Source organism: Haliea sp. E1-2-M8 (assembly GCF_030649675.1).
Taxonomy (GTDB): Bacteria; Pseudomonadota; Gammaproteobacteria; order Pseudomonadales; family Halieaceae; genus Haliea.
In genome coordinates this window covers 1-211,181 of record NZ_JAUTDR010000006.1, presented here as the reverse complement: position 1 = coordinate 211,181, position 211,181 = coordinate 1, and the positions used below count along the sequence as shown (strand labels likewise).

The 211,181-nt window shown below is 63.7% G+C and carries 195 protein-coding genes, 2 tRNA genes, 1 other RNA gene, 1 pseudogene and 1 riboswitch; of the genes and pseudogenes, 78 read left to right on the top strand and 121 right to left on the bottom strand.

Features of this window, described 5'->3' with window-relative positions; all coding sequences use genetic code 11:
- Nucleotides 1–139 precede the first annotated feature (139 nt).
- Both Q6D67_RS21750 and Q6D67_RS21745 read left to right on the top strand, forming a co-directional pair.
- Nucleotides 140–384: pseudogene (locus Q6D67_RS21750) on the top strand (AbgT family transporter); the annotation flags it as partial.
- Nucleotides 385–454: 70 nt separating this feature from the next.
- Nucleotides 455–589 (top strand): hypothetical protein, encoded by a 135-nt coding sequence (locus Q6D67_RS21745; protein ID WP_370551930.1) that lies wholly within the window; start codon nt 455–457, stop codon nt 587–589.
- Here Q6D67_RS21745 and Q6D67_RS07305 read toward each other — a convergent pair whose 3' ends face one another.
- Both Q6D67_RS07305 and Q6D67_RS07300 read right to left on the bottom strand, forming a co-directional pair.
- Complete coding sequence (locus Q6D67_RS07305; RefSeq protein WP_304704928.1) at nt 590–3,097, bottom strand: TonB-dependent receptor; 2,508 nt, start codon at nt 3,095–3,097, stop codon at nt 590–592. It abuts the gene before it with no gap.
- 159 nt (nt 3,098–3,256) lie between these two features.
- Complete coding sequence (locus Q6D67_RS07300; RefSeq protein WP_304704927.1) at nt 3,257–3,862, bottom strand: isochorismatase family protein; 606 nt, start codon at nt 3,860–3,862, stop codon at nt 3,257–3,259.
- A gap of 155 nt (nt 3,863–4,017) precedes the next feature.
- Between Q6D67_RS07300 and Q6D67_RS07295 the strand changes: the two genes are divergently transcribed.
- From Q6D67_RS07295 to Q6D67_RS07285, 3 genes are all read left to right on the top strand, one after another.
- Nucleotides 4,018–5,181, top strand: a complete 1,164-nt coding sequence (locus Q6D67_RS07295) for an efflux RND transporter periplasmic adaptor subunit (RefSeq protein WP_304704926.1) — start codon at nt 4,018–4,020, stop codon at nt 5,179–5,181.
- Complete coding sequence (locus tag Q6D67_RS07290; RefSeq protein WP_304704925.1) at nt 5,182–8,304, top strand: efflux RND transporter permease subunit; 3,123 nt, start codon at nt 5,182–5,184, stop codon at nt 8,302–8,304.
- Nucleotides 8,305–8,528: 224 nt separating this feature from the next.
- On the top strand, nt 8,529–8,798 hold the full coding sequence (locus tag Q6D67_RS07285; RefSeq protein WP_304704924.1) for a hypothetical protein: 270 nt from the start codon (nt 8,529–8,531) through the stop codon (nt 8,796–8,798).
- On the opposite strand, the gene Q6D67_RS07280 is transcribed toward Q6D67_RS07285, so the two are convergent.
- The 3 genes from Q6D67_RS07280 to Q6D67_RS07270 form a co-directional block, all read right to left on the bottom strand.
- Nucleotides 8,799–9,086, bottom strand: coding sequence for a DUF1244 domain-containing protein (locus Q6D67_RS07280; protein WP_304704923.1), 288 nt, complete (start codon nt 9,084–9,086; stop codon nt 8,799–8,801).
- An 89-nt stretch (nt 9,087–9,175) separates the two neighbouring features.
- Complete coding sequence (locus tag Q6D67_RS07275; RefSeq protein WP_304704922.1) at nt 9,176–10,306, bottom strand: helix-turn-helix transcriptional regulator; 1,131 nt, start codon at nt 10,304–10,306, stop codon at nt 9,176–9,178.
- A gap of 75 nt (nt 10,307–10,381) precedes the next feature.
- Nucleotides 10,382–11,404, bottom strand: coding sequence for a TIGR03617 family F420-dependent LLM class oxidoreductase (locus Q6D67_RS07270; protein ID WP_304704921.1), 1,023 nt, complete (start codon nt 11,402–11,404; stop codon nt 10,382–10,384).
- Nucleotides 11,405–11,542: 138 nt separating this feature from the next.
- Here Q6D67_RS07270 and Q6D67_RS07265 point away from each other — a divergent pair, with 138 nt between their 5' ends.
- Nucleotides 11,543–12,373, top strand: coding sequence for an SDR family oxidoreductase (locus Q6D67_RS07265; protein WP_304704920.1), 831 nt, complete (start codon nt 11,543–11,545; stop codon nt 12,371–12,373).
- 21 nt (nt 12,374–12,394) lie between these two features.
- Here the strand turns inward: Q6D67_RS07265 and Q6D67_RS07260 are convergent, their stop codons facing one another.
- From Q6D67_RS07260 to rpsB, 19 genes are all read right to left on the bottom strand, one after another.
- Nucleotides 12,395–13,168: an SDR family NAD(P)-dependent oxidoreductase gene (locus Q6D67_RS07260; RefSeq protein ID WP_304704919.1), complete on the bottom strand. Its 774-nt coding sequence runs from the start codon at nt 13,166–13,168 to the stop codon at nt 12,395–12,397.
- A gap of 14 nt (nt 13,169–13,182) precedes the next feature.
- A complete protein-coding gene (locus tag Q6D67_RS07255) occupies nt 13,183–14,394 on the bottom strand; it encodes an MFS transporter (RefSeq protein ID WP_304704918.1) in 1,212 nt (403 codons plus the stop codon).
- 13 nt (nt 14,395–14,407) lie between these two features.
- Complete coding sequence (locus Q6D67_RS07250) at nt 14,408–15,199, bottom strand: SDR family oxidoreductase (protein ID WP_304704917.1); 792 nt, start codon at nt 15,197–15,199, stop codon at nt 14,408–14,410.
- A 124-nt stretch (nt 15,200–15,323) separates the two neighbouring features.
- On the bottom strand, nt 15,324–18,812 hold the full coding sequence (gene dnaE, locus Q6D67_RS07245; protein ID WP_304704916.1) for a DNA polymerase III subunit alpha: 3,489 nt from the start codon (nt 18,810–18,812) through the stop codon (nt 15,324–15,326).
- A gap of 9 nt (nt 18,813–18,821) precedes the next feature.
- Nucleotides 18,822–19,424 (bottom strand): ribonuclease HII, encoded by a 603-nt coding sequence (gene rnhB, locus Q6D67_RS07240; protein WP_304704915.1) that lies wholly within the window; start codon nt 19,422–19,424, stop codon nt 18,822–18,824.
- Nucleotides 19,425–19,428: 4 nt separating this feature from the next.
- Entirely contained in the window at nt 19,429–20,583 is a 1,155-nt protein-coding gene (gene lpxB / locus Q6D67_RS07235) for a lipid-A-disaccharide synthase (RefSeq protein ID WP_304704914.1), read from the bottom strand.
- On the bottom strand, nt 20,583–21,353 hold the full coding sequence (lpxA, locus tag Q6D67_RS07230) for an acyl-ACP--UDP-N-acetylglucosamine O-acyltransferase (RefSeq protein WP_304704913.1): 771 nt from the start codon (nt 21,351–21,353) through the stop codon (nt 20,583–20,585). The genes lpxB and lpxA overlap by 1 nt, the downstream gene beginning before the upstream one ends.
- Nucleotides 21,354–21,356: 3 nt before the next feature.
- On the bottom strand, nt 21,357–21,788 hold the full coding sequence (gene fabZ, locus Q6D67_RS07225; RefSeq protein ID WP_304704940.1) for a 3-hydroxyacyl-ACP dehydratase FabZ: 432 nt from the start codon (nt 21,786–21,788) through the stop codon (nt 21,357–21,359).
- A gap of 27 nt (nt 21,789–21,815) precedes the next feature.
- Nucleotides 21,816–22,823, bottom strand: a complete 1,008-nt coding sequence (lpxD, locus tag Q6D67_RS07220) for a UDP-3-O-(3-hydroxymyristoyl)glucosamine N-acyltransferase (protein ID WP_304704912.1) — start codon at nt 22,821–22,823, stop codon at nt 21,816–21,818.
- Between the two features lie 8 nt (nt 22,824–22,831).
- Nucleotides 22,832–23,350, bottom strand: coding sequence for an OmpH family outer membrane protein (locus Q6D67_RS07215; protein ID WP_304704911.1), 519 nt, complete (start codon nt 23,348–23,350; stop codon nt 22,832–22,834).
- A gap of 29 nt (nt 23,351–23,379) precedes the next feature.
- The gene (gene bamA, locus Q6D67_RS07210) at nt 23,380–25,947 is read right to left on the bottom strand and encodes an outer membrane protein assembly factor BamA (protein WP_304704939.1); all 2,568 of its coding nucleotides are present in this window, start codon (nt 25,945–25,947) and stop codon (nt 23,380–23,382) included.
- A gap of 102 nt (nt 25,948–26,049) precedes the next feature.
- Nucleotides 26,050–27,405, bottom strand: coding sequence for an RIP metalloprotease RseP (rseP, locus tag Q6D67_RS07205; RefSeq protein WP_304704910.1), 1,356 nt, complete (start codon nt 27,403–27,405; stop codon nt 26,050–26,052).
- Entirely contained in the window at nt 27,405–28,616 is a 1,212-nt protein-coding gene (gene ispC / locus Q6D67_RS07200; RefSeq protein WP_304704909.1) for a 1-deoxy-D-xylulose-5-phosphate reductoisomerase, read from the bottom strand. The genes rseP and ispC overlap by 1 nt, the downstream gene beginning before the upstream one ends.
- 2 nt (nt 28,617–28,618) lie before the next feature.
- On the bottom strand, nt 28,619–29,455 hold the full coding sequence (locus Q6D67_RS07195; protein ID WP_304704908.1) for a CDP-archaeol synthase: 837 nt from the start codon (nt 29,453–29,455) through the stop codon (nt 28,619–28,621).
- A complete protein-coding gene (gene uppS / locus Q6D67_RS07190; RefSeq protein WP_304704907.1) occupies nt 29,448–30,221 on the bottom strand; it encodes a polyprenyl diphosphate synthase in 774 nt (257 codons plus the stop codon). The genes Q6D67_RS07195 and uppS overlap by 8 nt, the downstream gene beginning before the upstream one ends.
- A gap of 13 nt (nt 30,222–30,234) precedes the next feature.
- Entirely contained in the window at nt 30,235–30,792 is a 558-nt protein-coding gene (frr, locus tag Q6D67_RS07185; protein WP_304704906.1) for a ribosome recycling factor, read from the bottom strand.
- A gap of 29 nt (nt 30,793–30,821) precedes the next feature.
- Nucleotides 30,822–31,547, bottom strand: coding sequence for a UMP kinase (gene pyrH / locus Q6D67_RS07180; protein ID WP_304704905.1), 726 nt, complete (start codon nt 31,545–31,547; stop codon nt 30,822–30,824).
- Nucleotides 31,548–31,701: 154 nt separating this feature from the next.
- On the bottom strand, nt 31,702–32,559 hold the full coding sequence (gene tsf, locus Q6D67_RS07175) for a translation elongation factor Ts (protein WP_304704904.1): 858 nt from the start codon (nt 32,557–32,559) through the stop codon (nt 31,702–31,704).
- A 114-nt stretch (nt 32,560–32,673) separates the two neighbouring features.
- The gene (gene rpsB / locus Q6D67_RS07170) at nt 32,674–33,468 is read right to left on the bottom strand and encodes a 30S ribosomal protein S2 (RefSeq protein WP_304704903.1); all 795 of its coding nucleotides are present in this window, start codon (nt 33,466–33,468) and stop codon (nt 32,674–32,676) included.
- A 380-nt stretch (nt 33,469–33,848) separates the two neighbouring features.
- On the opposite strand from rpsB, the gene map reads away from it, so the two are divergent.
- The 7 genes from map (at nt 33,849) to dapE (ending at nt 42,572) form a co-directional block, all read left to right on the top strand.
- The gene (map, locus tag Q6D67_RS07165) at nt 33,849–34,622 is read left to right on the top strand and encodes a type I methionyl aminopeptidase (protein WP_304704902.1); all 774 of its coding nucleotides are present in this window, start codon (nt 33,849–33,851) and stop codon (nt 34,620–34,622) included.
- Nucleotides 34,609–37,314, top strand: coding sequence for a [protein-PII] uridylyltransferase (gene glnD / locus Q6D67_RS07160; protein ID WP_304704901.1), 2,706 nt, complete (start codon nt 34,609–34,611; stop codon nt 37,312–37,314). Before map ends, glnD begins: the two co-directional genes overlap by 14 nt.
- 6 nt (nt 37,315–37,320) lie before the next feature.
- The gene (gene dapC, locus Q6D67_RS07155) at nt 37,321–38,511 is read left to right on the top strand and encodes a succinyldiaminopimelate transaminase (protein WP_304704900.1); all 1,191 of its coding nucleotides are present in this window, start codon (nt 37,321–37,323) and stop codon (nt 38,509–38,511) included.
- A 4-nt stretch (nt 38,512–38,515) separates the two neighbouring features.
- Nucleotides 38,516–39,172: an endonuclease III gene (gene nth, locus Q6D67_RS07150; protein WP_304704899.1), complete on the top strand. Its 657-nt coding sequence runs from the start codon at nt 38,516–38,518 to the stop codon at nt 39,170–39,172.
- An 838-nt stretch (nt 39,173–40,010) separates the two neighbouring features.
- Nucleotides 40,011–40,367: an ArsC family reductase gene (locus Q6D67_RS07145; RefSeq protein ID WP_304704898.1), complete on the top strand. Its 357-nt coding sequence runs from the start codon at nt 40,011–40,013 to the stop codon at nt 40,365–40,367.
- 40 nt (nt 40,368–40,407) lie between these two features.
- Nucleotides 40,408–41,427 (top strand): 2,3,4,5-tetrahydropyridine-2,6-dicarboxylate N-succinyltransferase, encoded by a 1,020-nt coding sequence (dapD, locus tag Q6D67_RS07140; RefSeq protein ID WP_304704897.1) that lies wholly within the window; start codon nt 40,408–40,410, stop codon nt 41,425–41,427.
- Nucleotides 41,428–41,441: 14 nt separating this feature from the next.
- Nucleotides 41,442–42,572 (top strand): succinyl-diaminopimelate desuccinylase, encoded by a 1,131-nt coding sequence (gene dapE, locus Q6D67_RS07135; protein ID WP_304704896.1) that lies wholly within the window; start codon nt 41,442–41,444, stop codon nt 42,570–42,572.
- Here the strand turns inward: dapE and Q6D67_RS07130 are convergent.
- Entirely contained in the window at nt 42,561–43,316 is a 756-nt protein-coding gene (locus Q6D67_RS07130; RefSeq protein ID WP_304704895.1) for an SDR family oxidoreductase, read from the bottom strand. The two genes, dapE and Q6D67_RS07130, sit on opposite strands and share 12 nt — an antisense overlap.
- A gap of 99 nt (nt 43,317–43,415) precedes the next feature.
- Between Q6D67_RS07130 and Q6D67_RS07125 the strand changes: the two genes are divergently transcribed.
- Nucleotides 43,416–44,192: an SDR family oxidoreductase gene (locus Q6D67_RS07125; RefSeq protein WP_304704894.1), complete on the top strand. Its 777-nt coding sequence runs from the start codon at nt 43,416–43,418 to the stop codon at nt 44,190–44,192.
- 12 nt (nt 44,193–44,204) lie between these two features.
- Here the strand turns inward: Q6D67_RS07125 and Q6D67_RS07120 are convergent, their stop codons facing one another.
- On the bottom strand, nt 44,205–44,984 hold the full coding sequence (locus Q6D67_RS07120; protein WP_304704893.1) for a class I SAM-dependent methyltransferase: 780 nt from the start codon (nt 44,982–44,984) through the stop codon (nt 44,205–44,207).
- 31 nt (nt 44,985–45,015) lie between these two features.
- Nucleotides 45,016–46,341: a hypothetical protein gene (locus Q6D67_RS07115; protein ID WP_304704892.1), complete on the bottom strand. Its 1,326-nt coding sequence runs from the start codon at nt 46,339–46,341 to the stop codon at nt 45,016–45,018.
- 113 nt (nt 46,342–46,454) lie between these two features.
- Here Q6D67_RS07115 and Q6D67_RS07110 point away from each other — a divergent pair, with 113 nt between their 5' ends.
- A complete protein-coding gene (locus Q6D67_RS07110; RefSeq protein WP_304704891.1) occupies nt 46,455–46,949 on the top strand; it encodes a hypothetical protein in 495 nt (164 codons plus the stop codon).
- On the opposite strand, the gene Q6D67_RS07105 is transcribed toward Q6D67_RS07110, so the two are convergent.
- From Q6D67_RS07105 to dapA, 3 genes are read right to left on the bottom strand one after another with little or no spacing between them, the layout of a single operon-like run.
- Nucleotides 46,911–47,705 (bottom strand): MBL fold metallo-hydrolase, encoded by a 795-nt coding sequence (locus tag Q6D67_RS07105; RefSeq protein WP_370551929.1) that lies wholly within the window; start codon nt 47,703–47,705, stop codon nt 46,911–46,913. The two genes, Q6D67_RS07110 and Q6D67_RS07105, sit on opposite strands and share 39 nt — an antisense overlap.
- Before the next feature lie 11 nt (nt 47,706–47,716).
- Complete coding sequence (gene bamC, locus Q6D67_RS07100) at nt 47,717–48,778, bottom strand: outer membrane protein assembly factor BamC (protein WP_304704890.1); 1,062 nt, start codon at nt 48,776–48,778, stop codon at nt 47,717–47,719.
- The gene (gene dapA / locus Q6D67_RS07095; protein ID WP_304704889.1) at nt 48,778–49,650 is read right to left on the bottom strand and encodes a 4-hydroxy-tetrahydrodipicolinate synthase; all 873 of its coding nucleotides are present in this window, start codon (nt 49,648–49,650) and stop codon (nt 48,778–48,780) included. Before dapA ends, bamC begins: the two co-directional genes overlap by 1 nt.
- Before the next feature lie 166 nt (nt 49,651–49,816).
- On the opposite strand from dapA, the gene Q6D67_RS07090 reads away from it, so the two are divergent.
- The 5 genes from Q6D67_RS07090 (at nt 49,817) to Q6D67_RS07070 (ending at nt 53,876) form a co-directional block, all read left to right on the top strand.
- Nucleotides 49,817–50,338, top strand: coding sequence for a DUF3806 domain-containing protein (locus Q6D67_RS07090; RefSeq protein WP_304704888.1), 522 nt, complete (start codon nt 49,817–49,819; stop codon nt 50,336–50,338).
- A gap of 65 nt (nt 50,339–50,403) precedes the next feature.
- Nucleotides 50,404–51,537, top strand: a complete 1,134-nt coding sequence (locus Q6D67_RS07085) for an ABC transporter permease (RefSeq protein ID WP_304704887.1) — start codon at nt 50,404–50,406, stop codon at nt 51,535–51,537.
- Entirely contained in the window at nt 51,537–52,322 is a 786-nt protein-coding gene (locus tag Q6D67_RS07080) for an ABC transporter ATP-binding protein (protein ID WP_304704886.1), read from the top strand. Before Q6D67_RS07085 ends, Q6D67_RS07080 begins: the two co-directional genes overlap by 1 nt.
- Nucleotides 52,315–53,286 carry an MlaD family protein gene (locus Q6D67_RS07075; RefSeq protein ID WP_304704885.1) on the top strand — a complete coding sequence of 324 codons (972 nt, stop codon included), beginning with the start codon at nt 52,315–52,317 and terminating at the stop codon, nt 53,284–53,286. Before Q6D67_RS07080 ends, Q6D67_RS07075 begins: the two co-directional genes overlap by 8 nt.
- The gene (locus Q6D67_RS07070; RefSeq protein ID WP_304704884.1) at nt 53,283–53,876 is read left to right on the top strand and encodes a membrane integrity-associated transporter subunit PqiC; all 594 of its coding nucleotides are present in this window, start codon (nt 53,283–53,285) and stop codon (nt 53,874–53,876) included. Before Q6D67_RS07075 ends, Q6D67_RS07070 begins: the two co-directional genes overlap by 4 nt.
- Here Q6D67_RS07070 and Q6D67_RS07065 read toward each other — a convergent pair whose 3' ends face one another.
- Nucleotides 53,877–54,638, bottom strand: a complete 762-nt coding sequence (locus Q6D67_RS07065; RefSeq protein WP_304704883.1) for an SDR family oxidoreductase — start codon at nt 54,636–54,638, stop codon at nt 53,877–53,879.
- Nucleotides 54,639–54,817: 179 nt separating this feature from the next.
- On the opposite strand from Q6D67_RS07065, the gene Q6D67_RS07060 reads away from it, so the two are divergent.
- From Q6D67_RS07060 to Q6D67_RS07045, 4 genes are all read left to right on the top strand, one after another.
- On the top strand, nt 54,818–55,267 hold the full coding sequence (locus Q6D67_RS07060; RefSeq protein ID WP_304704882.1) for a Zn-ribbon domain-containing OB-fold protein: 450 nt from the start codon (nt 54,818–54,820) through the stop codon (nt 55,265–55,267).
- Nucleotides 55,267–56,454, top strand: coding sequence for a lipid-transfer protein (locus tag Q6D67_RS07055; RefSeq protein WP_304704881.1), 1,188 nt, complete (start codon nt 55,267–55,269; stop codon nt 56,452–56,454). Before Q6D67_RS07060 ends, Q6D67_RS07055 begins: the two co-directional genes overlap by 1 nt.
- Nucleotides 56,455–56,822: 368 nt before the next feature.
- Complete coding sequence (locus Q6D67_RS07050; RefSeq protein WP_304704880.1) at nt 56,823–58,151, top strand: acetyl-CoA carboxylase biotin carboxylase subunit family protein; 1,329 nt, start codon at nt 56,823–56,825, stop codon at nt 58,149–58,151.
- A gap of 6 nt (nt 58,152–58,157) precedes the next feature.
- Complete coding sequence (locus Q6D67_RS07045; RefSeq protein ID WP_304704879.1) at nt 58,158–60,086, top strand: hypothetical protein; 1,929 nt, start codon at nt 58,158–58,160, stop codon at nt 60,084–60,086.
- 64 nt (nt 60,087–60,150) lie between these two features.
- On the opposite strand, the gene Q6D67_RS07040 is transcribed toward Q6D67_RS07045, so the two are convergent.
- Genes Q6D67_RS07040 through Q6D67_RS07020 form a run of 5 tightly spaced genes read right to left on the bottom strand, consistent with a single transcriptional unit; the run spans nt 60,151 to nt 64,149 of the window.
- The gene (locus tag Q6D67_RS07040) at nt 60,151–61,014 is read right to left on the bottom strand and encodes a CoA ester lyase (RefSeq protein ID WP_304704878.1); all 864 of its coding nucleotides are present in this window, start codon (nt 61,012–61,014) and stop codon (nt 60,151–60,153) included.
- 2 nt (nt 61,015–61,016) lie between these two features.
- On the bottom strand, nt 61,017–61,469 hold the full coding sequence (locus Q6D67_RS07035; RefSeq protein ID WP_304704877.1) for a cytochrome c family protein: 453 nt from the start codon (nt 61,467–61,469) through the stop codon (nt 61,017–61,019).
- Nucleotides 61,466–62,989, bottom strand: a complete 1,524-nt coding sequence (locus Q6D67_RS07030) for an FAD-dependent oxidoreductase (RefSeq protein ID WP_304704876.1) — start codon at nt 62,987–62,989, stop codon at nt 61,466–61,468. Before Q6D67_RS07030 ends, Q6D67_RS07035 begins: the two co-directional genes overlap by 4 nt.
- The gene (locus Q6D67_RS07025; RefSeq protein WP_304704875.1) at nt 62,986–63,684 is read right to left on the bottom strand and encodes an NUDIX domain-containing protein; all 699 of its coding nucleotides are present in this window, start codon (nt 63,682–63,684) and stop codon (nt 62,986–62,988) included. Before Q6D67_RS07025 ends, Q6D67_RS07030 begins: the two co-directional genes overlap by 4 nt.
- A gap of 9 nt (nt 63,685–63,693) precedes the next feature.
- Nucleotides 63,694–64,149, bottom strand: a complete 456-nt coding sequence (locus Q6D67_RS07020; protein ID WP_304704874.1) for a MaoC family dehydratase — start codon at nt 64,147–64,149, stop codon at nt 63,694–63,696.
- A 181-nt stretch (nt 64,150–64,330) separates the two neighbouring features.
- Between Q6D67_RS07020 and Q6D67_RS07015 the strand changes: the two genes are divergently transcribed.
- The 5 genes from Q6D67_RS07015 to Q6D67_RS06995 all read left to right on the top strand — a co-directional run bounded on the left by Q6D67_RS07015 (nt 64,331) and on the right by Q6D67_RS06995 (nt 74,176).
- Nucleotides 64,331–67,468, top strand: a complete 3,138-nt coding sequence (locus Q6D67_RS07015; RefSeq protein WP_304704873.1) for an efflux RND transporter permease subunit — start codon at nt 64,331–64,333, stop codon at nt 67,466–67,468.
- A 13-nt stretch (nt 67,469–67,481) separates the two neighbouring features.
- The gene (locus Q6D67_RS07010) at nt 67,482–68,807 is read left to right on the top strand and encodes an efflux RND transporter periplasmic adaptor subunit (RefSeq protein ID WP_304704872.1); all 1,326 of its coding nucleotides are present in this window, start codon (nt 67,482–67,484) and stop codon (nt 68,805–68,807) included.
- A 40-nt stretch (nt 68,808–68,847) separates the two neighbouring features.
- On the top strand, nt 68,848–69,666 hold the full coding sequence (locus Q6D67_RS07005; protein ID WP_304704871.1) for a mechanosensitive ion channel family protein: 819 nt from the start codon (nt 68,848–68,850) through the stop codon (nt 69,664–69,666).
- Between the two features lie 125 nt (nt 69,667–69,791).
- Nucleotides 69,792–71,048, top strand: coding sequence for an efflux RND transporter periplasmic adaptor subunit (locus Q6D67_RS07000; protein ID WP_304704870.1), 1,257 nt, complete (start codon nt 69,792–69,794; stop codon nt 71,046–71,048).
- A 2-nt stretch (nt 71,049–71,050) separates the two neighbouring features.
- Entirely contained in the window at nt 71,051–74,176 is a 3,126-nt protein-coding gene (locus Q6D67_RS06995) for an efflux RND transporter permease subunit (RefSeq protein WP_304704869.1), read from the top strand.
- A gap of 16 nt (nt 74,177–74,192) precedes the next feature.
- Here the strand turns inward: Q6D67_RS06995 and sppA are convergent, their stop codons facing one another.
- From sppA to arsC, 4 genes are read right to left on the bottom strand one after another with little or no spacing between them, the layout of a single operon-like run.
- Nucleotides 74,193–76,040 carry a signal peptide peptidase SppA gene (gene sppA, locus Q6D67_RS06990; protein WP_304704868.1) on the bottom strand — a complete coding sequence of 616 codons (1,848 nt, stop codon included), beginning with the start codon at nt 76,038–76,040 and terminating at the stop codon, nt 74,193–74,195.
- The gene (locus Q6D67_RS06985) at nt 76,037–76,426 is read right to left on the bottom strand and encodes a DUF2069 domain-containing protein (RefSeq protein ID WP_304704867.1); all 390 of its coding nucleotides are present in this window, start codon (nt 76,424–76,426) and stop codon (nt 76,037–76,039) included. Before Q6D67_RS06985 ends, sppA begins: the two co-directional genes overlap by 4 nt.
- Nucleotides 76,423–77,028, bottom strand: coding sequence for an NAD(P)H:quinone oxidoreductase (gene wrbA / locus Q6D67_RS06980; RefSeq protein WP_304704866.1), 606 nt, complete (start codon nt 77,026–77,028; stop codon nt 76,423–76,425). Before wrbA ends, Q6D67_RS06985 begins: the two co-directional genes overlap by 4 nt.
- Nucleotides 77,028–77,378 carry an arsenate reductase (glutaredoxin) gene (gene arsC / locus Q6D67_RS06975; RefSeq protein ID WP_304704865.1) on the bottom strand — a complete coding sequence of 117 codons (351 nt, stop codon included), beginning with the start codon at nt 77,376–77,378 and terminating at the stop codon, nt 77,028–77,030. The genes wrbA and arsC overlap by 1 nt, the downstream gene beginning before the upstream one ends.
- 121 nt (nt 77,379–77,499) lie before the next feature.
- Here arsC and Q6D67_RS06970 point away from each other — a divergent pair, with 121 nt between their 5' ends.
- Nucleotides 77,500–77,934, top strand: coding sequence for a TlpA disulfide reductase family protein (locus Q6D67_RS06970; protein WP_304704864.1), 435 nt, complete (start codon nt 77,500–77,502; stop codon nt 77,932–77,934).
- 15 nt (nt 77,935–77,949) lie between these two features.
- Here the strand turns inward: Q6D67_RS06970 and sat are convergent, their stop codons facing one another.
- The 8 genes from sat to Q6D67_RS06930 form a co-directional block, all read right to left on the bottom strand.
- Entirely contained in the window at nt 77,950–79,131 is a 1,182-nt protein-coding gene (gene sat, locus Q6D67_RS06965; protein WP_304704863.1) for a sulfate adenylyltransferase, read from the bottom strand.
- A 27-nt stretch (nt 79,132–79,158) separates the two neighbouring features.
- The gene (gene cysC / locus Q6D67_RS06960) at nt 79,159–79,776 is read right to left on the bottom strand and encodes an adenylyl-sulfate kinase (protein ID WP_304704862.1); all 618 of its coding nucleotides are present in this window, start codon (nt 79,774–79,776) and stop codon (nt 79,159–79,161) included.
- 50 nt (nt 79,777–79,826) lie between these two features.
- Nucleotides 79,827–80,996, bottom strand: coding sequence for a sulfotransferase (locus Q6D67_RS06955; protein ID WP_304704861.1), 1,170 nt, complete (start codon nt 80,994–80,996; stop codon nt 79,827–79,829).
- A gap of 1 nt (nt 80,997) precedes the next feature.
- A complete protein-coding gene (locus Q6D67_RS06950) occupies nt 80,998–82,113 on the bottom strand; it encodes a DUF1214 domain-containing protein (RefSeq protein WP_304704860.1) in 1,116 nt (371 codons plus the stop codon).
- A 123-nt stretch (nt 82,114–82,236) separates the two neighbouring features.
- On the bottom strand, nt 82,237–82,413 hold the full coding sequence (locus Q6D67_RS06945; RefSeq protein WP_304704859.1) for a hypothetical protein: 177 nt from the start codon (nt 82,411–82,413) through the stop codon (nt 82,237–82,239).
- Between the two features lie 41 nt (nt 82,414–82,454).
- Nucleotides 82,455–83,387, bottom strand: a complete 933-nt coding sequence (locus Q6D67_RS06940) for an NAD(P)-dependent oxidoreductase (protein ID WP_304704858.1) — start codon at nt 83,385–83,387, stop codon at nt 82,455–82,457.
- A gap of 77 nt (nt 83,388–83,464) precedes the next feature.
- The gene (can, locus tag Q6D67_RS06935; RefSeq protein WP_304704857.1) at nt 83,465–84,112 is read right to left on the bottom strand and encodes a carbonate dehydratase; all 648 of its coding nucleotides are present in this window, start codon (nt 84,110–84,112) and stop codon (nt 83,465–83,467) included.
- Between the two features lie 20 nt (nt 84,113–84,132).
- Nucleotides 84,133–85,275, bottom strand: a complete 1,143-nt coding sequence (locus Q6D67_RS06930) for a sensor domain-containing diguanylate cyclase (protein ID WP_304704856.1) — start codon at nt 85,273–85,275, stop codon at nt 84,133–84,135.
- A gap of 132 nt (nt 85,276–85,407) precedes the next feature.
- Nucleotides 85,408–85,509: riboswitch (TPP riboswitch) on the top strand.
- Nucleotides 85,510–85,560: 51 nt separating this feature from the next.
- On the opposite strand from Q6D67_RS06930, the gene Q6D67_RS06925 reads away from it, so the two are divergent.
- The 4 genes from Q6D67_RS06925 to Q6D67_RS06910 are packed head-to-tail and all read left to right on the top strand — an operon-like array spanning nt 85,561 to nt 89,440.
- The gene (locus Q6D67_RS06925) at nt 85,561–87,666 is read left to right on the top strand and encodes a TonB-dependent receptor (protein WP_304704855.1); all 2,106 of its coding nucleotides are present in this window, start codon (nt 85,561–85,563) and stop codon (nt 87,664–87,666) included.
- Between the two features lie 18 nt (nt 87,667–87,684).
- A complete protein-coding gene (locus tag Q6D67_RS06920; RefSeq protein ID WP_304704854.1) occupies nt 87,685–87,939 on the top strand; it encodes a YkoF family thiamine/hydroxymethylpyrimidine-binding protein in 255 nt (84 codons plus the stop codon).
- The gene (gene pnuC / locus Q6D67_RS06915) at nt 87,939–88,583 is read left to right on the top strand and encodes a nicotinamide riboside transporter PnuC (protein WP_304704853.1); all 645 of its coding nucleotides are present in this window, start codon (nt 87,939–87,941) and stop codon (nt 88,581–88,583) included. The genes Q6D67_RS06920 and pnuC overlap by 1 nt, the downstream gene beginning before the upstream one ends.
- Nucleotides 88,550–89,440, top strand: a complete 891-nt coding sequence (locus tag Q6D67_RS06910; protein WP_304704852.1) for a choline/ethanolamine kinase family protein — start codon at nt 88,550–88,552, stop codon at nt 89,438–89,440. The genes pnuC and Q6D67_RS06910 overlap by 34 nt, the downstream gene beginning before the upstream one ends.
- Before the next feature lie 19 nt (nt 89,441–89,459).
- On the opposite strand, the gene Q6D67_RS06905 is transcribed toward Q6D67_RS06910, so the two are convergent.
- Nucleotides 89,460–89,942, bottom strand: coding sequence for a YajQ family cyclic di-GMP-binding protein (locus Q6D67_RS06905; protein WP_304704851.1), 483 nt, complete (start codon nt 89,940–89,942; stop codon nt 89,460–89,462).
- Nucleotides 89,943–90,033: 91 nt separating this feature from the next.
- Here Q6D67_RS06905 and Q6D67_RS06900 point away from each other — a divergent pair, with 91 nt between their 5' ends.
- Nucleotides 90,034–90,948, top strand: coding sequence for a 2-dehydropantoate 2-reductase (locus Q6D67_RS06900; protein ID WP_304704850.1), 915 nt, complete (start codon nt 90,034–90,036; stop codon nt 90,946–90,948).
- A gap of 9 nt (nt 90,949–90,957) precedes the next feature.
- Here the strand turns inward: Q6D67_RS06900 and Q6D67_RS06895 are convergent, their stop codons facing one another.
- The 4 genes from Q6D67_RS06895 to ampD form a co-directional block, all read right to left on the bottom strand.
- A complete protein-coding gene (locus Q6D67_RS06895) occupies nt 90,958–92,388 on the bottom strand; it encodes a serine/threonine-protein kinase (RefSeq protein ID WP_304704849.1) in 1,431 nt (476 codons plus the stop codon).
- Nucleotides 92,385–93,950 carry a sigma 54-interacting transcriptional regulator gene (locus Q6D67_RS06890; protein WP_304704848.1) on the bottom strand — a complete coding sequence of 522 codons (1,566 nt, stop codon included), beginning with the start codon at nt 93,948–93,950 and terminating at the stop codon, nt 92,385–92,387. Before Q6D67_RS06890 ends, Q6D67_RS06895 begins: the two co-directional genes overlap by 4 nt.
- A gap of 122 nt (nt 93,951–94,072) precedes the next feature.
- Nucleotides 94,073–94,915, bottom strand: coding sequence for a regulatory signaling modulator protein AmpE (gene ampE, locus Q6D67_RS06885; RefSeq protein ID WP_304704847.1), 843 nt, complete (start codon nt 94,913–94,915; stop codon nt 94,073–94,075).
- Nucleotides 94,912–95,490, bottom strand: a complete 579-nt coding sequence (gene ampD / locus Q6D67_RS06880) for a 1,6-anhydro-N-acetylmuramyl-L-alanine amidase AmpD (RefSeq protein WP_304704846.1) — start codon at nt 95,488–95,490, stop codon at nt 94,912–94,914. The genes ampE and ampD overlap by 4 nt, the downstream gene beginning before the upstream one ends.
- Nucleotides 95,491–95,611: 121 nt before the next feature.
- On the opposite strand from ampD, the gene nadC reads away from it, so the two are divergent.
- On the top strand, nt 95,612–96,448 hold the full coding sequence (gene nadC / locus Q6D67_RS06875) for a carboxylating nicotinate-nucleotide diphosphorylase (protein WP_304704845.1): 837 nt from the start codon (nt 95,612–95,614) through the stop codon (nt 96,446–96,448).
- On the opposite strand, the gene rraA is transcribed toward nadC, so the two are convergent.
- Together rraA and Q6D67_RS06865 are read right to left on the bottom strand one after the other, a co-directional pair.
- Nucleotides 96,449–96,928, bottom strand: coding sequence for a ribonuclease E activity regulator RraA (gene rraA, locus Q6D67_RS06870; protein WP_304704844.1), 480 nt, complete (start codon nt 96,926–96,928; stop codon nt 96,449–96,451).
- 192 nt (nt 96,929–97,120) lie between these two features.
- The gene (locus Q6D67_RS06865; RefSeq protein ID WP_304704843.1) at nt 97,121–98,890 is read right to left on the bottom strand and encodes an acyl-CoA dehydrogenase; all 1,770 of its coding nucleotides are present in this window, start codon (nt 98,888–98,890) and stop codon (nt 97,121–97,123) included.
- 313 nt (nt 98,891–99,203) lie between these two features.
- Between Q6D67_RS06865 and Q6D67_RS06860 the strand changes: the two genes are divergently transcribed.
- Together Q6D67_RS06860 and Q6D67_RS06855 are read left to right on the top strand one after the other, a co-directional pair.
- On the top strand, nt 99,204–100,160 hold the full coding sequence (locus tag Q6D67_RS06860) for a LysR family transcriptional regulator (protein ID WP_304704842.1): 957 nt from the start codon (nt 99,204–99,206) through the stop codon (nt 100,158–100,160).
- A gap of 101 nt (nt 100,161–100,261) precedes the next feature.
- Nucleotides 100,262–102,439 carry a malate synthase G gene (locus tag Q6D67_RS06855; RefSeq protein ID WP_304704841.1) on the top strand — a complete coding sequence of 726 codons (2,178 nt, stop codon included), beginning with the start codon at nt 100,262–100,264 and terminating at the stop codon, nt 102,437–102,439.
- A gap of 232 nt (nt 102,440–102,671) precedes the next feature.
- Here the strand turns inward: Q6D67_RS06855 and ald are convergent, their stop codons facing one another.
- Nucleotides 102,672–103,811 (bottom strand): alanine dehydrogenase, encoded by a 1,140-nt coding sequence (ald, locus tag Q6D67_RS06850; RefSeq protein WP_304704840.1) that lies wholly within the window; start codon nt 103,809–103,811, stop codon nt 102,672–102,674.
- 192 nt (nt 103,812–104,003) lie between these two features.
- Here ald and Q6D67_RS06845 point away from each other — a divergent pair, with 192 nt between their 5' ends.
- Nucleotides 104,004–104,480, top strand: a complete 477-nt coding sequence (locus tag Q6D67_RS06845) for an Lrp/AsnC ligand binding domain-containing protein (protein WP_304704839.1) — start codon at nt 104,004–104,006, stop codon at nt 104,478–104,480.
- A 10-nt stretch (nt 104,481–104,490) separates the two neighbouring features.
- Here Q6D67_RS06845 and Q6D67_RS06840 read toward each other — a convergent pair whose 3' ends face one another.
- The 4 genes from Q6D67_RS06840 to Q6D67_RS06825 all read right to left on the bottom strand — a co-directional run bounded on the left by Q6D67_RS06840 (nt 104,491) and on the right by Q6D67_RS06825 (nt 109,782).
- Nucleotides 104,491–105,372 (bottom strand): glycosyltransferase family 2 protein, encoded by an 882-nt coding sequence (locus Q6D67_RS06840; RefSeq protein WP_304704838.1) that lies wholly within the window; start codon nt 105,370–105,372, stop codon nt 104,491–104,493.
- Entirely contained in the window at nt 105,373–107,265 is a 1,893-nt protein-coding gene (locus Q6D67_RS06835) for a hypothetical protein (protein WP_304704837.1), read from the bottom strand. It abuts the gene before it with no gap.
- Nucleotides 107,265–109,205, bottom strand: coding sequence for a hypothetical protein (locus Q6D67_RS06830; RefSeq protein WP_304704836.1), 1,941 nt, complete (start codon nt 109,203–109,205; stop codon nt 107,265–107,267). The genes Q6D67_RS06835 and Q6D67_RS06830 overlap by 1 nt, the downstream gene beginning before the upstream one ends.
- Before the next feature lie 88 nt (nt 109,206–109,293).
- The gene (locus Q6D67_RS06825) at nt 109,294–109,782 is read right to left on the bottom strand and encodes a prepilin-type N-terminal cleavage/methylation domain-containing protein (RefSeq protein WP_304704937.1); all 489 of its coding nucleotides are present in this window, start codon (nt 109,780–109,782) and stop codon (nt 109,294–109,296) included.
- Nucleotides 109,783–110,219: 437 nt separating this feature from the next.
- Here Q6D67_RS06825 and pilB point away from each other — a divergent pair, with 437 nt between their 5' ends.
- Genes pilB through coaE form a run of 4 tightly spaced genes read left to right on the top strand, consistent with a single transcriptional unit; the run spans nt 110,220 to nt 114,707 of the window.
- Nucleotides 110,220–111,938 carry a type IV-A pilus assembly ATPase PilB gene (pilB, locus tag Q6D67_RS06820; RefSeq protein ID WP_304704835.1) on the top strand — a complete coding sequence of 573 codons (1,719 nt, stop codon included), beginning with the start codon at nt 110,220–110,222 and terminating at the stop codon, nt 111,936–111,938.
- 37 nt (nt 111,939–111,975) lie between these two features.
- Nucleotides 111,976–113,190: a type II secretion system F family protein gene (locus tag Q6D67_RS06815; RefSeq protein WP_304704834.1), complete on the top strand. Its 1,215-nt coding sequence runs from the start codon at nt 111,976–111,978 to the stop codon at nt 113,188–113,190.
- 25 nt (nt 113,191–113,215) lie between these two features.
- A complete protein-coding gene (locus Q6D67_RS06810) occupies nt 113,216–114,085 on the top strand; it encodes an A24 family peptidase (RefSeq protein ID WP_304704833.1) in 870 nt (289 codons plus the stop codon).
- Between the two features lie 10 nt (nt 114,086–114,095).
- Nucleotides 114,096–114,707: a dephospho-CoA kinase gene (gene coaE / locus Q6D67_RS06805; protein ID WP_304704832.1), complete on the top strand. Its 612-nt coding sequence runs from the start codon at nt 114,096–114,098 to the stop codon at nt 114,705–114,707.
- 268 nt (nt 114,708–114,975) lie between these two features.
- Here the strand turns inward: coaE and mutT are convergent, their stop codons facing one another.
- The 22 genes from mutT to rsmI form a co-directional block, all read right to left on the bottom strand.
- Complete coding sequence (gene mutT / locus Q6D67_RS06800; RefSeq protein ID WP_304704831.1) at nt 114,976–115,389, bottom strand: 8-oxo-dGTP diphosphatase MutT; 414 nt, start codon at nt 115,387–115,389, stop codon at nt 114,976–114,978.
- On the bottom strand, nt 115,390–116,616 hold the full coding sequence (argJ, locus tag Q6D67_RS06795; RefSeq protein ID WP_304704830.1) for a bifunctional glutamate N-acetyltransferase/amino-acid acetyltransferase ArgJ: 1,227 nt from the start codon (nt 116,614–116,616) through the stop codon (nt 115,390–115,392).
- Between the two features lie 2 nt (nt 116,617–116,618).
- Nucleotides 116,619–119,336 carry a preprotein translocase subunit SecA gene (gene secA, locus Q6D67_RS06790; RefSeq protein ID WP_304704829.1) on the bottom strand — a complete coding sequence of 906 codons (2,718 nt, stop codon included), beginning with the start codon at nt 119,334–119,336 and terminating at the stop codon, nt 116,619–116,621.
- Nucleotides 119,337–119,420: 84 nt separating this feature from the next.
- Entirely contained in the window at nt 119,421–120,353 is a 933-nt protein-coding gene (locus tag Q6D67_RS06785; RefSeq protein ID WP_304704828.1) for a M23 family metallopeptidase, read from the bottom strand.
- 170 nt (nt 120,354–120,523) lie between these two features.
- Complete coding sequence (gene lpxC / locus Q6D67_RS06780; protein WP_304704827.1) at nt 120,524–121,435, bottom strand: UDP-3-O-acyl-N-acetylglucosamine deacetylase; 912 nt, start codon at nt 121,433–121,435, stop codon at nt 120,524–120,526.
- A gap of 68 nt (nt 121,436–121,503) precedes the next feature.
- Nucleotides 121,504–122,667, bottom strand: coding sequence for a cell division protein FtsZ (gene ftsZ / locus Q6D67_RS06775; protein ID WP_304704826.1), 1,164 nt, complete (start codon nt 122,665–122,667; stop codon nt 121,504–121,506).
- 59 nt (nt 122,668–122,726) lie between these two features.
- A complete protein-coding gene (ftsA, locus tag Q6D67_RS06770; protein WP_304704825.1) occupies nt 122,727–123,965 on the bottom strand; it encodes a cell division protein FtsA in 1,239 nt (412 codons plus the stop codon).
- A 23-nt stretch (nt 123,966–123,988) separates the two neighbouring features.
- Complete coding sequence (locus Q6D67_RS06765; protein ID WP_304704824.1) at nt 123,989–124,867, bottom strand: cell division protein FtsQ/DivIB; 879 nt, start codon at nt 124,865–124,867, stop codon at nt 123,989–123,991.
- Nucleotides 124,860–125,792, bottom strand: a complete 933-nt coding sequence (locus tag Q6D67_RS06760; protein ID WP_304704823.1) for a D-alanine--D-alanine ligase — start codon at nt 125,790–125,792, stop codon at nt 124,860–124,862. The genes Q6D67_RS06765 and Q6D67_RS06760 overlap by 8 nt, the downstream gene beginning before the upstream one ends.
- Nucleotides 125,789–127,225 carry a UDP-N-acetylmuramate--L-alanine ligase gene (murC, locus tag Q6D67_RS06755; RefSeq protein ID WP_304704822.1) on the bottom strand — a complete coding sequence of 479 codons (1,437 nt, stop codon included), beginning with the start codon at nt 127,223–127,225 and terminating at the stop codon, nt 125,789–125,791. The genes Q6D67_RS06760 and murC overlap by 4 nt, the downstream gene beginning before the upstream one ends.
- Nucleotides 127,218–128,321 carry an undecaprenyldiphospho-muramoylpentapeptide beta-N-acetylglucosaminyltransferase gene (murG, locus tag Q6D67_RS06750; RefSeq protein WP_304704821.1) on the bottom strand — a complete coding sequence of 368 codons (1,104 nt, stop codon included), beginning with the start codon at nt 128,319–128,321 and terminating at the stop codon, nt 127,218–127,220. The genes murC and murG overlap by 8 nt, the downstream gene beginning before the upstream one ends.
- Complete coding sequence (gene ftsW, locus Q6D67_RS06745) at nt 128,318–129,475, bottom strand: putative lipid II flippase FtsW (protein WP_304704820.1); 1,158 nt, start codon at nt 129,473–129,475, stop codon at nt 128,318–128,320. The genes murG and ftsW overlap by 4 nt, the downstream gene beginning before the upstream one ends.
- Complete coding sequence (gene murD / locus Q6D67_RS06740; protein WP_370551928.1) at nt 129,472–130,842, bottom strand: UDP-N-acetylmuramoyl-L-alanine--D-glutamate ligase; 1,371 nt, start codon at nt 130,840–130,842, stop codon at nt 129,472–129,474. The genes ftsW and murD overlap by 4 nt, the downstream gene beginning before the upstream one ends.
- 12 nt (nt 130,843–130,854) lie before the next feature.
- Nucleotides 130,855–131,937 carry a phospho-N-acetylmuramoyl-pentapeptide-transferase gene (gene mraY, locus Q6D67_RS06735; protein ID WP_304704818.1) on the bottom strand — a complete coding sequence of 361 codons (1,083 nt, stop codon included), beginning with the start codon at nt 131,935–131,937 and terminating at the stop codon, nt 130,855–130,857.
- A gap of 1 nt (nt 131,938) precedes the next feature.
- Nucleotides 131,939–133,300 (bottom strand): UDP-N-acetylmuramoyl-tripeptide--D-alanyl-D-alanine ligase, encoded by a 1,362-nt coding sequence (gene murF / locus Q6D67_RS06730; protein ID WP_304704817.1) that lies wholly within the window; start codon nt 133,298–133,300, stop codon nt 131,939–131,941.
- A complete protein-coding gene (locus Q6D67_RS06725; protein WP_304704816.1) occupies nt 133,297–134,790 on the bottom strand; it encodes a UDP-N-acetylmuramoyl-L-alanyl-D-glutamate--2,6-diaminopimelate ligase in 1,494 nt (497 codons plus the stop codon). Before Q6D67_RS06725 ends, murF begins: the two co-directional genes overlap by 4 nt.
- Nucleotides 134,787–136,514 carry a penicillin-binding protein 2 gene (locus Q6D67_RS06720; RefSeq protein ID WP_304704815.1) on the bottom strand — a complete coding sequence of 576 codons (1,728 nt, stop codon included), beginning with the start codon at nt 136,512–136,514 and terminating at the stop codon, nt 134,787–134,789. Before Q6D67_RS06720 ends, Q6D67_RS06725 begins: the two co-directional genes overlap by 4 nt.
- Nucleotides 136,511–136,837, bottom strand: a complete 327-nt coding sequence (gene ftsL, locus Q6D67_RS06715; protein ID WP_304704814.1) for a cell division protein FtsL — start codon at nt 136,835–136,837, stop codon at nt 136,511–136,513. Before ftsL ends, Q6D67_RS06720 begins: the two co-directional genes overlap by 4 nt.
- A gap of 1 nt (nt 136,838) precedes the next feature.
- Complete coding sequence (rsmH, locus tag Q6D67_RS06710; protein WP_304704813.1) at nt 136,839–137,756, bottom strand: 16S rRNA (cytosine(1402)-N(4))-methyltransferase RsmH; 918 nt, start codon at nt 137,754–137,756, stop codon at nt 136,839–136,841.
- Nucleotides 137,757–137,765: 9 nt separating this feature from the next.
- Nucleotides 137,766–138,221: a division/cell wall cluster transcriptional repressor MraZ gene (gene mraZ / locus Q6D67_RS06705; RefSeq protein WP_304704812.1), complete on the bottom strand. Its 456-nt coding sequence runs from the start codon at nt 138,219–138,221 to the stop codon at nt 137,766–137,768.
- 350 nt (nt 138,222–138,571) lie between these two features.
- Nucleotides 138,572–138,917, bottom strand: an RNA gene (rnpB, locus tag Q6D67_RS06700) — RNase P RNA component class A.
- Between the two features lie 277 nt (nt 138,918–139,194).
- A complete protein-coding gene (gene rsmI / locus Q6D67_RS06695; protein ID WP_304704811.1) occupies nt 139,195–140,061 on the bottom strand; it encodes a 16S rRNA (cytidine(1402)-2'-O)-methyltransferase in 867 nt (288 codons plus the stop codon).
- A gap of 94 nt (nt 140,062–140,155) precedes the next feature.
- On the opposite strand from rsmI, the gene Q6D67_RS06690 reads away from it, so the two are divergent.
- Genes Q6D67_RS06690 through Q6D67_RS06675 form a run of 4 tightly spaced genes read left to right on the top strand, consistent with a single transcriptional unit; the run spans nt 140,156 to nt 143,560 of the window.
- Entirely contained in the window at nt 140,156–141,967 is a 1,812-nt protein-coding gene (locus tag Q6D67_RS06690) for a penicillin-binding protein activator (RefSeq protein ID WP_304704810.1), read from the top strand.
- A gap of 32 nt (nt 141,968–141,999) precedes the next feature.
- Nucleotides 142,000–142,359, top strand: a complete 360-nt coding sequence (locus Q6D67_RS06685; RefSeq protein WP_304704809.1) for a YraN family protein — start codon at nt 142,000–142,002, stop codon at nt 142,357–142,359.
- Nucleotides 142,360–142,382: 23 nt separating this feature from the next.
- The gene (locus Q6D67_RS06680) at nt 142,383–142,991 is read left to right on the top strand and encodes an SIS domain-containing protein (protein ID WP_304704808.1); all 609 of its coding nucleotides are present in this window, start codon (nt 142,383–142,385) and stop codon (nt 142,989–142,991) included.
- The gene (locus tag Q6D67_RS06675; RefSeq protein ID WP_304704807.1) at nt 142,988–143,560 is read left to right on the top strand and encodes a BON domain-containing protein; all 573 of its coding nucleotides are present in this window, start codon (nt 142,988–142,990) and stop codon (nt 143,558–143,560) included. The genes Q6D67_RS06680 and Q6D67_RS06675 overlap by 4 nt, the downstream gene beginning before the upstream one ends.
- A 24-nt stretch (nt 143,561–143,584) precedes the next feature.
- Here Q6D67_RS06675 and Q6D67_RS06670 read toward each other — a convergent pair whose 3' ends face one another.
- From Q6D67_RS06670 to zapE, 7 genes are all read right to left on the bottom strand, one after another.
- On the bottom strand, nt 143,585–143,986 hold the full coding sequence (locus Q6D67_RS06670; protein WP_304704936.1) for a ClpXP protease specificity-enhancing factor: 402 nt from the start codon (nt 143,984–143,986) through the stop codon (nt 143,585–143,587).
- Between the two features lie 33 nt (nt 143,987–144,019).
- On the bottom strand, nt 144,020–144,652 hold the full coding sequence (locus tag Q6D67_RS06665) for a glutathione S-transferase N-terminal domain-containing protein (RefSeq protein ID WP_304704935.1): 633 nt from the start codon (nt 144,650–144,652) through the stop codon (nt 144,020–144,022).
- 79 nt (nt 144,653–144,731) lie between these two features.
- Complete coding sequence (locus tag Q6D67_RS06660) at nt 144,732–146,771, bottom strand: ubiquinol-cytochrome c reductase (protein ID WP_304704806.1); 2,040 nt, start codon at nt 146,769–146,771, stop codon at nt 144,732–144,734.
- Entirely contained in the window at nt 146,771–147,373 is a 603-nt protein-coding gene (gene petA / locus Q6D67_RS06655) for a ubiquinol-cytochrome c reductase iron-sulfur subunit (RefSeq protein WP_304704805.1), read from the bottom strand. The genes Q6D67_RS06660 and petA overlap by 1 nt, the downstream gene beginning before the upstream one ends.
- A gap of 236 nt (nt 147,374–147,609) precedes the next feature.
- Entirely contained in the window at nt 147,610–148,002 is a 393-nt protein-coding gene (gene rpsI, locus Q6D67_RS06650) for a 30S ribosomal protein S9 (protein WP_304704804.1), read from the bottom strand.
- A gap of 13 nt (nt 148,003–148,015) precedes the next feature.
- Entirely contained in the window at nt 148,016–148,444 is a 429-nt protein-coding gene (rplM, locus tag Q6D67_RS06645; protein WP_304704803.1) for a 50S ribosomal protein L13, read from the bottom strand.
- Nucleotides 148,445–148,584: 140 nt separating this feature from the next.
- Nucleotides 148,585–149,670 carry a cell division protein ZapE gene (zapE, locus tag Q6D67_RS06640; protein WP_304704934.1) on the bottom strand — a complete coding sequence of 362 codons (1,086 nt, stop codon included), beginning with the start codon at nt 149,668–149,670 and terminating at the stop codon, nt 148,585–148,587.
- 181 nt (nt 149,671–149,851) lie between these two features.
- Between zapE and Q6D67_RS06635 the strand changes: the two genes are divergently transcribed.
- Complete coding sequence (locus Q6D67_RS06635) at nt 149,852–150,322, top strand: YhcB family protein (RefSeq protein WP_304704802.1); 471 nt, start codon at nt 149,852–149,854, stop codon at nt 150,320–150,322.
- Nucleotides 150,323–150,340: 18 nt separating this feature from the next.
- On the opposite strand, the gene Q6D67_RS06630 is transcribed toward Q6D67_RS06635, so the two are convergent.
- Nucleotides 150,341–151,102 (bottom strand): Nif3-like dinuclear metal center hexameric protein, encoded by a 762-nt coding sequence (locus Q6D67_RS06630; RefSeq protein WP_304704801.1) that lies wholly within the window; start codon nt 151,100–151,102, stop codon nt 150,341–150,343.
- Between the two features lie 95 nt (nt 151,103–151,197).
- Here Q6D67_RS06630 and Q6D67_RS06625 point away from each other — a divergent pair, with 95 nt between their 5' ends.
- Nucleotides 151,198–152,310 (top strand): S1C family serine protease, encoded by a 1,113-nt coding sequence (locus Q6D67_RS06625; RefSeq protein WP_304704800.1) that lies wholly within the window; start codon nt 151,198–151,200, stop codon nt 152,308–152,310.
- 34 nt (nt 152,311–152,344) lie between these two features.
- Here Q6D67_RS06625 and hisD read toward each other — a convergent pair whose 3' ends face one another.
- The 5 genes from hisD to Q6D67_RS06600 form a co-directional block, all read right to left on the bottom strand.
- A complete protein-coding gene (gene hisD / locus Q6D67_RS06620) occupies nt 152,345–153,634 on the bottom strand; it encodes a histidinol dehydrogenase (protein WP_304704799.1) in 1,290 nt (429 codons plus the stop codon).
- The gene (gene hisG / locus Q6D67_RS06615; protein ID WP_304704798.1) at nt 153,634–154,269 is read right to left on the bottom strand and encodes an ATP phosphoribosyltransferase; all 636 of its coding nucleotides are present in this window, start codon (nt 154,267–154,269) and stop codon (nt 153,634–153,636) included. Before hisG ends, hisD begins: the two co-directional genes overlap by 1 nt.
- Before the next feature lie 7 nt (nt 154,270–154,276).
- Nucleotides 154,277–155,539, bottom strand: coding sequence for a UDP-N-acetylglucosamine 1-carboxyvinyltransferase (gene murA, locus Q6D67_RS06610; RefSeq protein ID WP_304704797.1), 1,263 nt, complete (start codon nt 155,537–155,539; stop codon nt 154,277–154,279).
- Between the two features lie 25 nt (nt 155,540–155,564).
- Nucleotides 155,565–155,825 carry a BolA family protein gene (locus Q6D67_RS06605; RefSeq protein ID WP_304704796.1) on the bottom strand — a complete coding sequence of 87 codons (261 nt, stop codon included), beginning with the start codon at nt 155,823–155,825 and terminating at the stop codon, nt 155,565–155,567.
- A gap of 173 nt (nt 155,826–155,998) precedes the next feature.
- The gene (locus Q6D67_RS06600; protein ID WP_304704795.1) at nt 155,999–156,676 is read right to left on the bottom strand and encodes a phospholipid-binding protein MlaC; all 678 of its coding nucleotides are present in this window, start codon (nt 156,674–156,676) and stop codon (nt 155,999–156,001) included.
- Between the two features lie 160 nt (nt 156,677–156,836).
- Between Q6D67_RS06600 and Q6D67_RS06595 the strand changes: the two genes are divergently transcribed.
- From Q6D67_RS06595 to yjgA, 13 genes are all read left to right on the top strand, one after another.
- The gene (locus tag Q6D67_RS06595; RefSeq protein ID WP_304704794.1) at nt 156,837–157,814 is read left to right on the top strand and encodes a calcium/sodium antiporter; all 978 of its coding nucleotides are present in this window, start codon (nt 156,837–156,839) and stop codon (nt 157,812–157,814) included.
- A gap of 14 nt (nt 157,815–157,828) precedes the next feature.
- Nucleotides 157,829–158,806 (top strand): KpsF/GutQ family sugar-phosphate isomerase, encoded by a 978-nt coding sequence (locus Q6D67_RS06590; protein WP_304704793.1) that lies wholly within the window; start codon nt 157,829–157,831, stop codon nt 158,804–158,806.
- A 1-nt stretch (nt 158,807) separates the two neighbouring features.
- Complete coding sequence (locus Q6D67_RS06585; protein WP_304704792.1) at nt 158,808–159,344, top strand: HAD family hydrolase; 537 nt, start codon at nt 158,808–158,810, stop codon at nt 159,342–159,344.
- Complete coding sequence (gene lptC / locus Q6D67_RS06580) at nt 159,344–159,904, top strand: LPS export ABC transporter periplasmic protein LptC (RefSeq protein WP_304704791.1); 561 nt, start codon at nt 159,344–159,346, stop codon at nt 159,902–159,904. Before Q6D67_RS06585 ends, lptC begins: the two co-directional genes overlap by 1 nt.
- Nucleotides 159,885–160,460: a lipopolysaccharide transport periplasmic protein LptA gene (gene lptA, locus Q6D67_RS06575; RefSeq protein WP_304704790.1), complete on the top strand. Its 576-nt coding sequence runs from the start codon at nt 159,885–159,887 to the stop codon at nt 160,458–160,460. Before lptC ends, lptA begins: the two co-directional genes overlap by 20 nt.
- Nucleotides 160,438–161,163, top strand: a complete 726-nt coding sequence (gene lptB, locus Q6D67_RS06570; RefSeq protein ID WP_304704789.1) for an LPS export ABC transporter ATP-binding protein — start codon at nt 160,438–160,440, stop codon at nt 161,161–161,163. The genes lptA and lptB overlap by 23 nt, the downstream gene beginning before the upstream one ends.
- A gap of 128 nt (nt 161,164–161,291) precedes the next feature.
- Nucleotides 161,292–162,797 carry an RNA polymerase factor sigma-54 gene (locus Q6D67_RS06565; RefSeq protein ID WP_304704788.1) on the top strand — a complete coding sequence of 502 codons (1,506 nt, stop codon included), beginning with the start codon at nt 161,292–161,294 and terminating at the stop codon, nt 162,795–162,797.
- Nucleotides 162,798–162,901: 104 nt separating this feature from the next.
- Nucleotides 162,902–163,189, top strand: coding sequence for a ribosome hibernation-promoting factor, HPF/YfiA family (gene hpf, locus Q6D67_RS06560; protein ID WP_304704787.1), 288 nt, complete (start codon nt 162,902–162,904; stop codon nt 163,187–163,189).
- A 9-nt stretch (nt 163,190–163,198) separates the two neighbouring features.
- Nucleotides 163,199–163,657 carry a PTS IIA-like nitrogen regulatory protein PtsN gene (gene ptsN / locus Q6D67_RS06555; protein WP_304704786.1) on the top strand — a complete coding sequence of 153 codons (459 nt, stop codon included), beginning with the start codon at nt 163,199–163,201 and terminating at the stop codon, nt 163,655–163,657.
- Nucleotides 163,658–163,667: 10 nt separating this feature from the next.
- Complete coding sequence (gene rapZ, locus Q6D67_RS06550) at nt 163,668–164,522, top strand: RNase adapter RapZ (protein ID WP_304704785.1); 855 nt, start codon at nt 163,668–163,670, stop codon at nt 164,520–164,522.
- Between the two features lie 11 nt (nt 164,523–164,533).
- Complete coding sequence (locus Q6D67_RS06545; protein ID WP_304704784.1) at nt 164,534–164,803, top strand: HPr family phosphocarrier protein; 270 nt, start codon at nt 164,534–164,536, stop codon at nt 164,801–164,803.
- Between the two features lie 20 nt (nt 164,804–164,823).
- Entirely contained in the window at nt 164,824–166,176 is a 1,353-nt protein-coding gene (gene mgtE, locus Q6D67_RS06540) for a magnesium transporter (protein WP_304704783.1), read from the top strand.
- Nucleotides 166,169–166,726: a ribosome biogenesis factor YjgA gene (gene yjgA / locus Q6D67_RS06535; RefSeq protein WP_304704782.1), complete on the top strand. Its 558-nt coding sequence runs from the start codon at nt 166,169–166,171 to the stop codon at nt 166,724–166,726. The genes mgtE and yjgA overlap by 8 nt, the downstream gene beginning before the upstream one ends.
- Here the strand turns inward: yjgA and Q6D67_RS06530 are convergent.
- From Q6D67_RS06530 to Q6D67_RS06505, 6 genes are read right to left on the bottom strand one after another with little or no spacing between them, the layout of a single operon-like run.
- Complete coding sequence (locus Q6D67_RS06530) at nt 166,663–170,577, bottom strand: YhdP family protein (protein ID WP_304704781.1); 3,915 nt, start codon at nt 170,575–170,577, stop codon at nt 166,663–166,665. The two genes, yjgA and Q6D67_RS06530, sit on opposite strands and share 64 nt — an antisense overlap.
- A 15-nt stretch (nt 170,578–170,592) precedes the next feature.
- The gene (locus Q6D67_RS06525) at nt 170,593–171,831 is read right to left on the bottom strand and encodes an Rne/Rng family ribonuclease (protein WP_304704780.1); all 1,239 of its coding nucleotides are present in this window, start codon (nt 171,829–171,831) and stop codon (nt 170,593–170,595) included.
- The gene (locus Q6D67_RS06520; RefSeq protein ID WP_304704779.1) at nt 171,824–172,414 is read right to left on the bottom strand and encodes a nucleoside triphosphate pyrophosphatase; all 591 of its coding nucleotides are present in this window, start codon (nt 172,412–172,414) and stop codon (nt 171,824–171,826) included. The genes Q6D67_RS06525 and Q6D67_RS06520 overlap by 8 nt, the downstream gene beginning before the upstream one ends.
- A gap of 1 nt (nt 172,415) precedes the next feature.
- Nucleotides 172,416–172,904: a rod shape-determining protein MreD gene (mreD, locus tag Q6D67_RS06515; protein ID WP_304704778.1), complete on the bottom strand. Its 489-nt coding sequence runs from the start codon at nt 172,902–172,904 to the stop codon at nt 172,416–172,418.
- A 3-nt stretch (nt 172,905–172,907) separates the two neighbouring features.
- The gene (gene mreC, locus Q6D67_RS06510) at nt 172,908–173,762 is read right to left on the bottom strand and encodes a rod shape-determining protein MreC (RefSeq protein WP_304704933.1); all 855 of its coding nucleotides are present in this window, start codon (nt 173,760–173,762) and stop codon (nt 172,908–172,910) included.
- Nucleotides 173,763–173,782: 20 nt separating this feature from the next.
- Nucleotides 173,783–174,820: a rod shape-determining protein gene (locus Q6D67_RS06505; RefSeq protein ID WP_304704777.1), complete on the bottom strand. Its 1,038-nt coding sequence runs from the start codon at nt 174,818–174,820 to the stop codon at nt 173,783–173,785.
- A gap of 266 nt (nt 174,821–175,086) precedes the next feature.
- Between Q6D67_RS06505 and gatC the strand changes: the two genes are divergently transcribed.
- The 4 genes from gatC to Q6D67_RS06485 are packed head-to-tail and all read left to right on the top strand — an operon-like array spanning nt 175,087 to nt 178,743.
- Nucleotides 175,087–175,374, top strand: coding sequence for an Asp-tRNA(Asn)/Glu-tRNA(Gln) amidotransferase subunit GatC (gene gatC / locus Q6D67_RS06500; RefSeq protein WP_304704776.1), 288 nt, complete (start codon nt 175,087–175,089; stop codon nt 175,372–175,374).
- Nucleotides 175,375–175,400: 26 nt separating this feature from the next.
- Entirely contained in the window at nt 175,401–176,990 is a 1,590-nt protein-coding gene (gatA, locus tag Q6D67_RS06495) for an Asp-tRNA(Asn)/Glu-tRNA(Gln) amidotransferase subunit GatA (protein WP_304704775.1), read from the top strand.
- The gene (gene gatB, locus Q6D67_RS06490) at nt 176,987–178,453 is read left to right on the top strand and encodes an Asp-tRNA(Asn)/Glu-tRNA(Gln) amidotransferase subunit GatB (RefSeq protein ID WP_304704774.1); all 1,467 of its coding nucleotides are present in this window, start codon (nt 176,987–176,989) and stop codon (nt 178,451–178,453) included. Before gatA ends, gatB begins: the two co-directional genes overlap by 4 nt.
- Nucleotides 178,450–178,743 (top strand): PA4642 family protein, encoded by a 294-nt coding sequence (locus Q6D67_RS06485; protein WP_304704773.1) that lies wholly within the window; start codon nt 178,450–178,452, stop codon nt 178,741–178,743. The genes gatB and Q6D67_RS06485 overlap by 4 nt, the downstream gene beginning before the upstream one ends.
- A gap of 7 nt (nt 178,744–178,750) precedes the next feature.
- On the opposite strand, the gene smrA is transcribed toward Q6D67_RS06485, so the two are convergent.
- Nucleotides 178,751–179,359, bottom strand: coding sequence for a DNA endonuclease SmrA (smrA, locus tag Q6D67_RS06480; protein ID WP_304704772.1), 609 nt, complete (start codon nt 179,357–179,359; stop codon nt 178,751–178,753).
- 61 nt (nt 179,360–179,420) lie between these two features.
- Here smrA and cysZ point away from each other — a divergent pair, with 61 nt between their 5' ends.
- Nucleotides 179,421–180,149 (top strand): sulfate transporter CysZ, encoded by a 729-nt coding sequence (cysZ, locus tag Q6D67_RS06475; RefSeq protein ID WP_304704771.1) that lies wholly within the window; start codon nt 179,421–179,423, stop codon nt 180,147–180,149.
- Between the two features lie 22 nt (nt 180,150–180,171).
- On the opposite strand, the gene rhlB is transcribed toward cysZ, so the two are convergent.
- The 6 genes from rhlB to hemA form a co-directional block, all read right to left on the bottom strand.
- The gene (rhlB, locus tag Q6D67_RS06470) at nt 180,172–181,554 is read right to left on the bottom strand and encodes an ATP-dependent RNA helicase RhlB (protein WP_370551927.1); all 1,383 of its coding nucleotides are present in this window, start codon (nt 181,552–181,554) and stop codon (nt 180,172–180,174) included.
- A 47-nt stretch (nt 181,555–181,601) separates the two neighbouring features.
- On the bottom strand, nt 181,602–182,216 hold the full coding sequence (locus tag Q6D67_RS06465) for a DoxX family protein (protein ID WP_304704770.1): 615 nt from the start codon (nt 182,214–182,216) through the stop codon (nt 181,602–181,604).
- A gap of 111 nt (nt 182,217–182,327) precedes the next feature.
- Nucleotides 182,328–183,080, bottom strand: a complete 753-nt coding sequence (locus tag Q6D67_RS06460) for a molybdopterin-synthase adenylyltransferase MoeB (RefSeq protein ID WP_304704769.1) — start codon at nt 183,078–183,080, stop codon at nt 182,328–182,330.
- Nucleotides 183,070–183,903, bottom strand: a complete 834-nt coding sequence (prmC, locus tag Q6D67_RS06455; protein ID WP_304704768.1) for a peptide chain release factor N(5)-glutamine methyltransferase — start codon at nt 183,901–183,903, stop codon at nt 183,070–183,072. Before prmC ends, Q6D67_RS06460 begins: the two co-directional genes overlap by 11 nt.
- Entirely contained in the window at nt 183,903–184,988 is a 1,086-nt protein-coding gene (gene prfA / locus Q6D67_RS06450; protein WP_304704767.1) for a peptide chain release factor 1, read from the bottom strand. Before prfA ends, prmC begins: the two co-directional genes overlap by 1 nt.
- Nucleotides 184,985–186,373 (bottom strand): glutamyl-tRNA reductase, encoded by a 1,389-nt coding sequence (gene hemA / locus Q6D67_RS06445; RefSeq protein WP_304704766.1) that lies wholly within the window; start codon nt 186,371–186,373, stop codon nt 184,985–184,987. Before hemA ends, prfA begins: the two co-directional genes overlap by 4 nt.
- A 214-nt stretch (nt 186,374–186,587) precedes the next feature.
- On the opposite strand from hemA, the gene Q6D67_RS06440 reads away from it, so the two are divergent.
- From Q6D67_RS06440 to ychF, 8 genes are all read left to right on the top strand, one after another.
- Nucleotides 186,588–188,342, top strand: a complete 1,755-nt coding sequence (locus Q6D67_RS06440) for a tetratricopeptide repeat protein (protein ID WP_304704765.1) — start codon at nt 186,588–186,590, stop codon at nt 188,340–188,342.
- Nucleotides 188,339–188,947 carry a lipoprotein insertase outer membrane protein LolB gene (gene lolB / locus Q6D67_RS06435; protein WP_304704764.1) on the top strand — a complete coding sequence of 203 codons (609 nt, stop codon included), beginning with the start codon at nt 188,339–188,341 and terminating at the stop codon, nt 188,945–188,947. Before Q6D67_RS06440 ends, lolB begins: the two co-directional genes overlap by 4 nt.
- Nucleotides 188,947–189,777, top strand: a complete 831-nt coding sequence (gene ispE / locus Q6D67_RS06430) for a 4-(cytidine 5'-diphospho)-2-C-methyl-D-erythritol kinase (RefSeq protein ID WP_304704763.1) — start codon at nt 188,947–188,949, stop codon at nt 189,775–189,777. Before lolB ends, ispE begins: the two co-directional genes overlap by 1 nt.
- An 18-nt stretch (nt 189,778–189,795) precedes the next feature.
- Nucleotides 189,796–189,870 (top strand) — tRNA-Gln (locus Q6D67_RS06425).
- 275 nt (nt 189,871–190,145) lie between these two features.
- A complete protein-coding gene (locus Q6D67_RS06420; protein ID WP_304704931.1) occupies nt 190,146–191,078 on the top strand; it encodes a ribose-phosphate pyrophosphokinase in 933 nt (310 codons plus the stop codon).
- A gap of 71 nt (nt 191,079–191,149) precedes the next feature.
- The gene (locus Q6D67_RS06415; protein ID WP_304704762.1) at nt 191,150–191,806 is read left to right on the top strand and encodes a 50S ribosomal protein L25/general stress protein Ctc; all 657 of its coding nucleotides are present in this window, start codon (nt 191,150–191,152) and stop codon (nt 191,804–191,806) included.
- Nucleotides 191,807–191,848: 42 nt separating this feature from the next.
- On the top strand, nt 191,849–192,421 hold the full coding sequence (gene pth, locus Q6D67_RS06410) for an aminoacyl-tRNA hydrolase (protein WP_304704761.1): 573 nt from the start codon (nt 191,849–191,851) through the stop codon (nt 192,419–192,421).
- Between the two features lie 62 nt (nt 192,422–192,483).
- Entirely contained in the window at nt 192,484–193,578 is a 1,095-nt protein-coding gene (ychF, locus tag Q6D67_RS06405; protein WP_304704760.1) for a redox-regulated ATPase YchF, read from the top strand.
- Nucleotides 193,579–193,608: 30 nt separating this feature from the next.
- Here ychF and Q6D67_RS06400 read toward each other — a convergent pair whose 3' ends face one another.
- The 11 genes from Q6D67_RS06400 to Q6D67_RS06350 all read right to left on the bottom strand — a co-directional run bounded on the left by Q6D67_RS06400 (nt 193,609) and on the right by Q6D67_RS06350 (nt 204,767).
- Nucleotides 193,609–194,505: a hypothetical protein gene (locus Q6D67_RS06400; RefSeq protein ID WP_304704930.1), complete on the bottom strand. Its 897-nt coding sequence runs from the start codon at nt 194,503–194,505 to the stop codon at nt 193,609–193,611.
- Between the two features lie 110 nt (nt 194,506–194,615).
- On the bottom strand, nt 194,616–194,951 hold the full coding sequence (locus Q6D67_RS06395; protein WP_304704759.1) for a TraR/DksA family transcriptional regulator: 336 nt from the start codon (nt 194,949–194,951) through the stop codon (nt 194,616–194,618).
- Nucleotides 194,952–195,039: 88 nt separating this feature from the next.
- Nucleotides 195,040–195,879 carry an NAD(P)-binding domain-containing protein gene (locus Q6D67_RS06390; protein ID WP_304704758.1) on the bottom strand — a complete coding sequence of 280 codons (840 nt, stop codon included), beginning with the start codon at nt 195,877–195,879 and terminating at the stop codon, nt 195,040–195,042.
- Nucleotides 195,880–195,903: 24 nt separating this feature from the next.
- Nucleotides 195,904–196,362, bottom strand: a complete 459-nt coding sequence (locus Q6D67_RS06385) for a hypothetical protein (protein ID WP_304704757.1) — start codon at nt 196,360–196,362, stop codon at nt 195,904–195,906.
- Nucleotides 196,359–197,669, bottom strand: coding sequence for a hypothetical protein (locus Q6D67_RS06380; RefSeq protein WP_304704756.1), 1,311 nt, complete (start codon nt 197,667–197,669; stop codon nt 196,359–196,361). The genes Q6D67_RS06385 and Q6D67_RS06380 overlap by 4 nt, the downstream gene beginning before the upstream one ends.
- Before the next feature lie 112 nt (nt 197,670–197,781).
- Nucleotides 197,782–198,648 (bottom strand): universal stress protein, encoded by an 867-nt coding sequence (locus Q6D67_RS06375; protein WP_304704755.1) that lies wholly within the window; start codon nt 198,646–198,648, stop codon nt 197,782–197,784.
- Nucleotides 198,648–199,733 carry an ACR3 family arsenite efflux transporter gene (gene arsB, locus Q6D67_RS06370; protein WP_304704754.1) on the bottom strand — a complete coding sequence of 362 codons (1,086 nt, stop codon included), beginning with the start codon at nt 199,731–199,733 and terminating at the stop codon, nt 198,648–198,650. The genes Q6D67_RS06375 and arsB overlap by 1 nt, the downstream gene beginning before the upstream one ends.
- A complete protein-coding gene (gene arsJ, locus Q6D67_RS06365) occupies nt 199,730–200,962 on the bottom strand; it encodes an organoarsenical effux MFS transporter ArsJ (RefSeq protein WP_304704753.1) in 1,233 nt (410 codons plus the stop codon). Before arsJ ends, arsB begins: the two co-directional genes overlap by 4 nt.
- A 2-nt stretch (nt 200,963–200,964) precedes the next feature.
- The gene (locus Q6D67_RS06360) at nt 200,965–201,981 is read right to left on the bottom strand and encodes an ArsJ-associated glyceraldehyde-3-phosphate dehydrogenase (RefSeq protein WP_304704752.1); all 1,017 of its coding nucleotides are present in this window, start codon (nt 201,979–201,981) and stop codon (nt 200,965–200,967) included.
- Nucleotides 201,982–202,062: 81 nt separating this feature from the next.
- The gene (locus Q6D67_RS06355) at nt 202,063–202,410 is read right to left on the bottom strand and encodes a metalloregulator ArsR/SmtB family transcription factor (RefSeq protein ID WP_304704751.1); all 348 of its coding nucleotides are present in this window, start codon (nt 202,408–202,410) and stop codon (nt 202,063–202,065) included.
- A gap of 146 nt (nt 202,411–202,556) precedes the next feature.
- A complete protein-coding gene (locus Q6D67_RS06350) occupies nt 202,557–204,767 on the bottom strand; it encodes a sulfatase-like hydrolase/transferase (RefSeq protein ID WP_304704750.1) in 2,211 nt (736 codons plus the stop codon).
- Nucleotides 204,768–205,005: 238 nt separating this feature from the next.
- Here Q6D67_RS06350 and aguB point away from each other — a divergent pair, with 238 nt between their 5' ends.
- On the top strand, nt 205,006–205,881 hold the full coding sequence (gene aguB, locus Q6D67_RS06345) for an N-carbamoylputrescine amidase (RefSeq protein ID WP_304704929.1): 876 nt from the start codon (nt 205,006–205,008) through the stop codon (nt 205,879–205,881).
- On the top strand, nt 205,878–206,975 hold the full coding sequence (gene aguA / locus Q6D67_RS06340) for an agmatine deiminase (RefSeq protein ID WP_304704749.1): 1,098 nt from the start codon (nt 205,878–205,880) through the stop codon (nt 206,973–206,975). The genes aguB and aguA overlap by 4 nt, the downstream gene beginning before the upstream one ends.
- On the opposite strand, the gene Q6D67_RS06335 is transcribed toward aguA, so the two are convergent.
- Nucleotides 206,965–207,540 carry a PEP-CTERM sorting domain-containing protein gene (locus tag Q6D67_RS06335; protein WP_304704748.1) on the bottom strand — a complete coding sequence of 192 codons (576 nt, stop codon included), beginning with the start codon at nt 207,538–207,540 and terminating at the stop codon, nt 206,965–206,967. The genes aguA and Q6D67_RS06335 overlap by 11 nt on opposite strands.
- Nucleotides 207,541–208,018: 478 nt before the next feature.
- On the opposite strand from Q6D67_RS06335, the gene Q6D67_RS06330 reads away from it, so the two are divergent.
- Nucleotides 208,019–208,095: transfer RNA gene (locus Q6D67_RS06330), tRNA-Met, on the top strand.
- A gap of 387 nt (nt 208,096–208,482) precedes the next feature.
- Here Q6D67_RS06330 and Q6D67_RS06325 read toward each other — a convergent pair.
- The gene (locus Q6D67_RS06325) at nt 208,483–209,883 is read right to left on the bottom strand and encodes an amidohydrolase family protein (RefSeq protein WP_304704747.1); all 1,401 of its coding nucleotides are present in this window, start codon (nt 209,881–209,883) and stop codon (nt 208,483–208,485) included.
- Nucleotides 209,884–211,181: the final 1,298 nt, after the last annotated feature.

Here is a 211,181-nt window from a genome sequence, read left to right as displayed (position 1 = left end):
AACTCCTCGTCATGGGGTGGATATGAAGCAGTATAAACTATGTTTCGATATTTATGTGTTTAAATACTAGTTCGGGCTGAGCGTGGTCGACCCAAGGCCCTAAGGCATCCCCGGCCGCTCCGCGGACGGCATCATCCGGGTGGTGAGCCTGGTCAGCGTTGATGGGCTGCAACGCATTGTCTCCAACCTTGTCACCAACTTCACCGGCTTTCCGCCGCCCGGCGTCGTGCTGGTGGCTCTCCTGGGCGTAAGTATCGCCGAACATTCGGGCCTGATCGGCGCGGCGATGCGGGCCTGGTACTCGGGGCCGCTCCGCGCATGGTTACGGTGACCGTGGTCTTCACCGGTATCGTTTCCAACACCGCCGCCGAACTGAGCTACGTGGTGCTGATTCCCCTCGCAGCAGCCCTGCCGCTACCAAAAACAGTTGGGCATCGGCATCCTGATCGCGATCATGCTGCCCTGCTCCATGGTGTTTTTCATGGGTTGGAGCCTGCTGTTTCTCCTCTGGGTGTTTGTGCTCAGCTTGCCAGAGGGGCCGGGCACGCCCACATTTTACAGTGTCGAGGGCGCGTCCGTAGCCAGATGATCAGAAGCTGTAACTGACGTCGACGCCATAGGTGCGCAGCGTCGACGGGTGGTTGAAGGTACCGCCGAACTCCGGCGCCGGAATCACCTCCTGCAGGTACTCCTCATCGGTCAGGTTGCGGCCCCAGGCAGTAACGGTCCAGTTCTGCCCTTCCAGTCCGATCCGCAGGTTCACCGTGTCATAGGGATCACGGCTGGCCCGGGAAAAGTCCTGGTTGAAACCGGGCCCGAAGAAGGCGTTCCAGATAGTCGGGGTCTGCTCACCCTGCAGAGTGTGGAACCACATTTCGCCGGTGTATTGCCAATCCACCCGCGCCACCAGATCAATACCGGAGGCGACCGGATACACAAGCTGGGCACCGAGGTTGCCGGTGACGTCCGGTGCCTGCGGTACATCATTGCCGACCGATGCCGGTCGGTTCCGGTTTTCCTCGATCTCGGAGTCCAGCAAACCTACCCCGCCGTAGAAGCTCAGCTGCTCGGTGGCGAAGAAATTGAAGTCCGCCTCGAAGCCCTGAATGTACATCTCCTCGATGGTGGTCACCGCCCGCAGCAGGCCGAAGGGGCCGGCGAAGAATTCGAAGAACTGGTTGTCCTCGACATCGGTGCGGAACACTGATGCATTCACCCGCAGACGGCGATCCAGCCACTCGGTCTTGAGACCCAGTTCAAGGGACTCGGAGACTTCCTTGTCGTACTCGTCCCGCACCTGCAGCTCGGCATTGACCGCTTCTCCGGGACCACCTCGGCCTGCGTTAAACCAGAACGACAATAGATCATCAGTGCCCACGGAGTTGAAGCCGCCACTGCGGAAACCGATGCCGTAGCTGGCAAACACGGTCATGTCCTCAAGTGGGCGCCAGCTCCAGGTGAGCTTTGGCTGCCACTGGCTGAAGCTGCGCTCGCGGTTGGGGATGCCGTCCGGACTGCTTTCCAGCGCCGGGTTGATCTTGCCTGGCAGGTTGATATTCAGACCCGAGCCGTTCACGTTCGGCACCTGGTTGTCGACCTCCCGCTTTTCGTTGTCGTAGCGAGCTGCGAGGGCGATCTCCATGGTGTCGCTGAGATCAAATTCCAGCTGCCCATAGACCGAGCGCACGCTGGTATCGAACTTGTCCCAGAACAGCAGATCGGTCGGGTTGGGACCCTCGGGGTCAATATAGGGTTGGCGCAGGAAACCCTGGTTCTGGTCTGCACCGTAGGCCACTACCACCTCACGCTTGATCTCGGCAAAGTAGACGCCGCCGATCCAGCTCAGGGGGCCGCTACTGTTGGACACCAGCCGCAGATCCAGGCTCAGGTCCTCCTGGTTGCGCTCCTGGTACTGGTAGCCGTCACACGACAGGGCGGTGTAGGGACCGTACACGCCCTGGAAGTCGGTTTCCGGACCTGGGGGCAGGACACCGAAGGGCTGGAAGAATTCGCCAAACAGATCCGGGCGAGTGAAACTGTTGAGGGTGGCACGATCGCTCTGGCAGGCGGGCGTAACCTCGTAGCCGTAGAAGGTGGCACTGGTACCGTCGGACAGCAGGTATTCGTCAAGGTCGCTATATGCGACGCTCGCAACCAGGTCGGCACCGCCCAGGTCCCAATCTGCCTTGATCGCAAAATCCCGCGTTTCCTGCTCGTTCTCTCCCGGCACATTGAAGGTAAAGTTGAAATCCAGATCATTCACATCGGCGAAGAACTGGGGGCTGCCAAACACAGCCTCGAACTGGGGAATGGCGAATACCGCGTTGAAATTGATCGCACCGCCCTTCACTTCCGAGTAACCGGCGCGGAAGTCCAGGGTAAGATCCTCATTGACGTTCCAGACCATGCGACCGCGTACGCTGTCATCCTCAACAAAATCAACCACGCCATCGCGGCCGGTCAGGCTATTGCGATAGGAGCCGTCATCGCGCCGGGAGCTGAAAGCGAGGCGGCCAAACAGGGTGTCCTCCACTAATGGGCCGCTAATTGAGGCACCGACTTTGTTGGCATCCTGGTTGCCAACGCCACCGCTGATCTTTGCCTCGAACTCGTTGTCGGGCTGGCGGGTCGTGACGAGGATAGCGCCCGCCACTGCGTTGCGGCCATACAGCGCGCCCTGAGGACCTTTCAGTACCTCGATCTGTGCAACGTCGAACAGTTCCTCGTTGAAGCTGTTGGGATTGGTGCTGAGCACGCCGTCGACCACATAGGCAAACGTCGACTCGGCGTCGCGGGTGGAGACAATGCCGCGGATGCTGAGCTGGGTATCACCGACGTTGGCGGTATTGACCAGCGTAACGTTAGGGATCAGGCCAATGTAATCCCCGGCTCGCTCGACACCGGCCCGCTGCAGCGTTTGCTCATCTATCACCGTAATAGCAATCGGCACTTCCTGCAGGTTTTCCGCCCGTTTGCGCGCCGTCACCACCACCTCTTCGATGCTGAAGCCGGCTTCCTGCGCCAACACCAGCGGGGTAGAACCCGATGCTGCAGCTGCCGCCATGCCCAACGCCATCAGATGCTTGCCCGTATTCATGCCTGCACTCCCCATCCACTGTGTTGATTATCAGCGGGAGTCTGACCGCACAGCAAAGGGTCGTTCCCACACCAACTATACCTGTATCTTATTCAAACGGATGACTGCTGCGACAGATATTTTTTTCGTTCCTGTCGCACCCTGAATGTCACCTCGCCGTCACCCGCCCGTCCCGTCGCCCGGCAGCATGGCAAGCATGCTCTCCAGCGCGACCACATCGGCATACTTGGCCTGCATGTCATGCAGATTGGCCCGATGGGCATCCGCATTGCGGTCCCCGACCGCCTCCCGGACCACGACTACCCGGTAATCGTACTGCAGTCCATCCACCACCGTGGCGCGGACACAGCCGCTGGTGGTGAGCCCTGTGACCACCAGGGAATCGACCCCGCGCGCCTGCAATTGCTGGTGCAGGCCCGTCCGGTGAAAGGCGCTGGCCCACTGCTTTTCCAGCAGCACATCGTCGACAGCAAAGGGCAGCGCCGGATCGACTTCGACCCAGGGGGAACCGGGCTGCAGCAGGTCCAGTGCCGGCACCCGGTCGCGGAAAACACGCGCCTGATCGGGGCTGGAGTAAACCACAGTGGTGAAAAAGACCGGCAAGTGGCGCGCATGGAAGGCCTGCAGCAGGGTCTGGTTGGCGGCAATCACGCTGCCGCTCTCCGCCCCCAGCGGACAGGCGGGATCGGTGAACCCGCGCACCAGATCTACCAGCAGCAGGGCTGGCCGCTCTCCGAGACCGAGGTCTATTCTCTCTAAGTCCATGTTCGACGTCCGTTATCGGAATTGGAAACAGGCAAAATTCCTCAGCAGTATAGCAATGGTTTCGCTGTAAAATAATCACAAAGATCCTGCGCCTGGGACTATGCTCTCCGTTACATGATAGTCGAAGACGGGTCACAGAAGCCCAGGTGCCTGGCATGTCAGGAACAATAACGAGAGTACTCGCCCCGCTGCTGGTGATTGCCGCCGGCATTGCCGGTTACGCGCTGCTGCACGCGGCTGCCCCGAAGCCCGCCCAGGAGGAGAGCAAGGCCCGGCCGGTCAGTGTCTTTACGGCGACCGTGCGCAGCGAAAGCCTGACCCTGGACGTGACTACCCAGGGCGAGGTGCGCGCGGCGACCGAACTGGACCTGGTCGCCCAGGTCGGCGGCCGCATCGTCGCGGTCTCTTCCGAGTTCACCGAAGGCGGGCGGATCACCGCGGGGGAAACCCTGCTGGCAATAGAGGATGTCGACTACCGGCTGGCGCTGAGTGAAGCGCGGGCCAGGGTTGCCGAGGCCGAAGTGCGCCTGCAGCAGGCCCTGGCAGACGCCGATGTCGCCCGCAAGCAGCTGCGCAATGATCCGTCCGCCTCTGATCTCGCACTCAAGAAGCCGCAGCTGGCGGAAGCAGAGGCCAATCTGCAGGCGGCCCGGGCGCGGCTGGAGCAGGCTGAACTGAATCTGCAGCGGACCCGCATTGCGCTGCCCTTTGACGGCCGCCTGCTGAACACCCGGGTGAATGTCGGCCAGTATGTCAGCCCCGGCAGTGTCCTGGGCCGCGCCTTCGCCACGGACCGGGTCGAGATCCGGCTGCCCCTGAGCGATGCCCAGCTGGCTGCGCTGGACCTGCCGATAGGCTTCACCGCCGCGCCGGGAGCCGCCCGCAGCGTGACCTTCCGCGCCAGCGTTGCCGGGCGGCAACAGACCTGGCAGGGACGGCTACTGCGTCTGGACGCCGCCATAGACCCGGGCTCACGCATGCTGTTTGCCATGGCCGAAGTGGATGACCCCTATGGCAGTGGTGCTTCCGCTCACGGCATGCCACTGGCGGCCGGCCTGTTCGTCGAGGCGGTGATTCCGGGGCGCAAGCTGGAGCGCGCACTGCTGATACCACCTGAGGCCCTGCGCGCCGGCAACAAGGTACATCTTGTGGATTCCGAGGGCCGTCTGCAAACCCGCGAGGTAGAGGTCCTGTCCCGGGATGCCGACCGGGTCGTCATTGCCGGGGGTCTCGAGCCCGGCGAGCAGGTCATCGTATCCACCATCCGCAACCCGGTGCAGGGCATGGCCCTGGTCGCCATGCCCGGGGGGGCGCAGTAGGTGGAACGCTTTATCCGCTGGTGGGTACTCAACCCGGTGGCGGCGAACCTGCTGATGCTGGGGATTCTGCTGGCGGGGGCGTTCGGCTTCCTGGCCATGGAGCGGGAGGCATTTCCCCGGATCGCGGTCAACCAGGTCCAGGTGGAGATCATCTGGCCCGGGGCTGCGCCGCAGGAAGTGGAGGAACAGATCATTCTCCGGGTCGAGGAGTCGCTCAAGGACCTGGACAACGTGCGCCGGATCACCGCCACCGCGGCAGAAGGCCTGGCGCAGCTGAATGTGGCCACCTGGCCCGGCGTGGATCTCGACAGCTTCCTCAATGAGGTCAAGAACCGGGTCGATGCGGTGACTGCCCTGCCCCGGGATATTGAGCCACCCCGGGTGAAGCGCACCGAGTTTCGCGAGGAGATGATCCGGGTGGCGGTTCACGGCCGCGTCAGCGAGCGTGAGTTGACCCGGCTCGCGGAGGAATTGCGCAACGAGGTCGCCGCCCTGCCCTGGGTGTCCATCGTCGAGCTTTTCGGCACCCGCCGCGAGGAGGTCACCATTGAGCTGGCTGAGGAGTCCATTCGCCGCTACGGCCTGAGCTTCGATGAAGTGGCCGACGCGATCCGCGGCAGTTCCATCAACCTCTCATCGGGCCAGCTGCGCACCGCTACCGGCGATGTGCGCCTGCGCGCCCGCAACCTGGCCGACAGCAGCGAGGAGTTCAGCAATATCATCCTGCGCCAGGATGCCACCGGCGCCACGGTCCGCATCGGCGATGTGGCGCGGGTGGTGGACGGCTACGAGGAGAACGAGATTCTCGCCACCCTGAATGGCGAACCCGCGGTCCTGATCCAGCTGCTCTCCACCGACAATATGCAGGTGGTCAAGGCCAGCGACGCAGTCAAGGCCTGGATGCAGCAGACCCGGCCCGGGCTACCCGATGGCATTGGCCTCACCCTCTGGTTCGACACTGCCGATATCTACAAGAGCCGCATGTCCACCATTCGCGACTCGGCCTGGTTGGGGCTGGCACTCGTGTTCCTGGTGCTGATCCTGTCGCTGCGGCCAAAAGTGGCGCTGTGGGTCACGGCCGGTATCGCGGTGGCCTTTATCGGCACCTTTTCGCTGTTGCCGGCCAACGATGTGTCACTCAACATCATGTCCACCTTTGCGTTCCTGCTGGTGCTGGGAATTGTGGTGGATGACGCCATCGTGGTGGGCGAGAGCATCCATCACGAGGCGCACCTGCGCGGTGGCGGTGTAGAGTCCGCGGTAGCGGGTGCCCATGCCGTCGCGCGACCGGTGATCTTCGCGGTGCTGACGACGATGATTGCCTTCGCGCCCTGGTTTTTCCTCGACATCGAAGGTGGGCAAATGACCCGCCAGTTCTCCATCGTTATTACCGTGGCGCTGACGATCTCCCTGATCGAGGCTTTCTGCATCCTGCCCTCCCACCTGCGCCACCTGGAGCATCGCGAGCATCTGGGGCGCTGGCGCCAGCGCCAGAAGCAGTTGGAAGAGAGCATCGTCAGCTTCGCCAATACGCGCTATCGCAGCCTGCTGCGGCAGGCAACAGAGCATCGCTATCTCACCACCAGCCTGTTCGCCGCCGCCTTTCTGCTCAGCCTCGGCGTATTCACCGCCGGCTGGGTCAAGTTTACCTTCTTCCCGGAAGTGCAGAACGAACAGATTCATATCAACGTGGTGATGCCCAGCGGCGCTCCCTATTCCAGGGCGCTGGCGGTGCTGGAGCAGCTGCAGGAGGCGGAGCGGCAGCTCATCGCAGAGGTTGAAGCCGAGGCTGCCGCCAGTGGCGGCAAGCGCGCGCTGGTGGAGGGCTGGTATACCCGCTCGCGTCGCGACAGTGTCATCGCCATTGTGAAATTGTCACCGCCAGAGCAGCGCGCCCTCTCGGCCAGGGAAGCCGCCGAGAGACTTCGGGCACTGGTGGGAGATGTCCCCGACGCGGAAGAAATCGAAGTGAATTACACCCTCAATGACCAGGGTCCGGCCATTACCCTGGTCCTGCGCCATCGCGACCTGGAATTGCTGCAGGCCGCCAGCGCTGAACTGCAGGAGCAACTGCGCAGCTACACTGGCAGCTATTACGTGCGCGACAGCCTGCGGGCGGGAGCTGATGAGATACACCTGCAGCTGCGGCCGGGCGCCGAGAAAATGGGGATCAATCTGGCGGATGTCTCGCGCCAGGTCCGCCAGGCCTATTACGGCGAGGAAGTACAGCGCCTGCCGCGGGAGTATGGCGATGTGCGGGTAATGGTGCGCTACCCCGGCGCACTGCGGGAAAATCTGGCGAGTCTGGATAATTTCCGGGTACGCACCGCCGACGGCAGGGAGATCCCCCTGCTGTCTGTGGTGGACGTCGAGGTTGCCAGCGCCGTCGAGCGTATCCAGCGCCGGGACGGTGAACGCATGGTGGAAATTTCCGCCGAAGCCGCGCCGGAACTGGTCAGTGACATCAACAGCGATCTGCATGAACAGTTCCTGCCCGGCCTGCAGGAACGCTACCCGGATCTGGTGGTATTGCGCGGCGGCCAGCAGGAGACCGAAGAGGAGTTCTTCAACGAAATCATTGCGCTGTACGCCATCGCCCTGTTCGTGATGTACGCCCTGATTGCGGTAGCCTTCCACTCCTATGCGCTGCCGCTGCTGATCATGACCGCAATCCCCTTCGGCTTCATGGGAGCGGTATTTGGGCACCTGCTGTTCGGTACGCCCATGGCGCTGTTCTCTTACTTTGGTATCGGTGCCGCGGCCGGTGTGGTGGTCAATGACAACCTGGTCCTGGTGGACTACATCGGGCGCCTGCGCGAGCGCGGTAGCGCCACCGTGGAGGCAGTGATAGAAGCGGGTGTGGCGCGCTTCCGGCCCATCCTGCTGACCACGGTCACCACCTTCGTTGGCCTGATCCCGATCATGGCGGAGCGCTCCACCGATGCCCAGTTCCTCAAGCCCGCGGTGTTGTCGCTGGCCTTCGGGGTCCTGTTCGCCCTGTTGGTAACCCTGCTCATGGTGCCGGCCCTGTACCTGGTGGGAGAGGACTGCAAAAATCTCGCTGGCCGTCTCCGGCGGAATCGCAGATCACTGCCGGCGAAGTTGCCGGTGCGGGATGCCTGAAGTTCCCGCCCCGTTTCGGTAAAAATCCCGGCAGTCGCAGTTGTATTGTCATGTTCAACGGCTATGCTTCGCTCCGCTTGCTGGCACGGAGATTGCCTCGATATCCAGACAAGAGGCACACAGCCGGTTTCGCGGGTCCCGCGCCCCCTCGGCGCGCTGTGGCGGTGCGGGCATGCACTGCCATAGTGCCATAGTGCCATATTAGCGTTACGGAGAACCCGACCATGCCACAGCCAGTGATTGAACAGGACCCACTGCAGCGCGCCGTTGCCGACCTGGTGGTGGCAGAAATGCTGTTCCTGCATGCGACCGTGGAAAGCATGTCCGTCATCGGCAAGGGTGTGCGTCAGCTGGGCCGGCACCTGGTGGCAGCCCCCTCCGACCCGGACCAGCCGGTCGGTTCCATTGCCGCCCTGCTGCAGACGACCGCCGGCCGTGCCCTGGAGCCTTACCGCACCCGCCTCAGCTACCTGCGGCAGATGCAGGACCTGTAGTCATTCCGGCTGCCGCGCCTTGAACGTCGCCAGCTGCTCCGCGCTGGCGGGCTGCTGGTACAGCGCCTTCCACTCGCTGTAGGGCATCCCGTAAATCCGCTCTCGCGCTTGCGCATCCGCGACGACTTCTCCCGCCTCTGCCGCCGCCTCCGCGTACCATTTCGCCAGACAGTTGCGGCAGAATCCCGCCAGGTTCATCAGCTCGATATTCTGCACATCCTTGCGGCTGTCGAGGTGGGCGAGCAGGCGCCGGAAGACAGCGGCTTCAATCGCATCGGTATTGGCCATGGTTCACACTCCGTAACAGGAAATCAGTCGCCCCCATCGGGGCAATCAGTCGCCCCCATCGGGGCAATCAGTCGCGCCGATGGGCGCAATCAGTCGCCCATCGGGGCGACGCTGCCAAGAATCAACTGTACCAGACGGGTCTGGCGGGTGACGCCGGTCTTGGCGAAAACGGCGCTCAGATGGGACTTGCCGGTGTTGCGGGAAATATGCAGCTGCTCGCAGGCCTCATCCAGCGTTGCGCCTCCTGCCAGCAGCAGGCTGAGGTTGGCTTCAGCCCGGGTCAGGCTGAACAGGGTCATCAGGATATCGGCAGGCGCCTCACGCGGGTGCAGCGGATCCGAGACAAAAATGGCCACCGACGGATTGCGGCTACCGTCCGGGGCCGCGACCAGCGGCAGCGGGCGCAGCAACATGCCGGCGCCGGCGGCAGCGCCAGAGCCCAGGCGCAGAGCCTTCACCAACCCCGGCTCGCCACGGAGATGGGCCCGCATCACATCATCCAGACAGGTGCGAAACGCGCGCTGGTCACTCTGATTCAGCAGCCGCAGCTGACCGTCCTCCGCTGTCAGCCAATGCCCCTCCGCCAGCAGCCTGTCCGCGGCCTCATTGCTGTGGCGGATACGCGCGCGCTGATCGAGAATAAACGCGGCCAGCGCCATGCGGTCGACCGCGGCCGCAAACAGGGAACGCTCGCTCTCCACCCGGGCGATACGCGCCTGCAGGCGGATCGTCTGCTGGATGTGGGGCAGCAGGCGCAGGCACAGCGCGCGCTCCGCAGTGGAAAAATTTTCGCGCCCGATTACCCGGGCGAAACGCAGCCGCGCGCTGTTGCCCAGCGCATCACCCAGATCCGCCCCCATCAGGTGCCGAATCCCGGTGGTTTCCACATACTGCCGGTAGTAGTCGGAGCTGTAGTAGTCCTCCGCAGCCATGAACTCGTCCACCGTGAATACCTGGCCCGGCGGCAGGTTGATAAACGGGTCCAGCGCAAAATAGCTTTCGTTGTAGGCCGAGTAGGCCGCCGGCGACAGCACCACCGAGTTGATCACCAGGCCGGCATCGCCCTCCCTGGGTGCGCGCAGGATCAGGGTCACGAAATCCGCCGCCAGAGCCTCGCCCAGCAGGCGCAGGAACTCCTCCCAGGGCGGTTCCGCGACCGGCCCACGGGACAGGGCCAGCAACAGCTCATTCATCGGCTCTGAGATCTGGTAGTCGCGCATTGGTACCCTGCCTTAAAGCAGCGATTGTCCTGCCTCTGCTGTTGGCGGTCAAACGCCCCGCCGGGACTGGCCGGGTCAGCTGCGCAGGCGGGCGATGGCGGTCGCTGCCAGGGTGTCGTCCGCGGGGTCCTCGGGCATGGGAAAGGTGATGCTGTGGGCCAGGCCGGCGTAGCGCGCACGCAGCACGTCGGCAATTTCGGCGTAGCTGCCGCGAGGTACAAACTGCTCCAGCATTGTGTCGGTAACGATGTTGCCCAGGTCCGGCCAGCGACCCTCGCGGGTCAGGTCCAGCAGTTGCTGGCCTTTGTCCTGCCAGCCGAACAGTTCCAGGCTGGGCCAATAGGCAGGTGTGGAATAGAGGAACCCGAGCAGGCGGCGCTGCCGCTCCCACGCCTCCGCCACCGCCTGCTCGTCGCGCCCCGTCGCAATCAGCGGCCCCAGCATCAGGCGGAAATCAGCCGCCGCTCGGCCACCCTGCTCCAGCCCGCCCTGCAGCCGGGGCAGGCACACCTCGCGGATGTAGGCAGGGGGCGTATTCGTGGGATGGGTAATTATGCCATCCGCCACCCGCCCCACCATACGCGTCATGGCGGGGCCTACCGCCCCGCCGAGTAGCGGGATGTGCGGGTGTGCTATCGGGCCGGGATTGAAAAAGGGCTGCAGGCGGGTGAAGCAATAGTGTTCCCCCTCAAAGCACAGGGGCTCACCGCTCTGGAAGCTGTGGAAGATGGCCTGCAGGGATTGCAGGTACTCGCGCAGTTGCGCTACCGGCGCCACCCAGCGCGCCGAGTAACGCTCCTCGATATTCTGTTTGATCTGGGTGCCCAGCCCCAGCTCAAAGCGGCCTGCGGACATTTGCTGCAAGTCCCAGGCGGCAACGGCGACCGTCATCGGGCTGCGCGGGAAGGCCACCAGCACTGCGGTACCTACCACCAGGGTGCGCGTGGCGTGCAGGGCCATGGCCGCCAGCAGCAAGCCGTCGTGGACCGCATCCGGCACCTGCAGGCCGTCGAAGCCCATGGCTTCAGCCCGCGCTGCATGAGCGCCGATTGCACCCGGGCCCATGGTTTCGGGGGTCGTGGCATAAACTCTGAACATGACTTGACCTCAATGAATTCAAACCGCTAACTTTAGCGCCAGTTGCGCTTGCTGTATTGCGGCAGCTTCAGCGCCAAACTGAGCCGGTTCACCCACCGCGCCGCCGCGAAACCCCTTCATCCTGACCGGAGTACAATCATGACCCAGCGCAAAGTCGCCTTCCTCACCGGCGCCAGCCGCGGTATCGGGGCGATCACCGCCGTCGCGCTGGCCCGCGCCGGCTACGACCTGGCCTTGACGGCGCGAACCCTGCGTGAGGGCGAACAACACGAGCACGGCAGCTGGGAGTCACAGGCCAGCGCCCTGCCCGGCAGCCTGGAAGCCACCGCCGCGGCCGCCCGGGAGCACGGGGCGGATACCCTGTTGCTGCGCTCCGATATCCTCGACACCGCAAGCGTGCTCGCGGCGGCCGACCAGGCTCTGGAGCACTTTGGCCGGGTGGACCTGCTGTTCAACAATGCCTGCTACCAGGGCCCCGGCAACCTGCAGCGGGTGCTGGAGGTCACTCTGGAGCAGGCGGAGAACGTGTACCGCGGCAATGTGCTGACGCCGCTGGCACTGGTGCAGAAGCTGCTGCCGGGCATGCTGGCGCGGGGCGAGGGCAGCGTCATCAACATGGCCTCCGGTTCCGCTCTCGCGGACCCGCCCGCGCCCGCGGACCAGGGCGGCTGGAGTTTCGTCTACCCCTCCTCCAAGGCCGCGCTGATCCGCATGGTACCGAGCCTGCGGGTGGAGCACGCCGACAGCGGCGTACGCTTCTTCAGCGTGGAACCGGGGTTCGTGCTGACTGAGGTCATGAAGGCCAACGGTTACGGCGTCGACATCCCCACCCTCTACCAACCCACTGAACCTGAGGCCATCGCCGAGGTTGTGGTGTGGCTGGCGGAATCAGAGGATGCCCTGGCCTGGCACGACAAGGGCGTGATCCGCGCGCCGCAGCTGCACCGCAAGCTGTTCGCCGAACACTAACGCTAAGCGTGACAGGCGAGCTCAGGGCTTCCAGGGCACGCCGTTGATGTGTCCACCGCCATCGACGTAGAGGGTGTTGCCGGTCATGTAGCGCGAGCCCTCGCTGGCGAGGAACAACACCACCGGGGCAATATCCTCTTCCGGGTCGCCGCTGTAGCCCATGGGGATCATCTTCTGGATCCCGGCCATCATTTCCGGCATTTCGGCCATCCGCGCCTTGAATGCCGGCGTCGCCGCCCCCGGGCAGATCGCGTTGCAGGTAATGCCGTCCCTGCCCCATTCCACCGCCGCTGTGCGGGTCAGCGTACGCACCGCTTCCTTGGCGCAGTTGTAGTCCACCGTGCCGGCGTGGGCGTTGACCCCGTTCAGCGAGCACATGTTGATGATGCGGCCGCAGCGCTGGGCTGCCATGGTCGGGTATACCGCCTGCATGGCGGCCAGCACCGCGTGGAAGCCCGCGGTCAATGAACCGGCGAGCCGCTCATCGCTTATGCTACTAACGCTGGTAGCACCGCTGCCGGTGGGATAGGCATTGTTGACCAGAACATCCACCCGGCCGAATTCGCTCAAGGTCCGGTCGACCATGGCGCGCACGCTGGCCAGATCGCCGACGTCGGTCTCGATAAAGAGCCCCTGGCCGCCGAGTGAGGCCAGCGAGTCGGCGACCGCCTGGCCGCGCTCACGATCGATTTCGGCCACCACCACGGTCCAGCCGGCGCGGGCAAAACTGCGGGCGACACCCTCGCCAATACCGCCACCGGCGCCGGTGATAATCACGATCTCAGCTTGGTGCATGGTTCAGCTCCTGTTCAAACGGGTTTCGCGGCCGCCGGCATGCGAATCATCGGCAACAGCACCAGGCCGACCAGCAGCGCAACCACGAAGCCGAGGAACGCGCCGGTATAGCTGCCGGTGGTATCGTGCACGAGTCCCGCCAGGGGTGGCCCGAGCAGGGTCATGGGCATGATCACCGGATTCATCATGCCCATGACCCGGCCGTAGTTGACGGCGCCGAACAGCACCGCCAGCAGCGCGCCCCAGACCGGCAACATGCCGCCGGCGGCGAGGCCGAGACTGATACTGCCCAGCAGCAACATGCTGTAGCTACCCCCGACGACGTAGAATACGACTCCCACAATCACCAACGCCATGGCCGCGGCGAGCCCCGCGCGCAGGTCGACGCGGTCGGCAATGGCCCCGAAACCCAGCTTGCCGACGATGCCGGCCAGCGCCATCGAGGAAATCAGGAACGCGGCACGTTCCGCCGTGGCGCCGGCATCCAGGGCAAAGGGCACCAGGTTCGCGAGCAGCGCGGAATAGACCCCGAACAGCAGGCTGATGGCGACTGCCACCAGCCAGAAATTACGCTCCCGCAGCAGCGCAGCCGTGGACAGGGGTGGCGGCAGCGGGCCGCTGCTGGCCGGGGGTGCATCGCCATCCGGATGCAGGCCCCGGTCGGCGGGCCGGTTGGCCACCAGCCAGATCGCGGGCAGGGTCAGCAGCAGCGTGCCGGTACCCAGAATACGCAGGGCGTTGCGCCATTCGAAACTGTCGATCAGCCACTGCACCAGCGGCGGAAACAAAAAACCGCCGACGGAGGTACCGACCGCAGCTATGCCCAGGGCCATACCGCGACGCCGGCTGAACCAGCGCGCCAGCAGGGTTGAGGTGGTCAGTGGACCCAGCAAATTGAGACCCAGCATCATCAGCGCCGCATAGATGATCGGCACCTGCCAGCTGGCGGTGGTAAAGGACAGCAGGATATAGCCCAGGGCCAGACCCGCGGCGCCCAGAAACATCATCAGCCGCAGTGAACCGCGGTCGATCAGGCTGCCCATGAACGGCGACAGCAGGCCGCCGGCCAGGGTCATGCCGGTGATGCCCAGCATCATGGTCATGCGGCTGGCCTCGAAAGCCGCACCCAGGGGTACCGCGACCACGCTGTAGGAGTACATGATGGAGCCGCTGCTGACCATCAGTACCAGAAACGCCACACCGACCAGCAACCAGCCGTAGAACATCAGCGAACTCCCGTTAAACCGGCATGTACTCGCCGCCATTCACATCCAGGCCGGCACCGGTCACTACGCGCGCGTAATCCGAGGCCAGAAACACCGCGGCCTTGGCACAGTCACCGTCGTCGGGAATGTGGCCGAGGGGGATGTTGCGGGTGACTTCGGCGATGAGCTCTTCCTTCGGCCGCCCGCTGGCCTGGGCCTGCCAGTCAAAATAGCCCGCGACCGCCGGCCCCCACATCCAGCCCATGTGGCAGCTGTTGACCCGGATATTGTCCTTCCCCAGTTCCAGCGCCAGGTGCTTGGTGGCATTGCGCAGCGCTGACTTGGAGGCGCCGTAACCACCCTGGGTCGCCAGCGGCTTGTGCTCCACCATGGTGGCGATCATGACGATGGCGCCGCCGCCACCGGACCGCAGGTGCGGTATACAGGCCTGGGTCAGCTGCATGGTGCCGAAGAAATTGACCTCCATGCTGCGGCGCCAGCCGTCCAGATCAGCTTCCGCGATCGGCTCGAAATTGCCGGGGTCATAGGCGCTGTTGAACAGCACGTCAATGCGGCCAAAAGCTTCCATGGTAGCGCTGGCAAGCGCCTCGCACTGGCTCTTGTCGGCGATATCCGTCACCACCTTCAAAGTACGGGTACCGAGGCCGAGAGTTTCGATCTCGGCCTCTGCGGCATCCAGCTTGGCCGGCGTGCGGGCTGCCAGCACCACGCCCGCAGCTCCCTCGCGCGCAGCCAGGGTTGACAGCTCCTGGCCCAGGCCCGGGCCAATACCGGAAACGATCACAATCTTGTCTTTTAACAGCACGGCAGATACTCCTCGGTTCTTATGTTTGGCAGATACTGAAGCTCGATTCTGGGCGCTGGGGAACCCGGGCGCAATGCAGGGACCGAGGTAGCGGGGACTGGTGCAGCAGATCGAACCGGGGGAATCAGGCGTAGTGCAGGGCGACGCGGTCGTTGCCGACGCAATCCCTGAGCTGCTGCAGGAGATCGTCGCTGGGCACCACGGACCAGCGCTTACCGAGCCGCACCCGGGCGCGATTGTGGGGCTGGCGGTAGAGCAGTGACACCGGGCAGCTGCCGCCACCGGCGCCCTCCAGGGTCTGGGCCAGGCGCTCGGCCAGTTTTTCGTCCAGCATGTCCTGCCAGACCTCTATGGTGAGTTCGGCGGCGAATGACTGTCGCGCCTCCAGCAGGCTGCGAACTTCCTTGGCGCGGACCGACAGACCGCCGGAGTAATCGTCGTGAGCAACGCTGCCCTCGACAATCACGATCTGGTCCTTGGCCAGGATATCGCGTTTTTCATTGAAGGTATCGGCGTAGATCGTGACCTCGATACGCGCGCTGCGATCATCGAGCTGGAGAATGGCCATGGTGTCGCCGCGCCGGGTCTTCATGGTCCGCGAGGCCACTACCAGCCCCGCCAGCACCTGTGTGCCCTGCTTGTCCGCCCGCAGGTCGGCGATACGGGTGGGAGCGAACTTGCGCACCTCCTGTTCGTACTCGTCGATGGGATGGCCGGTGACATAAAGCCCCAGCGTGTCCTTTTCCCCGCCCAGGCGTTCGCGACCGCTCCACGGGCGCGCCGCGCGGAACCCGGCATAGACATCGCCTTCGGCACTGACCGGGCCCGGCACGACCTCGCCGAACAGATCCGCCATGCCGCTGTCCCGATTGCTGGCGCTCTGCTCCGCAGTCTTCAGGGCATCGTCCAGCGCCGCCATCAGCACCCAGCGTTCCACCCCGAGGCTGTCGAAGGCACCGGCGCGGATCAGCGCCTCGATCGCGCGGCGGTTGACCTTGCGCGGATCGGTGCGGGTGCAGAAATCAAACAGGTCCCGGAACGGGCCGCCCTCCTCCCGGGCCCGCAACAGGTTTTCCACCGGGCCTTCGCCCAGGCCCTTGATCGCGCCCAGGCCGTAGATGACGTCATCGTCGGCATCCACGGTAAACATGTACTGGCCTTCGTTGACATCGGGCAGGCGCAACACCAGCTTCATTGCCCGGCACTCTTCCACGAACACCACGATCTTGTCGGTATTCTGCAGTTCCGAACTCATCACCGCCGCCATGAAGTGCGCGGGATAGTGCGTTTTCAGCCAGGCGGTCTGGTAGGACACCAGGGCGTAGGCGGCGGAGTGCGATTTGTTGAAACCGTAACCGGCGAACTTTTCCACCAGGTCGAAGATCTTGATCGCCAGATCGCCATCCACGCCCTTGTCGCTGGCGCCCTGTTCAAAGACCGCGCGCTGCTTGGCCATCTCTTCGGGCTTTTTCTTGCCCATGGCCCGGCGCAACAGGTCCGCCTCGCCGAGGCTGTAGCCAGCCAGCTCCTGGGCAATCTGCATCACCTGCTCCTGATACAGGATGATGCCATAGGTGGGCTCGAGGATCGGTTGCAATAACGGGTGCTGGTACTGGGCATCCGGGAACGAGATGGCCTCGCGCCCGTGCTTGCGATTGATGAAGTTGTCGACCATGCCCGACTGCAGCGGCCCCGGGCGGAACAGCGCTACCAGGGCAACGATGTCCTCGAAACAGTCCGGCTGCAGGCGCTTGATCAGGTCCTTCATGCCGCGGGATTCGAGCTGGAACACGGCGGTCGTCTCCGCCGCCTGCAGCAGCTTGAACACAGGCTGATCATCCAGGGGAATCAGCGAGATATCCAGCGCTGCCTCACCCTGGCCACCGCGCACTGCATTGATCATGCGCACCGCCCAGTCGATGATGGTCAGGGTGCGCAGGCCGAGGAAGTCGAACTTGACCAGACCCGCCTCTTCGACGTCGCCCTTGTCGTACTGGGTGACCAGGCTGGCGCCGGTCTCGTCGCAGTACAGGGGCGAGAAATCGGTGAGCTTCGAGGGCGCAATCACCACGCCGCCGGCATGCTTGCCGACACCCCGGGTAATGCCCTCCAGCTGCAGGGCCATGTCCCAGATTTCCAGGGCCTGGGTGTCTTCGTCGAGGAAGGTGCGCAGCACCTCCTCCTGCTCCAGCGCCTTCGCCAGGGTCATGCCCACTTCGAAGGGAATCATCTTCGACAGCTTGTCGCCCAGGCTGTAGGGCCTGCCCTGCACCCGGGCCACATCGCGCACCACCGCCTTCGCTGCCATGGTGCCGAAGGTAATGATCTGGGACACGGCCTCGCGACCATAGGTCTCCGCCACATAGTCGATAACCCGGTCGCGCCCGTCCATGCAGAAGTCGACATCGAAGTCGGGCATCGACACCCGCTCCGGGTTCAGGAAGCGCTCGAACAGCAGGTCGTACTGCAGCGGATCGAGATCGGTAATCTCCAGGGCATAGGCCACCAGAGAACCGGCGCCGGAACCGCGCCCGGGCCCCACCGGGATCTCCTGCTGCTTGGCCCAGCGAATGAAGTCCATCACGATCAGGAAGTAACCGGGGAAGCCCATCTGGACAATGGTCTCCAGCTCGAAATCGAGCCGCGCCCGGTACTCGGCCTGCTGCCCGGCAAACTCCGGCGACGCCCTATCGAACAGCTTCGCCAGGCGCCGGTCCAGGCCCTCGTGGGAAAGCTGGCGAAAGTATTCGTCCATGGTAAGCCCGGCGGGCACCGGATAGTCGGGCAGATAGGGCTTGCCCAGTTCCAGTACCAGATTGCAGCGACGGGCGATCTCGACGCTGTTGGCCAGCGCCTCGGGGATATCGGCGAACAGCTCGGCCATTTCCTCAGGCGTACGCAGGTACTGCTGCTCGGTGTAGGTGCGCGCCCGGCGCGGATCGTCCAGGGTCCGGCCCTCGCGGATGCAGACCCGGGCTTCATGCGCCTCGAACTCGCTGGCATCGAGAAAGCGCACATCGTTGGTTGCAACCACCGGACACTGCAGACTGGTCGCCAGCTCCACCGCCGCGTGCAAATGGGTTTCGTCTCCCTCGCGGCCGGTGCGGTGCAGCTCCAGGTAGAAGCGCCCCGGGTACAGGGACAGCCAGTGCCGGGCGCGCTCCTCGGCGAGAGCCGGACGCTCGGCCAGCAGCGCCTGGCCAACATCGCCGGCGGAACCGCAGGACAGGGCGATCAGGCCATCGCTGCGCTCGGCCAGCCACGCCTTGTGCACCCGGGCAACCCCCAGGTGCTGACCCTCGGTATAGGCACGGGAAATCAGGACCGTGAGGTTGCGGTAGCCGATGTCGTTCATGGCCAGCAGACACAGGGGGTAGGCGCGCTCGGGGTCGTCCTCGTCCAGCACCTTCAGGTCCACCCCGAATATGGGCTTGATCCCGGCGGCGAAGGCAGCCTTGTATACCTTTACCAGCGCGTAGAAATTGCAAAGGTCGGTCACACCGACCGCCGCCATGCCCAGTGCCGCAACCCGCTCGACCAGCGGTTTTACCCGCACCAGGCCATCGACCAGAGAGTATTCCGTGTGCAGTCTTAGATGTACGAAGTCGGTCATCGGGGCAGTTTACCCCGCAGGCGCCCCGGGCAACAGGGCTTTGACCGGCGCAAAGCTGCGTCGGTGCACCGGGGTCACCCCCAGCGCGCGCAGAGCCTGCAGATGAGCCGCCGTCGGGTAGCCCTTGTGGGCGGCAAAGCCGTAGCCGGGATACTGTGCGTCGAGGGCAACCAGCTCCCGGTCCCGCTGCACCTTGGCGAGGATGGAGGCGGCGGCGATGGCCGGAACCCGGTCGTCACCCCCGACCACAGGCTCGGAGCGGTAATTCCAACGCGGCAGTCGGTTACCGTCCACCAGCACCCATTCCGGCTGCGGATCCAGGGCCTGTACCGCACGGTGCATGGCCAGCAGGGAGGCCTGCAGGATATTGAACGTGTCGATCTCCGCCACCGAGGCCCGGGCGATAGCCCAGGCCAGGGCGTGCTCACGGATCTGCTCCGCCAGCGCCTCACGGCGGGCGGGACTGAGTTTTTTCGAGTCACGCAATCCCGGAACCGGGTGGGCCGGGTCGAGGATTACGGCCGCAGCCACCACATCCCCCGCCAGTGGACCGCGGCCCACTTCGTCGACGCCAGCCAGGCCGGGAGCGCGATAATCGATACCGAGAGGCAAAAAACTAATGGGAACGGCTCTCCAGCACGGCGGCAACGGCATCCGCACAGCGATCGCCGAAGCCCAGCGCCAGCGCCTGGTGGATGGAGGCAAAGGCCTGCTGCTGCTCCCGGGTGACCTGGGAGTTGTAAAGCAGGGGCTGCACAGCCGCGACCAGCGCCTCCACTGTTGCTGCATCCTGAATCAGCTCGGGAACCAGCGCCCTGCCCGCCAGAATATTGGGCAGTGCCGCAAAGGGCGTCTGCACCAGCCGCGACACCAGGGCCCAGCTGAGCGGCGACATGCGGTAGGCCACGGCCATCGGACACTGCACCAGCAATGCTTCCAGGGTCGCCGTACCGGATGCCAGCAGCACCGCATCCGCCGCCATCATCACCTCCCGCGAACGCCCCTCCACCAGGGTCAGCGGCAACTCCGAAAATGCGGGCAACAGGGCCTGCAACTGGGCCAGGCGCTCGGGGCCGGCGGCGGGCAGGACAAACCCGAGCTCGGGATCGGCGCGCGCAAGGCGCTGGGCAGTCGCCAGAAACAGCGGTGCCAGCAGGCCCACCTCGCCGCCGCGGCTTCCGGGCAACAGTGCCAGCAGGCGGCCGCTGGCGGGAAGCCCAAGCTCGGCGCGGGCGGCGGTCCGGTCAATCTGGACGGGAATTTCATCGGCCAGTGGGTGGCCGACAAAGTCCGCGGCTATTGCATGCTGCTGATAGATGGCGGTCTCGAAGGGAAACAGGCACAGCATGCGGTCGACAGCGCGACCAATCTTGCGGATACGGCCCCGGCGCCAGGCCCAGACCGAGGGGCTGACCAGATGCGCCGTGGCAATTCCGGCCCGCCGCAACTTCCACTCCAGCCGCAGGCAGAAGTCCGGAGAATCAATGCCGATAAAAATGTCCGGAGGATTGGCCAGAAAGTGTTGATAGACACTCCTGCGGATGCGCAGCAACTCCGGCAGGCGTTTGAGCGGCTCCACGAATCCCATCACCGACAGGCGCTCCATGGGAAACAGGCTGTCCAGCCCCTGGGCTTGCATCAGCGGCCCGCCAATGCCCTCCACCTGCAGTTCAGGATAGCGCTTGCGCAGAGCAGCCAGCAGCCTGGCACCGAGGATGTCGCCCGAAGCCTCACCCGCCAGTACACCAATGCGGAGGCCACGGCCAGCCACTAGCGGACGATACCGCGCTCCGAGGCGCGTATGGAATCGATCATGACCTGCACTTCCGGCGTGTCACTGAGCATCGTTTCCAGCCTCTGGATGGCCAGTTCCAGGGTCAGCCCCTGGCGATAGACGATCTTGAACGCGCGCCGCAGCTGGCTGATGGCTTCAGACGAAAATCCGCGCCGACGCAGCCCCTCGATATTGATGGTCTTGGCTTCCGCCGGCGCGCCACTGACGGTGACATAAGCCGGTACATCCTTGCCAATCGCCGTACCCATGCCGCTAAAGCTGTGGGCACCGATCTTGCAGAACTGGTGGACCAGGGTGTAACCGCTGAGTATTGCCCAGTCACCGACCTTGACGTGGCCCGCGAGGGCGGTGTTGTTCACCAGGATGGCGTGATTGCCGATGACCGAATCATGGCCGATGTGCACATAGGCCATGATCAGGTTGTTGTTGCCGATCGTGGTTTCAGAGCGGTCCTGCACGGTGCCGCGATGGATGGTCACGTTCTCGCGGATAATGTTGTTGTCGCCGATCACCAGATAGGTGGGTTCATCCCGGTACTTGAGGTCCGGAGTGGCCTCGCCGATGGTGGAGAACTGATAGATATGGTTGCCGGCCCCGATCCTGGTCGGCCCCTTGATCACGACGTGGGACTCAATCTTGCAGCCGGGGCCAACTTCCACTTCCGGACCGATCAGGGTCCAGGGACCGACCTCGACATCATCGGCGACGCGGGCGGAGGGATCGACGATGGCGTGGCTGTGGATCATTGCTCAACGATCGGCGCAGAGGATGGTGGCGGACGCACAGAGCATGCCGTCCACATCGGAGCGGACATCGAATTTCCAGATGCCGCGCCGGTCGGAAAGTATCTTGGCCCGCAGCATGACCTGGTCCCCGGGTACGCAGGGGCGCTTGAAGCGCAGATCATCGGCGCCGACGAAGTAGTACATGGAGCCGTCCGCCGGAGTCTTGTTCATGGTCTTGAAACCCAGGATACCCGCCGCCTGGGCCATGGCCTCCAGCAACAATACCCCGGGAAATACCGGCATTTCCGGAAAGTGGCCGTTAAAGAAGGGCTCGTTGATGCTGAGATTCTTGCACGCAACAATGGACTCGCCCGGATTGAGTTCCAGCACCCTGTCCACCAGCAGGAAAGGATAGCGATGTGGCAGATGCTTGCGTATTTCCAAGATGTCCATGATCAAACTGCAGGTCCCCCAAGATCATTGCTATTGTCGTTTTTCCAGTTCGGCAAGGCGCTTCTGAATGCTGTCCAGCTGGGCAAAGCGGACTGCACTGCGCTTCCAGTCCCGCGTGGGGGACATTGGCGTACCGGAAGAATAGGACCCCGGTTCAGTAATGGACTTCGTCACCATGGTCATGCCGGTGACATGTACGTTGTCGCAAATTTCCACGTGGCCGACCACACCGACGCCCCCTGCCAGCGTGCAATTCGCCCCTATAATCGTGCTTCCCGCCAACCCCGTGCAACCTGCTATCGCGGTATTTTTTCCGATGTGGCAGTTATGGGCGATCTGCACCAGGTTGTCGATAATGGCACCGTCCTCCACCACGGTATCCTCCAGTGCGCCGCGATCAATCGTGGTACAGGCTCCCACTTCTACCCGGTTCCCGATGCGGACGCCACCGAGTTGATGGATCTTCTCCCAGCCAGCAGCCGAAGGCGCGAAACCGAAACCGTCGGCGCCGAGTACCGCATTGCTGTGGATGAGGCAGTGCTCGCCAAGTTGCACACCCCGGTACAGTACGACACCGGGGTAGAGCCGGCTGCCGGCGCCAATCCGACAGTCAGCGCCAATGTAGACATTGGCGCCGACGACGACACCCGCACCCAGGGTTACGCCGGCTTCGACAACCGCGTTGGGCCCTACTGCCGCGCTGCTTTCGATGCGCGCACCCGGTGCCACCACTGCGCTGGGATGCACCCCGGCGACCGCGCGCTCCTCACCGACAAACAGCGCGGTTGCGCGGGCGAAGGTGAGGTAGGGGTTGTCGGACACCAGACAGGCGACAGGGCACTGCGGCGCCTGCTCCGGCCGCAGGATCACGGCCGCGGCGCGAGTCTGCTGCAGTTGCGCCAGATACTTGCTGTTGGCCAGGAAGGAAAGCTGTTGCGGGCTCGCCAGCGCCAGGGTTGAAAGGCCGCTGACCCGCAACTCAGGATCACCGTCCAGGCGCACCCCCAGGGTTTCCGCAAGCTCTCCCAGGGAGTACACGCCGACAATTACTCGGTGAAGGCCTGATTCAGCTTGTCGGTCACTTTGGCGGTAATGCTGTAGCCCGCATCCGCGTGAATCACCGAGCCGCGCTGCAGCAACAAGCCAATGCCTTCAGCGGTGATCAGCTCCTGCAGGACTTCCTGCACCTTGGGGGACATTTCCTGCAACAGGGCCTGGCCCACTTGCTGCTCTGTCTGCTGCAGCTTGCCGGCGACATGCTCAAGGTCGGCCTGCTTGCTGGCCAGGCGGCGGCGGGCAGACAACTGTTGATCCTGGCTCATCACCGCGGCTTCTTTCTGAAATTCCTGGACCAGTCCGTCCAGCTCATCCTTCAGGCGGTCAAACTCGGCCTTGTCGGACTTGTAGGCATCGCTGCTACGCTCGGTATTCAGGCGCTTCTGGGCGTAGTCCGTCTGCAGGATAGCCTGCTCCAGGTTGACCACGGCAATCTTGCCCTGGGCCCAACCGATAGATGGCAGCAACAGGGCGGCGCTTATCAAGACAGCTTTAATTACGTTAGACACAAATATTCTCCAGTAGTGGAAAGAAAAATTCAGAACCCCCGACCCAGTGTGAACTGGAATATCTCCCGCTCATCTTCCGGGGATTCATTGAGCGGCTTGGCAAGGCTGAAACTCATGGGGCCGAAGCCGGTAATCCAGGTCACGCCCACACCCACCGAGTAGCGCAACTCATCCGCATCAATATCGAAACAATTGAGCTGGTTGCTGGAACACTTGGTATTGAACACGTTGCCTGCGTCGATAAAGAACGCCGAGCGCAGTTTGCTGCGATCCTTGAGGAAGGGCAGCGGAAACATCAGCTCCACACTACCCTCGATCAACGCGTTGCCGCCAAAAGGATCGGGCTCAGTGTTCAGGGTATTGAACAACAGCTTGCCGGTCTGCGGGTCAACGACATAGCCGAACAGACGGCCGTTCTCACCACCCACCTGCGTCGGCCGCCCCTCCTCATCCAGCTCTGTCGCTGGCTGGTTGATATCGTAGAGGCTGGCGGGTGTGCCGCGCGGCCCCAGGGTATTGCTCTCGAACCCGCGCACGGAACCGAAACCACCTGAGAAAAAGTGCTCAAAGAATGGCAGGTTGGTGGTGCCGCCGTAACCATCGCCATAGCCCAGTTCGCCCCGCACTCGCACAATCCACTCATTGGTAATGGGGAAGAAGCGTTCACCCCGGTAAACCAGTTTATAGAACTCGGCATCGGATCCGGGTACTGCCAACTCGAATACCACGGACTGGGACGAGCCGCGAGTCGCGAGTATTCCCCGGTTCAGGGTGGACTGGCTCCAGCTGACGGAGGAGGTCCAGTTCAGGAACTCGTCACCATTGAGGTCGAGGAACCCCGGTTCCGGCGGAATGGTCAGGGCACCCGGCGGCAAATCGGCAATCGGCAGGAATGTTTCCGGCGCCGAGTAGCTGCCGTCTGGCAGACGCGTGCTCTCATAGTAGCCATCGACGCCGTCTACCAGGCGCGGGCTCGCCTTGATTTCCTGTACCGCAAAGCGGCCGGCGGTGATGTCCGTATTGGCTACCCCGAAGCTGAAGCCGAGACGCTGGGTTTCCTTGATCGGATAGCCAAAGTTCAGCGAGGCGCCGAGGGTGTCCGTGGTGTAGCGCGCCACGTTGATCTCCGAGAGATCGGTGGAACGATAGAACACGCTAAAGCCGCGGCTGACCCCATCCTCGGTGAAATAAGGATTGGTATAGCTGAAATTGTACAGGTCCTGGTAGCGGGAAGAGTTCAGACCAATGCCGATCCGCCGGCCCGTGCCGAGGAAGTTGTCCTGCTGCAAATTGAGGCCAAAGATCAGACCCGCATCCTGGGCATAACCGAAGCTGGCACCGATACTGCCCGAGGACTGCTCCTCGACCGTGAAATCTACATCAATGAGGTCGTCGTGCCCCGCCACTTCCGGCGTTTCAACGGTGGCCTTGCTGAAATAGCCCAGACGCTCCAGCCGGATCCGGGACTGCTCGATGGCCGCGGCGGACGCGGGAGCGCTCTCCATCTGCCGCATCTCGCGCCGCAATACCTCGTCGGCGGTTTTCTGGTTGCCCTTGAAGCTGATCCGGCGCACATAGGTGCGCTTGCCCGGGTCCACAAAAAACTTCAACGCGACGGTGTTCTCATCCTCATCGATTTCGGGAATGCCGGTGACCTTGGCGAAGTTGTAGCCCTCATTACCGAGCCTGCGGGTCATGAACTCCTCGGTGGAAGTCACCAGCTGCTGGGAAAAAGTCTGTCCCTCGGAGACGAGGACATAGCGCTTGAGGTCCGACTCCGGCAACACCAGGTCTCCCGACAGATCGACGCCACTGACCGTGAATTTTTCCCCTTCGGTGACGTTGGCGGTGATGTATACCGCTTTCTTGTCAGGGGACACCGAAACCTGGGTGGAGTCGATGGAGAACTGCAGGTAGCCCCGATCCATGTACCAGGAGCTCAGGGCCTCCAGGTCACCGGTCAGTTTTTCCCGGGAGTACTTGTCGTCGTTGGTGAAGAACGAGAACCAGCCGGTGGTCTTCAGTGTAAACAGATCCGTCAGCTCCTCGTCGTCAAACACCTCATTACCGACGACGTTGATATGCTTGATCGCGGCAACGGTGCCCTCGTCGACGTCGATATTGACGGACACGCGGTTGCGCGGTTCGGGCAGCACTTCGGTTTCTATGCTGGCGTCGTACCGACCCTGCTGCACATACTGCCGCTGCAGCTCAAGCTGCATGCCTTCAAGGGTGGAGCGCTGGAACACCTGCCCCACAGACAGCCCGGCGCCACGCAGGCCGTCGAGCAGGGCCTCGGTTTCGATCGCCTTGTTGCCTTCGATATTGATCTCGCTGATGCTCGGCCGTTCCACTACGATCACCACCAGCACGTTGCCATCGCGGCCGATGCGGATGTCGTCGAAGTTGCCGGTGGCAAACAGGCTGCGGGCGGCTGCGCGGATTGCTGCCGCGTTCACCAGGTCACCGACCGCCAGGGGCATGGCGGCAAACACCGAGCCCGCCGAGATCCGCTGCAGGCCCTCGACCCGGATATCAGCAACGATGAAGGAGGCGTCCTGGGGCTGAGCCAGGGGCGAAAGAGCCAGCAAAAGCATTGCCAGCACGAGTTGTATGCGTTTTTTCAAAATTTTTCCAAACACCGGATAAGGCCCGATCCCAAGGTCATGATTGTGTACGTACCGGCTGCGTCCACCAGGCTAGAGGCGCGCGAAGTCGTTATATAGCGCCAAAGCCATGATCCCGAGGATCATGAACAGGCCCAACTGATACCCCAATGCTTGTATTTTCTCGGGTACTGGCCGACCCGCCAGCAACTCCATGGTGTAGTACAGGAGGTGGCCGCCATCCAGCACCGGTATGGGCAGCAGGTTAAGCACCCCAAGACTGACGCTTAGCAGGGCGAGGAAGCCAATCCAGGATTCCAGGCCCGACTTGGCGGAAGCGGACGCCACTTTAGCAATGGTAATGGGGCCGCTCAAGTTTTTTGGTGAGATCAGACCCTGCAACATCTTCTTGATCGAGCTGAGGGTGAAGCTGGTCAGCTCCCCGGTGCGGGTAACGGCGGCTCCCAGAGACTGCAGCGGGCCGCGCTGGAACTGTCGGATCATCTCTGGCGGCATGGCTGGCATGGCTACCGCAACACCGACGCGACCCACCAGTTCCCCACTGGCGTCCGGTTCGCCATCGGGAATGATGGTCGCGGTCTGCAGCTGGTCGCCCCGGCTCAACTCCAGTTCGATTCGCTGGCCCGGCCTCTCGCGCACATACTCCACCCAATCCATCCACCGGGGCATGGGAATCCCGTCGGCACTCACTACGCGGTCACCGACTTGCAGGCCAGCGCGGGCAGCGGGGCTGTCAGCGATGATTTCGTTGACTACTGGCGGCACCTCCGGGGTGTACATGCTGACACCCAGGCCACCGAACAGGTCCGGCTCCTCCTGCTCCGACAACCAGCGCTGCAGGGCCGCCTCGGACTCGGTAAGCAGGTCCGACCCGGGTTCCTTGACGGTAAACCGAATGTTGCCGGTATCGCCAATGCGGTCCAGCAGGCGGAAACTGAGGGCCTGCCAGGTAGGGGTCTGCTCACCGTCCACGGCGACGATTTCCTGGCCGGCCTTGAGACCCGCCGCGTCCGCCACCGAGCCGGACTGTACCGAGCCAATCACCGGCGCGTAGCCGGATTCGCCGCCCATGAACAGCACCCAATAGGCAACAATTGCCAGGGCGAAGTTGGCCAGGGGTCCCGCAGCCACAACCGCGATGCGCTGCAGCACAGGCTTGCGGTTGAAGGCGTGCTCCAGATCCTCGGCGGGAACATCGCCCTCGCGTTCATCGAGCATCTTGACGTAGCCACCCAGCGGGATCATCGCTATGCAGTACTCGGTGCCCTGCCGGTCGCGCCAGGTATACAAAGACTTGCCAAAGCCGATGGAAAAACGCAGGACCTTGACGCCGCAGCGCCGCGCAACCCAGAAATGGCCGTACTCGTGCACCGCCACCAGCACGCCGAGGGTGATCAGGGTTATGCCGATGGTAAAAGCCAGATCCATTAACGCTCCAAAGTCTCAGGGCCAACCGCCCGGAAACGGGCCAACCGGGCGACGGCCACCTGGCGAGCCTCGCCATCCGCAGCTTCGACCACAGCCAGAGAAGTGGGTTCAACAGCGGCCACCTGTTCCAGGGTCGCCTCGATGACCCGCGGGATATCGGCAAAGCCGATGCCCCCGCGCAGAAAGGCTGCTACCGCGACTTCGTTGGCGGCGTTACAGACCGCCATCGCGGTACCGCCGGCGGCGACGGCTTCGCGGGCCAGACGCAGACAGGGGAAACGGCTCTCGTCCGGCGCCTCGAAATGCAGTTTCGCCAGGGCCACCAGATCCAGGGAGGCGACTCCAGACTCCAGTCGCTGGGGCCAGCCCAGGCCGTAGGCTATCGGGGTACGCATATCCGGATTGCCCAGCTGGGCCAGCACCGAACCGTCCGTGTACTGTACCATGGAGTGCACGATACTCTCCGGATGCACCACGATATCAACCTGTTCCGGGGCCAGATCGAACAGCCAGCAGGCCTCTATCAGTTCCAGACCCTTGTTCATCAGGGTAGCGGAATCCACTGATATTTTTCTGCCCATGGACCAGTTGGGATGCGCGCAGGCCTGGTCCGGGGTCGCCGCGGCAATCGCCGCGGGCGTCCACTCGCGGAACGGCCCGCCGGAAGCGGTTAGCAGAACCTTGCTGACCCCCGTCAGACCGGGCCGCCCCGCGCTGTCCACCGGCAGACACTGGAAAATCGCGTTGTGCTCGCTGTCTATGGGTAACAACAGCGCGCCCGCGTCGCGCGCCGCTGCCATCAGCAGGTGGCCGGCCATGACCAGTGACTCTTTGTTGGCCAGCAGAATACGCTTGCCCGCCCGCGCCGCCGCCAGGGTTGACGGCAGGCCGGCAGCCCCGACCACGGCCGCCATCACGGCGTCCACGGCCTCGTGGGTCGCGACCTGATGCAGGCCCTCCGCCCCCGCCAATACCCGGGTATCGCATTCCCCAGCCAGCAGAACCTCCAGTTCGGCGGCCGCATCCGGGTCCATCATTACCGCATAGCGAGGCTGGAATCGCAGGCACTGTTCCGCCATGGCCGCTACCGAGCGGTTGGCCGCCAGGGCCCAGGCACGCAGCTTTTGCGGGTGACGCGCTATCACGTCCAGGGTGCTGACTCCGATGGAGCCAGTGCTGCCCAGCACCGCCACGTTCTGCACAGCCGCCATCGCTACCACCCTGCCAGCAGCAGGCCGAGAGCAAACACGGGAGCGGCACTGCAGAGGCTGTCAAGACGGTCCAGCAGACCGCCGTGCCCGGGCAACAGGGAGCCGCTGTCCTTCACCCCACTCTCGCGCTTGACCATGCTCACCGTGAGGTCCCCCAGCACCGATGCCAGCGCTGTCAGCAGCACTACGACCACCACGGCAGCGAGGCTGACATGGGCCATCCGGGCGGGAATGACCGACCACAGCACCAGAGCCAGCACTACTGCACAGGCCATGCCACCCCAAAAACCCTCCCAGGTCTTGGCCGGGCTGACCTGCGCCACCAGTTTGTGGCGGCCAAAGCGGGTGCCGGTAAAATAAGCGCCGATGTCCGTAGCGGCCACTACCAGGACCAGGGCCACCATCAACAAACCCCCGCGGGGAAAGGTCAACAGGTAGACCGCCGCCAGCCAGGCGCTGGACAGGATCAGCAGGCCCATCAGGCTGCGCATGGCTCGACCGTGCCAGAGCGCTGCGCTCGCCGGATAGCTCTTGACCCACAACAGGGAGAACGACCACCAAAGACAGGCAACACCCAGCAGTGGCTGTATCTGTTCGCGTCGCGGTTCGCTGCCGAGCTCCGCATAGCGATACAGGATGACCAGCAACCCGGCCAGGATCACTGTGAACAGCAAGCGCGCCGCGGCGGACTGCCAGCCCGCCAAACGCGCCCATTCCCAGGCCCCGAGAAGCACCACAAGCGCAAAGGCCGCGGCCAGTGCGAACACCGGCAGCAACAGCACCCCCGCGAGAAACAGGCTCGCCATGGCCAGGGCGGTAATCACCCGCTGTCTAAGCATCGCCGCCCACCCCCGTCAGCAGACCATCGGGCTCTCGCAGGCCAAACCGGCGCTCGCGCCGCCCATAATCCGCCAGCGCCCGGGCAAACTCGAGTTCGCCAAAGTCGGGCCACAGGGTGTTGGTAAAATAGAGTTCGCTGTAGGCGCAATGCCAGAGCATGAAATTGCTGATGCGGGCGTCGCCGCCAGTACGAATACAGAGATCCGGCGGCGGCAGGTCGCTGATGGCGACCTCACGGTCGACCGCAGCCTCGGTGATCTCCTCCAGCTGCAGGGTTCCCGCCTGTACCTGCTCCGCCAGCCGGCGCGCCGCCTGGGCAATATCCCAACGGCCGCCGTAGTCAACCGCAATCACCACCGTCGCCACGCGATTGTCGCAGGTGAGGTACTCGGCGTTACTCATCAGACGCTGCAACCGCTCACTGAAGCGGCCGCGTTCGCCAATGAAACGCAGACGGACGCCATCCTTGTGCAACTCTCGTACTTCACTGCGCAGATAGCGCGACAGCAGTGCCAGCAGCGCCCTGACTTCAGGCTGTGGACGACCCCAGTTTTCACTGCTGAAGGCGAACAGGGTAAGCACTTCGACCTTGTGCTGGCGGCAGGAGCGCAGGATGCCGCGCACCGCTTCGACGCCGGCGCGATGGCCGGCGTGCCCGGGAAGACCCTGGCGCCGGGCCCAGCGGTTGTTGCCGTCCATGATTATGGCGACATGGCGCGGCACTGCGGCAGGGTTGACTAAGCTTGGCGTTTCGCGAGTGGGCATACCCTGACTGGAACTAAATTTCCATGAGGTCGGCTTCTTTGTCCGCCAACATTTTTTCGATACGATCCACGTAACCGTCGGTCAGCTTCTGCACATTCTCCTGGCCGCGGTGCTCGTCGTCTTCGCTGATATCCTTTTCCTTCACCAGCTCCTTGAGCATGTTCATGGCATCGCGCCGGGCGTTGCGGATCGAGACCCTGGCGGCCTCTGCCTCGCTGCGAGCCTGCCGGATGAAACCCTTGCGCGTCTCCTCGGTCAGCGAGGGCATGGGAATGCGGATCACCTCGCCGGAGGTGGCCGGGTTGAGGCCCAGGTCGGACTTCATGATGGCGCGCTCGATCTGGGGAATCATGGAGCGATCCCAGGGCGTCAGGGCCAGGGTGCGGCCATCTTCCACGTTGATGTTGGCCATCTGGTTGAGCGGCGTCTCGGCGCCGTAGTACTCAATCTTGACCGAATCCAGGATGCTGGGGTGAGCGCGGCCAGTGCGGATCTTGTTGAAATGGTGCACCAGAGCCTCGACGCTCTTTTCCATCCGGTCTTTAGCTTCACTCTTGATGTCTTCAATCACTTTTTTTCTCCTCGCAGGACCCGGCCGGGCTACTGAATCAGGGTTCCTTCCTGGCCGCCGCGTACAATACTCAGCAACGCCCCACGATCTTCCATCTTGAACACGCGCACCGGCATCTTGTGGTCGCGGCAAAGACAGATAGCCGTGAGATCCATGACTTCCAGTTTCTTGTCCAGCACCTCGTCGTAACTGAGGCGCTCATACTTGACGGCGTCGGCAACTTTCATCGGGTCGGCAGAATAAACGCCATCCACCTTGGTCGCCTTCAGCACCAGCTCCGCGTCTATCTCGATACCGCGCAGACAAGCCGAGGAATCGGTGGTGAAGAACGGGTTGCCGGTGCCAGCGCAGAAGATCACCACATCGCCGTTGCTGATAGCGCGGATTGCCTTGCGTCGATCGTAGTGGTCGACAACGCCACTCATCGGAATGGAGGACATGACCTGAGTGGCGATATTCGAGCGCTCAAGCGCATCGCGCAGAGCCAGCGCATTCATGACTGTGGCCAGCATGCCCATATGATCACCGGTGACCCGGTCCAGGCCCGCCGACTGCAAGGCTGCGCCACGGAACAGGTTGCCGCCTCCGACGACCAGCCCCACCTGCACCCCGATCCCCACCAGCTGGCCGATTTCCAGCGCCAGCTGGTCGAGTATTTTCGGGTCAATACCGAAACTTTCCCTACCGGTGAGGGCTTCGCCGCTGAGTTTCAGCAGTATCCGCTTATACTTCTTGTCGCCTGCAGCCTGTGGCATGTCTGATTTCTCCCGAAGTCCTCTTATATTACAGGACAAAGAGCCAGCTCCCTAGTGTCGCGGCCCAGAAACTGCCGCCACGGGCGCCACCGATTGCCCGAAGATGCCACAAAAAACGGGGCCTGGGCCCCGTTTCTGCTTGAACTGCCGACTCTCAGCCCTTGAGCTGGGCAGCGACCTCGGCGGCGAAGTCAACCTGGTCCCGGGCAATACCCTCACCCACTTCAAAGCGGGCAAAAGACAGGACCTGGGCACCGGCACCGGACACCAGCTTGCCGACGGTAACGTCCGGATCCTTGACAAAAGCCTGCTCTACCAGGCTGTTTTCAGCCAGGAACTTCTTGATCCGGCCGCCAATCATCTTTTCGATAATTTCCGCAGGCTTGCCTGAATCCTGGGCCTGCACGGTGTAAATCTCGCGCTCCTTCTCGATCACCTCGGCCGGCATGTCATCGGGTGATACAACCTGCGGGTTGACCGCGGCGACATGCATGGCGACGTCCTTGGCCAGGTCCTGGTCACCGCCTTTCAGCTCCACCAGCACCGCGATGCGGTTGTTGCCGTGGACATAGCCACCTACCACGCCGGCATCGGCGGTTATCAGGCGGATGCGGCGCACACCGATATTCTCGCCAATTTTCTGCACCAGGGATTCGCGGGCCGACTCCAGCTCACCGGCCATCAGCGCCGCGACGTCAGTCTGGCGGCCTTCGAACGCCGCATCGACGACTTTTCTGACGAACCCCAGGAAGTTTTCATCACGGGCCACGAAATCGGTCTCGCTGTTGACTTCGACCACCACGCCGTAGCTGCCGTCCTCGGCAATGCGGGTGGCGACAACGCCATCTGCTGCGGTGCGACCGGCTTTCTTGGCCGCTTTCATGCCGCTGGACTTGCGCAGCTCTTCGATCGCTTTCTCGACGTCGCCATCGGCGGACGCCAGTGCCTTCTTGCACTCCAGCAAGCCGAGACCGGTGCGCTCACGTAATTCCTTGACCAATGCTGCGGACATGGTTATTCCTCCTGCTACGACCCCGCCTGGGGCTCTGTATGCTTGAACGTGTACCTCCGGACGGAGGACGGGAAGCCCCGGCGCAGGCCTGACGGCCGCACCGGGGTCGGGTGTTTACTCGGCAGTTGCCGTGGGAGCCGCAGGAGCCGCCGGAGTGGCAGGTGCCGCGGGCGGCTCGGTGGCATCGACTTCAACGAACTCGTCGCGGACCGCACTCATGTCACCGGATTCAGCCCTGCCCGCCAGGCAGGCATCTGCCACGGCGCTGACGTACAGCTTGACCGCGCGAATGGCGTCGTCGTTGCCCGGGATGACGTAGTCGACCCCGTCCGGGTTGCTGTTGGTGTCGACCACACCGATCACCGGAATGCCCAGTTTGTTGGCTTCGGTGATGGCAATGCGCTCGTGGTCAACGTCAATCACGAACAGTGCGTCGGGCAGGCCACCCATATCCTTGATACCACCAATGCTGCGCTCCAGCTTCTCCATGTCGCGGGTGCGCATGAGAGCTTCTTTCTTGGTCAGCTTGGTGAAAGTGCCGTCGGTCTGCTGGGCTTCCAGGTCGCGCAGGCGCTTGATCGAGGCGCGGATCGTCTTGTAGTTGGTGAGCATACCGCCCAACCAACGATGGCTGACGTAGGGCATCCCCGCACGATCGGCCTGCTCCTTGATGATCTTGCCGGCGGCGCGCTTGGTGCCGACGAACAGAATCTTGTTCTTGTTACCAGCCATCCGCTGCACCAGGGTCAGCGCTTCGTTGAAGGCCGGCACCGTGTGCTCGAGGTTGATAATATGGATCTTGTTGCGGGCACCGAAGATATAGCGATCCATCTTCGGGTTCCAGTAACGGGTCTGGTGACCAAAGTGTGCGCCTGCCTGCAGCAGATCGCGCATGCTTACTTGTGACATGGTAAGTACCTTTGTATTGGGTTAATCCTCCACATATCCCGTGCGCCAAACCAGCCAGAGCCGGCACCCTGGCGCAGGTGTCGATATGTGTGCGTCGTTAGGGTTTTCTTCCTGCCGGGAACCACCACAATGTGACGACCCAAAAAGAAGGCGCGCTTTATACCATAATCCGGCCGATCTGAGAAGGCCCATGTTGCAACCCGCTCCAGCGAGGGCTGCCCTGGTAACGGCCGCCGCGGTATGGACCGCCCCAGCGAGAGCTGCCCCACCTATTACTCACAAGGGGTGCACATGTTGTAGAATAGCACCCTTTACCCGCCGCCCCGGTCCGCCGGTTGCGCCCCCGCGCGGTTGCGGCACCCTGAGCTGAAAGGAAGAAAATGGCAGTAACCATCAAGACCGAGGCCGAAATCGAGAAAATGCGGGTCGCCGGCCGCCTGGCAGCCGAAGTGCTGGAGATGATCGAGCCCCTGGTGGCACCGGGCATCACCACCGGTGAGTTGGACCGCATCTGCCACGAGCACATAACCCGGGTGCAGCAGGCCATCCCCGCGCCGCTGGATTATCACGGCTTTCCGCGCTCCATCTGCACCTCAATCAACGAGGTGATTTGTCACGGCATCCCCTCCGACGGCAAGAAGCTCAAATCCGGCGACATCATCAATATCGACGTCACCGTGATCAAGGACGGCTACCACGGCGACAGCAGCATCATGGTAGAGGTCGGCGAAGTCGCGAGCCACGCCCAGCGCCTGATCAAGGTCACCCAGGAGTGCCTGTACAAGGCCATTGACGTCGTCCGCCCGGGCGCCACCCTCGGCGACATCGGGGCCGTGATCCAGCAACACGCGGAGAAGAACTACTACTCGGTAGTGCGGGAGTATTGCGGCCACGGCATTGGCCGGATTTTTCACGAAGACCCGCAGGTGCTCCACTACGGCCGCAAAGGCACCGGAATGGTGCTGGAGCAGGGTATGACTTTCACCATTGAACCCATGATCAACGCCGGCCGGCGCCATACCAAGCTGAATCAGAAGGATGGCTGGACCGTGACCACCCGCGATGGTCGCCTCTCCGCCCAGTGGGAGCACACCCTGGGGGTGACCGCAGACGGCTGCGAGGTGTTCACCCGGCGCAACAATGAGACTTTCTGAGGCCACGCCCGCCATGACCGGTCGGGATGACAGCCTGCCTCCGGAGTTATTCGATCCAGACCTGTTCAAGGCGGCGATTGCCCGCGGCGACGCCCTGAAGATTGGCAAGCAGGCTCTGCACACAGCAGCCGACTATCTGCACGGTGAATTTCGCAGTGGCACCCGGGTAGCGCGCCTGTTGCACCTGCGGGCGCAGTTCATGGATGCGCTGCTGGGCGCGCTCTGGGACAGCCGCGACTGGTCCGGCGTGGAGCCGGCCCTGGTCGCCGTCGGCGGCTACGGCCGCGGCGAACTGCACCCACACTCGGATATCGATATCCTGGTCCTGTTGGGCGAGGACAGCGAGCGCTGCCACGGGCAGCTCGAGCAATTCCTGACCCAGCTCTGGGACCTGGGCCTGAGCATCGGCCACAGCGTGCGTACCGTCAGCGAGTGCTGCAGCAAGGCGCGCCGGGACATCACCATACTCACCAACCTGATGGAAACCCGGGTCATTCGCGGCCCGAAAGCCCTGATGGCCGAAGTCAGGGAACTGACCAGCCCCGCGCATATGTGGCCCAGCGCCGACTTCTTCCGCGCCAAACTGCAGGAACAGCGCGAGCGCCACGCGAAGTTTGCCGACACCGAGTACAACCTCGAGCCCAACGTCAAAAGCTCGCCCGGTGGCCTGCGTGACCTGCAGATCATCGCCTGGATCGGCGAGCGCCATTTCGGCGTCGACTCCCTGGAGTCAATGGATACCGGTGAATTCCTCAACCCGGACGAGCGCAAGATGCTGCTGCGCGGGCGCGACTTCATGTGGCAGGTCCGCTACGCACTGCACCTGATTGCCGGGCGCGAGGAGGACCGCCTGCTGTTCGATCACCAGCGCGAGCTGGCTGCAATGTGGGGCTTTCAGGATGGCGAAAAGCTGGCGGTAGAGCAGTTCATGCAGACTTACTACCGCTGGGCCCTGGCCCTGGGCGAACTGAACGAGCTGCTGATCCAGAACTTCGACCACGCAATTCTGCGGGCCGACACCGTAGATGACATCAGGATACTCAACGAGCGCTTCCAGGTTCGCAATGGCTACATCGAAGCCCTGCGTGACGACCTGTTCAGCACTGACCCCAACACCTTGCTGGAAGTCTTCGTGCTGGCGGGCCGCGAGCCGGGCATTATCGGAGTGGGCACACCAACCATCCGCCTGATCAGGGAGCACCGCCACCTGGTCAATAGCACCTTTCGCGCGGATCCGCGCAACCGCGCCAGCTTTCTGGAGATCCTGCGCTCCCCCTACAATATGACCCGGCTGCTGCGCAGCATGACCCGCTACGGGGTGCTGGGCAATTACCTGCCCGAGTTCGGTCGCATTGTCGGCCAGATGCAACACGACCTGTTCCACACCTACACGGTGGACGCCCATACACTGGAAGTGATCCAGTACATGCGGCGCTTCCAGAAACCCGAGTTCGACGAGCGCTTTCCCGTCTCCAGCCGGGTCGCCCGGCGCCTGCCGAAGATCGAGCTGCTCTACCTCGCCGGCCTCTACCACGATATCGGCAAGGGCCGCGGCGGTGACCACTCGGAGCTGGGGGCGGTTGATGCCGAGCGCTTCTGCCGGGAGCACGATCTCAGCGACCACGACACCGAGCTGGTGACATGGCTGGTGCGCAACCACCTCACCATGTCAGCCGTATCCCAACGCAAGGACATCTCCGACCCGGATATAATCCAGCAGTTTGCCCATCATGTCGGCGACCTGGACCGGTTGGACTACCTGTTTACCCTTACCGTGGCAGACATCAACGGCACCAACCCCACCCTCTGGAACGCCTGGCGCGGCAGCCTGTTGCGCCAGCTCTATACCGGCACCCGCCGGGCCCTGCGCCGCGGCCTGGAGAACCCGGTCGACAAGCAAGTCTGGATCGAACAGACACGCAGGACCGCCACGGATCTGTTGGAAAGCCGCGGCTTCACCGTGGAGGAACTTGAAGATCTCTGGCGCGAACAGGGCGAAGACTATTTCCTGCGGGAGAAGCCCGAGGATATCGCCTGGCACACGGAAGCCATTGCCGGTCACTATGAGCGTGACCAGCCGTTGGTCCTGATTCGCAACAGCTCGGACTCCAGCGTCGCCAATACAACGCAGATCTTCATCCATGCGCGCAGCCGCGCGCAGCTGTTTTCCCGTGTTTGCGCCGAGCTGGAACAACTGGAGCTCAGCGTCCACGACGCCCGCATCTACAATGCCCGCGACGGCATGAGCCTGGACACGTTCTATGTCTTGAACTCAGACGGCAGTTCCATTGCCGAGGAAAGCGCCCGACTGCGCTATATCAGGGACCACCTGAGCGACGCCCTGGCCTCCAACCTGGATCGGGCGCCGATCGTTCAACGTCTCACACCGCGCCAGATAAAGTCCTTTCCGGTACCGACAGAAACCAGCATGTCGATCGATGAAATCAAGCATGTGAGCGTACTTGAGGTTTCTTCCCGCGACCGGCCCGGCCTGCTGGCACGCATCGGCCGGATCTTTGTCGACCACGGAGTGGAACTGCAGGCCGCCAAGATCCAGACCCTGGGCGAACGGGTCGAGGATGTCTTTTTCATCACCGATGCCCAGCAACAGCCGCTGGTCGATCCGGCTCTGTGCGAGGCAATTCAGCGCGCCATTCGCGAACAGCTGGACGACCATGTGGGGGATGCCTGACCATTGATGAACACCCTGCTTGAGCAACTGCAACCCTACCCATTTGAAAAGCTGCGCGCCCTGTTCGCGGACCTGCAGCCGGCCGCGGACCGGACCCACATTGCTCTGTCGATTGGCGAGCCGCGGCATCCCTCACCGCAGTTTGTGCTGGATGCCCTTGCGGTACACCTGCCGCTGCTGGCAAAGTACCCGGCCACCCGTGGTGAGGACAGCCTGCGGGAAACCATTGCCGGCTGGCTGCAGCGCCGCTTTCGCTTAAGCGCGGTAGATCCACAAACCCAGATAATCCCGGTCAACGGTACCCGCGAGGCGCTGTTTGCCTTCGCCCAGGCAGTGGTAACTGCCGGCCCCGATGCCATGGTGCTGAGCCCCAACCCGTTCTATCAGATCTATGAGGGCGCGACCCTGCTGGCAGGCGCCGAGCCCGGCTTTATCAACGCAACTGCCGCCAGCGGCCACCTGCCGGACTTTGCCAGCGTGCCCGAGACCTGGTGGCGACGTTGTCAGCTGCTGTACATCTGCAGCCCGGGCAATCCCAGCGGGGCGGTGATGTCACTGCCACAGTTGCAGGCGCTGGTGGAGCTGGCGGAGAAGCACGACTTTGTCATCGCCAGCGACGAGTGCTACTCGGAAATCTACAGCGATGAGTCGGCGCCGCCGCCCGGGCTGCTGCAGGCCTGCGCCCGCATGGGCAACGACAATTACCGGCGCTGCGTTGTCTTCCACAGCCTGAGCAAACGCTCCAACCTGCCCGGGCTGCGCTCGGGCTTTGTCGCCGGAGACGCCACGGTGCTGGCCGACTTCCTCAGATACCGCACCTACCACGGCTGCGCCATGCCGCTGCATCACCAGCATGCCAGCAGCGCCGCCTGGAGTGACGAGGAGCATGTGCGGGTCAATCGCCAGCGCTACCGGGAAAAATTCGACGCCGTACTGGCCATCCTGGCCGGGCACCTGCGGGTGGCACGCCCGGACGCCGGTTTCTACCTGTGGCCGGAAACCCCCGGCAGCGACACCGACTTCGCCCGCCAGCTCTATGCCCGGCAAAACGTAACGGTAGTTCCGGGCAGCTTCCTGGCCCGGGACACCGCCACCGGCAACCCGGGCGCCAACCGGGTACGGATGGCGCTGGTGGCGTCACAGGAAGACTGCGTGCAGGCGGCCCTGCGCACCGTGCAGCTGCTGGAGACCCTGTAAGGGCATGCTGAGCAAACCCGAGCGGGTGGCGCTGATCCTGCAGCGCCTGCAGGCACTGTACCCCGAGCCCCCGATCCCCCTGCAGCACAAAGACCCGTTCACGCTCCTTATCGCGGTCCTGCTCAGCGCCCAGTGCACCGACGAGCGCGTCAACCAGATCACCCCGGCCCTGTTTGCCCTGGCGGACACGTCTGCAGCCATGGCAAAGCTGGAGGAAGAGCAGATTCGCGAGATTATCCGCCCCTGCGGCCTGTCACCGCAAAAATCGCGCGCCATCAAGCGCCTCAGCGAGATATTGCTGGAGGAGCACGAGGGCGAGGTACCCGCGGATATGGAGGCTCTCGAGCGTCTACCGGGGGTAGGCCACAAGACCGCCAGCGTGGTCATGTCCCAGGCCTTTGGCGTGCCCGCCTTTCCGGTAGACACCCACATTCACCGCCTGGCCCAGCGCTGGGGTCTTACCAACGGCAAGAGCGTGGTGCAGACCGAGCGCGACCTCAAGCGCCTGTTCCCGCGCGAGTCCTGGAACCGCCTGCACCTGCAGATCATCTACTACGGCCGCGAGTTCTGCAGCGCACGGGGCTGCGATGGCAGGGTCTGCGAGATCTGCAGGACCTGTTACCCGGAGCGCAAGCACCCGAAGCAGACACGCAAGGCCTGAGCTGCTGACGCTTCGTTTGCGAGGCGACCTTGCGGCCGCTGCGTCGCTCCGGGAACCGGGGGCTCCGATACTCCATTGCGGGCGCATGCGGCGCGCGTTCCCGTTGAGTTCTTGCGCTGCCGTCTGGCGGCCGAGTTTGTAAGCGGTTTGGGCACTTGCCAAGGCGAAGGTGCCGGTTGAGCTGATCTGTTCCCACTTACTGGGCTGCAGGCTGGTAGCCACTAAGGGGCTTGCGTGGGCGCACCGACGCCCTCCAAGTCCGTATCGAAGCCCCCGCCCCCCGAATCAACGCGGGGAGCATTGGGCATCTCTACTCGCTTCGTCTCTGGATTCGCGGACGAAATATTGCAGTCTGAATCCCGTCCACTGGTACCTCGCTCCGTTCCGCTGACAACGTGCAGTGGCTCCAGCCTACCCGCCGCGTTGATCCGGTGCGGGGATGTCGTTTTGCGGACTTGGAGGGCGTCGGCGCGCCCACCGCCCCCCACTTAGTGGCTGCCAAACCGCAGCCCTGAAAGTGGGAACAGGAGACCTGCGGAACTGCCGCCGCCATGCCACGTGCCGTCACAGCTCACAACGTGCGCCGCCAGAAGGCAGCGCAAGAATCCTGGAGGTAGACGCGCCGCATGCGCCCGGAATGAAGCAAAAGGAGCATACCCGTGGCGGAGCGACGCAGCAGCCGTCAGGCTGCCACTGGAACGGAGAGCGACCCGCAACGACGCAGCCAGAAATGAGCCACCACGCGAGCGGAGGGGAACACGGCGCAATCCAGCCTGCCCCCGCCGACATTTTTTGCTATCCTTGCGTCCCCCGAAACCCAGCCACTCGCGAGGCCCGCATGATCACCCTCTACGGCATCAGCAACTGCGACACGGTCAAGAAAGCGCGTCGCTGGCTGGAACTGCACGACGTGGAATATCGCTTTCACGACCTGCGGGAAGACGGCATCAACAAGGCGCAGGTCCGTGCATGGCTCGATGAGCTGGGCTGGGAAACCCTGGTCAACAAGCGCAGCACGAGCTGGAAAGCACTGCCGGCTGCTGCCCGTGAGACCATGGATGACAACGCGGCCCTCACCGCGATCCTGGAGCACCCCACCCTGATCAAGCGCCCGCTGCTGGACGTCGGCCACGAGCGCCACTGCGGTTTCTCGGAAAAAACCTGGGCCGCGCTGTTCCAGCGTCACACCCTTTGATCCACGCCCGCGGTAGCGGGACAGCCAGGAAACAATCGACATGAGTAACACAGCATTTGCCTTTGGCCTCGGCCTGGGTACCCACAACAGCGAGGGTGAGTGGCTGGAGGTATTTTTTGCCGAACCGGTGCTGAACCCACCCGCGGTGCTGGTGAATGCCGCCGGCACCTGTGACAACCGCACGCCCCTGAGCCGCGAGCAGCTGATCGCCCTGGAGGCCGAGCTGGCGGCGGCGGGTGAAACTCGCCAGGCCCAGCTGGCTGCGCAAATGGCTGGCAGCGAGGCGCCGGTGGTGGCGGTATTACTGCGGGAAGATGCGGCGCCGGCGACGGTGCCAGAGGCCTACCTGAAACTGCACCTGCTGTCTCACCGGCTGGTCAAGCCGCACGGCACCAAGCTGCAGGGAATGTTCGGCATCCTGCCCAATGTCGCCTGGACCAGCGAGGGTGCTATCGACATCGCCGAGTTGCCGGCACGGCAACTGGCCGCCCGCATGCGGGGTGAGACCCTGGAGGTGAGCTGCGTCGACAAGTTTCCGAAGATGACCAATTATGTGGTGCCCGCCGGCGTGCGTATAGCCCACACCGCAAGGGTTCGTCTCGGTGCCTATCTCGGCCCCGGCACCACGATCATGCACGAGGGATTCGTGAACTTTAATGCCGGCACCGATGGTCCGGGCATGATTGAAGGCCGCATCTCCGCAGGGGTGACGGTAGGCAGCGGCTCGGACCTGGGCGGTGGCTGCTCCACCATGGGCACCCTGTCCGGCGGTGGCAACATCATCATCTCGGTGGGCAAGGAGTGCCTGATCGGCGCCAACGCCGGCATCGGCATCCCGCTGGGTGACCGGTGCACAGTTGAAGCGGGCCTGTTCCTTACCGCCGGCACCAAGGTTGTGCTGCTCGACAGCGAAGGCAAGCCGGTGGAAACCGTCAAGGCGCGGGAGCTGGCCGGCAAGTCGGGGCTGCTGTTCCGGCGCAACTCCACCAACGGCGCGGTGGAGTGCCTGACCAATCGCTCCGCCATCGAACTGAACGCCGAACTGCACGCCCACAACTGACCGGGAGTACCTGCGTGGAACGCACACTTGAGCTGACCTGCGAGTTGATCCGGCGCCCCTCCGTAACGCCAGACGACGCCGGTTGCCAGGAGCTGATGATGGCGCGCCTGCAGGCGATCGGCTTCACCTGCGTGCCGCTACAGTCTGGTGAGGTGAAGAATTTCTGGGCGGTCCGCGGCGACAGCGGCCCGCTGCTGGTCTTCGCCGGCCACACCGACGTGGTTCCCACTGGCCCGGAGTCGGCCTGGGACTCGCCGCCCTTCAGCCCGGAACTGCGCGACGGCCTGCTCTACGGCCGCGGCGCCGCCGACATGAAGGGCAGCCTGGCCGCAATGATCATCGCCTGCGAGGATTTCGTCGCCGCCCAGCCGGAACATCCCGGTCGCATCGGCTTCCTGATCACCGCCGATGAGGAGGGTCCGGCCCACGATGGCACCATCAAGGTGGTTGAATACCTGCAACAGCGGGGAGAGCAGATAGACTGGTGCCTGGTGGGAGAGCCTTCCAGCAGCGAACAGCTGGGGGACGTGGTCAAGAACGGACGTCGCGGCTCTCTGGGCGCGGTGCTGACCGTGCGCGGTGTGCAGGGTCATATCGCCTATCCGCAGCTGGCAGATAATCCCATCCACCGTGCGCTGCCGGCGCTGCATGCCCTCAGCTGCCAGCCCTGGGACCAGGGCAACGACTTTTTTCCGGCCACCTCGCTGCAGATTTCCAATATCAACAGCGGTACCGGCGCCACCAATGTCATCCCCGGCGAACTGACGGTGATGTTCAATTTCCGCTTTTCGACCGAGGTAACCGCAGCGGAATTGCGCCGCCGCACCGAAACGATACTCGATGCCCACAAGCTGGATTACCTGATCGACTGGCAGCTCAGCGGGGAACCGTTCCTGACCGCGAGCGGAGACCTGGTCAGCGCCGCGGTCGACAGCATTCTCGACAGCACCGGGCTCACTACCGAGCTGTCCACCGCCGGTGGCACTTCTGACGGACGCTTCATTGCTCCCACCGGGGCCCAGGTGCTGGAACTGGGACCGGTCAACGCCACTATCCACAAACGCAATGAATGCGTGCGCGCGGCGGACCTGCCCCGCCTGGCGGAACTCTACCGCGGCATTTTGCAGCGCCTGCTACTGGATTGACTGCAGCTGCTGCTGCAACCCGCTCCTGACCATATCGCGGTTGATGGCGCCCGGGACCACGACGACCTCTTCCTGCTCCAGCGCCGCCAGGCTGGCGGCCACTACCGGCGCTGCATCCATCCACAACTCCGCAGGCATGCGGGCCTTGTCAAAGCCCTCAAAATACGAGGTGTCGTGAATCCCGGTGCGGGTGAGGCCGGGGCAGAGACACTGTACCCGGATATTGTCCGCCGCGACTTCCGCCTGAAGGGCCTGCGAAAACGAGACCATGAACGCCTTGCAGCCGCCGTATACCGCGGTGTGCTTCATGTTCAGGAACGCGCCGATAGACGCCACATTGATAATCTGGCCACCGCCGCGTTCACGCATGAACGGAACCGCCGCCCGCACCAGTTCCAGCGTGGCATCAATCTGCAGGCGCACCACCTGCAGCTCATCTTCCAGTACGCTGTGCCCAAAATCCCCGAAGGTGGAGAAGCCGGCATTGTTGACCAGGATATCCGGCGGCCCCTGCTGGCGCAGGGCTTCTACCGTGCGTGTCACACCTTCCACCGTCGCCAGGTCCGCGACCACCGGCACCAGGCGGGTGTGGCCTGCCAGTTCCGCCTGCAGCGCCTGCAGCCGATCCGCCCGCCGCGCGACCGCAATGATAGTGTCGCAGCGTTCCGCCAGTTGACGGCAGTACTCTTCCCCCAATCCTGCGGAGGCGCCGGTAACCAGGGCGGTGTGGCGGGTATCACTCATGCTATTGTCTTCCTCGCTTTGTTCAGGGCTGGCGCAGACAGCAGTCGACCGGTGTCGTACCATGGGCAGTCAACAGGCGACATCTTGGGGAGAAATGGCATGACGCGCAAGCGCACCGCACTGGTTACCGGCGCCTCTGCCGGCCTCGGCGCCGAGTTCGCCCGCCAATTGGCGGCCGCCGACTACAATCTGGTGTTGGTGGCACGACGCCGGGACAAGCTGGAGGCACTGGCCGCTGACTTGCAGCAACAGTACGGCTGCGAGGTGCTGATTGAAGCTGCCGACCTGGCCGATCCCGGCGCGCCCAGGGCCCTGTTCGATTCCCTGGCAGCCAGGGATGTCGCCGTCGACTTCCTGGTAAACAATGCCGGCGTGGCCGGCTCCGACCTGCTCACCGACCGGGACTGGGCCGACCACCAGGCATTCTTCCAGCTGATGATGCTGGCGGTAGCCGAACTCTGCCACCTCTTCATACCCGGCATGCGGGAACGGGGTTTCGGCCGGGTGATCAATGTCGCCTCGGTGGCTGGCCGTATTCCCCGCGTCGGCGGCTGCAACTACGGCCCCAGCAAAGCCTACCTGGTCGCGCTGTCAGAAGACCTCGCAGTGACCCTGCACGGTAGCGGAGTCAAGGTCTGCGCCCTGTGCCCCGGCTATACCCACACGGATTTCCACAGCACCGCGGGCCTGCAGGACATGAAGGACGCGATGCCCAGGTTCCTCTGGTATGACGCCAAGGTAGTTGTCCGGGAAGGTCTGCAGGCGGTGGAGAAAGGAAAGCCTGTTTATCTTTCCGGGCGCCTGTACCGCTGGCTGGACCCGCTGTTCCAGTCCCTGCTCACCCGGCGCCTGTTCCGCGTAGCCTCCCGGCACTGAGCCGTCTGCACTTCAGCCCGCGCCAAGCGCCGACAGCACATATACGTCGTAGCGCACGGCCTTGCCGCGAATGGCGTGGGAAGCTGCGCGCCCACCCAGCGGCGCTGCTTTCAGCGGGCGCTTGACCACCACCCGGGCCACTGGCATTTGCAGGGCCCAGGCCAGCAATGCGCTGGCATCCTCGACCGCGTCAGAGTGGCTGAACAGCGCCTGGAACAGGGCCATCTCCTTCTTGACCGCCGCCGATTTGTCCCGGGGCGGGAACATGGGATCCAGGTAGATGACGTCCTGACGCTCTACTGCAGCAGCGCCCAGCTGGCGCGCGTCGCCCTCGGCAAGCGTCATCCGCCCAACAACCTCGCCCAGCCAGCGGTCGGCGGAACTTCCGGCATGGGCCAGACCCGAGCGCAGCAGCGCCGCCACCACCGGCTCACGTTCCGCGAGGGTAACTTCGCAGCCCAGATCCGCCAGCACAAAACTGTCGCGACCCAGCCCCGCGGTGGCGTCGAGCACCCGCAGCGGACTCTTCTTGCCGACGCCCACCGCGCGCCCCAACAGCTCATTCTGCCCGCCGCGGCGCCGGTGGCGCATGGCGGCGGCACCGAAATCCACCGCCACCGGATTGGGTGCCGAACGACCCGGCGCCTGCAGGGCAAGCGTGTCGGGGGACACCAGCAAGAGTGCGGCGAAACAGTTTTTGTCCGCAGTATCGCCGGGATCCAGCAGCGCCAATCCGAGCGCTGCTGCCAGATTCTCCGCGGCAGCATAGCTTTCGGCCACAGTGGCCTGCACGCCGATCCTGTTAGCCCCACGCACTCCGGGCCTACTCCTCGCTGCTGCGGGTATCGTAACGGCGGCGTTGCAACAGTGTGGCCAGCTCTTCACCCTGCTGTTGCAGGACTTCATCGCCAGTGTCGGCCTTCTGCCGCTTGCCCGCGTTCATCGGCTCCCGGCGCGACGGCGCCGGCAACGCGCTTTCGTCGAGCCCCAGGGCAAGACTGGTGTCCTGCAGCTGCAACACCGCCTCCAGGTTATAGGCATGGCGGGAGAGGCCGTGCTTGTCAACGATCACGAAGCGGCGCGCCGCGCGGCGCTCCCCCGGGGCGGAAGAGCCACTCAGGTGGCAACGGATGTCGGCGATCACCTTGCCGGCAAACTGCACCCCCGCGATCCCGGCCAGCGCACGGCTGCAGTGCTGAATAAATACCGGGGAAAACACTTTCCCCGGCATTTGCGTGACATGGTCGGCATCCGCCGGCAGGCGGGATTCAAAGTGCCCGACAAGTATCTGGTGGGGCAGCGCCTCGCCCACCATCCGTGCCAGCTCAATGGTGACATCCCCGACAATGTAGCTGTGCACCGTAGGATTGACTCCCTCTGCCTGATACAGCTCGTAGTGGCTGCCAATATGGAAAGCGGTCCGAATGACCGGCACAGTGTTGCCGTGGGAGGCAGCACGGGCGACCGCATTATCCGCCACTACCAGCAGCATGAAGAGAAACAGATCACGGTTCGCGGCAGGTCCCAGTTCCCGGTTCCAGACGTAGTAGCCGTCACCGGTGGTGGTCCGTGAAAAGTGCACCTCGATGCCTTTGGACTGCAGCTTGTTGTAGGCGGAATTGAACGAATAGGACAGGCTGTTGAGCTGGCTCGCCTGCTCGAAGGGTGTGAACAGGGAGAACTCGGCAATATCGAACAGCAGTACGGCCCGATCGCTGACATAGCTGAGGCCGTAGCGTTTGATCAGCTGCTCGACGGCATTCAGGACCGGCGCCTCATCCACCAGCGGAGCCGCAAGCTTGATGAATCCGGGCGCCACATCCAGGCGCTCGGCAATCGCAAACAGCTCATCCCGCTGCTTGCGCCGGCGCCCGGAGATGAGGTCGCGGACAAAAGCTTCGTTGTCGGAGCCGGCGCCGTCACCCACCCGGGCACAGTAGTTGCCAAGAAAGTAATGCGGCACAAAAATCACCAGCAGGCCGCGTTCGTCGGCACTCCAGCACAGCACGATGTTCTGTCCCAGCCGCCACTGCTTGCGCAACGACGCCTCCAGCGACTTCAGATTACCGCGCTGGATAATGCTGATAGTGCTTTCGGCGCCACCGTCGGCACCGGACCCGCTACCCGGTATCTGCCCGGAACTTGCCATTACACACTCGTTTTTGTCCGCCGTTACCGCTAGCATTATAGGGCGCGGCGGAGGCTGAGGCCATGAGCCGTCGGCTCGCGCCAGTGCCAGGTCCAGGAGAGGGGAGCAAGTTCATGATCTACCGTTTTCTCGCGGGCCTGGCGGCCCTGTTCACCCTCGGCGCCTGTCAGCAGTACGACGTCAGCGTCAACGAGCGGGTGGTCTACAGCCCGCGGCCACTGCTTACCGATTTCCGGATTCCCGATCCGGCCCTGCGCGACTGCCTGGAGCGTGTCATCAATGACAACAGAATCAGCAGTATCGGCCAGTTGCAGGAGCTGGAGTGCAGCGGCGCCAACGTCAGGAGTCTCGAGGGGCTGGGGCATTTTTCCAGCCTGAGCCGGATTGACCTGGCGGGCAACGCCATCGCCGATATCGGGGAGTTGAGGGTGTTGCTGGAGCTGCGCACACTGCTGCTGGACGACAACCGGGTGGAAGACGCGAGCCCGCTGTACCGCTTGCCGGAACTGGCGATGCTGAGCCTCGCAGGCAACGGCGGCCTGCGCTGTCCTGGACCGGACCAGCTGCGGTCACTGCAGCAGTTGACCCTGCCCCGCCACTGCCGGTAGCGCCAGCCAGTCAAATCCCAGGTCCTGGGCGGCGAATACCACGCGCTCATCCAGGGGGCCGTACACCGCGGCCAGCGCGGCTGCCGCCCGCTCCGGGCAATTATTGTTCTCGCTGATGTGCGCCAATACCAGGTGTTGCAGAGTGTCGGTGCCCAGTTGCTGCAGCAGTGCGGCTGCCTGATTGTTGTTAAGATGCCCCCAATCGCCAGCCACCCGCCGTTTCAGCGCGGGGGGATAGCCACCACGACGCAGCATCTCCAGATCGTGGTTGAACTCCAGTATCAGCGCGTCGCAACCCTTGAAGCGTTCCACCACATGGCTGGTGACACTGCCCAGATCCGTCAGCACCCCGAGACTGCGGTCACCGTGGCGCAGGCGGAACTGGCAGGGCTCACGGGCATCGTGTGGCACCGCCACTGCCTCCACTTCGAGCTGGCCAATGTTAAAACGGTAGTCGCAGTTGAACCGGACAACCTCGGGGCAGCCCTGCAGCCGGCCGCTGTTCCAGGTACCCTGGGTCAGATAAACCGGGACATTGAACTGGCGGGCGAGGCGGCTGACACCGGCGCTGTGGTCGCTGTGCTCATGGGTAACCAGGATCGCGCTCAACTGTTCGCCTTCCAGCCCCAGCAGGGCCAGCCGGCGTCGGGTCTCTCGCAGGGAAAACCCGCAATCGATCAGCACGATGGTATCGCCGGCAGCCACCACGGTGGCATTGCCCTTGCTGCCGCTGCCCAATGAGGCAAAACGCAACACGGAAGCCGGCTTCAGTTGATGTTGCCCTTGATCAGAGCCAGCAGCTCCTGCTCGTCCCGCTTCTCGAGCGGCCCGGTGGCGGTGCCAGCCGGAGCCAGACGCACGGTGACCGCCTGCTCACCCGCCGCCGCCACGGTAACCAGAAACTCGCGGTCGGCCAGCGAATCTTCGTCGCCGCCGGAGAACAGCCGGGAGAACCAGCCCTTCTCTTCCTCGGCCTCCTCCCCGAGGTAGCGAACATAGTAGGTACCCCCGCTGCGATCGCGGTCCGTGATCTCAAAGCGCGAATCTTCCAGCGCCTTGGCCAGCGCCGCCCAGGCCCGGGTGAACGGCAGCCCCACCTGAATAAAGGTATAGCCGGCATCCGCCTCCTCGAGCGAGATCTTGCCTTCGGCACTCATTGCCCGGTCTGCGATCATGGACACCGGCGCGGAATCCGCACTGTTGGCAATGAACTGGGCAACCGCACGCAGCATCTCGCCCTCTTGCTCGATATTGTCCGACTCCTGTGGCCAGGTAATGCCGTCGCCGGCCTGGTCCATCTGCAAGACATGCAGTTCACTGCTACCGCGCTGCACACCCTGTTCGATCCGGAAGCGGAAGCGCGAGGACATTGCCTGGCCTTCCAACTCCAGCCAGTCGCTGTCGATAAGGCCGGCCTGGGCGTCCACCCTTGCTACCGGAATGCCCGCGGCAGCGAGGAAACTGCGCACCTGTGGCCACAACTGTCCCGGCGCGATGGCAATCAGGGCCCAGCTCTCGTCACCGAGGGACTGGATGCGAACGACATCTTCCCCGGCACCGGCCACCAGAGGAGTCGGCCTCGGCACCTCGAATTCACCATCCATGACCAGGTTGTCACTCACCGGCGGGATCGGGTAGATCTCCTCCATCGCGGAGGCGTCCTTGCCTTCCGGCAGCTGGATGGGCTCGTGTTCCTGCGCCTGTTTGTAGTCCTCGGAGGTGTCCGGGAACATGCCCTCCTCCCCGAACAGGTAGCTGCAGGCGCTGGCGCTCAGTACCAGGGTTGTGGCCAATAGTGCGCGCGTGATAAGCCCGATGTGATCTGTCATTAAATTCCTGCTGCCTCCAAAGCTGCCAGGACCTGCGCACGGTAGCGCTCGTCCAGTGGGGTCAAGGGTAACCGAATGCCCGTCTCAATCAAGCCGCGCTGCTGCATGGCCCACTTCACCGGAATCGGATTCGCCTCCATGAAAAGTGCGCGGTTAAGCCCGGAAAGCCGGTCGTTGATCAGGGATGCCCGCTGTCGATCGCCGGTCAGGGCCAAGCGACACAGTTCTGACATCTGCCGGGGAGCGATATTGGCTGTCACCGAAACGTTACCGTGACCACCGGCGAGCATAAGCTCCATTGCAGTCGGGTCGTCCCCGGAATAAATCGCAAAATCCTCAGGGCAGCGGGCCTTGAAGTCCGGCACCCGGGAGAGGTCACCGGTGGCGTCCTTGATGCCGACGATGTTGTCGAGTTCGGCCAGCCGGACCACCGTATCGTTGTCCATGTCCACCGCGGTGCGACCGGGCACATTGTACAGAATCTGGGGGATAGCCACCGCTGCTGCTACCGCCTTGAAATGCTCGTAAAGGCCGCGCTGGCTGGGCCGGTTGTAGTACGGGGTGACCAGCAGGCAAGCATCGGCGCCGTTGCGGGCAGCCGATGTCGTGAGTTCGATAGCTTCACGGGTGGAGTTGGCGCCGGTCCCGGCAATAACCGGAATGCGCCCGCTCACGTACTTGACGCAGTGCTTGATCACCTCCAGGTGTTCGGGCACGCTGAGCGTTGCACTCTCCCCGGTAGTGCCCACTGCCCCGATGGCGCTGGTGCCGGCGGCAATGTGCATGTCGAGCAACCGCTCAAGGCTTTCCCAGTCGAGGTTGCCATCCCCATGCATGGGCGTCACAAGTGCGACGATACTGCCGGTAATCATTGAAACTCTCCAGAAATGTGCGGGATTCGGTCACCTGGCCAGGAGGTGCCGGTAAAGAAGTGGGCAATTATCCATGACGGGCCGAGGATGACAACCGGATTGCGGTAAAATGAACCGCTGCCCGAAAAGGCAGTCTCAAGCCCCTGAGACGACCACGGAGTATATCATGAGAGACCTCCCTCGGATGCCGCGCCACCGCGCGACCCGCTACCTGCTGTCACTGCTGATCCTGCTCGCCGTGCCGGTGTCGGCACAGGATCGAGTGTCCATCGGTGAGCTGTCCGACCTCGACCGCGGCTATATGACCCAACAGCGCGCCAGTATTGACGATATTGCCCGCCGCCAGCTCGGTCAGGGATTCACTGGCCAGAAAGACCGGGATCTCGACCTGCTGCAACGAATCCTCGACCGGGATCTGGTGCGCCCGGACCAGATCCGGGAACTGCAGGCGATGGGCCTGATTCTCGGCGATCTGCTGGCGGAAGAACTGGGGATGCACTGGGTCGTATACGAGGACAAACTCGGGCGCAGCAGGGCCTTGCGCTATCGGGAGACAGACAACTATCTGTTCCCCATGACCATGATTTCCCGGCGTCAGGAGGCAGCAAACCAGACTTCGGTGCGGGAAATCTACCAGAGCGCCGTCGACGCAATCACGCCCTATCTCACCCCCCTGCCGTTCCAGTAGTCAGGTAGCAAATGCCGGAACTGACGGGTAGACTGCCGCTTCACCCGTCCCGGATCTGACACCGCATGAGCGAACAAGCTGCCGGCCTCGAGCTTCGGTGCGACGACGCTGCCAGGAAGGCTGTTCTGCACCTCTGCGGGAACTGGATCCAGGGCGCGGAGGTTCCTTCTTTTCCCGAGCTGCGGGCGCAGTTGAACGCCGCCGCGCCACAGGAATTGTCTCTGGACAGTACTGAACTGGGTCAGTGGGACTCCCTGCTCATGGCTCTCCTGCTGCAATGCCACAATTATTGCCGGGAGCACGACATTGAGCTGCTGAATGACGACCTGCCGGAAAATGCCCGACGCCTGCTCCGCATTGCCACTTCGGTGCCGCCCCAGCGCCGCGAGCCACGTGCCCGCACGCGCTGGTGGCAGGGAGGGCACCCGCTGGCCGTGCTGCGCAATCTGCGCGATGACCTGCGTCTGTCGCTGGCATTTTTCGGCGATGTCTGTCTCGCTCTCTGGGCACTGCTGCGGGGCAGGGCCAATACACGGTTCACGGATTTCCGCCACTTTTGCTATCAGGCGGGCCCGGATGCTTTCGCCATTATCAGTCTCACCAGCATTCTGGTAGGCATGATCCTCGGCTACCTGGGTGCCGTGCAGCTGCAGCAGTTCGGCGCCGGCATCTACGTGGCGGACCTGGTGGTCATCGGTTTGCTGCGGGAAATGGGCGTATTGATGACCGCGATCGTGATGGCCGGGCGCACTGGAGCAGCCTATGCGGCGCAGCTGGGTACCATGCAGGCCAGCGAGGAAATAGACGCCGTGCGCACCATGGGCGTTTCGCCTATCGAATTCCTGGTCACCCCGCGGATTCTTGCGCTGGTGGTGATGATGCCGCTACTGACTATCTACGCCAACCTCCTCGGCATCCTCGGTGGCGGCATCGTGGCGGGGGGAATGGGCATCTCCCCGCTGCAGTACATCAGCCAGGCCAGTGCAGCCATCAGCCTGCCCCATATCGGCGTCGGCCTTTTAAAAAGCGTGGTGTTCGCCATCCTGATTGCGATTGCCGGCTGCCGCTCCGGCATCCAATCGGGCCGCGACTCGGCCGGTGTCGGCCAGGCGGCGACGGAGGCGGTGGTCACCGCCCTGGTGTACCTGATCGTGGCCGACGCGGCGGTCAATATTCTGTTCCAGCATCTGGGCGTGTGATGAACGACAGCGTCCGTGAAGTTCATATTGAAGTCCACGACCTGGCCATGGCGTTTGGCAGCAACGTCATCCAGCGCGACCTGGAATTCGCTGTTTATCGGGGCGATATTTTCGTCATTATGGGTGGCAGCGGCTGCGGCAAGAGCACCCTGCTGAAGCACATGCTGGGGCTGATCGAGCCCGCCGCCGGCGAGATACTCTACGACGGTAAAAGTTTCACTCGCGCCAGCAGCGCAGAGCGCGACTTGATGCGCCGGGGCTGGGGGATCACCTACCAGTCCGGCGGGCTGTTCAGCGCCATGAGCCTGGAGCAGAACGTCAGCCTGCCGCTGCAACTCTACACCGACTACACCGCGGCGCAGATCGCCGATGTGGTCGACTACAAACTCTCGCTGGTGGGCCTCGGCGGTTTCCAGCGCTATTATCCGGCGGAGATCAGTGGCGGCATGCGCAAGCGCGCGGCGCTGGCCCGGGCGATTGCCCTGGACCCGCAGATCCTGTTCTTTGATGAACCCTCGGCGGGGCTGGACCCGATCAGCTCCCGGCTGCTGGACGACCTGATCCTGCAACTGAAAGAGTCCATGGGCGCCACCGTAGTCATGGTGACGCACGAGCTTGAGAGTATTTTCGCTATTGCGACCAACAGTGTGTATCTGGACGCCAGTAGCCGCACCATGATTGACTATGGTGATCCGCGGCAGCTGCGCGACCGCAGCGAACAGCCCGTCGTGCGCCAATTCCTGGCCCGCAGCGCTGGCGCAGGGGAGGATCAGGGCAGTGAATGACGAACATCCGCACAGCGTCGCCATAGGCGGCTTTATCATCGGTGCGCTGCTGATTGTGTTGGCAACGCTGTTATTTGTCCTCGGGTCCGGCCTGGGCGCCGAGCGCACCAGGGTAGTGATGGTCTTCGACAGTTCGATCAAGGGCTTGAGCGTTGGCGCCCCGGTGGCGCTGCGTGGCGTGGAGATCGGCCAGATTACCGGAATCGACCTGATCCTCGACAGCGACACCGCCGACCTGATCATGCTGGTGGAAGCCGACGTGTCCAGCGCCAATGTGCAGAGCACCCGGCGCGCCTCGGAGGAAATGATCGACGACCTTATCGCCCGCGGCCTGCGCGCCCAGCTCAACCAACAGAGCCTGCTGACCGGGCTCCTCTACGTGCAGCTTGACTTCCACCCGGACACACCCGCGCTGCTGGCCAAAATCGATAGCGAATACACCCAGATCCCGACCATTCCCACGGGTCTGGAAAAGTTCACCCGCCAGATAGAATCGCTGGATATCGCCCAGATCGCCTCCGATGTACAGAGCATCGCCGCCGGCATTGACCAGTTCATTGGCCAGGAAGAGTTCCGCCGGCTGCCTCAGGAATTGAGTACAACACTGGTAGGAGTACAGACCCTGACAGCGGAGCTGCAGGCGGCTGTGGCCGGCGCGAGCCCGGGCCTGGAGCAGGTTCTGGCCAGCACTGACCTTCTGGTCACCCAGGCCAGCGACGCCTTGCCGGCGCTGACCACCATGTTGGACCAGAACCTGGCCACCCTGCAGGACGCGGCAGCCGCCTTCGAGAGCACCATGACAGAAATTGACGGGCTGGTCGCACCGGACTCGGCCACGACCTACCAACTCAACCAGGCGCTGAAGGAGTTGGCAATGGCCGGGCGCGCACTGCAATTACTGGCCAAGACTATCGAGGAACAGCCCGAATCACTGCTCCGGGGCAAAAACGAGGACAAGCCATGACGCCGATACGCCTGTTGTGTGGCGCAGCCGCGGCCCTGCTGCTGGTAGCCTGTGGCAGCTCGCCGCAGCACAACTTCTACCTGCTCAGCGCCGAGAATCGGGCGGTTGCCAGCGGCCAGTCGCCCTCCCTCGGCATCGGCCCGATCGAGATCCCGGAATATCTGAATCGCAACAGTCTGGTGTACAGCCGCGGCAGCAACCAACTGCACATCGCCAGCTTTGAACGCTGGGCCGAGCCCCTTGAGCACGGTATTCAGCGCGTAATGGGTCTGAATCTGGCGGCGGAACTGGGTACCCAGAATATCCGGCCCCACCCCTGGCAGCGGGCAGATGCGCCCGCCTATGCCGTGCAGCTCTGGGTGCTGTCGCTGGATGCCGCCGGCCAGGAGGCGGAACTGGTAGTGGAGTGGAGGGTGTCACGGCGAGACGAGTCCGGCACGCTTGAGCGGCGTATCAGCCGCTTGTCACAGCCACTGCCAGGGCCCGGTTGGGAGGCCGCGGACGCCGCGGGCGCCTACAGCAGGCTGCTGCAGGCGCTCAGTGCGGAGATTGCCTCGGTCATTCGCGATGCCGAGGCGGCCGATAGCTGATCAGAAACCGTCGCTGCGCAGCATGGCATCGGACCCGCCGTCGACAAAGAACACTGAACCACAGACGAAATCAGCTTCATCGCTCAGCATGAAGCGCATGACATTGGCGATCTGGTCCGGCTGCGCGGCCTCTCCCCAGGGCACGCTGGCACTGAACTCGCGCATCGCGTCGCCAAATTGCGGATCCTTGAACACCTGCTCCGTCAACGGAGTCAGGGTGATGCCTGGCGCCACGGCATTGACGCGAACGCCGGCCTTGGCCCAGGCTACCACGTTGCGGCGCATCCACAGCACCAGAGCACACTTGGATCCGGAGTAGACCGTCTGCCCTTGCTCGGCTTCGGCCACAGCCAGCGCCGCGGCCTCATCGCCCGCCAGGAACGCCTGCACCAGGGGATGCGACGTCTCGGTCATGGGCGCCGAGTTGGAGCTCACCAGCAACACCGTACCCCGGCGCTTGCCCAGCAGGTCCTGCAGGCCGGTAGCCAGGTCGACGGCGCCGAAGTAGTTCACCGCAGCGATGGTGCGCGACGCTGCGACCGGCGGCAGGCCGGCGCAGGCGATAAAGCCATCCAGACCGTCGGCCGCGCGCGCCCGCACCGCCGCCAGGGCCGAGTCCCTGCCGCTGCTGGTCGAGAGGTCGGCGATAATATCGCCCTCCTGGATGTCAATGGAGATTACCTCGTGCCCGGCCCGCTGCAGTTGCTGGCGCAGGGCGGCACCGATACCGGTCGCGCCGCCTGTCATTGCGTACAATTTCATATTGTTTGGTCCTCAGTTGAGCGTGGAGAGCTATTCTCGCCCAGCCCGGGCCACAGTGGTAACGGCGAGGTCTGCATTGGTATACCCGCCGGTACAGAAGCTCGCCGCGATGCCCGCAACCTTGCCTGCCCCGGGGGCGAATAGTACCCTGCATGCCGCGTATCAGCGGAGTGCATTTCATGAGCAACAAACCTCTCGCCCCTGCGATTGAGGGCTGGTTCACCCTGGACGATCAGCCGCAGCTGATCGGCAGCCAGTGCTGTGCCTGTAGCACCTATTTCTTTCCCAAGCAAAGCCGCTACTGCAAGAACCCGGACTGCGACAGCACCGAGTTCCGCGAGGTGCCGCTGAGCCGCACCGGGCGCATCTGGAGCTACACCAACGCCTGCTACCAGCCACCAGCGCCGTTTGTTGCCGCCGAGCCGTTCGAACCCTACACCATCGCCGCGGTGACCCTGGAAGAGGAGCAGATGACCGTCCTCGGACAGGTGGTTACCGGAGTCGCCGTGACCGACCTGAAGGTGGGCATGGAAATGGAACTGGTGCTGGAACCGCTGCATGAAACCGAGGAAGACATCAAGATGACCTGGAAGTGGCGCCCGCTTGCCAACCAGGGAGGGCAGCACTGATGAGCAATGAGATCGCCATTATCGGCGCCGGCATGCATCCCTGGGGCAAGTGGGGCCACAACTTTGTCGAGTACGGCGTGGCCGCGGCCCGCGAGGCCCTGGCGGACGCGGGTATCCACTGGCGCGAGGTGAAGTTTGTCTCCGGCGGCGCCACCGTGCGCTGCGGTTACCCCGGTTACGTTGCCGGCGCTACCTTCGCCCAGGCCCTGGGCTGGCAGGGCTGCGAGGTCAACACCTCCTACGCCGCCTGCGCCTCCGGTTCCCAGGCCCTGGCCGCGGCCCGCAACAAGATCCTTGCCGGCGAGTGCGAGGTGGCGCTGGTAGTCGGCGCAGATACCACGCCCAAGGGCTTCCTGGCTCCCGCCGGCGGCTATCGCCCGGAGGATCCGGACTGGCTCCGCTTCTACCTGGGCATCACCAACCCCACCTACTTTGCCCTCTACGCCCGGCGCCGGATGGACGTGTACGGTGACACCCTGGAGGACTTCGCCGCGGTCAAGGTCAAGAACTCGCTGATCGGCAGCAAGAACCCTCGCGCCCGCTACCGCAAGTGCTTTACCGCCGAGGATGTCGCCGCCTCGGCCATGGTCGCCGACCCTCTGCGACTGATGGACATCTGTGCCACCAGTGACGGCGGCGCAGCCCTGATCGTGTGCAGCCTGGACTACGCCAGACGCATCGGCAAGGGTGACGCCCCGCGCGTCGCCGCCATCTCCACGGTCACCCCCAGCTTCGCCAGTGCCGTGGTGGAGATGCCCGACATCGCCACCGATTCCGCGGCCGCCGCGGGCATCGAAGCCCACAGCTTCCGCGCCGCACTGCCGGTGAAAGCCTATGAAGAAGCGGGCATCGGCCCGGAGGATGTCGACGTGGCCGAAGTCTACGACCTGTCCACAGCACTGGAACTGGACTGGATCGAGGACCTGCAACTGACGCCACGCGGGGAAGCCGCCCAGTGGCTGCGGCGGGGCGACACCGCGGTCGGCGGCAAGATGCCGGTGAACCCCTCGGGCGGCCTGGCCTGCTTCGGCGAGGCCGTCCCGGCCCAGGCCCTGGCCCAGGTCTGCGAACTGACCTGGCAGCTGCGCGGCATGTGCGGCGACCGCCAGGTCGAGGGCGCCAGAGTAGGCATTACCGCCAATCAGGGCCTGTTCGGGCACGGCAGTTCGGTAATCGTAAAGCGCTGACTGAGTACCCACCAGGCATTTTGCAGATGGGCCCCCACGGGCCCTTTTTTCTGCAGCGGTGCCCCTGCCTTGAAGAGAAGTCGGAAAAAAATCTGGATTTCCGCTATAATCCTCCCCAGCGACGCGCTTTGAGCGCGCTCTAGTTCAATGAGGCATCCCCGTATGCCCGCCCATATCCCGGTCAACACGCGGGGTAGTCAAACCCGGGAGATACCTCCCGAACGCACCACGCAACGGCCTCTGGCCAGACGTGGCGCAGCGCTCGATACGAGCTGTCGATTCTCGAAGAACATTGCAGGATCGCTTTAGTGCGTCGGAACGGTTCGAATCGAACGCCGGTTTTCGAAAGCATCACAAGGAGAACATGCATGTCAATTTTGTCAGATAAAATGTCGGTAACCTCAGACGCACAGGCCCCGTCAAATCTTTCCTCCTGGGTCGATCCAACCATGGACTCAACTCGCGGAACAGAAACACCCAAGGATCCCGAGAAAGGATACATTGCACTGCTTGGCTGGAGCGTGAATGCCATCAAGGCGGCGCAAAACTTTGATCGCCGCTACGTGGTGGTTGCGCCCAACTGGGCCGCAGATTTCTGCGAGGCCAATAAAATCCCGTTCATTCCCTGGGATTTCCTGCGCCTGAATGACCGCTCCATGGAAATTGCCCAAGTGCTCAAGGACAAGGGCGTTGATGTCGCCATACCGCTGTTCGAGGAAACCGTCGAATGGTCAGGTGCAATAAATTCGGTCCTGATGGACAAGCCCCACATGTATGGTCAGTCCATCCTGTTTCGCGACAAGGCGCTGATGAAGCGCCGCGCCCAGCTCGGCGGCATTCGCGTGGGTATCTTTGAGGAAGCGCACGAGAAAGAGGACATCGTCCGCTTCATGAAGCGAGTCAACCAGACGCTGCTCAAGCTCGACGGTGACCCGGATGACCCGATTCACGTCAAGGCATTCGACAAGGCTGGCTGCCTCGGCCACCGGATGATCCGCAAGATCGAAGAAATCGACCAGATACCAGCCGAGGAGTATCCGTTGCTGATGGAAAGCCACCTGGACGGCTGGGAATTCGCGGTCGAGGCCTGGATTCACGACGGCAAGATCAAATTCCTGAATATCTCCGAGTACGTCACGCTTGGCTATTCGGTGTTTGTCCCGGCCACTGCAGAGCTGGAGAGCTGGCGCAACGCCATCACCAAGCAGATCGAAAAACTGATCAAGACCTTCGACATCCAGTTCGGTCTGATCCACCCCGAGTATTTCGTGACTGCGGACGGTGAGATGTACTTTGGCGAGATCGCCTATCGCCCACCGGGCTTCAAGGCCTTCGAACTGATCGAGCGCGCCTACGGCTTCAGTGCCTACCAGGCGTCGATGCTGGTTTTCGACCCCAAGAGCACCAAGCAGGAGGTTGATGACTTCTTTCCCAAGGAAGTCGTGGACGCGAAGGGTTACGCGGGCTGCTTCGGTGTCTATCCACGGCGCCGCGTGGTCAGCAAGCTGGAAATGCCCAAGGAGACCACAGAGCACCCGTATTTCGAATCCCACGAGCTCATCGCGCCTACCGAGGAAGTGGTTCCGGATCGCTCGGCCTTCGGCACCCATTGGGGCCTGGTTTTCTTCTTCGGCGACGATCCCATCAAGATGCGCGATCTACTCAAGGCCCAGGAGGAGTTGGACTTCTACGTCTAGAGGCCGATGTACCGGGAGCAGTTTGACACGGCGATTGCGAACCTTGCCGTCAGCAATGCTGGCGAGGGCATATCGCCCGTGTTCGATGTTCTGGAACCCGCGCGGGCATTGATGCTCGAAGCCGAGGGTCTGGACGCAATCTACCAGCGCGTACCGGCGCTTGAGGCTGCGGGGTTTTTCCGCGGCAGCGACTGGGACTTTCCGCAAACGCTGGCGCCTTCCCTCTCCGCCCAGACGGTGCGTCAGGGCGAGCCGGTCGCGACCCTGGTCGAGAGCCTGAGCCAGATTCGCCTGCTGGCTGTGGCCAGGGGCGACTACCAGCATCCCTCGGTCTCCCCGGAATATGCCCATCACTTTCTCGCCCAGGTGATGGCCATGAATCTCGATCTCGTGGTCAACGATCTGCACGAGGCCGACCGATTGCGACCCGACAGGCTCGGCTACGCGGTCAGGAACCTCTATCACTACCTGGTGCAACAACTGGGCTACGAAGACATTTTGCAACATCTGGTCGCCGAAGTGTGGCGGGTACTTGCACAGCGGCCGATCCAGGTTGCGGGCGTCAAGCACATGGTGACCCAGATTGCGGTCTGTCTGCACAGTGCGAACACGGTAGCCGGGGATGATGCGCTGCAACTCGTCAGCGCCCTCTTCAGCCCCACCCAGGCCAGCCGGGATGACCCTGGCATTGATATCTACGCCGAGCGGCTTGCCGCCATGGATGACGCGACACTGCTGCAGGAAGCCATTGCCTTCGCCCAGGCAATGCACAAGACCGGCCTGGTCTCGCCCTACATGCCGTGCTTTATACGTTACCTGCGAACCCGGTGGAACGCGCTGATTCCAACGGCCCTGGGCCTCAGCCAAACTGGCGCGGACGCTTTTCACTGCTACTCAGCCCTGGTTCACACGCTCATTGATGAGGCCCTTTTTGTCGAAACCAGCCAGGCCGCCTACGGTCTCGCCATGATGCTTGAACGAGGAATCCTGTACTCGCCGCCGGTGGCACCGTCCCTCTGGCGCCAGGTGCGGCTGTCTTTGTGTGAAACGGCCTCGGAGAAAATCGTTGCTGTTTTTGGCAGCGGCCGTTCACCTGAATGCTTTCTGCTCGCAGACGTGCTCAACCTGCTCGGCCTTCCCCTGGGCGTGGGCCAGGGCAATTATCCTACCTGCCAGTCTACACGTGCGCTGTCCATGTGGGCCTACAGCACCCCGGCAGAACTGCTGCGGATCGTCGCCTGGGCGGCGCGCGACAACGAGGTGGTTATTCGCTTCGAAGGTGACAGCATTTCCTCCCGCGAACTCGGCGCCGGCCTGGCAACGGAACCGCCGGTGGAAGTGGACGCCGTTTCCCTGGTAACGGTGCCGCACCTCGATCGTATCTACTTCGAGATGGGACGCCGCAGCGTCGGGCGAGGGGAAGACCCCCACAAGTGGGTCAATGCCGAGTTCCATGGCGACCAGGTCGGACTGGGCTTTCGCATTGCCGTCGATGTTTTCACCGGTGGGCTAAAGGATTTCGAGGGTTTTATTTGCGATTTTTATGCGGCCTACCATCCTTTCTACAACGGCGACATTCCGGTGATCAACCCACAACCGGCGGGTATCGCAGTCACCGATAGCGCCTCGCGCTTTCTTGGCTGGCATGCCATCACCATCCAGCGCCTTGCCCTCGATCCGAGCCAGGTAATGCGCGTCTACTTCTTCAACCCCAACAATGACAGCGGACAGGACTGGGGGCAGGGAATCCTCACCTCGACCCAGGGCCATGGCGAACTCTACGGTGAAGCCTCACTGCCGGTGGCCGAATTCGCCTCACGGCTGTACGTGTTTCACTATGACCCGCTGGAGAAAGGGGACCCAACCACTGTCCCACATGATGAAGTGCGTCGGGCGATGGGCCTGGCTCAAGCCAGCTGGGCGTCGGGGCGATAGGCTGAAGCGTCCGACTATCCATAACGGCTGAACGGTTGACTCATGTTCAACGTCAACCACTATCTCATCCGCGCTCCAGCCCCTCGACATGCGCCGCCGCATCCAGCACCCGACGCGCTTCGTCCACATGCATGGTCTCGATCAGCTTGCCATCCAGCACTGCCACGCCCTTGCCTTGAACCGTCGCCTGCTCCCAGCAATCCAGCACCTTGCGTGCATGCTCCACAGCAGCGGCGTCTGGCCCGAACACCGCATTGGTCACCGCAATCTGCCCGGGGTGGATCAGGGTCTTGCCGTCGAAGCCCAGGGCACGGCCCTGCTCGCACACCGCGCGCAGGCCTTCCTCATTCTTGATATCCAGGTAGACGCCGTCCAGCACCGTGATGCCTGCCAGGCGTGCGGCCAGCACGCAGCGGCCCAGGGCGTGTTGCAAGCCGGTGCGCGCAGGATCCGCTGGCAGGCGCAGTTCGTAGGCCAGGTCGGTCGTGCCCAGTAGCAGGGCGCTCAGCCTGCCGTAGCCGGCAATCAACTCCACATTGGCCACGCCTGCCGGAGTCTCGATCATGGCCCACAGGGTCATGTCTGGACGCTGCAGTTCTTCCAGCAGGGCGGACACGGCGTGCAACTGCGCCACAGATTCCACCTTGGGCAGGCACAGGGTGCTCACGGCGGTCGCCGCCAGGGCGCGGATATCCGCCTCGCCCCAGGGGGTGGCCAGGGCGTTGCAGCGCGCCACCAGTTGCCGGGGCCCGTAGCCCCCGGCAGCGAGCTGGGCTACCAGTTGTTCGCGGGCCTCGGCCTTTTTCCCCGGCGCCACCGCGTCTTCCAGGTCAAAGACTACGGCGTCCACGGGCAGATCCCGGGCCTTGTCCATGGCCCGCTGGTTGCTGGCGGGCATGTACAGGGTGGAACGCAACAGAACGGTCAAGGTTATCTCTCCTGGTCGGTCGCGGGCGCCGGGGTTTCTTCAGCGGACGGCTCGACGCCCCGCACCGAGGCGCGTTTCAGGTAGGCAATCAGGTCCGCCCGCTGCTGCGGATCGGAAATCCCGCGGGCCATCATGGTGGTGTTCGGGAACATCGCCAGCGGGTCTGCCAGCCACAGAAAAAGCAGCTGCGGGGTCCAGACAAACTCCGCCTCGCGGAAGGTTTCGGAGTAGTGCTCGAAGCCCGGTTGCTTGCCCGCCACCTGGCCAAAAATCCGGTGCAGGCTGGGCCCGTTGTTGTGACCCATTGCCTTTTCGGGATAGTGGCAGGTGCGGCACTGGCCGAATACCAGGCGGCCCCGTTCGTAATCACCCTCGGGCATCACTGGCGGGGAATTCTGCGCCAGCAACGCTGGCGCTGCGATTACCAGCACCAGCAACACGCCCCAACGCTTCATGCAAGGTTCCTTGCGGTTGCGGCCGCGATACCGGCACGGCGGCCAAAGAAGGTGCAGTCACCGACCGAGAGACCGCTGGCAATGTAGGGTGCCACCGGCAGCCCCGCGGCTGTGCGGCCCACCGCATAGAGGCCGGGGATGGCTTCGCCGAAGGGGTTGATGACCCGTCCATCGATATCCGTGTGCAACCCGCCGAAGGTATGGGCAGTAAAGAACGCGCGCTTGACCGACAGGTCCCAGGCTTTGAAGGGGGGCTTGTCCAGCGGTTGCAGGTAGCGCTCCTGTTTCTGGAACAGGGGATCGCGGCCAGTGGCGGCAAAACGGTTGTAGTAGGCCACGGTGTGCTGCAGGGCACTCTGGGGGAAATCAGTTCGGGCGGCGAGGTCGCCGATTGTCGGCGCCTCCGCGAGCTGAAGGAAATTATCCTGGTGGAAATCGAAACTGCTGGCTGCGTCGGTGATGAGCCAGGCCCTGCCCTGTTGCTGGTAGGCGATGGCGTCCCCCAGCACGCCGTAGTAGCTGTCCTCGCCGATAAAGCGCTGGCCGCTGGCATTGACCACGATCCCGGCCAGGGTGGACTCCGGCGGGTAGATGGGTGTTATGGCAAAGCCTTCGTTCATGCGCAGGGTTTCGCCACCCGCGGCCGAACCCATGGCGATGCCCTCTCCCAGATCGCCGGCATTGCCCCAGGGTGTGGAGCAGTCAAACAGTGCAGGCGCGTGGCGCTGCACCATGTCGCGATTGTGGATGAAGCCACCGCAGGCCAGCACCACCCCGCGGCGGGCGCGGACGTTGTGCTCGCGCCCGTCCTGGATCACCTGCATGCCGATCACCCTGCCGTCGCCTTCCAGAACCAGGCGGCGCCCGGACACTCCCGCGCGCATGATGACGCCGGCAGCCCGGGTCTGTTGCAGCAGAGCTTCCATCAGACGCCGGCCGCCGGTCATCCCGGGCTCACCGGGCACATGGCCGCGGGGTGCGGGGCGGGAAGTATCGCGCGCGGGCCAGGCCAGTTCATTGCCCGAATAGTAGAGCGATTCGTCGCCCAGGGTCAGCTCCTTGACGTCGGTGTAGCGGTCGTTATAGGGGACGCCCATTGCCACCAGCCAGTCGAAGTGGGCAACGCTCTCCTCGCAGTAGAGCTGGATCTTGTCGAGTTGCGGATAGCCGCTACTGTTGTCGGCAATAAAGCGGTACATGTCCTCGACCGTGTCTTCAAACCCGGCCGCTTGCTGCAGGGCAGTGCCCCCGCCGGCGTAGACCACGCCGCCGGACATGGCGGAGGAACCGCCAAAGCGCGGCAGGGCCTCGATCAGCAGCACCCGGGCACCGCTGCGTCGGGCCTCGATAGCGGCGCTGCAGGCAGCGGAACCGGAGCCGGCGACCAGCACGTCAACGGTTTCATCCCAGCGCCCGATCTCGGCGCGTGACAGCGCCGCAGCCGGACCGGACAGGGCGACGCCTGCGCCCAGGCCCAGCCCGGCCAGCAGCTCTCTGCGCTTCAGGGCCGAAGGCTTCACTGCGGCAGCTCCCGAATATACTCGAGCTGGTAGTTGATCATGTAGGTGCGGTGACGCGGCCCGCTGGCGCTTTCACAGCGGTCCTCGTAGCCCGCATCGCCGGCGTAGAGAAAGCAGACGCCTCCCTCCAGCATCACCATGCGCGGCGCATACATGAACGGCTGGCGCTCGCGCACCGCAGCCTCGGCTGCGGCACAACAATCGTGACCGGCAAGGTCCGCCAGGCTGACAAAGGTCGGCGGCATCAGGCGGAACACGTTGTCGGTATCGCGAATTTCCGCGAAAGCCTGCTCTGGACGCAGCCAGCGATGGGCAGCGATCTCCCCGCCATCGACCCGGATTTCCTGGTCATCACCCAGTACCGCGAGAAAGAACCAGGTGCTGTAGCGGCGCTTCACGCCTTCCGGTGTGGTCCAGTGGGAGTGATAACTGAGCTGGTCCGGCGTGATGACTACCCCCGCCTCTTCCCCGGTCTCGCGGATGGCCGCATTGACCGCTGCCTGGTAGTCATCCCCAGGGACTGCATAGTCCGCAGGATCGACTCGCCCACCCGGGAACACCCACTCGCCACCCATGTGTTTGAGGGCGGCATTGCGCTGAACCAGCAATACTTCCGGCCCCGAGGCGCCATCCCGCATCAGGACCACGGTCGCAGCCGGGTGCACTGGCACAGCCTGTTCACTCAACTCAAGCATGCCGACACCTCAGGGAAAGAACCGACTGATGGTGTCGATCACGCAGGCCGGCCGGTCACTGCCCTCGACCTCGATGGTCATGCGCACCACCACCTGCACGCCGCCTTTGACTTGTTCCGCGCTGAGGATCTCGCCGGTGCCCCGCACCCGGCTGCCCACCGGCACCGGTGCCGGAAAGCGGACCTTGTCGCAGCCATAGTTCACGCCCATGGAGACATTGTCGACCCGCAGCAGCTGGGGCAGAAACAGGTTCGCCAGCGACAGGGTGAGGTAGCCGTGTGCAATGGTCTTGCCGAACGGCCCCTGGGCAGCGCGCTCGGGATCAACATGGATCCACTGATGGTCCCCGGTCGCTTCCGCAAACAGGTCGATGCGTTGCTGGTCTATCTGCAGCCAGTCACTGCTGCCCAGGTGGGTACCCTCAGTACCCAGCAGGGCGGCCGGATTGTCAAACACGGTGGTCATTGGGGGTATTTTCCTGTTGCCAGATATGGCCGCGACTATAGCACCCGCGGCTGACAGGAGCAGCCAGGGCGGTTCAATGTTTCCCACCAGCCATTGGGGGATTTTTTTTCACCAGTCATTGGCGCGATTGAAATTATGGTGTTATAGTTACGTATAACACCATATCAATACGGACAAAACCATGCGACCTACCAGCCGCGAACGCGATGCCCGCCCACACTACCTGATCGCGACCTTTACCCGCCATCCGCTGGCCGCCAACCTGCTGATGATCATGCTGGTACTCGCGGGCTTCTGGGGCCTGCGCCAGCTGACCGTGCAGCTCAACCCCAGCCAGCCGACCAACGGCGTGGAGATCATCCTGGCCTGGCCCGGGGCCGCGGCGGAGGATGTGGAGCGCCTGGTCACCGAGCCCGTGGAATTCCAGCTCCGTGGCCTGCAAAACCTCGTCAGCCTCAGCTCCTCGACCCGCGACAGCAGCGCCAGCATTCGCCTGCAGTTCGCCAAAGGCACGGACATTGGCGAGGCCCTGGAGCGGGTGAAGCAGCAGGTCGCACTGGCCCGGGACCTGCCCGCGAATCTTGAGCCCGCCGTTATCAGGCTCGACGAATACCAGGAAACGGTCGCCGCCATCCTGCTCACCGGCGCCGGGTCGCTGGCAGAGCTGGTCCCTGTTGCCCGTCAGATCGAGCGCGACCTGATTGCCCGCGGCGCTGATCACGTGGAATTCAGCGGCATTCCCAAGGAAGAGATCGCCATCCAGATAGACAGCAAGACCCTGTTTGAACTGGGCGTACCACTGCACCAGATCGCCGGCAGGATCCTCGACAGCAGCCGTGACGTTGCCGCGGGCAGTGTCGGCAGCGGCCAGCAGCAGCGGCAGTTGCGCAGCCTGGATCAGCGGCGTAGCAGAGAGGAATTCGACCAATTGCCGCTGCGGCTCACCGCCGACGGTCCCCTGCACTACCTGGGAGACATCGCCCTGATCGAGCGCCGGCAGCAGGACAATCAGCGTCTGCTCTATCACGAAGGCGAGGCGGCCATCATGATCCGCACCCGCCGTGCACCGGGCTCAGACATGATGGACGAGGCGGCCATTCTGCGCGCCTGGCACGCCGAGAATGCGCCCCTGCTCCGGCAGCAGGGCATTGAGGCGAAAGTGTGGCTGGAAGCCTGGCGCTTTGCCCGCGATACCCTGATGCTGGTGGTGAACAACGGTCTCACCGGCATGTTGCTGGTGGTCGCCACCCTGTTCCTGTTTCTCAACACCCGCGTCGCCGGTTGGGTGACCCTGGGAATTCCCGTGTCGTTTCTGGGGGCGCTCGCCGCGTTCCATTTTCTCGGCGGCTCGATCAATTTCATCAGCCTCACGGGTGCCGTGATGGCGTTGGGCATCGTGGTTGACGATGCCATCGTGGTCGGCGAACACGCCCTGACCCGGTTCGAGAATGGCGCCAATCCGCAGGATGCGGCGGCACAGGGCACCCAGCGGATGTTTGCGCCGGTCATGGCCTCCTCTCTCACCACCCTCGCCGCTTTCCTGCCCCTGTTGGTGCTGAACGAACCGTTCATTCGCGAGATTCCGCTGCTGATGGTCTGCGTGATCATCGCCTCGCTGATCGAGTGCTTTCTGGTCATGCCCGGCCACCTGCGCCACAGCTTCGAGGGGATGCAGAAGCGCCGGCCTGGCCGCTTCCGGCGCGGCTTCGAGGCGGGCTTCAAAAACTTCGCGGAACGCCGCTTCCTGCCGTTTCTCAATGCCGCACTCGACAACCGTCGCACTGTGCTGGCGGCTGCCATCGGCGCATTCGTAGTGGCGCTATCGCTGCTCGCCAGCGGGCGGGTAAAGACCGAGCTCGATCTGCAGGTCAACTTCGAGTTTGCCGACGTCCATCTGCAATTTGCGCCCCAGGTCACCGAAGCCACCAAGGCGGAGGTTCTGACCGAGCTGGAACAGGCACTGCTGGACACCAACCGCGCCCTGGGTGGCGAGGTGATCGTCACCCACATCCTGCACCGCAACTGGGCCCAGCTCGAGCAGCAGGCCCGCAGTGGCTCCCAGTACGCGGCGCTCCAGGTGGAGCTGGTGTCACCGGACCAGCGCGAGGTCACGCTGGCGGAGTTCTCCGCGGCCTGGCAGTCCCGGGTACCCGCCAACCCGGCGGTAGACATGATCGAGTTCGCTTCCGGCGAGGACAGATTCGCCGATCTGCAACTCTACTTCAGTGGCGGCGACCTGCTGACCCTGAAGGCCGCCGCAGAGGAACTGAAAGTCGCCCTCGCCAGCTATCCCGGGGTCACCCACGTCTTCGACGACCTGCCCTACGGGCGCGAGCAGTGGCTGTTCTCCCTGACCACCGAGGGCCGCGCCGCGGGCCTCACCAGCGCCGACATCGGACGGCAAATACAGGGCGCCTTTCACGGCGAGCGCATCCAGCTATTTACCGAAAACGATGCCGAGCTGGAGGTGCGCGTATCCCTGCCCGAAGCCGAGCGTTTCGATCCCGGCGCCATCGGCCGGCTGCCGATCGTGACCCCCTCCGGCGCTGTAGTGCCGCTGGCCAGCGTGGCTGAAACCGGTGCCCGCCGCGGTATCGAGCGCATCAATCACCGCAATGGCCAGCGCGTGATCAACGTGTATGCGAACATGAACCGGCGGGTGAATACCCCGATGGCAGTGATTGCCGACCTGGAGCAGAGCGTGATCCCCGAGCTGATCGCCCGCCACGGTATCCAGTACGGCCTCGGCGAAGGCTCGGCGGAACAGGCCCGGCTGATGACTGACCTGATGCTGGGAGCGGGCCTGGCGCTCATCCTGATCTATCTGGTGCTGGCCTGGATATTCGCCTCCTGGACCTGGCCGCTGGCAGTCATGGCCGCGATCCCGATGGCTCTCACCGGCGCCCTGATCGGGCTGCAGCTGATGAGCCTGAACCTGGGCGCCATGGCCATCATGGGCCTGTTCACCCTGACCGGCGTTATCGTCAACGACTCCATCATCCTGATCACCGCCTACAAGCGCTATCGCGAGCAGGGCATGCAGGCCCGCGCGGCGCTGGTGGAAGCCTGCCGGGACCGGTTGCGGCCGGTTATCCTGACTTCGGTGACCACCACCCTGGGGCTGGCGCCGATGATGCTCGAGAGCTCGCCCATGGGCGAAGCAATGGCGCCGCTGGCGGTGGTCATCTGCTTTGGCCTGCTCTACGGCACCAGCTTGATCCTGATCACCATACCCGCGCTGCTGTCACTGCTGGACCGGCAGGCCGACACGGCCGAAACCACCGCGAACAACCCCACCGCTCTACCCGCGAACACTTGAGAGGATTGCGCCCATGACCCTGAAAACCCAGCTGTCACGCCTGCTGCGGGCGAAAAACCGCCGCTTTGCACTGGTGGCTTTCGCCGGCATGCTCAGCGCCGGCGGCCTGATGGCCACCGCACCGAAGCACGAACCACCGGTCAACCGGGAGAAGGTCTGGACGGTGACCGCGGTCACGCCCAAGGCCGAGTATCTGAGCCCGGAACTGCAGCTGTTCGGCCGCATCGAGACTCCACGACACACCCAGCTCGGAGCCGCGCTTGAATCCCGCGTGCTGGCGGTTCATGCCAGCGAAGGGCAATCGGTAGAAGCAGGCGATTTGCTGGTCGCACTGGACGACGAAGAGCAGTCACTGCAGCTGCGCCAGCGGGCGGCAGACCTGGCTGAAGCCCGTGCCGCACTGGCGGCGCTGCACACCGATTTCGCCAGCGAACGCGCGATCCTGGAACAGCAGCAGACGCTGCTGGATCTCACCCGCAGCCGGGTCGAGCGTCTGCAGACCCTGCACGCGCGGCAACTGGTGGCGACCGAACAGCTGGAGAGCCTGCAGCGGGAGGCCGCGAGCCAGCACATCGAGTATGCCCGCCAGCAGGCCCTGGTCGCCAAGCAGCCGCAGCGGCTGGCCACTGCCCAGGCTCGGCTGGAAAGCGCGAAGGCACGGGAGGAGGATCAGCACCGCAGCCTGCAACAGGCCCAGATCAGGGCGCCGTTCGCAGGCCGTATTGCGCGTCTGCAGGTGGCACCGGGGGACCGGGTGCGGCCGGGGCAGACCCTGCTGGCGCTGTATGACGACCGCGCCCTGCAGCTGCGGGTGCCGGTTCCGGGCGACCTTGCGGGCACACTCAAGCGAGCGCTGGCCGCAGGCGAAGCCGTGGAGGCGTTCATCGGCGAGCAGCAAATACCCGCGCGTCTGCTGCAACTGGCCAGTGAGGTCGGCCATGGCAGTACCGGGCTGGAGGCCATCTTCACCCTGCCCGAAAGCGCCGGAGCCAGCCACGAACTGGGTCGGGCGGTGGACCTGTTCCTGCGCCTGCCGGCCACCGGGCCCGCCGTCGCCCTGCCGCTGCAAAGTCTCTACGCCCAGACCCGAATTTACCTGGTGGAGAACTCGCGTCTGCGGGGGCTTGAAGTGGTGACCGTGGGCAGCCGCCGCAACGCGCTGGGGGAGATGGAAGTACTGGTGGACGCCTCGTCCATACCGGCCGACAGCCTGGTGTTGACCAGCGACCTGCCCCAGGCCAGCTCCGGCCTGCCGGTCGAAGTGTTGCAGGATGCAGCCATCGCCGGTGCTGAAAACGGCGCCAGGGTGACCGGGACGCGACCTGCAAACAGTGCCTGAATCGGGTATATTAGCGGTTTTTCCAAGGAGAACCCCGAAAATGCCCGAGAACATCGACATCAACTTGCTGTGGCAGGCTTACATCATTCCCTGGGGCACCCGTATTGTCCTGGCCCTGGTCATCTTCTATATCGGGCGCATCGTAGTCGCCACCGTTGTCGGCCTGATCATCAAAGTAATGCAGGCGCGGCGCATGGACGAGGTGCTGGTACGATTCCTGTCGGCGATCCTGCGCTGGCTGCTGCTGCTGTTCGTCATCATCGCGGCGCTCAGCCAGCTGGGCATCGACACCACCTCCATGGTCGCCCTGCTGGGTGCCGCCGGTCTCGCCATCGGCCTGTCGCTGCAGGGCTCGCTGTCGAACCTGGCTGCCGGTGTGCTGCTGATCACCTTCCGTCCTTTCACCAAGGGCGATTTCGTGGAAGCGGGCAAGGCGATGGGGGTGATCGAGAGCATCAGCATCTTCACTACCACCATGACTACCCCGGACAACAAGGAAGTCATCGTTCCCAACAGCGCCATTCTCAGCAACAACATCACCAATTATTCCGCGCGCTCCACCCGCCGTGTGGATATGGTTTTCGGCGTCTCCTACGGCGACGACCTGCGCCAGGCCAAGCAGTTGCTGCAGGAAATCATTGCCGCCGACGAGAGAGTGCTGGCGGAGCCGGAGCCCAACATCGTGGTGGGCGAGCTGGCAGACTCCAGCGTCAATTTCCTGGTCCGGCCCTGGGTCAACTCGGCGGACTACTGGGGAGTTTTCTGGGACACCACCGAGGCGGTGAAACTGAAATTCGATGAGGCGGGCCTCAGCATTCCGTTCCCGCAGGTGGACGTGAATATGCCGGCGAAGGACTGAAACCTCCTTTGTTACCAGTATTTCACAGGCTCGACCCGGTTCGGTGTGATATAACGGCACTTTCATAAAAGCTGCGGTGCAATTGCCTCACGGCGAGGCACCGCGGTCTCTGACCGGATCCTGCTGTGGCATCTGTAAAACGCCAGATCATTCTAGCCGTCGGCCTGCTCGCAGGTGCGACGGCCGTCACCTTCCTGTTATTCCTGAACCGCCCTTCCACCGAGATCAGCGAGCCGGTATACATCCCGGTGACGGTGGATGTAGTGGAAGCGGAGCAGGAAACCATCCGTATCCCGGTACAGGCCCAGGGTACCGTCTCGCCCCTGCAACAAACCGAGTTGGTGGCGGAAGTGCAGGGCCGTATCGTGGAAGTCGCCGAGAGTTTCAATGTGGGCGGTTTCCTGCGCCAGGGCGAGATACTGCTGCGTATCGACCCCCGCGACTACGAAGCGCAGCTGGCCCGCGCCGAGGCCGCCCTGCGCAGTGCCGAGAGTGAGTTGCTGCAGGAACGAGGGCGGGCGGACGTGGCCCGACGCGAGTGGGAGCGCCTGCCAGCGGGCAGCCAGCGCTCTGACGAGGCCCGCGATCTGTACCTGCGCAAGCCGCAACTGGCCCAGGCCGAGGCCCAGCGACTGGCCGCGGCTGCGGACGTGAACACAGCCAGGGACGACCTGGAACGAACCGTAGTGCGCGCACCCTACGATGCCCTGATCGGGGCCAAACACAGCGAGCTGGGGCACTACGTCACTCCCGGCGCCAGCCTCGCGGAAGTCTTCGCCGTGGCCATGGCCGAAGTGCGTCTGCCCATCCCGCAAACCCGGCTCGCCTACCTGGACCTCCCCGGGGTTGCGACTGACGCCGGCAGCGCCGTTATCGACCTGTACACCGATGTCGGCGGCGACGTCACTCACTGGACTGCTCGCCTGCACCGCAGTGAGGGGGTTTTCGATGAGCGCTCTCGCGCATTGTTTGCGGTTGCCCGCATCGACGACCCCTATGCCCTCAACAGCCCCGGGCGCGAACCTCTGCGTATTGGCACCTTCGTCAACGCGAGCATCCAGGGCCGGCCCATGCCCGGGCTGGTGGCGCTGCCCCGCTACGTGCTGCGGGCCGGCGACATGGTCGCGGTGGTGGATGACAACAACCTGGTGCGCAATCGCAAGGTGACCACCCTGCGCGCCGCTGGCGATTTCATCTACGTATCCTCGGGCCTGGAAAACGGCGACCTGGTCATTCTCACCGCGCTGGACAGCGCCCTGACCGGAGCCGAGGTCGAGGTGGTATCCAGAATCAGCAGCAGTGAGCTGCGCCCGCAACGCACGCCAACGCCGGCTGCCCCCGTGGAGACGCCAGTCGCGCCCGACGTGGCCGCCAGCCCGTGAACATGGGGCGACACAAGGGCATCATTGCCTGGTTTGCACACAATCCGGTCGCGGCCAACCTGCTGATGGCCATCATCCTGGTGGTCGGCCTGGGCTCGGCGTTCACCATTCAGCGCGCGATGTTCCCCACCTTCGACATCGACATGATCTTCATCAACATGGCCTATCCCGGCGCCTCACCGGAAGAGGTGGAGCAGGGTATCGTGCTGAAGATCGAGGAGGCCATCAACGATCTCGACGGCATCAAGCGGGTGGAATCGGACGCCATGGAGTCCCTCGCCAGAATCATGATCGAACCGCTGGACGGTACCGATATCAACGAGCTGCTGGCGGACATCAAGAACCGCATCGACGCCATTCAGCACTTCCCCGAGAATGCGGAAAAAGCCATTATCAGCCAGCCCGAGCTGCTGTTTCCCGCCCTGCAACTGCAGCTGTCCGGGGAGCTGGACGAACGCAGCATGAAAACCCTGGCGGACGAGCTGCGCCGCGAGTTGCTGACCCTGCCCGAGGTGTCCGCGGCGGAGGTGGTCGGCGCCCGCGCCTACGAGATTTCGGTGGAAATCTCCGAACAACGGTTGCGTGAATACCACCTGAGTCTGGGGGAAGTGGCGGACATTATCGCCCGCTCCTCACTGGATCTGCCCGCCGGCTCCCTGCGCACCCGCCAGGGCGACATCATGCTGCGTACCCAGGGCCAGGCCTATGTGCAGCAGGATTTCGAAGCCATTGTCCTGCGCAGTTTCCCCGATGGCACCCGCCTGCTGCTGGGCGACATCGCCACGGTCCGCGACGAGTTCGAGGAGACCCGCGGTTTCGCCCTGTTCAACGACCGCTATTCGCTGGGAATCCAGGTCTTCGCCATGGGCAGCCAGGACATTATCGACACTGCCAATGTCACCCGGGCCTGGGTCGAGCGCCAGCAGGGGCAGCTGCCGGCGGCGGTGACCCTGGATATCTGGTCAGACATCACCTTCTACCTCGAAGGCCGGCTCGGGATGATGGTCAAGAACCTGGCCATGGGCGCGCTGCTGGTATTCATCGTGCTGGCCCTGTTCCTGGAGATCAAGCTGGCTTTCTGGGTGATGCTCGGGATACCCGTCTGCTTCCTCGGTGCCATGGCCATGATCAACACGCCATACATCCACGCCAGCCTCAACATGATCAGCCTGTTCGGTTTCATCCTGGTACTGGGAATCGTGGTGGACGATGCGATCATCATGGGCGAGAGCGCCTACTCCGAGCAGGAAAAGCACGGCCACAGTATCGACAGCGTGATCGACGGCGTGCAAAAAGTGGCAGTACCGGCGACTTTCGGCGTGCTTACCACCATCGTCGCCTTCGCCCCCACCCTGTTCATGGAGGGCGTGTTTGCCGCGTTCCCCGAGGCCTGCGGCTGGGTAGTGATTCTCTGCCTGATGTTCTCGCTGGTGGAATCGAAGTGGATCCTGCCCGCACACCTCGCCCACAGCAGCGCTACCCGCAGCCGGGTCCTGCTGGCGGTGGATCGAGTGCAGGAAACCGTGAACCGGCGCCTGAAGCGGTTTGTGGAGCAACGCTACAGCCCGCTGATGCAGCGCTGCATCCGCTATCGCTACGTCACCCTGGCGGGGTTTATCGGCCTGCTGGTCCTGTGCAGCGGCCTGGTTGTCGGCGGCCTGGTGCGTACCGTGATCGCTCCCGATGTGCCCGGGGAATTCATCAGCGTGGAAGTGGAAATGAACGAGGGCAGCCCGGAGGAGCGCACCCTGGAAACCATTGCCCACATCGTTGCGGCACTGGATCGGGTGGAAGCGGACTATCGGCGCGAATCCGGCCGCGACGAGCAACTGGTGCAACATGTGTTTGCCTTCGGCAGCAGCCGCACAACCGGCGGCGTCAATCTGGAGCTGACCAAGGAAGACCAGCGCAGCATCAGCACCCGCGAGATCGAGCAGCGCTGGCGCGAAGCGGTGGGCACGCCACACGGGGTGAAGATTCTGGCCATCAGCAGCGCCGACGGGCCCAGCTTTGGCCCCGCAATTGCCTTCGACCTGATGCACCGGGATTTCACCATGCTGCGCGCCGCATCCGCGGAGTTGGCAACCGCCCTGCGCCGCTACGACGGCCTCTATGACATCCGCAACGGCGCCAGCGAAACCTCGGATGAATTCCATATCGAACTGCTGCCGGAGGGTGAATCCCTGGGTCTGTCCCGATTCGAGCTGGCCAACCAGGTGCGCCACGCCTTCTACGGCGCCGAAGCGCAGCGAATACAGCGCGGTCTCGACGAGGTCAAGGTCATGGTCCGCTACCCGCGCGCGGACCGGGAAAGAGTCAACTCCCTCAATGACATGTACATCCGCACAGCGGACGGTGACGAGATCCCGTTTGATACCGTGGCCCGGCTTGAGGTCAGGCAGGGCCTGCAGAAAGTCACCCACATCAACTACCAGCGCGCGGCCGAAGTCACGGCGGGTGCGAACAAGGACCTGGTGGAGCCGTCGCGGGTGGTCGCGGATATCGAGCAAAACGTCCTGCCGGAGTTGCTGCAGCGCTACCCGGGACTGAGCTACGCCATTGCCGGGCTCGCGGACGAAGAACAGAAAATGCTGACCAGCATGCTGATAGGTTTCGGCCTGGCGCTGTTCGGCATCTACGCCCTGCTGGCCGTACCCACCCGCTCCTACCTGCAGCCACTGATTATCATGGGGGTGATACCGTTCGGCGTGATTGGCGCCATTGTCGGGCACTGGATTACCGGCTATCCCCTGAGCATGATGTCGATGATGGGCGTGATTGCGCTCAGCGGGGTGGTGGTTAACGACAGCCTGATTCTGGTGGACCGTATCAACAACTCGATCAAGGACGGGGTGGAGCCCCTGCGGGCGGTGGTCGAGGCCGGCAGCAGTCGCTTCCGCGCCATCCTGCTGACCTCCCTCACCACCTTCTTCGGCCTCGCCCCGATGCTGCTGGAGCGCAGTGCCCAGGCCCAGGAGATCGTGCCCATGGCCGTTTCGCTGGCCTTCGGCATCGTCTTTGCCACCGTGATTACGCTGCTGCTGGTGCCCAGCCTCTATCTGATCCTGATGGACCTCAGGGGGTGGAGTGAGCGCCTCACCAGCGAAGGGCTGGAAACCGCTTCCTGAGCCTTCGCGCCACCCTTCAGGGCAGCGCCGAGCAAGACAGGCAACGCATGTAGAGATGTGCGGGATCGTTCATCTGGGCCAGGCTGCGGGCGACGCTGGCCAGCGGCTGTACCAGACCCTGCATACTCGCCCCCAGACCCGGCCACGGGGAGACCACCGCACCGACCCGTGACGCGAGATGCTGCAACAACATGTCCCGCGGTGACAGGGGCTCCTGAACATACTCCACCGGATAGCGTTCACCGAGGCCGCCGAGACTGGCGGCAGCCGCAATGGCGTCGCGCAGGGAACCGAGCTCATCCACCAGCCCCAGGCGCTGGGCATCGGCGGCGCTCCAGACCTTGCCCTCCGCCACCTGCAGTACCTGCGCCCGCTCCAGGTCCCGCCCGGCGGCAACCAGGTCCAGGAAACCTTCGTAGGTAAAGTTCACCGTGCTGACCAGCGATGCCGCCACCTGCGGATTGAGCGGGCGGTCAAAACGCAGGGAGCCCGCAAGACTGGTGGTGCCGACGCCATCGGTGTGAATACCGGCTCGGTCCAGCAACTGTTCAAAGGTGGGGAAAGCCATGAACACGCCAATACTGCCGGTCAGGGTCGCCGGTGTGGCCCAGATCTGGTCCGCCTCGGCGGCAATATAGTAACCACCGGAAGCCGCCACCGACCCCATCGACACCACCACCGGGATGCCCTGCGCGCGCACCCGGGTAACCGCCTGGCGGATGCGCTCGGAGGCGAGAACGCTGCCGCCGCCGGAATTCACCCGCAGCACCAGGGCCTTGACTCCTTCCTGCTCCGCGGTCTGTCGCAACAGGCGCGACAGGGAGTCGCCGCCGATAGTGCCCGGGGGCTGCTCGCCGGACATGATATTGCCTTCGGCTGTAATCACAGCCACCCGGTCGCCGGTGACAGGGGTGAAGCTCGACGGGCGGGTGCGGGCGATGTAGCCCTCGAAGAACACGGCCTCGTAAAAGCCCTCCTCGTCCTCGGCCCCGACCACCGAAATCAGGTAATCATTGGCATCGGAGCGCGCCAGCAGCCTGTCGACCAGGCCCTGCTCCCGGGCCAGCCGGGCACCGTCACCCTCCGCCGCTGCCAGCAGGGCATGGTAGTCGTCGATGTAGCGGTCGATCGCCCCGGGGGGCAACTGGCGCCGCTCTTCCACCAGCTCGGTATAACGGCTCCAGAAATCCTGCAGCCAGCGCGCAGTGATAGCCTTTTCCTGCGCAGACATGTCGTCGCGCAGGAACGGTTCCGCCATGGACTTGTTCTCGCCGGCCCGGAACACGTGCATGGAGACTGAAGCTTTCTCCAGCGCCTCGCGGAAGTGGTTGCGATAGCTGGCAAAGCCCTCCAGCGGCACTGCTCCCATGGGGTTGAGGATTATCTCATCGGCCTGGCTGGCCAGCAGGTACTGGTCCTGGGTGAAGAAATCCCCGACCGCCAGCACCGGTTTGCCGCTGGCCTTGAACGCAGTGATGGCCTCGGCGATCTCCAGATTCTTGCTGATCCCCGAGGACACCAGGTAATCCAGTTCCATGACCAGGGCAGTGATCGCCGGGTCTTTCGCCGCGTGGCGGATCGCATCCAGCACATCCCGCAGCAATATCTCCCGGTCCGTCGGCGCCGGCTCCCCGAGCAGGGCCTGCAGCGGATTGGCGCGCGACTTCTCCTCCACCAGGGTGCCGCCGAGGTCCAGCAGCAGGGCCGCCCTGGCCGGCATTGGCTGCTGGTTGTCGCTGAAATACAGGACATAGATCAGCACCAGGAAAACCAGGAACAGGAGGTTCGACAGGGCCAGCCGAAACCAGGTGAGGCCGGCCCAGAACCTGGAAAAAATGCGCCGCAACAGGGAGGGCTTGCTCATATGGGGGACTCCGGTTCGGTCGTAGTTTCGGGGGGTTGCAGCTCGCGTGCACGCCAGCGCACGTAGAACATGGCGCTGCAGAACAGGGTGACCACAGCCACCATGCCCAGCCAGGGCAGCACGGCCTGCGGGGTCGCGAACAAGCGCTCCACCAGGGTAATGAAGTACAGCAGGGAGACAAAACACAGCCAGATAAAGCTGCGCAGGCGATCCCGCAGCATGCCCGGCAGAAACAGGAGCAGGGGCAACAGCTTGCCCAGCCAGATAATCCAGGGCGGTTGAAACTCAAACAGGTCCAGCACTTGCTGGGCCAGCAGCAGACCCCAGCTGAGCCAGATCAGCCACCAGGCCCAGCGGCTCGGCCCGATACGCGCGATGGCGGTCACGACAGGCCTCCCAGAGCCAGCGCCAGCCTGGCGATACGTTTGCCCTGGGCCCGGCACAGGGCGGCCTCCGCCGCATCCAGGGCGCGGCCATTGTCCGCTCCCGCCCAGTGCGAGGCGCCGTAGGGCGTACCACCGGTGGTGCTGGTCATCAATCCGGGCTCGCTGTAGGGCAGCCCCGCCAGCACCATGCCGTGGTGCAACAGGGGCAGCATCATGCTCAGTAGCGTGGTTTCCTGGCCGCCGTGCAGGCTTGCAGTAGAAGTAAAGACCGCCGCCGGCTTGTCAATCAGGGCGCCGCTGAGCCAGAGCGCGGAACTCTGGTCGAGAAAATACTTGAGCGGCGAGGCCATATTGCCAAAGCGAGTGGGGCTGCCGAGCACCAGGCCGGCACAGTCGCGCAGCTCATCGAGCTCGCCGTAGAGCGGGCCGTCGTCGGGAATCTCATCCTCGGTCTGCTCACAGGTCGCGGAGATGGCAGGGACGGTGCGCAGCCGGGCGTCGATACCGGCCACACTCTCGACGCCGCGGGCCACCTGCGCGGCCATGGCTGCAGTGGCGCCGTGGCGACTGTAGTAAAGCACCAGCACATAGGGATCGGCCATCAGGCTAGCAGCGCCAGCACGTTTTCCGGCGGCCGCCCCAGCACTGCCCGCTCACCGCGCACGACGATGGGACGTTCTATCAGCTTGGGGTGAGCGGCCATGGCCCCGAGCAGATCCGCCTGGGAGCTGCCGGCGCCGAAGCCCAGCTCCTGGTACTCAGCTTCGCCGCGGCGCACCAGTTCCGCGGCGCTGATACCGAGTTGTGCCAGCAGGCGCTTGAGCGCTGCCTGCGACGGCGGACGGTCGAGGTAGAGAACGATCTCGGGTTCAATGCCGTGCTCCTGCAGCAGCGCCAGGGTCGCGCGGGACTTGGAACAGCGCGGATTGTGATAGATCTGATACTCGCTCACGTAACACTCCAGGGCCAAAGGAGCGCCATTATAGCAAAAGGCCTGCGCTGGAACCGCCGGGAAATCATGGCATACTTGCCGCCTTCGAGTATCCAGATCGAAACCAAGGGAGCACCTGAACGTGAAAAACGCTTGCCTGGCCCTGCTGTTGCTGCTCGCCGGCTGCCAGCCCCCCGCAACACCGGGCGACAACGCCGCCCTGCTCGAGAGCCTGCGCGGCCAATGGGTGGTCATCAACTACTGGGCCAAGTGGTGCAAGCCCTGTATCGAGGAAATACCGGAGCTGAACGAGCTGGACCACGAGCACGGCGATATCACCGTGCTGGGGGTAAACTATGACGGTGCTACAGGCGAAGATCTGGCGGGCCAACTGCGGGATCTGAAGGTCGGCTTTCCCACCCTGGAGGAAGACCCGGCGGAACTGCTGGGCCAGCCCCGACCTGTGGTGCTGCCCACCACATTCATCATCAATCCCGCGGGCGAGCTGGTCCAATCCCTGGTTGGGCCGCAGACGCTGGAATCCCTGCTGGCCGCCACCCGCGGCGGCCAGCAGTAACTCTGCAGGAGCCGGTTACAGGCTCCGGTAGTAGTCCATCAGGATCTGCGCCACTTCCGGGCGGGAAAACTCCGGCGGTGGCGCAACGCCGTTGCCCAGCATCTCCCGCACCTTGGTGCCCGACAGCAGGACGAAGTCTTCCGGGCTGTGATCCGGTGCATCCCGCATCATGACCACCCGGTCCAGCTTCTTGCTATAGGCGGTGTGATCGGCGCGGTAGATCTGCAACTCCAGCGCGCCTGCGGGGACTTCCTCGTCGAAGATGGTCTGGGCATCAAAGCCGCCGTAGTAGTCGCCGACACCGGCGTGGTCGCGGCCCACGATCAGGTGCGAGCAGCCACAGTTCTGGCGGAACACCGCGTGCAGCACGGCTTCCCGCGGCCCGGCGTAGAGCATGTCGAAACCGTAGCCAGTCACCATCACCGTGTTCGGCGGGAAGTAGACATCCACCATTTTGCGGATGGAGGCGTCGCGCACATCGGCGGGAATATCGCCCGGCTTCAGTTGGCCCAGCAGCATGTGGATGAGAATGCCGTCCGCGTGCAGATCCTCCATCGCCATCCGGCACAGTTCCTCATGAGCCCGGTGCATGGGGTTGCGGGTCTGGAAGGCGACCACGGTATTCCAGCCGCGGGCCGCGATTTCCTCGCGGATCTGCACTGCGGTGCGGAAGGTGTCCGGAAACTCCTCCGGGAAGTAGGAAAAATTGAGCACCTCGATGGGGCCCGATAGCAGGGTGCGGCCGAGGCTCTTGAAGGTGTCGACCCCGGGGTGCTTCGGGTCCAGGGTGCGGAAAACCTTTTCCGCGATGAAATCGATCTGCTCCTCGCTGACGACCTCGGCGGCTTCCACCTGCATGATCGCCAGCACCGGGTTGCCCTCGACGTTGGGGTCGCGCAGCGCGATGCGGCTGCCCGCGGCAACAGCGGTGGACTCGGTCAGGTTGACGATCGGCACCGGCCAGAACAGACCGTCCACGGTCTGCAACTTGTCAGCAACGCTCAGGGTATCGGCCAGGTTCATGTAGCCGCTGAGCGGGTTGAAGTACCCGCCGCCCAGCATCACCGCGTTGGCGGCTGCGGCGGAATTGAGCAGCAGGGAAGGCAGTTGCTCCGCCTCCTGCAGCAGGGCCGCGCGACGACTGTCGTCGGCGACATAGAGGGGGTGCAGCTCCGCAGAGCCGTGGGGTTTGATCATGATAGTCTCCGTATCTGTGGCTGTGGCTCAGGGCTTGATGATGCCGCGCTCGCGCAGCAGGGCCAGAATCTGTTCCACCTCCTCATTGAGGGTTTGCTTGTCGGAATGGAGGTGGATTTCAGGTTTGAACGGCGCCTCGTAGGGGTCGTCGATACCGGTGAAGTTCTTGATCTCGCCGGCCCGGGCCTTCTTGTACAACCCTTTGGGATCGCGCGCTTCCGCCGCTTCCAGCGGGCAGTCGACAAACACCTCGATGAAATCCATCCCCGCAGCCTCGTGCAGTTCACGCACCTGGTTGCGGTCGCTGGCGTAGGGGCTGATAAAGCTGCTCAGGGCGATAACGCCGGTGTCCACGAACAGCTTGGCGATCTCGCCGATGCGGCGGATGTTCTCGGTGCGATCCTCGGCAGTGAACCCCAGGTTGCGGTTGATGCCCAGGCGCACGTTGTCCCCGTCCAGCCGGTAAGCCAACACCCCCAGCTCGATGAGCCGGCCTTCCAGCTCTACCGCAACCGTGCTCTTGCCGCTGCCCGACAGGCCGGTAAACCACAGGGTTGCTCCCTTGTGACCCAGCAGCTGCTGGCGGTGCTCACGGGTAATGTCACCTTCGTGCCAGTGGACGTTGGTTGCTTTCTGTTCTGCCATAGCTGTGCTCTCATGCTCAGTGTATTGGGTGTGTCTGGTTCACGATCCGGTCAGGACGTGATGAAGGCCTCACGATAACCGCGGAACTGTTCCTTGAGCCCCGCTTCGCTGAGACCGAACTGCTCCAGGGTATAGGCGTGGGCGGGGCGCAGCTCGCGGCGGTTGAAATCCTGCCAGCGCGCCATCTCGGTACTGGCCTCGGGGGTCAGGTCCATGCCGAGGAAGTCGTAGATCCTGGCGATTTCCACCATCGGCTGGCTGACGGTGTCCTTGAACCAGAGGTCCAGGAACCGCTCTTCGCCCACCTGCCGGCGCACATCCAGGGTGTGCTGCATGCCGCGGGCAAACTTGCGCGCCCACTGCTCGCCCACGGCCACCGGGTCGGCCGAATCCGAGTACACCTTCCACACGTTGGCAATCATGCTGGCCAGGGAGGGGATGGTTTCGACCGGATCGCGGTGGGATTGTACTACACGCGCGTCGGGAAATACCTTGAATACCAGATCCATGTAGTGCAGGTGGTGCGGCGCCTTGAGGGCCCAGCGCTCGCCCTGCTGGCCACTGCGCTTCTTCTGCCACTGCAGGAACTGCAGCAGCAGCTTCAGGTACTCGTAGCCGATGGTATGGTCCTGGGCCTCGACCCAGGCGTCGAAGCTGGGCACGTTGGCCAGGGCCTGGATATTGAAGCTGTAGAAAGACTGCTCCAGCAGCATGATGTCCTCATCCGGCTCCATCGCATCCAGCGGATGTATGGCCAGCAGGTCCGGACTGCTGTCGATCATCATCTTCACTTCGGCCTTGGCGTCGGCGATGCGGCGATCGCCGGCGGCGGTGAAATCCCAGTCCAGGTCCGGGCAGGGGTAGCGCACCTCGTACCACAGCGGTGCATACATGCGGTGGTCCGCGGCGATGGTGCGGTGCAGCATGGTCGTCCCGGTGCGCGGCAGACCGACAATCACCAGCGGCGCAATGATCTCTTCGTCGCGAATCTCCGGGTGCCGGCGCAGCCATTCCTGTACCCGCAGGCGGGTACTGAGGATGTCCAGCATGCGCTGGTACATGGCGGGGCGGCCGATGGCATTGAGGTCAGCCTCGTGCTCCAGCGACCACAGCAAGCGTTCCAGCGGCTCGCGGTAGCTATCATCGCCAAAGTCCTGCAGCCCATCCACGGCCCTCGCGGCAGCGACCAGCGTATCGGCATCCAGGCGAATATCAGTCACGTTATGCAGCTCCTTCGGCAATCAATTTATCCAGCGCAACAACCTGCGTGTGCACCGACGGGAAGTCCGTGGCTTCGACATAGCGCAACAGCATGGCGCCGCACTCATGGCCGGCGGTGCTCAGCCAGTTGGGAAAAGCCGCCCCGGGGTCGCGCCCGGCCACCACTATCCGCACCCGGCCGTCGGCCGCAAGCTGGGCGTTGCTGCGGTTCAGGTGGATGCGGTGGTAACGGTAATCCAGTGATTCCATCCAGAAGTTGGAGAGCTGGAAATTCCAGGTGCGGCACTCCTGTGGCGGCATGAATTCGATGACCAGTGCCTCATCCGGCGCCAGCTGCCAGTAGCTGTTGTGGTAGTAGATGGCCGGATCGCCACCGGCGCGCAGGCACATCTGCTGGTCGTTCGGCGGCAGCTGGTTGATGTGCGCCGCAAACCCCAGCATCCACTGCCGGAACAGGCCGGCGGTGCCGTTGATGAAGGGCACCACCTTGCCCAACTGGGCCGCGAACTGCGCCGGGTCCAGCACCGCCTCGCCGTGGGGGTCCAGGCACTCGATCTGCAGCTCGACCTTGCGTTCCCGACGCCGGTCACGGAAGGTCTGGCGCACCAGGATGTTGTCGGACTCGGGAGTCATCGGCAGCCAGTTGCCCGTTTGTGGAGTGGCGCTGACCAGCAGTTCGAACTCCCCACCCGGGCCCAGTTCCAGGTCGTCCAGGGTCACATGACCGGTGGGCGCCATATCGCCCTGACCGGCAAAGGAGCCGGCCTTGGTTTCGATACTCAGGTACTCTGCCTGCCCGGCGTTGCCGGTAATCCGATAGCTGCAGCGGCCGTCGATCGCACAATTCTGGTAGTAATTGTCCGGGTTGTCGTTGCCGATCTTGGCAGTCTCGTGGGACAGGGAATAGAACTGGGGGCAGAAGGGGTCGCTGAACTCCAGGTGCTTCTCCAGGCTGAGCCGCAGCAGGCGAGTCAGATAGCGAAACCCCTCGGCGCGGCTGAGATCATCCGCGGGCGCGCCCGCAGCGAGGATCTCGGCGCCGGCACTCTTCAGGGATTCACAGAAGTCCAGCCAAAGCTGGCCGCTGCGCAGGGATTCCAGATCCGGTTCAGACATCGCTTTTTCCCTCTCCGTGAATGGCACAACAGCATGCTCAGGTTGCCCAGTGTGGCAAACCCGGCGCCCCTACGCATCACCCGTCAGGGTGACTCGGTTACCGTTACCCGCTACGGCTACTCTCTACAAATAAAAGTCCAGCAGCGACAGCAGCAGCATGACGCCAACCAGGGGTATCAGCCAGCGCCGCATCCGCGCCATGCGTTCGAGGTCCGCGGGCTTGGCGTAGCGCTCCCCCAGAAACACCATCAGGGCGACGCTCCCGAAGATAAACAGCAACAGCATTAGCAAATTATTCACGGAACCTCCCGCGGACGGGCGCCGGCAGCCGGCGCGGCAACCTACCGGCCAGGCTTCAGCAGCTGCGGCGAAAGCGCCGCCACCATGTTGCGAACGCCCTCGCGCCAGTCGACCCGGGTGGGGCCGATCAGCTCGTGCATCCGCGTGGGATCTATCGCCAGGCTGCCAAACGCCTGCGGGTTGTCGCGAAACTCCGGCACCAGGCCGGTGAGTTCCTGCAACCAGCCGCACCAGTCCTCAATGCTCACTGCCTCGGAGCCGCCGAAGTTCACGGTGGTGGCCTCGGTGCTGGCGGCCGCCAGCAGCAGTGGCAGCTTCTCGATATAGTCATCCGTGTGCAGCAGGTTATAGCGGTTGGGTCGGTCCGGGTGGACATCTATCGGCATGCCCTGCTCCATCATCAGCAGGTGATACCAGGGCCAGCCACCATTGTTGCCGTAGGGCACACTGAGGCGGGCGATGGTTGCCGGTATGCCGAACTGCCTGGCAGTGAACCGGCACACGGTCTCGGCGGCGATCTTGCTGATGCTGTAGGTGGGGAACATGACCCGATGGTTGTCGCCCAGCGGCGCATTCTCCGCCCGGGGCTCCTGGCCCGCGTACTGGTACACCGCGGTCGACGACAGATGCAGGAAGGCCTTCACATCGCGGCAGTGCAACATCAGCCGGCCCAGGCCCTCGGCGTTGGCCGCCAGGTCGTAGTCGAAACTGTCGGTCTTGACCACGGCAAAATTCAGCACGTAGTCGAAGTCTGCGGGCAGCCCCGCCAGCGCATCGGGGTCCGCGAGATCCGCCTGCAGGCAGCGCACGCCCTGTGCCTCCAGCGCTTCACGCCCGGCGGGATCACTGAACCGCGCCAGCGCCGTGAGCTCCGCCTGCCCTGCCCAGGCCGCGATGACCGGCGCGGCCACCTGGCCCGTAGGGCCGGTAATCAGGATTTTACTGCCGGCAATCGTGACTGGCTGGACTGGCATGGAGATCCTCGGTTGTAGGTGGACGAGCTGCCAGTCTAGCGCAGAACGGCGACATCGTGCTCACCCATACGGGGGGGTCACTCGTCGTCGCGGTCCGACTGTACACGGTAAACCGCGGAGATCTGCTCCGGGCCGCTGACCGTGCACTCGAGGTCATTGATCAAGCCGTCCTTGAGACTGTACACCCAGCCGTGCACCGACAGGGGCTGGCCCCGGCTCCAGGCGTTCTGGACGATGGTGGTATGGCAGACGTTGAACACCTGGCTGGTAACGTTGAGTTCGCACAGCAGGTTGACCCGGTCGTCATCGCTCTCGAGGGCCGCAATACGGCGCCGGTGGCGCTGCTGCACGTCCTTGATGTTGCGCAGCCAGTTGTCGATCAGGCCGTTGTCACGGTTTTCGTAGGCCGCGCGCACGCCGCCACAATTGTAGTGCCCGACGACCAGCACATGCTTGATCTTCAGCACGTCAACCGCGTACTGCAACACGGTCAGGCAGTTGAAGTCCGTATGCACCACCATGTTCGCCACGTTGCGGTGCACGAACACCTCGCCCGGCAGCAGCCCGACGATCTGGTTGGCCGGCACGCGGCTGTCGGAGCAGCCTATCCAGAGATACTCCGGCGCCTGCTGGTTGGCCAGTTTTTCAAAAAAATCCGGATCAGTGGTTTTGACACTGTGCGCCCAGGCGCGATTGTTGGCGAAGAGTTCGTCGATACTTCTCAAGACTGTTCAGTCTCCCGCTGTCAAACCATCAGGGTGGAAAGGCGGCCAAGCTTGAGCTGGTTGCCATTGCTCGCGGTGGCGGCGTGCACGGCGTTGGCGCCCACAGTCTGCATTTGCTTGGCCAGCTGGGCCATATCCACAGCGGGATACTGGTGCGGCTCCCAGGTTACCAGGCCGAGGCTCAGGGTGACTTGCATCACCGCGCCGCGGCCGTCGTCAATCAGGAAGCCTTCGATATCCTTGCGGATCCGCTCGGCAACGTCACTCGCAGGGGCTTCGCCGGTCCCTGTCAGCAGTGCGGCGAGCCGTAAGTCCGACAGCCGGGCCAGCAGGTCTGTAGCCCGCAGGCCAGAGGATACCCGCTCCGTCACCTTCTTCAATACGAAACGACCGGTGATTTCACCGTAGTGCTCGAACAGTTCATCGAACTCATCGATCTCCAGCATCAACACCGACAGGGGTTCGTCGGCGCGCCTGGCGCGGGCTATTTCCCGGGCGATATCCTTCTCGAAACCGCGCAGGTTGCTGATCTGGGTGAGCGGATCCAACATGGTCAGGCGGGAGATCTGCTGCCGGCTGACCGCATTCTTGAAGCTGATGGAAACGACAGCGGCGAGATGGGCAATCAGGCGCTCATCATCTTCCGTCGTCGCCATGGGCGTTTCGCTGAACCCGCAGTGATAACTGCCCATCAGGCGCCCTGAATCCAGCAGCGGTACCAGCAGGGCGTGCTGGATACCCTGGTCAGCTTTAAGGACCTCAAACATGCGCGAGTCGGTGGCGTCGAGCAGCATGTTTTCCGGTTCCAGGTCGTACAGTTCCTGCATCTCGAACACGTCGTGGTGCAGCTGCAGATACTGGCCGTAGCGATGCCCCGAGGTTATCAGGCCCGCCAGCACGTGTTCCGGGTCGTACAACCAGAGCTCCGCGACCCGAAACCCGAAGTGGCGCGGCATGCTGACCAGCAGGACTTCCAGTAGCGCCTGCAAGTCCGCCGCTTCCAGCAGCATGCACTGCATCTGCCGCGCCTGTTGCAACAGCCAGCGGTTGAGCTCGACCTTGTCAGACAGGCGCTCCTCACGGATCTCGGCGGCGCTCTGTAATGCCGGGGCCGCCTCGATTTCCTCTTGAGGCAGTTGCCCGTAAAAAACCTCGTCCGCCATGCACTGTTCTCGCGCTTAGGCCGGGCTGGATGCCCGGGATGTTGAATATAGTTATTGGCTCGGCAGTTTAAGCCGCCTATACTTCGGTTGCAAACTCGCCGTTGTTGCAAAAGTGAAAAAGCGTTGCGGGTTTGACAGACCTGGGGGTGGCTTCGGCCTGAGATACCGCGTGCGGTGAACCCTTTGAACCTGATCCGGTTAGGACCGGCGTAGGGATAGGTGCACGTCTCCTTTTCCGTTTCGCACATCCAACCGGTTCTCTTTTTCTTTGCCGAGGAGAACCTGATGAAATACCCCACTTGCCTGCTGTTCCCCGCCCTCCTGGCGGCCACAGCCAGCCACGCCCAGAGCGGCGAACTGACTGAAATCCTGGTGACCGCTGAATTGCGCGAGACCCGGCTGCTGGAACAGTCCAGCAGTACCAGCGTGCTGACCGCCGACACCCTGCGCGAGCGCGCCGCCCAGCACCTGGAGGAAGTTCTCAACGTTATTCCCAACCTGAACTATGCCAGTGGGGCCTCGCGGGCCCGCTTCTTCCAGATCCGCGGCATCGGCGAACGCAGCCAGTTTCAGGAGCCCCTGAACCCCTCCATCGGCCTGCTGCTGGACGGCGTTGACTTCAGCGGCCTGGGCACCGTCGGCACCCTGTTCGATGTCGAGCAGGTCGAAGTGCTGCGCGGCCCCCAGGGCACCCTGCACGGCGCCAACGCCCTGGCGGGCCTGATCAATATCCGCAGCGCCGCGCCGGAGGCGACCCCGGGCCTGACCCTGCAGGGCAGCCTCGCCGAGTATGACAGCTGGAGCCTGGGCATGGTGGCCACCGGCCCCCTGCTGGAGGAGCGCCTGCTCTACCGCCTGGCCGTGCAGCAGTACCGCAGCGATGGCCATTACCGCAACGACTTCCTGCGCCGCGATGACACCAATTCTCGCGACGAGACTACAGTGCGAGCGCGACTGCGCTGGCTGGCGGGAGATTCGGACACCCTCGACCTGAACCTGCTCGCGGTGGACGTCGACAACGGCTACGACGCCTTCTCCCTGGACAACACCCGCCGCACCCTTTCCGATGAACCCGGCCACGACCGGCAGGAAACCACGGCGATCAGCCTGAATTGGACCGGAGAGCGGGAGGCGGTGACCATCGAGGCCACCCTCAGCGCCGCGGGCACCGACAGCGAGTACAGCTTTGACGAGGACTGGAGCTTCGTCGGAATTGCCCCGGAGCTGGAATACAGTTCCTTCGACCGCTACCTGCGCGACCGTGACAGTGGCAGCACCCAGCTGCGCCTGCTGTCTACCGAGCGGTCCCGCCTGTTCGGTGGTCGCAGCGACTGGGCAGCCGGCCTCTACCACCTGGCCGACCGGGAAGACCTGCTGCGCCAGTACACCTACCTGGCAGCGGATTTTGCCAGCAGCTACGACACCGACACCAGCGCAGTCTTCGGCCAACTGGATACCGCGCTCAGCGACACCCTCACCCTGGTCAGCGGCCTGCGCCTGGAACAGCGCCGCACCGACTACCGCGACAGCAACGGTGTCAGTCACCGCCGCCGCCGCGACCTCTGGGGCGCGCGTCTGGTGCTGGAATACCAGCAGTCCGACGGCGCCCTGTATTACGCCGGTGTCTCCCGGGGTTACCGCGGCAACGGGGTCAACGCCGGCATCCTCGCCAGCGTGGAGACCACGACCGATCCTGCCCTGCAGCAGCAGCTGACGCGGCTGGGGCGCTTCGACGAGGAAGCCCTGCTCAACTACGAGGCGGGCTACAAGGCCAGCTACGCCGACGGCACCCTGCAGACCCGCCTGGCCCTGTTCTACATGGACCGCGATGACCAGCAGGTCAAGGGCTCTCTGGTGCTGCCACGGGACGACGGCAGCACCGCGTTTATCGACTACACCAACAACGCCGCCCGCGGCACCAACTACGGTCTCGAGCTGGAACTGGACTGGCTGGCCAGCGAGCGCCTGAGCCTGTACGCCCACCTCGGCTTGCTCGACGCCAGCTTCGATCGCTACACCAGCCCCGATGGCACCGACATGGCGGGCCGCGACCAGGCCCACGCGCCCGGCTACCAGGCAGCCCTGGGCGGCAGAGTGGAACTGGGCAGGAACCTGTATCTGAGGGTTGATCTGGAAGCCCGTGACAGGTTCTACTTCTCGGATCGCTACGACCTGCTCTCGGACGCCTATGAGCTGGTGCACATGCGCCTTGGCTGGCAAACGGAGCAGTGGGAAATTGCCCTGTGGGGGCGCAATCTGGGGGACATCGACTACGCTACTCGCGGTTTCGGAGACTTCGGCAATGACCCGCGCAAAGGCTATGTAACAGAACCCTACTACCAGTACGGGGAACCCCGCAGCCTTGGCGTCAGCGCCAGCTACACTTTTTGAAAACAGGAGAACCGCACCATGCAAGTCACCGCAGAACTGAGCCTGTATCCGCTGCAGGAGGACTATATTACGGTCATCAAGGGTTTCATTGAGCGGCTGGCAGCCGCCGGCGACCTCACCCTGGTCAGCAACGCGATGAGCACCCAGATCAGCGGTGAGGCCGAGCAGGTTTTCAACCTGGTGCGAGAGGCGCTGACCGCCAGCCATGCGCAGTTTGGCCAGCAGGTGCTGGTCTGCAAGTTTATTCCCGGCCTGCTGCCGATCCGCGATTGATGGCGGAGAGCAGTCTGCCCGCCCAGCTGGCCGCTGCCGCCTCCAGCCTCTCGGCCTGGGAACTGGTGGCTGTCCTGCTGGGGATTACCTATCTTTTGCTGGCAGTGCGCGAAAGCCTCTGGTGCTGGTATGCAGCCTTTGTCAGTACCGGTATTTTCCTGTGGCTGTTCTGGGAAGTGAACCTGCTGATGGAATCGGCGCTGCAGCTGTATTACCTGGCCATGGCCGTCTACGGCTGGTACCAGTGGCGCCACGGCAGTCGCGCTGGTCGGGCGCCCCCAGCTGCTGCCGCTGCCAGCCGGCCTCTGCCCATAGCCACCTGGCAACTGCGCACGCACCTGCTGGCCTTTGCCGCCGTGGTTGTCGCCAGCGCCGGCAGCGGTTTCCTGCTGGCGCAGCACACGGATGCCGCCCTGCCCTACCTGGACTCGTTTACCACCTGGGGCAGCATTCTCACCACCTGGATGGTGGCACGCAAGATCCTCGAGAACTGGCTGTACTGGCTGGTAATCGACAGCGCCTCAATCTACCTGTATCTGGAGCGGGGGCTGCTGCTGACCGCGGGGCTGTTCGCGGTCTATCTCATCATCGTCGTATTCGGTTACCGCAGATGGCTGCAACAGTACCGGCACCAATCAGCCTGAGGCTGGAACAGGCCCTGGGTCAGTGGCGCCACTGGCGGCTGGCAGCGCCGCTGCCGGAGCCGCCGACGGTTCTACACCCACTCGGACGCGGCCTCAGCAACCACAGCTTCCTGCTGGCGAGCGGGGAACAGCGCTTCGTGCTTCGTCTGGATGGCATCAATCCCGCCGCCAACGGACTCAGCCGCCAGCTTGAATGGCGCATCCTGCAGCGGGCCCACGCGGCGGGCATTGCGCCGGCACCGCGCTACTGCAACCCCGAGCTCGGGGCCCTGGTCTGCGACTATCTCGCTATCGAAGGCAGCAACCCGGACGAGCCCACAGCCGTTGCCCTGCTGCTGCAGCGCATCCATGCCCTGCCCGCGGTACATACCCGGCTGGACCTCGGCGAGCGCTGCCGGCGCAGTGAGCACAGCCTGCGCAATGCCCGGCCGGAAAACTGGCAAGCCCTGCAAGGCGTGGCCGCCAGGATTGCCGGACTGCTACCGCAACTGGCAGCCAACAGTGGACCGCTCACGCTGTGCCACAATGATCTGCTGCGCAGCAACCGCCTGCAGCATGGCGACCGTCTGTGGGCAGTCGACTGGGAATATGCGGCGATGGGGTCTGTCTGGTTTGACCTGGCCGCGGTCACCGCGGGTGACGAATGGCCCGCTGCGGCGATCGCCGCGCTGCTGGGCGCCTACCTGGGGCGGGCGCTCCAGCCCGCTGAACAGACGCGGTTTCTCGGCTTTGAATGCGCCTACCGCTATCTGGAGCTGTTGTGGTACCTGCTCGCCCCGGAGCCACCACCCGCCGACTACCTGACGCGCAAGCGCACGACGCTGGAATCCCGGCTGGCGGCGCTACCCGGCGGCTGAGGAGGCTGGCGCCGGGCGCTCAGTCGCGGAAGTTAGTGAACTGTAGCGGCAGGTCCACCGGGCTTTCGCGCAGCAGGGCAATTGCCTCCTGCAGGTCGTCACGCTTCTTGCCGGTCACCCGCACCTGGTCGCCCTGAATCTGCGCCTGCACCTTGAGCTTGGCCTCCTTCAGAGTCTTGACGATGGTCTTGCACTGCTGGCTGTCGAGACCGTGGCGCAGGGTAATCGACTGCCGCACCAGCTTGCCGCTCGCACTTGGGTCGCCACACTCCATCGCCCCCGGATTGATGTCGCACTTGATCAGGGCGCTGCGCAGCATGTCTTCCATCTGCGCCAACTGGAATTCGGCTTCAGCATGCAGGGCTACGGTGCGCTCCTCGCGCTCGAAGCCCGCATCCACGCCCTTGAAATCGAAACGGTTGTCGATGATCCGGGAAACCTGGTCGACGGCGTTGGTGAGCTGGTGCAGGTCGACTTCCGATACAACGTCAAAAGATGGCATAGTGCATGTCCCCGGTTTACCGCTACTTGCTGGAGCCCCATGGTAATCTGCCCGCGCCGCTTTGCAATCCCTGTCCGGCGCTGAGACCCCGGTGCAGCGTTGGCACATCCTCGGCGTCGGCGCCATCGGCGGACTCTTCGCCAGCCTGCTGCAGGAGGCGGGCACGCGCTGTACTCTGCTGCTGCGTGATAGCGACCCCGATCTGGCTGAAGGTACTACCTGCATAACCCTGCGCCGCGGGGAACGGCTGCACAGCTATCAGTTTGAAGCCTCCGCCAGCGCCGACGCCAGCCCGATCAGCCACCTGCTGGTGTGCACCAAGGCCCAGGACATTATCCCTGCCATCGCCGGCGTCGCCCACCGCCTGGCGCCGGACGCGGTGGTGCTGCTGCTCGCCAATGGCCTGGGGTACCAGCAACAGGTACGGGCGCGATGGCCACAGCTGGACTGTTTCAGCGGCAGCACCACCGAGGGGGTGTTCCGGGAGGGTCGCCGCGCCATCTGCCACGCCGGTCGCGGCAGCACGCTGGTTGGCCAGCCGGGCCGGGAGACGGCACCGGGCTGGTTCGACGCCTGGCTGGCGCTGCCCATCCAATGTGGCTGGAGCCGCGACATTGACACCGTGCTCTGGCGCAAGCTGGCCATCAACTGCGCCATCAACCCCCTCACCGCCCTGCACGGGTGCCCGAATGGCGAGCTCGCGCAGCGGGCGGAACTGGCGGCACTGGTCGGGGAGTTGTGTGCTGAAATCCGCGCAATCGGCATCGCTGCCGGCCAGGAACAAGCGGTTAGCGACCTGCAGACACAGGTCATGGCGGTCATCAGTGCCACTGCCAATAACCGCTCCTCGATGCTGCAGGATGTGCTGGCGGGCCGCGAAACTGAAATCGACTACCTGACAGGGCATCTCCTGGCACAGGGCCGGGAGCATGGCATAGAGGCGCCGCGCAACGCCGCGTTGCTGGCGGCGGTGAAAGCATTGCGCGCAGGGACCCGCCCCGCCTGAACCCTGCCCTCAGCCGTCCGCGGCAAACAGCTCGGCCACAGTCAGGCCGATCAACTGTTGCCAGTGGGCCGCGGGTGCGTCGACCAGCAATAGCGCCTGGCGATAGCGACGCCAGGTCGCGCGTTCCCGCTCAAGCCCGAGTATGCACCACGCCTGCTGGCAGTGCAGAGCCACCCGCAGCTGCTCTGGTGGTGGCGCTTGTCGCAGGGTGGCCAGGCTGCGATCCAGCGAGCGGGAGCGAAACGGCGGCAGCTCGCCGCTGAACACCAGGCCCGGTTCAATCCGCAGGGCGTGGTCTCTGACCTGGTCCAGCAGCCAGTGAGTATCGCGCCCCTCGGGCAAGACAGCTCCCACCTCAATGACGACCTCCGGCAGCGGCACGTGCACGCGATAGCTTGCGGGCCAGAGCCCGACCAGCAGCCACGCCAGTGCGACCAGGGCCACAACCGCAGCTGCCAGCCACTGTCGCCGGCGCCAGTCGCGGCCGATGCCGAACAGGGACCACTGGCCGGGGCGCAGGGGCATGCGGGAGCGGCCCTGGTGGCGCAGGCTGCCGGGGATCTGCAGCGGCAACTCGTCCGCGGTTTCCTCCCGAAAGGCCGGCCGGGCCTCCTCTGCCAGCGGAAAATGCAGCGTACGCGGCAGCCCCGAAGCGATTTCGTGCAGGCGCTGGCGCACCTCGTGGGTATTCTGTGGCCGCCGTTCGGGATCCGCAGCCAGCAACTCGCACACCAGCTCCGACAGAGCATCTGGCACCGGGGTCCCGTCCGCCAGGGTCGGCGGTAGCGGCGGCGCGCCCCCCAGCAGGGCTGCTGCATCGATAGCCCCGTCCTTCAGATAAGGATGCTGCCCGGCGAGCAGGCGATACAACAGGCAGCCGAGCGCAAACAGGTCCGAGCGCACGTCCAGCGGCCTGCCCCGCAGCTGTTCCGGCGAAACACTGGACGGACTGCCGCGGCGACTGTGGGCACTGCCCTGAGCCTGGGCGATACCAAAATCCGTGAGTTTGACCCGGCCCTCGGTGGTCACCAGCACGTTGCTCGGCTTGAGATCGCCGTGAACGATACGCTGCTGCCGCGCCAGCGCGATCGCCGCCGCGACATCGCTCGCCACCAGTAGAATGCTGGCGAGCGAAAGGTCACAACAGCCCAGCAGCTCCTCCAGGTCACAACCCGGCACATACTCCATGATCATGGCCAGGTGCGTCTCGCCGACAATCACGTCGTAGATCCCGACCACTCGCGGGCTGTCCAGCCCCGCCACCAGCTGCGCCTCCTGCAACACCCGCTTGCTGCGGGCCGGATCCGCGGGCAGGCTGTAGAGCTTGGCCACCACGCGCCGGTCGAGGCGGTCATCGAAGCCGAGAAAAATCGAACCCTGCTCGCCGCGGCGGATCAGCCGGAGAATCCGGTAGGGACCAATCCGGTCCTCGATACTCACGCCCCGCCGCCAGCATCCGGGTCGCGGGGCCGGTTGCGCAGGCGGCCGCGCAGGGCGACCGTGGACACCCGCAGCAGCATGGCCGCGGCCCGGATATCGCCGCCGCTGTCGGCCAGCGCCCGCTGCAACTCTGCCTCGGGTACCTGCGCCGCCAACCGCAGGCCGAGCTCGGGCAGACGCCGGTACAGAGCCTGGCGACTTATCCCGGCGCGCCGTGCCGCCGCGGCAACCTGGTAGCCCTCCTGCTCCAGCAGCGCGCGCAGGGCAGCATCACCGAGCTCCACCGGAGCCGGCTGGTCGGTATGCGGGTACTCCTCCGCCACCGCTGCGGCCGACTGTTGCAACAACAGAGCCGGCGGCTGGATTCCGGCGTCGCTGTCGAGCAGGACCTGGCGGGCGCAATTGGCCAGCTCGCGGACATTGCCCGGCCACTCATGGCGCAGGCAGAGGTGGAACAACTCTGCCCACTGGGCAACCCGCAATTCATCCGCGCCCGGCTCCGCCAGCGGCGGTGGCCGGCCAGTCTCGGCACAGGCCTGGTTCAGGAAGTGGCAAAGCAGTTCGCCGATATCCTCCGGGTGTGTACGCAGCGGCGCCACCTGCACCTCGGCACTGCCGAGGCGATGACGCAGGGCACTGCGGAAGTTGCTGTCCTGCCCGTCCAGGGCGGCATCGGTGGCGGAAATGACCCGCACGTCGACCTTTTCCAACTTGCCGCCCACCGGCTGCACCTCCCGCTCCTGCAGGGCTCGCAGCAGCTGTGGCTGGACATCGTCAGACGTATCGCCAACCTCATCCAGGAACAGGCTGCCGCCATCGGCCTGCTGGAAGTAGCCGCGAGTATTCCGATCAGCACCCGTGAAAGCGCCCCGGACGCTGCCAAACAGGGCCGCGGGTGCAACACCGGGGGGAATCGCCGCCATATTCACCGCCACCAGTGGCCCCGACCGACGCTCGCTGTGGGCGTGCAGGGCACGTGCCACCAGCTCCTTGCCGCTGCCGGTTTCGCCGCGAATGAGCACATCCAGGCCGCTGTCCGCTACCCGGGCAATCTGCTGTCGCAGGGATTGCATGTAGAAACTGCTGCCACACAGGGCGGCGCCAGCACTGGTCTCCGGCGCACTTGCCGGGGGCATCGTTTGCTCGCGCAACAACAGCACCACGCTGTGCGCCAGTTGCAGGGCAATGCCCCTGCGCAGAGCGGCGTGGTCCAGAGTTTGCGCCGCGCTGACCCAGCTGCCGTCAACCCGACAGCGGCAGGCAGAGGGCAGTGGCGCAATGGTCACACCGGCGGCATTGAAAGCGAGAGACAGAGCCTGGCGGCTGACATGGGGATCGTCCAGCGGCCGGGCGTCGCCCTCGGCGGCGGGACTGAACAGGGGCTGCTGACGCCCCAGCACCAAAGCCCGGCTACTTCGCTCCGGAACCAGCCAGCGCTCGCCGATACGCCGGGGATCGGGATGAAAGACAATGGTCACTACCCGGGCGGTGCGAGCCTGGTTTACCGCCAGCCTGGCAAACACCGAGGGCAGCGTCGCGTCCGTGCGGGAATATTCCGGCATAGGCACACCTGTGCTGCTAAGGGCAACCCTACGATTAGCGAAGTCTAGCAGGGCTATTCCCTGCTTGCCTGTTTTGGTCGGATTTGACGTCAGCCCGCGCTGAGGCAAGGCAGCGGCATCGCCTACGCGAAGATCGCCAGCACCGCGATCAGCACCACCCAGACCACGCCGCTGCGGGTCATCAGGCCGGCCAGCGCAGTCACTTCCGCCGCCGCCTGGCGGGAGGCAGAAGTCTCGGGGCCAGCACCGGCCGCCGCACTGCCCACCGCCAGCAACAGGCCCTGGCTATCGGCCCAGGGATCGACCAGCGCCGCGACCAGTTCATCGCGGCTGCGGACAAAATCCCCCGCCAGAGTAAAGGTGACCAGCAGCAGGCGCAGGGGCACCCAGTCCAGCAGGAACAGTACTATCACCGCCGGCCCCTCGCCCCCCTCCGCTTCGCGGTACAGTTGCAGCAGGCGATAGCCCAGGGCCGCTACCGGCCCCAGCAGCACAAACCAGAACACCACCGCGAACCAGCGCTGGAAGTCGTCATAGTAGAGGCTGGCCTGCAGTTGGTCGTGCAGTTGCTCGGGCTCCAGGCCGGGGTCGACCTCCTGCGGGTCGCCCGCGTGCAGCTCCTCACGCAAATAAAGCCAGGCCCCCTCGCTGTTGTCCCGCTCGCAAAAATCACGGTAGCGGGCGATGCGGGCATGAAAGTCACCGCGGCCGAAGGCGTACAACAGCACCAGTGCGGCGGCCACGATCCAGGGCAGGCCGAACAGCACCGGCCGCAGCAGGTCCAGCACCAGCAGCGCCAGCAGCAGTGGCAGGCCAACGGTCAGCACCATCTGCACCCAGGGCAGCAAACCGAGACCAATGGCGCGCTGCCGCCAGTCCTGCCACCAGTGGTCCCGGTGCAGCCAGACTTCGGCGCCCCATAACTGGCGCAGGGCCAGGGCTATAACAAATGCCAGAAAATTCATGCGTGCTCTCCTGCGGCTGCCAGGCTGGCGCGATAGCGCCGCCAGTCAAATGCTGGGCCGGGGTCACTCTTGCGACCCGGGGCGATGTCCGCATGCCCCACCAGGTGTTCCGGGCCGAGTGCGGGGTAGTGTGCGAACAGGGCCCGGGTCAGCGCCGCCAGGGTCCGGTACTGTGCATCCGCGTAAGGCAACTCGTCGCTGCCCTCCAGCTCAATGCCGATACTGAAATCATTGCAGTTGTCACGCCCCCGCCAGCAGGACAGGCCCGCATGCCAGGCGCGATCATCCACCGCCACGAACTGCACCAGTTCGCCGCAGCGCCGCAGCAGGAAGTGCGCCGACACCTGCAGGCCCCGGATCTCCTCGAAATAGGGGTGGGCGCTCCAGTCCAGGCAGTTGCAGAACAGCCGTTCTACCTCGTCGCCACCAAAACAGCCCGGCGGCAGGGAGATATTGTGGATCACGATCAGCGCCGGTACGGCGCCCGCGGGCCGCGGCCCGAAGTTGGGCGACGCCACGCGCCGCGCCTGTTGTACCCAGCCTTTATCCAGTGTGTAGTCCGGTGTGTAGTGCATGCCCTGCCCGCCGTTTTCGGGCCATCATAGACGAGCACCGCCGGGGGCTCAACGCGGGCGGTGACTGCTGCTACAATCCTCACTCCGCACACTGACCACAACCATCAGGACATTCTTTGCCATGCCCGCGCTCACCGACACCGATATCCAGGACAATGTGCGCGCCGCGCTGGCGGAGGATATCGGCACTGGCGACATCACCGCCGCCCTGATTCCGGCAGCTGCCCGCGCCAGCGCCCGGGTGATCACTCGCGAGGACGGCATCCTCTGCGGCCGCGCCTGGGTGGACGCGGTTTTTCAGCAGGTGGACCCGGGCGTAACGCTGGACTGGTGCGCCGAGGACGGAGCCCAGATCCAGGCCGACAGCACCCTGTTCACCGCCCACGGCCCCGCCCGCTCCCTGCTCACCGCCGAGCGCGCGGCCCTAAATTTCCTGCAACTGCTGTCCGGCACCGCGACCCGCTGCGGCCACTACGCCGCCATGGTGGCGGGCACCGGCGTGCGTCTGCTGGATACGCGCAAGACCATCCCCGGCCTGCGCAAGGCGCAGAAATATGCGGTGCGCTGTGGTGGCTGCCACAATCACCGCATGGGTCTGTATGACGCCTTCCTGATCAAGGAAAATCACATCAGCGCCTGTGGCGGGATTGCCGCCGCGGTCAGCCAGGCGAGGGCCCGGGCGCCGGGCAAACCGGTTGAAGTCGAGGTGGAAACCCTGGAGGAACTGCAGCTGGCGGTGTCCGCCGGCGCCGACCGGGTAATGCTGGACAACTTCAGCCTGCAGGACATGCGCCAGGCGGTGGCGCTGGTCGCCGGACGGCTGGAACTGGAAGCCTCCGGAAACATCACCAGCGACAACTTGCGGGACGTCGCAGAAACCGGTGTGGACTATATCTCGATCGGGGCTCTGACCAAGGACTGCAAGGCGCTGGACCTGTCCCTGCGCCTGCTGGACTGATTACAGCAGCGCGCGGGTACTGACAATCACCCCATTGTTATCGGCGTAGAGGTAATCCCCCGGGGTAACCCGGGCACCACCGATCTGCAACACGATGTCGCGCTGGCCTTCACCGCGCTTGTCGGTCTTCAGCGGTGTCGCGCCCAGGGCCTTGACGCCCAGGGCGGTCGCGGCAATCTCATCCACATCCCGCACCGCGCCGTTGATCACCAGCCCGGCCCAGCCATTGCGCGCGGCCTCCTCCGCCAGCATGTCGCCCAACAGGGCACGGCGCAGGGAACCACCGCCGTCGACCACAATCACCCTGCCTTCGCCGGGCTCGCTCACGCACTGCTTGACCAGCGAATTGTCCTCATGACATTTGATGGTGACCAGGCGCCCGGCGAATCGGGGGTGGGCGCCGAAATTGCGGAACTGCAATTCGATGACCGCGACGTCCGCCGCGGCATCGGTCAGATCGGGTGTGGAAATTTCCGTCATCACCGGTCTCCCAAGAGGTTTTGCGGGTAGGAGCCCGCTCCGCGGGCGTGTGGAAGCCCGCTCCGCGAACGTGTGGGAGCCCGCTCCGCGGGCGATAAATCGCGCGGAGACCGCGCTCCCACGGCGATCTGGGGCGTACAGGGTGGTGGGAGCCCGCTCCGCGGGCGATGGTATCGCGCACAGAGTGCGCTCCTACAGCCAGTCGACCGGGTAGCTGTTCAGGGCGCCCGCGGCGGTTGCGATAGCGCCCCCGTGGGCGGCGCAGCGCGGCAGGATCTGTTCGGCGTAGAAGCGCGCGGTAGCGATCTTGCGCTGATAGAAGTCGTTGTCCTCGCCCGCCGCCAGACGGTCACTGGCCAGCAGCGCCGAGCGCGCCAGGTGCCAGCCACCGAACAGGTAGCCGCACTGCATCAGGTAATCAAAAGAACCGCCAAGGGCCACGGCGGGATCTGCCGCCAGCGCTTCCAGCACCTGTCCGGTAGCCTCCTCTGTATCTGCCAGGGCCCGCTCCAGTGCGGCACCGATCTGCTGCAGATCACCCGCCTCATGCTGCTTCAGCGCTGCGACGGCATTGGCCACCTGTGCCAGCGCATCGTGCATGGCCCCGCCCTGATCCCGGCCCAGCTTGCGGCTGACCAGGTCCGCCGCCTGGATGCCGTTGGTGCCCTCGTAAATCGAAGTGATGCGCACATCCCGCAGATACTGCGCCGCGCCGGTCTCCTCGATGTAGCCCATGCCGCCGTGAACCTGCACCCCCAGGGAAGTCAGCTCCTGACCTACCTCCGTCAGCCAGCCCTTGATCACCGGAATCATCAGGTCGATGCGGAACTGGTTCCGCGCGCGGTCGTCCTCCGGCCCGCGGTGGGCCAGATCCATGGTAACCGCCTCGGTATAGACAAAAGCGCGCATGGCCTCGATCAGGGACTTCATGGTCAACAGCATGCGCCGCACATCCGGGTGCTCGATGATGGCGACGCCGCCCTGGACCCGTTCGCGGGCGTAGGCCACGGCTTTCTGGTAGGCCCCCTCGGCGGCGCCCAGGCCCTGTACGCCCACCTTCAATCGAGCCTCGTTCATCATGGTGAACATGCAGGCGAGGCCGCGGTTCTCCTCCCCGACCAGGTAGCCGATGGCGCCGTCGCCGTCGCCGAAGGCCATCACGCAGGTGGGGCTGCCGTGGATGCCGAGCTTGTGTTCGGTCGACACCGGGTAGACGTCATTGCGCTCACCCAGGCTGCCATCGGCATTGACCAGGAACTTCGGCACCAGGAACAGGGAGATGCCGCGGCTGCCCTCGGGCGCATCCGGCAGCTTGGCCAGCACCAGGTGGATGATGTTATCGGTGGCGTCGTGATCCCCCCAGGTGATGTAGATCTTCTGGCCATGAATGCGGTAGTGGTCGCCCTCGGGAACGGCGCGGGTTTTCATGACTCCGAGGTCGGAGCCGGCGCCGGACTCGGTCAGGTTCATGGTGCCGGCCCATTCCCCCGAATGCATCTTCGGCAGGTATAGCTGCTTTTGCTCCCCGGTGCCGTGAGCGTGGATGGCGAGCGCGGCCCCGCTGCTGAGCATGGGCGCGAGACCAAAGGCCAGGTTGGCGCTGTTCCACATCTCGCAGGCGGCAGTGGCGTAGAGTTCCGGCAGGCCCTGGCCGCCGTATTCCGGGTCTGACGAAATACCCATCCAGCCGCCCGCGCCCAGTTGCTGCAGGGCATCGCCATAGCCTGGGGTGAGGGTAACGGCGCCGTCGGCACAGGTCGCGGGCTGCTGGTCCCCGACCCGGCGCAGGGGCGCGAGGACTCCGCCAGCCAGTTTGGCGCCCTCGTCCAGCAGCGCGGAGGTGAGTTCCGGGCCCAGGCCCAGCTCGGCGAAGGCAGGCAGCGCGCCCAGGGTACCGCCCACATCCAGCAGGTCCTCGATCAGGAAGGTCATGTCTTCGATTGGGGCGCGATAGGTGGTCATAGCCGGGAGTTTCCTTTTAATTCAGCTGCTGATTGCGTCGGCACATTATAACGGCTGCGGAACAATATAACGGCCGTGGGAGACCAGCCTGTGGGACCCCTTCTTGTAGGAGCCCACTCTGTGGGCGATCGCTCGCAGAGCGAGCTCCTACAATCCCCACCATCCCCACCATCCCCACAAGCTCCACAAGCCCCATAATCTGGCAGGGGCCACGGGGCGTCATGCTTGACTTCACAATCTTAGCCACCCGCGTATAATTTGCCCAATCTATTACCTTCATCCTCGCCATTTACCCAGTGAATAGGCTTTGCCCGTGCAACTGAACCGTATCGACCTCAACCTGCTGGTCTACCTCGACGCCCTGCTGCGGGAACGCAACGTCACCCAGGCTGCGCAGCAACTGAATTTGTCCCAGCCCGCCATGAGCAACGGCCTGCGCCGGCTGCGGACCCTGTTCGACGACCCCCTGCTGGTACGCACCTCTGACGGCATGACCCCCACCGAGCGCGCCCTGGAGTTGGAACCGCTGGTGCGGGACGTGCTGATGAATATCGAGCACGCCGTGCAGCCGCGCACCGCCTTCGAGCCCGAACTGGCGTCGCGGGTGTTCCGCATCATGGCCAGCGACTACGCCGAGTCCACCCTGCTGCCGGCGGTGTTGGGCAAGCTGCGCGTGTTGGCCCCGGGCCTGACCCTGGACATCATGACCCCCTCCGATGTCAGCTTTCTGGACGTCGAGCGCGGCAAGGTGGACATGGTGATCAACCGCTTCGACTCCATGCCCCAATCCTTCCACCAGATCCACCTCTGGAACGACAGCTTCTCCTGCCTGCTGAGCCCGGAGAACCCGGTGCTGGAGGATTTCACCCTGGAAAACTACCTGCAAGCCAAGCATATCTGGGTGAGCAAGACCGGCATGGGTATCGGCGTCGGCGTGGACCCGGACGACGTCCAGCGCCTGGGCTGGGTGGACGCGGCGCTCGCCAAGATCGGCAAGAAGCGCCAGATCCGCGTATTCACCCGCCACTACCAGGCGGCGATGACCCTGGCGGAACAGAACGACCTGATCGTCACCCTGCCCACCCGGGCGGCCCTGCTCAAGCGCAACAACCCGCGGGTGGTGCTGCGGGAGCCGCCCCTGGCGATCCCGCCCCTGCAGCTGAAAATGGCCTGGAGCCCGCTGCTGCAGCACAACCCCGCCAACCGCTGGCTGCGCAAGCTGATCGCAGATACTGCGCGGGAACTGGATAACCAGCCGCCCCTACCGTGATTGGATGGCATTTAGCTTAAGAATGGCCGCGATAGAAACGATAAATTGGCTAAATCTGGATATGAGCGCCTAGACTACCTGTTTTGGCCCGAGGATCGACCATGACCGAGCGCATCACCGAAGGTGGCCTGCAGATCGCCGCCGAATTGCACACCCTGCTGGAAAAAAAGATCGCCCCGGGCACCGGCGTGTCGGCGGCACAATTCTGGGCTGGCCTGGATGCCATCGTGCACGACCTCGCCCCGCGCAATCGCGAACTGCTGGCGAAGCGCGACGCCATCCAGGCACAGATAGACGCCTGGCACCGCGCCAGCCCCGGCCCGGGCTACGACCGCGACGCCTACAAGGCTTTCTTGCAGGAGATCGACTACCTCTTGCCGGAGCCGGCCGATTTCAGCATCAGCACCGAAAACGTGGATGAGGAAATAGCCACCCTCGCCGGCCCCCAGCTGGTAGTACCGGTGATGAACGCCCGCTACGCGCTCAATGCCGCGAACTCGCGCTGGGGCAGCCTCTACGATGCGCTCTACGGCACCGATGTGATCCCCGAGGCCGGCGGCGCCGAGCGCGCCGGCGGCTACAACCCCGTGCGCGGCGCCAAGGTAATCGCCTGGGCCCGGGACTTCCTCAACCGCCACTGCCCGCTCTCCAGCGGCGACCACAGCCAGGCGCAGTCCTACACCGTGGTCAACGGCAAACTGCAGGTGGTGCTGGAGGGGGGCCAGATTAGCGCCCTGGCGGAGCCGGAGCAGTTCCGCGGCTACCTCGGCGAACCCCACGCCCCCACCAGTGTTCTCCTGCGCCACAATGGCCTGCATGTCGAGATCCAGATCGACCCCACCAGCGACATCGGCGCCACCGACGCCGCCGGGGTCAAGGACGTGGTGCTGGAGGCGGCCCTGACCACGATCCAGGACTGCGAGGACTCCATCGCTGCGGTGGACGCCGCCGACAAGGTAGTGGTCTATCGCAACTGGCTGGGGCTGATGCGCGGCGACCTTGAGGACTCCTTCCGCAAGGGCAGCGACACCCTCACCCGGCGCCTGAACCCGGACCGGGTGTTCACTGGCAGCGACGGCGGCGAACTGGTGCTGCCAGGGCGCAGCCTGATGTTCGTGCGCAACGTCGGCCACCTGATGAGCAACGACGCCATTGTCGACTCTGAGGGTAACGAGATTCCGGAAGGCATCATGGACGGCATGTTCACCAGCATGATCGCGCTGCACGACCTGCGCGGCACCGGACCACTGCACAACTCGCGCTGCGGCAGCGTTTACATCGTGAAGCCGAAAATGCACGGCCCGGAGGAAGTGAGCTTTACCTGCGAGCTGTTCGACCGCATCGAGGACGCCCTGGGGCTGGACCGCAACACCATCAAGCTGGGCATCATGGACGAGGAACGGCGCACCACGGTCAACCTCAAGGCCTGCATTGAGCGCGCCCGGGAGCGGGTCGTGTTCATCAACACCGGCTTCCTGGACCGCACCGGCGACGAGATCCACACCAGCATGGAAGCCGGCGCCATGACCCCCAAGGGCGCCATGAAGCAGGAACCCTGGATCAACGCCTACGAAGACTGGAACGTCGATATCGGCCTGGCCTGCGGTCTGCAGGGCCGGGCCCAGATCGGCAAGGGCATGTGGGCGATGCCGGACCTGATGGCGGATATGCTCGCTGCCAAGAGCGGCCACCCGCGCGCGGGCGCCAGCACCGCCTGGGTACCCTCACCCACCGCGGCCACGCTGCACGCGACCCACTACCACGAGATCAGCGTGGCGGCGCGGCAGGACGAATTGAAATCGCGGCCGCGGGCGTCGCTGGACGACATCCTTGATATTCCCCTAAAAGGTGCCACGGGCCTGAGCGCCGGGGACATCCAGCGCGAACTGGACAACAACGCCCAGGGCATCCTCGGCTACGTGGTGCGCTGGGTCGAGCAGGGCGTGGGCTGCTCCAAGGTGCCGGACATCAACGACGTCGGCCTGATGGAAGACCGCGCCACCCTGCGCATCTCCAGCCAGCACATCGCCAACTGGCTGCATCACGGCGTGTGCAGCGAAACGCAGGTGCTGGAAACTCTGCAGCGGATGGCGGCGGTGGTGGACCAGCAGAATGCCGGCGACCCGGCCTACCGCAACATGGCGCCAAACTTCAGCGACAGCGTGGCTTTCCAGGCAGCACTGGACCTGGTACTGAAAGGCCGCGAACAGCCCAGCGGCTACACCGAGCCGGTGCTGCACGCCCGGCGGCGGGAGGCAAAAGCCAAGTACGGCTGCTGAACACTTGGGGCCGCGCTACCGCCTCGCAAAATAATAATCTTGTGGGAGCCCGCTCTTATAATCTTGTGGGAGCCCGCTCTGCGGGCGAAACCATCGCGCGGAGACCGCGCTCCTACCGGGAAGCACTGTGGGAGCCCGCTCCGCGGGCGAAACCATCGCGCGGAGACCGCGCTCCTACCGGAAAGTACACTGTGGGAGCCCGCTCCGCGGGCGATCAACCCACCCCCAGCAATCAGGCGCACCGCTCCAGCGGCTTGCGCGCCAGCGCCGCCATCGGCTCCACGTACTCATGGCCCAGCGCCTCCGCCACCGCCGGATGCGTGACCATGCCGGCGTGCACATTGAGGCCATTGCGCAGATACTGGTCATCTTCCAGCGCGGCACTGACGCCCGCCCTGGCCAGCTTCACCGCATAGGGCAAGGTGGCATTGGTGAGAGCGATGGTAGACGTGCGCGCCACGCCGCCGGGCATGTTGGCGACGCAGTAGTGCACCACCCCGTCGACCACGTAGGTCGGTTCCTGGTGGGTGGTGGCCTTGCTGGTCTCGAAGCAGCCGCCTTGGTCGATGGCGACATCCACCATCACCGCGCCCTTCTTCATGCGCCCCACCAGCTCGCGGGAAATCAGCTTCGGTGCCGAAGCCCCGGGGATCAGCACCGCGCCGACCACCAGGTCCGCCTCCAGCGCATAGCGCTCCACCGCTTCCTTGGTCGAGTAGACGGTTTTCAGGCGACCGCCGAAGATCATGTCCAGCTCCTTGAGACGGCCGAGATCCCGGTCCAGCAGGGTCACATCCGCGCCCATGCCCATGGCCATGCGGGCGGCGTTGATGCCGACCACGCCGCCGCCTATCACCAGCACTTTGGCCGGCTCCACGCCGGGCACGCCACCCAGCAAGACACCGTTGCCACCCTGGGCCTTCTCCAGGTTGTGGGCGCCGGCCTGGATCGCCATGCGCCCGGCCACTTCGCTCATCGGCGCCAGCAGCGGCAGGCCGTGGCCCGCTGAGGTGACGGTTTCGTAGGCAATGCAGGTGGCGCCGGAGGCCAGCAGGGCCTTGGCCTGTTCCGGGTCTGGCGCCAGGTGCAGGTAGGTGAACAGGATCTGCCCCGGGCGCAGCAGCTTGCACTCCGCAGGCTGGGGCTCCTTGACCTTGATGATCATATCCGCCCGGGCGAAGATGTCCTGCGGGCTGGCGACAATCTCCGCACCCGCGTCCAGATACTCGGCGTCCTCGAAACCGATGGGCTCGCCGCCGTCCTGCTGCACCAGCACCTGGTGGCCGTCTTCCACCAGCTCGCGCACCCCGGCGGGGGTAAGACCAATACGGTATTCGTGATTTTTGATTTCCTTCGGAACGCCGATCAACATGACTGTGCCCTCTGAGCGCGGTGAGTATTACCGCAAATCCTAGCCCGGAAACCCTGATTTTTCCTCTGTATTTACGCGCCGCAATCAGCTGTTTCAACTTATTTTCCTTCAATAATAAGTGGAATCAACCAGGCTAGAACCGTAGTATGCAGCCGGAACAACGCGCTATAACCAAACGAATGGTGGCTTCCCATGGAGCGCAAACTGCACACCCTCAACCGTACCGACCGCCGTCTGCTGCGTCTGCTGCAACAGGACGCGCGCAGCAGCTACGCCGAACTGGCGCGGCAGGTGGGCTTGAGCACCACGCCCTGCAAGGAGCGCATCAAGCGCCTGGAGCGGGAGGGAGTAATTCGTGGTTACCAGGCCATTCTCAACCCGGATTTTCTCGACGCCGGGCTGGTGGTCTTCGTCCAGATCCGTCTGAGCCGCACCTCCCAGGACATCTTCGAGGAATTCAAGCAGAGCGCCTTTGAACTGCCCGAAGTGCAGGAGTGCTACCTGGTGTCCGGCAACTTCGACTACCTGATCAAGGCCCGGGTGGCAGACATGAACGCCTACCGCGCCTTCCTGGGGGAAACCCTGCTGACCCTGCCGGGAGTGCAGGAGTCGACCAGCTATGTGGTGATGGAGCAGGTGAAGGAGACGTTGGCGTTACATATTCCGTGACCCTGGACCGTCAATCGCCGCCCTGCTCCTCATGATCCACGTCTTTGTACTGCAGGTTGGTGAGCTGTTCTGACAGCAGACCGATCAGGAACACGACCATGCCCGCCAGCACCAGCAAGGTACTCATGTTGGTGAAACGCCAGGAACCGCTGCTCAGCGTCCCTCCCAGATAGTTGAGCACCCCGAGCCCCGCCATCAGCACCGATACCGGAAAATACACTTTGAGAGGTGAGTACAGAGTCCCGATCTTGAAGATGATCAGGAAGAATCGCACCCCGTCTCGCAGCACGTTGATGTGGCTGTTGCCGAGGCGCTGGCTGACTTCAATCGGGACAAATCCGACCGAGTAGCCAGCGCGGAAAAAGGCCATGGTCGAGGTGGTGGGGTAGCTAAAGCCATTGGGCAGCAGGTACAGGAAACCGAGGAATTTACGCCGATTCACCGCCCGAAAGCCGGAAGTGAGATCATCAATGCGCCGATTCACCATCCAGCTGGCGAGCCGGTTATAGAACGCGTTGGCGCTCCAGCGGGCGATGCTGGCCTGGGACGACCGCCCCGAGCGCGACCCGACCACCAGGTCATAGCCCTCGTCCAGTTTCGCCAACAGCAGCTCGATATCCTCGGGATTGTGCTGGCCGTCGCCGTCCATGAAGACGATATACTCGCCCTTCGCCGCCAGGGCGCCGGCCTTGATCGCGGCACCGTTGCCTTTTGAGTAGGGCTGGCGGAGTACCTGCACTCCCACCTCCTCGCACACTGCGCAGGTACCATCGGTGGAACCGTCGTCGACCACGATGATCGGCACCTGCGGGTACAGCTCTCGCAGTCGCGGCAGAAACTGCGCCAGCCCCTGCTCCTCGTTCTTCGCCGGTATGACAATGGAAAATTTCAACTACGGTTGCTCCGTGTACAGCGCCAGCGTCTGCTGCTCGCCAACATTCAGTTCCCCTGCAGCCTGCTTGGCCTGCAGGGCTGCAATCATTTGCTCCACGACCTCCACTTTACCCAAGGCAGTGGCGAAATGCAGCTGCATCAGTTGGCCGCGGGTGTTGTTGGGGGAGAGTGCCAAAAATTGCTCGGTATAACGCAGGGCGTAGTCAAAGCGGCCCAGCGCGTTTTCAAGCACCGCCAGGCTGGAATAGACGTTGGCAGCCGCCTTGTGTTCGAAGTCCTCCACCAGAAACAAAATGGCCATGCGGTCGGCGAAGCGTTCCCGCGGAAATCCAGGGCAAGCACCATCCTGCAGTAATCGAACCAGGGTCAGCAGGGTCGTAACCGAGCTCACCGGGCGCTGCGGGTCCGCAGTACCAATGCGCTCGATTTCCGACGGGTCAATGGTGGCTCCGGCAATGCAGGCGAGCGCGAGATCACGCAGCGCCCGGTCAGCGTCCCGCTCGCCGCCGCCGCTGGCAAAAGCCCGCTGCGAATAATGCCGCGCTTCCGTCATCGCCCCTGCGCCCGCCATTAGCACAGCCATGTCCGTATTCGCCCGCGCAGAGTCAGGATGACCATTAATATGGTGCATTGCCAGCAGTGGCCGACTTGACCAGATCTGTACCAGGGGCGAAGTCTGCAGAGCGAGCCAGAACACGTAGACTCCGAGCAGGGTTAAAACCGGCGCGACCATCGGTGGCCCGATACGCATGCACGCCACCAGCAACAGCCCCAGCAAGAGCCATAGCCCCAGGGACGGGAAATAATTGCGGTGTTCGAAGTACAGTTCCAGCGGCAACACAGTGCTTTCAACCGCATGCGCCACCACAAACCAGGCAATGCACAGCGCGGCCCATCGTCCCTGCCGCCAGCGTAATGCCAGCGCAGCGAAGACGACCACTGCTCCCCAGGCTACCGCCGCCCACAGCGTCGTTAGTGGATCGGTCAAACTGCGGGAAATGCCGAAGTCGTCGTGGTACACGCCAAGCCGCTGCAGGTCCGGCCACAACAGCTGGCCCACATAGTCCCACAGCACTCGCAGCTGCGTTAGCAGCCGCTCTTCCAGACTGAACGGGCGATGGCGGAAGGCGCCGGCAAGCGACTCCCAGCGCAGCGCGGCGACTGCCAACAATCCCGCTGCACCGGCGGCAATGGCACCGAAAACTGCCCGTTGCCAGCGTGGCATAAGCAGCCCCTGTGCATCCCGGCACTGAAACCACAATGCTTCCACCAGCAGCAGCACCGGGACGATTACCACGGCATTTTCCTTGGCAAAGATCGCGGCCAGCGCCGCCAGCAGCACCAGTAGCAGCCAGTGCCAGGCCATCTGACCCGCAGCCAGGCGCTGGCGCCACAATACCCACGCCAGCAAAGCGCACAGTATGAAGGTCGTGCTGAGCATGGCCATGCGCTGCACTACATACAGCACGGAACTCACCTGCAGGGGCGCCAGCAGCCAGGCGCCCGCCAACAGGGTGGCGAGCACCGGCGCCGCGGGCCCGGCAATGCGCGCCAGCAACAATGAGAATATCGAGACCACCAGCACGCCATTGAACAGATGCAGCGCCAGATTGACGCGCTTACTTATCTGCAGGCTGTCCCCCAGCCACAGCTTTTCCAGGGCGAAACTGAGCATGCTCACAGGTCGCCCCAGCGGCCCGGAGCCATCGCCAAACACAACATCCCAGAAACGCTCGGGCTGGCTCTGCAGATCGTCGATCACCAGCACGCTGGACACATCATCCAGCAGCGGTGGGCCACTGGTGCCCGGCCAATACAGCCACGCCGTAACCGCCAACAATACTGCGAGCAAAGGGAGAGCGAACATCCAGGAACTGTAGAACCGCTGCATCAAGGAGCCTCGACGCCGGTATGGGGAAACATTCCACGCAGTGTGCTGAGCTGGAGAAACCGGGGATCGTGGGCCAGCACTGTTCGCGCCTGCTCAAAGATTGGTCCATATCGGTTTTCCGCACCAAGCTCCTCAATCAGGCGATAACGCAAGCCGCTGGCGGTTGGTGACAGTTCAAGAACCTGCTTCAGCACCGCTACGCGCTCTTCCCGGGGTGCATCAATCGCGAGCAGATACTCATAGTGCAGCCGGGCGATGCGCGCAGAACCCGGATAGCGCTGCTTGAGGTCCTCGATGAGTAGTTCGGCATCACCCTCCACGGCGTGGCAGCGACCCTCACCAAGGCAGCGCATAAGGGATTGCAGGGCGACATAATCTGAGACCTGCAACACCTTTGACTGCGCCGCCTCCCGGGCCAGTGGCAACCAGTGCGAGGCATCAACCTGTTTGGCATAATAGCCCGCGTCGATCTGGTAAAGCATGATCAAAGCCCCCAGGTCAGTGGGGTTGCTCTGATAATTCGCCTCGTAGCGATAGCGCGCTTCCGCCAGGTAGACCAGCCGCTGTTCCCGATTGAGGCCGTATTCCTGCGGCGCGAGGAATCGCTCCATCAGGACGTTGGCTACAGCGTGTTGGGCTCGCACCGACCCGGGATGGTTGAGGCTGTTGACCTGCGCCAGGCGCAGCTCATCCGACCAGGTGCTGGTGCGCACGAACAGAAACGCCGCGTACACCAGACAGCACATCAGCGGCACAGCCACCGCAGGCAGCTTGCCGAAGCGGGAAAGGCCATGCCCCAGCGCCCGTGCCGCGAAAATCGCGAACCCGGCGCTGGGCAGATAATTGCGATGTTCGAACACCATTTCCAGAGGCCAGGGCCCCGACTCCATGCTGTGCCCGACCAGGTAGACCAGCACTGCCAACAGAAGCAGCGGGAGGCGCTGCCGCAACCAGAAGGCCGCGACCACCAGGGACAGCCACGCCGCCAGCGCCAACGCCGTGGTCCAGGGTTCGGAAAGGCCACGGGATACCTGGAGGTCATCGTGGTGCAGCCCCATCGCGCCGATATCAGGGATCACCAGCAGGTAGAGGTATTGCCAGAGCAAACGACCCTGAGTCAGCAGGCGCTCTACCAGTGTGAACTCACGACTGGCGTAGCCGCCCAGCAACCATTCCGGTGCTTGCAGCAACAGCAACAGGCCAAGCAGCAGCGGCAGCAACAGCAGAACCCAGCCAAGACGCTGCAAGAGGACGGATTCACGCCCGCCCCAGCTCCCCCGGAAAAGGCTGACCTCCACCGCCACCAGCAGCCAGGGCAGCAGCAGGCCGTTCTCCTTGCCCAGCGCCGCCAGGCCCGTGAGCAACGCCAGCCAGATGGCAGCCGCGCCCAGTTCCGCCGGCGTTGCGCCCCGCAGCGCCCAGCGCTGTCGATAATGCACGTAGAGCCACAAACCTGCCAGCAGAAACAGGGCCGCGACCTGGGCCATGCGCTGCACCGGGTACAGCACCGTGGATACATGCAAGGGCTGCAGTGACCACAGCCCCGCCGCCAGCAGGGCCAGCAGGCGCCGCCGCGATGCCGACAACTCGGGCTCCACCACCGCGAGCACCGACCATGCCAGCCCTCCCAGCACCAGGGCGCAGAGCAGATGCAGAACGAGATTGCCCGCTTTCAGGGCTGCGGGGTCGAGACCATCCCCGACGGCGGTCTGGGCCGCAAAGCTGAACATGGCCAGCGGCCGTCGCAGTGGGCCCGAATTGGAGCTGAGCGCAGCAGTACGCCATTCGTCCGCGACTACGGAATCAAGGTCAAGCTGATAATTTTGCAGCAGGTTGGGGTGATCGTCGAACAGCCAGGGGCCGGAGAGGCCGGGGAGGTAGAGCACAAATATCAGGAAGGCGCCGAGCAGAGCGGCGTAGCGGAACCAGCGAACATTCACGGGCAGACAGCCAAAATCAAAAGCGCAAGGTTACACTGCCAAAAATAAAAAAAGCCCGGCATGGCCGGGCTTTTCATTGAAACCAATCTTAGCCGCGGCAGTTAGCTGGAAGCCACTTAGCTTCCATCGCATCTGTATCAGTGGGAGCAGCACCCGCACCCGCGCCTGGTTGGCATTTCCAAATAATAGTGCCATTGGCCCGGGAAGCACCAGACAGTTGGAAAGCTAAGTCCTCAGTCGCACCAGGAAGCACTGACTGCTTGACAAAAATACTCACGACTGCGTCCCCACTGCTGATATCCAGAGTCATAAGCTCAATTATCTCTGTACCGATAGTAGAATTGTCTCCCGCCAATCCGACTTTGGCCAGCGTCAGATCGGCTGGCAGTTTCCCATTGGCGACAAAGTACTCTGCAATCGTAGCTTTGCTCTCAGCCAACTTCGCCATCGGCTCAGACATCTTCGCCCGCACCGTGTAATCCTGATACGCCGGCAGCGCGATCGCAGCCAGAATCCCGACGATCGCGATCACGATCATCAGTTCGATCAGGGTAAAACCCTTTTGAACTTTTTGCATCTTCATGTTCCCTGCTCCTTGCCCCAGAGGGGTTGTCTGATTGCTTCGCTGCCTTGGGCAGCATCTTGCGGGGATATTACAGCATGTTTTGTGCCAACATCGCACCGGGCACACCAACCGCCTAACATACCCCATATTTTTCAATATGTTACCTACACCACATAGAGTGCGCCCCGGATTTCACTCTTGTCCCAGCATGACCCATGCGGGGCGTACCCCGGCAAATTGTGACACTTTTTGTCAGGTATTAGCCGCAAAGCGAACGCAACAGGCACCACCGTGACCCGTACCGCCCATCACAGGCTCCACCAGAAATCCGCATAAAATCATACTTTTACGGCACATACAGGGTATTAGCATTAAGTGACTGTGGTTATACTAAGGCCAATTCGCTAACACGTGCAGACAATAATGCGATCGTCAGGGATGCACACCGAATGAATGAAAGAGCTATCGGGCAGCTAAGCGGCCTTGCCGGGCGTCTCGTGGTGGAAGGTCTGCTCAGCGCGGAGCGCGCCAAGGAGGCCCAGCGCGAAGCGGCCTATGAGCGCGTGCCCCTGGTGAAATACCTGGTGGACAAGCTCGACCTGGACAGCCAGCGCATCGCCGAAGTGGCCTCCATGGAATTTGGCGTACCTCTGCTCGACATTACCGCCTTCAATCTCACCACCCTGCCCGATGGCCTGGTGGACGTCAACCTGGTCTCCAAACACCACGCCCTGCCGCTGTTCCGCCGCGGCAACCGTCTGTTCATTGCCGTTTCCGACCCCACCAATCTCGCGGCCTTGGATGAAATCAAGTTTCATACCGGCATCAATACCGACGCGGTACTGGTGGAAGAGCGCGCCCTGAGCAAGATCATCGCCCAGTGGGTGGAGTCCCAGGACAACCTCTCCGAGGGCCTGGGTGACCTTGAGACTGAAGACTTCGAGAACATCGACATCTCCGGCGGCGAGGACCTCAGCAAGGAGGAAAACACCGACAGCGTGGATGAAACGCCGATCGTGCGCTTCATCAACAAGGTGCTGATCGACGCCATCAAGCAGGGCGCCTCGGACATCCACTTCGAGCCCTACGAGAAAAGCTACCGGGTCCGCTTCCGCACCGATGGCATCCTGCGGGAGGTGGTGAAGCCGCCGAAGAATCTCTCCGCGCGGATGGCTGCGCGCCTGAAGATCATGTCGCAGATGGATATTTCCGAGCGCCGCGTACCCCAGGACGGGCGCATCCAGATGAAGCTGTCCCGGAACCGGGCCATCGACTTCCGGGTTAACACCCTGCCGACCCTGTTCGGGGAGAAAGTGGTGCTGCGTATCCTCGACCCCAGCAGCGCGCAGATGGGCATCGATGCGCTGGGCTATGAGGAAGACCAGAAGGAAATGTATCTCCATGCCCTGAGCAAGCCACAGGGCATGATCCTGGTGACCGGCCCCACCGGCTCCGGTAAAACCGTGTCGCTGTACACCGGCATCAACCTGCTCAACCAGCCCGAGCGCAATATTTCCACCGCGGAAGACCCGGTGGAAATCAACATGGAAGGTGTCAACCAGGTCCATGTGAATGCCAAGGTGGGGCTTAACTTTGCCGAGGCCCTGCGCTCTTTCCTGCGCCAGGACCCGGACGTGATCATGGTGGGGGAGATCCGGGACCTGGAAACAGCGGAAATCGCGATCAAGGCGGCCCAGACCGGCCACCTCGTGCTCTCTACCCTGCACACCAACAGTGCCGCGGAAACGGTCACCCGCCTGCTGAACATGGGCGTGCCCTCCTTCAACCTGGCGACCTCGGTCAACCTGATTATCGCCCAGCGCCTGGCCCGGCGCCTGTGCAAGGAATGCAATGTCCCGGCGGACGACATCCCCAAAGATGTGCTGCTGGAGCACGGGTTCACCGAGGAACAATTGGCCACCGCCAATATCCGCAAGGCGGTGGGCTGCGACAACTGTACGGACGGCTACAAGGGCCGGGTGGGCATTTACGAGGTGGTGCGCATCACTCCCAGCATCGCCCAGATGATCCTGGCTCACGGCAATGCCATGGACATCCACAAGCAGGCGCGCGAGGAAGGCTTCCGGGATCTGCACCAGTCGGCGCTGATCAAGGTCGCCAACGGAATGACCACGCTGGAAGAGATCAACCGGGTCACAACGGACTAGAATGTCAGCAACGCAGCAGCGTTAAACGGGTACGACTATGGCAACAAGTGCAGCGAAGAACATATTTGTCTGGAGCGGTGTGGACCGCAATGGCCGCAACTCCCAGGGGGAGATCTCCGCCCAGAGCTCGGCCATGGCCAAGGCCCAGCTTCGCACCCAGGGCATCAAGCCCAAGACCGTCAAGAAGAAAGCGAAGCCGCTGTTTGGTGGCGGCAAGCCGATCAAGCCCGCGGATATCGCCATCTTCACCCGCCAGCTCGCGACCATGATGAAGGCGGGGGTACCGCTGGTACAGAGCTTCGACATCGTCGCGGAAGGTCTGGACAAGCCGAAGATGCGCGAGCTGGTGGTCAGCATCAAGAACGACGTCGCCTCCGGCTCGGGCCTGGCGCCCTCCCTGGCCAAGTACCCGCGCCAGTTTGACGATCTGTTCTGCAGCCTGGTGGCCTCGGGGGAATCCTCCGGTACCCTGGAGGTGATGCTCAGCCGGGTCGCCACCTACAAGGAAAAGACCGAGCAGCTCAAGGCCAAGATCAAGAAGGCCATGACCTACCCCATCGCGGTAGTAATTGTCGCCCTCGTGGTCACCGCCATCCTGCTGATCAAGGTGGTGCCCCAGTTTGCGGAGACCTTCCGCGGCTTCGGTTCGGACCTGCCGGCCTTCACCCTGCTGGTGGTGGGTCTGTCCAACTTCATGCAGGAGTGGTGGTTTATCATCCTTATCGGGCTGTCCGCTGCATTCTATGCGTTGAAGGAGTTCAAGCACCGCTCAGTGAAGTTCTCCGAGTTCATCGACCGTCTGGCCTTGCGCGTGCCCGTGGTCGGCGGCATTGTCCACGACGCGGTGGTGGCGCGGTTTTCGCGCACCCTGGCCACCACCTTCGCCGCCGGGGTGCCGCTGGTGGATGCACTTAACTCCACCGCCGGCGCCGCCGGTAACTCGGTCTACGCCAGGGCGGTCATCCAGATTCGCGACGACGTCACCACCGGTACCACCCTGTACCAGGCGATCAAGGCCACCGGCTTGTTCCCCAACATGCTGCTGCAGATGGTATCCATCGGCGAGGAATCCGGCGCCCTGGACGACATGCTGGACAAGGTTGCCCAGCACTACGAGGAAGCGGTGGACAACGCCGTGGACAGCCTGAGCTCGCTGATGGAGCCGATCATCATGTCGGTGCTGGGCGTGCTCGTGGGCGGCCTGATGATCGCCATGTACCTGCCGATCTTCATGCTCGGCTCGGTCATCTGAGGCCGCTATCGGCGGGGGAGCCAGTTTGCTAGACGTATTTACCCAGCACCCCTGGTGGCTGGCTACCTGCTTGCTGGTATTGGGGCTGGTGGTCGGCAGTTTCCTCAACGTGGTGATCTACCGGCTGCCGCTGATGATGCAGGCCCAGTGGCGCCGGGACTGCTGCGAGTTGCTGGAGCAGCCGGCGCCAGCCGATGAACCCTCCCTGAGCCTCGCTGCCCCCAACTCCCACTGCCCGGCCTGCAAGGCGTCGATCAGGCCCTGGCAGAACATTCCGGTATTCAGCTACCTGACCCTGGGCGGCAAATGCGCCAACTGCAGGGTGCGTATCTCCCCCCGTTACCCGGTGGTGGAACTGCTGACCGGCCTGCTTACCTTGTGGCTGGGCCTGCACTACGGCGCCAGCCTGCAACTGCTGGGCGCGGTGCTGCTGACCTGGGCGCTGATCGCCCTGACCCTGATCGACTACGACACCCAGCTACTGCCCGACGACATCACCCTGCCCTTGCTCTGGCTGGGGCTCGCGCTCAACATCAGCGGCACCTTCGTGCCGCTGGCAGATGCGGTGCTGGGGGCCATCGCTGGCTACGGTATTCTGTGGAGCGTGTACTGGCTGTTCAAACTGCTCACGGGCAAGGAGGGCATGGGCTATGGCGACTTCAAGCTGCTCGCCGCTCTCGGCGCCTGGCTGGGCTGGCAGGTACTGCCCCTGATCATCCTGCTGTCATCCCTGGTGGGGGCGGTGGTGGGCATTGCGCTTATGCTGATCAAGCGCCGCGGCCGCGAAGTCCCGATTCCCTTCGGCCCCTACCTGGCAGCGGCGGGCTGGCTGGGCCTGGTGTGGGGGGAGCAGATCCTCGCCGCCTGGCTGGGCACAGCGGGCCTGCAGCCATGAGGCTGATAGCATGAGCATGACAATAGGTATCACCGGCGGCATCGGCAGCGGCAAAAGCGCCGTCACCGACCGCTTTGCGAGCCTGGGGATTACCGTGGTGGATGCGGACCTCGCGGCGCGGGTGGTGGTGGAACCGGGGCGTCCCGCCCTGCAGGCCATCGCCGAACACTTTGGCGCCGACATCCTGCAGGCCGACGGCAGCCTGGACCGGGCCGCCCTGCGCCGCATCGTTTTTGCCGACCCGGCGCAGCGAGAATGGCTGGAACAGCTCACGCACCCGCTGATCGGCGAGGAGATCCGCGCGCAACTGGCCGCATCGCGTTCGCCCTACGCCATCCTCAGCTCACCGCTGCTGCTGGAATCCTCCAGCCAGCGCGAGCTGGCGGAACTGGTGGTGGTGGTGGATGTGCCCGAAGAAGTGCAACTCGCCCGCACCATGGACCGCGACGCCAACGACGAAGCCCAGGTGCGGCGCATCATGGCGGCGCAGTTGCCGCGCGAGGAGCGGTTGGCATTGGCGGATATCGTGGTGGACAACAGCGGCCCACTCGAGGCACTGGATGACATCGTGGCCGAGTTGCACAAGGAGTTCCTGCACCGGGCGGAAGAACAGCGGCTGTAGCCGTGGGAGCCCGCTCTGCGGGCGATCAAGCGATCGCGCGGGGACCGCGCTCCTACGGGGCTGTCATCTGGAATGTGGGAGCCCGCTCTGCGGGCGATCAAGCTATCGCGCGGGGACCGCGCTCCTACGGGGCTGTCATCGGGAATGTGGGAGCCCGCTCTGCGGGCGATCAAGCTATCGCGCGGGGACCGCGCTCCTACGGGGCTGTCATCTGGAATGTGGGAGCCCGCTCTGCGGGCGATCAAGCTATCGCGCGGGGACCGCGCTCCTACAGCAGGGGGCGGGTGGTATCAAGCGCGGCTTGCAGGGCCTCCACGATTGGCACATTGGCGGCGGGAAATTCATAGCGCGCCAGGTCCTCGGCACTCACCCAGGCCAGCGGCTGCCCCTCCAGCCCGCGGGCCTTGCCGCGGAGCCCGGTGACCAGGTGCACATCCAGCAGCACCGCCTTGTCGCCGTAGTCAAAGGGCACGATCAGCAGGGGCCGGGACTCGCTGAAACCGATACCCAGCTCCTCGCGTAGCTCCCGCGCCAATGCCCGGGTGACAGGCTCACCGGCTTCCACCTTGCCGCCGGGGAATTCCCACAGGCCGCCCTGGTGGGCGTCGAACGCGCGCTGGCTGATCAGGATGTTCTGCTGCTCGTCGACCACCACGCCCACTGCTACGTGCACCGCCACCATTCAGCTACGGTACTCGGCGTTGATGCGCACGTAATCGTAGGAAAAATCGGTGGTCCAGACGGTGGCGTTGGCGCTGCCGCGCTGCAATTCGATGCGGATGACGATCTCCTCCGGCGCCATCGCCACAACACCCTGGTCCTCGCTGTAGCTGGCGGCGCGGCAGCCGTGCTCGGCAATCAGCACTCCGTTCAGGTAAACGCCGACCAGGCTCACGTCCAGCGCTTCCAGCCCGGCGCGGCCGATCGCCGCCAGCAACCGGCCCCAGTTGGGGTCGGAGGCAAACAGCGCGGTTTTCACCAGCGGCGAGTGGGCGATGGTGAAGGCCACGTCCAGGCTCTCCTGCTCGCTGCGACCGCCGTTGACCTGCACGGTGACAAACTTGCTGGCGCCCTCGCCGTCGCGCACCAGGCCCTGGGCCAGTTCCACACACAGGGTTTGTAGCGCTTCTTTCAGTGCACGGCAGAGCGGTGCGTCGGCCGAGTCAGGTAGCGGATTGCCGGCAGCGCCGGTGGCCACCAGCATGCAGGCATCGTTGGTGGAGGTGTCGCCGTCGATGGTAATGCGGTTGAAGGACAGTTCCGCTGCCTCGTTGAGCAACACCTGCAGCAGCGGCGCACTGACCGCGGCGTCGGTCGCCAGGTAGGCCAGCATGGTCGCCATATTGGGGCGGATCATGCCGGCGCCCTTGGCGATGCCAGTCAGCACATAGTCACGGCCCTCGCACTGGAAGCGCAGGGAGTGGGCCTTGGGCCGGGTGTCGGTGGTCATGATGCCCTGGGCGGCGTCCAGCCAGCCGTCGCTGCGCAGATCCCGCAAGGCGTTGGGCAGAGCCTCGACAATCTTCTGCACCGGCAGCGGCTCACCGATCACGCCGGTCGAGAAAGGCAGTACCGCTTCCGCCTCGACGCCGGCCATCTCCGCCAGGGCCGTGGCACAGCGGCGCGCATCGGCCAGGCCTCGCTCACCGGTACCGGCATTGGCGTTGCCGGTGTTGATCAGCAGGTAGGCGGGGCGGTTGGTTACCGCCTGCAGGTTGGCCTTGGCCACCGTTACCGGCGCCGCACAGAAAGCGTTGCGGGTAAAGACGCCGACGCAGTGGCTGCCGGGTGCCAGTTCCAGCAGCACCAGATCCTTGCGTCCCTGCTTCTTGATCCCCGCGGACACCGTTGCCAGCCGCAGGCCGGGCACCGGCAGCAGCTCCCCCAGGGTCGGTTCCCCTACCGCCATTGTTACTCAATCCGCCCGTGACACTGCTTGTATTTCTTGCCGCTGCCACAGGGGCAGGGCTCGTTGCGCCCGACCTTGGGCTGCCCCCGGGTGAAGGTCTGGGGCGGCTCGGGCTGGCGCGGGGCGGCGCCCTCGGCCAGCGCCTCTTCCGCCATCGCGGAAGCCGCCGCGTGCTGGAAGGCCAGCTTCTCCCGCTCCGCCGCCTCCCGGCGCCGGGCCTCGATCAGCGCCGACTCGTCCTGGTTCTGGATCTGCACATGGCTCAGGAACTTGACCACCTCGTACTTGAGGTTCTGCAACAGTTGCTCGAACAGGGCGAAGGACTCGCGCTTGTACTCCTGCTTGGGGTTCTTCTGGGCATAGGCGCGCAGGTGGATGCCCTGGCGCAGGTGGTCCATGGTCGCCAGGTGATCTTTCCACAGGGTGTCCAGCACCTGCAGCATGATCTGCTTCTCGATCTTGCGCATGGGCGGGCCCACATCCGCGCACTTGGCGTCGTAGGCGGCCTGGATCTCGGCGATGATCTTCTCCCGCAGGGCCTCTTCGTGCAGGTTGTCGTCCGCGTCCAGCCACGCCTGCAGGGGCAGCGTGATGTCAAACTCGGCCTCCAGTTGCCGCTCCAGACCGGGCACATCCCACTGCTCTTCCACGCTCATCGGCGGAATGTAGCTGGAGATGGCGTCGTTCACCACATCCTCGCGGATTGCGGTAATGGTGTCGGCGATTTCCGCCTCGCTCAGCAATTCGTTGCGCTGGTTGTAGATGATCTGGCGCTGGTCGTTGGCAACGTCATCGTATTCCAGCAGCTGCTTGCGGATATCGAAGTTGCGGCCCTCGACCTTGCGCTGGGCCTTTTCGATGGCGTTGGTCACCATGCGGTGCTCAATCGCCTCGCCCTTCTCCATGCCCAGCGACTGCATGAAGCCCTTGACCCGGTCGGAGGCAAAAATGCGCATCAGGCTGTCTTCCAGCGACAGGTAGAAGCGGGACACGCCCGGATCCCCCTGGCGGCCGGCGCGGCCCCGCAGCTGGTTGTCGATACGGCGGGACTCGTGGCGCTCGGTGCCGAGGATATGCAGGCCGCCGGCTTCCAGCACCTCCTCGTGGCGCTTGCGCCAGGCGGCGGTCAACTCCTCCCGCTGCTCGGCGCTGAGGTCTCCCATGGACTCCAGTTCGGCGTCCAGGTTACCGCCGAGAACGATGTCGGTGCCGCGGCCCGCCATGTTGGTGGCGATGGTGACCACCCCCGGGCGGCCGGCCTGGGCGATGATTTCCGCTTCCTGCTCGTGATACTTGGCGTTCAATACCTTGTGCTGGATGTTCGCCTTGCGGAAGCGCTGCGACAGCTCCTCGGAGGTCTCCACCGAGGCGGTACCCACCAGCACCGGAGCGCCCTTCTCCATGCAGTCCTTGACGTCGGCGAGGATGGCTTCGAACTTCTCCTCCCGGGTCAGATACACCAGGTCGTTGAGATCGACGCGCTGCGGCGGCTTGTTGGCGGGGATGACCAACACATCCAGACCATAGATCTGGCGGAACTCGAAGGCCTCGGTGTCGGCGGTGCCGGTCATGCCTGACAGCTTCTTGTAGATGCGGAAATAGTTCTGGAAAGTGGTGGAGGCCAGGGTCTGGCTCTCGCTCTGGATGCGCACGCCCTCCTTGGCCTCGATGGCCTGGTGCAGGCCCTCGGACAGGCGCCGCCCGGCCATGGTGCGGCCGGTGTGCTCGTCGATCAGCACCACCTGGTTATCCTGGACGATGTACTCCACGTCGCGGTGAAACAGGACGTGGGCACGCAGCCCGGAGTAGACGTGATGCAGCAGATTCAGGTTGGTGGCGGCGTAAAGACTCTCGCCCTCCTCCAGCAGCCCCTCCCGGGTCAGCAACTCCTCGACCTGCTCGTGCCCGGCCTCGGTCAGTTCGATCTGGCGCTGTTTCTCGTCGACGGCATAGTGCCCGGGCTCTTCCTCGCTGTCGCGGCGCAGGGAGGGAATCAGCTTGTTGATCTTCTGGTACAGCGCCGAACTGTCCTCGGAGGCACCGGAGATCACCAGCGGCGTGCGCGCCTCGTCGATCAGGATCGAGTCCACCTCGTCGACAATGCCGAAGGCCAGCTCGCCCTGCATCTTGTCTTCCAGCCGGAAGGCCATGTTGTCGCGCAGGTAGTCGAAGCCGAATTCGTTGTTGGTGCCGTAGATGATGTCCGCGCTGTAGGCCTCGCGCTTCTGCTCCTGGGTCTGACCGGACTTCACCACCCCGACCGAGACGCCGAGAAAGCTGTACAGGGGCGACATCCAGTGAGCGTCGCGACCGGCCAGATAGTCGTTCACTGTAATCAGGTGCACGCTGTTGCCGGCCAGCGCATTGAGGTAGGCCGGCAGGGTCGCCACCAGAGTCTTGCCCTCCCCGGTGCGCATCTCGGCAATCTTGCCTTCGTGCAGGGCCATGCCGCCGATCAACTGGACATCGAAGTGGCGCATACCCAGGGTGCGTTCACTGGCTTCGCGGGCAACGGCGAAGGCCTCGGGCAGGATCTTGTCCACGGTCTCGCCGGCCTCCAGGCGTTGGCGGAACTCGTCAGTCTTGGCCGCGAGGGCGGTATCGTCCAGCGCTTTGATGGCCTCGGCCAGGCCGTTGATCTGGCGCACCACCTTGCCCATGCGCTTCAGCTCCCGGTCATTGCGGGTGCCAAAGATCTTCTTCATTGTGTTCGTAATCATCGTGGGTCACTGCGTTATACGTCAGGGCGTCACCCAGGTCACAGCAGTGCCGGGCGGAGGAATAATATCAGGGGTGGGGCGGGTTCAGCGGCGGGTGCGATGCACGTAGCTGGAGGGATCGACAGGACGGCCGTGCTTGTACACTTCGAAATGAACATGGGGCCCGGTGGCGCGGCCACTGGAACCCATCAGCGCTACTGCCTGGCCCTTGCGCACCAGGTCGCCGGGCTCCACCAGGTTCTCCTGGTTGTGGGCGTAGCGGGTCACCAGGCCATCGCCGTGGGACACTTCCACCATCTTGCCGTAGCCGCTGCCGTCTTTGCCGACGAAGGTTACCACGCCAGCGGCAACTGAGATTACGTTGGAGCCGGGCTTGCCGGCAAAGTCGATGCCGTAGTGGGCGGCGCGCTTGCCGGTGAAGGGATCCGTGCGCGCACCGAAGCCGGAGGATATCCAGCCCTTTTCCACCGGCCGGCCGGAAACCCAGGCCTGTTCGTCGAGCTTGCGGTGGGTGAGGAGGGATTCAAGGATTTCCAGCTGCTGTTCGCGCTGGTTGAGCTTGTCGGCAAAGCTCTCCAATTCACCGGTGAGTTCCGGGGCCAGGTATTCCACGCTGAACTCGCCGCCAAGGGGACCACCGATTGCGGGGGGCTGGCTGAAATCGAACTCCCCGTCCTGCAGATTGGCCATCGCGGTCAGGTGTTCGCCGAGCGCGTCGAGGCGGGTCATGCGCGCCTGCAACTCAGCCAGATTCATGGTCATTGCCTGCAGCTTGAGCTCCGCCTCCAGGCGCAGGGATTCAAGCTCAGTGTTTTGCGAGGCAAGTTCGTCTTGCAGGGTATCGAGGGAAGCGTCGCGAAGATCGCGGGCCTCGGTCTCCTGACCGACCAGGTACCCGAGTGCCACCAGACCCAGCGGCAGTCCGAGACAGCACAGGGACACCACGGCACGGGACCAGCGACCCAACTCTATCGAGCGGGAGCCGCCGTGCTTTCGGTTTATCAGAATGACTTTCATTTGCAACCGGCTGCAACGAACTGACGCGGGAGTGTGCCATAGTTACGGGAATATTACCACCAACGATTATGGGCTCCCACCAGGGCGGGCTCCGGCAAAGGGTCCGGGTAGTGTGGGAGCCCACTCTGTGGGCGATCGCCCGCAGAGCGGGCTGCCACGAGGGAGGGAGGTCAGGCCGCGACCGGGCTCAGGGAGTAGGAGATCGGCGCGGTGGCCTCGTCGTCGAAGGTGACCATTTCCCAGGCGTCGGGCTGGGCGATCAGCGCCCGCAGGGAGGCGTTGTTGAGGGCGTGGCCGGACTTGTGCGCCCGGTACTCGCCGATTACGCCGTAACCGAGCAGGTACAGGTCGCCGATGGCATCGAGGATCTTGTGCTTGACGAACTCGTCGTCGTAGCGGAGGCCATCCTGGTTGAGGATGCGGTATTCGTCGACGACGATGGCGTTGTCTACGCTGCCACCCCGGGCGAGACCCTGGGAGCGCAGGTATTCGATTTCGTGCATGAAACCAAAGGTGCGGGCGCGGCTTACCTCCTTGACAAAAGAAGTGCTGGAAAAGTCGATTTCGGCGTGGGGTGAGCGCTCGCGAAACACCGGATGGTCGAAATCGATGGAAAACGAGACCTTGAAGCCATCAAAGGGGAGAAAGCTGGCCGTCTTGTCCCCGTCTTCCACCGTGACCGGACGCTTGATGCGGATAAACTTTTTCGCCGCGTTCTGCTCCTCGATACCAGCGGACTGGATCAGGAACACGAAAGGGCCCGCACTGCCGTCCATGATCGGCACTTCCGACGCACTGACATCGATAAACGCGTTGTCGATCCCGAGGCCCGCCATGGCGGACAGCAGGTGCTCCACCGTCGACACCTTTTCGCCGTTGGCGATCAGGGTCGTCGACAGGGTGGTGTCCCGCACGTTCTCGGCCCGCGCCGGAATCTCGACCACCGGGTCCAGATCCACGCGCCGAAACACAATCCCGGCGTTGATCGGAGCCGGGCACAGGGTGAGATACACTTTCTCACCGGTGTGCAGACCCACGCCCGTCGCCTTGATGGCATTGCGCAATGTACGCTGTCGAATCATAGTCCTTCACCCATCTTCGGTGCTCTGCGGTTCGCAGGGCGCCCGATCAAGATGCCGGAAGGGCCCTGCTAGTCCGCCTGTCGCCGCAAAAATGCGGGAATGTCAAAATAATCGCTACCAGCGCCAGCCGCGGCACCAGCCTGACCGCCACTCGCAGCCCGCGCGCGGCGCTGGCTGGTGGGGAGATCCAGCTCCCGGTAATCCGGCTCGCCCACTGTTGCCTCGACCGGACGGGGCGCGGCTTCCACCACCTGCAGCGTAGCTGCTCTCACCACCTCGCCGCCGAGACCCGTGGCAACCACGGTAACCTTGATCTCATCCGTCATGTTCGGATCGATCACGGTGCCCACCACTACGGTGGCGTCGTCCGAGGCAAATTCCTCAATGGTGTCGCCAACTTCAGAGAATTCGCCCAGTGACAGATCCAGCCCGGCGGTGATGTTCACCAGGATGCCGCGGGCGCCGCGCAGATCGATATCGTCCAGCAGCGGGCTGTTTATGGCACGTTCTGCCGCTTCCCGGGCGCGATTCTCGCCGCGGGCGCTGCCGGTACCCATCATGGCCATGCCCATTTCCGACATCACCGTGCGCACGTCGGCAAAATCCACGTTGATCATGCCGGGGCGGATAATCAGGTCGGCAATACCCTGAACTGCGCCCAACAATACATCATTCGCTTCTTTGAAGGCATCCAATAAACTGGTACTTTTTCCGAGAACCTCCAGCAATTTTTCGTTGGGAATGGTGATCAGCGAGTCCACGTGTTGCTGCAGTTCGCGCACCCCGGCCTCGGCGATCGAGAGGCGTTTTTTACCTTCGAACGGGAACGGGCGTGTGACCACCGCCACCGTCAGAATGCCCATTTCGCGGGCCACTTCCGCCACGATCGGGGCACCACCGGTGCCGGTACCGCCGCCCATGCCCGCGGTGATGAAGACCATGTCGGCACCGCGCAGGGCTTCGGCGATCCGGTCCCTGTCCTCCAGTGCCGCCGCCCGGCCGATATCCGGGTTGGCGCCGGCGCCGAGGCCCTTGGTAATGGCACCGCCCAGTTGCAGGACGGTCTTGGAACGGATATCCGACAGCGCCTGGGCGTCGGTGTTGGCGCAAATGAAGTCCACACCCTCGACCGAATTCTCGATCATGTGCTTCACTGCGTTGCCACCGCCACCACCGACTCCGATGACTTTGATAACCGCGTTCTGTGGTACGTTGTCGATAAGTTCAAACATGGCGTTTCTCCCCTTTCCTATGGTGCCGCGCCGAAGCGCGACGGTTTACCACCTGACTGCTAAAAATTGCTCTGTAACCAGCCCTTGAAGCGCGCGATCATGCCCTCGCCGGGAATAATGCTCCGACCGGCGCTGCCCGCGCGCTCACTGCTGTTCTTCTGCCCGTACTGCAGCAACCCCACGCCGGTGGCGTAGATCGGGTTGCGCACAATGTCGTTCAGGCCCTTCACCGACTGCGGGTAACCCACCCGCACCGGCATGTGGAATATCTCTTCGGCCAACTCCATCACTCCCTCCATCTTGGCCGTGCCTCCGGTGAGCACCACGCCAGCCGGGATCATCTCCTCGTAGCCGCTGCGGCGCAGTTCGGCCTGGATCAGCGTGAACAGCTCGTCGTAGCGCGGCTCGACAACCTCTGCGAGAGACTGCCGGGACAGGTCCCGCGGCGGCCGGTCGCCAACGCTCGGCACCTTGATGGTTTCGTCCGGGCCGGCCAGCTGGGTCAGCGCGCAGGCGTACTTGATCTTGATTTCTTCCGCATGCTGGGTGGGTGTGCGCAGGGCCATGGCGATATCGTTGGTCACCTGGTCGCCGGCAATCGGAATCACCCCGGTGTAGCGGATGGAGCCTTCGGTGAAGATGGCGATATCCGTGGTGCCGCCGCCGATGTCGACCAGGCAGACTCCCAGTTCACGCTCGTCTTCGGTCAGCACCGAGTAGCTGGAGGCCAGCTGCTCGAGAATGATCTCCTCCACATCCAGGCCACAGCGGCGGATGCACTTCTCGATGTTCTGCGCCGCGTTCACCGCGCAGGTCACCAGGTGCACCTTGGCTTCCAGGCGCACGCCGGACATGCCCAGGGGCTCCTTGATGCCCTCCTGGTTATCGATCACATACTCCTGCGGCAGGATGTGCAGGATCTTCTGGTCTGCCGGAATCGCCACCGCCTGGGCGGCGTCAATCACCCGCTCCAGATCCGCCGCCTGCACCTCGCGATCGCGGATGGCGACGATGCCGTGGGAATTCAGGCTGCGGATGTGGCTGCCGGCGATGCCGACATAGACCGAGTGAATCTGGCATCCCGCCATCAGCTCGGCCTCCTCGACCGCGCGCTGGATCGACTGCACCGTGGACTCGATATTGATGATCACGCCCTTCTTCATCCCCTTTGAGGGATGGGAGCCAATACCGACGATCTCGATGCCACCTTCCGGATTGAATTCGCCCACCAGGGCGACCACCTTGGAGGTGCCGATATCCAGCCCTACGATCATCCGTTTTTCCTGTCCGCTGCCCATGGCAGTCTCACTCCCCCACTGAATCAGTCATTGACGATACCCGCCACCTGAGCGCCGGGCACTTCCCCGGCGGGCAGTTCCGGCTCGCGGAACGCTACCGCGAGACCGCTTTCGTAGCGCAGGTCCACCCGTTTCACATCGCCGGCACGCTCGGCCAGCTCACTGCGGTAGACGGTGGCAAAGCGCTGCAGCCGTTCGCCAAATTCGGTATTGCCCAGCACCAGCTCCATGCCCCCCGCCAGCACCGCCCGGAGGTGGCCGCGGTCGTCCAGGGACAGCTCTCTCAGGTCCAGCGACAGCGGCTGCAACAGCTCACCCAGTTGCTGGTAGCTGACGATCAACTGCCGGGTCGAACCCGGCGGCCCCTCCAGCCGGGGCAGGGCTTCCTCACTCTGAATGCCGTCGGAGTGGAAGATCTCGCCCTCGTGATTCAGGTACCCCCCCTCGCCCCAGCGCGCGATGGGCAGTTGCTCCTGGACGTTGATTTCCAGTGCGTTGGGCCAGCGCCGGCGCACGGATACCCGATAGATCCAGGGCAGCGCCTGTAGCTGCGCCTGCACCTGGTCCAGGTCGGCGCTGAGGAACCCCCCGACCAGGGCCGGCTGCACCATCTCTTGTACCGCCTCGGTCTGGGTCCGGTGCAGGGTGCCGGTCACGCTGATGCGCTCCACCGGAATTTCCTGCAACGCAATCCAGGCCTGCAGCCCGGCGACGCCCACAACACCGACCGCCACCAGGATCAGCATCCGGTTGACCCAGCCGTCCAGCAGGCGCAGGCCCAGCCGCGCCCGGACGCCGCTGCGCGGTGCCGGCGCCGGCCGCCGCCGGGTCGCGCCGGCGGCACTGCGTCGACGGACCTTGCCCGCGGCGCGGGGGTTGGCGGATGTGCGCGGTTCAGCCATGTTGTCGACGGCCCTCCCAGCTCAGTTCAACGATGCGCCGCACCAGCGACGGCATGGACATGCCCACTGCCCGCGCCGCCATCGGCACCAGGCTGTGTGAGGTCATGCCCGGAATGGTGTTTACCTCCAGTACGTAAAAGCGGCCGTCCGCGTCCCGCATCAGGTCGGCGCGACCCCAGACCGAGCAGCCCAGGCTGCGGAATGCCGCCAGCGCCAGCGCCCCGGCCTCCGCTTCGTCGGCGGTGTTCAGGCCGCTGGGGCAGTGGTAGCGGGTGTCGTTGGCCAGATACTTGGCCTCGTAGTCGTAGAATTCGCGATCGGTCTCCATGCGAATGGAAGGCAGGGTTTCCTCCCCGAGCACGGCGACGGTGTATTCAGGCCCGTTGATGAACTGCTCCGCCAGCACCGTGTTGCCGAAGACGGCAGCGTTGCGATACGCGGCGGCGAGCGCGGCGGGTGTTGCCGCGGGCGCCATGCCGACGCTGGAACCTTCGCAGGCCGGCTTGACGAACACCTTGCCGAAGCGCGCAATTACCGCCTCCCAGTCAGTGTCCGCCTTGAGGGTAACGAAGCCGCCGGTGGCGACGCCGACGCCTTGCCACAGCTGTTTGCTGCGCTGCTTGTCCATGGCCAGTGCCGAGCCGAGCACGCCGGAGCCCGAGTAGGGCACGCGCAAGATCTCCAGCGCGCCCTGAATCACGCCGTCCTCGCCACCGGGACCGTGCAGGGCATTGAACGCGAAGCTGACGCCCTCGAGCTGCGCCACCCAGCCGTCCACCGCAGGGTCCACTTCCCGCACGTTGCAGCCGAGGCTGGCCAGGGCAGCGACGATGGTCGCACCGGTCTGCAGGGAAATCTCCCGCTCCGCCGAACGCCCACCCAGCAATACCGCCACCGTGCCTGCTGTGGCCTGTTCCCAGCTCATAGGGTGCTCTCCCCGAGATTGCCCAGCGCCTGCAGATCCGCCGCCAGGCGGCCGATAGTGCCCGCACCCTGGGTGATCACCACGTCGCCATCGCGCAGAATACCGCGCAGGACCGTTGCCACTTCATCGATGCTGTCGACGAAAACCGGCTCGATTTGCCCGCGCTGGCGAATACTGCGGGTCAGGCTGCGGCTGTCAGCACCGGGAATCGGTTCTTCACCGGCGGGGTAGACGTCCAGCAGCAGCAGCACATCGCAGCGCGACAGCACCGCCACAAAGTCTTCGTACAGGTCGCGGGTGCGGGAATAGCGGTGCGGCTGGTAGACCATGACCACCCGCCGCTCCGGCCAGGCCTGGCGCGCGGACTCCAGCGTTGCCCGCACCTCGGTGGGATGGTGCCCGTAGTCGTCCACCAGCAGTGCGCTGCCGCCGGCAAAGGCCAGCTCGCCGAGCACACTGAAGCGGCGCCCGACCCCGGCAAAACGCGCCAGGCCGCGCTGGATCGCGGCGTCGTCCAGGCCCTCGTCACAGGCCACCGCCACCGCGGCGGTGGCATTGAGGACATTGTGCTCACCGGGCATATTCAACTGCACTTCCAGCGGCGCCTTGCCACCGGGACGCTGTACCGTGAACGCGGTGGTCAGTCCCTGCTTGCGGACGTTGGTGACCCGATAGTCGGCCTCGTTGCTGAAGCCGTAGGTCAGGAACTGCCGTGACAGGTCGGGCACCAGACCGGCGACCACCAGGTCGTCCACGCAGAGTACGGCCAGGCCGTAGAAGGGCAGGTTGTGCAGGAACTCGAGGAAGGTGCCGCGCAGGGTGGCAAAGTCACCGCCATAGGTTTCCATGTGGTCCGCTTCGATATTGGTCACCACCGTGACCATCGGCTGCAGGTGCAGAAAAGACGCGTCGCTCTCGTCGGCCTCTGCCACCAGGAATCGGCTGGCGCCGAGCTGGGCGTTGCTGCCGGCGGAGTTGACCAGGCCGCCAATGACAAAGGTCGGGTCCAGCCCGGCCTCGGCGAACACCGCGGCAATCAGGCTGGTGGTGGTGGTCTTGCCGTGGGTGCCGGCCACCGCGATGCCGTGACGGTAGCGCATCAACTCGGCCAGCATCTCGGCCCGGGGCACCACCGGAATCCTGAGCGCCCTGGCGGCCACCACTTCCGGGTTGTCCGCGCGCACCGCGCTGGAGCTTACCACCACGTCGGCGGCCTCGAGGTTGTCTGCGGAGTGGCCGATAAACACGCGTATTCCCCTCTGCTGCAGACGCTCGGTAACCGAACTCGCGCGCAGGTCGGACCCGGACACCTGGTAGCCCAGGTTGACCAGCACCTCGGCGATGCCGCTCATGCCGGTACCGCCGACGCCGATCATGTGGATGCGACGAATGCGGCGCATTTCCGGCACTGTGTAAAGGCTTTTCTCAGTCATGACGCATCAGCTCCTCGCACAGGTCCGCAACTTGCACGGCGGCCTTGGGCAGGGCCGCCGCAGAGGCGGCATGCGCCATTGCCGCCAGCCGCTTCGGGGTCGCGATATAACTCCCCAGGGTGGAGGCGAGATCCTTCGCCTGCAGGTCGGCCTGGCGCAACAGCAGGGCAGCGCCGCGATCAGAGAGGGCGCGGGCGTTGCCGGTCTGGTGGTCATCGATGGCATTGGGCAGCGGAATCAGCAGCGATGGGCGGCCCATGATCGCCAGCTCCGATACCGTCAGCGCCCCGGCGCGGCAGACCACGATGTCGGCCCAGCCGTAGGCAGCCGCCATGTCCTCGATATAGGCGCTCACCCGCACGTCCTGCTCAAGCATGGGCCCGTACTCCTGCCGCAGGCTGTCGAGATGGGCCACGCCGGACTGGTGCCAGACACTGACCGCGCCCTCGCCCACCCGCTTGCGCAACTGGCGCAGGGCCTCCGGCAGTAGCTGGTTAATCGCCTGGGCACCGAGGCTGCCGCCCAGCACCAGCACCTGCAGGGGCCGCTGGCCGTAATAATCCCACTGTTGCTCAAGGGCGGCGTCCAGCAGCGTCTGCCGCACTGGATTACCCAGCACCTGCAGCGGCCGGTCGTCGCGGAAGGCTCCGGGAAACCCGCACACCACCGCGCGTGCCAGTGGCGCCAGCAGGCGGTTGGTGGTGCCGGCGACGGCATTCTGTTCGTGAATCAGCAGGGGCTTGCGCAGTATCCAGGCTGCCAGCCCGGCGGGGCCGGCAACATAGCCGCCCATGCCCACCACGCAGGCCGGGGACAAACGCCACACCAGGCGCAGAGCGAGCAGCGACGACCACAGCAGCAGCCACAGGCCCAGCGCCGTCTGCAACAGATTCTTGCCGCGCACGCCGCGCACCGCAAGCGTGTGCAGCTCGAAACCGGCGGCGGGCACCACCCGCGCCTCGAGGCCGCGCGCCGTGCCGACCCAGGCAATCCGGTAACCGCGCTGGCGCAACTCTTCCGCCACCGCCAGCGCCGGGTAGACATGCCCGCCGGTACCACCCGCCATGATCAACACCAGAGGCGCTGCGGCACTCATGCGCCACCTCTCGCTGCACGCGGCTTGCGCAGCGCAACCGCCGGCAGTTCACGCTCCACGCGCAGCACCAGGGCCAGCATGCAACAGCAGACGATCAGGCTGGTGCCGCCATAGCTGACGAATGGCAGGGTCAGACCCTTGGTGGGCAGCAGCCCGGAGCTGACTCCCATGTTGACAAAGGCCTGGCCGGAGAAGACCAGCGCCACGCCGTAACAGAGATAGGCGCCGAAATCCTCCGCCACCTCCTGGGCCCGCCGCGCCACCCAGAGGATGCGGGCGATCAACGCAGTGAACAAACCGATCACCAGCAGGGCGCCGACAAAGCCGGTTTCCTCGGCCCAGATGGAGAACACGAAATCGGTGTGGGCTTCCGGCAGGTAGAACAGCTTCTGCACACTGTTGCCCAGGCCCACGCCCAGCCACTCGCCGCGACCGAAGGCGATCAATGACTGAATCAGCTGGAAGCCGCTGCCGTAGGGGTCGGCCCAGGGATCGGTATAGGCGGTCAGGCGCTGCACCCGGTAGGGCGCGGCAAAGATCAGGCCCACCAGGCCGACCACGCTCAGTCCCAGCAAAGAGAGGAAATGGCTCAGTTTGACCCCGGCCAGGAACATCATGCCGAAGGCGGTGGCCACCACAATCACCGTGGCGCCAAAATCGGGCTCCGCCATCAGCAACACCGTTACCAGGCCCAGTACCCCCATGGGCTTGAGGAAGCCGGTCAGCTCATTGCGCACTTCCTGCGCCTGCCGCACCAGGTAGCCGGCCAGATAAATCACCACGGTGAATTTCGCAAACTCCGACGGTTGCAGGGTGAACGGCCCCAGCGGCAGCCAGCGCTGGGCGCCGTTCACTTCCTTGCCAATCCCGGGCAGCAGCACCAGGACCAGCGCCGCCAGCCCCGCCAGCAGCCACATCCAGCCGCTGGCCAGCCAGAATGCCGGTGGCAGGCGATATACCACCACCGCCGCGCTGACCGATATCGCAACGTACATGAGATGCCGCCGGGTGTGGTGCCAGGCGTCCCGATAGTGCCAGTCGGCATATTCAATCGACGCCGAGCTGATCGCCACCAGACCGACCAGCAGCAGCGCCAGACCCAGCAGAAACAGCGCGGGATCGACCCCAAAACGATTGCCTGCCAGCTGGTTCATACGCTGTCCTCCCGAACCCGGGATTCGACCGCACTGACAAAGGCGTCACCGCGGGCGGGGTAACCGCTGAACATGTCGAAGCTGGCGCAGGCCGGGGACAGCAGCACCACATCACCGTGATTCGCCAGCGCCGCGGCACGGGCCACCGCGTCCGCCATGTCAGTAGCGTGCTGCAGGGACACCACATCGGCCACGCTGTCCTCTATCGCGGCCGCGGCCTCGCCAAGCAACACCAGCGCCTTGCAGTGAGCCTGCAGCGCAGTACGTAGCTGGCGGAAATCCTGGCCCTTGCCGACGCCGCCGGCGATCAGCACCACGTTGCGATGGCTGGCCAGCCCCTCGAGGGCGGCGACTGTCGCCCCCACGTTGGTGCCCTTGGAGTCATTCACGAAGCGTATGCCGCCGGCTTCGGTGACCAGTTGGCAGCGGTGCGGCAGCCCCGAAAAACGCCGCGCGGCAGCCACCATGGCGTCCAGCGACAGCCTCGCGGCATGCCCCAGGGCAAACGCCGCCAGCGCATTGGCGACGTTGTGGCGGCCCTTGATACCCAGCTCCGTCACCGGCAACAGCGGGTCGAAGCCGAAGCAGAGCGTCTCATTACCGTCGAGCACACGCAGACCAAAACCGCCCAGTTCGGGATCGCGCAGGCGCCAGCTGATCACCGGCACATCCGCCGCCAGCAGCGGCAGGGTCAGCGGGTCGTCGCGGTTGACCACAGCCTTGCGGCAGCCGCGAAAGATACGATGCTTCGCCTGGTGATAGCGCGGCAGGGTGCCGTGGCGGTCGAGGTGGTCGGCACTGACATTGAGCACCGTCGCCACGGCCAGACCCAGGTCGCCGGCGCGCTCGAGTTGGAAGCTCGACAGCTCGAGTACATACAGCTCCCGTTCCTGCGCCAGCAGATCCAGCGCCGGAGTGCCGAGGTTGCCGCCGACGCCCACATCCAGCCCCGCCTCCCGGGCCATCTCGCCCAGCAGTGCAGTCACGGTGGACTTGGCGTTGGAACCGGTAATGCCTACCACCGGCGCCCGGGCTGCGCGCATGAACAGGTCGATGTCGCCCACCACCTCGGCCCCGGCGTCCAGCGCCCGCACCACCACTGGATCTTCCAGCGCAATACCGGGGCTCACCACCCATTCGCCGCCCCGGGTAACGATCGCATCGGGGATTGCGCCGGCAAATACCGGCACATCGGGCATCTCCCGCTGCAGCGTGGCCAGCTCCGGCGGCGCGCTGCGGGTGTCAATCACGGTGAAGCGGCGCCCCTCGCGGTGCAAAAAGCGGGCACAGGACAAGCCGGTGGCGCCGAGGCCAAAGATGACCTCCTCGCCGCTGCTCGCTATCAGATCCTGTGTCACTGTCGCCATAACTCCGTGTGCCTAGCGCAATTTCAATGTGGCCAGCCCGAACAGGACCAGCATCACGGTGATAATCCAGAAACGCACGATGACCCGCGGTTCGGGCCAGCCTTTCAGCTCAAAATGGTGGTGTATGGGCGCCATCCGGAAAATGCGCCTGCCGGTCAACTTGAACGATGCCACCTGCAGGATTACCGACACGGTCTCCAGCACGAAGATCCCGCTCATGATGAAGAACACGATCTCGTGGCGAGTGATGACCGCCACCGTGCCCAGACCCGCGCCCAGCGCCAGCGCACCGACGTCCCCCATGAACACCTGGGCGGGATAGGTATTGAACCAGAGAAAGCCCAGGCCGGCACCGGCCATCGCACCGCAGAACACCGCCAATTCCCCGCTGCCGGCGACATAGGGAATCTGCAGGTAGTCGGCGAAATTCACGTTGCCAGTAAGGTAGGCGATAATGCCGAGGGCCGAGCCAACCATGACCGTCGGCAGTATCGCCAGACCGTCCAGGCCGTCGGTCAGGTTCACCGCGTTGCTGGCGCCGACAATCACGAAGTAGGTCAACAGGATAAACAGCGGCCCCATACTCCAGGCAAAATCCTTGAAGAACGGGATGTAGAGTTCGGTGGTGACCGGGGTATCAAAGGCAAAATACAGGTACAGCGCCGCCGCCAGCCCCGCCAGCGACTGCCAGAAGTACTTCCAGCGTGCGGGCAGACCACGGGAATCCTTCTCCACGACCTTGCGGTAATCGTCGACCCAGCCAACGGCGCCAAACACGCCGGTAACGCCCAGCGCGATCCAGATATAGGGGTTGCGGAGGTCCGCCCAGAGCATGCTGCTGACCGCAATACCCACCAGGATCAGGGCACCGCCCATGGTCGGGGTGCCGGATTTGCTCAGGTGGGACTGGGGCCCGTCGGCGCGCACCGCCTGCCCCACCTGGTAGTGGTTGAGCCGGCGGATCATGGCCGGCCCCACCAGCAGGGAAATCGCCAGCGCAGTGAGGGCGGCCAGAATGCTGCGCAGGGTCAGGTACTGGAACACCTGGAAGCCGCTGGCAAACTGGGTCAGGTATTCTGCAATAAACAGCAACATATCAGTTCCCTGCCTCGGCTGCTGGTTCGCTGAGCACCGCCAGTATTCGCTCCATGGCAGAACCACGGGAGCCCTTGATCAACACGGTATCGTCCCCGGTCAGCGTGTCCGCCAGCGCCGCGGCCGCGGCGCCGCAGTCGGCGAACCACTCGCCGCCAAACGCTTCGGCGGCACCGGCAAGGGCGGCGCCAACGCCGACAAAGCGGTCCAGGCCGCGTTCCCGGGCATAGCTGCCGATATCCCGGTGCATCTGCTCGCTGTCTTCGCCCAGCTCCAGCATTGCGCCCAGCACCAGAATGCGGCGGCCACCGCAGTCGGCCAGCAGGTCGATGGCCGCGCGCACCGATCCGGGGTTGGCGTTGTAGCTGTCGTCGACCAGGGTTGCACCGGTGCGGCCCCGCAGCAGCGCGCCGCGGCCAGGCGTTGGCGCTACGCTGGCCAGGCCGGCGGTGATTTCCGCCAGCGTCAGGCCACAGGCCAGGCCGACAGCGATCGCGGCCAGGGCATTGGATACATTGTGCAGACCCGGCAGCTGCAGACGGATGGGGGCGTCGCCGGCGGGGGTGCTGGCGACGAAGCTGATGCCGACCACGCCCCGGGACTGGATACTGTTGGCGCTGATGGCGGCCGGATTCTGCAAGCCGTAGTCGAGGATAGTCGCGCCCGCGGCGCGGCTGCGCCAACGCCCGGCCCAGGGCTGGTCGGCGTTGATGATCGCGGTACCGCCACCGCACAAGCCATCGTAGATTTCGCCCTTGGCCCTGGCCACGTCCTCGACGCTGCCAAAGCCCTGCAGGTGGGCGGGCATGGCGTTCAGCAAAAGGGCGATAGTGGGACGCGCGAAACCACACAGCAGGTCGATGTCGCCGGCCCGGCCCGCGCCCATCTCCACCACCGCAAACTGGTGCCCAGGCGCCAGCCGCAGCAGCGTCAGGGGCACGCCGATTTCATTGTTGAGGTTGCCCGCGGTGGCCAGGGTCGGGCCCCGGCGCTCGAGTACGGCGCTGACCAGATTCTTCACCGTGGTCTTGCCCGAACTGCCGGTGATGGCGACCAGCGGACCCTGGAACAGGGCCCGGTTGCAGGCGCCCAGGCGTCCCAGCGCGAGCTGGGTGTCAGCCACCCGCAGCAGTGGCAATACGCTTTCCACCTCGTCACTGACCACAGCTGCCACTGCCCCGGCCGCCGCAACTGCGGGCAGGAACTGGTGGCCGTCGAAACGCTCGCCGCGCAGGGCCACGAACAGGTCGCCCGCCTGGACCTGGCGGCTGTCGGTGCTTACGCCACTGATTTCGACATCGACACCGGACCGCTGCGCCTGCAGGGGCTGCTCCAGCTCGCTGAGTTTAAAGCTGCGCATCATGCAGAGACCCTCCCCTGCAGGGCGCGGGCGGCGACATCGGCGTCGCTGAAGGGGCGGCGTTCGCTGCCGATAATCTGGTAATCCTCGTGACCCTTGCCGGCGATCAGCACACAGTCACCGGCGCTGGCACCGGCAATCGCCGCGGCTATGGCAGCAGCCCGGTCCGGCTCAATCTGAACCTCGCCGCGGCAGCCGCTCTGGATATCCTGCAGGATACGCTGGGGGTCTTCATGGCGCGGATTATCCGAAGTCAATATCACCCGGTCCGCCGCGTCACAGGCAATATGACCCATCGGCCCGCGCTTGCCGGGGTCGCGGTCACCGCCGCAGCCAAAGACCACCACCAGCTGTCCCGCCACATGCGGGCGCAACGCCGCAAGCACCTGTGCCAGGGCGTCCGGGGTATGGGCGTAGTCCACGATCACCTGCAGCCCCGCGCCGTTGGGCACCGGCTCCATGCGCCCGGGTACGGGCTGGAGCCCGGCAACCGCCGCCAGCACCGACGACAGTTCATGCTCAAGCAACAGGGCACAGGTCACGGCAGCCAGCACGTTGGCAAGGTTGAAGTCCCCGGGCAGCGGGCTGGCGAATGTGCCGCTGCCCCAGGGGGTTTCCAGATTCGCGCGCACCCCACCGGGGTGGAACTGTGCCTCTGTCACCCGGATCCGGGCAGCGCCAAGACCTGCGGCAGAGAACGTCCAGGCCTGCACGGTCGCGGGCAGCCCTGCCAGCAGTTCCGCCCCGTAGGCGTCGTCCAGGTTCACCACCGCGTGGCGCAGGCCCGGGCTGTGGAACAGCTGTTGCTTGCTGCGACCGTAAGCCGCCATGCTGCCGTGGTAGTCGAGATGGTCCCGCGACAGATTGGTAAATACGGCGATGTCGAAGCGGGCGCCGTTGACCCGGCCCTGGTCGAGGGCGTGGGAGGAGACCTCCATGCTCACCGCCGCCACGCCGTCATCGCGCCAGGCGGCGAGCTGCTGCTGCAGCGCCACCGCATCCGGCGTGGTATTGATCGCGGCAGCCACAGAATCATCGAGGACCGCACCGAGGGTGCCGATGACACCGCAGCGGCGGCCCTGCGTTCGCAGCAGCTGGGCCAGCAAACGAGTGGTGGTGGTCTTGCCGTTGGTGCCGGTGATCGCCACCATGTCCAGCTCGAGGCTTGGATCACCGTAGAAGCGCGCCGCGATCACGCCCGCTTCCCGCGCCAGTTCGGGGATTTCCAGCAGGGGCACCTGAACGGCGTCGACAAAGCCCGCCACCGGTGGCTCGGCTGCCACCGCCACCGCTCCACTGGCAATTGCCTGTTCGATAAACTGGCGACCGTCCTGGCTGTCCCCGGCGACAGCCAGGAACAGGTCGCCGGGACGCACCCGGCGGCTGTCGAGCTGTACACCGCGCACCAGCACTGTCGGCCAGGCAGCGGCGCAACTCCCCAACAGCGCTGGCAGCGGCATATTGCCTGTCGTCGCGCGCGCCGCCACCGTCATCCCGACACCCCCGGCCTGGTGCTTGCCAGCGCCGCCACGGCCTCCGGCTCATCCGGCGCCACGTTAAGCAGGCGCAGGGTTCCCTCGGCAACCCGCGCAAACACCGGCGCCGCAGCGGCGCCGCCACCGTAACTTTCGCCCTGGGGCTCGTTGATCACTACCACGGTGACAAATCTGGGATCGACAATCGGAGCCACACCGGCGTAGAAGGCTATGTACTTGTTGTCCTGGTAACCGCCCGGGCCGACCTTGTGCACAGTCCCGGTCTTGCCGCCCACCTCATAGCCGGGCACCCTCGCCCGCCGCGCGGTGCCGTGCTCACCGGTAACCCGCTGCAGTACCGCGAGCACTTCCCGGGCAATGTCCGACTGCACTACACGCTTGCCTGGCAGCAGGGTCTCGGGGGCAGCGAGCAGGGTTACCGGCTGCAGCACACCATCGTTGGCAAACGCGGTGTAGGCATGCGCCAATTGCAGGGGGGTCGCCGTCAGGCCATAGCCGAAGGCCAGGGTGACTTTCTCGATTTCACTCCAGCGGCGCCGGTTGGGAAGTTGACCGGAGCTCTCACCGGGGAAGCCGGTACCGAGACTCTGGCCGAAACCAAAGCGCCCGAACACCTCACGGATGGGCTCGTGGCCCAGGTCCTGGGCAATCATGGTCACCCCGACCTGGCTCGATTTCTCGATCACCCGGGATACAGTAATTTCACCGTAGTTGCGCGGATCCAGGAGAGTTTTGCGACCCACACGAATGCGCCCGGGGGAGGTATCAATAAGGGTTTCGGTGGAGAATCGGCCACTCTCCAGCGCAGCGAGCAGCGTAAAGGTCTTCATCGTCGAGCCGGGCTCGAACATGTCGGTAAGCGCCCGGTTGCGTGTCATATCCCCGCTGGCACCGTTACGGCTGTTGGGGTTGTAGACCGGATGGTTGACCATCGCCAACACCTCGCCGGTGCGGCTGTCCAGAGTCACGATGGTGCCGGAAGCCGCACCGGTCAGGGCCATCGCCCGCTGCAACTCCTGGTGATGCAGATATTGCAGCCGCAGGTCGATGCTCAGCTGCAGGTCCTTGCCCGGCCGCGCAGGCTCCAGCACGCCGATATCGCGTACAGCGTCACCGTGCAGATCCTTGATGTACTGCTTTTTGCCTGGAGTGCCCCGCAGCCAGTCATCGTAGGCCAGTTCGAGCCCGGTGATACCGCTGCCATCGACATTGGTAAAGCCCACCAGATGCCCAACGACTTCGCCCGCCGGGTAGTAGCGCTGGTATTCCCGTTCACCGAAGACACCGGGCACCCGCAGGGCCAGGATTTCGCGTGCGGCAGCGGGAACCAGGTGGCGCTCCAGGTACATGAAACGGCGACCGGCGTAGCGATCAAGACGCTCGCGCAATGCAGCCAGCGGCATATCCAGGGCCGCCGCCAGCGGCGTCAGGTCTTCCACATTGGCGAGTATGGTTGGGTCCACCCAAAGGGAAATCACCGGTGTGCTGACCGCGAGCGGCTCGCCGCGGCGGTCCGAGATCACGCCGCGATAGGCGGGTATTTCCGCCGTCCGCACCGCCCGGCTATCGCCCTGGCTCTGCAGGAAACTGCGGCCGCGGTCCGTGTCCAGCACCTGCAGTGACAGCACCCGGCCCACCAGTAGTGCCAACAGTGCGAGCAGGGCAATGGCGACCAGGTAAAAGCGCCAGGGGGCGACGGCGGGCTGACGGACGCGCTTCACGGCTTCACCACTTTGCGTTCAGTGAGCACCGGCGCCTGCATGTTCAGCTCACGAATGGCCACCCGCTCCACCCGATAGTGCGAGGCCCAGGTGCTCTGCTCCAGCAGCAGGCGCCCGTAATCTTCTTGCAGGTGCCACTGGTCCGCCTCCAACTGCTGCAGCACGGTATAGAGCTTGCGACACTCATGGGAGCTCTGGATAACAGCGATAGAGGAACCCAGAATCAGCGCTATCAGCGCACCGATGGCGAGCGGCGATGCGGCAGCCGCACCGCGCTCGCCGGCCGCCAGCCGCTGGTCCATCATTGGCGTCTGCCCCGGCATATCAGTTGATCTTCTCGGCGACGCGCATGATCGCGCTGCGCGCCCGCGGATTGGCGGCGACTTCCTCGGCGCTGGCCCGCAACGCCTTGCCCAGCAGGCGCATGCGCCGGTTGAGGGCGCTGTCCAACACCGGGACACCGGCGGGAACTGCGTCGCCACGGGCCATGTCGCGCATGTAGCGCTTAACCAGCCGGTCCTCGAGAGAGTGGAAGGAGATAACCACCAGGCGGCCACCCACCTGCAGCAGCGTCAGCGCCTGCGCCAGCAACTCCACCAGGTCATCCAGTTCGCGGTTGATGTAGATGCGGATGCCCTGGAAAGAGCGGGTGGCGGGGTTCTTGTGCTTCTCCCAGCGCGGATTGGCCTCGCTGACAATCTTCGCCAGCCGACCGGTGGTGGTGATGGGCGCCTCCGCGCGCGCTTCCACAATGGCGCCGGCGATACGCTTGGCAAAGCGCTCCTCGCCGTACTCCTTCAACACCGCGGCAATCTCCGCCGCCCCGGCACGCGCCAGCCACTCCGCGGCTGTCTCGCCGCGGCTGGTATCCATGCGCATGTCGAGGGGACCATCGTGCAGGAAGCTAAAGCCGCGGGCGCTGTCATCCAGTTGCGGGCTGGAGACGCCCAGGTCCAGCAGGATGCCGTCAACGGCGCCGATGCCCTGTTGCCGCAGCTGCTCCGGCAGGAGGGCGAACGAGCCGTGGAAAAAGGTGAATCGGGGGTCTTCGGCAGCCAGTTGTGCCGCCGCCGCAGCGGCTGCGGGATCCTTGTCGACGCCGAGCAGGCGACCCTGTTCGCTCAGGCGCTGCAACAGCGCCCGACTGTGCCCGCCGCGGCCAAAGGTGCCATCGACATATGTACCAGCGGTTGTTGTCACCAGAGCGTCCACCGCTTCTCGTAACAGGACTGTTTGATGCATGCCACTCACCTACAGGGTCAGGGACATCAATTCGTCGGGCAACTCCGCCTCGGGACCGGAATCCAGCAGCGCCTGTTCGCACTCTGCCAGCCACAGCTCCTCCGCCCATAACTCCAGCTTGTTGCCCTGCCCCACCAGCACCAGCTTCTTGTCCAGTCGCGCATAGTCGCGCAGGGGCTGCGGCAGCAGGAGCCTGCCGTTGCCGTCCAGTTCCAGATCCGTGGCGTAGCCCAGCACCAGGCGCTGGAAACGCTTGACCGCGGGCTTGAGGGCGGGCAGTGCCTGAATCTGCTGCTCAATGCGCTCCCAATCGGGCAACGGGTAAATAACAAGACAGGTAGCCTGGGTATCGATGGTGACCACAATCTGGCCACTGCACTGGGACAGCAATGGCTCGCGCTGGCGGGCCGGCATGGCCAGGCGCCCCTTTGCGTCCATATTGATGTGCTGTACCCCACGAAACACGGCTGTTTTTCCCTCTGATCCAGCTTCCTAAAACCACAAAAAGCCAGATATCTCCACTTATTCCCACTTTTCAACACTATAGGTCTGCGTCGATCCGGGTGTCAAGCGAGGGTCTCGAGAAAAACGTTTTAATTTCAGCTAATTAGCGCAGTTTGCTGGTGTCTTGGAGGAGCAAGATCAGGGTAGCGGGAAGCAAATAATTACACAAAACATGACGGTAACATCATGTGTTGAGGATTCACTTTAAGTTAAAGGCTTTTTGTTTATCCCAGAGGGGTCGCGTTAGCAGAAAAAATCATATGCGACGCGGCGTCCCCAGTGCCGTCAGGCGGCACCGGGGCGAACGGAAGAAAAAGAGTCGGTCGATAAGCCGGGTTCTGTCGAGGACGATCATTCATCTGCGACCGGCGTCGCCGCCGGCCTGTAGCGACCTACCCGAATCCACTGCGGGCCGCAGCATACGGATTCCTATTTGGTCTTGCTCCGAGTGGGGTTTGCCATCGCCACGCCTGTTACCAGCCGCGCGGTGCGCTCTTACCGCACCATTTCACCCTTACCTGGCCGAAGCCGGGCGGTATACTTTCTGTTGCACTTTCCGTAGGCTCACGCCCCCCAGGCGTTACCTGGCACCCTGCCCTATGGAGCCCGGACTTTCCTCCCCTGGCCGAAACCAGAGGCGATCGCCTGACCGACTCGGCGGCAAGCCTACCCGCTGCACTCCCCCTGAGCAACACAAACTTCACCTCTTGGGAGCAGGGGCCCTGCGTTGGACCGGAGAGAGCCAGAACTCGCACCCAAGGTGGGCGACGCCTCGCCCCAACCGTAGACAAGGATCGAGAATTGGCGCCCAAGGTGGAGGGAGCCCGGCGGGGTGGCCGGCAGCGGGGCCTGCCCCTTTCGACCCGATGCCGGCTACCGCGCCGGGCGACCCGTCCCCCAAGGCGGGCGACCCATCGCACCCAGCCCGGCGAATTCAGTCCTTCTGCTCCAGGAGAAAGTCGTACAGAACCTTCTTGCGCAACCCGGTGAGGTCGGCAACCACGGCCGAGGCGCGCCTGGCGGGGAGTTCGGCGACGAGGCGCAGCAGCAGGCGGGTGATGTCGGGAGTGAGCTCCTGGTCATGCCCACGGGAGCCGCTGACCGCGAGCACTATCTCGCCGCGCTGCTGATTGCTGTCCGCGGCCACGAAGGCGGCGAGTTCGGCCAGCGGTGCGCGGCGGAGGGTCTCGAAGGTCTTGGTCAGCTCCCGGGCCAGCAGGGCCTCGCGCTCCGCGCCGAAGGCCACGACCATGGCCTCGAGGGTCTCGGCGACCCGGTGCGGCGCCTCGTAGAACACCAGGGTGGCGGTTTCCGTGGCCAGTGCCTGCAGGCGGGCGGCCCGGGCGCCGGCCTTGGCCGGCAGGAACCCCTCGAACAGGAAGCGGTCGGTAGGCAGGCCCGAAGCGCTGAGGGCGGCGATGGCGGCACAGGCTCCGGGTATCGGAATGACCCGGTAGCCCTGCTCCTGGGCCTCCCGCACCAGCCGGTAACCCGGGTCAGAGATCAGCGGAGTGCCGGCGTCTGACACCAGCACAACCACGCCGCTGGCCTCCAGGCAAGCCATGATCCGGGCCTGGGCGCGCGCGTTGCTGTGATCGTGATAGGCTTGCAGCGGCACGTCGATGCTATAGTGCTGTAGCAGACGGGCGCTGTGGCGGGTATCCTCCGCGGCCACCAGGTCGGCGGCTGCCAGCACCGCAAGCGCGCGCTGTGAAATATCGCCCAGGTTGCCGATCGGCGTGGCAACAACATATAGTCCTGATTCCACTGCTAGTACCCTGCCTCCTGAATATCGACACATTCTGGGTCAGGGCAGTAGCCCTGGCCTTATAATGTCTGCCTGTTGGTTTCTGTGCAGTCGGCAGGCGCCGCCTCACCCGGTCCGGAAGGATACCATGACCTCGTTGATCACCAAGCGCATACGCACCGCAGACAGGCTTTGGCCGGCTCTGATCCTGGCACTGCTGGCAGGCTGTGCCGGAGCACCACCGGCACCGGTGCCGGAACAGGAGCCCGCTGTGGCACCCGAGGTAGCCGCCGAGCCTGTGGCGGTCGAACCGCCGCAGATGCCCAGCAGCCGCTGGGATGCAGTATTCTCCTCGGCCCGGTCTGCCCTCGCCGGCTTTGACTGGATGCAGGCGGAGCAGACTCTGGCTGCGCTGGAACCGCCCTTGAATGCCAACGAGACCGGGCGCCGGGACTATCTGTTGGCCCGGGCAGCGTTCCTGCGCGGAGACTTAGCCCGGGTTGAGCGCCTGTTGCAGGGCATTCCCGACGCAGAGGTCGCAAGAGCGCTGCTGTTGCAGCGGGATGACTTTGCCCGCCAGATTGCGGCGTCCGCGGGGCGCTGGCTGGAGAGTGCCCGGATCGGAGTGCGCCAGCTCGGCCAGGGCGCGGGCGACACCATTCTGCAGCGCGAGATCTGGCGGGACCTGAACCGGCTCCGGGAAGCCGACCTTGCGGCAGCCCTGAACCAGGCGGACGCACCGGACTGGCGGGGGTGGCTGCAGTTGGCCCTGCTCAACGCCACCGCGGGCAGCGTCGCGGAGTTGCAGACAGGCCTGCAGCAGTGGCGCCGGGAACACCCCGAACACGCAGCAGCCGCGCCGCTGCCCGGGGGACTGGAGTTCCTCGCGGAGGCGCTGCAGCCCTTGCAGAAGGTAGCGCTGCTGCTGCCTTTCGGCGGTCCTCTGGAACCCGCGGCCAGGGCAGTGCGGGACGGCTACCTGGCGCATCATTACGCGGCCCGCGCCCGGGGGGGCGCCAGCCACGAGGTGGCGTTTGTGGACACCGACGAGTTTCCCTCCGCGGTCGCCGCTTACCAGCACGCAGTAGCCAACCGCGCGGACCTGGTAATCGGCCCCCTGAGCAAGGAGGGGGTTACCGAGCTGGGCCAGCTGAACCAGCGACCGGTGCCGGTGCTGGCGCTGAACCGCATTGACCAGCCGGTCAAACAGGATGTCAGCGCACTGGTGCAACTGTCGCTGGCCCCGGAAGATGACGCTGCGCGCATAGCCGAACTGGCCTTTGGCCAGGGCGCGCGTCGGGCGCTGGTGCTGCGTCCCGCCGGTGCCCGCGGCGCCCGCCTGGAAGAGGTGCTGCGGCAACGCTGGCAGGCACTGGGTGGCAGCATCGCTACCACGGCAAGCTACAGCTCCCCGGAGGCCTATTCCGACCAGATCAAGCATGCGCTCAATCTCGGCGCCAGTGAGCAGCGGGCGCGAGACATTCGCAGCATGCTGGCGGCCAATATCGAATTCACCGCGCGCCGCCGCCAGGATATCGATGTCGTGTTCCTGCTGGCCGGCACCCCTGCCGAGGCGCGCTCCCTGAAACCCCTGCTGGCCTTCCACTATGCCGGCACCCTGCCCGTCTATGCCACCTCGAGCATTTACGGCGGCCTCCCCGACCCGCGCAACCGGGACCTCAGTGGCGCCCGCCTGGTGGAGCTGCCCTGGCTGCTGGGGAGCAATCCGTCGCTGCGGGTTGCCATCGCCGCAGGCGGCACCGGCAGTGACGATTTTTCCCGGCTCAACGCCCTCGGCGCCGACGCCTGGCTGTTGCAGGCGCGCTTCGCCCAGTTGCAGGGCGGCGCCGATACCCTGATCCGTGGCAGCACCGGCCTGCTGCGGCTGGATCCCGGCCTGCGTATTCTTCGCGAGCCGGAACTGGCCACATTTGATGGCAGCGAACTGACCCGCCCCTGATTTAGACTGCAGGTTTTCGGGGGATGTTACCCATGCTGGCACAGGGCTACAGTTTCGAGGAGCGGGCGGCGGAGTGGGTGCAGGCGCGGGGCTGGCGGATTCTGCAGCGCAACTACCGCTGCAAGGTGGGTGAGGTCGACATCATTGCCGAGGACCACGGCCAGCTGGTTTTTATTGAGGTACGCGCGCGCAGCAATCGTCGCTTCGCTTCAGCCGCGGCCTCCGTGGACCGGCGCAAGCAGCAGAAGCTGCTGCGCGCAGCAGCGCTATACCTGCGCAGCGCCGGCAAGCAACAAAATTTCGCCTGCAGATTTGACGTCATCGCCTTCGACCCGCGACAATCCGGCGAGGATGCAGAGCTACGCTGGATTCGCAGTGCCTTTACCGCCTGACACGCCCACCCCGGACCCGGCCCATGGATGACGACTACCAGCTTATCGCCGAAAATTTCCAAGAGGTCATCAGCACGGTCGCCATGGCGGTGGACGATCTCGCCGTCCCCATCCAGCAGGCCGCCGGGCGGATGACGACGACCTTGCTGGCCGACGGCAAGATCATGGCCTGTGGCAACGGCGCCGACGCCAGCTTGAGCCAGCTGCTGACCGGCACCCTGCTGGGCTGCTTTGAACAGGACCGCCCCGCGCTGCCGGCAATGGCGCTCGCAGGCGACAGCAGCAGCGTCACCGGCATCGCCAGCCAGCAGGGCTTCAACGACATCTATGCCCGCCAGGTGCGCGCGCTGGGCCAGCCCGGCGACACCCTGGTCTGCATCAGCAGCGGCACCGTCCCCGGCAGTGTGCTGCGCGCCGCCCAGGCCGCCCACGACCGGAACATGGTGGTGGTGGCACTGTCCAACACCGCGGATCCCGCCCTGGCGGAGCTTCTGCGGGGTGATGACGTTGCCATCAATTGCAGCGCAGAACGGCGCCCCAGGGTTACAGAGTTACACACCATGGTCATTCACCTGCTGTGCGAGTTGCTTGACCACAACCTGTTTGGAAACCACAACGGAAGCTCATCATGAAACTGATCGCGCCCTTTATCATCCTCCTCGGCAGTGTCTTTGCCAGCGGCTGTGGCAGCATGCTTGCCTCGGTCGAAGCCGATCCCATTGAAGAAGATCCCAGCCGCCGCACCATTGCCCAGCAGTTGGAAGATGAGAGCATCGAAATCAAGGCAATCGTCAACATCAACGCTGCGGACCCGGGCTTCGATGAGGCCCATGTGATCGCGGTAAGCTACAACGGCTTCGTGCTGCTGGCGGGGCAAGTGGACAACGAGCGGCTCAAGACCTTGGCAGCGGAGGAGCTGCGCAAGATCCAGGGTGTTCGCCGGATCTACAACGAGCTGGAGATCGGACCGGCCACGAGTGCCCTGACTCGCACCCGCGACGGCTGGATTACCACCAAGATCAAATCCTGGCTGCTCGCCAACTTCGACACTCCCGGAAGGCGCACCAAGGTCGTGACCGAGAACAGCGTGGTCTACCTGATGGGGCTGGTGTCAGAGGCGGAAGCTCGCCGGATTGCCGATGTGGCCGCTTCCGTTACCGGTGTGGCTCGCGTAGTACAGCTGTTTGAAAATCTGCCCTGAGCGGGCGGGACATGCGGCACAGCGCTATTTGACGATCTTCAGCGCCGGCCTGGCCTCGGGCTTGCCCGCGGTCGGGCCGTTATCGCCCCCGGGGGGATCGTCCGGGCTCTCCGGCGACTCCTCGGGTTCGAATACCATCCCCTGCCCGTTCTCACGGGCGTAGATCCCGATGATCGCCGTTACCGGGACCAGAATATCCGTCGGGGCTCCGCCGAAACGGCCATTGAAGCTCACCCACTCGTTCCCGATCAGCAGATCGATTACCGCACTCGGACTGACATTCAGCACGATCTGGCCATCCTTGACATACTGGGTGGGGACTTCGACACCCGGCCGCGCGGCGTCCACCAGCAGGTAGGGCGTACAGTCGTTGTCGACGATCCACTCATAGAGCGCCCGCATGATATACGGGCGACTGGCGGACATGCTGGAGGTGGTCTTCATGGGCAGGGCAACGCGCTACAAGCGCATCTCGCGCTCTTGCTCGGACAGGCTTTCCTGGAAAGATTCCCGGTTGAACAGGGAATCCATGTAAGCCAGCAGCGGCTTGGACTGCTTGCCGGGCCGAATATCGATGCCCAGTGATGGCAAGCGCCAGAGCACGGGGGCGAGGCAGCAGTCCACCAGGGTAAATTCTTCGCTCATGAAGAACGGCTTCTCGGCGAAGATAGGCGCTATGCCGAGAATGCCCTCGCGCAATTCCTTGATAGCCTTGCTGACCACATTGTCGCTGCGGGAGTGGAGGATGGAGTCCACCAGGGAACACCAGTCCTTTTCTATCCGGTAGATATACAGGCGGCTTTCGGCTCGTGCCACTGGATATACTGGCAGCAGCGGCGGGTGCGGGAAGCGCTCATCCAGATACTCCATCATCACCTTGGATTCATAGAGCACCAGATCCCGGTCTACCAGGGTAGGCAGGGAATTGTAGGGGTTCAGGTCAGCCAGTTCCGCCGGCGGGTGCGCACTGTCGGATTCGATCATGTCCACGGTCACCCCCTTTTCCGCGAGTACGATGCGGACCCGGTGACTGTACTGGCTGGTGCTGTCGGAAAAGAAAGTCATGGAAGACCGCTTCGCGACGGCTCCCATTGCGTTTTCATCAACTCGTTTCATAGTGCAGTCCAGAACAGTGAGGGGCCATGACCTCGCGGCCACGGCCCGGGGGGAATCAGTGTATATCTTTCCAGTACTCGCGGTTCAGCAGCCAGGCAAAGATAAAGAACAGGGCGATAAACAACAGCGCGTAAATGCCGATACGCTTGCGCTCGGCCGCCATCGGCTCCGCAGTGTAGGCGAGAAAGTTGACCAGATCGTACATCGCGCCGTCAAACTCTTCCGGCGTCATGGTTCCTTCGCTGGCCAGGGTAAGCTGGCCACAGGGCTCTTCCAGCATGGCGTCGCCGGTCAGCGGGTCGCGCTTGACCCCACCGTTGTCCGCCTTCACCGGACCCATGGCGCACTCCTGCAGGCCCTGCAGCTCCAGCAGAACATGGGGCATACCCACGTCCTTGAACACCTTGTTGTTGACTCCGTAGGGGCGACTGTCGTCGCGGTAGAAGGTGCGCAGATAGGTATACAGCCAGTCGGACTGGCGGGCCCGGGCCACCAGCGTCAGGTCCGGCGGGGTAACACCGAACCAGACCTTGGACAGCGCATCATCCATGGCGTTATTCATCAGCGACCCGATGCGTACCTCCGGGTCGAAAATCAGGTTATCCGCGAACAGGTCTTCCGGAATGTCGAGGTCGGCCGCCACGCGATTGTAGCGCGAGAACTTCATCGAGTGGCAAGCCATGCAGTAGTTCATGTACAGCTTGGCGCCATTCTGCAGCGAGGGCTTGTCCGCCGGGTCGACGCTGATCTCGTCGCAGGGAATCGACCCGCAGTCATACTCACCGGTGGCACCCACCGCTTTCAGCGGCAGGATGGTCAGCGCCAGAATCAGCGCCAGGCCAGCCAGACTGCCCCAGACGCCTATACCGCCATCCATGGTCACCCGCTCAGGCACGGGCTTGGTCTTGTCCAGCGTCGACCAGATCGGCATCAGCAGGAAGAAGGCAAAGTAGAACACCGAGCAGACCTGGGCCAGGAAGGTCCGCTCCGGGGTCGGCGCCTTGACACCCAGCACGCCGAGTATCAGGAAGGAGGCGACAAACAAAATCAGCATGATCTTGTTCAGGTTGCCGCGATAGCGCCATGACTTGACCGGGTTGCGGTCCAGCCAGGGCAGCAGGAACGGAATCGCCACCGAGGCGGCAAAGGCGATGAAGCCCCAGAACTTGTCCGGCACCGCGCGCAGGACAGAGTAGAACGGAGTGAAGTACCACACCGGGGCAATGTGATTCGGGGTCTTCAGCGGATTGGCCTCCTCGAAGTTGGCGTACTCGAGGAAATACCCGCCCATTTCCGGCATGAAGAACATCACTGCGCAGAAAATGAACAGGAATACGCCTATCGCCTGCAGGTCATGCACCGTGTAGTAGGGGTGGAACGCCACGCCATCCAGCGGGATGCCGTCGGGGCCCTTTTTCTTTTTGATCTCGACGCCGTCGGGGTTGTTGGAGCCCACTTCGTGCAGCGCGAGCAGGTGCAAGACCACCAGTGCCAGCAACACGATGGGCAGGGCAACGACATGCAGGGCGAAGAAGCGGTTCAGGGTGACCCCGGAAATCAGGTAATCACCGCGGATCCAGGTCACCAGATCCTCACCGACTACCGGAATGGCGCCAAACAGGGAGATAATGACCTGTGCGCCCCAGTAGGACATCTGGCCCCAGGGCAGCACGTAGCCCACAAAGGCTTCCGCCATCAGCACCACGAAGATCAGCATGCCGAAAATCCAGATCAGCTCGCGCGGTTTCTTGTAGGAACCGTAGATCAGGGCGCGGAACATGTGCAGATAGACCACCACAAAGAATGCAGAGGCACCGGTGGAGTGCATGTAGCGCAGCATCCAGCCGTAATCGACATCGCGCATGATGTACTCGACGGAGGCGAAGGCCTCCTCGGCGCTGGGAGTGTAGTTCATGGTCAGCCAGATGCCGGTCAGCAACTGGTTGACCAGGACCAGCAGGGAGAGCACGCCGAAGTAGTACCAGAGGTTGAAGTTCTTGGGCGCGTAGTACTGGCCCATGTGGGTGTTCCAGGCGCGCACGATAGGCAGACGCTCGTCTACCCAGTCTCGCAATCCAACAAGCATATTGTTCATCAGGCTGCCTCCGCGTCCATGCCGATTACCATGACATTCTCGCTCTCGTAAAAGTAGGACGGAATCACCAGATTGGCTGATGCCGGGGCACCGTTGTAGACGCGCCCGGAAAGATCGAACTTGGAACCGTGACAGGGACAGAAGAACCCGCCCAGCCACTCGTCACCACCGAGATCCGCAGCGCCGACTTCGGGGCGATACTTGGGCGCACAACCCAGGTGAGTGCACAGGCCCTCAGCGACAAAGATCTCGGGGCGGACAGGACGGGCCCGAGCGGCGCCGTCAACGTACTCAGGCTGCTTGGCTTCTGATGAATCCGGGTCCTTCAGCTCATCGGTCAGCTTGTCGAGGTCGGCGAGCTGGTCCTCAGTCCGATAAACCACATAGACCGGCTTGCCGCGCCACTCGACCACCACCATCTGGCCGGGCTCCAGTTTGCTGATGTCCGCCTTCACCGGCGCCCCGGCTGCCTTGGCCTTGGCCGACGGGTTCCATGACCCGACAAAGGGTACCGCTATCCCTACAGCGCCAGCGACGCCAACTACGCTCGTCGCGGCCGTCAGGAAGCGTCTCCTGCCGGTATTCACGCCATCGCTACTCATGCTTCTTTCTCCTGATTACCGGCCGGTCGCACAGGGCTGACAAACCGTAGGTACCACTTCGCGAAAAATGCCGCAAATAGTAATGACTTTGCCCGCCCATGACAAGGTAAAGCCCTGCCGAGAACCCGGGAAGCGTGCGCAAGTGCCTGTTTCTAAAAACAAAAAAACGCCCGGCCTGAAATCCAAACCGGACGTTTTCGAGACGCAGCAGCTGGCCCGGAGGGCCAACCGGACAATCAGCGCTTGGAGTACTGGGGACGCTTGCGCGCCTTGCGCAGACCCACTTTCTTGCGCTCGACTTCCCGGGCATCACGAGTCACGTAGCCAGCGCGACGCAGAGTGCCGCGAAGCGACTCATCGAAGTCCATCAGCGCACGGGTAATACCGTGGCGGATAGCGCCGGCCTGGCCAAAGCTGCCACCGCCTTCCACCGTGACATTGACGTCGAACTTGTCGACCAGCTCCACCAGTTCCAGGGGCTGACGCACGATCATACGCGCGACTTCACGACCGAAGTACTGGTCGAGAGGGCGCTTGTTGACCGTGATGTTGCCACCACCGTTCTGGATGAACACGCGCGCCGTGGAGGTCTTGCGGCGGCCGGTACCGTAGTATTGGGTTGCTGACATAGAGAAGTTTCCGTTAGATGTTCAGTGCTTGCGGCTGCTGCGCAGTATGCGGATGCTCGGCACCCGCATACACCTTCAACTTTTTGAACATGGCGCGGCCCAGCGGATTGCGGGGCAGCATGCCCTTGACCGCGGTCTGGAGCACCCGCTCAGGCGCCTTGTCGATCAATTTCTCGAAGGAAATCGATTTGATACCGCCTATGAAGCCAGTGTGGTGGTAATACAGCTTGTCTGTGGCCTTGGCACCGGTAACCCGAACTTTCTCGGCGTTGATGACCACAATGTAATCGCCGGTGTCGACGTGCGGGGTGTATTCCGCCTTGTGCTTGCCGCGCAGGCGGAGAGCAATTTCGCTGGCCAGGCGCCCCAGGGTCTTGTCAGAAGCGTCCACCACGAACCAGTCGTGGGTCACTTCTTCGGCTTTGGCACTAAAAGTTTTCATTAATAAACGCCTCTTGGAGGGCTCCAATTTCGAGAGCGCGAATACTACTGCTTCGCACCCGGCTTTTCAAGCTCAAAAATAATCATCGCCAACGCCCCGGTTTCGGGGCTGCTGTGGCACCCGGCGCCGGAACGCGGCACTCAGGGGCGGTGCTCCCTGGCCAGATATTCGTGGGACTGCATTTCCTGCAAGCGGGATACAGTGCGCTGGAATTCGAACTGCAAACGGCGGCCATCATACAGGGAGGACAGGGGCCTGTCTGCAGCCATCACCAGTTTTACGTTGCGATCGTAGAACTCGTCCACCAGATTGACGAAGCGGCGGGCTGCATCGTCATTGGCGGCCCCCAGAGCCGGCACTCCCGACAGCACCACCGCGTGGAAAACCCGGGCCAGTTCAATATAGTCATTCTGGGAGCGCGGCCCGCCGCAAAGCTCGGCGAAATCGAACCAGACGACATCGTCCGCCAGGCTGCGGCAGCGAATCTCGCGACCATTGATCAAAAGATTCTCGCCGGGCCGCCCCGGGTGCGGCGCCAACCGCTCAAAGCTCTGTTGCAGGCTGCGGTCTGCGTCTTCATCCAGCGGGTAATGGTAGAGTTCGGCCTGCTCCAGGGTGCGCAGGCGGTAGTCGATACCGGCGTCCACGTTCACCACCCGCGTATAGCGCTCCAGCAGGGCGATGGCCGGCAGGAAGCGCTGCCGCTGCAGGCCGTTTTCATACAGGTGGGCGGGCTTGATGTTGGACGTTGCCACCAGGGTCACCCCCCGGGCAAACAGGGCCTCCATCAGGCCACCGAGGATCATTGCATCGGCAATATCGGTGACGAAAAACTCATCGAAGCAGATCACCCGGGCTTCGCCGGCGAGCCGGTCCGCGACCAGCAGCAGGGGATTCTTCTCCCCCGCCAACTGCTTGAGCTCGGTATGCACCCGCTGCATGAAGCGGTGAAAGTGCACCCGCAGCTTGGCGTCGATGGGCAGGCATTCGAAAAACGTGTCCACCAGGTAGGTCTTGCCGCGACCGACACCGCCCCAGAGGTAGAGCCCCCGCTCGGGTTCCGGCCGCTGCCGCCGCCAGCGCCGCCACCAGGGCCGGTGCTGCGACTCACGCGCCAGCAAACGTTCGTACAAGTCCTGCAGCAGGCGCACAGCCTTCTCCTGGGCGGGGTCGTGGGAAAAACCCTCCCGCTGCAGGTCGGCCTGGTAGCGCTGCCAGGGGCTGATTGATGACTGGCTCAAGCGAATGTCCGGTAGAGTTCGGTGATGGTTTGGGCGGCTCACTCTAACGGCGCCCCGCGGCCTTGGCAACACAGGGGCGACCAAGGCAAACTGAGACAAAGCGAGACCTGCCCCCCCTGGTCTCGGTATACTTGTCTGGTCCGTAACGCTGGAAAGAGGAACTCCTGTGTATAGTTTGACGATCCTGGTCGCCACCGGCGCCATTTCTCTCCTGGTCGGCCTCGGCATTGGCTTGCTTCTGGGGCGAAGCACATCCACTGACGGACAGCGGCTGCGCGACACCGAGCGCAAGCTGGACCAGCTGACCCAGGACAAGCGCGCCTATGAAGAAGACGTGGTCGAGCACTTCACCCAGACCGCCGCTCTGCTCAATACCCTGACCGACAGCTACCGCAATGTGCACAACCATCTGGCCAGCGGCGCCGAGACCCTGTGTCAGGAGGGTGGCCCGGTGTCCCTGGGACGGCTCCAGGGGCGGGCTGATGACGCCGAGATTCCCGCCCACCTGGCCCGCATTCAACCGCCACTGGACTATGCCCCCAAGTCATCTCCGGAAGAAACGGGCATGCTCAATGAAGAGTTCGGCATTGACCGCGCCCGCAACCGCGAGACCAGAGACGTCCAAGCCCGAACATAGCGCCACCAGGGGCTCTGCTCAGGCCGGGTTGTCGATGTCCACAAACCGGTGTTCCAGGCCGAAGCGCGCCGCCAGGTGCGCGCCCAGCGCCTGCACCCCGTAGCGCTCCGTCGCATGATGGCCCGCGGCGATGAACTGCAGCCCCTCCTCCCTGGCGATGTGCACTGTCTGCTCCGATACCTCGCCTGTGAGGAACAGGTCCGCGCCGGCAGCAACTGCAGCGCCAATGTAGGACTGGGCTGCACCGGTACACCAGGCAATGCGCTGCACTGGTGCGGCGGAGTCGCCAATATGCAGCGGCGCGCGCCCGGTCAGGGTCGCCAGTTGCGCCACCAGGGCAGCAGCCGGCAGCGGTGCCGGCAGGCTGCCGATACAACCAACGCCCTCAGGGTTGCCCGCGTCCAGAGGTTGCTGATCGAGAATTCCCAGCAACTCCCCCAGCTGCGCGTTGTTGCCCAGCTCCGGGTGGGCATCCAGCGGCAGATGGTAAGCCAGCAGGCTGATATCGTGCAGTAACAGCCTGCCCAGCCGGCGTCGCTTCATGCCCACCACCGGCTGCGCCTCACCCCGCCAGAAAAAGCCGTGGTGCACCAGCACCAGGTCCGCGCCGAGCTCCGCGGCGGCGTCCAACAGCGGCTGACAGGCCGTTACCCCACTGACGATGCGCTCTACCTGTGAGCGACCCTGCACCTGCAGGCCGTTGGGGCAGTAGTCGGCGAAGCGTTCGGCTTGCAGCAGGTTGTCGGTATACGCAACCAGTTGCTGGAGATCGACAGGCATAATGTAGTCCGGGCCAGATGATGACGGGTTCACGGCTGCTGTAGCGCTCCTCATCATATACAATGCAGGCGCGTACCGACACACGGCCCTGCCCTATGACCAACAGCCTCCGTTTCATGATCTGGCCAGCCATTGCCGGCCTGCTGGCGGCGCTGCTGATCCTGGACCGCTGGGTATTGCCGCGGCCTGCAGCAGTGAGCGACAACGGCGCCACGGCAAGCTATGCCACCGCGGTGGGCAGCGCCACGCCGGCGGTCGTGAACATCTACACGGCAAAACTGATTCCCACCCGCAGCAACCCGCTGCGGGACGAGATGCTCAACCGCCGCTTTGACCCGCCCCCCGGCCAGCGACAGCGCATCGAACGGTCCCTGGGCTCCGGCGTGATCATGACCGCGGAGGGCCACATCCTCACCAACAACCACGTTATCCACGAAGCTGAATTAATTCAGGTTCTGCTGCATGACGGCCGCTCAGCCACCGCCGTGGTCATTGGCACCGACCCTGCCACCGACCTGGCGGTGCTGCAGGTGCAGCTACCCGACCTGCAGCCTATCGCCATCGCCGATTCCGACAGCGCCCGGGCGGGGGATGTGGTGCTGGCGATCGGCAACCCTCTGGGTTTTGGCCACTCGGTCACCCAGGGGATTGTCTCGGCCCTGGGCCGCTATGGCCTGCAGCTGTCGGTCTACGAGGATTACATCCAGACCGACGCCATCATTCACCTGGGCAATTCCGGTGGCGCGCTGATCAACACCAGGGGCGAGCTGTTGGGCATCAATACGCTGATTTACACCGGCGCGGACCAATCCCGCGGCGTCTCAACCGGTATCGGCATCAGTCTGGCGATTCCGGCCAACCTGGCGCAGTTTGTGATGGCAGACCTGATTCGCTACGGCGAGGTTATCCGCGGCTGGCTGGGGGTGAGCGTGGCACCGGTGCGGGGCCTGAACGAACAGAGGCCGGGACTGCAACTGCTGGAGGTTACCGCCGTCGCCGCCGACAGCCCCGCCCAGCGGGCCGGGATTCAGGTCAGGGACATCATCACCCACATCGACGGGGAACCGGTGCAGGACGGCCGCCTGACCATGCACCGCATCGCCCAGCTGCGGCCGGGCGACAAGATCGACATCACGGTGGTGCGCAACAATCAGTCACTGGACCTGCAGGCCATCGTCGGCACCCTGAGGCAGTCACCAACGCTGTGAGGAACAGCACCGGCGCCCGGGGAAACACAAAGAGTTACTTCAGGCGGTACTCGGCGCTGCGAGCGTGGGCAGTCAGCTGCTCGCCCCGGGCCAGCACGGAAGCGATCCGCCCGAGCGCCTGCACCCCCTGCTCGCTGCACATGATCAGCGAACTGCGCTTCTGGAAGTCGTACACCCCCAATGGGGAGAAGAAACGCGCCGTGCGTGAGGTCGGCAGCACGTGATTGGGACCGGCGCAGTAGTCGCCCAGGCTTTCCGAAGTGAAGCGGCCCATGAAGATGGCGCCGGCGTGGCGCACCGCTGGCAACAACGTCTCCGGGTCCGCCACTGACAGCTCGAGATGTTCCGGCGCCAACCGGTTGCTGACCGCCACCGCTTCGTCCAGGTCACGGGTCAGCACCATGGCACCGCGTGCCCCCAGTGAGGCGCGAATGATGTCCGCCCGCTCCATGGTGGGCAACAGGCGCTCAATGCTCTCCTGCACCTGATCCAGATAGCCGGCTTCGGGGCACAGCAGGATCGCCTGGGCATTTTCGTCATGCTCGGCCTGGGAAAACAGATCCATCGCCACCCAGTCGGGGTCCGTGGAGCCGTCGCAGATCACCAGAATCTCGGACGGTCCCGCCACCATGTCGATGCCGACCCGGCCGAAGACCTGGCGCTTGGCGGTGGCGACGTAAATATTGCCGGGGCCGACAATCTTGTCCACCGCAGGCACCGTGGCAGTGCCGTAGGTCAACGCCGCCACAGCCTGGGCACCGCCCAGGGTGAAAACTCGGTCGACCCCGGCGATGGCTGCCGCCGCCAGTACCAGGTCGTTGAGCACGCCGTCGGGCGCCGGCACCACCATGATGATTTCAGCGACGCCGGCAACATGGGCTGGCAGCGCATTCATCAGCACCGATGAGGGATAGCTGGCCTTGCCGCCCGGCACATAAATACCCACCCGGTCCAGCGCGGTGATCTGCTGGCCCAGCAGGTTGCCCTCGGCGTCGCGATACTGCCAGCTGTCCTGGCGCTGGTACTCGTGATAGCTGCGCACCCGGGTGGCGGCCTGCTCCAGCGCCTCGCGCTGCGCAGCCGGAATCGCTGCCAATGCCGCGTCGATTCGCTCGCGGGGAATTTCCAGCTCGGTGGCGCTGGCCACCTGCAAGCGGTCCAAACGGGCCGTGTACTCAAGCAGGGCCGCATCGCCCCGGGCCCGGACATCCGCCAGGATGCCGGCGACGGTCTGCTCCACGGCGGCATCCAGCCCCGCCTCCCAGGCCGTCAATGCCGCCAGCCGCGCCGCGAAATCCGCGTCTGTTGTCGACAACCGCTGCATCAGCTTCCTCCCGTCGCCGCCGCGAGCTGATCAACCAGACCCTGGATAGCGCGGTAGTGAGAACGCATGGCGGCCTTGTTGACGATCAGGCGGGAACTGATACGGGCAATCTCGTCCAGCGGTTCCATGCCGTTGGCACGCAGCGTGTTGCCGGTATCGACGATGTCGACGATGAGGTCGGCCAGGTCCATCATCGGCGCCAATTCCATGGCTCCGTAGAGCTTGATAACGTCGGCGTGAATACCCTGGGCAGCAAAAAAGCGCCGGGCGATGTTGGCGAACTTGGTGGCAACCCGTACCCGGGCGCCACTACCCTGCCACCCCACAGGCCCGGCGGTCATCAGACGGCAGCGGGCTATGCCCAGGTCCAGGGGCTCGTACAGGCCCTCGGCGCCGTGTTCCAGCAGAATATCCTTGCCCACCACGCCCAGGTCAGCGGCGCCGTGACGCACATAGGTGGGGACATCGGTGCCGCGGATCACCACCAGCTGCAGGTCGGCGCGGGTAGTGGCAAAGATCAGCTTGCGGCTGCTGTGGATGTCCTCCAGCGGCTCTATACCTGCCCGGGCCAGCAGCGGCAGAGTCTCCTCGAGGATGCGGCCCTTGGTCAGGGCCATGGTCAACGGCTTGTTCATGACAGTCTCAGCTCGACAGGCGGCGGATATCCGCGCCCAGGGTCTGCAGCTTTTCCTCTATGCGCTCGTAGCCGCGATCTATGTGGTAGATGCGGTCGATGACAGTCTCACCCCGGGCGACCAGGCCGGCAATGACCAGGCTGGCGGATGCTCGCAGGTCACTGGCCATGACCGGAGCCCCCTGCAGGCCGGGTTGCCCGGTGATGATCGCGGTGTGACCCTCGATCACGATGTGAGCTCCCATACGGTTCATTTCGTGGGTCTGGATCAGGCGGTTCTCGAAGACGGTTTCCGTAACCGTCGCCGTGCCCTCGGCAATGGCGTTCATGGCGGTGAACTGGGCCTGCATGTCGGTTGGAAAACCGGGATAGGGCGCGGTCTTGATGCTCACGGCCCTCGGCCGTTTGCCCGCCATGTCCAGGGATACCCAATCCTCGCCCTGCTCTATCCGGGCGCCGGCTTCCTCCAGCTTGGCCAGCACCACTTCGAGGGTGTGGGGGCAGGTGCCCTTCAGCAGGACCCGGCCACCGGTGGCCGCCGCCGCCACCAGGTAGGTCCCGGTTTCGATGCGGTCCGGCATCACCGTGTAGTCGCAGCCGTGCAGGCGCTCGATGCCATCAATGACCACGGTGTCGGTGCCGTGGCCGCTGATCCGGGCGCCCATTGCAATCAGACATTCCGCGAGGTCCACTACCTCGGGCTCGCGGGCGGCATTCTCCAGCACCGTGCGGCCATTGGCGAGCGTGGCCGCCATCATGAGATTCTCGGTGCCGCCAACCGTAACGGTCTCCATGACGATGCGGGCACCCTGCAGGCGCCCCTCAACCTCGGCATTGATGTAGCCGTTGTCCACGGAAATACTCGCGCCCATGGCCTCCAGGCCCTTGAGGTGAAGATCGACAGGGCGGCTGCCAATGGCGCAACCGCCGGGGAAGGAGACACGGGCCTTGCCAAAGCGGGCCACCATGGGCCCCAGCACCAGGATCGAGGCGCGCATGGTCTTGACCAACTCATAGGGCGCCGAAAACCCGCTCAGGTGGCTGGCGTTGACCTCGATGCTGAGCTTTTCATCCAGGGTGAGGTCAAGGCCCAGACACCCCAGCAGCTCGATCATGGTTGTGATGTCATTCAAGTGCGGCAGATTGCGTATGGTGACAAGGTCTTCTGTCAGCAGGGTGGCCGCGAGTATGGGCAGCGCGGCATTCTTCGCCCCGGAGATCCGCAATTCCCCGTCCAGGCGCCGCCCGCCGCGAATAGCCAGTTTGTCCACTAGATGCTCCTGATGAGGCCTGGCGTCAGGCGCCGGCCTGCCGCTGCCCGGGGGTGAAGGTGCGGATGTTCACCGCGTGGATGCTGCCATTGGCTATCTGCTCATTGAGGGCGGCATACACCAGCTGCTGGCGCTGCACCGGGCGCTTGCCCTCGAAAATCTCGCCGATTACCGTGATGTCGTAGCGGTTTCCTTCTCCCTCGACCCGAATTTCGCAGTCTTCAAGGTGTGCCTCCAGCAATGCCGTCACCGTTGCCGCGTCCATCATGTCTATTCCTCTGGCCATTTGCCCCTTCCGGGACAAAAGAGTCGCATTCTAGGAGAATTCGACCGATATGGCGAGCGGGCCGCGTAGGTCGGGCCGCGCAGGTCGGGCCGCGCAGGTCGGGCCGCGAAGGTGGGTCAGTAGGCCGGGCCGCGGAAGCGGCCCGTGTAGGGCGGGAGGTAGGGCTGGTAGTCTCAGGTTTCGATCTCGACCGCCGTCCAGCCCTCGATCACCTGATCCAGATCACCGTCATGCTTGCGCGCAGCGGATTCGAACTGGCTGCGGTAGATCTCTCCGAGATTGACGTTCTCAATAACCATGTTGCGCAACTTCCAGGAGCCGTCCTTGTCGCGGCCCATGTGGTAGACCAGCACATAGGGCTCGCTGCCGTCGTTGAAAATCAACTGCCGCACAGCCGCACGGGAACCGGCGGCCTCTTCCTCGCTGAGTTCGGGCAGCTCGATGCGGGAACCCCCGAAAGCCAGCAGGCCCTTGCCGTAGGTGCGCACCAGACCGACTCGCATCACCTCGGTAAACCGCTCCAACTGGTCGCGCAACTCCTCGCGGCCCTCAGCGTCCAGCGAGCGGTAGCGCTGGTTGCTGGCATAGGGCCCCATCACGCCGCGGGCAAAGCCGCGGAAATCGACCACGGTGTCGAGAATTTCCTGCAGCTGATCGTAGAATCGATCCGGGTCGTCAGCAACGTAAGTCTGCGCCTCATCCACCACCGACATGACCTCTTCCGTTGCCTCGCGCACCACTTCATGGACGCCCTCGGGTGGATTGGTGTCCACGCTGGTGTCAACGGCGTTGGCCATGGTCGCGGCACCGGCCAGTACCAGGGATGCGGCAAATTGCAGCAATCGCTTCATAACGTGATCCTTGAATTGAATTACAAGTTTGCTGGCGCTCTGTATACTGGAGGCGCTGCGCAAGCACCCGGCAAGTCCACCTGGCACCGGTTTTGACAACCCCATAGGGGTACAGTTCAACAGTCCAGCAGCCCCCTACTTTAACAGGATTTCCAGACTTATGCTGTTAGCCACAGCCGCCATCCTGGTCGGATTCGTGATACTGATCTGGAGCGCCGATCTGTTTATCACAGGAGCCGCGGCAATTGCCTCCAACATGGGCCTCTCGCCCATCGTGATTGGCCTTACCATCGTATCCATAGGTACCTCGGCACCCGAAATACTGGTATCAGTCACCGCTGCGTTGACGGACGCCGGTGAACTGGCCATCGGCAACGCCATTGGCTCCAATATTGCCAATATTGGCCTGGTCCTGGGTGCGACCCTGTTGGTTGCCCCTATGACCGTACAGCCGAGCTGCATGCGGCGGGAACTGCCGATGCTGCTGATGGTCACCCTCGGCACTGCCCTGTTGATTCTCGACGGTGTCCTGTCGCGGGTGGATGGCCTGATCATGCTGGCGACGCTCACCATCATCATGATCCAGATGATACGCGGCGAGGAAGCCGACCCCGAACTGCTGCAGGAAGTCTCCAGCATCACTGCGGCACCGCTGGGCCTGGGCAAAGCCTGGTTGACCTTCTTCCTCGGGCTGGCGCTGCTGGTAGGCAGTTCACGGCTGCTGGTGTGGGGCGCCACTGAGGTGGCGGAATATCTGGGGGTGTCGCAGCTGATAATCGGGCTGACCGTGGTCGCCATTGGCACCAGCCTGCCGGAACTGGCGGCAACCATTGCCAGCGCCATGCGCGGACAAACCGACATCGCCGTGGGCAATGTCATCGGCTCCAACATGTTCAACCTGCTGGCGGTAATGGCGATACCCGGCCTGGTCACACCCGAGATCCTGGAACCCCTGGTACTGTACCGGGACTACCTGACAATGACTGCCATGACGGTGCTGCTCGCCGCCGCGATCTTCCTCAGCCGAGGTCGGCGCAAATCGGGCACCTGCGGGCAAGCCTACCTGGGGCGTTCGGTGGGCATGCTGTTACTCTCGGTGTACGCCCTGTACTATTACTGGCTGTACCGGACCCGCTGAGCCGCCTGGCCGCCATGCACGCACACGATCACGACAGCTACGTTGCCTCCGCGCGGCGCACCATCCGCATGGAATGCGATGCGGTGGCTGCGCTGGAGCATCGTATCAACGGCGGCTTCGTTAAAGCCTGTGAGCTGCTGCTGGACATCCGCGGCAGGGTGATCGTGACCGGCATGGGCAAGTCCGGCCACATCGCCAGCAAGATCGCAGCCACCCTGGCCAGCACCGGCACGCCCGCCTTCTATGTCCATCCAGCGGAAGCCAGCCACGGCGATATTGGTATGATTACCGCCGATGATGCCGTTGTCGCCCTGTCCAACAGCGGCCGCTCACCGGAAGTCATCACCCTGCTGCCGCTGCTGAAACGACTGGGAATTCCCCTGGTCAGCATGACCGGTGACCCGGGCTCGCCGCTGGCGGAGGCCGCCGATGCGCACCTGGACACGGGGGTGGCCACCGAGGCCTGCCCGCTCAACCTGGCGCCAACATCGAGTACTACCACCGCGCTGGTGATGGGCGATGCGCTCGCCATAGCACTGCTGGAAGCCCGCGGTTTCACTGCCGAAGACTTTGCCTTTTCCCATCCGGGCGGCACCCTCGGCAAGAAACTGCTGCTCAAGGTCGAGGACGTCATGCACACAGGCTCCGCCATCCCCCGGGTGCAGACCGACACCGTGCTGGCCGCCGCCCTGCTGGAGATCAGCCGCAAGGGCCTGGGGATGACCACCGTCACCGGCGCCGACGACCAGCTGCTCGGCATTTTCACCGATGGCGACCTGCGCCGCGCGCTGGACGAAGATGTCGATGTCCGCAGCACCCTGATCAGCGCCCTGATGACCCGCGACGCCAAGACCATTGCCCCCAACATGCTTGCCGCGGAGGCTCTGCGCATCATGGAGGAGAACAAGATCACCTCACTTGTGGTCAAGGACCAGGAGAGGATGGTCGGCGTACTTCACTTGATGAGTCTGCTGCAGGCGGGTATCGCCTGACATGGCCACGGTCGGCGGCACAGAGCCCGGAGTCGTGGCACAGGACATCAGGCTCCTGGCCCTGGATGTGGACGGGGTGCTGAGCGATGGCCGGGTCATCTACGCCAGTGATGGCAGTGAGCTCAAGGCCTTCAATATCAAGGATGGCCTCGGCATCAAACTGCTGCAGCGCGCCGGAGTCACCGTCGCCATCATCACCGGGCGCCGATCCGACGTTGTCGGGCGCCGCGCCGCAGAGCTGGGCATCACGCACCTCCTTGAGGGCCGGGAGGACAAGCTGACCGCCCTGCGGGAGTTGTGCGAGCGCCTCGGTCTGAGCCTGGCAGAATGCGCCTATATGGGAGATGACCTGCCCGACCTCAGCGCGATCAGAGCCGCCGGGCTGGGATTGACGGTAGCCGATGCCGTGCCCGAAGTACGGACGGTTGCCGACTGGTGCAGTACAGCCGAGGGCGGTGCCGGGGCGGTGCGGGAGGCCTGCGACTGGCTGTTGCAGCAGCGGGGTGAGTGGCCTGGCATCATCGCGGAGTTCGACTGATGGGCGGGATCAAGCGAACCTGGCTGCTGGCTGTGGTGCTGGCGTCGCTGGCGGCGTGGTACTGGTCGCTGGTGGGGGAAGGGACCATCGAACGCTCCCCTCCGCAGGGGGATGCAGAGCTGGTGCAGACCTACCTGGTCAATACCCGCAGCATGGCCTTCGCCGAAGACGGTGCTCTGGCAGAGGTCATGGAGGCGTCGCGAATTGAACATTTCGGCCGGGACGATGTCTCTGAGCTACGACAGCCGCGTTTTTACTCGCACGACGGCAACAACCGCACCTGGTCGGCCAGGGCCGACCGGGGCACGCTCAAGCACCGCAACAGTGTGCTGATCCTGCGCAGAAACGTCGTCCTCAGCAACGACCAGTCAGGGGCTACCCTGCAAACACGGGCAATGGCGCTGAATCTCAGACTGCGTACCGCCAGGTCACAAGTTCCCGTGACCGCACAGCTGGATGGCAACATCCTGCGCGCGGACGGCATGTTCGCCGACCTGGCCAATGAAACCATACTGCTGCAGCCCAATGTGGAGGGCACCTATGTTCCGACTGGCTCCTGATCCCGGACGAGCTCTATGGCGGGCAGCGCTGGTGACGGCAGCCTGGCTGTTGCTGGCGCCCGGCGCCACTGCCCTGCCTGACGACCGGCAACAACCTATCCGCATCAGCGCCGATCAGGCGCTGCGAGATGAGCGGCAGGGCTATACCGAGTACACCGGCAACGTGCGCATGCAGCAGGGCAGCCTGCAAATCGAGGCAGAGAAAATCACCGTATTCCATCAGCAGGTGGCCGCAGACCGTATCCTGGCGGAGGGCAACCCCGCCCGCATGCAGCAGCAACCCGATGTCGACAAGAGTATCATCCACGCTGCCGCGCAACGCATCGAGTATTTCAAGGCAGAAGAGCGGGTGCACTTGCAGCGGCAGGCCCGAATAGAACAGGAGGGGTCAATCGTTACCGGTGACAGCATCGACTACTACATGGCGGAGCAGCGCGTGCGCGCGGACGCGGGCCGGCGCGAGGATGGCGGCAGAGTCGAAGTGGTGATTCCGGCGCAAGTCCTTCAGGACGTGGACGAAGACGGAGCTACCAATGGCGCAGCTCAAAGCGATTAACCTGGCCAAGGCCTACCGCGGGCGCAAGGTGGTGGTGGACGTTTCCCTGGAAATCGGCAGCGGCGAAGTGGTGGGACTGCTGGGTCCCAACGGCGCCGGCAAGACCACCTGTTTCTACATGATTGTCGGCATCATCGCCGCCGACGAGGGCAGGATCGAGCTCAATGGCGAGGACATCACTGCCCTGTCAATGCACGAGCGGGCGCGCCGGGGATTGGGCTACCTGCCCCAGGAAGCGTCGATTTTTCGCAAGCTGTCGGTACAGGACAATCTCCTCGCGATACTGGAAACGCGTCCCGACCTGAACAAGCAGGAACGCCACAGCCACTGTGACCGCCTGCTGGAGGAGTTTCACCTCGCCCACTTGCGCAACAATCTCGGGCAGTCCCTGTCTGGCGGTGAACGCCGCCGCGTGGAAATCGCCAGAGCGCTGGCCACTGAGCCGGACTTTATCCTGCTGGACGAGCCCTTTGCCGGCGTTGACCCGATCTCCGTCAGCGACATCAAGGACATCATCACCCACTTGCGCAAGCGCGGTATCGGGGTTTTGATCACCGATCACAACGTGCGCGACACCCTGGACATTTGCGAGCGGGCGTTCATTGTTGGCGAGGGCCACATCATCGCCGCAGGCACCGCCCAGGAGGTCCTGGACAGCCCACGGGTGCGCAAGGTGTACCTGGGCGAACACTTCCGGCTTTAACCCCCAGCGCCGGGCCTGCGGTGCCCTAGCAAAATTCACGCCATCCTGTTGCGCCGCGCCATCCGCCGGCGCTACACTCGCTCGACAGCCCCATCCAAGATGGTACCCGGGATGACAGCAACACGCCGATGAAACAGTCGCTACAGCTCAAGCTTGGCCAACAGCTGACGATGACACCGCAGCTGCAGCAGGCTATCCGCCTGCTGCAGCTGAGCACCCTGGATCTGCAGCAGGAAATCCAGCAGGCACTGGATAGCAATCCGCTGCTGGAACTGGCGGAAGACGACTTTGACAGCGACGCTGAAGTGGACAACACCACCCGTCTGGAACGCATCAGCGAACAGGTAGGCGCCAGCCTGCTGGAGAGCCTGGAGGGCAACAGCACCGAAAGCCAGAACCTGCCCGATGACTGGCAGCCGGGCAGCCTGCCCGAGGACCTGCCGGTAGACACTCAGTGGGAGGACCTGATGCCCTCCTCCTCCGCCGCCCCTGCAGGCGGCACCGAGGACAGTTTCGACGGTGACTACGACAGCCGCAACAACGCCAGCGAAAGCCTGCAGGACCTGCTGCGCTGGCAGCTCAACCTGACCCGCCTGTCGGACACGGACCGGGTGATTGCGCTGGCCCTGATTGACGCCACGGACAGCAACGGCAGGCTGCAGAGCAGCGTCGAGGACATACATCAGGCGCTGACGCCGGAGCTGGATATCGATCTCGATGAGGTGGTCGCGGTACTGCACTGCCTGCAGCAATTCGAGCCCCCAGGGGTCTGCACCCGCGACCTGCAGGAGTGCCTGCTGGTGCAGTTGCAACAGAAACCGGCGCATACGCCCTGGCTGGAACAGGCCCGCCTGATGGTCAGCCGGCACATGGCGCAGCTCGGCAGCGGCGATTACAAACAGATCATGCGGCGCATGCGTCTGGACGAAGGCCAGCTCAAGGCGGTGCTTGACCTGATCCGTTCACTGGACCCCAATCCGGGCGAAAACCTTGGCGATGACACTACGGAATATGTGGTTCCGGATGTGTTTGTCAGCAAAAGGCACGGCCGCTGGGTCGTCGAGCTGAACCCCGACATCGCCCCACGCTTGCGCATCAATGACAGCTATGCCAGCCTCATCAAACGGGCCGACAGCAGCGCCGACAACACCTACCTGAAGGACAATCTGCAGGAGGCACGCTGGTTTCTGAAGAGCCTGTACAGCCGCAACGAAACCCTGATGAAGGTAGCCAGCAAAATTGTCGAACACCAGCGCAACTTTCTGGAACAGGGTGACGAGGCGATGAAGCCCCTGGTGCTGCACGATATCGCCGAGGCCGTCGAAATGCATGAGTCCACCATTTCTCGGGTAACCACCCGCAAATACATGCACACCCCGCGCGGCATTTTCGAGCTCAAGTATTTCTTTTCCAGCCATGTTGGCACCACCACCGGCGGCGAGGCGTCATCCACCGCCATCAAGGCCATGATCCGCAAGCTGGTTGCCGCGGAGAACCCGCGTAAACCCCTCAGCGACAACAAGATCGCCAGTCTGCTCGAGGCACAGGGCATGCAGGTGGCGCGCAGAACAGTGGCCAAGTACCGGGAGATGCTGTTGATCCCTCCGTCCAACGAGCGCAAGAGATTGGTCTAGAATTCCAGAGTACTGCACAGCAGTACGTTACGGGCGGCCGCTGCCAAACCGGCTCGCCAGTTCCGGGGACAACGCCCCGGTTTCCGATGAAGAAGGAGTCAAGTATGCAATTGAATGTCAGTGGTCACCATGTAGAGGTCACCAACCCGCTGCGCGACTACGTGGCCAGCAAATTCGAGCGGCTGCAGCGCCACTTTGACCAGATCACCAATACCGAGGTGACCCTCATTGTCGAGAAACTGGTGCAAAAAGCCGAGGCCACGATTCACATCTCCGGGGCGGACATTTTCGCCGCGGCCGAGTCAGAAGACATGTACGCCGCCATTGACGCCCTTGCCGACAAGCTGGACCGCCAGCTGATCAAGCACAAGGAAAAGTCCCGAGCCCGCTAGGATCCCATCATGCAAGTTCTCTCCGAACTACTGTCTCCCGGGCGCACGGTCTGCCGTGCGCCCGGCAGCAGCAAAAAAAGACTGTTTGAGACCCTGTCCCGGGTCATCAGCGAGGATAACCCCGGTCTCGCTGACAGCGATATTTTCGCCCAGTTGATTGCGCGCGAGCGTCTGGGCAGTACCGGTCTCGGCGCCGGCATTGCCATCCCCCACTGTCGCATCGCCAATTGCAGCGAGCCGATTGGCTGCCTCGCCACCCTGGAAGAGGCCATCGATTTCGATGCCCCTGATGACATACCGGTAGACATACTCTTCGTCCTGCTGGTCCCGGAGCAGGCGCACCAGGCCCACCTCGACATTCTCGCGCGTATCGCCCGGCTGTTCAGCCAGTCAGATTTTTGTGCACAGTTGCGCAGCGCCCCCGACGCGGAAGCTCTGTACCAGCGGGCTACCGGGTGGACGGGATGAGTTGTCGCCAATGCACCTGGTAATTATTTCCGGACGCTCCGGCTCGGGGAAGAGTACTGCCCTGCACCAACTCGAGGATGAGGGATACTACTGCATCGACAACCTGCCCGTGGCGCTGCTGCCGGCATTGGTCCAGGAAGCCAGCAGGCCAGAGTTCGAGCACTTCCGCGGCGCGGCAGTCTGTATCGACGCGCGCAATGCCTGGCGCAACCTGGAAGACTTCAGCAGCATTATTGAAGCGCTGCCGGACACGGTAACCAGCGAAATCCTGTTTCTCGACGCCCAGGACAGCGAGCTGATCAAGCGCTTCAGCGAAACCCGGCGCAAACATCCGTTGAGCAGCGAACGGATGCCCCTGGCCGAAGCGATCGAGCGCGAACGGCAGCTACTGGAGCCCATCGCCAGCGCCGCTGCCCTGGTCCTGGATACCAGCCAGATGACTATCTACGAACTGCGGGACGCCATCCGCCAGCGTCTGGTGGGTGACCTGTCCGGCAGCATGTCCATCCTGATCCAGTCCTTTGGCTTCAAGCGCGGGGTGCCTACCGACGCCGACCTGGTCTTCGATGTACGCATGTTGCCGAACCCGCACTGGGTCAAGGAGCTGCGACTGAAAAATGGCCTGGATGAGGATGTGCGTGAATTTCTCGAGGCGCAGCCGCTGACCGGCGAACTGTTCGACAGCATCTGCCAATACCTTGACCGCTGGCTGCCCCACTACCAGGACAGCAACCGCAGCTACATGACCGTGGCGATTGGTTGTACCGGTGGCCAACATCGTTCAGTATATCTTGCGGCCAGACTTTTCCGGCACTATCAGCAGCAGTTTCCGCAAGTCCACATTCGACATCGGGAGCTGCAGTAGCAGCGGGCAATGTGATCCAGACACAACTCACAATCATCAACAAGCTGGGCCTGCATGCCCGCGCCGCCGCCAAGTTTGTCGGCTGCACCACGACCTATACCAGCGCTGTCAGGGCCGGCCGCGACGGCCAGATGGTGGATGGCAAGAGCATCATGGCCGTCATGATGCTGGCCGCGGGCCAGGGCACCGTGCTCGACCTTGAGATCGATGGTGAAGACGAGGAAGCGGCGCTCGCGGCGCTGCAGACCCTGATCGGCAATCGCTTCGACGAGGGCGAATAACACACCGGATCCCGATTCCCATGGCCCAGCGTTCCACAACATCAGAAGCCAGGCTCCAGCGTCTGGCAGAAGCCCTTGGCAGCGGCACGTTCGCTGACGTCAAGCGCATGCTTAACGGCCTGCCCGCCGCAGACGTTGCCCATCTGCTTGAGTCCTCGCCGCCCAAGTTTCGCCACATACTCTGGCAAATGGTCGAGCTGGAGAACGAAGGCGACGTGATCAACGAGCTCGGCGAAGAGCTGCGTGGCCACTTTCTCAATGACATGGACGCGGCGGAAGTCGCGCAGATCACCGAACACCTGCAGGACGACGACCTCGCCGACATTCTGCAGCAGCTGCCGGACAGGGTAACCCGGGAAGTTCTCGATTCCATGGACCACCGGGACCGGGCGCGCCTGGAACAGGTGATGACCTATCCGGACGATACCGCCGGCGGCCTGATGAGCACGGACACCATCACGATCCGTCCACCGCTGACCCTGGATGTGGTGCTGCGCTACCTGCGCCGGCACACCGAAATTCCGGCGATGACCGACAACCTGATAGTGGTCAACCGCAACGATCAGTTCATCGGCCTGCTGCCGTTGAACACGCTACTGGTATCAGACCCCTCCTCTACTGTGCGCGAGATGATGGTCACCGATATCGCCCCGATACCGGCCTGGATGCCGGACGATGAAGTGGCGCGCCAGTTCGAGCGCAATGACTGGGTATCAGCGCCGGTGGTGGACGACAGCGGGCGGCTGGTAGGCCGCATCACCATTGACGATGTGGTGGACGTGATCCGCGAGGATGCCGACCACTCCCTGACCTCCATGGCCGGCCTCTCCGATGATACGGATACCTTTGCACCGGTAATGCCTACCGCGGGCCGCCGGGCCATATGGCTGGGTATCAACCTGGCCACCGCTTTTCTTGCCTCCTCGGTGATCAACCTGTTCCAGGACACCATCGAAAAGGTGGTGGCTCTTGCTGTGCTGATGCCCATAGTTGCGTCGATGGGCGGCATAGCCGGCACCCAGACCCTGACCGTAATGGTTCGCGGTATTGCCCTGGGCCAGGTCAGCAAGAACAACGAGGCCTGGCTGATCAACCGCGAGGTCGCCGTCGGAGTGCTCAACGGCATGCTGTGGGCCTCCGTTGTGGCGATCGCCGCCTCCCTCTGGTTCAGGGACTGGAGCCTGGGCCTGATTATCGCACTGGCAATGGTCATCAACCTGGTGACCGCCGCCTTCACCGGCGCCGCCCTGCCGCTGTTGCTGAAGCGGATGAAAATCGATCCGGCGCTGGCCGGCGGTGTTGTCCTGACCACGGTAACGGATGTGGTAGGATTTTTCTCTTTCCTCGGCCTGGCGACCTGGTTCTATGCCTGACTACGACTCCACTGAAGACTACGAACACCTGCCGGAAGGGCCCAGCAAAAGCGAGCTGAAGCGGCGCATGACGGCCCTGCAGGCGCTGGGGGAAACCCTGACCGGCCTCAGCGACAAGCAGCTGCGCCAGATCCCGATCGACGATCAGCGGTTGGTCGACGCCATCCAGGAAGTCCGCAACATCAGCTCCAACAGCGCCCGTCGGCGCCATCTGCAATTCATCGGCAAGTTGATGCGCGATATTGACGCCGAACCGATAGCCGAAGCTCTGGCTGCCCTGGACCGGGAGCGCCACCAGGCTGCCGCGCAGTTCCAGGGCCTGGAGCAAGTGCGCGACCGCCTGCTGGCGGCGGGGCTGCCGGGTATCGAGGACATCATCGACCGCTGGCCCAACGCCGACCGCCAGCATCTGCGGCAGTTGCTGCTGCAGGACCAGCGCGAGCGCCAGCGCGAAAAGGCACCCGCCGCCGCGCGCAAACTGTTCCGCTACCTGCGGGAGCTGGAGGAGTCCGCGGCAGAGCCGGACGGAGGTTCGGCCCCGGAAGATTGAGCCGCAGGCTCCGCCTCCGGTGCAGTTCCTCCGTCGCGGGCTTCATTGCGCTGAACCCGTTCATTGCCAGTATCAAAAATGCGGTCGAGACGGATCTGCGGGTCATCCCAGGTGCCGCTGATGCCGTAGACCGCGCTGGACAGTTGCGACACCTGCTTTTCGAACAGCTTGCTGACCAGGAAGACGCCCGCCGCAATGGGCAGGCCCGCGGTCAGGGCCGCCACCCAGGGCAGGTTGTTGGCCACAGGCAGGGTGGCCACCATCTCGCCCTTGAGACTGCGTGACAAAATGTTCGAGCTGCCGCTGAACCGGAAGCCGGTGGCGGCGCTGGCGACGTCCAGCCGGGGCACCTCTAGCAGCCCGTCGGCGAAGCTCACATCACCCTCCATACTGTCAAACGGGATCCCCGACTCAAACAGTTGGGTCAGGCTCAGGCGTTGGATAATGTCCGCAAGATTGAGAATGCTGACCACCCGCAGCGTGCCCGAAGCGCCCGCGGATGCGGTCAGGAAACGCCCGTCCTCCACCGCCACCGACAGCGTGCCGGTACTGGCCGCCAGCGCAAACTGCTGCGGCGCGCCCGGCCAGAGAAGATCCAGTCCAAAGCGTCCGCTGCTGGTCTCCAGGATCCGTTCATAGCCGAGCGCTGCCAGGCTGTCACCGAGGTCAGCAACCAGCAATTCCGCCTGCAAGCGGGAGCCGTCCGCGGTCCATACCAGACTACCTGGAGTTTCTGCAGGCAACGTGAACCCGAGCAGTGCACCGCTGATGTGCTGCGCCTCCAGGCGCCCCTCACCCGGTCGCAGGGCAAAGGCCACATGCCCGAGCGGTCGCGAGCCGCGCTGCAAGTCCGCAACCTCAACCTCGATTACCGGCCAGTCCCGGAATTGCGCCGGGTCAGATTCACCCTCGCCGCCAGCCCCCCAGCCCGAAAGGTCCAGATACGCCAGGTCGAGGCGCGCGCTGGCGAGATCTGCGGCGACGGTGGCCTCACCCTGGGCCCATTCGGTTTCAAGCCCCACGCGCCAGTGGTCAGGCTCCTGCTCCAGATCCAGCAGGACGCGATGCCAGTCCCGGCCCTGAAACTGGAGACTGTCAATCAACAGCTCCTCCACCGCCAGGCGCAGGCCCGCGGGCGCCTTTCCTGCGAGAGGCTGCCCGGGCAGACCTGCAAACAGTGCCCGCCAGGCATCGACATCGATCAACGCCGCGTGGCCGGACACCCGCAGTCGGCCGGGCTCAAGCGGCAGGGAACGGTCCTGCAAACCCAGTGCGGCGCCCCTGAGCCCGTCCTCTCCGATACTTAGCTGTGCATGCCAGCGGCGCCCGCCACTCAGCTCCAGCTGCAGCGGCCTGGCACCGAGCGCGACCCGCAACTCGAAGGGCAATCTCGCGTCAGCAGGCTTGGCCCAGGTCGCCGGCAGGTCCAGCGCCAGGCCCTGCAGGTCGGAGTTGAGCTGTAACTGCGGCAGACTTCCCGGCGCAAAATCCAGGGTTCCGCTGACCGCTGTGGCACCGCTGACCAGGGGCGGCAGTCCCGGTCCGAGCCACTCCCGCAGGGAGTCCACCTCGACACCCGTGGCAAAGGCCAGCTGTACTGGTGCCGTGCCGTCACCCGATCCAGGCACGGCGGGCAACTGCCGCAGCGCCAGCGTGAGTGGTCGTTGCCAGAGGCTGGCGGTCATCTGCTCGGCGCTAAAGCCGCTGGTCGAGTCGTAGAGGAGTGTGCCGCTGATATCCTTGAGCTGCAGGTTGCCCGGGATGATATCCAGCTCCGCTTCTGTCACCGCGACTTTCAGTTCTACAACAGGCGGGGGCGGCACCTTTGCCAGCAGCAGCTCCAGGCGGATATCCGCCGCCATGGTCCCCTGCGCTTGCCAGTCTTCCAGGGCACCCCGCAGCCCGGCGCCCGCGGGAGACTGGTTCAGCACCTGCAGGCCGTCGCTGGCGGCGCCCGCCAGGCTCGCGGCGATTGCCAGGCGCATGTCGCCCCCGCTATCGCGCCAGGCTTCCGCGGACAATGTCTCAATATCCGTGTCATAGAGACGCGCGCGATCAGCCCAGACGCTGACGTTGGTATCGTCTATCAGCACAGTGCCCTGAACGTCCGCCAGCACCGGCCAGTCCGGGTGATAGGCCAGCTGCGCATCACGCACATCGAAGAACAGTTGCACGGTGCGCAGCGGGCCGGAACCGGGCCGCAGGCTGCCGCGCCACAAAAACGCACCGGCATCCATTACCCCGTGTTCCAGGCTGGTCTGCAGCCACTCCAGCAGGTTTTCATTCAGCATGTAGGGCAGGTAGCGAGTGCGGTAGCCGGCATCCGCGTCGCGCAACCCCACCAGCAGGTCCATCTCAACACCCGCGGCGCTGGCAGCAAACGGTATTGACAGGCCCAGCAGTCCCCGCGCCGTGCCCTCATCGCCAACCGCGGTCAGCAATCCGCTGTGCAGGCGCAGGCGGTCGTCGTTCCAAAACATGTCCAGACTGCCGAACAGTTCCCGGTAGACCAAGGGCTCCCGGTACACCGAAGGAAAATCCAACATCACATCATCACTGTCGAGGATCAACTCGCCGCGACCGGGTGCCAGGCGCAAAAAACCGCTGGCTCCGTTCACACCCGGCGCGCCGCGCCAGGAACTCAGCGCCAGATCCTCGAAGCCCAGGTCCAGCGTCCACCCCCTGCCGCCGGTTGCCACATCCTCCAGATACAGCTGCAGGGCGCCGAGCCTGCCCTTCGGGGCCAGCTCCGTCATGGCCGCCGACAGGGCTGGCGGCAGCAGCTTCGCTGCGCGCAGCACCCCGCTGCTGTCTGCCAGGGGCAGTCCACTGCCGCGCAGACGCAGCGAGTCGCCCCAGAGATCGAGTTGCAGGCGCGGCAGAGTGAAGGTATCCCCGTCGAAACCTATCTCCACATCCGAGGTAAACAGGGTCAGACGCTGGCCGCGTTGCAGCAGGCTGGACTCCAGCTGCAGCGACGCCAGGGGCAGCGACCAGGCAGCATTGTTGCCCTCCAGCAACAAGTCCTCCCCCGCCAGACGCAGCTGCAGGCCGGAGATACCGCCCGACCAGGCCAGCCAGGTCTCCACCACCGCATTGCCGGTCGCCTTGAGCGGCAACGCCTCTCCCAATAGCGGCTGCCAACGGGTCAAGCGCGCCAGATCTGTAAGGCTGGCGCGGAGGTAGACATTGCCACTGTAGTCATCCGCCACCAGCGGATTGCCCAGTCCATCGGCCAGGATCAGCACCTGGGAACCATCCACCGAGGTCAGCTGCCCCCGGAGCTGGCGCCGGGCGCCATCCCGCAACAACGTCAGGTCCAGTGCCAGCTGCTCCTCCTCCCCGGCCGGCAGCTGCAGCTGCAGGGTATTGGCCACCAGCGTAACCCGCTCGATATCCAGCAGGACCGCTTGCAGCCAGGCGGCGGCAGCGCCAGCCCCGCCGCCCATACCTTGCAGCCGGAAGCGACCATCCGCCGCCAGTTCACCCGTCAGCAGCAGATCCTCCAGGCGCAGGCGACTGAACCGCAGCGAGCGGCTGACCAGGCTGTGCCAGATGTCCAGGGTCACCCGGCCGCCGCCCAGCCGCAGCGGCTCGCCATCGGGAAAACCGAGGCGCAAGTCGGAGAACACGAGCACAGGGCTGAAACCCTGCCACTCGGCAGACAATTGTCCATCTTCAACCAGAAAAGGAGCGCGGGCATTCACCTGCTCCACGAGCCAAGGCTGGTTGTCCCCTGCCATGGAGACCAGCAGACGGCCGCTGCTGACAAACACCGCCAACAGCACCACGAAGCCGACTATGCCGCCCCAGAGAACGTTGCTCAAACGATGGTAGACCGATGCTTTCACAGGACCGTCGACACCTCAGAGGCCCGTCGCAGCTGACCGGGGGACTCGCCCGCTGCCGCCGCATTGTGCACAGGGCAAGGTCAGCACCTCGGTCAGCGGCGGCCGGCTCTGCCTGCGGCTCAGGATCACCAAACCCAGCTTGCCCACGCTGCTGACCGCGCCGGCATCGGGGTCGGCAGCAAGTGCCTGCTCCAGCGCCAGCCGCACCGCGCGCCGGTGGCCGGGCTCCCGCAGGTCGATAAAGTCGACAGCGACAATGCCCCCGAGGGCGCGCAAGCGCAACTGCCGAGGGAGCGCCGCCGCTGCTTCAAGGTTGGTCTGCAGCAGTGTCTGCTCCAGATCCCTGTGGCCGGTGTAGGTGCCGGTGTTGACGTCGACAGTGGTCATTGCCTCGGTCCGCTCTATGACCAGGTTGCCACCCGAGGGCAGGGGCACCAGCGCAGCCAGCGCCGCGCTGATCTGGGCCTCAACATTGCGCCGCCGGAACAGGGAACCGGGATCAGCGCAGTCTTCTGCCACTGGCGCCGCAGCCTCCGGGTGCTGCCTACACCAGGACCTGATGTCGGTTGCGCAGCGGGAATCGTCCACGGTAATGCGTGGCACGCCCGCACCGGTGCAATCGCGCAGCACCCGCACCGGCAGCGGCGGCTCGGCCAGGACCAGATGCGGACCGGCTTTCTTCGCGGCGCCGGTTCGAAGCTGCAGCCAACGGGCAGCGAGTCTCCGGGCATCGGCACGCAGTACCTCGGCGCTCACGTTCTCCGCAGCGGTGCGTGCAATGAGACCGGAGCCATCCAAACCCAGCTCGGTCACAAGCTCCGGCAACAGATCTCGCAGCCGCTGCCGCTCTGTGTCCGAGCGAATACGGCGGGATACACTGCCCCGGGCGCCGCAGGTAGCCAGCACCAGATGGCGCGAGGCGAGGGTAACGGCGGTCGTCAGCCGCGGCCCCTTGTCGCCCAGGGCATCGCGGGTGACCTGAACCAGCAGCTCCTGCCCGGCGCATAGCTGGCCCCCTATCGTGTCCCGGGCCGGCAGGTCGGCTGCCGCCAGAAGGCCGTTGACCCCGATACCGATGTCGATGAATGCGCTGTCCATACCGGAAACTATCCGCTGCACCCTGCCCAGGTAGAGGTTGCCCACCAGACTGGGGGAATCCGCGCGTTCCATGTGCAGCTCCTGGACCAGCCCCCCGGCAAGCAGCGCGACCCGGGTAAGCCCGGCGCTGACACTGACCAGGATTTCTTCATCCATCCGCAGGCCCCAGGGCAGTTGCAATACCGTGCCGGGCCAGCAATTGCCAGGTCTCCGCCAGCGGCAGCCCGACCACATTGCTGTAGCTGCCTTCAATTCCGCTGACCAGAGCGCCGCCCAGTCCCTGGATGGCATAGCCCCCGGCCTTGTCCCAGGGCTCGGGCGTCGCCAGGTACTGCTCGCAGACCTCGCGGTTCAGGGTCAGGAAAGTCACCAGGGTCTCGACCTCCAGCGCAGCCACACAATGCTCTGTCTGCAGGCAGACCGCGGTAATGACCGAGTGGGTGCGGCCGCCGAGACGGGCCAGCATGGCAAGGCCCGCAAAATGGTCGGCGGGCTTGCCCAGGATGTCACCATCCACCACCACGGTGGTGTCGGCAGCCAGCACGGGGCCACCGTCACCGCGTCGGCTGCTGACAGCTTCAGCCTTTTCCCGGGCCATACGAACAACATAGTCCCGCGCAGCTTCACCTGGGCGTACGCTCTCATCAATGTCTGCTGCGTCGACGACGAAGTGGACACCGAGCCGGCCCAGCAGTTCATGCCGGCGTGGGGAGGCAGAGGCCAGGATAAGCGCTTGCATGTCAGCTGATCCGGTAATGGCGGCGAATGCCGCGCAGCAGATGGAGAACACCAGGCCACAGCAGGGCGCTGGACACCGCGGGCAAGAGGAACAGGAGGCTACGCGCACCGGCGCCCTCCAGGTTCTGCACCCATTGCCCGATAAGCTGGTGCAGGCCGATCAACAGGAAGACCACGCCACATTGCTGCCACAGGCTGAACACTCGCAGGCGTTGATAAACCAGCAGCGAACACAGGGCCAGCACCGAAAGGGAGAATGCATTCTGGCCAAGCAGCGCACCTTCCAGGGCGTCCACCAGCACCCCCAGCAACAGCGCGGTGAAGATACCGACCCGGTGCGGGAGGGCGATACACCAGTAGATGAGCACCAGAGCAATCCACTCGGGACGGGCCCACAACAACCACTGGGGCAGCGGGAGTACCGCGAGCACAGCCGCCAGCAGAAAACTGGCCGCCACCACGGTGAACACCAGCAGGTTGCCCGCGGTCACTGCTCAGAACTCCGCTGCCGCGGGTGCCGGTTCCTCCGGCACCCCGACAAAGACCAGCAGGACGTGGCGGCTGCGGTTCAGCGCCGCACTGGGCCGGGCGATGACCCGGGCAAAGGGTTGGCCGGGGTCGCGCTGTACCAGCACCACCTCGCCCACCGGGTAGCCCACGGGGAACCGGCCGCCCAGACCGGAACTGACCAACAGATCCCCCTCCTGGATATCGGTTGTTGCGGAGATATGCTGGATCTCAAGCGCATCCAGGGAACCTGTGCCTTCGGCGATGGCGCGAATTCCGTTGCGGTTGAGCTGCACCGGGATCGAGTGCGTGAGGTCCGTCAACAGCAGCACCCGCGAGGTGAACTCGCCGACATCGATCACCTGGCCCATCAGCCCATCCGCATCAATCAGCGGCTGGCCCTCGTAGACGCCGTCCCGGGCACCCTTGTTGAGGACCAATTGATGCCTGACCGGATCGGGCGACACCCCGATCAGCTCGGCAACCAGTACATCATTGCGCAGCAGGGCGGTGGAATTGAGCAGCCCGCGCAGGCGCGTATTCTCGGCCTGCACTGAAGCCATCTGCAGCGAGCGCCCCTGCAACAGCAGGTTTTCCTGGTGCAGGCGCTCATTGTCTTCCAGCAGTTGGCGTCGGGCACGGATATGGGTGTCCTGCCAGACGCGGAGACTGGATGGAATGTCGGCCACCCAGATCACTGGCGCTGTCAGGGTATCCAGCAGGGCGCGGGTCTGACCGAGGCTGTTAAAGCGCAGGTCGGCGGCGATCAGGCACACCACCCCAAGGGTAGCCAGCAGAATGCGCAGGCCGAGGTGGGATTCCTTGAGAAATAGCGGCTTGATAGCAGCGCCCGCGAAAGGGGTTACTCAGTCGAGAGCAGGTCGATGGTATGGCGATCCATCTGTTCCATGGCCCGGCCACCACCCCGTGCCACGCAAGTCAGGGGATCGTCCGCCACAATCACCGGCAAACCGGTTTCCTCGGCAATGAGTCGATCAAGGTCGCGCAGCAAAGCGCCGCCGCCAGTCAGGACGATGCCGCTCTCGGCAATGTCGGCCGCCAGCTCTGGTGGCGACTGCTCCAGTGCGGACTTGACCGCCTGCACAATGGATGAGAGCGGATCCTGCAATGCTTCCAGGATCTCGTCGCTGTTGAGGGTGAAGCTGCGCGGCACGCCTTCCGCCAGGTTGCGCCCGCGCACATCGATTTCCCGCAGTTCGCTACCGGGGCAGGCACAACCAATTTCCTGCTTGATCCGCTCCGCCGTCGCATCGCCGATCAGACTGCCGTAACGCCGGCGCACATGGGACACGATGGCTTCGTCGAAACGGTCGCCGCCGATGCGCAGGGAATCACGGTAGACCACCCCGTTGAGCGAAATGATCGCAATCTCGGTAGTCCCGCCGCCGACATCGACCACCATGCAGCCGCTGGCCTCTTCGACATTCAGACCGGCGCCGATCGCCGCCGCCATGGGCTCCTCGATCAGGCGCACTTCCCGGGCCCCGGCGCTGAGCGCGGATTCGCGAATCGCCCGGCGCTCGACCTGAGTAGACATGCAGGGCACACAGACCAGAACCCGGGGGCTGGGACGGATAAAACGGCTTTCATGCACCCGCGCAATGAAATGCTGGAGCATCTTCTCGGTGACCTGGAAGTCGGCGATAACGCCGTCTTTCAGCGGCCGGATAGCGGTGATGTTGCCGGGGGTACGACCGAGCATGCGCTTGGCCTCGGTACCCACCGCTTCAATTGTCTTGACGCCGTTGTGGAAGCGGATCGCCACCACCGAAGGCTCGTTGAGTACTATACCCTTGTCGCGCACGTAGATAAGAGTGTTCGCTGTGCCCAAATCGATAGAGAGATCGTTTGAGAACACTCCGCGCAGCTTCTTCAACATGAATTTTTACTACCTTGTGAATAGATCGGGGAACTCCGGTCGCGGAGCTCTGCAAGCACCCCTTGCTACCGCCCTTCCGGGCCGGATGGCCGACCATGTCTCGTCGGCCACTCCTGTCCTCTCGTCAGGGGCGGCAATATCGTTATTCTACGGTGTGTGACATAGCTCACAACTGTATCAATCGCGGGGATTTTGAGCAAGGCGCAAATGTGATAAGTTTACGCCCCCGCCGTGCAGGCGGCAGGCCACGAACGGTAGCAGAGTCAATGACAATACAGCAGGACGAGATAGAGAAAATTGCGGAGCTGGCGCGTATCCGGATCGCTCCGGAAGAAGCCGCCGAGCTCACCTCCCGCATCGCCAATATCCTGACCTTGGTAGACCAGCTGCAGGCCATTGATACCGCCGGGGTGGAGCCCATGGCCAACCCCCTGGATGCCGTCCAGCGCCTGCGTGCGGACACCGTCACCGAGGCCAACCAGCGCGACGTCTTCCAGGCGATCGCCCCGGCGGTGGAAAACGGTTTGTATCTGGTCCCCAAAGTCATCGAATAGCGGCTCCGCCGCCTCCAGGATGTCACATGCATGAACTTTCAGTCGCCCAGCTGAGCCTCGGGCTGCGCGAAAAACAATTTTCCAGCGTCGAGCTTACGCGCAGCTACCTCGACCGCATCCGCGCTCTCGACGGCCACTACAACAGCTTCGTTACGGTCGACGAAAATGGCGCGCTGGCGGCGGCGGCGGCGGCGGACACGCGCCTGGCGGCCGGGGAAACCGGCCCCCTGTTGGGCATCCCTCTGGCGCACAAGGACATTTTCTGCAGCCGTGGCGTCCGCACCAGCTGCGGCTCGAAGATGCTGGACAATTTCGTCCCGCCCTATGACGCCACGGTGGCCACCCGCCTGCGGGACGCGGGCACAGTCATGCTGGGCAAGACCAACATGGACGAGTTCGCCATGGGCTCCTCCAGCGAGTCCAGCTTCTACGGCCCGGTGCGCAACCCCTGGCACAGCGACTGTGTGCCAGGCGGGTCCTCTGGCGGGTCCGCCGCGGCGGTCGCGGCGCGCCTTGCGCCGCTGGCAACGGGTACCGATACCGGCGGCTCCATCCGCCAGCCGGCGGCTTTCTGCGGCATCACCGGCCTCAAGCCTACCTATGGGCGGGTCTCCCGCCTGGGGATGGTGGCCTTCGCCTCCAGCCTCGACCAGGGTGGCCCCATGGCCCGCAGCGCCGAGGACTGCGCCCTGCTGCTGAACGCCATGGCCGGCTTTGACCCGCTGGATTCAACCTCCTCGGAGCTGCCGGTGGAGGATTACAGCGTGGGTTTGCAGCAGCCTCTGGCAGGGCTGCGCATCGGCCTGCCGCGGGAATATTTCGGCGCCGGCCTGGATGCGGCCACCGGTGAGCGGATCCATGCCGCGCTGGCGCTGCTGGAACAGCTGGGGGCCATCCTGGTGGACATCTCCCTGCCCCATACCGGGCTCAGTATCCCGACCTACTACATCATCGCCCCGGCAGAGGCCTCGACCAACCTGTCGCGCTTTGACGGCGTCCGCTACGGGTATCGCTGCCAGCAGCCACGGGACCTGCACGATCTCTATACCCGCAGCCGCCAGGAGGGCTTCGGCGACGAGGTCAAGCGCCGCATCCTGGTGGGGACCTACGCCCTCTCCGCCGGCTACTACGACGCCTACTACAGGAAGGCGCAGCAGGTCCGACGCCTCATCCAGGAGGATTTTCTCAAGGCTTTCGAGCAGGTCGACATGATCGCCGGGCCGACAACGCCGGGGCCCGCATTCACCCTTGGGGCCAAGGGCAGTGACCCGCTGGCCATGTATCTTGAGGATGTCTACACCCTGGCGGTCAACCTCGCCGGGCTGCCCGGCATGTCGGTGCCCGCCGGACTGGTCGACGGCATGCCCGTGGGTCTGCAGCTCATTGGCCAACACTTCCGGGAAGCGCGCTTGCTCAACGTCGGCCACCAGCTGCAGCAGGCTTCGGACTGGCATCGGCAGGTGCCCCCCGTAGGAGCCCGCTCCGCGGGCGAGGGTGTTTGGTCGTCGCCGGGATTATCGCCCGCAGAGCGGGCTCCCACAGAGTGGGCTCCCACAGAGCGGGCTCCGGCAGAGCGGGCTCCTACAGAGCGGGCACCTACAGGAGGTGCGCCATGAGCTGGGAAGTCGTGATCGGGCTGGAAGTGCACCTGCAGCTGGCCACCCGCTCGAAGATATTTTCCGGCGCCGCAACTGCGTTCGGCGCCGAACCCAACACCCAGGCCTGCGCGGTGGACCTCGCCATGCCGGGCATGCTGCCCGTGCTCAACGAACAGGCAGTGCGCTATGCGGTCATGTTCGGCCTCGGCATCGGCGCCGAGATCGGCCTGCGCTCGGTATTCGACCGCAAGAACTACTTCTACCCCGATCTGCCCAAAGGCTACCAGATCAGCCAGTTCCAGGAGCCCATCGTCGGACGCGGTGAATTCGAGATCCAGCTCGAGGATGGCAGCACCCGCAGCATTGGCATCACCCGCGCCCACCTGGAGGAGGACGCCGGCAAGTCCCTGCACGAGGACTTCCACGGCATGACCGGCATCGACCTCAACCGCGCCGGCACCCCCCTGCTGGAGATCGTCAGTGAACCCGACCTGCGCAACGCCGAGGAAGCGGTGGCCTACCTCAAGACCCTGCACAGCCTGGTGACCTACCTCGGCATCTCCGACGGCAACATGGCGGAGGGCTCCATGCGCTGCGACATCAACCTGTCCCTGCGTCGCGCCGGCAGTACCACCCTGGGCACCCGCGCCGAGATCAAGAACGTCAACTCCTTCCGTTTCGTGGAAAAGGCCATCCACCACGAAATCGAGCGCCAGGCCGAAATTCTCGAAGCCGGTGGCCAGGTGGTGCAGGAAACCCGGCTCTATGACGCAGACCGCGATGAGACCCGCTCCATGCGCAGCAAGGAAGTCGCCAACGACTACCGCTACTTTCCGGAACCCGACCTGCTGCCCGTGGTCATTGATCAAGCCTGGGTGGAAAGCATCCGCGCCACCCTGCCGGAGCTGCCGCCGGCAAAGCGCCAGCGCTTTGTCAGCGACTACGGGCTATCCAGCTACGATGCCGGCGTGCTGGCCGCCAACCGCGCCCTCGCCGACTACTACGAGGCCGTGGTCGAGGGCTGCACTGACGCCAAGATCGCCGCCAACTGGGTGCAGGTGGAACTGCTGGGCCAACTCAACCGCGGGGAGCTGGAGCTGGGCCAAAGCCCGGTAGGCGCCGCCGCCCTGGCCGGTCTGATCCAGCGTATTCTCGACGGCAGTATCTCCGGCAAAATAGCCAAACAGGTGTTCGAGGCCATGTGGGCCGGCGAAGGCGATGCCGATACGATTATCGCCGCCCGCGGGCTGCAGCAGGTGAGCGACAGCGGCGCCCTGGAAGCGCTGGTGGACGAGGTCGTCGGCGGCAATCCGGCCCAGGTTGCCCAGTACCTGGCGGCGGACGAGGGCAAGCGCAAGAAACTGGTCGGCTTCTTCGTCGGCCAGATCATGAAGCTGTCCAAGGGTCAGGCCAACCCGCAGATGGTCAACGAACTGCTCAACAAAAAGCTGGCAGCGGCCGGCAGCGACGGGGAATCATGAAAAAAGACAAGGAAAAGGTCATCGACGAGGTCTGGACCGAAGACCACGTGCGCAGCTTCCTGCAGGTCCGCGCCCACGACGGCAGCGACACCGACTTCCACATGCTGCTGAAAGCCTACCAGAGCATGCGCGCCTCGGACTTCGAACTGTTCGTGCAATTTTTTCTGGGCGACGGACGCAACCTCAATGCCACCGGCAGGGACGGGCGCAGCGTGCTGCAAATCGTCGACCAGCATCGCCACGGGGCCGAATACGCGGAAATCCTCCGCAGCGCCGGCGCCAGCGCCTGAGCTCGATCTATCTGTCGATCGGCACCCTGCCTTTGGTAAAACGCTCGCGGTTCTTGCGCTTCTGTTCTTCGCTCTTGCGCAGCAGTACATAGGCAGCACCGGTGCCGCCGTGGCGGGGCTGGGCGCTGTGGAAAGCCTGCACCACAGGCATTTCCCGCAGCCAGACATCGACATGGCCCTTGAGTACCGCGCTGCGCTCGCGTTCAGCCTTGCGCTCGCCCTTGCCGTGGACCAGCAGAACACTGCGCAAGCCCAGCTCGAAGCACTGCTCGACAAAGTCGAACAGCTCCCTGCGGGCCACCCGCACGGTCATCCGGTGCAGGTCCAGCCGCGCTTCCTGCTCATAGCGGCCCTGGCGCAGCTTGCGATAAACACCGTTCTGCACCCCCGGGCGCTTGAAAGCCAGCACATACCAGGGATCCAGCGGCTCGGCTTCGCGGTCGTTGAGGATATTGCGATCTGCTTCCGGCGCGGCCACCGCCGCCTGCCGCCGCTCTGCCAGGGAACTGTCGCGGTCATCGAAGGACCCGGCACCCCGAGCCACCCGACGCTCCCGCTTCAGCGGCACCACGTCGCCCATTTCCCGATGAAAAAGCGTTCTGTCGTCGTCAGCCATGGCTTCCCGCTCCCATGCGATGCATCATTATAACCGACACCCCGAAAAGCAGGACCTGATTATGGAAGGCAACCTTATTCGCGGCGCGGATTACCTGTTCCGCGGTGCCCGTCTGCTGACGCATCCGGCCCTGCGGCTGTTTGTGATCGTGCCTCTGCTGGTCAATATCCTGATCTTCGGCTCCCTGCTGGGCGTGACGTTCAGCTTCCTCGACCGCAGTATCAGCAGCTGGATGAACAGCTTGCCAGACTGGCTGGCGTTCCTCGAGTGGATCATCTGGCCGCTGCTGGTGGTCGTGTTCGGCCTGCTGACGGGCTACGTCTTCACTGCCGTCGCCCTGCTGATCGCCTCGCCCTTCAACAACCTGCTGGCGGAAAAGACCGAGGAGCTCGTCACCGGCAAACCTGTTGACGCCCTCGAGGGACCACTGGCGGCACTGCTTTCCGTACCCCGGGCCATCCTGCGGGAGCTCGCCAAACTGCTGTACTACGTGCCGATGGCCCTGCTGGCGCTGATCCTGAGCTTTGTGCCGGGCATCAACCTGGCGGCGCCCCTGCTCTGGTTCCTGCTGGGGGCCTGGATGATGAGCATTCAGTTCGTCGACTACCCGGTGGATAACCACCAGCTGGGGTTCGGGGAAGTGAAAGTGGCGGTCGGCAGGCGCCGGCTGAGCAGCCTCGGTTTCGGCGGCATCGTGGCCCTGTGCGCGGGGATTCCGGTGGTCAATTTTTTCGTGGTGCCCGCCGCGGTGGTGGGCGCTACCCTGCTCTGGTGCGAGGAACTGCGCTAGGAGGCTGTCGGACCTGGGCGCTTCACTCCAGCAGCTCCGCCGGGGGATGGGTGCACTCCAGCCGCGTGCCCAGCAGGGCCTCGATGTCGGGCAGCAGGAAGGCATCGTCCTCGCTGGCAAAACTGATGGAAGTTCCGGTGGCGCCGGCGCGGCCGGTGCGGCCGATGCGGTGCACATAGTCATCGGGGTCCTCCGGCAGGTTGTAGTTCACCACGTGGCTGACGCCCTCGACGTGAATGCCCCGGCCGGCGACATCGGTCGCTACCAGCACCTTGATCTCCCCCTGCTTGAACTGGGCCAGGGTGCTGCTGCGCTTGGCCTGGGGAATCTCCCCGGAGAGAATGCCGCAGGACACGCCGGCCTTGCGCAGGCGCTCGTGCAGGCGCCGGACCTGGTCGCGGCGGTTGGCAAACACGATTACGCTGCTGGCCTCGGGGCTGCGCACCAGGTTCACCAGCAGCTTGTAACGCTGCTCGCTGCTCACCAGGTAGACCTTCTGGTCGACGGAATCGGTGGCCACGTGGTCGGGCTCGATTTCCACCGTGATCGGTTCAAAGGTCCACTGCTCCGACAGCTTGATAATGTCCTGGGTAAACGTGGCCGAGAACAGCAGGGTCTGGCGGTCTTCCTTGCGCGGCGTGGCGCGGACGATGCGCTTGACCTGGGGGATGAAGCCCATGTCCAGCATCCGGTCCGCCTCGTCCAGCACCAGGATCTCCACCCGGTCGAGGAACACGTCCCGGCGCTGCATGAAGTCAATCAGGCGCCCGGGGGTCGCGACCACCAGATCAACAACCACCGAACCAAGGCGGTTCAGCTGCTTCTGGTAATCCATCCCACCGATCAGGGTCGCCACCTTGAGCCCGGTGTGTTTCGCCAGATCCTCGGCGTCGGCAGCTATCTGCATCACCAGCTCCCGGGTCGGCGCGATGACCAGCGCCCGCGGCTCGCCCAGAAAGCGTTCACCCTCATCGGGGTTGCAGAGCAGGTCGTTAAAAACCGTAATGAGAAAGGCGGCCGTCTTGCCGGTACCGGTCTGGGCCTTGCCGATGGCGTCGTGGCCCTGCAGGGTCTGGGGCAGAATGGCGGCCTGGATCGGGGAGCAGTACTGGAAGCCCAGGTCGGCAATCCCGTGCATGATTTCGTCCCGCAGTCCCAGGTCGTGGAAGCGGGTCTGCCCTTCCTCTGGCGGCACCTGGAAATCGTCCAGCGACCACGCGCCCTGTGTCTGTGCCGCCCGCCGCGGGCGGGACCGGCCGGCCTTGCCCTGGCCGCGGTCGCTGTGGCCGGGACTGCGCGATGGCTTGCCGTGGGTGGAGTCGCTGCTGGGGGATTCCGGTGTTGGGGCGGGGGAAGCTGCGCTGCTGGCGCCGTTGCTGCCGCGACCGAGTAGACTCTTGATCAAGGTAATTTCCTGTCCGGGTTCAATAAATACCGCTAGTTTCTGGTGCGCTAGTCTAGCATTTTTGGCCGTAAAAAGATGCGCCGGGGATACAGGCGCGAGAGGTAGTAGTCGGCGCTGACAAAACGCCCTCCCCCCATGTACAGCAGGGCCAGCAGCATGATGAAGTAGGTGGCGGCAAACTCGACTCCGTTGTTGAGAATTACCAGGTTACCGTGCTCCGTCAGCCACGTATAATTGCCGTGCTCGCGCAGCAGTTCCTGCGCCGCGCCCAGGCGCACGGCAATCTCTTCGGCACCGGAATCGGCAATCGCCGCCCAACCGTTCTGCCAGTGTACAGCAAAGGCTGCTACCGCCATGGTCACCAACAGCGGCAGCGCGACCCAGCGAGTGGCCAGGCCCAGCAACAGCAGGAGGGCACCAATCGCCTCGGTGTAGGCAGCAAGGTGAGCCAATAGCGCCGGAAACGGTAAACCCAGGCCCCAGTCGGGGTTGCCGAACCACTCGATGGTATTTTCCATGCCCCTGATCTTCTGGATCCCCGCCAGCCAGAAGACAGGTACCAAATACAGCCGCAGGGCAAGCGGTGCCAGCCAATCCAGGTGGCGCAGGACACCGAACAGTCCGTCGTGCAGCGAGTAATACAGGGATGCCAGGCGATTCATCTACAAGCCTCGTGGAATTCACAGAATGTGACAGTGGTCGCGGGAAAAAGTTTGCCTGGCACCCTGCCTCCTGAATATCGACAGATTCTGGGGCAGGGTACCAGCGCCATGTCACTGCGGCCGACAATCCGGACAGCCACGGCGCCGATCCAGCGCCAGCCGCTGCAGGGACAGGCTGCGCAGGTCCAGCATCAGCACCGCGTCGCGCAGGTTTTGCTCCATGCCAACCAGATACTTGATTGCCTCCAGGGCCTGCAGGGAACCGAGAACCCCCACCACCGGACCCAGGACACCATTCTCGGCGCAGGCCAGGCTGCTGTCATCCGCCGCCGCATCCGGGTACAGGCAGCGATAGCACGGCCCGCCGCGGGCAGTGTCAAACAGCGCCAGTTGCCCTTCCATCCGAATCGCGGCAGCGGACAGCAGCGGCACACCCGCCGCAACGCAGACGCGGTTGAGCGCGTAACGGGTGGCAAAGCGGTCACTGGCGTCGAGCACCAGACCCACGCCCTCTACCGCTGCGAGCATGCTCCGGGCATCGAGGTGGCGGTCGATCACTTCGACCCGAACCCCGCGGTTGATCGCGCGCACGGCGCGGGCGGCAGAGACCGCCTTGTTGTCGCCCAGCCCGGCCTCGGTATGGGCTACCTGACGCTGCAGGTTGCTGAGCTCCACCCGATCACCGTCCGCCAGGCGCAGAGTGCCGATGCCGGCGGCGGCCAGGTAGAGCGTAGCGGGGCAACCGAGGCCGCCCAGCCCCACCACCAGCACCGTGGCCGCCGCCAGTGCTTCCTGGCCTGCAACATCGACCTCCGGCACCAGCAGCTGGCGGCTATAGCGTTCCAGATCCGCATCACCCAGCACTCCAATGCCCCCCGGTAATGCGCTCCAGCCCGGCAAGATCGCGGCGGGTCGCCACCGCCCCGAAACCGGCGTCGGTCAGCAGCTGTCGCACCGCCCCGGCCTGCTGGAAACCGTGCTCCAGCAACAGCCAGCCGCCGGGTCGCAGATGGGCGGGCGCCGCGATTGCAAGCTGGCGCAGGTCATCCAGGCCGGCGCTCCCCGCCACCAGCGCACTGCGCGGTTCAAAGCGAACGTCACCGCTGCCCAGCCAGGGGCTGTCGCTTTCCACGTAGGGGGGATTGCTGACCACAAGGTCGAAGCGCTCGCCCTGCAGGGCACCAAACCAGTCCGATTGCAGGCAGCGAACGCGGCCCGGGCACAGGCGCCTGACGTTCTGGTCGGCTACCGCCAGCGCCGCGGCAGAGACATCGACCGCGGTCACCCGCCAACCCGGGCGGCCGCAAGCGAGCGCCAGGGCAATGGCGCCGCTGCCGGTGCCCAGATCCAGCACTGCTGCTGTTGGCGGCAGAGCCAGGTCCAGGGCCCATTCAACCAGGGTCTCGGTCTCGGGACGGGGAATCAACGTGGCTTCAGTGACACAGAGGGACAGGGACCAGAATTCCCGTTCGCCGGTGAGGTAGGCGACCGGGACGCCGGCACGGCGCTGCTCCAGCAATGCGGCGTAGTCCGCTGCCTGCGCTGCGGTCAGTGATTGTTCTGGCCAGGCGTACAGCCAGCTGCGGGATTTGCCGAGCAGGTGGCCCAGCAGGACTTCGGCGTCGCGGCGCGCACTGTCGCCGGGCAGGTCGTCCCCAGCCCGCAGGCAGGCTGCGACCGTGGTCATCAGTGCCCGGCCAGAGCCGCCAGCTGGTCGGCCTGATACTCCTGCCGCAGGGGGCCGACAATAGCGGCGAGGTTGCCCTGCATGACCTCGTCCAGGCTGTACAGGGTGAGATTGATGCGGTGATCGGTGACCCGACCCTGGGGAAAATTATAGGTGCGGATGCGCTCGGAGCGATCGCCGCTGCCAACCAGGTTGCGGCGTTGCTCGGCCGTCTCCGCGGCCTGTTTGTCCACCGCCGAGGACATCAGCCGGGCCTGCAACAGGGACAGGGCCCGGGCCCGGTTCTTGTGCTGGGAGCGCTCGTCCTGGCACTCCACCACGACGCCGCTGGGCAGATGGGTGATGCGGACCGCGGAATCGGTCTTGTTGACGTGCTGGCCACCGGCGCCCGAGGCGCGGAAGGTGTCGACGCGGATGTCGGCCTTGTTGATCTCCCCGACCTCCACTGCGTCCGGTTCCGGCATTATCGCCACGGTGCAGGCGGAGGTATGGATGCGGCCCTGGGATTCGGTCGCCGGTACACGCTGCACACGGTGGGCGCCAGACTCAAACTTGAGGTGGGCGTAGACATCGCGCCCCTCCACCAGGCTGATGACCTCCTTGTAGCCGCCATGTTCGCCCTCGCGCTCTGACAGCACCTCGATGCGCCAGCCCATCTGCTCGGCATAGCGAACGTACATGCGAAACAGATCGCCGGCAAATATTGCGGCTTCGTCGCCGCCGGTGCCGGCGCGAATCTCCAGGAACACGTTGGCGGAGTCCTGTGGATCCCGGGGCAGGAGCAAGGTCTGCAACTCCAGCTCCAGCGCCGCCAGCCGCTCGCTGGCGCTTTCGATCTCCTCCTCGGCCATGGCCACGATCTCTGGATCCGACTCCGCCAGCATTTGCCGGGCCTCCTCCAGGTCTTCCCGGACGCGGTGGTACTCGGCGTAACACTGCACCAGAGACTCCAGCTCGGAATATTCACGCGACAGGTCGCGGAAGCGGTTCTGGTCGGCGATGGTGTCTGCATCCCCAAGCAGGGCGGACACTTCCTCGTGGCGATCCGCGAGGGCATCGAGTTTGGTAAGTAGCGAGGCTTTCATTGCAGTATGCGTTGGCCGGGTCGTGGGCTGGGGATATCCATGGCGGGGTCTTCCGGGTTCAGTTCCGGCAGCGGCTGCGGGCCGTCGGCTGGGGCGCTCCCGGCTGCGGCGCCCCCAACGGATTCCAACCCGAGGAGTTTGCGGGCCCCTGCCACCAGGTCCTGTCGGCCGTCGGCACTGGCGCGCTTGAGACCGGCGGTGGGGGCGTGGATCAACTTGTTGGTGATGCCGCGCGCGAGCTGCGCCACAATCTGCTGCGGGTCGTCCCCGCGCGCCAGGCCGCGCAATGCGCGCTGCACCTCCTGCTCGCGGATGTTCTCCGCCATGTCCCGGTACTGGCGCACCGTGTCCACGGCGGCCAGGCTACGGACTTCCTCCAACACCTGCGCCACGCCTTCTTCAATCAGCAGGTCCGCCTTGCGGGCCTCGCTCTGGCGACTGCGCAGGTTCTGTTCGACGATCTCCCGCAGGTCATCCACAGTGTAGAGATAGATATCCGGAAGCTCGGCGACCTGGGGCTCAATGTCCCGCGGCACGGCGATGTCGACCATAAGTATGGGCCGGTGCTTGCGCGCCTTGATGGCCTGTTCCACAGCGCCCTTGCCGAGGATAGGCAACTGGCTGGCGGTGGAGGTGATCACGATATCCGAGTGCAGCAGATGCTCGGGAATGTCCGCCAGCAGCACCGCTTCGGCACCGAACTTCTGCGCCAGCTCCCGGGCGCGGCCCAGGGTGCGGTTGGCAATGACGATACGGCGCACGCCCGCCTCGACCAGGTGCCGGGCGACCAGCTCCACCGTTTCGCCGGCCCCCACCAGCAGCGCGTCACAGCGGCTGAGGTCGGAAAAAATGTGACCGGCCAGATCCACCGCGGCGTAGGCCACTGACACCGGGTTCTCGCCAATGGCGGTGTCGGTGCGCACCTTCTTGGCAATCGCAAAAACCCTCTGGAACAGGCGGCCCAGGTCACCACCGATAGTGCCGGCCTCCAGCGCCACCGCATACGCGGACTTCAACTGGCCGAGAATCTGCGGCTCCCCCAGCACCATGGAATCAAGACCGCAGGCCACCTTGACCATGTGCTGCAGGGCGGCGCCGGCTTCATGGTAGTAAGCGGCCTGGCGCAGCTCCTGGCTGGACAGGTGATGGTAGTTGGCCACCCATTCGATCAGCCGGGTGGACTTGTCCGCCAGCTTGCTGTTGTCGGAGACCATGGCGTAAAGCTCGGTGCGATTGCAGGTGGAGAGAATGACAACCTCATCCAGCCCCGCCTGCTCGCAAGCGTCTTCCAGCGCCTCGGCAACCTGTTCCGGGGCAAAGGCCACCCGCTCACGCACTTCGACACCGGCGGAGTTGTGGTTGATACCCAGGGCGATGAGGTTCATGGCGTTTGTGGTCAGCTCCAGTGGCGGCGGGCCACAAAAGGCCGCGGACCAAACCACATTCGGTGAAAATAATCGCAGATTCTAACAAGTTACAGCCCAAAAGACAGGTGTTTAGGTAGCTCAACACTGGAACCTATGGGCTTCTCCGGAGTCCAGAGGAGTTGGGATTAGTACCCCGACTATGTCACTATTACCCTGTATTCGCTGGATAATCATGCCTGCCCTGATCATGTTCCGACTGTTGCTGACATCTGCGCTACTGCTGGCGGCGTCCGGCTGTGCCACCACGCCCGGGGCGCCCGCCGAGCCGGACACGGAGGAGCAGGTCACCGCGGCTGCGGCAAAGCCGGAGCCACCGGAGCGGGCCTTCCCCGAGGACAGTATCTATCCGCTGCTGGTCGCGGAATTTGCCCTGCGCCGCAGCGCCTACGATATGGCGCTGGGTAACTACCTGGAACAGGCCGACCGGCTGCGCGACCCGGGGGTCAGTGCCCACGCCACCCATCTCGCCCAGTTCATGAAGCGCGAGCCCCAGGCACTGGAGGCAGTGCAATTGTGGGTGGAGCTGGAGCCCGAGCACCCCGAGGCCAACAACACCCTGGCCACCCTGTTGATACGCCAGGGCCGGCCAGCGGCTGCGGTGCCGCACCTGGCGGTGATCGCCCGCCAGGGCCTGCAGCCCAACTTTCCGATTCTTCTGGGTGGCTTCCGCGATCTGCCCGGCACGGAGAAACAGATGCTGGCCGACGCCGTGGCAGCGCTGGAGGAAGACTTCCCCGACGACACCCGCCTGCTGCTCACCCGGGCGCTGATCCTCGACGAACTGGAGCAGGCCGACGCCGCCAGCGCGGTGCTGGAACAATTGTTTGCCCTGGAACCGGGGCAAACACAGGCCCTGTTGCTGGACGCCAAGTTGCGCCTGGAGGCGGAACATGCGGCACCCTTCGAGCGCATTGAGGGGGCGCTGGCGACTGAACCCGACAACAAGGCCCTGCGCTTGCAGTTCGCGCGCCTGCTGACGCGCTCGGACATCGATGCCGCGCGCCGCCAGTTCGAAATCCTGTCCGCCCAGTCGCCACGGGATGGCGACCTGCTGCTGTCGCTGGCATTGCTCAACCAGGATCATGGCGACACCCTTGCGGCGAAGGCCTACCTGCGCCAGGTCCTGGCGCTGGAGCAACGCGTCGATGAGGCGAACTACTATCTCGGCCGCATCGCCGAGGACGAAGGCAGGCAGGACGAGGCCATCGCCGCCTACAGCCGGGTGGAGGACCCGGAAGGACGCGAATTCTTCAGCGCCCGCGGGCGAGTAGGCAGACTGCTGATCCAGCGCGGCGATATCAGTAGCAGCGCAGAATTCTTTGACCTGCAGCGGCAGGCCTACCCGGAATTGCGCGAGCAGTTATACGCCCTGGAGGCGGAGCTACTGAGCCAGGCCAGTTTGCTCGACGCTGGCATGGCGCTGCTCAACCAGGCCGTCGCCGAGCTGCCTGAAGCCACGTCCCTGCGCTATAGCCGAGCCATGCTGGCAGAGCGCCGGGGCGACCTGACGCTGATGGAATCCGACCTCCGCCACATTCTGGCGCTGAATCCGGACAATGCCACCGCGCTCAACGCCCTCGGTTACACCCTCAGCAACCGGACCACCCGCTACGACGAAGCCTACACCCTGATTGCGCGCGCGCTGGTGCTTGCACCCGACGAACCCGCCATCCTCGACAGCATGGGCTGGGTGCTGTTCCAGCTGGGCAGGACCGAGGAGGCCGTCAGCTACCTGCAGCGGGCCTGGGAAAGCATGCCCGACCCCGAAGTGGCGGCGCACCTGGGTGAAGCCCTGTGGTCCCTGGGCGAGGAACAAAAGGCCTACAGCGTCTGGAGCGACGGCCTGCAACAGGACCCACAGCATGAGATATTGCTGGAAACCCTCGAGCGTCTGAACATTTCCATCTCTGATCTGCGCCCGCAGTGAGCAGCCCCAGCCTGGCAGTCTTGCGCCTGCTGCCGTTTTGCCTGCTGTTGTTGCTGGCTGCCTGTGCCACCGGCCCGGTGCCGGTAGCCGGGCAACCGTGGCAGCAGCGGAGCCAGCAACTTGCGGCCCTGGAGAACTGGACGGCACGCGGCAAAATCGCCGTGCGCAGCGGCCAACAGTCGGAATCCGCCAGCCTTGACTGGCAACAGCGTGGCAGCGACACCCGGCTGCAGCTGGCCGGCCCGATGGGCCTGCAGGCAACAGAAATCCACAGTGACGGCGAGGAGTTGCTGGTCCAGCGCGGTGACGAGCTGACCCGCCTGGACATTTCGACCCCCGACGCGGTGCGCCTGCACACCGGCTGGGACCTGCCGCTGCGGGCCCTGCCCTTCTGGTTGAAGGGGCTGCCCGCGCCGGAACCCCGCGCCACGGCAGTAGACGTCGTCGACGAGTTGCTGCAGCAACTGGATCAGGACGGCTGGACAGTTCGCTACGAGCGCTATCAGCAATTCGGTAGTTACCTTCTCCCCACCCGGCTCAGCATCGAGCGCGGGGACACACGGGCGCGGGTGATCATCCAGGACTGGCAGCCGGGGGCCGCGTAATGGCATCCACCCTGGGCCTGCTGTCGCCCGCCAAGCTGAACCTGTTTCTGCACGTAACCGGGCGCCGCGAAGACGGCTACCATACCCTGCAGACCGTTTTTCAGCTGCTGAACTGGGGCGACAGCATGCACTTTACTCCCGACCGCAGCGGCCAGCTGCGGCTGGACATGCCGGGTGTTGCCCTGCCCGCCGAGGACAACCTGATTCTGCGCGCCGCCCGCCTGTTACAGCGGGACGACCTCGGCGCCAGCATAGCCTGTGACAAACGCATCCCCATGGGCGGCGGGCTGGGTGGCGGCTCCTCCAATGCCGCCACCACCCTGCTGGCCCTCAATCACCTCTGGCAACTGGGGCTGGAGCAGGCCGAGCTGCAGGCCCTGGGCGCCCAGCTGGGCGCAGACGTACCGGTATTCGTCGCCGGCCACAGTGCCTGGGCGGAAGGGGTTGGCGAGCAACTTACTCGCATCACCTTGCCGGAAGCGTGGTACCTTGTCATCAAGCCTGCCTGCTCAGTGCCGACAGGGGAAATTTTTTCCAGCCAAGAATTGACACGGGACACCCCGCCAATCACAATGGCCGCCTTTTTTCAGGGGGTCCACCGCAACGACTGCGAACCAGTGGTGGTGGCCAGATACCCTGAGGTCGGGGACGCGCTGCAGTGGCTCCAGGGCTTCGCCGAGGCGAGGCTGACCGGCACCGGCGCCTGCATTTTTGCCGCCTTCGCCAGCCAGCATGAGGCTGTCGCGGTGCAGGAACAGGTCCCGGCGCGGTGGACGAGTTTCACCGCAAGAGGTGTTGACGTGTCACCGGTGCTGACGGCACTGGCCTGAAGTTAACAACAGAATTATTGGGGTGTCGCCAAGTGGCAAGGCACCGGGTTTTGATCCCGGCATTCGTAGGTTCGAATCCTACCACCCCAGCCATATAGAAGAGCTTCGTGGCAGGACCGCGGTATGCGGTTGCAACGAAGTGGGAAAGCCGACCGGTAGGGTTCGAACCAGGTTCGACCACTGCCGCAGGCAGTGGGGCGGAGGAGCAACGCGACGCCGGGCGCAGCCCGAGGGCCAAAGGCCCGAGTCATTCCTGCCATCCAAGCCATACAAATGAGCTTCGTTGCGGAATGTAGCAGCGGAGCGGGAAGCCGACAGGCCCACCCCAGCCATAAATCCCCAGGAGAGAAGCCGTGTCCTCCAAGCTGATGGTCTTTACCGGCAATGCCAATCCGGAACTGGCGCAGAAAATTGCCAACCGACTGTACCTGTCCCTGGGCAAAGCCAGTGTCGGCAAATTCAGTGACGGCGAGATTGCGGTAGAGCTGAACGAAAACGTTCGCGGCAAGGACGTCTTCGTGGTGCAGCCCACCTGTGCGCCGACCAACGACAACCTGATGGAGTTGCTGGTCATGATCGACGCCCTGCGGCGGGCGTCGGCGGCGCGGATCACGGCGGTGGTGCCCTACTTCGGCTACGCCCGCCAGGATCGCCGGGTGCGCTCCGCCCGGGTGCCGATCACTGCCAAGGTGGTGGCAGACATGATGGTCACGGTAGGGGTAGACCGGGTGCTGACGGTAGACCTGCACGCGGAACAGATTCAGGGTTTCTTTGGCTGCCCGGTGGACAACGTCTACGGCTCGCCGATCCTGAACGAGGATATTCTGGCCTGCAACTATGAGAACCTGATGGTGGTCTCGCCGGACATCGGCGGGGTGGTCAGGGCCCGGGCAATCGCCAAGCAGCTTGACGATGCCGACCTGGCGATTATCGACAAGCGCCGGCCGCAAGCCAATGAGGCCCAGGTGATGAACCTGATCGGCGAGGTTGAGGGCCGTATCTGCTTGCTGGTCGACGACATGGTCGACACCGCCGGCACCCTGTGCAAGGCAGCTGACGCCCTCAAGGAGCGCGGCGCCGACAAGGTTGTGGCCTACTGTACCCACGCGGTACTGTCCGGCCGCGCCCTGGAAAATATACACGGCTCCCAGCTCGACGAGCTGGTAGTCACAGACACGATTCCCCTGAGTGCGGAAGCCCGGGCAGTAACGAAGATCCGCCAGCTGACCATTTCGGACCTGCTGGCAGAATCGATACGCCGGGTGTCCAATGAGGAATCCATCAGCGCGCTGTTCCAGTAGGGGCAGCGCTAAACCAAGCTCACTGTTGCGCCGGTCGCAGGCAAGACAGTGTCATCAAAGGAGTCCAGACAATGTCTGACCAATTTGAACTGTACGCAGAGGTGCGTGAGGACCTGGGGAAAGGTGCGAGCCGCCGCCTGCGTCGTCTCGCTGACCAGGTCCCGGCCATCATTTATGGTGCCGACAAGGATCCCCAGCCCCTGTCCATCATCCGCAAGGACCTGGAAAAAGCCCTGGAACATGAGGCCTTTTTCTCCCACGTGCTGGTCATCAACATCGGCGGCAAGAAGCAGAAAGCCATCCTCAAGGACCTGCAGCGTCACCCGGCCCGGAACAGCGTCACCCATGCTGACTTCCTCCGTGTGAACGAGAAGGTAGCGATCAAGGTCAATGTGCCGGTCCACTTCCTGAACGAGACGACCTGCCACGGCGTCAAGGTGCAGGGCGGCATGATCCAGCATCAGGCGACCGACATCGAAGTCCTTTGTCTGCCCAGCGACATTCCCGAGTACCTTGAGGTGGATATGGCCGGGGTGGAGATCGGTGACATTATTCACCTGTCCGACATCGCCCTGCCAGAGGGTGTCGTCTCGGTAGCTCTTTCCCTGGGTGAAGACCACGACCTGGCGGTAGCTTCCGTAGTTGCACCGCGAGGCGGCAGCGATGACGAAAGCGAAGACGACTCCTCTTCATCTTCTGACGAGAGCTCAGACAGCAGCGAGGACTGAACCCTCGCAGCTGCGACACTGGCGTTGGCAACTTCAATTTCCATGATTGCCGGACTGGGCAACCCGGGCAGCGACTACCGGGGAACCCGTCACAACGCCGGTGCCGATTTCGTTGAAGCACTGGCGCGCCAGCATGGCGCCACCCTGCAAGCCGAATCCCGTTTTTTCGGGTTTACAGCCCGCATTCACTGCGCAGGTCACGACCTGCGCCTGCTTATTCCCACGACCTTCATGAATCGATCTGGCCAGGCCGTTGCCGCCATGGCCAGCTTCTATAAAGTGGCTCCAGAGGCCATTCTGGTGGCCCATGACGAGCTGGACATCCCCCCCGGTACAGCACGGTTCAAGCGCGGCGGGGGCCACGGTGGCCACAATGGCCTGCGTGATATCGTGTCCTGCCTCGGCAACAACAACAGTTTTGCGCGCCTGCGCGTTGGCATTGGCCATCCGGGCCACGCCTCGCGGGTGACCGGCTATGTGCTGGGCAAGCCGACCGCGGACGAACGGGAAAAGATGGACGCCAGTATCGAGGCCGCCATCGCCGCCCTGCCCTTCCTGCTGGCCGGCGAGGATACCCGGGCCATGACCCAACTACACAGCTTCAGCGCCGCCTGAGCGGCGCTAAAAGCTCCCACACAAAAGTCTGCAACTACAGTCTACAACCACAGGATTCACAAATGGGTTTCAAATGCGGAATCGTCGGGCTGCCCAACGTCGGCAAGTCCACCCTGTTCAACGCCCTGACCCGGGCCGGCATTGATGCGGAGAATTTCCCCTTCTGCACCATCGAGCCCAATGCCGGCGTCGTGCCGGTACCGGACCCGCGCCAGCAGCGCATCGCCGAAATCGTCAAGCCGCAGCGGGAAGTCTCCACCACCATGGAGTTTGTCGACATTGCAGGACTGGTGGCAGGCGCCTCCAAGGGTGAAGGCCTGGGCAACCAGTTCCTGGCCAATATCCGCGAGACCGACGCCATCGCCCACGTGGTGCGCTGCTTCAATGACGACAACGTGATCCACGTTGCCAACCGGGTAGACCCGCGCTCGGATATCGACGTGATCAACACCGAGCTGGCGCTGGCGGATCTGGAGAGCTGCGAAAAACAGCTGCAGCGGGTCACCCGTAATGCCAAGGGCGGCGACAAGGAGGCCATCGCACTCAAGGCGCTGCTGGAAAACAAGCTGCTGCCACACCTGAACGAGGCATTGCCGGTGCGCTCCCTGACGCTGGACGACGCGGAGCGAGCCCTGGTCAAAACCCTGCATCTGCTCACCGTCAAACCAACCATGTATATCGCCAATGTCGATGAAGACGGCTTCGACGAAAACCCCTACCTGGACACCGTGCGCGACATCGCCGTCAGCGAAGGGGCGATTGTCGTGGCCATCTGCAACAAGCTGGAGTCGGAAATCGTCGAACTGGAGGACTCCGAGCGTCTGGAATTCCTGCAGGACCTGGGCATGGAAGAGCCGGGGCTGGACCGGGTGATCCGCGCCGGCTATCAGCTACTCAACCTGCAGACCTATTTCACCGCCGGGGAAAAAGAAGTGCGCGCCTGGACCGTGAAAGTCGGCGCCACTGCGCCGGAAGCCGCGGGCGTCATCCACACGGATTTCCAGAAGGGCTTTATTCGCGCCGAGGTCATCAGCTACGAAGACTTCATCGCCTACAAAGGGGAACAGGGTGCCAAGGATGCGGGCCGCTGGCGGCTGGAAGGCAAGGACTACATCGTGCAGGACGGCGATGTGATTCACTTCCGATTCAACGTCTGAGGAGGACAGCGGAAGTGGCGCAAGCGGCAGTTACACCCGCTTGCGCGGCCCACAGAACCCGAGCATGCGTCCCAGGGCAAATACCGCCAGCCCGACGATGATGCCGAACATGCCCTCGTAGTATTCAGTCAGCAAAGGAATCCGCGTCCAGCCATAGACCGCCACCAGGGCGGCGAGCACCATCACGAAAGCGAGCCCCTCGCCAGGGCGATAGCCGAATATGTAGACCAGCAGCAATGGCGCGAAGGTGGCGCCCAGCACGCCCCAGGAAACCACCACCAGATCAAACACGTTCTGCGGCCCGGACAGGGCGATCCCCAACGCCAGTGCCACCACCGTCACCGTCGCCGTCTTCACCCGCCACAACTTCTGGGTCTTGCCCATCGCGTCCTCGGTCAACGCGGCCGAGCAGGTCAGCACCAGGGAGTCGCCCGTGGAGATAGTGGCGGCAAACACCCCGGCCAGCACCAGGCCAACCAGCACCGGTGGCAACAGATCCAGCGCCATGGTCGGCAACGCCAGCTCAGGGTCAAAGGAATCCGACTCCGGAATCAGCAGGCGCGAGAGGAGGCCCACGCTATTGGCCGCCAGATAGAAGGCCACATACCAGGCGTAGTAGTAGAGTCGTGCGCGATTGGTGCTGGCCGCCGAATCCAGCGACATGAAACGTATCATGATGTGAGGCTGGCCGATGACGCTGAAACCGGCGAACAGCCAACCCACGATAAAGAGCGTCGGACCCCAGGGACTGGCCAGCCCCACCACGGCGCCAGGCCACACATCCATGTAGTCGGGAGACACCTGGTTGAGCTGCTGCCAGGTGGCACTCAATCCGCCCAGATGGTCTACAGCCACCCACAGCATCAGGAACATGGCCACGATCATCACTATCGCCTGTGCGGCATCGGTCCAGATTGCGGCGCGAATGCCACCGGCAGCTGCTTTGCGCGTAACGGTGGGACAATACGCCGATCAGCACAAAACCGGCAAGACAGAGCAGGAATGCGATGACTGTTGGGGTCACACCGGGAGCCCCGCTATTTCTGGCAGCTAATGCAGCGTGTCACCGTAGGGTCGACACGCAAGCGGGCCAGACTGATATCCTCTCCACACTCAAAACATTCCCCGAATTCGCCCTTGTCGATGCGCCTGATTGCACCCTCGATACGGGTCAGCATCTGTTCCTTGCGACGCTGCACCTCGATGGCCATTTGCTGGGACTGCAGCGCATCCATGCGCGACAGGCGACCGACGGAAGTCTGGTCTAGTGTCACCGTACCGGCTGCCTCCCGGGAGACTTCACGCCTTGACAGCATCTCTGCGCGCATCTGACACAGCTGCTCGTAAAACTTATCAAGCTGTATTTTTTCCATGGCCAACCTCACGATTCACGACACCTGTGTGACAGGCACCGCCCATTGTTACGCGTTTATTTCTGCCCCACGTCATCCAAATATGTAATCAGCTGATGACAGCGTCAATGTCTTCCGCTGATCCATCCGGCCACACAACACCCGATTCGGTGAACGCGGTAAACGGCCTCGTGCTGGCAAGAATGCCCTTGTCCCGTGCGGCCTTGACCGGTGGCACCATGACAATGTCGCCGATGCCGCCCACAGTAGCACCCTCTGCATCCCCCTTGAGCCTGGCGGTCGCCCGCTCGAACAACACACGGCCATCCACATCGTCGGGCAGGAACACGGGATCCGACAGGGTTACCCACGAGGCGTTCGCCACCTCGGCGACTTCTGCCAGGATCTGCGCTCCGGAGTTGCCGCCACCAACGACCAGCACACGCTGGCCCTTGAATTGATTGGGCTCTCGATACTGTGCCGAGTGCAGCTGTTTCCCCCGGAAGTGTTCCTGCCCGGGATAACTGGGGGTAAAGGCGTGGCTCCAGGTGCCGGTAGCGCTGACCACGGCGCGAGTTCGCCACTGGTACGTGCCGTCGGACACCAAAAAACAGTTGTTCTCCGCATCCCGCATGACCTTGTCGACATGGTGGGGGCGATAAACCGGCAGTTGGTAGCGCTCTTCATAGCGACGCAAATAGGGGAGCACATCGTCTCGATGGGGAAACCCCGCATCGTCGCGTTGCTGCAGCATGATTCCCGGCAGCGAGCTGAGGGTGGCGGGCGAAAACAGCCGCAGGGACTCCCAGGCGTGGAGCCATGCACCACCGGGCTCGTGCTGATCGTCAAGGAGTATAAAGTCCAGTGACGCCTTCGTGAGAAGATATCCTACCGCGAGCGCCGCCTGGCCACCGCCAATAATGATCACGTCGAAGAGCTTGGTCCCCATTGCACAATACTCCCGAACCCGGATTCAGATATCCCGGCCGCGATTGATCTGCTGGGACAGCTGCATGGTTTCGTGCTCCTCAACGCCCAACAGCGCTTCCAGCAACTCCTGTTCCTCGGGAATGGCGGAGCGACCGAGCAGATAGCGGTAGAGCTCCTGGATCTGCTGGTGGCTGGCAAAGACATCCGCGGCAATGGCATCGTAGGTCATGGTTCCATAGGGCTTGTCGGAGAGGCGGTCGATTTCAAGCGGCGAGTGCACTTCATAGTCGTAGACCATGGTGTGCAAGGCTTTGGGATCTGCCTGCTCTTCAAAACCGGCAACCATTTTTCCCAGCTCGGTTTCCTGTTGCTGAAGATATTCCAGCAGCTCTCTCGCTCGTTCCTCCTGCTGGATTTGCTGACCTGCCGCAAGGGCTTTGGCCAAATGAAAATGGACCTCCCTGGTCCAATCGATCAGTGTTTCGATAGATTCGATTCTCATTCTGTGCTCCATTGACAAGTAGTGCTAGCGGATTCCGTGCAATCGGATTGCCCTTGGTACACCGGAGCGAAACCGCCACCCGGGGTGCGGAAGTTGGTAGTCTGACCCTGGTACAATCGCGCTGCCACCCACTGCACCGCGCCATCGTAAACATAGTTGCGCAGATCGTACTTGAACACCAGCGGAGTGGTTTCTCCCAGGGCGAAGCGCTCTCCCGGGGCGACCAAGGCCTGGGCGACGTATTCGCCCGCCAGCACTTCACTCCATACTCGTTTGGTGATCTTGTCGCCGCGCCAGGCGGCCTTGCTTCCATAACCGCTTGCGGGCTTGAAAAACAGTCGTTTGCGTTCAGCCCACAGGCGATCGGCGTGGGCGGGGTCGACGATCTCCGTGTGGGGAATACCTTGCAAGAGTATCTGTTGCAGGCTGTCAGGAACCTGCATGGCGTCCAGTTCCAGCGGGTCAGTAAGCAGTGCCAGATTGCGCTTGTCGGCATAGAGAGCATGGGTCTGTGGATGAGGCGTCAGTACCACTGCGTTTGCCAGGTAGGCTTCGCGAATGGCTGCTACGCCGTTCTGCTCAAGCAGAAAATCTGTCAGCCGGTTGTAGACCAGATCGATGGGCCTGGACCCAGCCCAGAGTGCGCCATTCCCGAAGCGCAGTTGCTCCGGCGTCACGATCACCGCGTCGATTCCGCAGCGCTGGAACAGTTGCCGGAACAGAACGAATTCCGGATACAGATATTGCTCCATCGGGTTTTCATCGACAATCGCGATGGACCGCAATGGCCGGTCATGACCCGAAAGCTCCCACTCCCGCCGAAACATGGCAACAATGGACTGCTCCAGTTGCAGGGCGGTCGCCGCGTTCGGAACCAGGTCGGCCACTTCCGGGCAGCAGGCGCGCTGGGCGCGGGCCAGCACCGCATTGAGCAGGGCTCCGCCGGCGTTGGTATTGATTTCTATCAGCCCGACCGAATCGGGGCCGATATGAAAGTCGTACCCCATGAAGACGCCCCTGGCACCACCGGGGTGGTGACGGGCAATGGCTGGTGCGGAGTCAAGCACCCTATCCCGCCATTGACTGGATTTGACCACGGTTTCGACTGCGCCAATAACGGCGTTCATGCGCCGGATGTGGTCATCTGCGACAAACACCGGCTGCGCTGAAAAGAGATAGGGGCAGCGTTCACGGGTCAATTGGTAGAGGCCCTGCTCGCCCAGCTCCGTTTCCAGCGCCCGGCTTAGTGCGCCCTCATCAAGGCTCAAGCAAAAGCACTGTTGATTGAGACCTGCCAGTCCACTCACGGCGACTCCCTCAAGCAGTGATCGGTAAGCGAGTCAGAGCTCACCAGTATCGTGTCATCGATTTCCTTTAAATCAGTTGTCATGATGGCCTCCTGCGCACCCATGGTGGCTGTCATATGCGCTCCTGCTCCTTGATGGGCACCATCAGTACCGGGCGACGAGCGGTTTCGCAGAGTCTTGCAGCGGTGGAACCGATGACTGTGCTTTCCAGCCAGCCCTGACCGTGTTTGCCGATAATAATCAGGGTGCACTCACGTTCCTCAGCGACATGAGCGATGGTGTCACAGGGCTTGCCCTCTTCGATCAGTGGCTTGCCCTGTGTCGCCTGCGGCGGCAGCCGCTTGCGAATGTCGTCAAGTGCCGCGGCGACCATAACGGGCAAGGCGGGCGTCCCGTCCAGGACATCCGGGGTTAAAACAGTGAGCAGATCACTTTGCCCCGCCCTGCCCGCCAGTTCGATGAAAGCGCTTTCCGCTCTCGCGGCATGCTTGGACAGGTCCGTGGCCAGCAGCACATGCGCAAGAGCTTTCTTGCAAACGGCCTCACAGTGCTCCCGGGTCTTGTCGGCGCTGGGTTCCACCCACTCCATGAGAACCGGCCGCGTCGTCTTGCGCAGCACGTCGCGGGCGACACTGCCAATGAACAGGCTGCGAACCCGGCTTTGTCCGCGCGAGCCGATAACGACAAGGTCGGCCTCGACATCCGCAGCGACGGCCAGTAATTCATCAGCCACTGCACCCGCGCTACGTACAACAATCGCGACATCCAAACCCGATTCGCGCAGTGGCACAGCACACTTTTCCAGCCAGGCCCGGTAGTCATCTTCATGACCGTAGCCGGCAAACTGGTTATAACCCACCGGAATCACATGGCCGAGAGTGACCTTGCTGACTCCCCACTCGAGGAGGTCGGGCAGGCAGTCGAGAATCGGTTCTTCGGCTGGAGATAAATCCAGGGCAACCAGTGCGGACGTGAACATCAGACTTTCTCCTTAGCAGGTGAAGCAGCGCCGGCTGCGCGACTCTTTTCCGCAGCGGGGAACCAGTGACTGGTGCGATTGGCGAAGGCTACCAAAGAAAGCATCACCGGCACCTCTACCAGCACACCGACGACGGTCACCAAAGCAGCGCCGGAATTGAGACCGAACAGCCCAATGGCCACGGCCACCGCCAGCTCGAAAAAATTGGAGGTGCCAATCAGGGCACAGGGAGCCGCAACGTTGAACGGCACCCGCCACAAGTAGGCTGCCGCGTAAGCAATGGCAAAGATCCCGTAGGACTGAATCAGCAGAGGCACAGCAATCAACGCAATCAACACTGGCTGATCGAGAATAATCTGTCCCTGAAAGCCGAACAGCAGTACCACCGTCGCCAGCAGCCCCAATACCGACAGCGGCTTGATGCTCGAGGTAAAGCGCGATACCTGAGCTTCACCCTGCGCCCCGGGGCCGGCATTGCGGACCAGACGCATCCGGGTAAGGGCGCCAGCCACCAGCGGAATGACCACATACAGCACCACCGACAACAGCAGGGTTGTCCAGGGCACGTTGATGTCGGTTACACCCAGCAGCAGAGCAACAATCGGCGCAAACGCGAAAATCATGATGACGTCGTTGAGAGCAACCTGAACCAGGGTGTAATTGGCGTCCCCCCGCGTCAGCTGTGACCAGATAAATACCATCGCGGTACAGGGAGCCGCTCCCAGGAGAATCATGCCGGCGATATATTGGCTCGCGTTGGCCGGGTCGACCAGATCGGCGAATACCACCTCAAAGAACAACACGCCCAGCGCCGCCATGGTGAACGGCTTGATCAGCCAGTTGACCACCAGAGTGATCACCAGGCCTTTGGGACGCTTGTGAATGTGCCTCAGGCTGGTGAAATCCACCGACACCATCATGGGGTACACCATGAACCAGATCAGTACCGCAACAACAAAGTTGACCGAGCCATACTCCAGCCCGGCAAGCATCTGAAAGGCATCCGGTAGCAGGGTGCCCAAGGTGATGCCCGCGACAATACAGAGCAACACCCACAAGGAAAGATAGCGCTCAAACAGACTCATGGTGCACTCCTTCTTGCTCCGGGCAGCCAGAGGGAAATAATGACCGTTGCTACCAGCATCGCTGCGGAAATCCACAGGCAGGCAGCCAACCCGGCCGTTCCCTGACCAGCCAATTGGAACACCCAGCCCGACAGCACCGTACCGATCAGCCGCCCCATGGCGTTGGCCATGTAGTAGAAACCGACATCCAGCGACACGCCGTCTCTGCCCGCATAACTCACTATAAGATAGCTGTGCAGCGAGGAGTTGATCGCGAACAGCACGCCGAACAGGAGCAGGCCGCCAATCAGGACCATGGTGGGATTGATTCCTGCTCCCAGGCCCAACGCGATCACTGCGGGCAACAGTGCCAGGCTGGCTGCCCACAGGGTAGCTGATCGCCCATCCGGAACCGACCCTTTAACGCTTCCCGTAATCCGCGGGGCGATCGCTTGCACCGCTCCGTAGCCGATGACCCAGACAGCGAGAAAGCCACCCGTCTGGCTATGGTTCCAGCCCAGGGTTTGCGACAGGAATACTGGCAGGGCCACCACGAACCAGACATCCCGGGCGCCGAACAGCAGCATCCGAGCCGCCGAAAGAATGTTGATGGCGCGGCTCTTGGACAGGATTTCGCGGAATCTCGGCTTGTTCTTCGCCTTGCCCAGATCCTTTTTCAGGAATACCAGGCTTGCCAACCAGACCAGCGCCAGGGCGACCGCCATCGCCCCCACGGCGCCGGCAAAGCCCAGCCACATCAGCAGCACCCCGCCGAGGAAAAAGCCCGCCCCCTTGAGGGCGTTCTTCGACCCAGTGAGAATGGCCACCCACTTGTACAGCGTGCCCTGCGAATCGGCTGGCACCAGCAGCTTGATCGAACTCTTGGCACTCATTTTGTTCAGGTCCTTGGCGATGCCGGACAGCGCCTGGGCCGCCATGACCCAGGGCACGGTCAAAAGGGCCGCGGGCACCAGCAGCATGGCCAGGGCGATAACCTGCAGCGCCAGCCCGACATTCATGGTGCGGTTGAGGCCCACATGCGCGCCGAGCCAGCCCCCCACCAGGTTGGTGATCACCCCGAAGATTTCGTAGAACAGAAACAGCAGTGCAATTTCCAACGGCGAATAACCCAGCCCATGGAAGTGCAGCACTACCAGCATGCGCAGGGCGCCATCAGTCAGGGTGAAAGCCCAGTAGTTGCCGGTGACCACCAGGTACTGACGGATTTCGGGAGAGAGGTGGCCCAGCATGGTCAGGCGCCCAGGTGCGAGCGCCCGACTTTCAGCGCCAGTTCGGCCGTGCGGTTGGCGTAGCCCCACTCGTTGTCGTACCAGGCGTAGATTTTTACCTGGGTGTCGTGGACCACCATGGTCGACAGGGCATCAATAATGCTCGAGCGCGGGTCGGTCTTGTAATCGATAGACACCAGCGGCCGCTCCTCGTATCCGAGAATATCCTGCAGTGGGCCCGATTCCGCGGCCGTTTTGAGCAGCTGATTGACGGCTTCAGCAGTGGTCGCCGTCTCCACTTCGAACACACAGTCGGTCAGCGAGGCATTGGCCAGCGGCACCCGCACCGCGTGGCCGTTCAGCCGCCCCTTGAGCTCGGGGAAAATCTCGGTGATCGCGGTTGCGGAGCCGGTAGTGGTGGGAATCAGGCTCATGCCGCAGGCGCGGGCGCGGCGCAGATCCTTGTGCGGGGCGTCGAGAATGGTCTGGGTGTTGGTCACACTGTGGATGGTGGTCATGCTGCCGTGGCGGATGCCCAGGCTCTCATGGATCACCTTGACCACCGGCGCCAGGCAATTGGTGGTGCAGGAAGCTGCGGTGACAATCTTGTGAGTCTGCGGGTCATAGAGGTGATCATTGACACCCATGACCACGTTCAGTGCTTCCGGCTCCTTTACCGGCGCGGTGACTACCACCCGCTTGACGCCCTGGGCCAGGTAGGCATTGAGCACTTCGACCGTCTTCATCTTGCCGCTGGCCTCGATGACCAGGTCGCAGCCCGACCAGTCGGTCTCCTCGATACGGGTGTTGCAGCTGATGCCTATGCGCTGTCCATCCACCACAATCCCGCTGTCTTCGGCGGTGGCTTCGTAATCCCAGCGGCCGTGTACCGAGTCGAATGTCAGCAAATGCGCCAGGGTTGCAGCATCCCCTGCGGGATCGTTGATATGAACGAACTCGACCTCGGGCCAATCCCATGCAGCGCGTAACGCCAGACGGCCGATGCGGCCAAAACCGTTTATCCCAATTTTGATGCTCATGCAAAACTCCGTAACAGATGACGAGGGTTGGATTGCATTCCCGCGCAGCTGAGAGGTTTCTCTACAAGCGCTCAGGAACCGTTAACGACAATCTCCAGCGCGTTTGAGTTGTTCAATTGCCTGCAGGCGCAGCAGGTCCCCTGCACAAGGGGTACCAGCTCCAAGCCCTTCCCGAGTTGCAGCGAGTACCTTGCGCTGCCAGGGCTCCAGCCCGGCGTGGAGCCGGTAGTACACCCACTGCCCTTCGCGGTGGTCACTGACCAGGTTGCAGGCGCGCAGCTGGGCCAGATGCCTGGAAATCATCGGCTGGGAAACCTCCAGGGAATCGGCCAGATCACACACGCAGATCTCCTCCCTCGCCCACAGCAGCAGCAGACAGCGCAAGCGGGTCTCGTTGCCGAGGCACTTGAAGAAGTTTTCGCCCCTCATGACGCGGTGCCGCCTCCAGATTATCGAGCATATCCCATGATAGCTCCTGATATACGTATAAGCATATATTAGTGGTGGAAATTTTATGCAGGGTCCGGCCCCGCCACAGAGCGCGGGGGGCGGCCTTTCCTGGCAACTGATGCTGGTCAGGAGCTCCGGCAGTCCAGGCCCATATTGGCCTCTATGACCGCCAGGTCCTCCTCGTCGGTGCGACCATCCAGGTTGAAGTCATACCAACTGGAGCGACCCTCGTTCCGCTGGCTGAAGTGCTCCCAGTTGCTCACGTCTTCCTGATCGACCACGCCATCATTATTGCCATCGCCAGCACACTCGGTCTCGCTGGCCTCCAGCTGTTGCAGTGCAGTGTCCAGAGACTCGTAGGCCTCCATCTGCCGCTCGGAAAGCTGGGCATTGAGCAGCAGGTTGAGCTGCGGATTGTCCAGCCTGGGGATGGGTACATCCTGATCAATTTGATAGAACTCATCGGTGGAGTGGAGCTCCCCGGTCTCGCAGTCGCGGCGCGCTATCCTCAGCAGTTTGTAATCCGCATCGCGAATCGCTGCCTGGGATTCTGGCAGCACATCCGCCGGTGCTTCCCCCTGCTCGGCCAGAAAGTCATTGACCGCACAGCAGGATGACAGCCCCTCTGGCCCTGCAGCCCCGTCCGCACCGTACCAGGTACCCCCCTGGTCGGCGCACACCCCTTGCTGTGGGAACAACTGCACACAAATATTGTAGGAGGCGATAACGCAGGGCGACGGCAGAGCGGCTTCGGTCGAGCTTAAATTAGTGCCCAGTGCAGAGTAATTGACCTCCCGAATCGAATCACGGCCGGGTTCAGTCAGGTATGAAACCATCGACTCCGCGTCGAGTTGCCTGAACGCCGGCACGGCTTCGCGAACATTCGCCTCCCCCAACTCGGCAAACAGGCTGAACAGGTCGGTCACATTGACCATGTGGGGAACATCGCGGTTCGGCTCCACCACCATGGGGCCGGCGACCAGCATGGGTACCCAGATGCCCGTCTGGTAGGGAAAGCCCTTGGCCAGGGTCGGGTTGAACGGCGCCTTTACACTGGGTCCATAGGTGCCATTGTCACCGACCATGACGATCGCGGTGTTGGTTTCCTCGGGGCGATAGCGCAGGGTTCCATCGTCATCCTGCTGTGCCAGGCCGGACTCCACCAACAAGCGCCCGATCTCACGGTCCATGGCTTCCAGCATCTGGTTGGACAGCACGCGTTGCTGCGGCACGTCCTCGCAATCGAAACCGCCTGCCGCCTCGGAGCCTTCCGGCAACAGTGACTCAGGCGGAGGCTGGATGGGAGTGTGAATCGCGGAGTAGCCGACGCTGAGCATCCAGGGCTGCCCCGAGGGCTGACGATTGATCCAGCCAACAGCGCGGTCGGTTTCCATGATTGTGCGGTAGCCGCGGCTGCTGGCATCCGAGGCGGGAATCACCGTATCCGAGCCATCTTCACTGTTGATCACCCACTCCGCGGTGTAGTAGCCGTTCTGCTTGCTGAAGTCGATATGCGCAGGGACCGAGGACTGGCAACTCGCGCCGGGATCGAGGATGCCGCCGCGCTCAAGGCAGAGGCGCCCCGGGGTGTGGTGGTCACCGAGATCCAACGACGAACAGCTACCGTCGGGCTGATAGCAGGCTCCCGCATCAGCACCGTGCAGAGGATCGTCCTGGATACTGGGGACAAATCCGCAGCTGTGGACGCCCGGTTCGGCGACACCGCCGGCAGTTGAATCAATGGGGAACGGACCGCCATCGAGGTAGCCCTCGAAATAGTCCCAGCCCAATTCCCTCATGACACTGTCACCAAGGGGGTGGTTCGCGGGATTCAGGTCCGACCCGGAGATGTGCATCTTGCCCACCACAGCGTTGACGTAACCTTGCTGTTTCAAGACCTTGGGAATGGTGATTTCAAAGGGTGACACCTGTGAATTTGCCAGGTCAGTAGAGACAATGGCGGTACGCACATCGGTGCGGAACGGGAAGCGCCCCTCAAAAAATGCGGCCCGGGAAGGCGAACAGGTTGGCATTGACCAGGCGTTGCGGAACCTTACCCCCGCTTCCGCGATACTATCGATATTGGGAGTATGGGCTGGGGTGTGGCCGCCGTAGCCAAATGCCGACAACTGATCAATCCCGAGGTCGTCCATTACGATAAACAGGATATTCGGCGTGCTGACGGGCTGAGGCTCGGGCTCTGTGGGCGCCTCCGGCGGCGGCACCGTCACCACTGGCGTCGAATCGGAGCCGTCAGAGCAGGCTGTGAGCGCGCCCACAAGGAGAGCTGCCAACAGCAGTGGTCCGCGCGGACGCTGGATAATAAATCGGGGCATGAGTCCATTCACCTTGGTTGTTTGGCTGGCATCGATGGCGGCCCGACCGGAAAGGCGAGCGCCCGCTGAGGAATATTTTTATGCCGGAACAGTGTATCTCAGTGATTCAAGCGCCTCTGACTTTAACACAGTTTGCCGGCAAGCCCAGAGTAACCATGACGCAATGAAAGGGGTCCCAAGATCCACGTCCTGGCCATACAATGGGCCTTTCAATCACAGTGCGGGAGAGTAGATGACCATGGCACGTAACGTTACCGTCGCCGCCACCCAGATGGCCTGTAGCTGGGATCGGGAGGCCAACATCGCCAACGGAGAGCGCCTGGTGCGCGCTGCCCATGGCGAGGGTGCGCAGGTCATCCTGCTGCAGGAGCTGTTCGAAACCCCCTACTTCTGTCAGCAACCGAATGAAGACTACATGCTGCTGGCGACCCCGCTGGCAGAGAACCCGGCGGTTCAACACTTCCGCGCGCTGGCCCGAGAACTGCAGGTGGTGCTGCCTGTCAGCTACTTTGAGCTGGCGGGGCGCGCCCGCTTCAACTCGGTGGCAATCATCGACGCCGACGGCAGCGTGCTCGGCAACTACCGCAAGAGCCATATCCCGGACGGACCCGGCTACCACGAGAAGTTCTACTTCAACCCCGGGGATACCGGCTTCCGGGTCTGGGGCACCCGCTATGGCAAAATCGGCGTCGGCATTTGCTGGGACCAGTGGTTCCCGGAGAGTGCCCGCTGCATGGCCTTGCTGGGGGCCGAGCTGCTGCTCTACCCCACCGCCATCGGCAGTGAACCCCACGACCCCACCATCCACAGCCGCGACCACTGGCAGCGGGTGCAACAGGGCCATGCCGGCGCCAACCTGATGCCGCTGATCGCCAGCAACCGCATCGGCCAGGAACTGCAGGACGACAGTGACATCACCTTCTACGGCGGCTCCTTTATCGCCGACCACACCGGCGCCATGGTCGAAGCGGCGGACGGCGACAGCGAGACCGTGCTGGTACACAGTTTCGATCTGGACGAGATAGAGAAAATGCGTACCGCCTGGGGCGTGTTCCGGGACCGGCGCCCACCCCTGTACCAGCCCATCAACACCCTGGACGGTGAACACGCGTGAGCGTTCGCGCCAGCAAACCTCGGGCGGATGGCTTCTTCATGCCGCCGGAATGGGCCCCCCAGACCCAGATCTGGACCCTGTGGCCCGAACGCCCGGACAGCTGGCGCGACGGCGCCCTGCCCGCCCAGGCCGCTTTTGTCGCGGTAATTCGCGCCATCGCCCGCTTCGGGCCGGTAACGGTCGGCGCATCCCAAACTCAATTCCAGAATGCCAGCCAGCAACTCGCCGGGGACGCCAACATCCGGGTCATTGAACTTTCCAATGACGATGTCTGGATGCGCGACTGCGGGCCAACCTTTGTGATTGACGGCAAGGGCCAGCTGGCAGCAGTGGACTGGGAGTTCAACGCCTGGGGCGGGCACGAAGGTGGGCTCTATCCTAGCTGGGATCTGGACAACCAGGTGGCGCAGAAAGTGGCGCAACTGGAACGGGTCCGGCGTTACACGACACCTGGATTTGTGCTCGAAGGCGGCTCCATTCATGTGGATGGCGAAGGTACCCTGCTAACTACCGCCGAGTGCCTGCTGCACCCAAACCGCAACCCGCATTTGTCTCAGGCGGAGATTGAACACTATCTGCGCGACTACCTCGCAGTCGACACCATCATCTGGCTGCCGGAGGGCATGTACAACGACGAGACCAACGGCCACATCGACAACTTCTGCTGCTTTGTCCGCCCCGGGGAGGTGCTCCTGTGCTGGACCGACGACGAAACTGACCCCAACTACAGCCGCTGTCGGTCAGCGCTGGAGGTACTGGAAAGAAGCCGCGATGCCCGGGGCCGGGAACTGGTAGTCCACAGAATGCCGATCCCGGCCCCACAGTATGCCATCCTCGAGCGCGACGGCGGTGCACTTGGCCAGGTCCCGGACGAGAACGGGCAGCCCGAACGACTGGCTGCTTCCTACGTCAACTTCCTGATCGTGAATGGGGGGATCATTGTCCCGGGGTTCGATGACCCACAGGATCGCAGCGCCCGAGAACTACTGGCGACGCTGTTTCCCGAGCATGAAGTAGTGATGGTGCCCGGGCGGGAGATCCTGCTGGGCGGCGGCAATATCCACTGCGTTACCCAGCAGCAGCCTAGCCCTTGACCGCTGCACCGCGGCGGCGAACGAGCAGCTGACTGCCGAGCAGACCGACGCCCAGCAGGGCCAGAGTGCCGGGGGCGGGTACAGCAATGACACTGTCGTCTTCACCATTCACTATGCGCTCCCTCGCATAGACGGTCAGGATGGACTTCTCGAGGACGATATTTCCCTGATGGAGAACACGCGTCAAGTCGACGGAAAGGCTTCCCAAATCTGGAATGAAGAATCCGGAGATATCGAGCACAGTATCATTCAGCTCTGATGCTTTGCCTGCATCCGCGAAGTCGCCTTCCAGGCTGACCGAGATCATGTCGGATATTGCAACTCCATCGTTAGAGGGCACGGATAAAGTCAGCTCAAGCGTTCCGCTTACGAAGTCATGCAGCTCGGAATCGAAGGGAGTGGGAGACACTCCAGCCAGATCATGGATATAGGAGCGCGAGGCGGGATTTCCCGACAGGTTTCCTACTTTTGTCAGCGTCTCGCTGAATTGAATTAGACCAGCCTGAGCAGAACCTACACACCCTGCCAACATCAAACCCACCCCCAAGTTACGTAGTTGCTTCATCGCTCTTCCCCTTGACTGCTTTTTTGACTTTATGGTGCCAAGTCCCGGATTTCACCCCAGCTTGGCTAAGGCTAACGAAGCACATTTTGTGCCATGACTTGTAACTCTATGTTTTGAAAGCACAAGCGTTGGTTTTGCAGGGTGTATCTGCTGGAACTGTAAAAAAATGCAGAGAACCAGTGGAAAAAGACATCGCAGATTCCATCGGCAAACATAATCCATTCGGAAATACAAGGCCTCGCTATATGTATTACAGTGCACATAAGCAACTATTTACGATGTGGTTACAATTCTGTGACCTGGTTCACCCGGGCAGCACCTGGATTCGGCTGGTTACGGTGTAAAGAAAACTGACAGCGCTGCACCATTCGTGGCCGCTGAAGCAACAGACTTTGCTGGCCGGTCTTCGCTTGACTTGGGAAATCAAAATGGGGAAAATGCGCGCCTTTCCGGGGCTCTGGCCCCAGCACAAGATTGTGGCTACGTAGCTCAGTTGGTTAGAGCACAGCATTCATAATGCTGGGGTCGGTGGTTCAAGTCCACCCGTAGCTACCATATTTCCTATTTAAAAACAGCGACTTACGAAACCTCAAACCGCCTTGAGATTCTCTCTCCAGTTGCTCGATTAGCACGGACTTCTCCACCTTTATCGCCGTGCGCAGTGCTGGCAGCGAATCTGCCACCCGACGCCGATAAGTGAGAACTGCTGCATTTGGTTAAGAAGCCTTGACCACTTACCTCTGGATAGTACCCCTCTCTCGAAGGCTTCGAACGATTTCAAAGAACCTCCACTACGGAACTTCGGTTTCAGGTCGGAAGCGCTCTCCGCGGATTCTACATCAGCAACACGTTGCAGAGCGATGCCGGACGTATTCACTCACGGCCAGGAGCGGACATTACAGCGCTATACCTTTAGGCGCTCCAACAGCCAGGAGGTACAGATCAACGCAGATAAGGTGCCACATTCCCGGTGATGGTGCGAAATTCCTGTTCGTTGAGTGGAATGAAGCCCACCAATGAGCGCCACGAGTGATACGCATCCTGCCCGTCTGAACCGAAGAGCATCCGCGGAATGCCAATCCTCCTGATGAGCGCGGCGACCTCCTGTTGGGTTTCAGTCGAGGAAGTTTGCGAAACTTCCGCGGAGATTTCGGAGAGGTCGAAATAAAGATTGTTCGTGGAGTGTTCACCGGCCTCGATAGCATTGGCGAACTCTTCAAGGGCCGCCCTGGAATAGGCTTCGCCGCCCCAGAGATGCGGCACTTGAATGACAATGTCAGGCGCCACGCTCACAATCTGATTCAGAAAGACCCGTACTTGCTCGGCACCGTAGTCCTGTCCACCCCGAAGATGCACTACGAGCGGGAAGCGGTGCTGGTTGGCTGCTGCAAAGACTCCGCGGAGGCGTAGCACATGGTCTTCGTAGTTCAGATCCACTCCGGACATGCCGAAGCTGAACTTGAGGCCGCGGAATGTCGGATTTGCCGCGCAACGGTCTAGTTCATCAAGTGCATGGTCGGCAACCGGGTTGAAGCTGCAAAACGCAACCAGTCGATCAGGAAAAGACTCGACCTGGGCCGCGGTCCAATCATTCTCCTCCATCACCACCGGATACGGATCTTCGAGGAGGATCATTGGTCCATCCGCCCAGAATGCTTCCGAAAGGACGACCGAGCGCCTGATGTCTGCACGATCCATCTCGGCGACCAGCTCCTCTGCCGTCCGGACACGCTCACCTGGAGCGATCGGAAACCTCGGGATCTCGGTTGCAATAATCCATCCGTTATCGTTCCGCAGCAGTGATAGCTGAAAGTAGCCAAGGTGCTGCTGTGCAGGAGGGGCTCCACGAGTGTAGTAGCCGGACAAATGCGCAGCATCGCCCTGCCTCAAAAAATGTACCGGCGTCATCGAGTAGGCACTGCCGAATCTCTGCACCAGGTAAGCGGCAATATCCTCTTTGCCGAATAGCCACCCTCGTCGCGATTCCGAAAGTAATGCGCTATCTGCGAAGTAAAGGCTCGAAAGCTCGCGTGGATCATTCCAGGATCTCTCGCGCCGCGCCAGAAGCCCCTTGATTTCAGCTGGCACATTAATCGCGTCCGCGAGCGGTGCTCCGCTAGCGGCCCTGGCAATGGCTGGCCCCATCAAGTGCTTGTGATGGTCTGTGGATGGGCTGACATCCTGAAACAGTTTGCCAGGAAGAAACGCGGCCTGTGAACGTTTTGGCATTTGCGCTGCGGGGGCTGTCGCCGCAGTGTTCACGCAGGCTGCGCATCCCAATGCAAGTACTGCGAATGCAGTCGCGCGAACGCCGTTTTCCAGAGCTCGAATTCTCGAAGGCACGGTCATCTCCCGGTGTACGCTATTCTAATTTAGTTCCCACCCGCCAAGAGCGGACCTAACCCCAACCTACCGCATGGAAGATTTCAGCGACTCTCTGCGACGACGAATGCCCCACACCACCAGGCAGCCAGATACTACGACTGGAATGAGGATCATGCCGAGTGCAGCGGCTATTGAATCTCTATTCGGCAGCTGAAAACCGGTGGAGGCAACGTGATGTGTCATCACAAACACCAAGACTGCACCTAGTACAGCAGACACGTACGCAAATCTCGCTGTAACAGTTAACCCAATACTGGAGAATCCACCCACTATTATTGCCAGGATAGTAACAGAATATGCCATAACGCCATCGATTGTTGCCAACACAAAGGACCACGCTGACAGACAAAGACTAATCCATCCAAGTGTCGCCCAGATTGTCGGGGAAAACTGCTTCATGAGTTCAAGCTTGTCGCCGCGTGTGTTGGGTCGGAATGCTCCGGTGCCTGAAGGAGAGTAGCATGCAGGCTTGATCCCACTCAATCCAACGCCCATTACACAATGGGCCAGGGGCGGACTTACGCTGCCAAGACAAGCGAGCTGAATTCATTGCAACGGGTCAAGCGAAACGTTTTATTATGGCCCCGGACTTGGCCGCTGCTTTAGGGTTGTAACGCAAAGATATACTCAGTAGTACAAGACGATACAATTGCCCCTTCACTAAATTCTGTCTTCTCCAGTGCTTGTCGGGCAGATCTGACAAACGAACCACAGATACCTTTCTCGTTGAGAGCTTTGATATTATGTGGTGAACCATCGGCAGACAAATCAAAGGAGAGCCGAACAACTGTACAAGACGAGAAATCTTCCATAGTTCTTCCACCACACAAAGTTCTGGGGAAATATGGCTTACCTTCTATTTCGATCCGATCCGAGCACTCGCCTGCAACCACCTCACCCACACACATGGTGCCAACGATTAGCGCAAAGCTTGCTATGGGTATTTTCATCAGCAGTGCCAAGTAATGATTTGCAGCCAGTTCTAGATTTTCAATTGATCCATGGACAGAATTCTAAATCTACAAAGCGTCCGTTGTCTCTAGGCGAAAAGTGACATTTCATCAAGCTATACCAGCCTTCCAACCCTGATAAGTTCCAAACTCGGCCAGGAGCGGACATATGGTGCCACCTAGTGCAGCAAGCTTTAGCGAGTCCGGTCACGCAGCGCCGACCAACATTTATTTGTTTGGCTCTTCCCCAATCATGGTGGGTAATCATTGACGGATTCCGGCCGGATACAGCTGAAGGCCGCCAAG

Bases quoted from the DNA above. Each gene is read 5' to 3' on its own strand.
- Q6D67_RS07270 (WP_304704921.1), bottom strand. From the start codon at position 11,404: ATGTTCAGAGTTTATGCCACGACCCCCGAAACCATGGGCCCGGGTGCA.
- Q6D67_RS07115 (WP_304704892.1), bottom strand. From the start codon at position 46,341: ATGGCAAGTTCCGGGCAGATACCGGGTAGCGGGTCCGGTGCCGACGGT.
- wrbA (WP_304704866.1), bottom strand. From the start codon at position 77,028: ATGGCCGATCCCTATGTGCTGGTGCTTTACTACAGTCGCCACGGCGCC.
- tsf (WP_304704904.1), bottom strand. From the start codon at position 32,559: ATGTCCGCAGCATTGGTCAAGGAATTACGTGAGCGCACCGGTCTCGGC.
- Q6D67_RS06905 (WP_304704851.1), bottom strand. From the start codon at position 89,942: ATGCCATCTTTTGACGTTGTATCGGAAGTCGACCTGCACCAGCTCACC.
- Q6D67_RS07005 (WP_304704871.1), top strand. From the start codon at position 68,848: ATGCCCGAGAACATCGACATCAACTTGCTGTGGCAGGCTTACATCATT.
- Q6D67_RS06890 (WP_304704848.1), bottom strand. From the start codon at position 93,950: ATGCCGGAATATTCCCGCACGGACGCGACGCTGCCCTCGGTGTTTGCC.
- dnaE (WP_304704916.1), bottom strand. From the start codon at position 18,812: ATGACCGACTTCGTACATCTAAGACTGCACACGGAATACTCTCTGGTC.
- ampE (WP_304704847.1), bottom strand. From the start codon at position 94,915: ATGAATTTTCTGGCATTTGTTATAGCCCTGGCCCTGCGCCAGTTATGG.
- rpsI (WP_304704804.1), bottom strand. From the start codon at position 148,002: ATGTCAGCAACCCAATACTACGGTACCGGCCGCCGCAAGACCTCCACG.
- Q6D67_RS06395 (WP_304704759.1), bottom strand. From the start codon at position 194,951: ATGGAAAAAATACAGCTTGATAAGTTTTACGAGCAGCTGTGTCAGATG.
- Q6D67_RS06675 (WP_304704807.1), top strand. From the start codon at position 142,988: ATGAAACTGATCGCGCCCTTTATCATCCTCCTCGGCAGTGTCTTTGCC.
- ftsA (WP_304704825.1), bottom strand. From the start codon at position 123,965: ATGGGCAGCGGACAGGAAAAACGGATGATCGTAGGGCTGGATATCGGC.
- Q6D67_RS06590 (WP_304704793.1), top strand. From the start codon at position 157,829: ATGCACGCACACGATCACGACAGCTACGTTGCCTCCGCGCGGCGCACC.
- Q6D67_RS06835 (WP_304704837.1), bottom strand. From the start codon at position 107,265: ATGCAGCGGTTCTACAGTTCCTGGATGTTCGCTCTCCCTTTGCTCGCA.
- ispC (WP_304704909.1), bottom strand. From the start codon at position 28,616: ATGGCGGCTGTGCAGAACGTGGCGGTGCTGGGCAGCACTGGCTCCATC.
- secA (WP_304704829.1), bottom strand. From the start codon at position 119,336: ATGATTACGAACACAATGAAGAAGATCTTTGGCACCCGCAATGACCGG.
- pyrH (WP_304704905.1), bottom strand. From the start codon at position 31,547: ATGCCACAGGCTGCAGGCGACAAGAAGTATAAGCGGATACTGCTGAAA.
- rapZ (WP_304704785.1), top strand. From the start codon at position 163,668: ATGCACCTGGTAATTATTTCCGGACGCTCCGGCTCGGGGAAGAGTACT.
- hisD (WP_304704799.1), bottom strand. From the start codon at position 153,634: ATGCAGCGGTTGTCGACAACAGACGCGGATTTCGCGGCGCGGCTGGCG.
- Q6D67_RS07080 (WP_304704886.1), top strand. From the start codon at position 51,537: ATGAACGACAGCGTCCGTGAAGTTCATATTGAAGTCCACGACCTGGCC.
- sppA (WP_304704868.1), bottom strand. From the start codon at position 76,040: ATGAGCAAGCCCTCCCTGTTGCGGCGCATTTTTTCCAGGTTCTGGGCC.
- Q6D67_RS06765 (WP_304704824.1), bottom strand. From the start codon at position 124,867: ATGGCTGAACCGCGCACATCCGCCAACCCCCGCGCCGCGGGCAAGGTC.
- hemA (WP_304704766.1), bottom strand. From the start codon at position 186,373: ATGAACCTCATCGCCCTGGGTATCAACCACAACTCCGCCGGTGTCGAA.
- Q6D67_RS06355 (WP_304704751.1), bottom strand. From the start codon at position 202,410: ATGAGGGGCGAAAACTTCTTCAAGTGCCTCGGCAACGAGACCCGCTTG.
- Q6D67_RS06910 (WP_304704852.1), top strand. From the start codon at position 88,550: ATGGCTGCAACAGTACCGGCACCAATCAGCCTGAGGCTGGAACAGGCC.
- Q6D67_RS06595 (WP_304704794.1), top strand. From the start codon at position 156,837: ATGCTGTTAGCCACAGCCGCCATCCTGGTCGGATTCGTGATACTGATC.
- Q6D67_RS07065 (WP_304704883.1), bottom strand. From the start codon at position 54,638: ATGAAATTGTACGCAATGACAGGCGGCGCGACCGGTATCGGTGCCGCC.
- Q6D67_RS06630 (WP_304704801.1), bottom strand. From the start codon at position 151,102: ATGCCTGTCGATCTCCAGCAACTGGTTGCGTATACCGACAACCTGCTG.
- Q6D67_RS06565 (WP_304704788.1), top strand. From the start codon at position 161,292: ATGAAACAGTCGCTACAGCTCAAGCTTGGCCAACAGCTGACGATGACA.
- Q6D67_RS07045 (WP_304704879.1), top strand. From the start codon at position 58,158: ATGTACCGGGAGCAGTTTGACACGGCGATTGCGAACCTTGCCGTCAGC.
- Q6D67_RS06920 (WP_304704854.1), top strand. From the start codon at position 87,685: ATGCAAGTCACCGCAGAACTGAGCCTGTATCCGCTGCAGGAGGACTAT.
- mgtE (WP_304704783.1), top strand. From the start codon at position 164,824: ATGGCCCAGCGTTCCACAACATCAGAAGCCAGGCTCCAGCGTCTGGCA.
- aguB (WP_304704929.1), top strand. From the start codon at position 205,006: ATGGCACGTAACGTTACCGTCGCCGCCACCCAGATGGCCTGTAGCTGG.
- yjgA (WP_304704782.1), top strand. From the start codon at position 166,169: ATGCCTGACTACGACTCCACTGAAGACTACGAACACCTGCCGGAAGGG.
- rraA (WP_304704844.1), bottom strand. From the start codon at position 96,928: ATGACGGAAATTTCCACACCCGATCTGACCGATGCCGCGGCGGACGTC.
- dapD (WP_304704897.1), top strand. From the start codon at position 40,408: ATGAGTAACACAGCATTTGCCTTTGGCCTCGGCCTGGGTACCCACAAC.
- smrA (WP_304704772.1), bottom strand. From the start codon at position 179,359: ATGGCTGACGACGACAGAACGCTTTTTCATCGGGAAATGGGCGACGTG.
- lptA (WP_304704790.1), top strand. From the start codon at position 159,885: ATGTTCCGACTGGCTCCTGATCCCGGACGAGCTCTATGGCGGGCAGCG.
- Q6D67_RS06760 (WP_304704823.1), bottom strand. From the start codon at position 125,792: ATGAGCTGGGAACAGGCCACAGCAGGCACGGTGGCGGTATTGCTGGGT.
- Q6D67_RS07130 (WP_304704895.1), bottom strand. From the start codon at position 43,316: ATGAGTGATACCCGCCACACCGCCCTGGTTACCGGCGCCTCCGCAGGA.
- Q6D67_RS06525 (WP_304704780.1), bottom strand. From the start codon at position 171,831: ATGGATGAAGAAATCCTGGTCAGTGTCAGCGCCGGGCTTACCCGGGTC.
- Q6D67_RS07195 (WP_304704908.1), bottom strand. From the start codon at position 29,455: ATGCTTAGACAGCGGGTGATTACCGCCCTGGCCATGGCGAGCCTGTTT.
- arsB (WP_304704754.1), bottom strand. From the start codon at position 199,733: ATGAGTCTGTTTGAGCGCTATCTTTCCTTGTGGGTGTTGCTCTGTATT.
- Q6D67_RS06930 (WP_304704856.1), bottom strand. From the start codon at position 85,275: ATGGCGGACGAGGTTTTTTACGGGCAACTGCCTCAAGAGGAAATCGAG.
- map (WP_304704902.1), top strand. From the start codon at position 33,849: ATGGCAGTAACCATCAAGACCGAGGCCGAAATCGAGAAAATGCGGGTC.
- Q6D67_RS07300 (WP_304704927.1), bottom strand. From the start codon at position 3,862: ATGGACTTAGAGAGAATAGACCTCGGTCTCGGAGAGCGGCCAGCCCTG.
- rseP (WP_304704910.1), bottom strand. From the start codon at position 27,405: ATGGATCTGGCTTTTACCATCGGCATAACCCTGATCACCCTCGGCGTG.
- murG (WP_304704821.1), bottom strand. From the start codon at position 128,321: ATGAGTGCCGCAGCGCCTCTGGTGTTGATCATGGCGGGTGGTACCGGC.
- arsJ (WP_304704753.1), bottom strand. From the start codon at position 200,962: ATGCTGGGCCACCTCTCTCCCGAAATCCGTCAGTACCTGGTGGTCACC.
- ftsW (WP_304704820.1), bottom strand. From the start codon at position 129,475: ATGAACCAGCTGGCAGGCAATCGTTTTGGGGTCGATCCCGCGCTGTTT.
- Q6D67_RS06385 (WP_304704757.1), bottom strand. From the start codon at position 196,362: ATGAGAATCGAATCTATCGAAACACTGATCGATTGGACCAGGGAGGTC.
- Q6D67_RS06420 (WP_304704931.1), top strand. From the start codon at position 190,146: ATGGTCTTTACCGGCAATGCCAATCCGGAACTGGCGCAGAAAATTGCC.
- murC (WP_304704822.1), bottom strand. From the start codon at position 127,225: ATGACTGAGAAAAGCCTTTACACAGTGCCGGAAATGCGCCGCATTCGT.
- Q6D67_RS06660 (WP_304704806.1), bottom strand. From the start codon at position 146,771: ATGAACAATATGCTTGTTGGATTGCGAGACTGGGTAGACGAGCGTCTG.
- ftsL (WP_304704814.1), bottom strand. From the start codon at position 136,837: ATGCCGGGGCAGACGCCAATGATGGACCAGCGGCTGGCGGCCGGCGAG.
- Q6D67_RS06670 (WP_304704936.1), bottom strand. From the start codon at position 143,986: ATGTCCGCCAGTCGCCCGTATATCATGCGGGCGCTCTATGAGTGGATC.
- Q6D67_RS07050 (WP_304704880.1), top strand. From the start codon at position 56,823: ATGTCAATTTTGTCAGATAAAATGTCGGTAACCTCAGACGCACAGGCC.
- sat (WP_304704863.1), bottom strand. From the start codon at position 79,131: ATGATCAAACCCCACGGCTCTGCGGAGCTGCACCCCCTCTATGTCGCC.
- ptsN (WP_304704786.1), top strand. From the start codon at position 163,199: ATGCAAGTTCTCTCCGAACTACTGTCTCCCGGGCGCACGGTCTGCCGT.
- ftsZ (WP_304704826.1), bottom strand. From the start codon at position 122,667: ATGTTTGAACTTATCGACAACGTACCACAGAACGCGGTTATCAAAGTC.
- lptB (WP_304704789.1), top strand. From the start codon at position 160,438: ATGGCGCAGCTCAAAGCGATTAACCTGGCCAAGGCCTACCGCGGGCGC.
- lptC (WP_304704791.1), top strand. From the start codon at position 159,344: ATGGGCGGGATCAAGCGAACCTGGCTGCTGGCTGTGGTGCTGGCGTCG.
- Q6D67_RS06520 (WP_304704779.1), bottom strand. From the start codon at position 172,414: ATGCAAGCGCTTATCCTGGCCTCTGCCTCCCCACGCCGGCATGAACTG.
- Q6D67_RS07060 (WP_304704882.1), top strand. From the start codon at position 54,818: ATGAGCAACAAACCTCTCGCCCCTGCGATTGAGGGCTGGTTCACCCTG.
- Q6D67_RS07025 (WP_304704875.1), bottom strand. From the start codon at position 63,684: ATGCTTGAGTTGAGTGAACAGGCTGTGCCAGTGCACCCGGCTGCGACC.
- ald (WP_304704840.1), bottom strand. From the start codon at position 103,811: ATGTTGATCGGCGTTCCGAAGGAAATCAAAAATCACGAATACCGTATT.
- mutT (WP_304704831.1), bottom strand. From the start codon at position 115,389: ATGGTGGCGGTGCACGTAGCAGTGGGCGTGGTGGTCGACGAGCAGCAG.
- Q6D67_RS07145 (WP_304704898.1), top strand. From the start codon at position 40,011: ATGATCACCCTCTACGGCATCAGCAACTGCGACACGGTCAAGAAAGCG.
- Q6D67_RS06465 (WP_304704770.1), bottom strand. From the start codon at position 182,216: ATGAATCGCCTGGCATCCCTGTATTACTCGCTGCACGACGGACTGTTC.
- mraY (WP_304704818.1), bottom strand. From the start codon at position 131,937: ATGTTGCTGTTTATTGCAGAATACCTGACCCAGTTTGCCAGCGGCTTC.
- Q6D67_RS06415 (WP_304704762.1), top strand. From the start codon at position 191,150: ATGTCTGACCAATTTGAACTGTACGCAGAGGTGCGTGAGGACCTGGGG.
- Q6D67_RS06440 (WP_304704765.1), top strand. From the start codon at position 186,588: ATGCCTGCCCTGATCATGTTCCGACTGTTGCTGACATCTGCGCTACTG.
- uppS (WP_304704907.1), bottom strand. From the start codon at position 30,221: ATGCCCACTCGCGAAACGCCAAGCTTAGTCAACCCTGCCGCAGTGCCG.
- coaE (WP_304704832.1), top strand. From the start codon at position 114,096: ATGAGCATGACAATAGGTATCACCGGCGGCATCGGCAGCGGCAAAAGC.
- Q6D67_RS06485 (WP_304704773.1), top strand. From the start codon at position 178,450: ATGAAAAAAGACAAGGAAAAGGTCATCGACGAGGTCTGGACCGAAGAC.
- pth (WP_304704761.1), top strand. From the start codon at position 191,849: ATGATTGCCGGACTGGGCAACCCGGGCAGCGACTACCGGGGAACCCGT.
- Q6D67_RS06725 (WP_304704816.1), bottom strand. From the start codon at position 134,790: ATGACGGTGGCGGCGCGCGCGACGACAGGCAATATGCCGCTGCCAGCG.
- Q6D67_RS06680 (WP_304704808.1), top strand. From the start codon at position 142,383: ATGGATGACGACTACCAGCTTATCGCCGAAAATTTCCAAGAGGTCATC.
- ispE (WP_304704763.1), top strand. From the start codon at position 188,947: ATGGCATCCACCCTGGGCCTGCTGTCGCCCGCCAAGCTGAACCTGTTT.
- Q6D67_RS07295 (WP_304704926.1), top strand. From the start codon at position 4,018: ATGTCAGGAACAATAACGAGAGTACTCGCCCCGCTGCTGGTGATTGCC.
- Q6D67_RS07085 (WP_304704887.1), top strand. From the start codon at position 50,404: ATGAGCGAACAAGCTGCCGGCCTCGAGCTTCGGTGCGACGACGCTGCC.
- cysZ (WP_304704771.1), top strand. From the start codon at position 179,421: ATGGAAGGCAACCTTATTCGCGGCGCGGATTACCTGTTCCGCGGTGCC.
- Q6D67_RS06950 (WP_304704860.1), bottom strand. From the start codon at position 82,113: ATGTCTGAACCGGATCTGGAATCCCTGCGCAGCGGCCAGCTTTGGCTG.
- pilB (WP_304704835.1), top strand. From the start codon at position 110,220: ATGAATGAAAGAGCTATCGGGCAGCTAAGCGGCCTTGCCGGGCGTCTC.
- dapC (WP_304704900.1), top strand. From the start codon at position 37,321: ATGAACACCCTGCTTGAGCAACTGCAACCCTACCCATTTGAAAAGCTG.
- Q6D67_RS07055 (WP_304704881.1), top strand. From the start codon at position 55,267: ATGAGCAATGAGATCGCCATTATCGGCGCCGGCATGCATCCCTGGGGC.
- murD (WP_370551928.1), bottom strand. From the start codon at position 130,842: ATGGCGACAGTGACACAGGATCTGATAGCGAGCAGCGGCGAGGAGGTC.
- Q6D67_RS07090 (WP_304704888.1), top strand. From the start codon at position 49,817: ATGAGAGACCTCCCTCGGATGCCGCGCCACCGCGCGACCCGCTACCTG.
- bamA (WP_304704939.1), bottom strand. From the start codon at position 25,947: ATGCTTTTGCTGGCTCTTTCGCCCCTGGCTCAGCCCCAGGACGCCTCC.
- Q6D67_RS07125 (WP_304704894.1), top strand. From the start codon at position 43,416: ATGACGCGCAAGCGCACCGCACTGGTTACCGGCGCCTCTGCCGGCCTC.
- Q6D67_RS21745 (WP_370551930.1), top strand. From the start codon at position 455: ATGCTGCCCTGCTCCATGGTGTTTTTCATGGGTTGGAGCCTGCTGTTT.
- Q6D67_RS06685 (WP_304704809.1), top strand. From the start codon at position 142,000: ATGCTGGCACAGGGCTACAGTTTCGAGGAGCGGGCGGCGGAGTGGGTG.
- Q6D67_RS06390 (WP_304704758.1), bottom strand. From the start codon at position 195,879: ATGGGGACCAAGCTCTTCGACGTGATCATTATTGGCGGTGGCCAGGCG.
- ampD (WP_304704846.1), bottom strand. From the start codon at position 95,490: ATGCACTACACACCGGACTACACACTGGATAAAGGCTGGGTACAACAG.
- prfA (WP_304704767.1), bottom strand. From the start codon at position 184,988: ATGAAAGCCTCGCTACTTACCAAACTCGATGCCCTCGCGGATCGCCAC.
- Q6D67_RS06600 (WP_304704795.1), bottom strand. From the start codon at position 156,676: ATGAAGCGATTGCTGCAATTTGCCGCATCCCTGGTACTGGCCGGTGCC.
- Q6D67_RS07285 (WP_304704924.1), top strand. From the start codon at position 8,529: ATGCCACAGCCAGTGATTGAACAGGACCCACTGCAGCGCGCCGTTGCC.
- argJ (WP_304704830.1), bottom strand. From the start codon at position 116,616: ATGGCGGTAGGGGAACCGACCCTGGGGGAGCTGCTGCCGGTGCCCGGC.
- Q6D67_RS06585 (WP_304704792.1), top strand. From the start codon at position 158,808: ATGGCCACGGTCGGCGGCACAGAGCCCGGAGTCGTGGCACAGGACATC.
- nth (WP_304704899.1), top strand. From the start codon at position 38,516: ATGCTGAGCAAACCCGAGCGGGTGGCGCTGATCCTGCAGCGCCTGCAG.
- nadC (WP_304704845.1), top strand. From the start codon at position 95,612: ATGCCCGCGCTCACCGACACCGATATCCAGGACAATGTGCGCGCCGCG.
- gatC (WP_304704776.1), top strand. From the start codon at position 175,087: ATGACAATACAGCAGGACGAGATAGAGAAAATTGCGGAGCTGGCGCGT.
- murF (WP_304704817.1), bottom strand. From the start codon at position 133,300: ATGATGCGCAGCTTTAAACTCAGCGAGCTGGAGCAGCCCCTGCAGGCG.
- gatB (WP_304704774.1), top strand. From the start codon at position 176,987: ATGAGCTGGGAAGTCGTGATCGGGCTGGAAGTGCACCTGCAGCTGGCC.
- petA (WP_304704805.1), bottom strand. From the start codon at position 147,373: ATGAGTAGCGATGGCGTGAATACCGGCAGGAGACGCTTCCTGACGGCC.
- rsmI (WP_304704811.1), bottom strand. From the start codon at position 140,061: ATGTGTCGATATTCAGGAGGCAGGGTACTAGCAGTGGAATCAGGACTA.
- Q6D67_RS07305 (WP_304704928.1), bottom strand. From the start codon at position 3,097: ATGAATACGGGCAAGCATCTGATGGCGTTGGGCATGGCGGCAGCTGCA.
- lpxC (WP_304704827.1), bottom strand. From the start codon at position 121,435: ATGATTCGACAGCGTACATTGCGCAATGCCATCAAGGCGACGGGCGTG.
- Q6D67_RS07110 (WP_304704891.1), top strand. From the start codon at position 46,455: ATGATCTACCGTTTTCTCGCGGGCCTGGCGGCCCTGTTCACCCTCGGC.
- Q6D67_RS07280 (WP_304704923.1), bottom strand. From the start codon at position 9,086: ATGGCCAATACCGATGCGATTGAAGCCGCTGTCTTCCGGCGCCTGCTC.
- Q6D67_RS07275 (WP_304704922.1), bottom strand. From the start codon at position 10,306: ATGCGCGACTACCAGATCTCAGAGCCGATGAATGAGCTGTTGCTGGCC.
- Q6D67_RS06815 (WP_304704834.1), top strand. From the start codon at position 111,976: ATGGCAACAAGTGCAGCGAAGAACATATTTGTCTGGAGCGGTGTGGAC.
- rpsB (WP_304704903.1), bottom strand. From the start codon at position 33,468: ATGTCACAAGTAAGCATGCGCGATCTGCTGCAGGCAGGCGCACACTTT.
- Q6D67_RS06845 (WP_304704839.1), top strand. From the start codon at position 104,004: ATGGAGCGCAAACTGCACACCCTCAACCGTACCGACCGCCGTCTGCTG.
- ychF (WP_304704760.1), top strand. From the start codon at position 192,484: ATGGGTTTCAAATGCGGAATCGTCGGGCTGCCCAACGTCGGCAAGTCC.
- Q6D67_RS06995 (WP_304704869.1), top strand. From the start codon at position 71,051: ATGGGGCGACACAAGGGCATCATTGCCTGGTTTGCACACAATCCGGTC.
- Q6D67_RS06825 (WP_304704937.1), bottom strand. From the start codon at position 109,782: ATGCAAAAAGTTCAAAAGGGTTTTACCCTGATCGAACTGATGATCGTG.
- Q6D67_RS06865 (WP_304704843.1), bottom strand. From the start codon at position 98,890: ATGACCACCTATCGCGCCCCAATCGAAGACATGACCTTCCTGATCGAG.
- Q6D67_RS07020 (WP_304704874.1), bottom strand. From the start codon at position 64,149: ATGACCACCGTGTTTGACAATCCGGCCGCCCTGCTGGGTACTGAGGGT.
- Q6D67_RS07265 (WP_304704920.1), top strand. From the start codon at position 11,543: ATGACCCAGCGCAAAGTCGCCTTCCTCACCGGCGCCAGCCGCGGTATC.
- Q6D67_RS07015 (WP_304704873.1), top strand. From the start codon at position 64,331: ATGCGACCTACCAGCCGCGAACGCGATGCCCGCCCACACTACCTGATC.
- Q6D67_RS06665 (WP_304704935.1), bottom strand. From the start codon at position 144,652: ATGGGAGCCGTCGCGAAGCGGTCTTCCATGACTTTCTTTTCCGACAGC.
- Q6D67_RS06940 (WP_304704858.1), bottom strand. From the start codon at position 83,387: ATGCCAGTCCAGCCAGTCACGATTGCCGGCAGTAAAATCCTGATTACC.
- hpf (WP_304704787.1), top strand. From the start codon at position 162,902: ATGCAATTGAATGTCAGTGGTCACCATGTAGAGGTCACCAACCCGCTG.
- pnuC (WP_304704853.1), top strand. From the start codon at position 87,939: ATGGCGGAGAGCAGTCTGCCCGCCCAGCTGGCCGCTGCCGCCTCCAGC.
- bamC (WP_304704890.1), bottom strand. From the start codon at position 48,778: ATGACAGATCACATCGGGCTTATCACGCGCGCACTATTGGCCACAACC.
- Q6D67_RS06350 (WP_304704750.1), bottom strand. From the start codon at position 204,767: ATGCCCCGATTTATTATCCAGCGTCCGCGCGGACCACTGCTGTTGGCA.
- Q6D67_RS06505 (WP_304704777.1), bottom strand. From the start codon at position 174,820: ATGTTGAAGAAGCTGCGCGGAGTGTTCTCAAACGATCTCTCTATCGAT.
- rsmH (WP_304704813.1), bottom strand. From the start codon at position 137,756: ATGCATCAAACAGTCCTGTTACGAGAAGCGGTGGACGCTCTGGTGACA.
- Q6D67_RS07010 (WP_304704872.1), top strand. From the start codon at position 67,482: ATGACCCTGAAAACCCAGCTGTCACGCCTGCTGCGGGCGAAAAACCGC.
- prmC (WP_304704768.1), bottom strand. From the start codon at position 183,903: ATGACCACGGTCGCAGCCTGCCTGCGGGCTGGGGACGACCTGCCCGGC.
- Q6D67_RS06855 (WP_304704841.1), top strand. From the start codon at position 100,262: ATGACCGAGCGCATCACCGAAGGTGGCCTGCAGATCGCCGCCGAATTG.
- dapA (WP_304704889.1), bottom strand. From the start codon at position 49,650: ATGATTACCGGCAGTATCGTCGCACTTGTGACGCCCATGCATGGGGAT.
- Q6D67_RS07260 (WP_304704919.1), bottom strand. From the start codon at position 13,168: ATGCACCAAGCTGAGATCGTGATTATCACCGGCGCCGGTGGCGGTATT.
- Q6D67_RS06925 (WP_304704855.1), top strand. From the start codon at position 85,561: ATGAAATACCCCACTTGCCTGCTGTTCCCCGCCCTCCTGGCGGCCACA.
- rplM (WP_304704803.1), bottom strand. From the start codon at position 148,444: ATGAAAACTTTTAGTGCCAAAGCCGAAGAAGTGACCCACGACTGGTTC.
- hisG (WP_304704798.1), bottom strand. From the start codon at position 154,269: ATGAACAAGCCGTTGACCATGGCCCTGACCAAGGGCCGCATCCTCGAG.
- Q6D67_RS07035 (WP_304704877.1), bottom strand. From the start codon at position 61,469: ATGAAGCGTTGGGGCGTGTTGCTGGTGCTGGTAATCGCAGCGCCAGCG.
- Q6D67_RS06360 (WP_304704752.1), bottom strand. From the start codon at position 201,981: ATGAGCATCAAAATTGGGATAAACGGTTTTGGCCGCATCGGCCGTCTG.
- Q6D67_RS07255 (WP_304704918.1), bottom strand. From the start codon at position 14,394: ATGTTCTACGGCTGGTTGCTGGTCGGTGTGGCGTTTCTGGTACTGATG.
- Q6D67_RS06335 (WP_304704748.1), bottom strand. From the start codon at position 207,540: ATGAAGCAACTACGTAACTTGGGGGTGGGTTTGATGTTGGCAGGGTGT.
- Q6D67_RS06690 (WP_304704810.1), top strand. From the start codon at position 140,156: ATGACCTCGTTGATCACCAAGCGCATACGCACCGCAGACAGGCTTTGG.
- glnD (WP_304704901.1), top strand. From the start codon at position 34,609: ATGAGACTTTCTGAGGCCACGCCCGCCATGACCGGTCGGGATGACAGC.
- lpxA (WP_304704913.1), bottom strand. From the start codon at position 21,353: ATGATCCACAGCCACGCCATCGTCGATCCCTCCGCCCGCGTCGCCGAT.
- gatA (WP_304704775.1), top strand. From the start codon at position 175,401: ATGCATGAACTTTCAGTCGCCCAGCTGAGCCTCGGGCTGCGCGAAAAA.
- Q6D67_RS06605 (WP_304704796.1), bottom strand. From the start codon at position 155,825: ATGGCCAGAGGAATAGACATGATGGACGCGGCAACGGTGACGGCATTG.
- cysC (WP_304704862.1), bottom strand. From the start codon at position 79,776: ATGGCAGAACAGAAAGCAACCAACGTCCACTGGCACGAAGGTGACATT.
- Q6D67_RS06375 (WP_304704755.1), bottom strand. From the start codon at position 198,648: ATGTTCACGTCCGCACTGGTTGCCCTGGATTTATCTCCAGCCGAAGAA.
- Q6D67_RS07070 (WP_304704884.1), top strand. From the start codon at position 53,283: ATGACGCCGATACGCCTGTTGTGTGGCGCAGCCGCGGCCCTGCTGCTG.
- Q6D67_RS06625 (WP_304704800.1), top strand. From the start codon at position 151,198: ATGACCAACAGCCTCCGTTTCATGATCTGGCCAGCCATTGCCGGCCTG.
- Q6D67_RS06785 (WP_304704828.1), bottom strand. From the start codon at position 120,353: ATGAAAGTCATTCTGATAAACCGAAAGCACGGCGGCTCCCGCTCGATA.